The sequence below is a fragment of the Lysinibacillus sp. F12 genome, assembly GCF_057773605.1.
Window position 1 is genome coordinate 692,057 of the sequence record NZ_JBYMLP010000002.1, and the last position, 230,686, is coordinate 922,742.

Sequence of the window (230,686 nt, forward strand, 5' to 3'; positions counted from 1 at the left end):
AATTGTGTTGCTCTTTGAGTACCATCCAATCCTAAAAGCTTCCCAATTTCAACAATTGATTCGGCACGATTTGAAACCTTTTCTGCAGCATTCACTTCTGAACTATTAAATGAAAGAATAGACAAAATTAATACAAAAAACAATGAACATAACACTTTTCTCATATGTATACCTCCACATTTTATTCTAGAATCCACCCTTTAATACTAATATCTAAACCTAAATTGCATTACATTAGTATCACCCCTATAAGATAAGATTACCATCAAACCAATTTTTTTGAAATATTTTTATAGTAAGGGATTAAGGCATAAAAAAATACGCCCTTCTAAACAGTGATTCCACTGTCTAAAAATGGCGTTATAAAAACTCGAAGTATAATTGCTATTTCAGTTTTTCTATCATTTATTGCTAAAAGCTGTACGTTTAGCTAGCCATCATGTCGATACGGATTTTGTCTGCTATCATAGCAATGAACTCACTATTCGTCGGCTTGGATTTCAAATGATGGACTGTGTAACCAAACATCGACGAAATGGATTCATAATTGCCACGATTCCATGCCACTTCAATAGCATGACGAATAGCACGTTCAACGCGTGATGGTGTTGTGTTGAATTTTTTTGCAATTTCCGGATATAAAATTTTTGTCACAGATCCTAATAATTCAATATCTTCGAATACCATTTGAATGGCTTCGCGCAAATAAGAGTACCCTTTAATATGCGCAGGTACACCAATTTCTTTAATGATGGCTGTAATTGTGCTGTCTAATTGATGCTGATTTAATTTTTGAGGCACTGTTGGTTGTAAAACGCTTGTCTTTTTAGGAAGTGTCGCCTTCTGTCCAGCACAGTGTAAAATCTTTTGTACCAATTGGTCAAATTCAAATGGCTTTAGCATGAAATAGGAAGCCCCTAAATCTACAGCCTGCTTCATGACATCTTCTTGGCCAAAGGCTGTTAACATAATTACTTGGACTGATGACATTTTCTCATTTTGATACATCGATTCTAAAACAGCTAAGCCGTCAAGATGAGGCATAATTATATCTAGAAGTAAAATATCAGGTGTAAATTCCTCAAGCATTTGTAGACAAATTTTTCCATTTGAAGCTGTCGCAATAATTTCTATTTCGGCATGTCCCTGGAAATATTGCTCCATTGTTTTTAATAACTCACGATTATCATCTGCAATCGCTACTTTTACCTTTGTCATTTCAATTCCTCCTTCTGGACTTGCTTTGAACACTCCAAAGCGTTAACCTAACCCCTAAATGCCGTTTTTGGCACACTGTGGAATTTTCGACATTTTTGTTTAAAAACCTTTTTCATTTCCAAAAATGAGTATGTAGTCCGATACTTTCTTTTAATATCGACAAGTTGCGCTAAATAATGGCAAACTGTCGAAATGCTCTTATTACCTATTTTAGATAAAAAAATAAGATAAAACTACAGTTTTTTTAAATATCATGACTCCTTAAGGTTATTATGAGAAATACTTGTTGAATTCAAGGCCTTTTTAACATAAAGGTAAAAATCCGCAAGTCTCCAGCGGCACCTGTTCTGCCTGCGGAAAATGCGGATTTTTACCAAATGCCATCCCTCTTTTTAGGAAGACTTTCTTAACATTTCAGCTACCGTTAGAGCTGCTCCCTTTTTCGGCTCCTCCACAAACATATGTGTCACAGCACCGACAAACCGACCGTCTTGAATGATAGGACTGCCACTCATTCCTTGCAAAATTCCACCCGTTTTTTCAATGAGCTTTTCGTCAGATACTATAAATTCAAGTCGTTCATTTTCAACCTTTGTTATTTCAATGGAAAAAGTTTCGACTTTACGGCCTTCAATCGCCGTATATATTTCCGCTTTCCCCGTTTTTATATCCTTTTCATGCATAATTTCAATCGCTTTGGGTAATCTTTGTGGATAGCCTTCTTCCCAACGGCCAAAAATTCCATAAACAGTATTTTTATCTATACTCCCTAAACGTTCCTGATGTTTTTCAATGGAGGAGATTTTGTATCCCGGTTGGCCAGGCATACTTTTACGGATTTGTTGAATGGAAGCTAAAAAAATGGAGCCAGCTCTAAATACAGGGGCTTCTTGTAGGGTTGAATCAACAATTTGATGACCTAGTGCGCCATAGTTTTTTGTCTCTGGATCAATATAAGTCAGTGTTCCTACTCCATCTGTTTCATCTTTTAAAAAGGATATGATGTGCTCTGCTTCTTGATTTTGTAATTCAAGTGTAACTTGTTTTCCGTCATTATTGATCGTCCATTTCTGTTGGCCTTCTTTAGCCATAGCTTGTTTGGCATCTGCCAGCGATTTTACAGGTATATCATTAATTTTTTCAATCACTGCGCCGCCTTTCATCCACTGATTGGAAGCTAACAGTACATCATGCGCTACAAACACATGCGATAATTGAAGTTGGATTCCAATGGCTTCTCCCATCGGTATAAGCTTTTTGGCGGCTAAAGCTTGTATAGGCAACACTAACAAAAAGATGAGCATAGGCAAAATGACTAATTGACGCCAACGACGATTCATACGACACCTCCTTTTCATTTTTGTCTTTTTACTATGTGTTGTTGTGGCATTCTTATAAGCGGTAAATATTTGTGCAAAAAGAAAAAAACCAGAAACAGTATCAACAACTGTTTCTGGAATATGCTTAACGCATTTGTTTTTTACGTTCTTCTGCCATGGTTAATAACTCTGTTGCATGCTGTAGCGTTAAAGCAGTAATTTCTGTTCCAGACATCATACGGCTGACTTCTTCAATCCGTGCCTTCTGATCAATTTCTGATAAAGAAGTAAATGTTCGATCATGTTCGACTTCTTTTTTTATAAAGTAATGATGATCAGCCATTGCTGCAACTTGAGGTAAGTGTGAAATGCAAAGCACTTGAGAATTAATGGATACTGCAGCAATTTTTTCTGCAATGGCCTGCGCTACTCTTCCACTAACACCTGTGTCCACTTCATCAAAAATGATGGATGTAATACCATTCGAAGAAGAGAAAATGGTTTTCAGCGCCAGCATCATTCGTGATAACTCTCCTCCCGAAGCAATTTTCGGTAAGGACTTTGGTGGTTCTCCAACATTGGTAGAAATATAGAAAACAATTTGATCTTTTCCATTTGCATCGAAATATGACAATTCTTCAAAATTGACAATGAATTTAGCTTTTTCCATATGTAATTCACGTAACTCTGCCATAATGGCTTCACTTAACTGTTGGGCAGCAGCTTTACGCACAGTTGAAAGTTCTGCAGCAAGCTCATTGAGCACCGATTCCATTTCAAGCACTCTTCGCTCTTTCACCTGCAAAATTTCATCGCGATTGAGCAGTTCATTTAACTCTATTTTTATTTTTTCAAAATACGCTAAAATGTCCTCCACTGTCGAACCATATTTGCGTTTTAAATTTTGGAATAAAGCTAACCGTTGCTCCACCTCATTTAAACGTGCTGGATCAAACTCTAACTCATCTAATACATTTTTGACCTGATAAGCCGCATCTTGTAGCGCATAAAATGCCGTTGTCACTGCCTCGGAAGCTTCTTTGAATTGTTCATCCACTGTTGCTGCATCGTCCAAAGCTCCCATTGCATTACCAATCCAATCAAGACCTTTTGATTCTCCCTGAATAGCCTCATAGGCAGCACTAGAGCGCTCAAAAATTTTATTGTAATTCATGAGTCGACGGCGTTCATCAAGAAGCTCATCTTCCTCACCTAGCCTTAAATTGGCTTCTTCTAGCTCATTTATTTGAAATTGATACAAATCAATGCGTTGTGCCATCAATTGTTCATCAATAGAAATTGAAGCCAGGTCCTTTTTCAGCATTCGATATTCTTCATATTGTTCGCTGTATGTTTTTTGAATAGGCAACAGCTGTTCTTCTGCAAACTGGTCGAGTAAATTGATATGTTGTTTTTCATCCATCAGCTCTTGATTTTCATGTTGGCCATGAATATCAATAAGACTCGCACCAATTTCCCTCAGCACTGATAATGGCACAAGTTTACCATTTACACGGCAAATACTTTTCCCAGAATCATTTAAATCACGACGTAAAATAACTGTATCTTCTTCAATTTCAATGCCTGCTTCTTCTAATTTTTTCAGCACTGGATGCGTGGAATTCGAGATTTGAAATAAACCACCTAATTCTGCTTTCCTTGCTCCATGACGAATAAATTCAGTATTTCCCCGCCCACCAGCAAGTAAATGAACAGCATCAATGATAATTGATTTACCAGCACCAGTTTCCCCAGTTAGCACTGTCAATCCTTCTGAAAAACTTACAGTCAAATCCTCAATGATAGCAAAGTTTCGGATACTAAGCTCTCTTAACACTAATTGTCACCTCTGAATCCATTTCCCCATTTTTTAAAGCATGTCTAGTAAGCGATTTTTTGTATTTTCCCGCTCGTTTTCATCTCGACAAATAATTAAAATGGTATCGTCTCCAGAAATTGTACCTAAAATTTCTGGCCAATCTAAATGGTCTAATAAGGATGCAATCGCATTCGCATTTCCAGGAAGAGCTTTCATCACTAAAAAGTGCGAAGCTCCATCAATGCTGATAAAGGCATCCGCTAATGCGCGATGTAATTTTTGTACTGGGTTAAATCTTTGATCTGCGGGCAAGCTATACTTATAGCGGCCGTCCTGTAATGGTACTTTCACCAAATGTAGCTCTTTGATATCACGGGATACCGTAGCTTGTGTCACATTATAGCCTGCATCTTTTAGAAAATCGACTAAATCATCTTGTGTTTCAATTTCATGATTAGCAATAATATCCCGAATCCGTATATGTCGTTGTCCTTTATTCATCATAGCCACCTCTAATAAATAATTAATTATGTGTATAATCACACTACCATTTTCAACAAAAAAGCACAAGAAAAAACACGGCTCTATAAGCGAGCACGTGTTATTTTAAAGAATTATGCGCTTCTTCTACGAGTGCATTAAAAGCTGTATATGCAGGAATGTCTTCTTCTCCAACAGGATTCACTAAATGGAATAAAAATTCAATATTTCCTTCTCCACCTGTTATCGGGGAATAAGAAGCATCCTTCACCACAAATCCAACTTCTGTGGCCATGGCTGCCGTTTTTTCTAATACTTCAAGATGGACTTTTTTATCACGAACGATACCTTTTTTTCCAACCTTATCTTTTCCCGCTTCAAACTGCGGCTTCACCAATGCCATGACATCACCACCTGGTAGCAATAATGTCTTTAACACCGGTAAAATTAATGATAAAGAAATAAAACTAACATCTATTGTTGCAAAATCAGGTAACCCTTCAGATAAATCTGCCGCCGTAGTATATCGGAAATTAGTTTTTTCCATGACAGTCACACGTTCATCCGACCGAATTTTCCATGCTAATTGATTGGAGCCAACATCCAGCGCATAGCAATGTCTTGCTCCATGCTGCAACGCACAATCTGTAAATCCACCTGTAGAGGAGCCAATGTCAAGCATCAGCTTCCCTTCTACAGACATATCAAAAATTTGTAGGGCCTTTTCAAGCTTCAGACCACCACGACTAACATATTTTAAATCGGAGCCTTTTACTTGTAGAGGGGAATCGATAGCAATTTTTTCTCCTGCTTTATCGATACGTATTTCATTTGAAAAAACAAGTCCTGCCATAATGGAACGTTTTGCTTTTTCTCTTGTTTCACATAATCCACGCTCTACTAGTAAAATATCCACGCGTTCTTTTGGTTGTTTTGTCATTATTTATTCAAACCTACTTGCTGTTTTTGTTGAAGTAATACCTGCATACGCGCTACCGCATCCTCTGCTGTCATATGAATTTCTTCAAGCAGCTGATCGACATTACCATGCTCGATATATTGATCTGGAATACCCATACGATCAACAATTGCATTAAGATAGCCATGGTCATGAGCAAATTCTAATACGCCGCTGCCAAATCCACCTTTTAGAACCGCTTCTTCAATCGTTAAAATCGGTTTATGATTAGATAAAATTCGATGTAGCATATCCTTATCCATTGGTTTGATAAAGCGTGCATTGACCACCTCAATATCAATACCTTGCTGTGCTAACATGTCTGCTGCTTGCATGGCCATCGGAATCGTTGTGCCAAATGTTAAAATGGAAGCGTCTTTTCCTTCTCGTAAAACTTCCCAGCTACCAATTGGTAATGCCACAAGCTCATCATCTAGTGGTACACCAATCCCATTACCACGTGGATAACGTAACGCAATTGGACCTCCATCATACTCAATAGCTGTTTTCACCATATGCTGCCCCTCATTCTCATCCTTAGGCATCATGATCGTCATGTTTGGAATATGACGAAGGAAAGCGATATCAAATACGCCCTGATGTGTTTCCCCGTCTGCCCCAACTAAACCAGCACGATCAATACCGATAAAGACATTTAGATTCGGACGTGCAATATCATGTAAAACTTGGTCATAAGCACGTTGTAGGAATGTGGAATAAATCGCTAAAAATGGCTTCATATTTTGTGTAGCTAAACCTGCTGCCATTGTTGCTGCATGCTGCTCAGCAATCCCCACGTCAAAGAAACGATTTGGAAAATCCTGTTGAATACCTTGTAATTTTGACCCGACAGGCATAGCAGGTGTGATCGTCACGATTCGCTCATCTTCATGAGCAATTTTACGAACAGTTTCTGCAATTAAACTACTCCATGCTGGGCCTTTTGTCTCTGACTTAACAAAGGCACCATTTTCAATTTTATAAGGACCTGTTCCATGCCAATTACCAATTGTATCGTCTTCAGCAGGTTTATAGCCCTTCCCTTTTTTCGTAATCACGTGAACCAGGACTGGCCCTTTCACTTTTTTTGCATGGGATAATGTCATTTCCAATGCTTCAAAATCATGACCATCAATAGGACCAAGATATTTAAAGCCTAGTTCTTCAAAAAAGACCCCTGACACCACTAAATATTTTAAGCTGTCCTTCAAGCGTTCCGCAGTAGATGCAAGCTTCCCACCTAATACCGGAATTTTATTAATCAGTGATTCGAGCTCTTCTTTGGCTTTTGAATACTCCTTGGCAGTACGCAAACGTCCTAAAACACTGTGAAGCGCACCAACATTTGGAGCAATGGACATTTCATTATCATTTAGGATGACAATCATATTCGTTTTCGCATGTCCGATATGATTTAACGCTTCAAGCGCCATACCGCCAGTTAAAGCGCCATCCCCAATAATAGGAATTACATAGTTATGTTCTTTTTTTATATCACGTGCTGCTGCCATACCCATGGCTGCTGATAAGGAAGTTGAGCTATGACCTGTTTCCCATTCATCATGTTCACTCTCCACGCGCTTTGGAAATCCACAAAGCCCTTTGAACTGACGTAGTGTGTCAAATTGACTCGCACGACCTGTTAAAATTTTATGCACGTAAGCTTGGTGGCCAACATCCCACAAAAACTTATCTTTTGGACTGTCAAACATTTTATGCAACATCATCGTAAGCTCGACTACTCCTAAATTCGGCCCGATATGTCCACCTGTGACAGAACATTTTTCGATTAAGAAGGTACGAATTTCTTGCGCTACCTGCTCAAGCTCCTTCTTATTTAAGTTTTTTAAAAAGGATGGACTAGTTATTTTATTTAAATCCACCTTTCTCACACACCTTTTCAATAAAATATTCACCACATTTGTTTTCACTATTATAGCAGTGTTATCAATATGCTAAAAGCACGAGCACTTCATTGTTTACAATTTGTAAACGTTCCCACCTATTCTAGCATATTCTTTTCCTTCAATGCCTTGATTTTCTCTTAGTTTTTACGATGAACAATATATGCCGCAAAGTCTCGTAACAAGCTAGCATCTATTGGTAATTGATCGAGTGCATTAATGGCATGTTGATAATGCTCCGCAAGCTTTTCTTTCGCTCCATCTAGCGTTAAAAGTGCTGGATAAGTACTCTTATCACTAGCTACATCTTTGCCTGCCGTTTTCCCTAGTTCTTCTGTTGTCCCTTCGATATCTAAAATATCGTCTTGGATTTGGAAAGCTAGGCCGATGTGATGGGCATATTCCTTCAATGTAGCACGGTCTTGTTTAGACGCGTCTGCTAATACTGCTCCCGCTTCAATACTAAATCTTAATAAAGCACCAGTTTTATTAACATGGACTTGTTCCAGTTCCGTTAAATCAAGCTGACGCTGCTCACCCTCCATATCGAGTACTTGACCACCAACCATGCCTTCAGCACCTGCGGCAACGCTTAATAACTGCACAAGCTCTATACGCTTTTCAGCCGTTACATCCATGCGCGCTAAAATACCAAATGCCAATGTGTTTAATGCATCACCAGCTAGTGTTGCAAGTGCTTCTCCATAAACTTTGTGGTTTGTTGGCTTTCCTCTTCTAAAATCATCATTATCCATGCTTGGTAAATCATCATGAATTAACGAGTACGTATGAATGATTTCAATGACAGCCCCTACAATTAAACCATCCTGTAAATTTTTTCGGTAAAGCTCAAGGACAGCTAATACAAAAAGTGGTCGTATACGTTTTCCGCCCGCCTTTAATGAATATAGCATGGAGTCCTTTAAATCTACTGGAGCATCAATTTTTGAAACAAGTGCAAACATCGTTTCTTCGATTTGTGGTATGTTGCTTTCAATAAAGTACTTTAATGGCTCATTCATTTCCTAATTCTCTCCCTTTAGTGGATCAAATGCTGTTGTTTCACCTGTCTCTTGGACAATAGATACTAGCTGCTCTTCAGCATGTTGCAGCTTACTATGGCAAAACTTTGATAGCTCCATTCCTTGCTTGTATAAATCAATCGCATTTTCCAATGGCACATCGCCTTGTTCTAGCTGGCGAACTATTTCTTCCAATGCCGTCATAGCCTCTGCGAAAGTTTGTTGCTTTTCTGTCACAACGATTCCCCCTCATTCTTTGGCAAAATATCCTTCACTTCAGCCACAACCTTCCCATCATGGAAAGCTAATGTCAGATAATCCTGTTCTTGTACTTCAGTGGATGATTTGATCATATGTTGATCTTTATAAGCGACTGTAAATCCTCTTGTTAAAATGGATAGTGGATTTAATGCTTCTAGTGTTCGAATGGTTGCCTCAAATTGTTGTTGCTGCTTCGCTACATAATACGTTGCAGCACGTGTTAACTGTTGCATGCGCGCTTCTAGCTCCCGTTGATGGAAAGCAAGTGCTTTTTTTGGTGAATGTTGTGCCACCGTACTATGTAATTGTTGAAGCTGTGCACTCTTCTTCATCAAATCTACTTGCATGGCTGTTTGCAATCCTGACTCGAGCTGTGCCAATCTTTCAGTAAACGGTCGATAAAGTCTTTCTGGCATTGACAATGGATAAGACTGTTGGAGCTTATTAAGACGTTGTCGTTCAGCCATAAGTTGCGACCTAACCATTTGGTGAATTTGAGATTTTTGTGAAAGTACCCGCTGGAATAGCTCCGTTTGATCTGGTACTGCCATCTCTGCGGCTGCTGTTGGTGTAGGTGCGCGTAAATCAGAGACATAGTCGGCAATTGTCGTATCTGTTTCATGACCAACTGCGCTAATAATAGGGATTCGACTTTCAAAAATAGCTCTCGCTACTATTTCTTCATTGAATGCCCATAAGTCCTCGATAGAGCCTCCCCCTCGTCCGACAATCAACACTTGACACGTAGCATCTTGATTGGCACGTTGAATATTTTGCACAATATTTGGTGCCGCCTGTGCTCCTTGAACGAGTGTAGGGTAAATCAGAATTTCAGCTAGAGGGTAACGTCTCTTTAAAGTCGTACAAATATCTCGAATCGCTGCTCCTGTTGTTGATGTTAGCACACCAATTTTTTCAGGAAACTTTGGGATCGATTGCTTCCAATCTAATTTAAAAAGCCCTTCTTTTTGTAATTGTTCTTTTAATTGATTAAAGGCAACAAATAGACTACCGATACCATCCGGTTGCATTTCTTGGACATATAGCTGATAAGTCCCATAGCCTTCGTAAACGTTTACATCCCCACGAATAAATACTTGCATACCTTCTTTTGGTTCAAATGCTAATTTCGTGGCAGCCGCTTTAAACATCGTGGCAGCAATTCTTGCCCCATCATCCTTTAATGTAAAGTAAATATGGCCAGATTGATGAATTTTCACATTTGATAGTTCGCCTTTCACATACACTTCGCGTAGGTGAGGGTCCGCATCGAATTTTCGTTTAATATATTTTGTTAATGCTTTTACAGTTAAATAAGAAGCAGAGGACATGTTTTCGGCTCCTTTACTAAGATCAAGTTTTTCACAAAAACTACACCTATCATAACATTTTTTACTGGTGTTGACGCGTTTAAATGCAGTTTCGCTAGAAAAAATGCCTGTCTTTTATCTATCAAAAAACAACTATAACATATTCATACACGTTCTAACTAATAGAAATTGACTATTCAATGAATAACAAAAGAAGGTCTCATAACAACAGTTGTTATGAGACTTTACATTTTAATAGAATAATAATAATAATGTTCCTACAATAAAACAGTAGTACGTAAAATAGCTAAGTTTACCACTTTTCATAATGCCCATAAACCAACGCATGGCAAAGTACGTCATAATAAGTGTAGCTAGAAAAGTGGCTGCATATGGAAGCGCTAACGCACCTTTATTAGGCTCACCTAAAAAATCAGTTATTCCTAATACAACCCCACCTAAGCTTACTGGAATATAAAGCATAAAGGAGAAACGTAATGCCGTATCCTGTCTCATACCTACTGCAATAGCTGAAATAATCGTAGCACCTGATCGGCTAATACCTGGTGTGAGAGCGACTGCTTGCCCTAACCCAACAATAATGGCATCCTTCGTACTTAAATCTGCATCTTTTTTCTTCCCACGCATATTACGAATCAACCATAATGCCGCACCCGTAACAAACAACATGAGTGCAATTGTCGTCATGCTCACATTGTCTCCAATAACATCACTTAATAATACTCCTAAAACGCCCGCCGGAATTGAACCGATAATAATATACAAAGCAAAACGAAAATCAGCATTATAGCGCTTCTCACGTGTTTTCAAGTACAAGAAGAAATGGGAAATCAATCGCACTATATCCTCACGATAAATATAAACAATAGCAAGTAACGACGCTGTATTGGTTAGAATGGCGAACGTAAACCCTTGTTCACCAAGCCCTAGTATTTCGCTGGCAATCATCACATGTCCACTTGACGATACGGGAATTGGTTCTGTAAACCCTTGGACAAGGCCAATAATGATATGCTTCACAATTAACACAATATCGATATTTTCCATAAAAACCTCCTACTAAGTATGTATGTCCCAAACGTTACATTAGACGTCAAAATTAGCATAAAAGTTCTGGCATCGATCCATAAAAGAAGTCATCTCAACACGATATTGAGATGACTTCTGGAAAAGGCTATTTAATTAGCAAGCTTATTTTCAGCTGCTTGCACAGTGTTGAATAGTAACATGGTGATGGTCATCGGTCCAACACCGCCTGGAACAGGGGTGATATGAGACGCTATACCATCTACTTCAGCAAAGTTTACGTCGCCGCATAATTTATTGTTGTCATCACGATTAATGCCAACATCAATTACAACAGCCCCTTCTTTCACATGCTCTTTTGTAATAAAGTTTGCACGTCCAACAGCAGCAATTAATATATCCGCTTGTTTTGTAAATGAAGGTAAATCTGGCGTTTTGGAATGTGTATACGTAACCGTAGCATCTTTTTGCAATAGTAGTTGTCCCATTGGCTTACCAACAATATGACTACGTCCTACGATTACAGCATGTTTTCCTGCAATTTCAATTCCTGAATACTCAAGAAGCTTCATTACGCCAAAAGGAGTACAAGGTAAAAATGTTTCTTGGCCAAGCATCATTTTCCCAACACTGACAGGTGAGAAGCCATCAACATCCTTCTCGACAGCAATTGTCGCGATGACTGTATCCTCATCAATATGTTTGGGAAGTGGTAATTGTACTAAAATACCGTGAATATCTTCACGTTGATTTAATTGTTGAATTTGTGTTAATAATTCCTCTTGCTTCGTTTCTTCTGGTAATTTAATCAGTTCCGAATACATACCAATTGCTTCACAAGATTTTTGCTTATTTCTCACATATGTAGCTGAAGCTTGGTTGTCCCCAACTAACACAACCGCTAAACCAGGTGTTAACCCCTGTTCTTTTAAACGAATTACACGCTCTGCTACAGCATTACGAATTTCTTGACCAATCTCTTTACCATTAATAATTGCACTTGACATAAACCTTCGTTACTCCTTCCAATTCAACACATTATTCTTGTTCTGTAAATTTAGAAAGTACACCATTGACGAATTTAGATGAACTATCATCGCCAAATGTTTTACATAACTCGATTGCTTCGTTTAGTACTACTCTTTTTGGTGTTTCTGGCATGTATAACAGCTCGTATACAGCTAGGCGTAAAACAGTTCTTTCAATTTTGGGTAAACGGGCAAGTGACCACTTTTCAAGATGCTGTTCTAATGTAGCATCAATTTCCTCCAAATGTTCAGCTGTTCCAGTAACAATTTTTTCGTAGAAGACATTTGTCGGTTGGCCTTTAATATGACCCATTGCTTCTTCAACTGTTAAATCTGTATTGTCTAGCTGAAACAAAACTTGCAACGCTTTTTCGCGTGCTTCATGTCGTTTCATGTAAAGCTCTCCTTCTTAAGTGGCATTAAGGTTTATAATAGCATAAAATCGCCCGAGAAACACGATTTCAAGCAAGTTTTCAATAATCTGAAACCTTTTTCAAGAAACTTTTTGCGCATCTAACAATTCATGTTAAGCATTCCAAAATGATTGTTTAAATCACAAAATGTTATAATAAAGAAAATTGAAAGAATCTTCAGAGGTGTTCACAATGCAATATGAAGCTATTTGCACAAGCTGTAAAAAACCATTCAAGCTCCGAGAGGGTGAAGCACAATATAAACAAATGAAAGAACGTAAAGCTCACCTATTTTATTGCGAAGAGTGCAAGCATAAAATTCGCTTTGATGCCATCCGAAACTTCTTTAGCTACTAGTGGAGGCAAGTAAGTATGAAGGAACATTATTATACAATCGGTGAGGTTGCCAAACTGTCGAATCTATCTGTTCAAACTTTACGCTATTATGATCAGATTGATTTATTTAAGCCTGCATACACTGATACTTATACCAATTATCGCTATTATAAAGATAGTCAAGTTTTTTATTTAGACATCATTAAATCACTTAAATATATCGGTATTTCACTAGAAGATATAAAAAAGGCGCTCAAATTAACGTCTGAAGAACTGCTTGACTTTTTAGCACAGCAAGAGCTAAGAATTGATGATAAAATTTCACGATTGAATGAAGTAAAAAACACATTATTAAAAACCAAAAAGCAATTACAGGAACAAATTGATATCCCCTTCTTTGGTGAGGTATATATACAGGTAGAGGAAGCGATGCCTATTCTACAAGTGACAACTAACAAATTAACACCAACTTCTAGTACCAATACATATTACGCAACCCTTACAAAAATTATTGAGAAAGAAGGCAGTGTATTAAATAGTCGCTATGGTTGTATATATCCACTCGCTCCCTATGAAGATGTGAATGCAATTATTTATGATGCTATTTTCACCCCGCTATTAACAGAGCGTATTTTTTCGAAGCTATCGTCAAACATTGAACAAACAATTATACCTGCAGGTACATTTGTATGTATCGCATTTATCTACCATCCGGATACCTATTTTTCTTTTTATGAAAAATTAAGAAATTATGTGATGGCTCAGTCAGAGGCTTTTGAATCCCAAGTTTATGAGCTCTATATGCCAGCTACTCTTACTATAGAGCATGAAAAGAAATTCATTGTTGAATTAAAGGTTCGCAAAAAACAATAAGATATCATCTTCCTTTATGTATAACTCTCTACATTAATTTCCAAACTGATAAAAAACATTAAAATTGAAAACAAATCTTTTGACCCTATAGTTACTATAGGGTTTATCGTATTACATGGAAATATTCTAGTAGAATGTCAATTTCATGTATCGTGAACGAATAAAAGGAGAACTTTATGAGCAAGAAACAAAATATAACATTAGCAATTTTACTATCGAATCTATTCATTGCCTTTTTAGGTATTGGTTTAGTCATTCCTGTTTTACCAACCATCATGAATGAGCTTCATATTTCGGGCTCCGTCGTTGGGTATATGGTTGCAGCCTTTGCCATTACGCAACTGATTGTGTCACCTATTGCAGGTAAGCTAGTCGATAATATTGGCCGCAAAGTCATGATTGTTGCAGGGCTTTTTATTTTTGGACTTTCAGAGTTTTTATTTGGATTAGGACGTTCCATTGAAATACTCTTTATCTCTCGAATGCTAGGTGGAGTCAGTGCGGCCTTCATTATGCCTGCCGTCACTGCTTATATTGCCGATATTACTACACTATCTCAACGCCCAAAAGCTCTTGGCTATATGAGTGCAGCAATTAGTACAGGCTTTATAATCGGTCCTGGAATTGGAGGATTTTTAGCCGAATATGGTACGCGGGTACCATTCTATGCGGCAGGTGTCCTTGGCCTTGTAGCAGCCATCTTTTCCTTCGTATTATTAAAGGAACCAACACGAGCTGGAGATAAGGAAGATACACCAACATCCATGTTAGGTAGTGCAAAGCGAGTATTTAGCCCGCTTTATTTCATTCCATTTATTCTTATTTTCGTCCTATCATTTGGCTTAGCAGCGTTCGAATCATTATTTAGTTTATTCGTCGATCATAAATTCGCCTTTACGCCTTCGGATATCGCCATTATCATTACAGGCAGTGGGATTGTAGGTGCATTGGCACAATTATTACTATTTGATTGGCTGACAAAGAAAATGGGAGAAATTAATGTCATTCGTTACTCGCTAATCCTCTCAGCCGTTTTAACATTTGCTATGACCATCGTCAATCATTATTTTGCCATCTTATTTGTCACATTCTTTATTTTTGTCGGTTTCGATTTAATTCGTCCAGCTGTCACTTCATATTTATCTAAAATTGCTGGTAATGAGCAAGGGTTTGTTGGTGGCATGAACTCTATGTTTACAAGCCTAGGTAATATTTTCGGTCCTATTTTAGGCGGGATACTGTTTGATATTAATTTGAACTATCCCTATTACTTTGCGACAATTGTTTTAGTGCTAGGTGTCATCCTTGCGTTATTCTGGAGAAAGCCAAAGCATATTGAATTATAAACTTACAGCGATACAATATTATGAATGAATTTCCAAATAACAAAGGATTGCCCAAAGATGAATGAATCATCTTTGGGCAATCCTATTCGTTTTATTCATGTACCACAGTTTCTTCTTTTTCGAAGTGAATCCCTGTAATATGCACATTTACTTCTGCTGTTTCCAGTGCTGTCATATTAAAAATAGCTTGGCGTATCTGTGTTTGTACCTCCTTCGCTACCTTAGGAATGGCATATCCATATTTCACAGAGCAAAATACATCAATAGCGATTTCACCCGTTTCTGTTACACCTGATTTAATGCCTTTATTGTGTACTTTTTTACCGAAACGTTCCACGACACCTGTCGCAATATTACCACGTGTTGCAGCAATGCCTTCGATCTCATTTACAGCGATTCCAGCCACAACTTCGATAACCTCTGCCGCTACTTCAATTTTTCCAAGCTCTTCTTTTCCAGAAGGTGTTGGTTGTACGAAAGATTGTCCTACTTTCTCTGCCATACAAATATCATCCTTTCCCTTACACATCACAAACAAATGCTGTACTTACGCTTATTATACTATAAAAAGGAAGGTTTGGCTGTCGAAAGCCGTTTTAATTTATAAAGAAGCTTCATGAAATGATCTTTATTGCTCCTCAACATTTATTAATTCACACTGCTATATCAGTTAATTTATAAAGTTTACATTTTCCATTTTTATACCAACTAATAATTTACTATGATATGCTCTCTATTATGAATAAAGTTTTAGCTAGTTAAGAAAAAGCAGATTTGAGAGGTGAATAAATTGACAAGAATGAAATAGGAACATTATTACTATTTTTAAATTGTGTTAGTGTTAGTAATTAGTATTTTTGGATTTGTAATTAGAAAATTGTTAGGTGTCGAGAGAAAAAAATGGTTTTCTTATAATCATCTTAATGAAAGACATAAAAAACTTGATTGGTCAGGAAGAATATTTTTTATAAGTCTATTTTTTTTAGTACAGTTTATATGAATAACAACGATTCATTTGTCGTTTATCGAAATTTTGAAACACGGATTATCTTAATTGCTTTTATAATAACTTTTACGATAACAACTGATTTTTTCGGCCTATTTAATAATTAAAATTTTATCAAGTTCATGAGTGCTTGGTGGAATGGTTGTTTTACAAAAGACTAGTAACGTTAAAAATCCTGTCAATGCCAACTCCCTCAAGCTTTAACGATATATCTAAGAATAGAAAAATTTCAGAACGCTCTTCTATTACCATCTTTTTTCATAATTTTACTTTTAAATTACTTTTAAAAAGGCTTGTAAAATCTATTCTAGTAACATACAAAAAGAGAAGCATATTAATCCAGCTTCTCTTATGATTACTACTATACAAATACATGCTTCTTATGCCATTTAAAATACTTCTTATTTTCCTCATGGCGATTCACGCGCATTTTAGGATGAATACCGTACTTCACATAATCCTCCTCATCAATCCGTTCAGAGATATGAATCTTACCTGTCCCATCAAATGCAATATAGCCTTTGTCATATAATGCATCATGATTACAGCATAACAATAAACCGTTATAAGCATCCAATCTTTCTTCATGTGCGCTATCCTTCCAAGGCTTTGAATGACTTGCTCTTAGCATTGCAGGTAAATCTATGCCACACAATGCACATTGATGATTCCATAAAGGAGCTAACGCCTCTTTATATCTCTGCTGACCTTTACGAATTTTCACTTTTGCTTCCGCTTCTGTCTCAGCTAGGATTGGTACAAGTTTATTACTTTCTCTACTTACAACAGAACCAATTGCAAACTCTAATTGCTCCTGATTTTCTTCATATATATTTAAGTCACTAGTCAATTCTAATAATTTAATTGCGAGCGTTTCATTACATGGGTATAAATAACCTTGATTGCCATTCCCATCTTGCTGGAAAGGAGAATACTTTATGGGTAGAAGCGGTAAAATCACATCAAAACTTGCCTTTATATTTAGTGGTATATCTAACTCATGATATTTTAAATCTACTAAATAACCTGCATCTTCCCATTGTGAATAACTTTGCATCTCTCCTGGTTTTGAAGCTTCATAATAATTTGACTGTGCGATACTAATAGCAACTAACTCTCCACGTACATAATGAAATATACAATCCCCTTTTAATATCTCTTTCATCCGATTCCATGAGTGTGGTACTTTACCAGATTTATCTTTTTGCGGTGACCAAATAATGCCCGCTTCTTTCTCTTCTAAATAGGTGTGCCCTTGCATTACAATATAATAATTCATCTAATTATCCCTCTATCTTGATCTGTTCTATATTTGAGTGTAAATGACGTAATCTTTAGTAGCCCCTTCAGGTATGAATAATTATAATCTATTTTATTAAAGATAGTTAAGAATTAAGGATTTACACAATTCATTACGGTTTGCAGGGATCGTAGTGCTACTACATTTCCATATAGTTAACTTGATAAATTTGGTTTTAATGTACCCGCTTTTTTCACATTACTTACCCTTCCATAGCCGCATTTGTTCTTTTACGATTAGTAGTGCATTAACGACTTTGATGCCCTTCTTCACCTCAGTTACGTCCACTATCATTTTCGGAGGTGCAATTAGCTCTGTGTCATCCTGTTGAAATGCCCCATTAAAGTTTGGAAGCTGTATACTCCCTGTAATGTAATTCAAATCATATATCCCTGTTCTCTGTTTATTTTTGGACATAAAAAACCTCCTAACTAATAAAAGTTAGAAGGTAATAAAATTGCGAACTTTGATAGGTGTTCTATTCCCTATTCGATTCCCTAAACCCACAAATCAATTACTTGCTTGTCCCCAATACATCATTCTCTTCAAGGAACTTCGTATTGAATTGTGCTGATTTGAACACGTCGTTGTTCATGAGTGCTTGGTGGAATGGAATCGTTGTGTTGATTCCAGGTCCAGATACTTCAAATTCACTTAGCGCGCGATTCATTTTCGCAATCGCCTCTTCTCGTGTATTGGCATGTACAATTAGTTTTGCCACCATTGAATCATAGTATGGTGGAATTGTATAACCTGCATAAACAGCAGAATCAATACGTACACCATAGCCGCCTGGCGTTACATACGTATCAACAGTTCCTGCTGAAGGCATGAAGTTTTTGTAGGCATTTTCTGCGTTAATACGGCATTCAATTGCCCAACCATTTAATTGTATATCATCTTGAGTGAAAGGAAGTTTTTCACCAGATGCAATCTTTAATTGTTGTTGTACAAGATCTACACCAGAAATCATTTCTGTTACTGGGTGCTCTACTTGAATACGAGTATTCATTTCCATGAAGTAGAACTTGTCTTCTTGATAGTCATAAATGAACTCAATTGTTCCAGCACCTTCATAGTCACAGGCTTGAGCTGCTTTTACTGCAGCTGCGCCCATTTCAGCTCGGCGTTCAGAAGAAAGAGCTGGAGATGGAGCTTCCTCTACTAACTTCTGCATACGACGTTGAACAGTACAGTCACGCTCGCCTAAATGCACGACATTACCATAGCCATCCGCTAAAATTTGGATTTCACAGTGACGGAAGTACTCGATGAATTTCTCTAAATATACGCCAGGGTTACCGAATGCAGCAGCAGCCTCTTTTTGCGTAATATCAATACCTTTGACAAGATCTTCTTCTGTACGTGCTACACGAATCCCTTTACCACCACCACCAGCAGTTGCTTTGATGATTACAGGATAACCAATTTTAGCAGCCCATTCTTTACCTGTTTCGATATCTGGCACAATACCAGTACCAGGAACAAGCGGAACTCCTGCTGCTTCCATTGTTGTACGTGCTACGTCCTTGATACCCATAATTTTAATGGAATCAGATGATGGACCGATAAACTTAATGCCAGCGTTTTCACAAGCTTCTGCAAAATCAGCGTTTTCCGATACAAAGCCATAGCCTGGGTGGATACCGTCAGCACCTGTTTTTTCAGCTACACTAAGTAGGGCTGGGAAGCTAAGATAAGAATCTTTTGATAGCTTCGGACCAATACAATAGGCTTCGTCTGCTAATTTCACATGTAATGCGTCTGCATCTGCTTCAGAGTACACAGCAACTGATTGAATGCCTAACTCTTTACAAGCACGAATAATACGCACAGCGATTTCGCCGCGGTTTGCAATTAAAACTTTTTTCATGGATTTGCACTCCTTACTCAGCTTTTACAAGGAATAATGGTTGGCCGTATTCTACTAATTCGCCATCTTTCACAAGTACTTCAACGATTTCCCCTTGCACTTCTGCTTCAATTTCGTTGAATAATTTCATTGCTTCTACGATACATACAATTGTTTCGTTCCCTACTTTGTCGCCTGCTTTTACGTAAGCTGGTGAATCTGGGTTTGGTGATTGATAGAAAGTACCAACCATTGGAGATACAATTTTATGTAGCGATGGGTCGTTAATCGCTGGCGCGGCTGCAGCTGGTGCTTCTTCCACTTTAGCTGGCGCTGCTACAGGAGCTTCTGCTGGTGCAGATTGTTGTACAACAGGTGCTACTACTTCTTTTTTAGGTGCTACAGTTTCTGTAACAACAATATTATTCTTTTTTAACTTAACTTTTGCGCCATCTACCTCATACACAAACTCGTCAATTGAAGAAGAATCTACTAATTTAATAATTTCGCGAATTTCTTGAATTTTGAACATTTCTAACTCTCCTTATGAAATAAAATCTACTACAATAACTATTTTATATTTTTTCGAATCAATTTGAAACAGTTAAATGAAAATTAAGTAAATATGAACAAAATAAAAGGCTTTCCTTTACTAAGCGAAAGCCTTTTCATAACGCTGATATATAACAACGCCCTTTGAATAAACTAAAAATTTATTATTTTCTATATTTTTAATAATTATTCGCGCTGAACTTTACTTGTACATCATTTGCGCCTTCCATCTCTGTTCTCACTAAGTATATAATTTCATTTGCTTGGGATTTTGATAATTCTTCAGCCATAACTGTAACAGAAACTTTCTCTCCTTCAGCGCGAACAAATGCATCAGAATAACCTAATGATTTAATGAGCATTTCAAGCATCGCTTCTGCTGATTCTCGTTTAATAAGACCATCCATTTCATTGAATGCCTCATTTTTTTCGTCAGCGGAAGATTCTTCTGAAGCAATTTTTTGTGTTAGCTGCTCACGAAGTTGACTTCTCTCATCACTAACTTGCATACGCATTTCTTCGAATAAATGACTCGGTGAAGAAACTTCTTGTGTCACATCATTCGTTGCTTTCTGATCTGTAACACCACTTACAGCTGTTTGTTGTAATGTATCATCCGTAAAAATAGTAAGGCCATTGAACTGTTTTGCTGGATCAACCAAATAATACACTGAAATGACTGCTACTAAACTTAATAATGTCATAAACCAAACTGTTCTTCTACGTACGCGCATTTACTTTTCCTCCTTATTTTCCATTGGAACGATAATAATTCGATGAATCGGCAACTGCATCACTTGACTGACGACTGCACGAATTTCATTTTTCACAAAGATATCGGATGCACCTTCTGAAACAACTAGCATTCCTGTTACGTTTTTCGCGCCTTGCTCAGTCCCTCGAAAATATTGGCTGAATAGTTTATTGGCATCTTGATCATCTGTCATCTCTCCATAATAAAAATAGACTTTAACCTCCCCAACACCTTGCATTGCTTTCAGTGTTTGCTCAAGTTTTTCTTCATTAGAGAGCGGTGAACCTTTGTCGTTCGTTGAATTCGTTTGATACATAGGCAAAATGATGAAAATACCCACGGAGGCAGCTACCAGTATTAAAACCATTAATGACGTTGTTTTTTTTCGTGTCTTTTCCACATCACTTGTACATTGCCTCCTTTCATCTTCTCTTTTTCAAGTGTATGTACGCTTGTTTCTTCCTATGAATTGATAAATGGAATCTTTAATAGCAATTGCAAAAATACTAACGTGATGACCAATTTTGTGAGCGAAATTATTTCCTTATCATCCGTTAGAAACACAAAAATCTGACAAACAAACAGCAATGCCAATAAAAGAATCAATTTATCTCCCCCCTGCCATAACTTGTACGAACACAATGAGGAAAAAACAAGAGAACATAAATGAAAAAGCAATCAGAAATGATACAGCACATAAGGTAAATAGGGATTTACTAATTTGATCGAGTAGTCTACAAATATCATCAAAGGCAATTGGTTCTAAAATAGCTGCCAGCATTTTCAAAGAATAGGCACTGACAACAAGTTGAACAGTTGGAATAAACGATACGGTAATAACTGCAATAAAGGCACTAATGCTTGTAAGGGAGGATGTAAATTGTGTCATATGCTGAAACATCGAAAAACTATCAACTATAAACGAACCAACAACCGGAATATTTTCTTCAATTAACTTTTTGACCGGCTCAGCAACAGCTGCATTGACGCTAAACGCTGCCACCCCACCTGCGGTCATCAATAGGACATAGCAAATAACAGAGGCAGAAACGATACTCATAATGGTAAAACGAATTAAATCTGCGATTCTTGTAAAAGAAATTTCCTTGACAATCACACTGCACACATCAAAGACAATGGCTAATAAAACACCTGGAATAAGCCACTTACTACTAATAATGGTGAGAACTTGTACAAAAAACAGCAAAAATGGCTGCCAGGATGCAATGGCTGTAATACTACTTGATAACATAAAGCTTGAGGTCAAAATAGGATAGAACGCCGTAAATAAATGGGCTAGTCCTTGTGCAATTTCATCAATTAATGTAAAAGATTTAACAACAACTGGTCCTATCGTCGCTAAGACAATTAGAAAAAAGAGGATTCTTGTCCCTTTTTCAAATTCTGGTAATAGCATATTGATAATTAAAATAATGATGACATAACTACAAAGCAACAGTGTCATCTTGAGCAAGAGAAAGAATGGGTCGATTAAAAACGAAAGTATTTGCTCCTGCAATGGCTTCGCTCCTTAGTTTAGCCTTTGTAAAATGGCCGACACCTCCTGTAATACAGCCAAAAATTCTTTGAACCAATACAATAAAATAACAATTTTCACCGCTGCAAAAACAATGCTCCCGAGCACTTTATAGTTATGTTCTACAAGCAGCAATGACACCCATTGCCCGACATAGAACATACTTGCACTAATTAAGATAGCCTTTGCATAAGGCAAAAACGCAAGCGTTTCTAAAAGTTGCTTGACGAAGGGCAATAAAAGTGTCGAGAACAGCATGCCAAAAAGCAAAAAAGAGAACATCACACTTATTAGCGCGTGGAGTGGCTGTATGACTTCTTTTATTAGCAATAATAAAAGCAGCATGACAACAGCAACGATAACAATTTCCATTTACCCTACCCGGAAGATGTCAGCCATTGGAAGAATGTGAGAATTTCATTAAAAAATAGACGTAAAAATCGGAGTAATTCTGCTGTCATATATAAGTAGGCAATGAAAAATAGGAAAAATGAAAATTCCTTCTTCCCCGTTTGATCGAAGAAAACATGAAGAAGCGCAACTACTAGTCCCACTCCAGCAACTCTTAATACGTCTTGTAATTCCATTCCTACGCCCCCTCGTGTACAGCAATATATGTTGCTCTACCAAAAAAAAGACCTCTATACAGTTGTATAGAGATCTTCTATCTAAAAATTTTATAGCCATTTATCTACAATACTTTGGACCGTACCAGCATGTTGTACAAGATGGCTATTTTCGCCCATCCACATCGATAAATATTCGGCATTGCCCTGTTTGGCACTTTCCTTACGAATAGTTGTCGTTAAATAATTTTGCAACGGATATGGTGCAACTGTCGCGTCCTTCATACGTTTAGTAAAATCATTGGCTATGCCTCTTGCTGGTTTTCCCGTAAATGCGAGTGTAATAGTTGTTTCCTGCTCTTTTGATGCCAACACCGCATTTTTATAGAGCGGAGAAATTTCGCATTCTTCTGCCACCAGTAAAGCCGTCCCCACTTGAACTGCTTGTGCACCGCTCTCTAAAGCCTTCTGAATATCCTTCTTCGTCACGAGGCCCCCCGCTGCGATAATAGGAATAGCTATTTTTCCTGCTACCTGCTGCAGCAAGTCATATAAAGGGATTAATTGGAGCGGGGCTGTAAAGGAACCTCGATGACCGCCAGCTTCTCCACCTTGTAGGACCACTGCATCCATGCCTGCCTGCTCAACTAGTTGAGCCTCCTCTAATGTAGTGGCTGTCCCAATTGTATATACCCCATGTTCCTTTAACTGTTTCAGTACCTCCGCTGACGGAATACCGAATGTAAAAGAGCAAATCTTCACCTTCTCCTCAATAACCGCTTGTACTTGTCCAGCAAAAACTTCCTTGGATACAACGCTTTGTACAGGCGACAGTCCAAGCTCATCATAAAAAGGTTGAAGTGCCATGCGAGCCTTTTGTAAGACCTCGATATCAATTTGTGGCTCCTCTTGTACGAAAAGATTGACCGCAAAAGGCTTGGTCGTTAGCTTCTTTACTTCCTGAATAAATTGCTTAGTTTGTTCACCATCTAAGTAACCTGCACCTATGGAGCCTAATAACCCTGCCTCGGTACAGGCTACCACGAATTTAGGTGATGTTACACCTGCCATAGGTGCTTGAATAATAGGATGTTGACTATCTAGTATTGTTTGTAGCATAACTCTCACTCCTTATGATTATTGTAGACATTTCTCCCAATAATGACCATCTATCTGATGGTAGAAACTTGGAGGGAGACACGAAAAAAAGAGACCGTTTCTCTATCCATTATCACAATGTCCCTGTCCTTTCACAAGAAATGTATAAGAAAAAAATAAAAACCTACTCTTTCAATAAAAAAGAGTAGGTTGAGGATTAATAATAATTAGGCACGAGAAACGTAAGAGCCCTCTTCTGTGTTAATAATTAGTACATCACCTTGGTTGACGAAGAAAGGTACTTGTACAATAAGACCTGTTTCAAGTGTAGCAGGTTTAGTGCCGCCTGAAGCTGTATCACCTTTAATGCCTGGTTCTGTTTCAGTTACCTCTAATTGAACCGTGTTTGGTAATTCAACACCTAGCATTTCACCTTGGTAAGATTGAATATGAACTTCCATGTTTTCTTTTAAGAATTTCAATTCATACTCGATTGCTGATGAAGCTAGTTCAGTTTGCTCGTATGATTCTAGGTCCATGAATACATGCTCGTCACCTTGTGCATATAGATATTGCATTTTACGGTTATCGATTTGTGCCTTTTCTACTTTTTCACCAGCACGGAATGTTTTTTCATTCACTGAGCCATTACGTAGGTTACGTAATTTAGAACGTACGAAAGCAGCACCTTTACCTGGTTTAACGTGTTGGAAATCTAACACGCGATATAATTGGCCATCAACAACAATTGTTAGACCTGTACGGAAATCGTTTACTGAAATCATTTGTGTTCCTCCAAAGTTTATAAAATAATGAGTTCTTTTGACGAATGTGTGAGTAATTCATTCCCCGTCTCAGTGATTAAAATATCATCCTCAATACGGACACCACCGATACCAGGTAAATAAACACCCGGTTCAATCGTCACGGCCATACCTGGCTCTAGCACTGCATCAGAACGCATCGATAAGCCAGGGCCTTCATGTACTTCAAGACCGATACCGTGTCCTAAAGAATGACCAAATGCTTCGCCATATCCTTTTTCTTTTAAGTAGTCACGTGCAATAGCGTCCGCTTGAATACCTGTTAATCCAGGACCCACTTTTTCAAGTGCTAACAGCTGAGAAGCAAGGACTGCATTGTACATATCTACTAATTTTTCAGATGGTTCTCCAACAGCCACAGTACGTGTAATATCCGAAATATAGCCATTGTATAGCGCACCAAAGTCTAATGTAACAAAGTCGCCTTTTTCAATCACTTTATCCGTTGCAACGCCATGTGGTAATGCTGAGCGAAGACCAGACGCAACAATTATGTCAAACGAAGACTGAGTCGCTCCTTGTTTACGCATGAAAAATTCTAATTCATTCGAAACTTCAAGCTCTGTTTTACCAGGCTTGATGAAGCCTAAAATATGTGTAAATGCGTGATCTGCAATTTCACACGCAGCCTTAATAATATTAATCTCTTGTTCCGTCTTAATCAAGCGAATTTTTTCAATTAGCCCAGAAATCGGCACTAAATCAGCTTGAATGTTCGATTTATACAGTTCATATGTGCCGTAGCTTACAGTATCTCTCTCAAAGCCCAGTAATTTGATGCCCATATTTTTTACTTGTGTAGCAATCTCTTCAATAATGGTTGCTTCATGCTTAACAATTCGGAAGTCCTGAATTTGTGTGGCAGCTTGTTCTGTATATCGGAAATCTGTAATAAAAACAGCATCATTTTGGGACACAATTGCTACGCCCGCTGTCCCTGTAAAACCAGTCATATAGCGGCGGTTATACCCATTCGTAACTAAAATGCCATCGATATTTTGTTCTTGAAGTGCTTTACGTAGCTTTTGTAATTTCAACATAATCAATTCTCCCTCTCGATAAATGTACGTAGTGCCAGTTCATAGCCTTTCGTACCTAGTCCACAAATTTGACCAAGGCAGGCCGGAGCAAGATAGGAATGATGACGGAAAGCCTCACGTTTATGGATATTGGAAATATGTACTTCGATTACTGGCACCGTAATCCCTGCAATGGCATCATGTAACGCGATGCTTGTATGGGTATATGCACCAGGATTAAAGATAATGCCATCATACTTTTCGTCTTCTGCTTCATGCACCCAGTCCACAAGTACCCCTTCGTGATTGGATTGACGAAATTCAACAGTGGCACCTAAAGAAGCCGCAAGATTTTGAACATTTTCTTTAACATCATCCAATGTTTCATGTCCATAAATATGTGGCTCTCTTTTTCCAAGTCGATTTAAGTTAGGTCCATTCAAACATAATAACTTCACGCTTCTATTCGCCTCTTTCTATGTACTTGCCATTTATTTTATCATACAAGGCGCATACAGCAACTAATTTCCTTTTTGCGCCGTATGCTCCCGCTGATGAAAATTAGCTGTTTCTAACAAGAACCGTAAAAGACAAACCACCACAACTATGAATGGAATCGAAAGCTTTTTAAAGGAAGAAAGTTGTAATGGTAAATCTAATGCAATCCACTCTAATGTAATTGTTACAAAAAGCCCTAGTAGTAGTGAAGAAAAGACAGCCGGAATAACATAGACATAGCGCATTGTCATATATACCAATAATCCGATAATGAATAAAAGAAGTATAAAGAAGGTCCAATGAAATAGCTTAGAGCTTTCTTCAAACCATCCCCATTTCTTATAAAACCCAATCGGATGCCATTTAATGAGATTAAAATAATGTAAGCCTTTTAAGCACAATGCTAAAACAAGAGCATTTACCAGTGCCGTTATTGTTCCTATTTTCACAATTTTTCCTCCATTGCGTACTAATCATTTCCTAAAATGTACGATTAGTGTAGCCATATAGAAAATTTACTATGCGTAACTGTAGAGGTTTTTGACTAAATTTAGTACAATGGTACAGTTGAAATATATAAAGAGAGTGGTGTTAGCCTTGAGCAATTCACCTGTATACGGGGGACAAGCACAATTAGAAGGTGTGATGTTCGGAGGAAAGGATCATACAGTTACTGCCATTCGTCGTAACGATGATTCCATTGATTATTATCATTTTAAAAAAGTACAAAAACCTATTTTACAAAAGCTTAAAAAAATCCCATTTGTTCGAGGCGTGGTCGCACTGATTGAATCAGCAGGCTTAGGTTCTCGTCATATGCAATTTGCTGGGGATCGTTATGATGTGGTACCTGGCGAAGAAGAAGAAAATAAAGAAGAAGGCTCCAAACTTCAAATGATACTTGGCGTTGCTGTAGTAGGTATTCTTTCCTTCTTATTTGGAAAATTTGCCTTTACACTAATTCCGGTTTTTATAGCTGATTTTTTCTCTAAATGGATTGAAGGAAAAACGGGTCAAATTTTACTTGAAAGCGGTATTAAACTATTATTACTGCTCACATATTTATATTTTATTTCGTTAACGCCTCTCATTAAACGAGTATTCCAATACCATGGGGCGGAGCATAAAGTCATCAACTGCTATGAAGCTGGTTTAGACATTACAGTGGAGAACGTCCAAGCACAATCACGTCTACACTACCGTTGTGGTAGTAGCTTTATTCTTTTCACAGTCTTTGTCGGCATGTTTTTATATTTCTTTGTGCCAACGGACCCGCTGTGGCTACGTATTTTAGATCGTATATTATTAATTCCCGTAGTACTAGGAATATCATTTGAAGTATTACAGGCGACAAACGCCTGCCGTAATATTCCAGTATTACGTTTCCTTGGCTATCCTGGTCTATGGCTTCAATTGCTAACAACTCGCGAACCAAAGGATGATCAAGTGGAAGTTGCCATTGCATCCTTTAATATGCTACTTCAAGTAGAGCAACAGCCAGAAATTGCAGCAACATTAAATCATGATTAAGGAAAAGGCAGTCCCAACGTATGTTGTTGGACCTGCCTTTTTTATATAGATGCGAGCCTTGCATTTTTCGTTTAAATGCCATAATCGCAGCTCGATAAACCTATCCAAAGGGATGAATCGGACAACTAAATTTATTTAGAATCTTTCCTACGGACTGTAAGTGCAGTAAATATACCCATCATACTAGGCAAAATACTAAATAATAAAAACAGCCAATTATTTGTTAGAATCGAGATAATGGTAAAAATAAGTAGTGATGCGACATTGATGCTTATACCTAACTTCACATAAGAAGGCTTAAAAGGTATTGGTCTGTACATGTTGATAGTCAAAATGAGCCCAATGATCGCCCAGCTCCCTAAGTGTACAAATAAAAGGACAGCTAAAACCATGGCAGTGCTTAATTTAATCCCAAACACTACTAAAGAAAAGAAAATATAAATTGCTGCTAACGTCATATACCATGAATAAGCTTTCGCCCTTTGCCAAATATGGTCGTGTAGCTCATCTAAGCCTCGATTTTTCTTCGCTTTTTTCCTTCCAAACCACCAGCCAAGGATGCCAAAAATCATCCCGCCGTATAGTCCAACAATACCGCCTATAGAAAATTCCATTATGCCATTCCCTCCTCTTCGAAAATAAAAACTTCCTCAATCGTGCAGTTGAAAGCTTTTGAAATATTGTAGGCAAGCTCTAGTGATGGATTGAATTTCCCTGATTCAATTGCAATGATTGATTGGCGTGAGACACCCACTAATTTAGACAAATCCTCCTGCGTAATCTTCCTCAATTTCCGCAATTCACGAATTCTATTTTTCATAATGCCTCCTCATCAAATGTAAAGTAAACTATACATTTAGCAATAAGTAAAGTTTACTTTACATCTTTTGATATGTCAAGTTAGCTTTACATTTTTATGTTCGTTTAAACAATGAAATAGGACAGGATTAGAGGCGACTGGTTTCTGAAAAAAAATCCCCTATCCAAATTGGACATAGAAAAAGCGTGTATTGAAAAATCAAAACACGCTTAGGATAGTCACACTATTTTTATTTAGTGTCCTTCTCTATTTCATTCCTTTACTATCAATAATATTAATAATTTTCTGTTGAGCGTCTAAAGCTTCTGGGATGGGCATTACAACAAACACATGGTTCATTTTAGGATAAACAAAGGTTGTTATATCAATTCCTTGCTCGGTTAGTTGTTCATCAAATTTTACAGCATCAGGATATAAGCTTTCATGGGTACCAATAAAATGGGTGATTGTCGCAAGACCCTGAAAATCACCGTAAATGGGACTAATTAATGGATCTTTTAAATCCTTATCAGCTGCCCATAGCTTTGTGATGACTCCCATTCCTTCACTAGCTAGCATTGGGTCCTTTTCTTCATATTCAGGAATAAGAGGATTTTCTAAACTTAGGTCAACACAAGCAGATAATAAAATAATATTTTGTGGCTGCGGCAAATGGTTTTCTTTTAAAAGCTGGACCAAACCAAGTGTTATATTGCCTCCTGCAGAATCCCCTATAATAGTTAATTGACTGGAGCTTTCAATTGTTTCTAAAATTCTAGTATAGAGATTGAGCATTTTTTGGTACGTATCCTTATGATTAAAATGAGGTACTTTTGGATAAATCGGAGCAATAACTTTTGCCTGTAATGCTTGCGCCATTTTATCCATAAACAGCCAGTGAAAAGGTAAAGGCTGATTCGTCCAAGCGCCACCATGAATATAGAGAATCACTTTTTGTTTCGAGGACTTTTGATCATTTAAAGTAAAAACTTGCATATCCTGAAAAGTTTGTTCGTCCTTAACACTTAAAAATTGAACTTCATCTTCAATAACATAGGGCTGATTATTCACCGTTGCCCTTTGTTTGATAAACTGTTTAGCATTTTCAACACTAGAAAAACTCACTTTATTACTTTGGGAAAATAACAACTGTTCAAATTGGACACTTTCTTCAGAACGTTCTCCATTAAAAAGTACTACACTCATTTCTTTCTCCCCTTTCAGCATGTTCATCTAGGTGGATGTACGAGAAACTCAAACAAACAACCCTTAAAGTGAACAAATACCATCTTCAAGCACTTTACAAAATAGATTTTGTAACCAATCTTTATGACAAATTACAATTGACCAGACATTTATATTTTAATTCCACATATGGCTATAGACTCCTTCATTTAATCAAACTTTCTTCATAAAGACAGTCTTTTTTATTTGCACGATTGTGAAAGATTGTTTTCAACTAAGGCCCCTGCAATTCAAGTATAGGAACGAGTTCAGATAGCCTTCAGATGCCTTTTTATTTTAATCATGCAGCAAAAGCCTGAGGCCTTGATAGACCTATCATGCATCGTTTACCTCTACCTTCATATTTTTAGGATTAAGATTTTTTATTAAAAAGAAGTCCCCAAAGCGTTGTTTGAGAACTTTATGCTGCTTACCATATCGGTATGAGCTCGAGTAAGCGTCTATTTTTTATTTTTCGGTTCTAAAAGTATAGGTGCTATATTTAGTAAGATAGAAACAATTGTTAAAAACCATAATGCCCTTTCCATACCAGGTACTACATCCTCTAAAGCTGCCCAATCCTCCACTTTTACCCATCTAGATACAAGACTATACTCTGAACAAAGTGTCAATGCTGTAAATGATACCCCCATTGCCATCGCAAGCTTATAATCTTTACCTGTTTTATACATATAAAGATTTATAAAGGTTGCAACTATAGCAATAATTCCGAATATGAACCACATATTGATACCTCCTTTTTTCAATATAGACATAAATTGTAATTAAGATGTTCCCAAACCTTCTTTTCGGAATTTTGTACTTATTTTTGTAAATCCCGATGCTCCCTATAAGCGTTTTTTTGATGGCACTCTATTTTACTAGAGTAGCGATTCATGAAGACTAATCGACACTGCACCACAGAAAATTAAGAAATGTTAAATTGGTAATTTTTTCTAATAAAGATTTTATCATAATGTTATATATTCTAATTTTACAAATTAAACCATTAGTTTTTTAGTTATTTCTTCATCTACTATCCACCATTATTCTTATTCCTCATCATAGTCCTTCTACAAAATAAATACGTTTTTTTATGATGGAAAAGCACCCATTTCGTTAACCAGTTGCACGGTTCTTGCTTTATATTCATGATTTTAGGAAGGGTCTAGTAGCTGAAAGGACTCAGTTCGTTTTTTTACTCCTGTATCTGTGAACTTCATTGTTCATAGGTAACAGTTGAAGTAACAGAATCCAACAAGGCTTTTGTAATACCTGCTATTGGAATATAGGGGTTATTTGCGGTTATATAGATACCCTATAATTTTCAGAAAAAATAAAAAAGTAACCTCTTACGGTCATCATACCGAAGAGGTTACTTTAAATTTTTATGACTGAAATTGTTTATAGAACGCTACAATAACGTGGTATAAACAATATTTACAGGCCGCATTTTAACTGTGCGCCACAGTTTGTACATGTATTACAGCCACCCATTTCTTCGACTGTTCCTTTGCGGCAAACCGGACATGTATTTCCTACGTCTGAGCCAATTACCGTTGTGGACTCTAGTGCTTGAATCGTATCCACTAATACGACTGGACGTTTTGTATGTTCTTCCACTAATTCTTCTTCAAATGATAATTGATCCATATCATTTTCCTCAGCTTTTAGCGTAAGTACCTGTGAATCACGGCTACCATCCACATAGACCGTACCACCTTTAGCGCCACCTTTATACAGTCGCTCGTAAACTTTTTCAACTTGTTGTACAGTGTAGCCTTTTGGTGCATTTACTGTTTTAGAGATTGATGAATCAATCCATTTTTGAATAATACATTGTACATCAGCATGTGCCTCTGGTTTTAGCTCCATTGCCGTTACAAACCATTCTGGAAGCTCTTGCTCATTAGCTTCTGGATGACGGTTTAAGTATTCTTTTACGATTTCAGCTTTCACTTCAATGAACTTACCAAGACGACCAGAACGGTAGTATGTGAAGGAGAAGTATGGTTCAAGACCTGTCGCTACACCTACCATCGTTCCTGTTGAACCAGTTGGAGCAACCGTTAATAAATGGGAGTTACGAATACCCGTTGCTAAAATTTGCTCCTTGATATGAGCAGGCATTTTTTCCATAAAGCCTGTTTCTGTGAAAGCTTTACGTAAACGAGCTGTTTCTTCGTCAGTAGCACCGACTAAGAATGGGAAGCTACCACGCTCCTTAGCAAGCTCTGTAGACGCCTCATACGCTGTTTCAGCAATTGTTTTAAAGATTTCATCGACTAAAGCATTACCTGCTTCAGAACCATATTCTTTCTCACAATAAATAAGTAAATCAGCTAAGCCCATTACGCCTAAACCGACACGACGCTCACCTAGTGCTTGTACACGATTTTCTTCTAAGAAGTATGGTGTGGCATCAATAACATTATCCTGCATTCGAACACCTACACGAACCGTTTCACGTAGTGCTTCGTAATCTACAGTTTGGTTGTCTTTATTAGCAAATTGTGCAAGGTTTACTGCTGCCAAGTTACACACTGAGTATGGCGCAAGTGGCTGTTCCCCACATGGGTTTGTCGCTACAACGCTTTGACCATATGCCTTTGCATTCGTCATATCATTGGCATTGTCGATAAAGAAAATTCCTGGCTCTGCGGAGTAAGTTGCACATACGTTAATTAAATTCCACAATTCTTTCGCTTTAATCGTGCGATATGTGCGGATTTTATAGCCCATCTTCTCCCACTCACGAACGTCACCAACATTATGCCATTCTGTATTATAAGCACTCATTTCCTCTTTTGAGTATTCTTCCACCGCTGGGAAACGTAGTTCGAAATCATCATCGTTTTCAACAGCTTCCATAAATTCTTTAGTTAATGTTACGGATATGTTTGCACCCGTTAAAAACTCTGGATTGTGAACGGTATATGTGCCACCATCACGTAGTTTATTTTCAGCCTCTCGAATAATGGCTGTATCGAATCCACCTAAACCTTCAATGCTTTTATAGTTTACAATGCCTTGATACATAGCTTCTTCTTGCATAGAAAGCGGCTTGAAGTTTAATTTTTCTTTGGCTAGACGAATGATTGTTTCATCCGTTGTATTTTCAATTAGGTAACGAAGAATACGTGGGTTTTGCATTTTAGAAATAATAAACTCCACAATATCAGGATGCCAATCTGCAAGCATAATCATTTGTGCTCCACGACGTGAGCCACCTTGCTCTACAAGATGTGTCAATTTAGCAATATCATCTAACCAAGAAACAGAACCAGATGATTTGCCGTTTACACCACGTGCCAGTGTGTTGCGTGGACGTAATGTAGAGCCATTTGTTCCTACTCCACCACCACGGCTCATAATTTCCATTACTTGCTTACGATGATCACTAATACCTTCACGTGAATCAGCAACAAAAGGCATTACGTAGCAGTTAAAGAATGTTACATCTGTTTCAGACCCTGCTCCGTATATCACTCGTCCTGCAGGAATGAATTTTAAGGACACTAATTGATCATAAAATTTTTCAAACCATTCTTGACGTTTTTCTGGCGTTTTTTCAACAATTGCAAGTCCTGTTGCATTTCGTTTAGCGATTTGTTCATAAAAAATCTCAAGAGGCTTCTCTAGCACGTCAATTGAACGCGTAATCACACCCGTTTCTTGCTCTTTTGGATCGTCTAAAGCGCTACGATAATCTTCCTCAATCAAAATATCTGCTGTTTTTGTAGTCATGTCCAGCTTTTGAATGGTCCCTAAACCACGTGCAGGGAATTTTGGATCAGCTTTGACCGTTAAAACAACAAAGTCACCAGCTTTCAGTGTTTTCTTTTCTGTGTCTTTAAACGAGTAGCGATCGATCATGACAAGTCTAGATACACCTTTGTGCGTGATGTGCATATCAGGCGTTACAGGGTGTACCTGCGGGAATTGTTCGATATCTTTGTTTAACTGTTCAAATTGATTGTTTACATCGGGTTGATGATTTGTGAGTACCATCGTTTTGCCTCCCTTACAAAATAAATACACAATATCATGTGTTGTTAAACACTACATATTGTGTATATGTCTTTAAAAAAGATACTATATATAGATTTTCAATTCAACTCTTGCTTTTTTCAATAGAATCGGAACTACTTGTAATAGCAAGGATTGAAAGCTTAAAAATATTTTTTTATACCATTTTTTACTTTTTGAAGTTCCACTCATCACATGCATATTTTTTTTCTTCTAATGCACGGACATATTCTAACTGCTCCTCAGAAAGTGTAAATGGTTTTAATTCAATTTGCAACGATTTTGCAAATCCATCTCGAAAAGCTGTCACACATTGTTCAACTGTCACAGGCTCATCCACAAGACTGTTAATCGCTACTGCTTTCTCCGGTAATTTTCTGCGCATACGATCCTTCGCTTCTTCACTCGAAAAATTAAAGACCGATAATAGCTTCTCTTGATCTAAATCTAATAAAATGGCACCATGCTGCAATATAACGCCTTTTTGACGTGTTTGCGCACTTCCAGCTATTTTTTTCCCTTCGACTACCAGCTCGTACCAGCTTGGAGCATCAAAGCATACAGCACTTTTTGGACTCTTTAAGTCTGCTCTTTTTTCCTCTGTATCCGGGACACTAAAATAGGCATCCATTCCTAAGTTGTGGAAACCTTGCAAGATTCCCTCACTTAGCACACGGTACGCCTCTGTCACGGACTCTGGCATATCGGGATAGCTTTCTGTTACGATGACACTATATGTAAGCTCATGCTCATGCAGCACAGCTCGTCCACCAGTAGGTCGACGTACAAAGCCTAAGCCTTGTTCTCGTACAGCGTCTAAATTTATATCCTTTTTGGCCTGCTGAAAATAACCAATTGATAGTGTTGCTGGTTCCCACTCATAAAAACGAATGACTGGTGGAATTAACCCCTCACTATGCCAATCAAGTAATGCTTCATCTAGTGCCATATTAAAAGACGGACTACATTTCCCTGAATTTAAAAAATACCAAGTTGTCATTTGTTCATCTCCTACAATTTATAAAAGTACCTCAGGCCTCACCTGTGGTTCAACCTTAACGAAGATTACGTTACCGTTCAAGTTGTTGCTTTTGAAGCGAGATAGACGAATTCGCCACAATCTAGTTAATTTTATCAAACTCATTGGACTATCGCTAGCGCATCTTTTATAATAATAAAGAAGATAGAAAGGGGTAAGAAAATCTTGGACATACTTATCACAATCGGTGTCGTTTTAGTAGTCATAATTGCATACATCGGTATTAATGCACTACGACTCAAAAAAGCTGTAACCAACTTAACACAAGAACAATTTATTGAAGGCTATCGTAAAGCACAGCTAATCGATGTTCGTGAACAAAAAGAATTTGATGCTGGTCACATTCTTGGAGCACGAAACGTTCCTTCCACAACACTACGTCAACGTTATAAAGAAATTCGCCCAGATTTACCAGTATATTTATACTGTCAAAATACAGGCCGTAGCTCACGTGCTGCACTATTTCTTAAAAAACGTGGGTACAACCAAATTTACCAACTTCAAGGCGGTTTCAAAACTTGGACAGGTAAAATAAAAACCAAAAAATATTAATATTTCCCTAAAAAAGTCGTCTCAAAGAACTAGGAGACGACTTCTTTTTATACAAAAAATTCAGAGTTTCTACTATATTATATCTATTGCAAAATTTTAAGTGTCTATTTATGGTGCTTGTTCATACTATGCCATCCGCTTCCTCGTCCCACCTTATTTGAACCTACTTTGAAGGTCTTCATCATTCTTCCCAGAAGCCTTTCAAATTTATTCATTTTCACATAATAGGAGAAATTTTGTATGTCCAAAAATACTAATTTTCGTTAGTATTTTTCATGTATGCACTGCATTCTTCTATTTTTCTGAAAATAATATAAATTTATAGTTGAATAATTGGAATAGCACTGCTAGGATATATAATATCTTAAAATAATATTAAGTATAAAAATTAATTAGCTATGAATGCTATGGATCAAACTATAGCAGGAGCAGTTCTGGAGAGAGCGCATTTGCGTCGCCGAAGGGTTCACTATCTCAGGCAAAAGGACAGAGGAGTAATAACAGCTTTTTTAAGCGATGCCACACAAAGATTAAGATGATTTGATGAAGCATCCGTGGTCAAATGGTATTTGTTATTCTGACGTTTTTCCGAGACTAGTGTCACAACTAGTCTCTTTTTATTTTTCCAGTCATCATTTTTTATGCATCTTTGGGGGGATTAACGTGGAACAGCAACAATTAAAACGTGAATTAAAAAATCGTCATGTGCAGCTTATTGCCATTGGTGGAACAATAGGAACCGGTTTATTTCTAGGCTCCGGGAAAGCCATTGCGTTAGCAGGGCCTTCCATCATTCTTGCCTATTTAATTGTCGGAACGGCACTCTTTTTTGTTATGCGTGCATTGGGCGAACTATTATTATCGAATTCAGGATATACATCATTTACGGATTTTGCCTCCGAATACATAGGACCATGGGCAGGATATGTAACAGGCTGGACATACTGGTTCTGTTGGATCATGACAGCGATGGCAGATATTATTGCTGTAGGTGTCTATACACAGTATTGGTTTAATATTCCCCAATGGGTTCCCGCTATCGGTTGTTTAGTATTATTGCTACTACTGAATTTATTGACGGTCAAACTATTTGGGGAGTTAGAATTTTGGTTTGCAATCATTAAAGTGATTACCATTGTGGCACTCATTATCCTTGGGCTTATTATGTTAGTGACAGGCTTTCAAACAAGCTCTGGAACAGTTTCAGTAGATAATCTTTGGGTTCACGGCGGCCTGTTTCCAAATGGCGTATATGGCTTTTTAATGGCCTTTCAGATGGTCGTTTTCGCTTTCGTCGGTGTGGAATTAGTAGGCGTATCAGCAGCCGAGACTGCAAACCCACAAAAAAACATTCCTTCGGCTATTAATAAAATACCGTTTCGAATTTTACTCTTTTATGTAGGGGCACTGTTTGTCATCCTATGTATCAACCCATGGTATGAAATGTCTGCCGCAAGCAGCCCATTTGTCCAAGTATTTACGTTAGCAGGTATTCCAATTGCTGCAGGTATTATTAATTTTGTCGTGCTTACTTCAGCCGCATCTGCTGGTAATAGTGGTTTATTTTCAACAAGTCGCATGCTCTTTAATCTTGGTAAAAATAAACAAGCATCACCTGCTTTTGCTAAGCTCAATAAAAATAGTGTTCCCAGTAACGCGCTAGTTATTTCCGCAATTGTTGTCTCTGTGGGGGCGCTGTTAAGTAAGCTAATGCCAGAGAATGCCTTTAGTATCGTTACGACTATTAGTGCGATTTGCTTCATATGGGTGTGGAGTATTATCATCATTTCTCACATTATCTATAAACGGAAAAATCGTGCCCTTCATGAGGCCTCAAGCTTTAAAGCACCGCTGACACCTTTTATCAACTATGTAGTGCTTGCGTTTTTTACTTTTCTATTAATTGTGATGTTTATTTCCGAGGCAACACGTACAGCTCTGCTACTAACACCTATTTGGTTTATTGCCTTATTTATTCTATATAAAATGAAAAAAAGATGACTTCAGACTAAGCTCTGAAGTCATCTTCTACTTTTTAAAAAATGGTCATATCCCATTCTGTCGCTAAATGTTTCAGTAATTGGACACCTGCGACACTATTCCCGATTGGATCGATGGCTGGTCCATAAATACCTATCCCGCAGCCAGCAGGAAAGGGTGAATCTAGTCCTGCATGGCCAGGCACAGCTGTAAGAATGGCACCGGAGACACCACTTTTAGCAGGAAGTCCAATAAATGCTGCAAATTTTCCTGAAGCATTGTACATACCGCATGTCACCATTAAAGCCTTTGCTAATTTCGCCACTTGTTTAGGAAATAATTTTTTCTTTAATAGCGGATGATAGCCATCATTGGCAATAACTAAACCAATCATCGCTAAATCGGATACATTGACTTCAATCGCACATTGCTTTAAGTAAACCTCAAGAGCCGCTTCTACTGGGCAGTCTAAGAAACCAGAATCCTTGAGGTAGTAGGCTAGTGCTCGATTACGGTTCGCTGTTTGCCACTCTGATTGAAACACTTCCTCATTAATACTTAAAGGTTTGCCTATGATTTGCTCTAAAAAATGCAGGATTTTGTCAATCTTCTCTTGTGGTGAATTTCCCATCATCATAGAGGAAACAGTAATCGCCCCAGCATTAATCATTGGATTAAAGGGCTTTCCTGGTTGATGACTTTCTAAACGAATAATGGAGTTGAATGTATCCCCTGTCGGCTCAACATCTACCCTTTCTAATACATATGGCAATCCTCTGTCCATACAGGCCAATATAAAGGTGATTACTTTAGAAACACTCTGAAGCGTAAATAGTTCAGTCGTATCCCCAGCTTTCATTTCGTGCCCTTCAGTTCCGATAATAGCTATAGCTAATTGATTCGGGTCTTTTTTAGCTAATGCAGGGATATAGTTAGCGCACTGTCCTTCTTTAGCAGCAGAGCGAAACTGTGTTACCCATTGTGCCACAAGCTGATCGTGACTAGGTTGTGTTGTCATTACTGTGGACTCCTTTCAAAATGTGCAAAAACAGAGTCTTCATAGTTCTCCTATGAAGACTCTATCCATATTTTTGCTATTCTTTTATAGCTTTGGAGGCATTGTCCCCTCCGGAATTAACGATTTATACGTCTCCCCATCAAGACGTTCTTGCCATTCCTTTTTAGCTTCTTCAATTAGTACTGGATTAGCCAATAACTCAATCGCTGTACACGCCATAATTTTAGCAGCTTGTAGCATACCTTTATGGGCGATTGGCGTGACACCTTGAGAAACAACTTGCCAAGTATGCAATGGTGTTCCTAATGCCATACATACTGTTGTACATTGAACAGTTGGCACATTCCAGCTGACATCTCCCACATCAGTAGAGCCACCCATAATAAATTCAGGGAGTATACGAGGAATATGATCAGCAATAACTTTTCCTTGTAATTGTTGTACATCACCTTTATGTAGACCGACCAATGATGAGGCTTGTACTTCAGGAGAAAACGTATGGAAAATAGCCTGAGCATACTGTTCATCTTCTATTGTATAGTCTGGCATGCCAATTTCAAGTATTTGTTGATACATGACATCATAAAGTGTCTTATTTGTTATTAAATTAGAAGCAGCACCTTCGAAATCAATTTCTAGGGAAGTGCCTGTCATAAGCGTTGCACCCTTCGCAATATTTTCAACGCGCTGATAGATTTCTTGCACTTGTTGCTTTTTAGGTGCTCGCACTAAGTAGGTAACTTCGGCATATGGTTGAACAACATTCGGAGATGAACCACCAGAGTTTGTAATAGCATAATGCACTCGTGCTTCTGGAATGATATGCTCTCGTAAGTAGTTTACCCCAACGTTCATAAGCTCAACAGCATCTAAAGCACTTCTTCCAAGATGAGGAGCAGCTGCTGCATGAGCACTTTTACCTGTAAACTTAAATGTAACGGCATAGTTTGCAAGAGAGCTACAAGTCATCACCGTTGAAAAAGTACCAGGATGCCAGGAAATGGCGATATCTACATCATCGAATAAGCCAGCTTTCGCCATATAAGCTTTACCAGATCCATTTTCTTCGGCAGGGCAACCGTAGAAACGGATGGTTGCAGATTGCTGATGTTGCTCTAAATAATCCTTTACTGCAACAGCTGCTGCAAATGCTCCTGTTCCTAACAAATTATGGCCACAGCCATGACCGCTTCCGCCATTCTCTAGAGGCTCATGATTGGTAACACCACCCTTTTGGCTCAAGCCTGGGAGTGCGTCGTATTCCCCTAAAAAGGCGATAACTGGCTTTCCTGAGCCAAATGTTCCGACCAGCGCCGTATCAAGACCAGCCACGCCAACCTCAGCTTGAAAACCCTCTTTTTCTAGTGCCTCTTTCATATATTGCATCGATTGTTTCTCTTGAAAATGAAGCTCCGGTACTGCCCAAATCGCATCGCTTAAGGCCACACTCGCTTCCTTCTTTGCCTCAATCAATGTAGAAATTTTCTCTTGAAATCTCATAATTGTCCCTCCAATTTGTTCTTTATGCTTTCAATAATGCTCCCTTTTGATCGTTTAGCGTCACAAGCGACACAATACAAATGAGTGCGAATCCAATCAGCATCCAAAAGGCTGCATCAAAGGAACCATTAAAGGCATCGACCATAAAACCAATAGCCATGGGCGTAACAAACCCCGCTAGCTGTCCGCCTGTATTCGCAATCCCCATCGCTGAGCCTGTTATAGACGAAGGCAATTTCTTTAAAACGATTACGGGTAGTAGCGTGATGACAAATGCGATAAAAATAGAAACAACTGTTTGATAGCCAATAAATAATGTCACCGTTTTCGCAGTAAACATTAAATACAGTAAAATACCGATCACTGCACAGGAAATGGAGCCTAACACCTTTTCCATTCCTTTTGGAAGCTTATCGATGATATAGCCACTACCATACACCCCAATAATTGTTGTAATGGCAGGAATCGTTTGTGCCCAACCAATGGACATTAAATCTAGTCCACGATTTTTTTGAAGATACGTTGGAATCCACGATACTAATCCCCAGTTCACCGCATAAATACAGAAATAAGCAATAATCAAATTCCACATCAGCGGTGTTTTCAATAGTTCTTTAAAGCTTACTTTGACTGTCGGACTACCTGTCTCAGCAGCATCTGCTGTTTCAGCTTTTGGTAGCTGAATGTATTTCCAATATAAATAAGCAATAATGGCTCCAATAGCCCCGATAATGATAAACATCATACGCCAGCCAATTGTTCCTAATAAATATGCGGCTAACAGCGGTACAATTAGCGAAACAATCCCACCAGAGGTAAGCATAATCGACATCGCTCTTCCTCTTTCTTCTTTCGGAAAAATCGTGGCAATAATTTTAGAGCTAGACGGCTGGAATCCACCCTCGCCAATGCCGAATAAGAAACGAATAACAATCATTGCTGTTAAAGACCAGGCAATAGCCGTTAGTCCCGTAAAAATAGACCACATGATGACTGCCATTAGTAAGATTCGTTTTGCGCCAAATTTATCAGCTAGCCAGCCTCCTGGTATTTGCATAATGGCATACCCTAAAAAGAAAGCGCTTAAAATGATACCCGTCGAAGATGCATCCAATTGCAAATCACCTGTAATTGAAACGACCGCGTAGTTCATAATATAGCGATCTAAGTTCCCTAAAGACCAGCCTAAAAATAATAGTGCAAGGATGACATTTCTAGATTTTTTCGTTACGTCATTTGTTGTCATTTATATCCCTCCCATGATCCCTTTTTATGGCAGTGATTGCATCACCGCTACGATTACTCTTTAAGATTCTTGCCCCCTTGTAAATCTAGTAAAATCAAAACCCCTTTTATATACCGACATTTTCGTTATATATTCGTATAATAATCAAAGTAGTCAAAAAATACAATATTTTTTTGAAAATTTCTAATAGATAATCGCATCCTTCACTATGAATGATTTCCTCAAAAAGCTCACAACTCATGAACTGACCTTTGTTTTCAATCCTAAAATTTGAGAAAAAAAAAATGCCCAAACCATGGGCTGGTTTGGAGCATCTTTTTAGTTTCTAGACAAGCTGATACATTTTTATTGGTCTACCACGCGTATGCTGTAACTCTTCACCACAAATTCTTGCTAAATCCACACTACATAAATCAGCAACAATACGCTGTGCGTTTCTTTCACTCATTTGAAGCTGTGTCGCTAAATCCTTTGTCGTAAAATGTTTCCAGCGCATTTTCTGCACAAGCGCATGGATTTTCATATACGTTTTAATACTAATATTACCCTTTTTTAGCTTTTCTAAAATATCAGGGTCTTCTGCTCGGTAAGAATAAGACAGTTCTTCTATATGTCCAACCGACTCAATAATCGTACCATCATCCTGAATCATCACAATATCGACGGCCTCATTTTCTTTGGTCTGTCTAAGCCCACGATGAGCATGTAGCTCCGCATTGAATACGGTTTGCGCAAAACCAATACCTGCTGTTACTTTGGCCTCCATTTCAATTGATAGTTGATACATTTTTTCCTGTAGAAATTTAATTTGCCCTTCAATGGCTCCCCTTGTACTAAAAATTGTATATTTTCCATTCCCTTCTTCAATGAGGGAACCGTCAATTTGTTCACAAAGTTGCAGTAGATGTTCCTTGGTACGTAGCTCTAAATATTGAATACGATACCCTTGCTTCATACGTTCCTTTAAGGAATCGAAGTCCTTGATTTCAAGCATCACAGCACCAATTTGGGTTTCTTTATAGTAGGATGTTTTGATTTTTTCGGTAAACAGCTGGACTGTATGGTAAATCTCTGTTTTTGTAGGAGATACCCAATAGGAAGGAACCCCTCGACCTTTCAGCTCCTCATCTACGGAAGGATAGCAAGTGATAGCAAAATCAATCTTTCCCTCCTGCCAAAGAGTATAGTGGAAATCAAACAACTCTTTTGGATCAATCGCTACATCAAATTCCTTTAAATACATGTTATTCACATTTTTTTGGATCTCCGCTAAACCCTCTGAAGCCATTTGTGAGGGAGAAGGGATAAGGTCGATACTAACATTTTCAATAAACTTCTTTTGTCGATAGGATTGCTCTAAAAATCCTCTGTAAATAGCCGCCTCCGAAAAAATGATATGTGCCAATTTATCGTGCGAAACTGTTGTTTGACACGCTATCTTATAAGGGATGTAGCCAGAAAACAGCCAGAAATCCACATCTTGGTTATATGTCTCCACAAGATGCTTTGTCTCTGTCGCAATAGAATAAATATACGGAATAAATTCCATATCCTGTTCAATCTCTCTGGCTAAAGCGATAATTCTATTGACGGATTTGACAGGACCCACAACACCTATTTTATACATCTATTGTTCCTACCTTCTTTGTGAAACTACAATGGTTATGTAAAAAATTTCTTTACTCTTCTGTTCATAGTATAGCGGACAACCAATTTACTAGACAAATAAAAAAATTTATAAAGAAAAACCCCGAATTTCTCGGGGCTTACCTCATTTCATATCCTGTGGATACATGTTTTTATAAAGTAATTCTAATTTTTTGGAAAGCTTCCCATAAGCTGATTGCCAGGCCTTACGAGCCGCCTCGTCGCCATCCTCTTTGTATAATGCATGGACATCGGCAACCTTCTTCAAATCAGTTTCGGCTTGCGTAAGCTTCGAATAGTTTTTGATGATCTTTTTATCACTAGCGCTCAATGCATCATATGCCGTACGAATTTCTTTTACTTTACCCTCTAGATCAACTATATACTCACCATTGACGAGGAGAGAATTGATTGATTCAATTAATGTCAAAGCATTTTCATTCGTTTGTTGTTGACCTTGTTGCTTTTCGCTAATTAATTTTTGGATATCTGAATGAATAAGGCTCACTTGCTTAGACGTAAGCTTTTCAAAAGCCTTGATAACAGTACTTGGGTTAGCGCTAAACGATTTATCATAGGTCTTCATAAAGGACTCTACTTTTTTCACATCTGCGATGGCCGCTTTTAAAATATCATAATTGGTAATTAGCTTTTTATCACTTGAGCTTAAGCTACTGTATTGCTTAGAAAGTGTATTAATTTTATCTATTGACACTAAATATTGATCATTGGCAACAATCATAGCTATTTCATCATTCAATTGCTTTATATTTGGTGCATTTTCATCAATAATTTGATTCTTTAACAATGCTTCGTATTGCTCTTTTGCTAAATGCTGTTGATTAGCAGGTAATTTAGCATACGCTTTTTGCACAGACTCTATTTTTTTAGCTTGTTTAGCTGCATCTGTTTCTTCTTTAGCGGCTTGAATTTTTTTATAGAAAGATTTGACACCTGTAATATCCTTCTGAGCACCTGTTAGTAAATAGTTATTGGTTACATATTTTCTTGCACCAGATGACAGCTTTTTATAGGACTGCGCCGCCGTATCAACAGCTTTTTCTAATTGATTGAATGTAAATTTAGTGACATCCGCAAATTTGGCGATATCAGCTTTCAATGCCTCTGCCGCAGCTTTATCAGCAGGTACTTTCCCATCCACTGAAACTTTTGGCGTATTTAGTAAAAACTCTTCAGCATTATAGACAAGCGATTGCTGTAAAGACGTCAGTTTATTATAAGCTTTTAATGTATTCGTATAGCTTGAATTCAATTTACTTTCAGTTACACCCGTTACGCCAGAAAGCTTTTGATAAGCATCCATATCTTTTATGACTTTTTCAGCCGTTTTTAAATCCTTTTGTAAAGTAATAAGACTGTCATATCCCTCTATTTGTGCTGCTGATGCTTTTGTTAAGCTCTTATATTCTTTTACCATACGAGCCACATTATTGACATGACTTTGCCAAGAACTAGCAGATGGGTTTATTGGATAAATATCATCCCCAATATAGCTATCTATATCATTGTTTAATGTGGCAATTTGACTTTCTTCCGCACTCTCTGCTGTCGCTAAAAGCTGTCCGTACTTGTCTGGCACCAATTTTAATTGCTTATACGTTAATTTTTCATAGTTGGAACGAATAGACTTGGCAACCGTGACCTGCTTGTTCGGCGTATTATTGGATGATAATTTATCAAATGATTTAATAAATTGCTCCACTTTTTTAATATCTGCTTTAGCCTCATTAAGAATCGTTAGGTTTTGAATAGCGCCACGATAATTTTGGGATAATTTGGCGATATCTGCCTCAATCGTATTCACGACACCTTGCAAGGAATCCTTATCAGAAGGGACATATTGGGCAATACCATTTGTGTAGGTTAATAAATTAACGATGGCCAGATTAAGTCTTCTGACTTCTTTAATTTCCTCAAGATCATTTGGCTCATTTAAAAGGTTCTTAATGCTCGTATATAAAGCATCATTGACATCTAAGCTACGCTGTAATAAATCGAACTTATCGTATGCCGCTTCAATCTCCTTAATGTAGGTAGGCAAATCTTTGTCGTTAATTCCACCCACCTTGTCCACTTTTTCATTTAACTTATTGATAAGGTCCACATCTGCAAGTGCTCGTTTGAGGACAGCATAATTCGACACATTCCCTTTAGCTGGCTCTGATAAAGCCTGATACTTACTTTCTAATGCCTTAATTTTTTCTTCGAAAGACTTTATATCAGTAACATTGTATTTGTTATCATTCACTAATAGATTCTTAATATCATTTGTTAATGTATCTGTTGGTTCTTTTGATATAGAAATCACTTCAGAACGTGGAGATTCCACAAAAGAAGTGCCTACCTGAGCTTTGACTTTAACAATAATATCTTTGATGCCCTTTTCTATCGCATCTTTCGGTATGGTATAGGTGCTACCTGAAGCTCCCTCAATAATAGTAAAGGAATTTTCACCCTCACCTAGCTGATAAAACCATTGATAACTATATGTAATTTGACCACTTGTTAATGTCGCTCCTGCCTTATCCGTAACAGTAATACCTGCTACTTTCACCGTTTCGCCAGGTGCAACAAAATCTGAAGTTGAAAAACCCTCTAACGTTGGCGTTGTAATAGCAAGATTCAACGCATTAATGGTTCTTGGTTCACTTTGATATTTTTTTCCCTCAGTTGTAGTGGCTTCCACAAAAATAGTTTTACCCGCTGCTTCTACTGGCACCTTTAGCGAAGCAGAAGTAGCTCCTGCAATCGGTTTATTCGTGGACGTTTTTGAACCGTCTTCACTAGCCACCTTTTCTAGATAATACCATTGGTAGGCATTAACTATAGCATTATTGGGTAATTGATGAACCGTTAATGTTTCATTGACAATATTCTGCCCCGTGACCGTCACCGTTTCCTCTGCACTTGCAACAGCCGGTACAATAAGCGCTACGGGTAGTGCTGCTGCTGTTAAAAATAATTTTTTATTCAAATTAGTTGACCTCCTCAATCCTTCTATTGAATTATATCGGCCACATCTCCCTGATTTCCTTTATTCAGGGGAAAGAATTCAAAAAAGTGTATATTCTCCTGTATTCTTATCTCTACAATAACAATATTTTGATATTAGTTTATACTCAAAAAACAAAAGCCTTCTAATCCACATTCATAAAAAAACATGAAGAGATTAAAAGGTGAAAATTGTATTGGATATATGCCTTCTGTTCATCTACTTATCCTCGAATCATATAAGTAGGGCGGTTCAGCGTACTATACGCATAAGGATACGGATGTTGAGTTTCACTTACGCATATACGAATCATCATCCCTTCTCCTACCTTACTGTTTAATGTGAATTTCCCATTAAAAGCCTGAACCCTCTCTTGCATACCTTGAATGCCCATTGATTCGGCCAGCATAATGTCATCTAAATTACACCCTACCCCATCATCACTATACAAAACTTCAAAGCCTTCTTCCGTGCTTAATAAATAGATGGTAACGGTATTGGCATAGGAATGTTTTAACGCATTGTTTAATAATTCTTGAAACAGTCGATAAATCATTAAATTTAAACGCTCATCCTCTAAGTAAAGTCGATCTATAGTATATAACAATACAAAATTAGCCCGTTTTTGAATTTTTTGAATCAGCTTCTCAAGTGCAGCATTTAAGCCCAATGTATCTAACAAAGGGGGCTTTAAATTTTCACAGTATCCTCGTAAATCATTCAGAGAGGTAATCATATGCTCGTGGATCTTCCTCAGTTTAATGGGTATATTTTCTGAATCCTTCATGTGCATCAGGACATCCATTTCTCTGGCAATATGAAGCTGCTCCTGTAATATCGTATCATGAAGCTCTTGGGCTAACTGATACTTCTCCTCCTCAAAACGGAGCCAAAGTAATTTATTGAGCCAGGGCAGCTGACGATTATCTGCCTCTTTCATATGCTTTAACTGATCTAAGAGGTCCTCGACCATTTTAGTATTTTCAATAAAGTTATTTAAATATAACAGCAACAATTCCAGCCATAGCAATTCCTCATCCTTCAGATAAATAGATTTATTATGATCCACCACAAGGATTCTTTTATAATTTGCATCTTGATGAATAAAGGCTATATAGAAATGATCTGTCTTTTTAATATCCCCTAAAACTAATCGCTCAAGTAAAACCTCATCAATTTGATGTTGATTGTATTCCTTGGATTTGTTCGTTAATGTAACTTGGTGTGTTTGAAAATCATACGTGAGAACATAAACGCTCTCCATCTCAAGCTGGAGCACAACTTCCTGGACAAACTTCTCCAATAAATCCTCGATCTTCACAACTCTGCCTATACTATCGACGGTCGTATATAAGCGATGGATATAGTCACCTTTCGTAGAAAACAAAATCTTTCGCTTACGATAATCAACCCGCTCCTTAATGTAAAACAACGCCATTAAGGAAAGAAACGTAAAAAAGAATAGCTCCGTCATACGTGTAATCGATAAATCCGTCAATAAATACAAACCACCCAAAAGCCAAATGGTAAAAGCAAATGAGAAATTAAAGTAATAGCGTATTCTCGATATAAAGTACTCCATATCAAATATACGTTCTGTAAGTTGTGTGAACAAGAAGCTTAAAGGAATGAGCATGAGAAATAAAGAACATATATCAGCTTCTAATAATTGTTTATGAAATAGTATTTCAGGTAGTGCATAAAGAAATAAAAACGGCAAAAATGGAATGATAATACTACTTAACAATATTTTTAACTGGGGCGTTTTATATTTGATGTATCCTAATATTATTATTCCTAGAATCACCAGCAATAAAAAGAAAAAAAGGCTTAAAATAATGAACGAATTTTCAAAATGAGTAGAGGGATACAGATTGCTAAAGACACTTAATACCACACCTGCAATGGGAATCGTATAAAACAAATTAATTTTTTTAGTAAACAACCATTTTAAATCCATAAACTCAAAATATATTTTTAAAAAGTGTAATAGTATAACTAAACAAAGTAGCATACTGCTTCGATTGATTATTATTCCTAAAAGATTTAACCTAGCAGATGCTCCACTACTAACATAAGCTAATGAAACCGTTAAGATAAAAAGAATCAATAAATTTAAGAGAATTGTATTTTTTTGTTTATAATACAAATATAAAGTGATAAATAACGTAAGAAGGAAATAACAAAAAGGAACTATTAAAACATAAAAAAATTGTTCAGGTATATCATATAACTTAATATTTAGGTTTATAACAGCCCCATTATCTTTCATTATTGTCAATTCTCTAGCGGCACGAATTACAGGTTCGTACTTTAAATCACGGAGACTATCAATCTGTTTTCCATCAACTTCTAAAATAATATCGCCTTTTTTTATTTTATGTTTTTCAGCCCATTCTTTATAATATGGCTCTATTAAAATCCATTGTCCATTCTCGTTTTGAACATCCATACTTAAAATAGGCTTGCTGTATGTAACATTTAGTAAATAAAGCCCAATTACCAAATATGTACTTACAGCAAGCCAAAACCATTTTTTATAATTAAAATTTAATACCAAATTGTACTTTCTAAACATACATCTTCATCAAACGAATCCAAAATTGCCTTTTGTTCCAGTTCTGTTACACCAACAAGAGAAGCTTTCTTTTCTTTTAACAATGTTACCAACGACGGATTTTGCTCTAAATATTGAACCATGTTAATCATAAAATCGCTCCATTTCATTAGTTTTTTATAGTTACTATTATTATCCAATAAAACCTCCACACAAAGGAATTATTAACCATATTTGTAACTATAAATTGATTATACCATCATTCACCTACAATTCAACATAATTTTCTAAAAAATACAATAATATAATAGAATATGTAATGAATTTGCTTAGTTCTCCATAGTTTGACATAGAAAAAGCTTGCTCCTAATGCTAGGAACAAGCTTCTTCATTTTATACTTTTTCAATCCGTATTAACCTTCTTGTAGCCACCTGTTTAATTGGGAAGAGACCAATATAGCATGCTGCGGATTCATATCGCCAACATCCACAACAAAAACCTGACAAGCTTCTTTCTCTAACGCCATTAAAAAGACCATTCCGCCACCATCATCCCCTATGGCAACATAGCCTTTTGCATATTCACTCACTTCCCAAGTCTCATTTCTTTCCATTATTTCCTCGGTACCATATATTAAAACACCATTCGTAAGTGCAAAACCATTGGCCTCTTTCAGAACATTTTTATATTCTTGTGGAAGATGAATAGCCATCGTCTGTTCTATTAGCAGAATATCATGCTCACTTGCTGGAGGATTGCCAGTAACAATATTATGTAAAGGAGACATTTTGTCACCTCCTCTTTGAAGATTCTTCAATTCTTTACCAAACAAAACTCATAAAAAGCTTCGATTAAATCATCAATCTCTTGTTTTTTTACAATTGCGTTCAACCAATCAGCTGGAATTCCCTCCATATGATAGCACATACCCGCTAAAGCACCCGTTATTGCCGCTATAGTATCCGTATCTTCTCCTAAATTGACTGCCTTTAAAATAGCTTCTTTGAATGTAGCTGCATGACCAACACTCCATATGGCTGCCTCAAGTGAGTGGACAATATAACCACTTGAATAAATTTCGTCTTCAGAGATACGTAAAAAGTTCTCATCAAAGATTCTACTGTAGGCATTTAACTCTGTATGCAATTCACGCTGTAAATTATTTAGCAGCAAGTTATATACCTCATTTAATGCAAGCTCCAGTGAATTATTTCGATATAAACTTAATAATAACTCAATATAAATGATAGACCCTACTATTGAACGTGGATGACCATGCGTGATCATGGTATATTCCTGGACCAACGCTTTTCTTTTGTTAAAATCACCTTCATTCATCAATACAAACACTAAAGGTGCAATCCTCATCAGCGTTCCGTTGCCATTATCAAACTCGCCCGTTTTTCCACATTGCTCAGGCACAACTCCCTTTTTATAGCTTGACACAGCTTCAGCAGTCGTGATGCCAATATCAAACATTTCCCCAAAAGGTGTCAAATAGCCTTGCTCCATATATCGTACAAACTTATCCATTAAGCTTCCTGTATCGCCTTTTTCAATCATGTTTTCCACTAAACATAGCGTTAAAGAAGTATCATCTGACCATGTTCCCGGTGGTTGATTGTAAGTTCCATATCCTATCACATCTTCTACACGGAAAGTCCCCCGCTTCTTAAACTCGACAGGTACGCCCATCAAATCACCAACTATCCCACCATATAAAGTGGCAAACAATCGCTCTTTCATCTTTGCATCTACCATAGGATTACATGTCCCCCTTCTCTACCTAACATACTATAAAGTAGACTATAATTGCAGATGCGAATTTCCCCCATCTTCTGTCCTAACTTGATAGTAATGCCTCCGTTCTTGATATTTTTTCTTCAATTCTTCCCATTCTATGACTATCGTAACTAAATCTACTCGGCTTGCTTCATTGCCTATTAACCCTATAAAGAAAAGAGTAGCAATATAATCCGTAGGGATTAATGCCACTCCTTAGATGTTTGAATCCTATTGAGGTGTTTAAAACATATAACGTTTTATTGCTGAAATACACAACATTGTAAGAATCTTAATTATGACCTAGAATGAAATAGTTAACAATTATTCAATTGTCCCTACCCCAAAAGTATTAAATTTGCAGAGGGTTTTAGGCTAATATCATAGTGATTTCCTATTGGAGGCATTAAACTATATGATACTTTCCTTATCATTCAACCATGACAATTTCTCATCTACTATAAGCATATTTTAATCCCATCTCCTATTTGAAAATTGCTCGTAATAATTATCAATATCTTCCTGTCTTAGTATTTTCATATCGTAATAAAGACTATCAAGAATATTTTCAGCAATCTCTCCATCTTCTGCACTACCTATATTTTTTGCCAGAAGTTCTAACCCTGCTTTTATTAAATTCCTTATGTCTGGTTCAGACAGAGTACTATCATTATAAACTTGAATTATTAATTTTTTTATTTGTTCTTTGTTCTTTTTGTTTTCAATGAAATCTTCCTTTTCACTATTGAATTGCTTATTGTAGTAGTTCTTTAGAGAATTTCTAATTTTGTCGATTTCACTTCGATAATATATTTTCATAAAAATAATTTAACGACACCTTCCCTTTTTATGAATAATATAACACTTTTAGGTATTTCACCCTGTATTAGAACCTCAGCATCTTTAGTTGCAAATTTATATGCTGGATTTTTAAGAGGTTTACCTGTTTGGGGGTCAATTCCATTAGATACATCAAAAGTTTTGTTGGGGTCTAGCTTATCAGTATCAATAGCAATAATTGTACTTGAAGCCCTGAGACTCTTGGGCACCATTCAATGCTCTATAAACCGTTATATTACGACTAACAATAAAAACACATGCACATGGGTTAATACCATATACATGTGTTTTATTTCTCTGCTACATACTGTAGATCTCTGTACTGTACATATTTTTAGTAGCTGATAAAATCATACGATATAGCATCTGCTAACCATATCGTTTCATGCGCAAAATAAAATTTCACACCATTTTTATATGCATCTTCTGAATTGATTTTTAAAACTATAGGGGCAGTGTCTCTTCTTTTACCTACTAAAATAGCTGTATGAATGTCTTCAGATAAATAAACATATTGCCTTGTTTTTGGAACCAAGCCATTCTTTATTATTAAATCAAGAAAACGACGACTAGTTCCATGATAAAGTGTACTAGGTGGCTTCATTTCCTTTTTTTGAATTTTCATAGGAGTCGAATGCCATAAAATGCTCTTATTTTATCATCTAAAATTTCGTAACGCTTCTTTTCTGACTTCTCAATCATTTTTTTCAAATCATCAATCTCAATACGAGACCATTTATCAGATTTCTTAATGATTCTAACAATTGATCAACTGAAACCCACCCATTAGCATCTAATTCTAATTCATACTTTCCCGGAGAATGGCGTAGAGCATATGCCACCTCTTTACTAAGTTTATCATAATTCATTTATCTTACAGCTCCTTGAAGCCTTAAATTCAACCTCTTTTAATTGCTTTTATCCATTTTTTCATCAGCTATTCTAAGTCCATCTAGCAAAATAAGATTGTATTCTTGAGCAACAATTTCAAAAACTTCATCATAACATTCAAGAAAATAATGCTTATATCCCTTTTCAACCAGTGACTCTTGCTGATTCAAAAAGTCGGAATCAATCACTTCACAAAAACAAGTATCCAATATATTTTCATTAAAATAATCAAGAGCACAAAGTCCAAATTTGACTACATTTTTAAAAATGAAAGAAATATCAATGTATCGTTCTTCTGTCGAAATATTTGATGCCAACTCTGTTGCTAAATTTAATGAAATTTCAACTTCGCTTGGAAATCGATCCATATTGAACTTTTTTAAAATCAACGCATCTCTAGCATCTATTACACCAATTGTTGTATCTATAAATTTGGTTTTCATAATGCCCTCCATTTCTTCACCTAAGGGCAACGAATTTCAATTGTCCTACCGGCTGTCTTAGTGCTAAATCGTCTATTTAAATTAATATTCCCTAAATTTCCTTTAGTCGCCCATACGGAATTCACCTTTGAATTAGCCTCTCTAGCAGCATGTAGCCTTCTATTCTCTACCTTGAAAACATCGTTCGCTCCTGCCCTTTGCTTTAATAATCTATCTTGAACTTTCGACGGAAGATCTGCTAATTTCACAAGTCTTATTGGTTCTACCTGTTTATTATAGTTTGGATTATTTTTTAACTGTTCTATCATAACATTGGGGCTAGAATTATCGCCAAAATTTGCACCAATAGTATCTTGGTTAAAGAATATCCAGATAATCTAGTCACATGGGTATTTATGATGGGTTAATATCTTTAGCTAAAATCACGAGTGAAGGTAATTATAGTATTATTAGCGATTATCTCGGAACGCCTGTAGAGACCTATGATGAAGAAGGAAATCTAGTTTGATCAGCGGAACTTGACATTTATGGAAGAGTAAGAGATTATTTCAGATTTGTTCTGTGACTCAACTTGATTTTCTAGTTCAGCTGAATCAATCTCTGAGAAATACTCATGTAGGACAGTATTCCCATCCCACACGAATCTCATTATTTTTTCATCAGAACTCTTCTCTATTCGCCTACCTAATGAATCATATTTGAAAGTAACTTCCGTATTATCTGGCTTAATGCCCCTCGACATCATGCCATTACCATAGTACTCGTACTTCCACGTATCACCATTCTTTTCAACTTTCTCTACGAGATTTCCTTCTTCATCATAAGTGAAATTGGCATCTTGTGTTTCTAGTAGTCTACTACCTGCGCCATAGATACGATCTTTTTTGTCTTTTGTTTCATATAGATTCCCAACATCATCGACGCTACGATATAAGAAGTTGAATTGACGACTGTCTTGATTGGCCCATACGAGGTTACTAAATTCGTCGTAACCATACGTCACGTTAGTCCAATAAAACATTATGTCTTTAGATTTTGGTAAATCACTGTACCATTTTAAAAGTCCTGGGCTTAAAATTGGGAGTTTGAAAATTTTTCTTAATTCCTGTTTTGTTTCTGTAGATGTTCCTAAACATTTTATCTTATTGGCATTATCCAGCTTAGAAATTGAACGAGCTAGGTACTTCATCGTTTTTTACAGCTCCCTTCACTGTTATATCTATCATTGCTTGGCGATCAAGTAGTAGCATTGGTATAACTTCCTCTATGCCTCTCTCTCCATATAAATGTTCATTGTATCCTCCACCATGTTTAGCATTAGGTAAAAATCTAATATTTCTTGGATCCCCCTTCCAAGCATTCCCTAAAGCACCGTTTTTATGATTAGTAATATGATGCCCTGTATAACCACTCACTTTTCCACGGCTTTTTAGTTCTTCTATTTCTGCTTCATTCCAAGGGTGAGTTCCATGCCCTGTTTTTCCAACCAAATTTTTTTCTAATTCCCAACCACGTTCTATCCCTTGATAATACGATCCATTTATTGGTGTTACTTTTGTAGGTTTATACATAATTAAGTTCAATTCTGATAAATTCACACCTGGTAGCATTTGAAATTTTTGGGCTAAACCAAATGTATCAATTGAATTATTTGGGTTCCCGACATAACCTTACAACGAGGATTCCCACCCACAATTCCAATCGGGTCAACCTGCGTATATAGTATCGGAATCGGTTATAATACAAGCCTATTTCAATATCTTCATACTGCCCTTGATATCTAAATGGGATGAAATGTTTCTCACCCGTAAACTCTTTTACTCGTCCATACACATCAAACTCAGCCGACCAAACCTTATGACCTTGTTCATCATAGGCTTCTACAGGTGTTCCTATATAATCACTAATAATACTGTAGCTACCTTCACTCGTTATCTTAGCTGAAGGGACAAACCCATCATTGAATACCCATGTCACTTTCGGCATCTGGCTGTGAAGCATTCTCCACTGAATTTTCCAATGTATTAGAATTATCCTGTGAGAAATACTCATGCAGAATCGTATTGACATCCCATACGAATTCGTCAAAGCAGCTCGACAAATATTATCCATAAAATTGTGATTATCTAATATTCATATGGTAAAATTAAACAAAAAACATTGGAGGAATAATAAAATGATGCCTTTTGAAGAGAACATGAGAGTTTGGAATGACACCTTAGAGGAAATTAGTCATCCTATTTATAAATCTATTTTAAATAACTTTCATACAGATATGATTCAAGAAATTTCCTTTAACATCAAAGCTGGTATTGTCCAAAAGGATTTCGATTCAATTATGAATTATTCATTAAAATACATTTTACAATCTCTTTTCATTCAAATTAAAAAGTCAAAAGAATTCGAATTAATGGAATTAGTTTTTGAAGATAAAGTATGCGATGAGTTTGAAAAGCTTTTTCTTATGGATGCTATTGATATTTCTTACCATATAGATGATTTTATAACCGAGGAAGAAATGGAGGAAGAAGGTATTAGTGTGGACGACTTAGATAACTTTCTTAATATCATTGTGAATTTTAATGAAAAGCAGTTTGCAATATTAAAACTTACTAACTCTGTCTGTGAGCTAGGAGAATTAGCTTTTTTGAATCTAGACACTTCAGATACATTCATTAACGGGAATCATTATAGTGACTATGAAGAGAAATAATTCTCTTCATAGCACTGAGGAAATTCATATTATGAAATAAGAGTATGTTTAAAATATGCTATTCATTTATTAGAGTCAAAGTCCTGTCCCTACTTTCATAAAACGCAATCCATTAATTCCATTTTTTTCAATAAAATATTTAAAATTTTGTATACAGAAATAAAAGTTGTTAATTCTAATATCTCTAAAAATAGTTTCATTTTCTATTTTTTCTAAATTAAATGTAATGTTTTCACCTCGCAACATTGCAAGAGATTCTTGCATATCTAAACCATCAAAATTAATTGCTGTTAAAACATTTGTTATATTTATATATATATAATCCTCTGTAATACCTTTGATTTTTATGGGGAGAGTTTCTATAATTTCTGAAAATTCATCAATAAAAAACTTTTCAAATTTCTTTTTTACTATTAATGTAGCTCCATAACAACGTGAATCAAAATCTAACAATTTTCCTCTATTCAGTTTATCTTCTGAAATACCAAATATCTCTTCGTTCCAATCCAGAGTAATTTTTTGCCCTGTAAAAGTTGAAAAAATACGAACATAGTCCTTATTTAAAAAGGTTAAATCTTTAAAATCATCATCATTTACAAATCTATATACATTCATTTACAAAACTCCCTTTACCAAATTTTAACGTTAAATAATAAATCCGTCCGTCCTAATATTTTCTAGCTCGGCTAATACTGCTTCTTTTGCTTTTGCTCCACCAAAATGCTCTGCAGCCTCCAACCTATCAGCAACATTTCTAAAATAATCTTTAGTATGGATTATTCTATGATAAGCACCAGGTTGTATACTATTTGGATCCATGTTTTAAATAAATCCCATTATCTGCACTATTGACATCAATCTTATGCCTTTCTAGAATATCCCTAGCTCTTTATTAGTTTCACTAGCATCGCTAGGTTCATGCCACTTATGCAGAATCGTATTGCCATCCCATACGAATTCGTCAAAGCAGCTCGACAAATATTATCCATAAAATTGTGATTATCTAATATTCATATGGTAAAATTAAACAAAAAATATTGGAGGAATAATAAAATGATGCCTTTTGAAGAGAACATGAGAGTTTGGAATGACACCTTAGAGGAAATTAGTCATCCTATTTATAAATCTATTTTAAATAACTTTCATACAGATATGATTCAAGAAATTTCCTTTAACATCAAAGCTGGTATTGTCCAAAAGGATTTAGTGTGGACGACTTAGATAACTTTCTTAATATCATTGTGAATTTTAATGAAAAGCAGTTTGCAATATTAAAACTTACTAACTCTGTCTGTGAGCTAGGAGAATTAGCTTTTTTGAATCTAGACACTTCAGATACATTCATTGATGCGAATCATTATAGTGACTATGAAGAGAAATAATTCTCTTCATAGCATATTAGATAATATAAAAAAACATTGTAATACCTACAATTCAACGAATTCCTGTCGTTGGGTAATTCCCTCTTTGACAAACAGTACTCCTTTTATCTTTTCTTCTTTACATGCTTTTATAAATAATTCATCAACAATGATATTCCCTGTATATTCTTTCATTCTAACAATATGATGCCCTTCTAAAGAATGGGGAACATATTTAGTTTGATTGGTCCGTCTAGTAAGGATTTTAATAATGGTCTATACTCCGATTTCTCGATATCTAAACAACGTACTAGATTTAATTTATTCATTACAAAAAACAATTCATTTCACCAGTGTTTGTAGGTGTTATTACTGAAGAAATCCACTGAATCTCATCCTAATTGCTCAATCAACTTCTTAGGGAAGATTAAAATAATTCTTTTAAAGAATATGAAGAAGATGCCACTAGTTCAATATAACTGTCATATCCTTTAACAATATAATGTTTCAAATTTAACCTATTTCTGGGATCGTACTTCATTATATTTTTCTGTAAATATTCTGAATCTACCACTTCATAAAATCCTGAATCCGGATGACGAAATCTTTCTTCATCTTTCTCCAAATGATCTTCAATGGACACTTCCTCAGAAATACAAAAACCATTATAATTGGATTCATCGAAATTTAACGTTACGCATTTAACTTCAGCTACAATTGAAAAAATAATTTCTATGCTAACACATGTATTGTCTATACTCTTTAATGGTATAGCACCAACTTCAATTTTTACGCCACCTGATTCTGTATACACTAACTCTAAATCAGTAGTAGATATTTTGAAATTAAAATTTACTGGCTTTAAAGTGATCATCTTAATACCTCCCAATTTTTTAGCCTAGACAATTTGTAACATTCTTAACAAGACCAGAACCGTCTTTATTCTTTGTTATAGATATTGTTTTAGATGGTGGTCTATTTTTTATATCAGCGACTAGATGACTAGGAACTTTATCATATGGAACAAAGATTGCGTGTTCTGGAAATTTGCCTCCTTCAGCCAATGTAGCCAATCCTCTATTATTTAATGTTACTACTTTACCTGTTGCAGGATCGATTGTATATGAAATTAAAAACTCATTAGGATTGATTCTACCGAGACTAATATCTTTGGCAACATCAAGTATTGGCCTACCAACAATCGAGTCATTAGCTTGGGATCCAATTGTACTAAAATTAGGTGCTATTCTATTTTGACCAAAATGTATATCTCTTGGAAATGGGGTTATTTCACCAAATTCAAAAGGGTCAAAACTACTTAAACCTAGCGGATCAACCGTAATATTAGGATTCCCAACATACCCATACAATGTTGGGTTATTTCCTGCTAGTCCAATTGGATCAGATTGGGTATATATACCCTCACTTGCTGAATAATAACGGAATCGATTATAGTAGAGTCCAGTTTCTTTATCTTCATACTGTCCTTGATAACGGAATGGAATAAAATCTCTTTCCCCAATGAAATGTTTAACTCGTCCATAAATATCAAGCTCACAAGACCAAATTTGCTTTCCTTGTACATCATATGCTTCAACAGGGGTACCAAGGTAATCTCTGATAATACTAAAAACACCTTCTCTTGTGATTTTAGCTATCGGAGTAAATGACTTATTATCGTATATCCATGTTATAAAGGATTTATACATATATGATAAATCTTCTGAAGTTCTATTCCACTCATGCAGAATCGTATTGCCATCCCATACAAAATGAGTCGCCTTATCCTCAGAACGCTTCTCTATCCGTCTACCTAGTGAATCATACTTGAAAGTAACTTCTGTGAGATCAGGACGAATGACCTTCGACATCATCCCATTGCCATAATACTCATACTTCCACGTATCACCATTCTTTTCGACTTTCTCTACGAGATTTCCTTCTTCGTCATAGGAGAATTTGGCATCTTGTGTTTCTAATAATCTACTGCCTGCGCCATAGATACGATCTTTTTTATCTTTTGTTTCATATAGATTCCCGACATCATCGACACTGCGGTATAAGAAATCAAATTGACGACTGTCTTGATTGGCCCATACGAGATTACTAAATTCGTCATAGCCGTATGTCACTTTTACACCTGTTAGCTCGTTGACCATGCTGCGTAATTGGTGATTCACATCCCAATTATACACGCGTCTTCGCGTATCGCGGTTTTGACTACTTACGCGATGGTGTGTCGGTCTACCAGTTATATCATATTGCCATTTACTAATGACATCCCCTGGTAGGGTTCTTTCAATCTCTTGTCCGAGTTCATTGTACTGCATCGAGGCTGTCCACTGAGCTTGCTCAGAGCGAGAAGCTGTCATTTGCAAGACATTGCCCAGCTCATTACGTGTGACATCGATTTTGGCACCGAGGCTACTTGTCATTTGGGAGCGATTGCCTAATTCATCGTAGCTACTCGCAATCCACTGGTCATTTTGCCATTCCTTGATCACTTGTCCAGATGAATCTCGTTCTAGCTTGACGGTTACATGCTCGTTTTCCGTTTCTAGTAGCGAACCGTTTTTGTCATAGGCAAACGTTTCCCAAGTGCCATCATAGTAATCTGATCGAATGACATTTCCTAGCGCATCGTGCTGATACGCTGTCCAACGATTTCCTGGCCGTTGAATCCGTTGCACGAATCCTGCTAGGCTTCGCTCATACACTTTTTCCATGCTATCAAAGCCGTTTTCCTTGATAATATTGCCTTTGGTATCGCGTTCAAAGGTGTATGCTTCGCCTTTTTCATTGATCACAGCGGTTAATTGCTCCTCTGTATCGTAGGTAAATTGTACTTTCTTGCCACCTTGCTTTCGAGACGTTAGGCTACCAAGAATCGTGTAATCAAAGGCAACTTGCGTATGGTTATCCTTCGCAAAAATAATATCGTCATAGGCATTGTACTTTAATTGAACGTCGTTACCATCTGAAAGGTTGGCTCGTACAAGGCGATTTAAATGGTCATAACGGAACTTCTCTGTGGCCCCTAGTGGATTGGTCGTGCTAATGCAGTTACCTCGACGATCATATGTCCAGGTTGAACTTGTCCCGTCTGGCAATGTCACTTGACTCAAGTTCAGATCAGCATCATACGCTAAGCTTACCATATGACCCTGCGCATTTGTCACTGTCTCAATCAAACGATGCTCATTATAGGAAAATTCAGTCTTTGTACCATCTTCTAAAATCGTTGCCTGTAATGTCCCGTCTTCATTATAAATCCACTGACGACTGCCACCCTCTGGATCAACTGCCTGAATCAATCGATCCTTGTCATCATGCTGAGAGGATAATGTACTGCCATCTGCAAGCGTCATCTTTATTGGGTTTGCCCACTCATCATAGCTGAATGTTGTCACACGCCCATCTTCATCCACTTCTTGCAGTAATTCAAAGTCCTCATTATAGTCATAGCTGATCTCACTACCATCTGGATGAACAATTTTTGTACAGAGGTTATCTTCATTAAAATAATAATAGCTTTTATGGCCTAAGCTATTCGTAATTTCGTTATAGCCCTCGTGATATGTAAGCTCACCCGCAAGGACATTGCCATCTCCCCATGTTTTAATAACGCGTGCACCTGTTGTTGGACCATCATAGCGCCAGAAGAAGCTATTTTTATTGCGGTCTATTTTTTGCATCATTAAGTGATTGACATACTGGATATATGTACTTTGTCCTAATGCATCTTGGATTTCGATTAAATCTTGAACATCATTGTAAACATAGCGGACTAACACTTCACGACTCATTTGATTGCGTAAAGCAACTTCCGTCATTCTGCCCGCTTCATTGGTCGTAACGTCTAGTACGCGCCCTACGCTATCTGTTACTTGCGATAAGAAGCCTTTTGGGTTATAGGCAAATTGAATATGGTGGTCTTGCTCATTTCTTACTTCTTTTAATCGGTATGTCGTCTCTGTTGTTTGTTCAAATACATAAAGCAAGCGTGTATCATGCTCAAATAAATGATATTCCTTACCTGTATTTTTTAGGGTCATTCTATCTTTTTTATTAAAATATGGCAAATTTATTGGTAAAACTGGAAACCCTACTGCGCGACCATCTGTCACCACAATCCCAATCATATCTTCTTCTTCAAATATCTCTAAGGCTAAATCGTATGTAAAGTGCATACCATGACCTGACAAACCAACTCGACTACTATCACTGTACCAAGCACGTTCCCATGATAGTGGGATAGGTCCAGGTAGTTCAAAGTCGACACCTTCATAAATCATACGCCCTGTGATTAAATCAACCGGTTCAAAGCCTTTTTTACAGAATTTATCACTTAATCCTTTTGTACAATTAAATTTCTTTAATACCCCATGATTAAATTTCGTCAGCTCTGTTTTAGCCATAGCCTTCATACCGTCTACTGCCTTTGAAACAGCTAGCACTTCATCCATCGAGGCAATAACTTTATCCGCGGCTGTCTTCACACCTTTAGAGCCTTTGTTCGCAAGTGCCGAAACTGTATCTAACGTTTGTGATACTTTTGTATAAGCCGCTTTCATTCCTTTTACTGCTTTTGAGGCATCCACTGCCTTATCCGCAGCCTTGGCGGTTTTACTGGCTGCCTCTGCTACTTTTGCGGCTTTATTGACCTTGTAAGCAGTTTTTGCTGCATCGCCCACTATTGGAACTGCGCCCACTAAGTTCATGGCTGCTCCCATATAGTCTCCTCTTGCCAAGCTAATACCTGCATTCGCAATATCTGCAATGGTCCCGATACCTGGAATAAATCCAGCGACATCTAACGCTAAACTAACATTATCAAGCAACTTACTAAAGAAGCCTTTTTTCTCTTTCTTCTGCTCTGCTTTTTGTGGGAAAATGACGTCCACTTTTGTTGTAGCTTCGATTGCTTCTTCATTTAGCTTAGGTGGTTGGCTTTGCTTCTCCGTACCCTCTTGATCTATAAGTGTACTAATTAACTGTGTGTCAGCTGCAAGGATTACATGACTTTGCTCCTTCGCTGAAATAGCAATCCATTCCTCCGCCTCTACAGATAGCTCTTTCATTCCACTCATTTCAAGTGTTTCATCTGCCGCTAGCATGATGGTACTGTTACTTTGAAATGTTACACCTTCCCCATCATCCATCTTAAGGTCCAAAACGCCATCTACTGCACTAAAGGTAATATCCCCAACACCTAATGTCATATCTTTTCCCGCGTTGGTCGCTAATGATTTCACGGTCGTGTCTGCCATTTTTTTCGTTTGTTTTTGTCCACCCTCAGGTGTGGCTGGATTGACACGTACCGAACTAATCACAATGGCATCTTCTTCCACAGCACTTGGAAAATGTAATTGGGCACGTGCACCTTTTTGCGGCATTAAATACATCACACCGTTAGCATCTGCTGAATAAGCAAACCAGTGCGCTTTTTCTTTCTCCTGTTTTTTATCGATATCTAAATGGATTTTAACGGTGTTTTGCGTGACATCAATAATCTTTCCTGTAAAAGCTGCCCCAATCAAATCTAAATTGCGTACCAATCGTTGGCGAATACTTTTCTCTGGTTGTGCAGTATATTGAAACTTTAATACACCATCATCAAGGTGGACTTCTCGAACTGTTATAATATAGGGCCTTCCCTTTAATTGCACCGAAGTGCCTAGCTCAAAGGCCTCTGTGCTTTCAAACTCACAAAATGTATAATCAGCTTCGCTTACATCCGAACCATCATTTTCTGTAATCAACCGATACGTATCTACATCCATACGTAATATGGAAGGAAGATGATCAATCGTTATGCTTTTCCTGCTTTGGGGTGTACCAAACCAGAATCGTGGACCCTTCCCTTTTAAATCAGGAAAAACAACCGCATGTAGATTGGAGGCCATTCTTTTAATAAATGCCCAATCCGTTTCCAAATATTGAATCGCAATATGACCAATGGTTTGACTATTAGAGGCATGATCAATGTAATCCCCATAAGGATAGGCCCCCACAATATTATCCATTAACTCCACATACGTCATATTCGCATCTTGAAAAGAACGTGAGCGCTTTTCAATATCCAGATTTGCTGTAAAAGATACTGCCTCTACTGTGACAGTGTGCACGCCTTGAGATGCCTGTAACTCTGCATTTTCAATTCTTCCTGAGAACAATATGCTCTTGTCTCGTCCAAATTTCACAACAATTTCATCTGTATGACTAACTCGCTGAATATACTTTTGCGCTTGCTCTTCAGCAATCATTCCGGTAAAGGACAACCTGGCATGATCATTACCTTTATGTTTTATTGTTAGCTTGTCTAAATGAATAAGTGGATAAGGCCATTCGACTACAAGATCCTCATATGTACTAATCATGTGGACTTCTTTTTCTCCTAGCGCTTTCATTACTTACCTCCTTTCAATCGATCTATTCTTTAAAAACCTTGTTTCGGTATTTCTAAGTCTTCTTGCCCGTCATGAACAATATCGATTTTGCCTCCGCCTGCAGAGCATTGCGTATGGCAACGATTAAGTAACGCTTGCTTGCCCTCGATATTGACATTTTCCATCCCTTCCATCCAGTCGATGGAGCATACAGGTGTACATGGTTTTTTCAACTTTAAGCAAACACCAAAGGTTGGGATGTTATCAGGGTTTCTATCACCAACATTCATAACTGCTTTCTCTTTAATATAAACGCCATGATCTTGCGGCAAATTTAAATAATTGAGGTGGCTACCATGCTCACAGGCAATGATTGCGCCATGTACTACATAACTAAATTGCTCTTGTTCCGAACCTTCTGTCTCCAAATTTTCTACAACTTGAGCCATTAAATATCCTTCCCTTCCTATCATTTGTGATAAATTTCCGCTTTAGCACTACATAGCAGCAATGGTTTGGAATGATTAAAATTACTTACTCTCTTTCCTGTCTTACTCGCTGCAACTGAATCCCAAGAAAGGGGCGTCGCAATATACTTTCTGCCACATCTAAATTAATGATTGTAAAAGCTTCCTTATGGCTTTCAACTTGAAAAATACAATCCAATTCCACTTTCTTGGGGTCTATCACTAGCTCTTTTATTCCTCCGTCAGGATAATAAGCGGTTTCATGAGAAATACAGTCCTTCTTCACTATATCCATAAGCCAATACACGCGCTGTGTCCCTTTCTTGACATCCGTAAAGACAATAGCTGTAAAACCTAAGTTATCCTCGTATTTCATTAACAGCGCTTTTAAATTATCAGACACGATTCTTCGAGGCTTGTCTAAATAATCTAGATATACCGCATTCCCTTTTTCTACCACTTCGCCGAATACAGAAGAACAGACAAAGTTTTCATCGAGGTCCGTTTTCAAAGGGATGATTGGATTGAGAATGCTTAGATCTTGCCGAAGAATAAAATATTCCATCTTTTCCTCCTGTATCTATCATTGCTAATAAATCCAATGAACATCTTTCACCTGTTCTGCGCTAAATTGATATTTCTCTTGATCACGTTTAAAGAAGGTAGCCCCCTTTAAATTAGCACCTGTAAAATTGGCACCTTCAATCTGCGCAAAGTCAAATCTCGCATTTTCCAAATTGGCATTACTGAAATCAGTACCGAGGTAGCATGCCACTTCCCCTCCCGAAAGCCTTAGCGTTTTTCCTTGAGCATAACTAAAATTAGCGCTTACCAAATTGGCATTTCGAAAATCCGTATCTTGAATAGCTGCATAGGAAAAGTCAACATTCTCTAAACTACAATCTACAAAGCTAGTACCAACACAAATACTTTCCTTCAATGAAGACCCTGCTAAATCACAACTGTTAAAAATTGCGTAGGAAAAATCCATCTGGTTAAAATTTTTCTGTTGTAATGGTAGGTTTGAGAAGTTTTCGAATGTATACGTTTTGTCCATCTCTTTTTGCTCTAACCATGAGAGAAGGTTTTTATCCACCCGTTCTCGTTCGTCAATGATAGCAACATCCTCACTAACCCCTTTGTACTCACCAACACGAAATCGCAAGCACTCTGCTCGTTGAAAATGGAGTTCAGGTACGCTTTCCTTTTGATAGCGAAAAAGATAGCGAACCAATTGAATGATATACTGATGAAATAGAACTACTAACTTTTGAATAATCCCTCTAACATCAGCTGCTTGAATCATGAGATACGGTTTTCTTTCTTTCTCAAGCGTCTTTTGTAAATCAACCATTGCCTCACTAAGCCATGTTGCTTCATAATGTGCTGTACATTCGACCCAATCAAAGTACCATGCTTCACCATATGCCTCTAGCAAATACGTACACTTGTTTTCTAGTAATGAGGTTCGCAGCAAAGAGAGATGAATAAAGGCAATTGGTGCTAAATTTCCCTGTCTTTGCTGATTTCTAATATTCGCAAACAACTGTTCAAGTGAGTAAATGAGTGGTTGTAGCAAAATTTCCTTGTTTTGGCGAAACTGTCGATCAACTTTCTCTTGCAATCGGCTGACATGAACTGAAACGCATTCATCCATAAAATGCTGTAATGCTTCTTCTCGTTTCATGCATTCACATCCTTACTAATTTGCTCGCACTTCTGTTCCTTTAATTTCCATTTTATCTTCCATCTTGATTGAATTTTCTTTACAGGTCATCTCAATTTTCTCGTTCGCATTAATCATTATTTGTTTGGCATTAATGACCACTTTATCTGTAGCTTTTAAGTTAATATTCTTATCACTTATTATCGAAATACCATTATCATCCATCAGTGAAATCATCAACCCTCCACCCGATATAACAATCCGATCAGGTGCAAGTAGAATTTGTTTTCCATGCTTTGTTCTGAGTGTTTTTACATCTGGATCAGCCATACGTCCTGGATCTTGGCGACTATCCTCTGGTGGTGTAGCACTTGACCCGCCACCCCCATCTTGACTGGTTGGATTAGTTGCTGCTAACATCGTATTTGATTGTGGAGGCGCTTTTGAAACAGAGCTAATCGCAATCCCTTCATCCTCATGATTGCTTGGAAAATAGATTCTTACATTATCAGATAGCTCTGGCATAAAATACCAACCTGTGTTATCTTCTGATGCATAAATTGTTGAATATGGAAACCAATAGGCCGTATCCTTTTCTTGCCCCTCATCGAAATCGACATGAATACGAATTTTGTCCCCGGCAACATCAATTACCTTTCCTTGAATGGAAGCACCAATAATAGCTTGATTATAGGTAGTGTGGACACTGAAACCATTCCGAGGTGTTAACGTATAAATATGCTTGAACAAGCCATCTTTTAAAGTTGAAAAAATTTTATAAACATACAATTTTTTAGATTGGAAAGTAACTTCATTGCCTATTTTGAAGGATTGCAGCGATTCTACTTCATAATACATGTAGTCACTATCAGTAATACTTTCGAGATGATTTTTACTTGAGATAAGAAAATTGCCAATTGCCTTTTTAACCCGATAATTAATGGCCTCCATTTTCTTTGTGCTCCCAGCTTGAAATGGAATACCAAAATAAAATTTTGCAGATGAATGAACTGTATCTGGCACTAGACCTGTATGAAAACGCGAGGCCATTCGTTTAAGAAACTCCCAATCTGTCTCTATATATTGCATTGTAAAACGACCAATACTAGCTCCCTTTGTGACATGATCTATGAAATCTGCACCTTTTTGATCGGCAATACACACATCGATTAATTCACTGTATGGCATACTAGCATTTTGATAGGTTTGATTTTTTTTCTTAACATCTAGTAAATACGTATGTGAAACGGCTTTAACTTCCAAATAATAAGTGCCCATCACTGATTTCACTTGTACATCTAATGCTAACCCATTAAAAATAGGCTTCGATTGACCATTACCATCTATTTGCAATACCTCTATAGATGTTTCTGCATCTGTCATATATACATAGGAATCTTCGAGTTCATCTGGAATTACACCCGTTAAATGCAATGTAGCATGATCGTTCATTTGTTGCGTAATTTCGATTTGATGGACGCGAATGTTATAGGGCATCACGATCATATCTTTATATGTTAAGGCTGTTTCATTTTTTATCCGATCCATCAAACAACACCCTCTCCATCTAATTTATTTTGGATTGAGATAGTTTCCATCATTCCGTAAGCAATAGGTTTCCAAATATTCATCTCTTTCTTCAAACAATTTATAGAGCCCATCGTCACATTTTCGCCTACTATAAACAAAAACATTAAATTATAAATCTTGTTATCTAGTGCAGGTGTTATGAAATCAAAGTAACCAATTTGGACATCGTTCACTTCATTAAAGCCGATATCCAACATTTTTGTTGTTGGCTGCATTTTTTGAAGTATCTCCATCATAGTCTGTGTGAAATCTTCTAATTCCTCTGCTTTTATTTGTTGTTCCATGATTTTCAGCGTGACATTAATAGATGTACTTTCACTTGTATAGATGTAATCGGGTCTTCGGCTGGACGGATATTTAATATCCATTAAATCAGATTCCATTACTTCAAAAGCGGCTGGAATACGCATTTGGATTTGCCCATCATAAAAGTCCATTTTCGTAAATTCGATTGTCTCATCTTCAATCATTAGCTGACCATCTTTAATCGCTTGAACAACGTCTGTATGTACCAATTGTTTTTCTAGGTTTTCCAATCGTTTCTTCTGCCGCGCTTGTTTCGTCATCTCAATGACTTCTTCATCCATGAAATTCATCTTTTACCACTCCTTTTAGTTCAGCTCCTGTTTATGCTTAAGCGTTGTTCACCAACTGAATTTTAGTCAATCGACTATCATACGCTTTGGTCGTTCTGGACTATGTCCTACTCGACGACCACCTTTTTTTGATTCAGATAATATCCGGTACAAATATTTATGAATTTGACTATTGGAAAACGCTTGAAATTCTAACTCTAATCGATTGCAAATATACATTTCAATGACATCTCGCTGTACCCGCTCCTGATTCAAACATTCAAAAGCAAAGGTAATATCATATACATTGGTTGGGCGATTTTTTAATAATTCCTTTGCGTAAAACTGTAAAACTTTAGGGTGGTATGTGCTTTCTTGTATACCTGCATACTGACAGTGCAGATAATTCACTGTATTGTATTCCGTGGCAAAATCTAAAAAATTATTTGGCTCGGATCGCAGCCTTGCTCCAGCCTTTAATTTAAAGCGGGCTATTTCTAATTCGTTTAGGGCAAGATTCAGAGACTCATCGAGAAAAATAGTGGCTGTAAAATCCGTGAAATCTAATTTATTCACTGCTTCAGCAAACTTTATTTTTATAATGGTTTCTTGCCCTGTTGCCTCATATGGAAGTTCATAGCTATTACGTAGTAAATAAAGCCTATTATTATGTTTAACGATCCCTTTTGTAATATGGATAATGGTATCTGCAATCGTAATATTGGCACCTGCTATAATGCCATTTGAATAATCCTGGAAATATAAATCTAAAAATTCCCTTGGATAATCGCGCAAGTTCTCCAGCATTTCTCTTTTTAAAATTCTGCCTTTTTGAAAATGTGGATATTGATTGGTAAACATCTGTCACTCACCTCTTTTATTTTTTGGCAGATGCCTACTTACTTTAATCCATCAAAGAAATCTAGCTCTGATAAATCTGTTTCAAAGGCAAAGAATTCCTTGCTCCCGATCATTAGCTGCTCCTCTTTCCTAGCCACTGGCACGACATGGAAGCCCCAATGATCCTCTCCTGCAAAGACAAAGAATTTAACCTCCCCATTGACGATTGAATCTGTTTCGTCCTGTGGAATTTTATCAAAATAATTCGATGCAATACTCTCATATAGCACAGGGACAAAATTCTCTTGACGATTAATATAGGTATACTTATGTGCTGCTTGAGGATCGCTTCCAGTTAGGAAAAATTCAACCTCTGTGACGCCCCATGGACGGGAAATAGTTCCATGAATTTGATTCAGTCTCTCTAGACTACTAATCAGAAGCTTTTCCTGACGATTATGAGTAAATGCACTAACCGTATACGGTACAATAGGTGCATCATTTGTTACTTCCGTTTCGATCATGCCAATCTTTTTCGCATTTAAGTAGCGTAATGCGCCTCTTAAACAGGCGAGCTTTAATTCTGGCACTTTTCCAACGTTTTCAGCCTTTTGTCTAAATTCAATGCTACGACCTGGTACAAATTCCTTTAAAGCCTCTCGAAAAGCGTCAATTCTACAGGATTGCCCTGTCAGCTTAATAATGGAATATTCGCCAAGCATGCCACTTTCATAAAAACCTTCTAAAAACTCTCGTACAATATCATAAATATCCGCCTTGATTAGGTGGTTAATTTCTTTAATATTGAAATAAACGTTTGGATAGTCATAAACATCTTTAAATTGGTGGTTTTCTAATAGGGATAAACACCAGCGATCTACCGTTGTGATATTCAAATCACTATCTTGCTGTATATCGCTTTCTGAGTAAAAGCGACTCCTAAGAATACCGGTTTTTCGGAAAAATTCTTTCTTCATTTCCTCGGCCATTTCCCATAAGAAATAATGATTATTACGAACCCTTAAATACTCATCACGCGTATGATTTTCATATTCTTTAAAACGTGTAGGGATAATAGATTCAGCATCCTCAAATGTCTTTTCAAATTGCTTGTAAACCGCCTCGACGCCATAATCATCAACATACCGATAAATATCCTTCCCTGGAATATCAATTAGCGCATCGATGTCATAGGCATTTTTCCCACGACTATAATAATTCGCAAAGACAATTTTCATAAATTGAAAAATTCGATACGTAATATTATTACCACCAAAATTGGTATCCCCATTTTCATAGGTTGTATGAATATCAATTTTGTAGGAAATATGTCCGTCCTCTATTCGAAACTTACAGGATGAGAGGTCTGTTGTTCCCCCTCCACAATCGATTACTAGAGCCTTGTATTCTTTGCCATCCATAAAGCTCTGATTCTCTATTTGATTGGCTATCGTATTATAGAGCACTGCCATTCCTTCATCGAGAGCATGCTCAATTTCAATTTGATATTCAGGTAAAATGGCGTGAAACATATCTAAAAATTGAGTTTTCAGCTTAACAGGGCTTGAAATATGCAAATGTTTGAAGCGACATTTAAATTGATGCTCAGCCATTTGAATGATATAGAGTAAAAATTCTCTGAGGATTTGACTGCGTGGGATAACCGCTGTATTCCCATTCGCATCCATTATTTCCTCCAATTTTGCATAATTACTAACCCAACGTTTGATGCCCTGAAATTTAGTGGCTAATGATGTATAGCTATTTTTTTTCATAACCTTCAAGGCTTCATAGCCGAAATGATAGTTTATGTGATCAGCGTTCGAGCAATCTGCAACCGCAACCACTGTAGGCACAACTTCGATCCATTCTTTTTGGTGTAATGGATCTGGGAATTGTACAAAATTGATGCTATTGAGCGTAATTCTCTTATTTAAAAGATCATGGCTACAAGGTGATGAGACATAATCGCTATCCAAAAATACACCAGCTGTTGTATTGGTTGTGCCAAAATCAATGGCAAGAATGGCATTGGTTGTCTCTAATTGTTTCATCTCTAAATCTGGTATTGGCACTTTGTAGTAATGTAGATTTGTTGGAGGGAGTGGTGTCTCCTGATAATATGTTTTATAGATGTACTCTGAGTCTTGCTTTCGGAAAAAAATAAAGCTATAGTTCTTATTCTTTGTCTCGCGTATTCCTAGCGCTTGATCTGCCACTAGGTAATAGCAATTTGCTTTTTCATCGTCTTTTACGATATTTAGAATGCCACATAACTCAAAATGCTCATTTACTAATAGCACATTAGATTCTACAAGAAAGCCACCTGTTTCAATGAGGTATTGATCTGGCTTATCTATTTTCATGCCTTTATAGAGATTCATTTTGGCAGGTATTTTAATATCACCATTATCTGAAAGTGGTGTTTTTAAATATTTTTGCAGTGCCTCCTCGACTCTTTCAAAGCCCCCATCTTGTTTTTCTTTAATCAATAGATGTTCTTCAGCTCCACGGTATCTTAAAATCTTCTCGATTAGTTCGTCCCTAGTTAGCGTATTAATTAAACCTGTTATGAGCTTTTCTTTATAACAAATATTTCTAAGCTGAAAAGTGGTCATCTCCATCAACTCTACACGTGTATAGGTCATATATTTCTTTTCTGTATAACGCTTATTCGCATAAAGCTTATATGAATATTTAGTCGTCAATTTATACCCCTCCCCACTTTTTAATAAAGAGCTATTCGATCTAGCTTCATAGTCTCTTCTACGTCAATAATGCCAAAATGGTATTGCCAGTAAACCTCCATATGAAAGCCAATAGGTAAAAAGATTTCTTGGATTAGCTGAACTTTATTGATATTTTCTATTGTCTTTTTTTGATGAATGTAAAGCAGTAATTCATCATTTCCCTCTGACTTCACATAAATAAAACAATTTCTAAATATATTTTTCAGCGTGTCCTTTATCAGATATAATGCCTCTCCTGTTTGATAGAGTCTGAGCATGTTAAGCGCAATAATTTCTTGCTCTTTCTTTGAAAAAGATTTGATTTTATCGCGAACCAGTTTTCCAAATACATTTGCTTCAATGTCTCTCAGCATAAAGCGAATATAATATTCCTTTTTATTCAAGCCTTGCATTCGATCAATTTCAGCTAAAAAGTGCAATGTAATATCTAATAAAGCATCTCTAAAGGCCTCATCAGTCATATGATCAGGATGAAAGAGATCTTTAAAAATATCAAAGTAACGATAATAGGGGTTTACTTCCACATGTTGCTCTATTGCCTGTGAATTTAATAGTTGTGGACTAAGCTCCATATAAGGTGAATAGATTTTGGCAAGATGAAAGTAAATATCCTTTGCTAAAAAGCCCTCTTCTTCAGCTTGTATAAGTAAATCCCAAATATAGTTCATATCCATTTACCTACACATTTATACTCAGTGAAATACCTCTGGACTTCAGCAAGGAGAAAGCTTAAGACATCATTCGTCATAAAATCTCGATCTTGTTTTGACAGGAATTGTAATAGCATCGTCTTTTTATGACTGGCATCTTCTGTTGCGTCTTTTAAAAATGGATGCACGAAGAGACGGTTATCTAAATGCCCTTCCAAAATATCTATTCTCAAAAGTTCAAGATTATCTGCTGCCTGAAAGGAGTTTATCAGTCGAATTATTTCTCCTTTTGTTGAAACATTTACATTATATTTACTAGAGAGCTTGTGCATAAAGTGCTCATTTCGCCGATTCGAGACTAGTTCATAAGTCATTTTACCTACTTGTTCTTTTTCTACTTTAGCAATTTTAAGTAGCTGCCATACTCCTGACTGATCCTGAGGTGAAACAATGGTTAATTCACTATCTGAACGTTTTATATATCTAATATTGTCTTCTTCCGCATCAATGAGATAACCATGTTGAGTACCCGTTTTTCGTAACGATAAGACATGCTCATAATTTATTCTATCAATGGCTGGGAATGGAAAACCGCTATTCTTAACCTCGTGACGCTGAACATTCCAAAGCGGAACCATATTCAATCGTTTTTGCTGCTCATATTCCTCTAAATCAATCGTAACCTCGAAAATTTCTACATCCTCATTTAATGGTGGACAGCCTATAAGTATGACATCAATGAACTTACTCACAAAAGGATGATTGATTGTTTTCCAAGGTAGGCCATTTCTTTGGAAGATTGAATAAAGGTCTTTAATTTTTTGCAAATAGCGATTATTTTTAGTAAGACTCAGCTTTATTTCAACCAATCCCTGCGATGTAGCAAGATGACCATTGAAAATTCGTTGCTGTGCAAGTAAATGCTGTATTTCGATAGAATCACACTCTATAAATAATGTCATGAGTATTGCAGGTTCATTATTTTTAATAGATTCAAGAAGCTTCTCCATGTCTATTTTTGTCTCTTCCAAATCTGTTGGACATATCGGAAACAAACAATCATGAATGGGGTCGACATCTTCTCGGGCACTTAGCGTTGTGTAAATGTCATATCTATTCTCGTAATCATCGATTTCATTAAAAATACGTTCTTCAAGCTTTTTATTCATATCTTCTTGATAATCAATTAGATTTACAAAAACACCACTTACAATGTCCTTTAGTAATTGACGTTGCTCTAGATTTTCTATTTTTCGTAAACGTTCAAACATGAGCTCTTTTAACAATTTACTTTCCTTCTTTCATGACTCAGGATTTGAATGCTAACTGGCATCAGTTACTTCATCTACTGGAGGTTCTGCTTCATTAGGAAGTGCACTATCTGCTGGTTGAACCTGTGGTACAGGGTTTAATTTATCATTTGCATTCATAATTTTTCTCTCTAGTCCAAGAACTTTTGCCAGTAATTCTGTTTCTTGATAAATTTCCTGCGCAAGCGTATAGGACTCTATCGCTTGAACGTATTCCTGACGGGCATAGCTCTGATCCCCACTTTTTTCTAACCCTTCTGCCTTTAATTCTTTTTGAGCCTTCTTCAATTCATTTATTTTTTCTTCTGTATCTTCAATTTTTGTTTTAATTTGTGTCTCTCCAGTAAATGAAATGGCGAGTGCTTTTTTTCTAGCTTTCTCATAAATGGCTAAAGCCCCATTGTAGTCCTCTGCCTCAAAACGAAAATCTGCATCTTTTATAGCATCAACAATCTCCACAACGGAATCCATGTTGGCAATTCTTTGCTCTACTTCTTCCTTACCAAATCCATTAATGAGTTTTCCCTCTTTTTTAGCTTTTTCATAATGTTCTAATGCCTCTGTAAATTTTCCAGTTTCCGCTGATTTATCACCATTGATAATTAGTTGTGTCACTCTTAATTTTCTAGCTAGTAAATTTCTATGTATAGGATCTTTTAATTTTTTTGCTGCATTTCTTCCCTCACTATATTCAAGTAATGCTTCATCATAATTTCCGTCTTGAAAGTAAACATTTCCACTCTTTTCATGGTCCTTCATCTCGACTGTTAACTCTGCTAATTTTTTTGCTTGTTTTACTTGATAAAAAATCGTGCCGCCACCTACAACCAAGGCTAAAACTAATGCAGCAGCAATCATTTTTATATACTTCATCTTGTTTTTGTTCGTTTCTTGATACACCTTGTTCACAAATATGGCAGCAACCGTGTAATTTTCTACAACTTTTCTTTGTCTACTCAACAATATTTCTTCCAACAAATCTGTATATTGTTCAGAATCTTTGACACCTTCCAAAGCGTCAGCCATCTCAATCTCACTGACATCTCCCCAAAAGCCAGCTGTACAAAGTAATAGGACATCACCATCAGTAAGCTTCATCTTTTTAGACACAAAGGGTTGAAATTTGTTTGGTTTACCTAGATAATTCAACAAATTCCCTCTTTCTTCATGCTGGCTAATATCTAATGAACGGTTCTGACTGTTTACTATTTCCTGTGCTAAACTTTGGTCTGTACTTTTATAGGTTAATGTACTGTTTCGGAAGTGATACAGTCGCGAATTCCCCGCTACTCCAACAATCATTTTTGAGTAGTCGGAAACAACTATGACAATACTAGCCTTTAATCTTACTCGTAAGCTTTGCGCTTGTAGTATAATTTGTGCATGTCTAAGGTATTTATTGATAGCTCTCCTTGACATAGCTGGCTTTTCCATAAACTTCTCCAAAATAGCCTTTACGGCAAGCTCTGCACTACTAATTTCCTGATCTGCATCCAAGCCCTTTACAGCTACCCAACAAGCTACATCGTCAAGTTCTGTATAGGCAAAATAGTCTTTATTTTGCAGAAAGGACCCTGCTTCAGATAAAAAGCCCGTTTTAAAGTCGCAATTTTCCTTTCTCATACGTCTCCTCCTTCTCTATTCCCTATTCATCGTCACCAAGTTTTTTCTAAAATCACGATGGTAGCATTATCTTGATTTTTTAAGCGTTTTTGTTCAACGGCTTTTATCATGCTTTGTGCTAAATCATAGGGTGGAGCTTGCTGAGAGAGAATTTTTTCCATTTCAACCTCCGTTAAAGCATCATAGATTCCATCACTAAAAAGACATACCTTGTCCCCTCTATTTAGCTGAATCGGATTATTTCCTGTATCCAAATTTTTAAAGCCTGTATATCCTAAATAATTGATTAATCTCTTTTTTAGAGGATTTTCCTGCACCTCAAGTTGCGAAATTTCACCTGAAATATATCTTTCGGTTAAAACTGACTCAAAAATATGTTTTTGGTTAATCTTTAGAAATTCACCATTTCTAAAGATCGTGAGAACACTATCCCCTACTGCCCCCCAATGAAGATAGCCTTCACTATCAATAACGGCCGTGACTAATGTTGTTCCTCCATTGGAGCCATTTAAGTTTTCCACAATCATATGATTGCTTGCTATAGCAGCTTCCTTAAAAAAGTTTTGTAGATTATTTAAGCTACTAAGCTTTTTAAATTCTTCTATGAAGGTTGTCACTGCAATCGTGCTAGCCTTCCGACCATTGGCTAAGCCGCTAATTCCATCTGCAAGCACCGCGATTGTGCCATATGTCGTTTCGGCAGTTGAGAAATAATCATCCTGCTCATCACGTCTTCCGATTGTTTGACCATTTCCAATATAAATTTTCCCTTTATCCATTTTTTGAGCAAGTATACTTCTTATTAGCAGTAACAAGATAAGGACAATGATAAAGATTAAGGTAATTATGTACGGCAATAACTTTTGGTCCATATGTCATCATTCCTCACTTTGATTATTTTCCCATTCAAAGTGAACACCACAAAGTGGAATAAATAAAAATATACTTCTCCCTAGCTGTATCACATCATAGGCTGCTAATTCCGTTGGTGTATAAACGGCCTCATTATTCAGATAGGCTAATCCTGATGCATCTCCTGGCAGTAAGTAAAAATTACGTTTTTTAGGATCATACACAATGACTGCATGATTTCGCTTAGAGATGGAATTGTCCCCTGCAATGCGGATATGCATATCTTCTGCTCTACCTATAAAATTCTTTTCAGATAAGATACGATAATCTCTACCCATTTGCGGCCCTTCAATACAAACTAACCATCCTGTTACAGGATCTATCCCATCCATTTCTCCTAAGTAAGGCAATGTTTTATCATCTGCTTCAATGACAGGTGAGGAAGGACTATTTTGTCTTTGCTCCTGTTCCACCATCACGTTACAGTAAGGACAAATATTGCGATGTCTCCTTGAACTAAACATATGACCATTTGTACATCTAATCAAACTCATTTCGATATCCCCCATCTTTGTTACGAATTTTTTCTCTATTTAACCAAAATTCGCGTATTCGCTATGTATATTGTGTCTCCATTACCTAATGGGTAAGGAATCTCATGTTTTAATCTATTTTTTACGCGCTTATTCGCTTTTTTTAAGCCAACACCATTAACCGAATCTATATCCTCTAAATACCAAATTCCAGCTACACAATTTAGTACCGCATGCTCATAATTCACAAGAGATTCATACTCTGTTCCACTTAAATCAATATCCGCCTTGTGTTCAGCTGAACTTTTTCCAATAAGCAATGAAATATGATCGCCAAGTTCCCATTCATCTATTTCTACTCCACGTTCATTAAGAAGAACAAGCTTTGAAATGTCCTTCTTAGCCATCACTTGAGTGATTGCCTTTGCTTCGTATTTAAGCGATATATAAATAATGGCAAGTATGACTATTACCGTCCCAATAACAAATTTCAAAAGGACATCCTGATTCATTACAAAAACATATAGAATGAAAAAGAAGGCAATTGTGACAATAACGATATCGATAATTTTTATAAACATTTTTTTTCGTGTATTTCCACTGTAAGCTTCAGCTGAAAATGGCTCATACATATAATCACGCTCCTCTCTTTTTGCCATGGCTTATTTATTAAAAAAGCGTTCAAATAAATCCGTTGTATCCAGTGGATTTTTCTTCGATTGTTTATGAAGCGTTGAAGACATCTCCTTTGTTTTAGGATTGAAGCCAAAAAAATGTTCAAAGTTTCTTTCAATATTATTCATATTAAAATCTGGCTTTTTCTCTGTAGACTGATGTCCGTTTGAATGCTTTTCATTTTGATGTTCATTTTGCCAGCTGGTACCTTTGCCATCGAAACGGGCATCGTAAGTTTCTTTCAGCGCTGGATCTTTAAGTACCTTATATGCCTCTTGAACCTCTAAAAAAATTTTCTCTGACTCTTGATTTCCACCACTCACATCAGGGTGATGCTTTTTGGAAAGCTTCCGATAAGCTAATTTTATTTGCTCTTGTGTTGCATTTCGGTCTATACCTAATGTTTCATAATGCGTTTTCATGTTTTCAACCCCAATTTAGGATGATTAAAAATAATCTAAGGAACTATAAAAGTTCCTTAGATATAGTAGTGTTTTATCGTGCTGCAATCTTAGACAGCGTAGCCGCCCTCGATTTTTGCCAAGTCTGTTTTGTCTTTCTTTTGTTTAATGAATAAGAAGAATTCACCAATACCTTCAGTGTCACCATATCTTTCTGTATAGTCCACAACGAAAGCATTTGGGAAATGAATTTTTCTAACTACTTGATCAGCTGAGATCACTTCAAGTGTCACTTTGCGGTAGCAATCAGCTTTTTCAGCTGGTACTAATGACCATAATCCTAATTTCATCGTATCATCAGAATTATCACCATCAGTGGCAGTTAAAATTTTACCTTTCACTTTTAAAGTTGCCCCAACATCTGTAGAGCGAGCGTTAGAATCATTCGGTGTATCTGTCTCATATTCGACAGTCATAATGCTTTCTAACCCTAATTCAATTGCTTCTGATCCTTCTACTTTTAATACAAAACCCATGCTCAGTACCTCCTAAATTTTGTTGAATCGTAACTTCTAACTGTGCTAATGAAATAAATTTTGGTACAACTATTCATTTCACAGTGCCATGTTTCAAACTGACACTATGAAATATGTAATATTTTCCATTTCAGCAATTAGTCGCTCGATTCATATTTATGTTAAAAGATTTATAAATGATAAATCTTAAACACCCTACTTAAATAATTGAAAATTGCGACAAATAAATTATTAGGCTTTAACAGCACTTGTCCCTTTAGTAATCGTAACCTCAAGATTTTTAACATTACCGTTAAACACAAGATCGATCTGACATAAGCTTGTTTTCTCATCAATGATGTAGCCGATATCATCTCCATCATGAATAATAGAGTTTACATGACCTTTATCATTGAGCCACTTACTTTTTTGACTACTTGGATTATTACTAAAGAAGCGAACGATATTCTCGTGCTTAAAGTCACCAGATTGGAATCGAAGTATTCTTTCAATATACGTACTAACTTGCGTTTTATAGATTGAATCGAATCCATCTTCTTCCATCGCTAGGCTTCTTGCTTTATAGACAGTAATACGTCTAATATCTTTATCCTGTAGTTGGGCATTTTCGGAAGAGAATACAAAACCGAAGCTTCTGCTGTTAATAGCGTCTTTAATATTATTCGTAAAACCTGAAATTTCCTTCGCCATCGTCGTTACAGCTCTAAGTGAGTTGTCTCCGGCTTCAATATCAAATCGAACTCCAGGGTAATTACGTTTTACATTTTTAAATGATTCCTTTAAATACTCTGGGCATTGGTAGGCGGAAACGATACCTGCTGCTACATAGCTAGCACCTACATAAACGCCTTCTATCCAAAGCTTTAAAATATCTTCCTTTTCTTTCGATAGACGAGCTCCATTTTCGGTAGTATGCATTCTCGTATCAATAACTACGCCTGATTTATCTTTTGGAATAATCGTAAAGTTTGGTAGGCATGGTATCGCGAACTCACTAAATTCTTTTCTGACAAGAACCGAGCATTTATCGATTAGGCGATCAATCCCAGCAGTTGCGATGCCGTTAAAGGTAGTTTCCTCTTCAGCCATAAAGTTAAAGAAAATTTGTACCTTGTAATCTTTTACCGTATCTAAGAGGATTGATAAAGATTCCATTGTGTTACCCTCTTGCTTTGTAACCTTTTCATTCCCTTTGAATCTTGATCGGCTAACTTTCATTTTTCCAGAAGATTCTAATTCAAGAGCAGGTACAATACCATACCATACAGTATCTGTAAAATCATTTTTAGCGTTAACCGTATTTAAATACGTGCGTAATCTTGGTAGGTTATTACTTTTCACAAGCATATCGAGCTTCGTGTTTGTAACTAATAATGACGGCTGCATACCTTTATTTTTCGTAGCATATTGATCGAAGTACATTTTGACACCTAATAGCTTTTCGACTAAAGGCTTGACCGTTTTTACAAATTCATCCTTTGCATCCTTATAGAACTCCAGGTATGTATTGTAATTTTGAACTTCTGTTTCAACATCAAATTCGGCTTTTACAGCTGGTAGAGGTGAGAATGTTCTTACAACTAAATCTTTTACATAGGAAGACGGCGATTCTGTAATAGCCTCATAGTCTTCTTCGAAAACTGTACTCAAGCCGTAATTACTATTTTCTTCAATGACCATCAGTTCTGCACTATTCGTTTGAGGTGCCTCAATAATTTTCAATTCACCATTATCACCAATAGTAAGCGTTCCTATTTGTAATTTTTCGGACTCATCCTCGTCTTGACTAGCCCCTAATAATAATCTTGTTTTAATATCTTCAATTGCTAAAGGCAGCATCGCCATTACATTGTTGTAGTTTCTACTAGCTACTTCAAACATAAGATTTAGCTTGTCACCAGTATCTAATTTTTTCGGATCTCCCTCATCCAGCTTGTCATACTCACTGTAAAGGTAATGAATTTCCTTACGAACTTGGCGAATATCATCCATGACTTTTTTAGGTGAAATCATGTCTAGTAAATTTTCAAATTTAAAATCTACATTCGTAATGCCCTGACTTCTTTTTGTATCAATGAGCGTAAATAACATTTTTAAAAAATCATTATTTTGGTCGATTGCTATTTCAGATATACAATCATCTTGAATTCCGTCTGGCTTTTTCAAGGTATACATAACCTTTTGATTTGCCGCGTTATAAAATGAATAAACGGTAGGTGAAAACTTATCTAAAAATTCGTCGAAGCTTTTTACAAGAAGATGTTGACTAATTTCCTTGATCTTTTCATCACTTAGGCTGTCGATTCCTTTTACATCGCCAACAAGCGTAATTAAATCCAATTTTTCTGGGTTTATTTCTTCAAAGAGCATTGTTCTGTTCGTTTGACTAATAATCTCCATTCATTTGGCTGCATATTACTACAGCCATCCCTCCTTTAGATAACGAATTTCGAGTAAGCATAAACATTAGTGCTTAAAAAATACAGAATTAGAATTGTATAACTACTTGAACCGAGCATCTTAAAAGAACATTTAGACACTTAAATTAAGTCAATATATACATTTAAGATAAAATTTTACAATAAAAACAATGATGTACTAAGCTATGTACGAGAAACTCTAATCCAACTTTATGCATTTTTTATACAGAATTCACTAATGATTTTATGTATCACAAAAGTAACTATACAATACATAAAATCAATGTCAATATTTTCTATAGAATATATTGTAAGAAAAAGCAATTTAAATACATTTTATTAAAAAAATCACATGGTGATAATTATGATATTTATAAGGAAAATAGTGGATAAATCGTATTTTTTTATAAAAAAAACAACTAAGGGTCTTTTTGATATTAGGCCCTAAGTCGTTCTTTCGAGTATTATCACTTGAAGATAAAAATGAATAAAAAGTATTGAAAATATAGTAATTTTGGTCTTTTAGAATTAATTTACTTAAAATAGTTCTTTAGACATTTGAACTTTCCTTCCAGAATAATGATGTATTTAATAAAAGAAAGAGAAGAACATCTTTTTTTATGCTGCACTTGCAAGCCCCATAAAATAGTTAATGACATAGGAATGCTCACTTTTCTATTATATTTTCTCACATTTACAAGTTTATCTTCGATTATTCTTTGTGAAACATCTAGTGGAACTTCATTCGTTAATGCGTAGTAAAAAGTTGCCATCAAACTATAAATATCTGTATAAATGCCTTGCTCTCCTTTAATAGAATACTGCTCAATAGGTGAATATCCTGGTGTAGTAAATATTGGATATTTCTCTACTGTTTTATAATAAATTGCTGAACCAAAATCTAATAAGCGAGGTTTCCCTTGCGCATCAATTATAATATTATTCGGCTTTATATCCCGATGAATAATGCCTTTACTATGTAAATACGAGATGGCATCAATTAAGGGAAGGAATACTTCTTCATATAGATGATGCCTTTCATGAATAGAATATGTATGTATATATTGCTCCAATAGAACTCCTTCATAATAATCTGTAACAAGATAAACGGAGCCATTTTCAAAAAAATGCTGTCTATATTTAACAATATGTTGATGGTTCAATTGCTGGAGCATGCAAGCTTCACTTAGAAATCTCTCCTTTAATTCCTGAAATTTTTCCTTTGTAGAGGGTAAACGATTGATTACTGATTTGTTATCCAAATCTCGTAAAGCAATCTCTAAAGGGTAAAACTCTTTTATAATAATTTCTTCTCCAGTGCTTATGTATTCAGCTATATAAACAAATGATAATTTACTCGTTGCAAGAAGGTGTTTGACTCTGTATGTATTATTTAATAGACTATTCGTTGGTAAACTCAATTCAGACGATGTCGTTTGCATTTTAATCTCCTCCTTTCACAAACCATCTCAAGGGAATTATAACAATTAATTGATTTTTATGTAAATATTATCATTACTTAAAATATTCATATAAAAACCGCTCACCAAAAAAGTGAGCGGTTTTACAATATTAAGCTTTTTGATAGCGCAGCACTGGTGTACGAGCAGCGCGTGTTTCATCAAGACGAGATACGACTGTTGTATGTGGTGCTTCTTGAACGATGGATGGATTTTCTTCTGCTTCTTTCGCAATTTGAATCATCACATCGCAGAATGCATCTAATGTTTCTTTAGATTCTGTTTCTGTTGGCTCAATCATTAACGCTTCTTCCACATTTAATGGGAAGTATGTTGTTGGTGGATGGTAGCCAAAGTCTAACAGACGTTTTGCGATATCTAGTGTACGAACGCCCAATTTCTTTTGGCGATGACCAGATAAAACAAATTCATGTTTACAATGTCGGTTATATGGAAGATCGTAGAATGGCTCTAAACGGCGCATCATATAGTTGGCGTTTAATACAGCATATTCCGTAACAGCTTTTAGGCCATCTGGACCCATTGTACGGATGTACGTATAAGCACGCACATTGATACCAAAGTTACCATAGTATGGTTTTACTCGTCCGATAGATTGTGGACGGTTGTAATCGAAATGGTATGCTCCTTCTTCCGTTCTTACAAGGACTGGCTTTGGTAGGAATGGAATTAAATCTGCCTTTACGCCTACCGGACCTGAACCTGGACCACCACCACCGTGTGGACCTGTAAATGTTTTATGCAGATTTAAGTGCACACAGTCAAAGCCCATATCGCCAGGACGTGCTTTACTCATAACAGCATTTAAGTTTGCGCCATCATAGTAAACTTTCCCGCCTACAGAGTGAATAAGCTCTGCCATTTCGATAATGTTTTCTTCAAATAACCCAAGCGTATTCGGGTTTGTTAGCATTAATGCAGCTGTATCAGCACCAACGACTTTACGAAGGTCTTCGATATCAACTAAGCCATTATCATCGGATTTAACAGTGATTGTTTCAAAGCCTGCTACTGTTGCTGAAGCTGGGTTAGTTCCGTGAGCAGAGTCAGGGACGATAACTTTGTTACGGTGACCTTCTCCATTTGCTTCATGGAAAGCACGAATCATCATTAATGCTGTCCACTCTCCATGCGCGCCTGCTGCTGGCTGTAATGTCACTTCATCCATCCCAGTAATTTCCACTAACGACGTTTGTAGATCATAAAGGAGCTCCATAGCACCCTGTGCTGTTGATTCATCCTGCAGTGGGTGAACATTGGCAAAGCCAGAAAAACGAGCAACCGCTTCATTAATTTTTGGATTATATTTCATCGTACAAGAGCCAAGTGGGTAGAAGCCAGAGTCTACTCCATGGTTTCTACGAGAAAGTGCTGTGTAGTGACGCATGATGTCAAGCTCAGATACTTCAGGTAATTCTGCTGCCTCTGAACGTACTAGATTGGCAGGTAATACATCTGCTAAATCTACTTCAGGTACATCAAGCGCTTCTAAGCTATAGCCAACGCGGCCTTCTTTTGAAATTTCAAAAATGAGTGTTTGATTTTCGTTATGCATGAAGAGCCCCCATTTCTGCAACTAGTGCATCAATTTCTTCTTTTGTGCGTAATTCAGTCACTGCGATTAGCACATGATGTTTAAGAGAGTCATAATTTTGACCTAAAGGATATCCACCGATAATACCTTTTTCAATCAAGCCTTTATTGATTTCCTTCACACATTTATTTGTTTTCACTACGATTTCATTAAAATGTGCACCTTGGAATGCTACTGTAAATCCTGCTGCTTCAAAGGCATTTTTTGCATAACGTGTTTTCGCAATATTTTGTGTAGCCATCTCGCGAATACCTTGTTTCCCTAGAGCTGTCATCGCTACAGAAGCTGCAAGTGCAAGAAGCGCTTGGTTCGAACAGATATTAGAGGTTGCTTTATCGCGACGGATATGTTGTTCACGCGCTTGAAGGGTTAATACATAACCACGACGACCTTCACCATCGACTGTTTCACCAACAAGACGTCCTGGTACCTTACGCATTAATTTAGTTGTGACTGCAAAGAAACCACAGTGTGGACCACCAAATGCTTCAGAGATACCGAAAACTTGTGCATCACCTACACATATATCAGCACCTAGTTTGCCTGGAGGAGTTAAAATACCTAGGGCAAGTGGGTTAGACGACACAACGAATAAGCTTTTTGCTTCATGCGCGATATCCCCGATTACTTGAATATCCTCAACTTGGCCAAAGAAGTTTGGATATTGAGCAATAACTGCTGCTGTGTTGTCATCAATCAGCTCTTTTAAAGCTGCAATATCTGTCACACCATCTTTATGTGGAATTGTTACGATTTCAATAGATTGACCGTAGGCATATGTAGCCACAACATCACGATATTCTGGGTGTACCGTTTCAGATACTAAAATTTTCTTACGACGTGTATGACCTGCTGCCAACATCCCTGCCTCAGCCAATGCTGTACCGCCATCATACATAGAAGAGTTGGCAAGATCCATACCAGTAAGCTCTGCAATCATTGTTTGGAATTCAAAAATAGCTTGAAGCTCACCTTGTGAGATTTCAGGTTGATAGGGTGTATAAGCTGTATAGAACTCTGAACGAGAAATAACATGATCCACGATTACTGGCTTATAGTGGTTATAAACGCCAGCACCTAAAAATGATACATTCGCATTTGTGTCTTTATTTTTAGCAGCAAGTGCTGTTAACTCTTTTAATAAAGCAGATTCCGATTTCGCTGCTTTGATGTCATAAAGGCCTTTAAAACGTACTTTCTCTGGAATATCCTCGAATAATTCATCAACTGAGGATACACCGATTACGTCTAACATTTCTTTTTGGTCTTGCTCCGTCATTGGTAAATAACGATGTTTCATAAATGTAGGTCCCTCTTTTCAACTATTATTTTGAACGCTTATAAAACGGTGTTTCAACTGTAACTACTTTTAGTTGCTTTCCACGGATTTCAATTTCCATTTCATTTCCGATTGTTGCGAATTGACTGTCAATTAACGCGTGACCAACATTACGTTTTGAGGAAGGAAGCTGTGTTCCTGTTGTAACTTCACCAATTTCCTTACCATCCTTAAACACCTTATAGCCATGGCGTGGAATCCCTTTATCAATCATTTCAATGCCGACTAGTTTGCGTGGAAGACCATTTTCCTTCTGAGCTACTAATGCATCATGACCAATAAAATCTTCTTTATTTAATTTCACAGCAAAGCCGATACCTGCTTCAAGAGGAGAGATGGTTGCTGATAATTCTTGACCGTAAAGTGGCAGACCCGCTTCAAAACGTAGTGTATCTCGACAGCCTAGACCTGCAGGGACAACACCTTTGTCTTGACCAGCATCTAAAATTTTACCCCATAATGCTTTAATGTCTTCGGGTGCTCCATATAATTCGAAGCCATCTTCTCCTGTGTATCCACTACGTGAAACTAGTACTTTATGTCCTGCGACTTCTACATTCTCTTGGAATCGGAAAAATTTAATAGCACTAACATCAGTTGAAGTTAAGGATTGAAGAACTTCCTCTGCTAAAGGTCCTTGTAGGGCAATTTGTGCATAGGCATCTGATTGATTGTCAATTGTCACATCATATTGATGTTGGTTTTCCAGCATCCAATCGTAATCTTTTTCGATATTAGCTGCATTCACACACAATAAATAGTGGTCATCAGCTAACTTATACGTTAGTAAATCATCGACTACACCGCCGTTCTCATAGCACATAGCTGTGTATTGTGCTTGGCCAGTAGCTATTTTTGAAACATCATTGGATAAAAGATTTTGTAAAAAATTTAATGCATCGGGACCTGTTACTAAAATTTCACCCATATGGGATACATCAAATAATCCCGCACGATTACGTACTGCATCATGTTCATCTTTAATAGAAGAGAATTGAACTGGTAATTCCCATCCACCGAAGTCAACCGTCTTAGCACCGTATTTCGCGTATTCTTCAAATAGAGGTGTACGTTTTAATTCATTCGTCATTCTTTTTTGCCCCCTTATTGTTAGTTACATTTTTACTGGTAGTAGTTCGTCTGCTTTTTGTATTGGTACAGTCATGACTCGGCAATGTAAAAGCTTTTACAGAGTACCTATAGACATAAAAAAAGACAGACGAACCCCTTTTCGGGATTCTCTGTCCTTGCACCTGAAAGTTACACCAGACTAACTCGCATGGTTGATACTGCCAATTAGTCGGCTTTCCCCTTTGGTGGCTGCTATTGTTATACTACAGCTCTCTCCAGAGTTGCGTCTTATACGAGTCCTTTTACCTGAGAGATTCATAGCCATTGCTACTTGCTCCTTCGGTGGCGTCTAACCACGCTCTCTCCCCGTACAATCATCCGCCCAAGATACATCTTGGTACTATTTAGTATTCAATGAACATTTAGTTACTTATTTGTCTATATCCTAACATTAAATGCATTGAAAAGGCAATCATTTTTTAAAAGATAATAAAAGACGAACATTAAACGGCTGTTAATTATTTATCGTTCGTTTTTAAGCCTTTTTACTTGAAACACTAAATACTCTAAAATTTGACGAATGGTTCTGCCCTCTGTCAAGACCTGAATATGCCCTGCATCACGATAAAACTTTCTCCTGTAATGATACAGATTTTCTAGCTCCTCTTTAGTCGAACTTTGTACGATTGGTCTATTGGGATCATGCTGAACTCGTTTATAAATATCCTCAAACGAAGCATCTAAAAAAAATACTAAGCCACTACGCCTCATAATTTTTCGATTTTCAGCATTGATCGCAACTCCACCGCCCGTAGAAATAATACAAGCCTCGTCACGGAAACTTTTCAAAAATTCTGTTTCTATTTTTCGGAAATGGGCCTCTCCGTACTTTTCAAATATCTGCGGGATGGACATTCCTTGCTGTCTCACTATTTCATGATCCATATCATAATATGGCATCTTTAATAAAAAGCTTAAACGTCTTCCTAAAGCACTTTTTCCACTGCCCATAAAACCAACCAAATATATTTTTCGCAATTCGAATCACCTTCTTATAACTACGATTCTACACTGTCTGACAAAATTTGTCCCAATAAATTTATCGTAGCTTTAACATTCAATTTTTCGAGCCCGTCATAAGTTCGAAATTGCATTTCATATGACATACAATACGCAAGAAGAAAAGTAGTTACAAGAAATAATAATGCAATTGCGATTAAAAATATAGCCCCTCTGTCATTTTTCAATAATTGGCACATAGAAGGTTCGCTCCTTTTTCATACCACTAGGCATTTCCACCGACACAGTCAGCCTATTTTCGCTATAGGTAAAGTGACATTTATGAATGCCATTTAGCATGGGAACATGTCCTCCATTTACTTGTTCACGAATAATAGTACGATAGCAATCAATATAGTGGACTGTTTCCCTAGTCTGAAAAGATATTCTTTTTTGATCCTCTCGTACGGAGAACGCTAAAATATCCTTTAGACCTTTATTGAAATCATACACAAACAGCTCCCATTTCGCCTGTTCATCCGATTGCATAGTTGAGGTCATTTCAGCATACCACAGCATAATTAGGACAAAAAGATGAGAAATAAGCGTAAACACAATTAATTGAAACATCGCTTCTAGTAAGGTATAGCCCTTCTCATTATTCATTGCTATTACCTGTAAGGAGAATACATTTTTGTCGTTGCTTGAGTATATTGTGAAAACGAACACAAATCTCTTCACCATTAAACACCCATTGATACTCAACTTCTTCAATGATTCTTGTGCCCTCAGTTTGTTGTACAGCTTGAAATAGCTTCATGCCCTCGTAAGCTGTTTCAGCTGCAATCATTTCCATTTTTTTATTCATAAGATTCGTTTTCATCGTGTAGCTAATGGGCAATAAGGAGCCGCAAAGTAACATTAAGATACCCATAGCCAAAATCGATTCAACAAAAGAATAGCCTGATTCATTCAATTTTTGCTCTCCCTCGCCCTAATGTAATGATGACCTTTTTCTTTCCCTGTGGTGTGTGAAAGGCAATAGTGCCAGCGGACCTGACATTGCCATTTATATTATAAACAATCGTATAAATAGAGCTCTCATCGGGGGAAAATTCAACTCCTTTTGGAAAGGGTCGGACATATAGATTGGAAAAAGCATCTTTTTGAATAACGTAGCGCCTTGTAGAGCTTTCAAATTTCATCGCGATATATTGTCGCTGGTTCATGCTATAGGTTTGAATATACTGAATATCTAGTTGAATTTGTGTAAAAAAACGCTCTAATTCCTTTGACTCCGCTAATTTTATAGAAAATTTGCTCACAATGGCTGTTAGACTCATAACAAGGAATAAAACAATTAGCATTTCGAGAATCGTAAAGCCCAACTCATTTTGTCGCTCCCTCATTATCCTTGAGTACCTGCATCAGCATTTGCTAAGCGTACCTCTCCTTTAATCGTAATGACTATTTCTTCTTTATTAGGGCAAGTTGTTTCATTTTCTTTCAAATAGCCCTCCTTCACTAAATCCTCAAGGGTCGGAAATGTCATAAAATCCACTCTATAGGCCTCTACTTGCCCCTGCACCATATTAATATAGGCCGCACAGCCCTTCTCATCAATCGTAGCAAAGTGCTTCGTAACATTTGGAATTGTAATTAAAATAAGGATTGATATAATTAACAAAACAATCAGCATTTCGATTAAAGTAAAGCCATTTTGTTGTTTGATTTGTTTCATCTTGCTCCTCCTAAACTAAATCAATCATCTGATAAATTGGTAATAGTAAACTAACATAAGCGGCTAGAATACATATAGCAATAACAATAAAAAAGCTTGGTTGAATGAAGGCTAGTAACTTATGCAATAGAAGCTCCTGCTTTTCCATTAGTAATTCGCTATACAAAGTAAGTTCCTTCCCTAAATAACCACTTTGTTCTCCATGCTCTACAAAAGTAGCAAAATCCCTGTGAAAAATAGACACAATCTGTACTGCTTGCGTCAATGATTCTCCAAAGATTACCCTTTCTTTAATTTGCCGCGACAAATACTGTAGAAAAGGCTGAAAGGATTGTTCCTCTAGAATTTGAAGACTAGCCTGCAATGAAAAACCACTCTGTAGTAAACTCCCTAAATAAGCAGCAAATTGTCTTGTCCACGACAATCGAATATAGAATTGATAAAGCGGGATTTTTAATCGTATTGATAGTTGTAGAGGAATGGGTTGGCGCTTAAGAAAGAAATGTACTATTAATAAGCTGACTATCACAATCGAAGATGTTAGCATCACGTAATCGGGGACATGCAGTAATATTTTAGATAGAGCCAAGCTTGACTTCTCACCTTCAATCGAACGGCTTGACACCATTTTTTCAATATTAGGCAAGAAAATTGTTCGGAATATAAAAAATAGTATCAATAAAAATGAAATTAGCATGACAGGATAGATAAGCAATTTGATTAGCTTTTTCTTTGTCTGCTCACTGACAATCATTTGCTTTGCCACACCTTTTAATACATCAAGCATACGCCCGTTGTTTTCTGCCACTTTAATCGCTACTAGATGATGTTTAGCAAGGTGTAATGTTTCCAATATGCTTGTTACCCCCTCCCCTTGTCTTAGTTTTTCATTAATTTGTTGCTGAATAATTTCATGATCTTCTATATGATGAGGTAATAGCATCGACATAGCCTGTGGAAATAAATAGCCCTCCTGCATTAATACAGATAAACGTTGAATAAATCTTGCTTGCTCCTTTACACGCCACTTGGTAGCTCTGTTGTAATATAATTGGAATTTACCGATATATGTTTGTAGCAGCATAATGGCTCTCCACTAATTCTTTTTGTCCCTTTAATGTTAATTCGTGGGGTAGTCGAAAATTCCCCTTATTTTGAATAGCGGTTATGGCCTGATTGAGATGAACATCCGATAAAATCTCGTACAACGCACGACGTTCGTCCTGTAAATCTGAAGACTGAAACAGAACTTGGGCAACAATACCGATGACAGTTTGCCTAATCTCATCTATTGATACCCCTAAGTCCATTAAACGGTAAAGACAGCTAAGAGAATCCTTCGCATGAATGGTTGAAACGACTAAATGCCCTGTCAAGCTTGCCTCGATTGCAACTTTTGCTGTTTCTTTATCACGAATTTCTCCAATCATGATTACATCAGGTGAATGCCTTAATATAGCTTTTAATCCCGAAGCGTATGTAACGCCTGCTCGTTCATTCACTTGAATTTGAAGTAAATTTGCTTGGTTATTTTCTACTGGGTCTTCCAAGGAAATTGCATGCCTATTTAATTCTGTAGAACAGTAATGTATTAAGGAATAGAGAGAAGTGGACTTACCAGAGCCTGTCGCCCCTGTAAAAAACAAAAGGCCTTGTCGATTTTGCACAAGTTCCATTAATTTGTAAGCTGAGCTTTTAAAAAAAGATAAGGAAGTTAGTGGAAAAGAATGATTTTGGAGAAGCAAGCGGATAATGAGGCTTTCTTTTAAAAATACGGAAGGCAGTGTAGATACTCGAAAAGCATATGGCTGTTGTTCCATCGCCTTTTGGAAGGAGCCGCTTTGGGGCTTACGACGCTCACTTATATCTAATTGTGCAAGAAACTTATAATAGGATATCATCCGTTCCGTAAGATCGTTGGGAAGTTCACCTGCGTGAAGCAGCTTATCATATTTACGAAAATAGACCTGATAATTCACGTTGCCTGGCACCAATAATAAATCGGTTGCCCCAAAATGATAGGCTTTTAGTAAAAGTTGCTCACATTTTTGTTCAACGACTATTTCAAAATTCTGCATATATGCACCCCTTTTCTAGTTCATTCGAATATGACCGCACTATTCGTTATTTCCTAGTATAAATAGGATCTTCCTACGAGAAAAGCCCTTTTCTGAAAATAAAAATTTGTTATAAAATTTCCCATCATTCATGTTTTTTGCTATAGAAATGTGGATAAAGTGCAATTTCCCACTAAAAAAGAAGATACATACATGAAAAAATTAATATTTATGTCGAAATGAACTGTATCTTTTTCAATAATGGAATATAATAGAATGAACATGATTATTTTCCTAACACTTGGTAGACGAACATAATTTTATAAAAAAACTAATGAGGTGAAGCATATGATCCATCCATTGAAAATTACCAGCACTTTAGCTGATGAAACAAGATACTCTATTTATGAGTACATATTGCAAGAGAAAAAAACAGTGACCGTCCAACATATTGCTGATCAGTTTAGCATCCATCCAAATGTCGCTCGACTTCATTTAACAAAGCTTTCAGAAATTAATATTATTTCCGCAGACTATGTGAAAACAGGTAAGGGTGGAAGACCTGGCCGTGTGTATAAGGCTTCAGAGAAAGGTGTATCATTATCATTTCCTAGACGTGATGAAGACCGTTTACTGAAATGGACGATTCAATTAGTGGAAGAGCTTGGACCATCTGTCTTAGAAAAATGTCAGGAAATTAGCTATCAAGATGGTTATCAGCAAATGAAACAAAATATGAACGCTGAATTGACCATCAATAATTCCCTTTCCTTCGACGAGAAGCTTCAACTATTAACTGACAATGCCGCATTAATTGGCTATGTTCCACAAATTCAACAAACAGAACATGGCAAAAAGGTGATATTCTCCATTTTCAATTGTCCATTCCAAGAGCAACTTACAACTTATTCGGAGATAGTCTGCTCCTTACATGAATCCTATTTAAAAGGGCAGTTAGATGCGTTATTTTCAAACAATGAATTTGTACAAATTGAGAGTATGATACATAATTGTGATTTATGTAAATATGAAATAAACGTGACAGAAATCGAAAGCTAGTTAAAAAATCCATTTGTTTGTCACAAAGACGCATAAGTTCCAGTTTACAGACACCTTTCATATCATTTATAATGAGTAAGAGATTATTGTGTCGTGGGCAAAAGGAGGGGAAATTTCATGGATAATATGTATAAAGTTATGGCATTCTGGACAGGTATTTTTGCCGTTATGTTCTACCTTGGTGGTATGAACGAGGTATCGCTATTATTCTTAGGTAATACAGGTTTATTCTTATTATTAGGCTTCTTAAACCTTTCAGAACGTATGTACATGTACATTTTCGGAGCATATTTAACTGTATTCTTCGCTGGCTTCACGTACTATACAACATTCATTCACGTACCTGGTGGCGGTCATTAATACAACTAAAAAAGCGTATCTCATTTACGAGATACGCTTTTTTTATGGGCATTGGTATTTTAAAACCCATTTAAAAACGGATTAGTTTCCATTTCTGCACTGACAGTTGTATAATTCCCATGACCAGGATAAATGATTGTATCCTCAGGTAGTGTTAATAATTTGTCATGAATAGATGCTAATAATATTTTGGTGGACCCACCAATTAAATCCGTCCGTCCTACGCCCTGTTCAAATAATGTGTCTCCCACAATCGCAAAGCCGTCTTTTTCAAATACATAAGAAATGCTACCAGGTGAATGTCCTGGTGTAAATACTGCTTGAAAAACAAAATTGCTTATTTCGAATTGTTGCTCTTTTTTAATGATAGTGTCTTGAGCAGGTGCAGCTACCCTATAATCTGGTAATGCAGCATATTTACTAGAGCCGTTCTTTTCTGGATCTCCTAGCCAGCTGACCTCTTTTTCATGAATCCATACAGGTATATTAAATGCTTCCCGAACCGCATCCACCGCACCAATATGGTCAAAATGTGCATGTGTTAAGAAAATGGCTAGCGGCTTTAGGCCATTGCTACGGATTGTTTTAAGAAGACGCTCCGCTTCTTCACCTGGATCAAAAACGATACATTCTTTGTCTTTATTCGATACGATATAGCAATTCGTTTGGACTGGACCAAGAGAAAAACTTCGTACGTTCATCATAGATATCACCTCATTTTTCTATTATACAGGCTTTGCCACAATTTGACGATAAATGTTCATAGTTTGCGCTATATTAGTTCTCGACAAAAACAGGTAGAACGTTTACAATTAAGGAGGAATATTGTTTACGACATTCATTTTCTGATGTCGAAAGGAGTGTCTATTTTAATGAACTTATTAATGGTTATTTTTGGTCTAGTAGCGATTTTAGCTGTAGTTGGTACATTCCAAGCAATTAAAGAAAAGAACCTTTTAAGCGTTGTTTTCAACTTATTAAGTGCTGTCGTGTTTGGATGGTTTGTCATCATGACAATCGTTCATAGCGGTTACCCACCAAAATTACACTAAAATTTAGACAGAAAAAAGAGCAGTCTCGATTTGAGATTGCTCTTTTTTTCTTGAATATTATCTGATTTTACTTATTTAATTTTAGAAATCTCTTCTTACCAATTTGTAGGACATCCTCATTCATTAATACGCGAGATAGATCGTCCGCAGCCATTTTTTCTCCATTCAAGGAAACCCCATTTTGCTTAATGAGCCTTAAAAAATCACTTTTGCTCTGAATAAAATGGATAGAAATTAATTGCGGAATGATATCCTCTATTCGTTCTTTATCAATTTCAAGTAGCAATGTAGGAATGTTAGTTGGAATAACCTTCTTTTGAAAAGCAGCTTCAAAATAGGATTTTGCATCCATCGTAGCAGCGTGACCGTGATACAAGGCTGTCACTATTTCTGCTAAGTGTAGTTTTAAGTCACGAGGGTTCTCCCCCATTCGAAGTCTTTCTTGAATGGCCTGCACTTGAAGTGGATGCTCATCTGTTGCTAATTCAAAATATTTGATAATGAGCGAATCTGGTATTTCCATTATTTTTTTAAACATAACTTCGGGTGCTTCATGGATACCAATATAATTCCCCAAGCTTTTACTCATTTTTTCCACACCATCTAACCCTTCAAGTAATGGCATAAAAATAGCAATTTGTTTTTCTAGCCCACGATGCCTTTGCAAGGTGCGTCCCATGAGAATATTGAACGTTTGATCGGTTCCCCCTAATTCAATGTCAGCTTTTAATTCTACAGAATCATACGCCTGCATGAGGGGGTAAAAAAATTCATGCATACCAATTGGTATTTGCTGATGGTAACGCTTTTGGAAGTCTTCACGCTCTAAAATACGGGCAACAGAGGTAGTGGCTGCCAGCTGGATAACTTCTTCAAAATTTAATTTTGCTAACCATTCACTATTGAATCGGATAGTCGTTTTTTCTTCATCTAACACTTTAAAAATTTGCTCACAATATGTTTTGGCATTTTCCCCCACCAATTCATCACTTAATGCCACACGTCCCTTAGATTTTCCTGTAGGATCACCAATACGGCCGGTAAAATCGCCAATGACAATGACAGCATGATGCCCTAAATCTTGCAGCTGTTTTATTTTTCGTAACACAACTGCGTGGCCCAAATGAATATCTGGTGCGGATGGATCGAGCCCTAACTTAATTGTTAAGGGTTTTTTCTCTTGAAATGAGCGCTCTAATTTTTGTAGTAGCTCGAGTTCATCAACAATTTTGTTAGCACCCTTTTTTATAATGGCTAACTGCTCCTTTGGTGTTAAAAACATACAAAACATCTCCTTGTAATATTAAAAATTAATATTGCAAGATCTATAAGAGTTTCTAAAAGGACTGCTGTCGCCCTAATGTCATAATAGGACGTCCAGATGCAAAAAACGCCCTTAGGATTAAATCCTAAGGACGTTAATGAACGTGGTACCACCTTTTTTCGAGAGCTACTCAAATAGCACTCCTCCATTAGTACAGCCGAGGCGATACTATTGCAATGATTACGGATGCAAACCCGTCGTAGCCTACTAGAATTTCGGTACGCAGCTCCAAGATGTATTCACTTTAATATCCCTTGCGCCTCTCAGCTACCGGCTACTCTCTGTCAGTTCTATTAAAGTTACTTGTTCTTTTCCATGCCTTTGACTCTTATACTCCGAAATGTGAAAAACAAATCTTCGTTATGCAGATATTTACACTAATTATAATCACTTCAACAAATTTGTCAATTGTGTAAAGTAAAAAGAGAGATCTCATAACGAGATCTCCCTTTGTTTACTTAACGGATTCTTGTTTTAAATTACCTGTCTTCTCATCATAGAATCGAAGAAGGTCTCCATTGATAATGGCGTCGGAATTTTCTAGCTCCATTGTTGCACGATCAGCGTATGGCTGACATGGCTCAACTTCTATTTCTTCGCCAGTTGATTTATCATAGCAAGCTTCTCCCGCATACACATATTTATCTGTGATAAAGCGTCCATCACGGAACACTACGAAGTTTTCATGCTCTGGAGAGAATAAATCTGCACCCATTTGCATATCTTTTGACGTTTCAATGCCTAGTAGGTGTAAAATCGTTGGACGTAAATCCATTTGCCCAGCTATTTCAGTCATTTCTTTCCCATCGTCAGATCCTGGGATATGGATGAATAAAGGTACTTCCTGTAGTAATGCATTATCAAATGGTGTAATTTGATCTTTTCCTAAATATTGTGCCATTGCTTTATTATGGTTTTCTGAAATACCGTAGTGGTCACCATACATGACGATAATTGAATTATCATAAACACCTTGATCTTTCAATTGTTGGAAGAAATCTTTTAAAGCTTCATCCATATAGCGTACCGTTTGGAAGTAGCGATTTAATGTCCCTGAGTTCGAATCATACTCAGGAATCATAATATCTTCCGGATCCAATGTAAATGGATAGTGGTTCGTTAACGTAATAAGTCTTGAGTAGAATGGTTGCGGCATATCTTTCATTAACGCTGCAGATTGCTCTAAGAATGGCGTATCCTTCATTCCCCAGTTCACAGCTTGCCCTTCTTCTACCGTATAAGAATCTATATCGTAGAACTTATTGATTTTTAAAGATTGATACATGATGTCACGGTTCCAGAATGATTTATTATTAGGGTGCATGACATTAGTAAAGTAACCATTTTCCCCAAGGCGCTCTGCCATTGAGTTATACGTATTTCCACCGTGTGTGAAGAATACTGCTCCACGTCCTAAACCAAACAATGAATTTTCTACAATAAACTCAGAGTCAGATGTTTTTCCTAGACCTGTTTGGTGGTAGAAGTTACTGAAATAATACGTATCTTTATCTTTTGTTAAAGAGTTTAAAAATGGCGTAACTTCATGTCCATTCATATCATTGTTAATAACAAAGTTTTGTAAAGACTCCATAGACACAACAATTAAGTTGCGACCTTTATACTTCCCAAACATTTCTGGGTTAACTGCTGCCTGATTAGAGCGAACATAGTTGTTTACTTCAACTAATTCACTACCGTCCGCTAGCGCACGTTGGGCAGATGATTTTGTTTGAATATAAATATCATACAGATGGTAATTGTACGTACCAATATTTTTTACAAGTAATTCGCGGTCAAAACTACGTGTTAATAATTGTGGACGCTCTGTTTCAGCTAAACCTAAGTTTAAGAATGACATAGCGATTGCCAGCACAAAAAATGCACGACGGAATTCCACATTTACTTTAAACGAATTTTTCATTTTTGGTATAAATTTATTTGCTAAGATTAAAATAAGTACATCAACAAAATACAATACATCCCAAGGCTCTACAATGGCTGCTACTGAAGTTCCTAAGTCACTAAAGTTACTTGTTTGGAATAATACCGGTAGTGTTATAAAGTCATTATAAAAACGATAGAACGCTACATTTCCGTAAAGGACTATTGATAAAATAATGCTGACTGTAATTAAATAACGATTTCTAGCTTTTGCTGATTTAAAGAAAAGTGCTAAACCATACGTAAATAGCAAGAAACTTAATGGGTTAATAAACAAAATAAATTGTTGCATTGCATTTTCAATTTTCATCTCAAAGCTCGTGTGGTAAACAATGACCGTTTTGATCCAAGTTGCTATAATTGCTAGTATCATAAATGAATGTTTAGGCCACTTTATTGATCTCATTCCTAACATCCTCCCTACTTCCTTACAAAAAAATAATAATTTTTTACATTTTGTTACTGAAACAAAATATATCTTAATCCTTTTTTTACAGATAATCAACACATATCTTTTAGAAATTTTACTCTCCTTGCTCGTATATGCACCAGATATCTATATATACGTTTTACATTGTAAAAAGTTTCGTAAAAACATAAAAACAGCGGAAACCCACTGTTTTTAAGAATATTACATACATGTTACATTAATTTTACAATACCCCATTACATTATATTTCAAACATTACTTTTTATTCTCTTCCATACGAAGTCTTGTCGTTTCTTGTCGAATTAGTAATAATGCCATTTGGTAATCTTTTATGTCTAGTACATTCGCTTTATAGAGCTCTTTTATTTCATCCTCCATTAACATCAAATCGCCAATAGGGTCCCTTGTATAAATATAAGTACCATAGGTTTTCAAGAGTTCATAAATATCTAACATTTTATCCATTTTCGCTCGCTCCTCGATGTGCTAGACAGTCAATGCGTTCTGTCGGTGTCACAATGATGTCTACAGGGCAATCATGTTCTTCCATAGGAACACGATTAACGATCTGCTCGTCAAAAAGTAATGACATCAATTTACCCTTTTTATAGTTTAATACATAGCGATCATAATAACCACCGCCATATCCTATTCGATAGCCTAATCGATCAAAAACAACTCCTGGTACCAAGATAATATCCATCTCATTTGCGTCAACTAACTCACATCGTTCGGGAATAGGCTCACGCAAATGCATATATACTGTTTCAAGCTGAGCAAACGATTCAATGGCGTAAAATGTCATTTCTCTTGTTTTGGGGTGGCACTTTGGCACAGCGACCTTTTTCCCAAGCTGCCAAAGTTCTTCAATTAAAAGAATTGTGTCGACTTCTGGCTGATTTGAAATGGTAATGCCGATCGTATTTGCTTCTATTATATATGGTTCCTGTAGCACCCTTTGCACTACAGCTTTAGATTGTCTGCGATAAACTTCTTCATTTATCATCGCAAGTGTTTCTCGTACCTTGTTTCGTAATGTTGTTTTATCCATGCAGGCTACCTCCTATATAGTAAAACCTCAATCATTCATAAAATGTAGAAAGCCAAAACCACTTGTGGTTTTGGCTTAATGAGCAATTACTTAGTTTCACGGTGAAGAGTGTATTTCTTCTCGCGAGAGCAATATTTTTTAAGTTCAAGACGCTCTGGATTGTTACGCTTGTTCTTTTTAGAAATGTAGTTACGTTCGCCGCAATCTGTGCAAGCTAAAGTAATGTTTACGCGCATCATTAACCCTCCCACTCTATATCAAGAATTTAAATTTGAGCATGATTTATACGACTAACCTATTATAACACAAACTGAAAAAAAATCTACCTTCATTTCATATTAAGTTTGCATATGGTAAAATATCTTATAATTACATACTACAACGAGGTGAAACTATTGGATTTATCCATCATACTAATGATTTTTGGGATTCTTTTGATGATAGTATCGTTCTTTTTCAAAAATAGCTCGAAAAAAGTCGAGAAAGATGTCGAAGAATTATCTATCTCCATTTTCCAAGAAACGAATAATTTAAAGCGCCGTTTAAAAATTGTAGAGGAAGAGCTACTATTAGAGCCAGAGTTTCAAGTAAAATCAAACTCAACACCTAAACCTAATCCTAGCGTCCAAAGTCCTAAAGTACAACAAGTCATGCAAGCCGTCCAACAAGCGGCACAAGCTTCAAAAGTTGCGCCTAATCCATCACAAGTAAAGCCGATTCATCAAATAATTGTAAGTCAGGTGCTCGAATTGAATAAACAAGGACTTTCAGTAGGCGATATTAGTATCCGCTCAAATTTAACAGAAGAACAAGTTCGTCAAGTGATTGCAAATGGGGGGCGTTAATGTATGAATACGTCTTCCATTCGCTCATTTGGCCTAGCCATTTTTCTAGTCGGTGCCTTACTTGCTCTTGCAAGTCGATTTGATGTGAACATTGGACTACCTGAAAAAGATTCTTCCAACCAACAGCAAGTTGAAGAGCTACAAAATAAGCTTCATCAGGCCAATCAAGAAATTGCTACGCTGAAAAAACAAGTCAAACAAGTACATACTACTGAAGAAACTACTACTGCTGTTTCTTCAGAACCATCTGTTAAAGAAGATACAAATGCGGATGGTACAACAATGACATTGCAAATATATAGTGGAATTACACCATATATTGTCGCCCAAAAGCTTGAAGACGGTGGTATTATTTCTAATAGCGTTGAAATGGAGTTACTACTCGCAAACGCAAAATATGCACGAAGCTTACAAATTGGATCCTATGAAGTAAATTCCTCCATGTCTTTAGAGGAAATTGCGAAATTAATTACAGGTAAAAAACAATAAAGAAAAGCTGTCGCTAGATCCAAATTAGGAGGCGACAGCTTTTTTTATTTAAGCAATACTTTCAAAGAAGGCTTGCATCATTCTACTTCCCTCTTTTGTACCGATAGATTCAGGATGAAATTGCAAACCGTAAAGAGGATATTTTTTGTGTTGTATAGCCATAATCTCCTCGTCATCACCTGCTGTTGCGATAATGTGAAAATCACTGTGTAATGAAGGTTCTTCAATAACGAGAGAGTGGTAGCGCATTACTTGAATATCTCCATCTAATTGTGCAAACAAACCCGTTTGTTCATATTGTAGATGTGACAGCTTGCCATGCATGATGGTTTGAGCCTGCACGATGTTTGCTCCAAATGCGTACCCAATGGATTGATGTCCAAGACAAATCCCTAATATAGGAAATTTTCGATATAGCTCCTTAATAACATTAACTGTAATACCTGCTTCCGCTGGTGTTCCTGGTCCGGGAGATAAAACAATAGCTTCCGGTGACATTTTTTGAATTTCTTCTATTGTAATAGCATCATTCCTCACAACTTTAACGTTTTTCCCAAGCATGCTTATTTGTTGAAATAGATTGTAGGTAAAGGAATCATAATTATCAATTAATAAAATCATTTTTTTACCTCCAATAGTGCTCGAGCTTTATTCAGCGTTTCCTCATATTCAGATAATGGAACAGAGTCGTGAACAATACCTGCACCTGCCTGTACATGAGCTTTCCCATCTTTAATAATCATGGTACGAATAGCAAGGGCTAAATCCATATCACCTGTCGTAGATATATACCCAACAGCTCCTGCATAGACGCCACGCTTTACAGGCTCTAATTCATTTATAAGCTGCATCGCACGAATCTTTGGTGCTCCTGACACTGTGCCCGCAGGTAAACAAGCACGAAGGACATCCAAAACTTGGAGGTCTTCACGTAGGTCTGCTAATACCTCAGATACAATATGCATGACATATTTATAGCGTTCAATATGCATGAATTTCATCAGCCTTACAGACCCCACCTTTGCAATGCGACCAAGATCATTGCGACCTAAATCCACGAGCATACGATGTTCTGCCACTTCTTTTTCATCCTCCAATAGCGCATTGGCAATGGCTTCATCCTGCTCCTTTGTCACACCACGCGGCTTGGTACCAGCGATTGGATTTGTCGTCACCTGCCGATTTTTAACTTTTACAAGGCTTTCTGGAGATGTTCCTAAAATAATATAGGACCCATAATCCATGTAGAACATATATGGAGAGGGATTGGAGGTCCGTAATTGGCGGTATAGCGCAAAAGGTGAGCCTGTAAACGAGGCTGAGAACCGTTGTGATAGCACTATTTGGAAAATATCCCCTTTCAAAATATGTTGCTTCGCACGCTCCACTAAAGCGACAAATTGCTCCTTCGAAATCATTGGCTTAAAATCAAGACTATCTACTTTGAGGGCAGCAAAAGCTGTCCCCTTGTATAGCTGCTGCTCCATCTTTGAAATAGATGCTTTCATCTCTTCGAAGGAACGCCCTTCTCTAAATAAATCTATTGAAGCCAATGTAATTTTCTGTGTCATATGATCAAAAACAATAAATGTGTCATAGAAAAAAACATGGACATCAGGCATGGCTAATTCATCCTGTAAATATTCACCGATTTTTTCTGTATAAAAAGCTGTTTCATATCCAAAGAAACCGATAGCGCCTCCAAAAAAATTGAATGGATACGTTTCTTCATGGAACGGCATCACTCGCTTTAAATAATCGAGTACATTCCCATTCGATTTTTCCTTTTCCAGTCCTTTAATAAAGGTATACCCCTCTTTATTTCCTTTTAATTCAGCCACTGGATCAACTGCAATAAAGGAGTAACGTCCACTTTCCTCATGCTTGGCTGACGATTCGAACAGCATTTTATGCTGCCCCTTCAATGATTGATAGACAGAGATAGGGGTCATCATATCACCCTGTAATACTTTCATGGCATACTTTCTCATCTCAACTGTCATTCTCTTCTCTCCTTCTCTAAGCTCTGCTCTTCTACACCAAAATCCATATAAAAAGGCCTTTCCATCACAAAAGGACGGAAAAGCCGTGGTGCCACCTTCATTGGTCAATAAAAAGACCCTCTCTAAGCCTTATAACGTAGGCATACGCTAATCCATACTAGTAGTTCAGAATTAGAGCTCCGAAGTCCATTCACTATTTATTTGTACTAGTTTCCACCAACCACTAGCTCTCTATGACAAATACTAATAGCTACTACTCTTCATCAACGCTGATTACTAGGTTATATTGTAATGCAAACTATCTTACAATTCAATTTATTTTTTCTTTCTCGGTCCTTCATCGTCCTCTGGGGCTGCTAAAGTAATTGATAGCTCCTCCACAATTTGGCGAATGGCAAAGAAAATTTCCTGGCGTACCTCTAGCATGACTGCTGTATCGTTCGTAGCAACGAAGAAGCGAATAAGCACACGATACCTGTCATAATGAAATTCATCAATATAAACATGGATCATGTCTTTCTCTGTGTTAGCATGTAAATAAATTTCCTTATGAATAGCTGTTAAGGCACTGCGTATTGTGTCTTCTTCATTTGTAGCAGCTACATATAAATATTGCTCACATTTACGCTTCTCTCGTCTCGATAAGTTGTAAATGGGACGATTAACCAAATAAGAGTTTGGCACATAGACAAGGCCTTTGTCTCCTGTTTGAATTAAGGTACTGCGAAGATTAATATCTTCAATCGTCCCTTCGATTTTTTGATCTTCGGTCGCAATCCAATCGCCAATTTGAAATGGATTATCAAGTGCCACGGACATACCACCAAACACATGGGCTAACGTATCTCGAATTCCAAAAGCAATCGCTACTCCCGTTAAACCAATCCCTGTTAAAAAGCCATTCAGATTAAAGTTCCAAAATGATGCGATGGTAAACATGGCAAAAATCATAATGAGTACTTTACCAATTCGTAGGAAAAAAGGTAATAGTACATTTTGGTCCTCTTCGCTAGTTAATTGAAGTGGCTGCTTTGTATAGAAATTTAAAACGTCATATACGCCCTTAAAAGCAAAAAACACCATAATAGACAATACAAAATTTTTCGTTGATTTATGCGTAAATAAAGGAACTTCTATTAAATAAGATAAGCTAAGCACAATGACTGCTGTCATAAATGCATAGCCAATGGCTTTACTAAATTGTGCAAGCACATTGGCTTGGAAATTTCGGTGGCGATTTCTTAAAAAGATGACCAGGCGATTAATGATCTTTTTTATGATAAATCGTTGAATCAGCCAACCAACTATACAAATAATAATCGCTACTAAGACATCCATCCAAGTTGGGACTGTAAATTTAGGTATAATCCAATGTAATGAATCCATGTATATCTCCTTTTAGTACCTATGTATCTCCAATAAAAAGGAGCTGACCTTCCGTAAAGGTTAGCCCCTTTCTGTTATTGTATGGCATCATCCGCAAAGAAAGCCTTATTGGCAAACCAAAATTGTTGTTCATTAAAATTATCTTCATGCATTGCAATGACCGAAAATTCAGCAAGGTATTTTCGTTTCATTTCCTCCAGCATTACTTTGGCTTGCTTACTGACGAGATGCTGTCCATCTATAGGAGTGCCCTCTGTAAATATAATGACTTCTGCTTCGGTGACTAGTTGATTTTCATGCAATATTGATCTGACAAACTGTAGAACAGGCAAAAGCTCAGCTTCTCCTTTAGCTTTATATTCAATAAAGCTCTTAAAATCAGCTAAATTTAAATGACCATTTTCAAAGCGATAGTGAACATTGATTTGCCGGTCATATGGGATGATATATAAATCGCGATTTTCGCGATGGGCATTCATAAATAACGGTAAAATCATGCTTTTACATAGCTCTGAATAAGCTTCCATCCCTGTCGTCTGCTCTAAACAAATAATTATGGGCCCAGGATCCTGTTTGTAGTCGTGAAAGGGTATATAAAACACATTGCCATTTTTTGTTGTTTGCTGTTTGAGCTTTTGACGTCTTAGCTCTGACCATTTCCGTTCGTAATACAAACGCTGCTCCTTGCCATTAGCCAGTCTCTCAGCCTTTTCGATAGCGGGAATATTTTCACGAACCTCATGCAGAATGTCTGCTAATTCTAATGCAAATGCTGCCATTTTTCGTAATGGTTCACTCTTTAAAAAATAGTCAATAAAATAATGTTGTTCCCTGCTGCTTAATTCCTCAAGATGTAAGTTTTCATAGAGAAAACGTAAATAATTACGTTGTTCTAGTGACATATCTTGATTAAACTTTTCTATGAGTGATTCTATCGCGTCTTTCACGAAGCAGCACCTCCTAAGCACCACGTTTTTTTGGATATTGTCTATAGTATAACCAAAAAATTTTTTTGACAATACAAAACGCTCGCTATATAGACGCCACATAAAAACACAATGTTGCTGCTTCTCATTATTTTTTTCAAATGAAAAGAAGAGCTAGCAAATAGCTCTTCTTCTTTAATTATTTAATTCATAATGCTTGCCTTTCACTAAGTAAAAAAGATGCTCCGCAATATTAGTAGCATGATCTGCAGAGCGCTCTAAATATCGGCAAATAAATGTTAGATGGGTAATTTGAGAAATATGTGCGGGGTCTTCCACGCCTGCACGCAGCAAAAGTGTAACCGTAGCTCCGTATAAATCATCCACATAATCATCTAATTCAGCGATTTCTTTAGCACGAACAGTATCTTCCTCTGTAAAGGCCTTCATAATGCTCTCTAGCATTTCTACAGTTTTATTGCACATTGTTTGTAGATTTGTCATAGGGAACACAATCGGTTCTTTTCCAATTCGAATTGCTTCTTTAGCGATATTCACAGCATAATCGCCCACTCTTTCCATATCTGCTGCTGCTTTCACAAGGACCATGAGACGACGTAAATCAGTAGCTACAGGTTGTTGCTTAGCAATCATAAGAATCACATGATCATTTATTTCTTCTTCTAGCCGATTTATGATTAAATCGTCCTCAAGTATTTTCAATGCTTTTTCTAAATCCTGTTCGACTAATGCCTCAAAAGCTGTTTTTAATGCAAAAATGCTGCTATTGGCAAGTGCAATAAATTGCCCCTGAACTTCTTTTAACTCCTGTTCAAAACGCTCACGTACTACCATTGATTGCTCCTCCTTAGCCGAAACGTCCTGAGATATAATCTTCCGTACGTTGATCGGATGGTGTTTGGAAGATGATATCTGTTTTATCGTATTCTACCACTTCTCCACTCAGGAAGAACGCTGTTCGATCAGAGATACGTGCAGCTTGCTGCATATTATGCGTCACAATGATAATAGAATAGTCTTTTTTCAACTCTTGCACAAGCTCTTCCACTTTTAATGTAGAAATTGGGTCTAATGCAGATGTTGGCTCATCCATTAAAATGACATCCGGTTCAATCGCTAGGCATCTTGCAATACAAATACGCTGCTGCTGACCACCAGATAATCCATAGGCATTTTGATTTAAACGATCTTTGACCTCATCCCAAATAGCTGCTCCTCTTAGAGACTTCTCAACGATTTCATCTAAAATCTTTTTATTTTTAATGCCATGAATTCTTGGTCCATACGCGATATTATCATAAATAGATTTTGGGAACGGGTTTGGCTTTTGGAACACCATTCCTACGCGTGTTCTTAATTCCTCTACCGTATAGTTTTTATTTAAAATATTACGCTCACGGTATAAAATTTCACCAGATGTACGAACGCTAGGAACAAGCTCTACCATTCTGTTTAATGTTTTTAAATACGTAGATTTACCACAGCCAGAAGGACCGATAATCGCCGTTACTTCATTTTCATAAATACTTAAATTAATATCCTTTAGGCCTTGATGATCACCGTACCATAAATTCAAGTTACGTGTATCATAAACAATATTTTTCGCTATATCAGCGGAAGATTTCGTCGTCGCTTGATTCAATTTGACAATTGTTTTTTCCTCTTTTAAATCTAGTACCATAAGGTCACCTCATTAATAACGTTTTTGGAATTTATTTCGAATAAAGATGGCAATAGAGTTCATCAATAGAAGAACAGTCATAAGCACTAAAATACCAGCTGCGGCCACATACTGAAATGCTTCTTGCGGACGTTTTGCCCAATCATAGATTTGCATCGGTAGGGCTGTGAATTGGCTTAGTAAACCATTCGGCAAAAATTGTAGAATGACTGGAATTCCGATGACAACAAGTGGCGCTGTCTCCCCAATGGCACGGGACATAGCCAAAATACTTCCTGTCAAAATACCGGGAATAGCGGCTGGAAGTACCACTCGTAAAATCGTTTGCCATTTTGTTGCGCCCATCCCATATGAAGCTTCTCGTTGCTCGTTGGGTACAGCACGAATGGCCTCTTGTGCCGCTACAATAATGACAGGTAGAATTAATAAACTCATTGTTAAGCCAGCAGCTAAAACGCTTTTTCCTAAACCCATCATGCGTACAAAAATAGTTAAACCTAGTAATCCAAAAACGATGGAAGGTACACCCGCTAGATTTGAGATATTCATACGAATAAAGTCGTTGATTCTATTTTTCTTTGCGTACTCCTCTAAATATATTGCCGTACCTACACCTAAAATAATGGATACTGGCGCTACAACTGCCATTAACCAAAGTGAACCAATTAGGGCAGCTTTGACACCTGCTTTATCTGCAAAACGTGATGCAAAATTCGTTAAGAAATCAATATTTAAATAGTCAATTCCTTGTGTCACTATGCGGTAAAGCAAAATAGCTAAGGTAACAAGCGCAAACGTAGTAGCTAAGAAAAATAAGGTTTTCCAAACTTTATTGAATGTAATACGCTTTGTCATTCGTTTCATGACGGCTGTGTCATCCATATAGCGCATCTAGTAAACCTCCCTGAAGCGTTTCGAAATATAGTGAGCCAGTAAATTCATTACTAGCGTAAAGATAAATAGTGTAAATCCAACAGAATAGATGGAGTAGTAAATAGTAGTTCCATAACCTGCATCACCAGTTGAAACTTGTACAATGTATGCTGTCATTGTTTGGATAGAATCCGTCACATTGAGATCAAATTTCGGTGTTGATCCACCTGCAAGCGACACAATCATCGTTTCTCCAATTGCCCGGGAAATAGCTAATACTATAGAGGCGATAATGCCGGATAGGGCAGCAGGCAGAACTACTTTAATGGCTACCTCAAATTTTGTTGCACCTAGAGCTAAAGCCCCTTCGCGCATACTATTTGGTACTGAAGACATGGCATCCTCAGATAGAGATGTAATCATTGGTAAAATCATAATACCTACAACAATCCCTGGGCTAAGTGCATTAAATAATTTAAGTCCAGGTACAATTTCTTGTAATAAAGGTGTGACAAACGTTAAAGCAAAGAATCCGTAAACGATAGTCGGTACACCTGCTAAAACCTCTAAAATAGGTTTCACAATACGTCTTGTTTTTTCACTTGCATATTCACTTAAATAGATAGCTGAAGCAATTCCAAATGGCACGGCTACTACAACTGCAATAAGTGTCACTTTTAATGTACCAGCGATTAACGGCAAAATTCCAAATAACGGTTCATTCCCCGAAAACGGTAACCACTTCGTCCCAAAAAGGAAATCCGTTATCGACACACGTTTGAAGAATTCAAACGTTTCAAAAATAAGGGTGAAAACAATGCCAAATGTCGTTAAAATAGAGATAATTGCTGCAGAAAATAATAGAGCTGGCATTGCTTTTTCCACTATTTTCTTAGTTTTATGATTGCGCGAATTTGCAATTAATTGCTGCACAGATGAGGTCTTATTTTCCTTTTGAGAAACCATTGGGAGCTCCTTTCAAATAAGGGAGGGAAAGAGCATACATCTCTTTCCCTCTATGCATGTCTACTTATTTTAAGCCTTCTAAAGTTTTTAAGCCTTCAGTATATTTTTCTTCAGGTAAACGAACATAGCCAACAGCCTCAGCCATATCACCTGCGTTTTCTAATGTAAATTTAATGAAATCATATGCTGCTTCGTTATCTTTCATAGCGCTATTTTTCACATATGTGAAAAGTGGGCGTGAAAGTGGTGTATATTCACCAGCTTCAATTGTTTCATTATTTGGCTCTACACCATTTACTTTAACGATATTTAATTTATCTTTATTTTCTAGATAGTAAGCATAACCGAAGAATCCGATCGCGTTTTTGTCACCTGATACACCTTGAACTAGCATATTATCATCCTCTGATAATGTTGCTGAGCTTACTAGATCAGCTCCATCTAAAATGATTTCATCAAAGTAATCGTATGTGCCTGAATCAGTACCTGGTGAATAGTAAACGATTTTCTCATCTGGCCAAGATGGATCAATGTCCGACCATTTCTTCTCTTTTCCATCTTCAATCCATATCTTTTGTAATTGTTCTACAGTTAAATCTTTCGCCCAATCATTTTCTGGATTCACGACTACTGATAAACCATCATATGCTAGAGCTAGCTCTGTATAATCAATACCAGCTTCTCCTAGTTTCGCTTTCTCTTCATCTTTTATATTACGAGATGCATTTGAAAAGTCTGTTTCACCTGCGATGAATTTTTCAAAACCACCACCTGTACCAGAAACCCCTACTGATACTTTGACATCTGGTTGTGCGCCTGCATACTCTTCAACAACTGCCTCAATAATTGGTGCAACTGTTGATGAGCCATCTCCAGCTACAGAGCCTTGTAGCTTTTCATCAGCAGCTTCTTGTCCTGAACTAGCAGGTGCGTTCGTTTCAGTATTGTTTCCATTTTGTGCAGAATCGCTACCACATGCACCTAGCATTAATGCAGAACCCATTACTGCTGTCATCGTTAAGTACTTCCACTTTTTCATCTCATTTGCCTCCGTCATGAACTGTTTTATAGTTATTTGTCTTACAATCTTTACTATAATGACTGAATGTTGAAGTCGTATAAACGGTTCGTAAAAGAGATGTAAAGGAATGTAATGCTTTGTAAATGATTGTAAAGATACATTTACAATTCATTTTCACCTTGCCATGGCTGTGCCCAGATTTTAAATTCATCTACTCTTTTCATTCAAAATCCGCGATGTTCCCCGAAGGATTTCTCCACATACACTGAGTGACTGGATACCCATCGAAAGGGCAAATCCTCTATATATTTCACTCTTCTATATTTGGAGGAGCGCATACTTCTAAATGAAAAGAAGTTAAAATTTGCTTCCGATTGGAAAGATGCTATAATAATCAATTGTGTCAGGAAATACTTTATCTTGTTTCAGTAAATATTTTTGTACCAACCTCTAAGCTAGGTACAGTCCCTATTTTTAGAAAAGGGAAAGATAAAGCCTTCAGAGGATGTCACAGATTTTCAACGAGAAAATATGGACATTATATGGATAAGGCGTAATGGATGAGGAGTTTTACCTTTGTCATGAAACATGCAAACGTACAAAATGCCGATTATTTTAAAACCTATCTAACTTTGCTTATGGACCATCGCGAATTAACACTACAAGAAGCGATTGATTTTATGCTAGCTTCGTATTTCTATCATAATTTAGAACTGTATGGCGTAAAACCAAGAGAACAATTTGAATTAGCCATCCGACAGTTATCTGCGTGATGCTTACCTTCTTCCAAAAAAATAACCGCTAGGCATCCCAGTGCCTAGCGGTTTTCTTATTCTTGCTCATCCTCACCAATTTTTTCCTCTGTAATAGCTGGTAAAATCGGTTGTTTCACATTATTTTCTGTTACTTTTTCAGCTTCATATTTTGCTTTTAATTCAAAGTATTTGTCTAAAGAACGTCTAGCAATAACATTGTTATTGACTAAATGTTGATTCATATTAGTTGTTGCCCATGGAATAACAACTGCATAAGCAATTTCAGGATTTTCGTACGGCGCAAAGCCAACATGTGTTAATGTAATCGTATTTGTACCAAAATGTTCTCGTAATGGACCATAGTAAACTACCTCTGCAGTACCTGTTTTCCCTGCTGCTGTAAATGGAGCATTTGAGAATTGTCCACGAGCCGTCCCATATGATCCAGTATATACACGACGTAATCCTTGTTTTACATAGTCAATCTCTTCTTTAGGATTATCTATTTGATTGAGGATAGTTGGTCCTATTTCAGTCACTAATTGCCCTAACTGCTTGCCATCCTGTGATGGATCACGTACCTCTTTCACAACATGTGGCTGAATACGATAACCACCGTTAGCAATCGTTGAAATATATTGTGCTAATTGTAAAGGTGTATACGTGTCATACTGACCAATCGCTAAGTCTAATGTTTTACCACCCATTGTTGGACCTGATGGACCACGCACGCCACTAAATTCATTTGGTAAATCAATGCCTGTTTTCACACCTAGCCCAAATTGTGCAAAATTATTGCGCATTTTGGGGAATGTATCATCCTTTAAACGTAATGGCATACCATAGCTGTAAGGTGTTTTATTAATCAATAGTGCAATTTTAAACATATAGGAGTTAGAAGAACGTTCCAGGGCCATTAAATCGTTCATTGGCACATAGCCGCTCCTGTTAAAAATGGAACTTTTAAAATCCGTACCTGCCAATTTAATCGGTTCATCCCCCATAGAGGTGCCCATTGAGATAACGTCTTGATTGTACCCCGTAAGAACTGTTGCTCCCTTAATAGATGAACCTGCCTCATAAGCTGTCGTAAATGTTCCGTATCCATAATCAACAATTTCACTTTTCCCCGTCTCAGGGTTTTTTTCTATTTTCTTACCAACCATAGATAGGACATCCCCTGTATGAGGGTCCATCATAATTAAAAAGGCACGATCTAATAAATACGATCCAGGAAGAGCTTTTAAATTAAGCAGTTCTTCTTCTACAATCTTCTCAGTTTCAGCCTGTAGCTCACTATCCAGTGATAAAACTAAATCTTTACCTGGCTCACCTTCATAAGTTGTAATAGTATCGACTACCTGCCCTTTTTTATTGGTAATATTTTTGACAACTGTTTTTTGACCTTGGAGTAGTTCTTCATACTGCGCCTCAATATAACTTTCCCCTACTCGATCATTTCGTGAATAATCTCGGGCTAAATAATAATTCAGCTTTTCTTTTGGTATCCCTTTTGTTGGGACAGTTGTACGACCAAGAATCGATAGAGAAGATAGTTTTACGCGTTTCCAATCTGTTGTTGTGTTAACTCCTGGTAGTTCCGTTAAACGCTCGGAGACACGTGCAAATTCATCTGCCGAAACATTTTCACTTTTTATAATTTGAGGTGATAAATTATAACCAGATGTCATCTCCCTAAAGATTGCTAATACTTCTAAATCTTTCTCTGACAATTGCAATAGCTCTTCATTGGTAATGCGTTCACGTACTAGTTTATCAACCTCTGCATTGATTTGACTTGTCGTAATATTTTCTTTCGCTCGAATTTTAGCTTCTTCTGCCTTTGTCACTTTTTCGTAGGCCGCGTCATGATTTTTGATAATCCAAAAATCTTGTTTATCACGCAATGTGACACGATTTGTTGGTTGTTCAATTAATTGTGCCAGCTTTTCAGCTATATTTAGCATTTCATCTGTTGTAGTCGTTTGCATTTTCGTATACGTAATCGCATTTTCTGGGTGATTATCTACTAAAATACGACCGTAACGATCATACATTCTACCCCGAGGCACACTCGTATTGACAGGAACTTCTTCTGTACTCTCTAAAAGTCGTACATACTCTTCCCCTTTCACGATTTGCATATACCCCAGTCTAAAAATCAACATTGAAAATACGATAAATATTGCAAAGAAAAGGATATTCATACGAAATGTTAAATTAGAGTGATGTTTTGCTTTAACACTCGCTGCGCGATTTTTCCCTGGTGCTTTGCGCATATGTATTCCCCTCCTTATCTTTTTTCATTTCAATACACGATACTTAGTATACCATTCGTAGGTTTGACAGGAAAGCATGCACTTGACAATTATTACGGAAAACATCATTTATTTGACGGTATCAAAAGTGGAAAGGTTGCCCTATTTGTTCTATCCATTTCTTTTTCATTTTTATCCAACAAAAAAAGGCTATACCTTAGTGATTTCTCACCTTAGCATAGCCATTTACTATTCAATCATTATTTAGCAGCTTGGAATTTAGCTTCTACTACATCCCAGTTTACTACGTTCCAGAAAGCACCAATATAATCTGGACGACGGTTTTGGTAGTTTAAGTAGTATGCATGCTCCCAAACATCAAGGCCTAGAATTGGTTTTTTACCTTCCATTACTGGAGAGTCTTGGTTTGGAGTTGACGTAACAGCAACTGAGTCACCATCCACGATTAACCATGCCCAACCTGAACCGAAGCGAGTTGTAGCAGCTTTTGCAAATTCTTCTTTGAAAGCATCGAAAGAACCGAATTTCGCATCAATTGCTTTTGCAACTTCGCCAACTGGAGTATTAGAACCGCCTGGAGCGATTACTTCCCAGAATAGTGTATGGTTAGCATGTCCGCCACCGTTGTTGCGTACAGCAGTTTGTTTGTCAGCTGGAAGAGCGTCAAGGTTTGCGATTAAGTCGTTAATGTCTTTTTCTGCAAATTCAGTACCTTCTACTGCTGCGTTTAAGTTAGTTACATAAGTATTGTGGTGTTTAGAATGGTGAATTTCCATAGTTTTTGCATCGATATGTGGCTCTAATGCGTCGTAAGCGTAAGTTAATTGTGGTAATTCGTAAGCCATTGTTAAGTTCCTCCCTAAAATAAGAAATATTTAGTACATCAATAGATTATCAAAATTGGTCAAACCATTCAATGAAAAATACTTCATTTAGAAGATTTCAGCCTTTTGACTGAAAAACCAATACGTTAACTATCTTACCCATTAGCTTGATTCATTAAACCCCACTCGTAGACATTAAATCGCGAAGAAAAATACAATAATCATCACAATTTGAATGACAGCCTTTGCAATAGTAGAAGTTAAAAAGCCTACTAACGAACCAACACCACTTTTCACAGCCTCACTAAATGTTCGTTTCTCCACAATTAATTCGGCTATGACAGCCCCTAAAAATGGGCCAATTAATATTCCAGCCACAGGAATGACGAATGGGCCAAATAATAATCCAATGGTGCTTCCCCACATTCCTGCGCTAGAGCCACCAAACTTTTTAATGCCAAATGCATTTGCCAACGTATCTGCGCCAAATAACAGCACTACAAATAATATTTCAATAATCCAGAACCACCAGCTTAACTCTGCGAAGGAGAAAAATAAGCCATATAGTAGGAATCCTCCGACTAAAAATAAGACACCTGGAATGATCGGATAGACTAAACCAACAAATGAAATAATAAAGCAGGCTACTACTAAAATCCAGCCAACAACTTCCATAAAATTTCTCTCCTTTTATCGTACGTTGTCTTTCATACGGACAAACAAAGTGAAAAGTTTCACTTTGTTAATGGCGTATACCCAAAATAGAGTCTGCAATATTGACCGCATGGTCACCAATACGTTCCAGGTTACTTACAATGTCCATATAGACAATCCCAGCCGCCCCACTGCATTCATTCGTATTCAGACGTGCAATATGTTTCTGACGAAGTTTATCCTCCATATCGTCAATCAAGCTTTCTAGCTCCGTCACCTCTTGAGCTAAACTTAAGCTAGCTGTATCCAAGGCCTCTATACTTTTACGGACAGCCTCAATGGCTAAACTAAACATGCCAATTAAATCTTGTCGTGCCGATTTACTTAGGGTCACTTCATGATGGTCCTTGTATTGTAAAAGCTCTAAGATATTTTCAAAGTGATCACCAATTCGTTCGAAATCTCGTACATTTGTTAATAGTGTATGATGTCTTACTGAGTCTGCACGAGAAAGGGGCTGCTTAGACACCATCACTAAATAATCGGTAATTTCATTATCTAAATGATTAAGGCCAGCCTCTAATTGTAAAACTGTAGGAATATGTTCGGCTTCCCCTGATTTCATATAGAGAAATGTTTCTTCTAAGCCTCGTAAAGCATGTTCACCCATTCGTAATACTTCCTCTTTAGCTTGACCAAGTGCAATTGCTGGGGAGGAATCAATAAAAGATGGATCTAAATGCTTTGTTGTGACATTGATATGACCATCATGTCCTGGTATCAATTTCGTTACTAATGCTGCCAATCCTGCAATAAATGGAAGTTGAATCATCATATTAAGTACATTGAATGAGCCATGGGCAATTGCAATTTGCATACGAGGCTCTAAATGAAATAATTCGCTGACCCATTGAACATAATGCATAAATGGGGTAAAAAAAATCATGAAAATAATCGTACCGATCACATTGAAGAGTACATGTGCTGCGGCTGCCCGTTTCGCATAAATAGAAGCGCCCAGTGACGCTAATACCGCCGTAATCGTCGTTCCGATGTTTTCTCCAAATAAAATCGGTAAGGCATTGTTCAAACCAATCAAATGCTCAGCATATAAGCCTTGAAGCACACCGACTGTGGCCGTAGAGCTTTGTACAAGCAAGGTAAAAACGGTACCTAAAAATATACCTAAAATGGGTTGATTACTTAAATGAAGCGTGAGCGATGCAAAATCTGCCAGTTGATGTAGTGACTGCATACTTGCACTCATTAGCTCTAGCCCTAAAAATAAGCCACCAAAGCCAAACAAAATTTGACCAATATGTTGGTATGTTGCCCTTTTGAGGAAAAATAAAAAGCCTGCCCCGATTGCTAACAAGGGATAAAAATAGATACCGATATCAATGCCAATAATAAATGCTGTAATGGTTGTACCAATATTTGCTCCCATAATTACGCCGATTGCTTGACGTAACGTTAAAAATCCGGCACTCACTAACCCTACAGTGATGACTGTCGTTGCAGAACTTGACTGAATGCAAATGGTTACAAATATGCCTACTAAGACTCCCATGATCGGGTTAGTTGTAAAGCGATTTAACCATTCACGTAATCGATCATCCGCTGATTTCTGAAGCCCATCACCCATAAATTTAATGGAAAATAAAAAGACTCCTAACCCACCTAAAAACTGAAAGAGTATGCTTTGCCAATCTATTGTCAATTATTTTCGCTCCAATTCCTACGTCTCTACTACTCTAATTCTAATCTTTAATTGATTACAAACAAAAAGTAAAGAAATCCTTTAACTTCTTTACATAATGTTAACATTTTATCATTAAGTGTCCCTTCATTCATGCTTCTTTCATACCCTATGCTCTTTGAACATGTTAATATATTGATTGGAGGAGATATAGTATGAAACACTCACAGCTATTTATCGATAGTCTTATTCATCCTAAAAAACTAGCAGCCTATCGTTTACTACCTATCGGAAAAGTTATTCAATATACTTTTCTGCTCATTACCCTTGTAACCGTATTCTCTTTAGGTAGATTTGCAGCAGGTATGTCTGTTGATACGATTGATATGAATAGTTTAAATGGTTTAACTGAATACATAGATGGCATTAAATGGCTCTTATATCCATTCACATTCTTAATGCTTTTTGTCTTTACAACCATGCTGATTTTTGCCCAAATTGCTCTCTATGCTTTAGCCGGTTTATTTATTTTAAAAGTCATGAAACGTCGTGGTGAATACCGTCATATTTGGCGCACAACAACTTTTGCCATCACGTGGGCAACATTATTGTCGATGCTAGCAGAATATTTACCGATTAACAGTACAATTATCTCTGTTTTTTCTTTATTACTGACTATTGTTCTATTAATTGTGGCCTTTACAAAATATCCTAAACAACCAATATCAAAATAATGTGCATGAATCCCCCCTCTTCTAAATATAGTGTAGAAAAGGAGGGGTTTTTTTGCGGGCATTCATCTTAACAGCTATCATTATTGTCATTGCTTTTGTCGTGAAGGTAGATTTAACTGAGGGATCGATCCCACTTGCAGCTTTACAAACAAAAAGTACTAATAGCCAATGTGTACAGCAACGTGAGCCAAATTATATCACCGTACAAACTATTGAAGGAGATACTATTCATAGTTTATTTGCCTTACACCCTGCAAAAGTTCCCATGACATTCCCAGAACGCTTACAATTATTTTACAACTTAAACCCACACTTACAATTACAGGAATTAATTCCTGGTGGAAATATTAAGCTTCCTCTTACGTTTGAATTCGAAAACAAATGTGGAAAATGAAAAGTTAACGTTTCTTCCTTGTCCTTATTTTCTTACACTGCTAAAATAAATGACAGTGACGGCTGAAAATAGTGGCCCGAAAAGGAGAGAAAGTTAAATGAGTGAAATTTGTCACCGTTCAAATACACGTCCTGTACGTGTCGGTAACTTAACAATTGGTGGTAGTAATGAATTATTCATTCAAAGTATGTGTACAACAAAAACACATGATGTAGAAGCAACAGTGGCAGAAATTCTTCGACTTGAAGAAGCAGGCTGTCAAATAGTTCGTGTTGCAGTTCCAGATGAGCGTGCTGCAGATGCAATTGCCGAAATCAAAAAACGTATCCATATTCCATTAGTAGCTGATATTCATTTTGACTATAGATTAGCATTAAAAGCCATTGAAAATGGTATCGATAAAGTACGTATTAACCCTGGTAATATTGGTCGTAAAGAGAAAGTGGAGGCTGTCGTGAATGCAGCTAAAGCAAAAGGTATCCCCATTCGTATTGGGGTAAATGCTGGTTCATTAGAGCGTCATATTTTAGAAAAATACGGCTATCCTACTGCTGATGGTATGGTTGAATCTGCACTTCACCATATTAAAATTTTAGAAGACTTGGACTTCCACGATATTATTGTATCGATGAAGGCATCTGACGTAAATCTTGCCATTGAAGCCTATGAAAAAGCTGCTAAGGCCTTTAATTATCCGCTACATTTAGGTATTACAGAATCAGGAACACTATTTGCTGGTACTGTAAAATCAGCGGCTGGACTTGGTGCCATCCTATCAAAAGGAATTGGTAACACGTTACGTATTTCACTTTCAGCAGACCCTGTTGAGGAAATCAAAGTAGCACGTGAACTATTAAAATCTTTTGGTCTAGCTTCTAATATGGCAACACTAATCTCTTGTCCAACATGTGGGCGCATTGAGATTGATTTAATTTCCATTGCTAATGAAGTAGAAGAATATATTTCTAAATTGAATGTACCTTTAAAAGTAGCGGTGTTAGGCTGTGCGGTAAATGGTCCTGGTGAAGCACGTGAAGCGGATATCGGTATTGCGGGTGCGCGTGGTGAAGGCTTGTTATTCATGAAAGGGAAAACTGTTCGTAAAGTTCCTGAAGAAACAATGGTTGAAGAGTTGAAAAAAGAAATTGATAAATTAGCGGCAGAGATGGAAGAAAAGCGCGCAGCAGAAGAAGTACAAAAAGCGAATGCCTAAGGAGGTACTAGCATGAAAAAGCCCCGCTTTGGTATTGATATTGATGGGACTGTAACATGTCCAAGTACACTCATACCACATATTAATAAACAATATAACGTAAATATTACGCTTGATGATGTTTGTGAGTATGATTTTTTATCGGCCTTTCCTCACCCTGTAGATCGAAGTGCCTTTAATACATGGTTTAAAGAAAATGAGCCTTATATGTACGAAGTGTCAGAAGTAGCAAAAGATGCAAAAAATATTCTAACTGCCTGGCAAAATACGTTTGAGCTCTATTATATATCGGCACGAGGCGAAAATGTAGCAGACATTACAGTAAATTGGTTTGAAAATCAGGCGATTCCTTATGACCATATCGAACTTTTAGGCAGCCATGATAAGTTAGCGGTTGCTAAAAAGCATCATGTAGATGCTTTCTTTGAGGATAAGCATGATAATGCAGTGATGCTGGCAGAGGAGCTAAAAATACCTGTCGTGTTGTTTGATACGCCCTATAACCGTCTTGCTGTTCCTGACAATGTAGTAAGGGTGTATAACTGGCAAGAAGCCAATCAATTCATCACAAATTATTTCAAATAAAATAAAGGAGAGTCGTGTTCAAATAAAGAACACGACTCTTTTATGTGCCTCCTACGATTGGCATAGTTTTGAGCAACCGCCGTTCAAACAAGCTTGTTTGACGGTAGGTCTGCTTATTTTACTCTATACTTCCAAAATTCCCCGTATCCAACGCTCCACAAAGTTTTCAAAGGTAATCCCATAATTATCGTAGACGGCATGATAAACAAAATAAGTTCCTAAACGATCAAGCATTTCATCATTAATTTTCATCACAAACCGCTCCCTTTCTCCTTGGTTTTTACCAAATTTCCATACTTCTATACTTCCCAAATGACGAACAATCGAGTGGAGGTCGCATCGTTGCAAAACCGTCACAATCTACCGCTTTCATGCCCTTTCTTCGTATTTTTCTTTTCGATAAGATAGTAGTAACAACTTGCTAGACTGGAGGGACTACTTGTGAAATGGATGACAAAATTAGCTTGTATGACTTGCATCTGCGCACTACTGACAGGCTGTGGTGGTCGATTATCAGAAATCAAAGATGCAGCTTCTGGCATCAATACAGCGGCAAACTCCGCGGCTAGTGCAGTTAGTCGAGATGTTCATGCCATACGCGCTATAGACATTAACTATAAAGAAACAACTTTTACGGTTAATGACCTATTTAAAACTATTTTACGTGACATACGCTGGGATTATGACCCTGAAAAAAATGAGCTTCATGTGAGAGGCACTTGGCAACCCCCACTATTTTCTGATCAACAATGGAATGATGAGTTGAAAGAAAAGCTTGCTGAGTCAGGCATTGTATACGTTACATGTAAAATTATTGATGATAAAATTGATAGCTCTCAAACTACAATCACAGTTATTTTTAATAATGAAAATCTCCTACAAAAAAATGGAGAAGAAGCACTTCATCACCTATATGATACCTATTTAATTTCAACACACTAAAAACGTTTCTGCCAAGAAGACTGGCAGAAGCTTTTTTTTATAATAAGTCTTACAATTTTGAAATATTAGGTGCTTTCATTTGAATAAAATAAAACCATCACGTTATAATCAAAGTACAACGTGATGGTTTGGAGGTGTTTGCATTGGGACAGAAAAATTAAAAATTGGCGAGCTTGCTGAAAAAACTGGCATTACAAAACGAACAATCGATTATTATACAAACATAGGCTTATTGGTTGCAGAACGCTCTGCAACAAATTATCGATACTATGATCCCGTCATGATTGAACGACTTCAATTCATTGAACAGCGCAAACAACAAGGGCTTTCACTCGTGGAAATCCAACAGGAATTAAACATCACACCCTATGAAGAAATCGATGTACAAATGCTTCGTTTGAAAATGCAAGATTTAGAGCATGATGTAGCTTCTCTGCTAGAACAAATGAACAAGCAAGATGATAAAAAAATTGAAACCATAAAAAAAAATGTTTCGCCTGAAAGCATTGCATTAATGCAATCCTTACTTTTACTTATTCATAATTAGGAGGTGACGTTCTGTTTTTACAGAACGACTATTTGGATACCATAATAAACTTATCGATTTTTACCATTTTAATAGCTTTAACAGGTTTTTTCGTGGCAACAGAATTTGCCATTGTAAAGGTTCGTTCCTCAAGACTTGATCAGCTTATTGCAGAGGGCCATAAAAAAGCCATTGCTGCCAAGCAAGTGGTCAATCATTTAGATGAATATTTATCTGCCTGTCAATTAGGGATTACAGTAACAGCTCTTGGTATCGGTATGGTTGGTGAAAAAACGTTTGAATTTATGCTGCACCCTCTTTTCGAAATGATCGGTATTTCAGATAAATATATGACCATCTTTACCATTGGTACAGCCTTTGCAATCGCTACATTTTTACATGTCGTTGTCGGTGAATTAGCCCCGAAAACAGCAGCTATTCAAAAAGCAGAAACAATTACCCTTCTTTTCGCAAAGCCAATCATGTTTTTCTACAAAATCATGTACCCATTCATTTGGTTCTTGAACGGCTCTGCACGCGTTTTGATTGGTTTATTCGGTATGAAGCCTGCAAGTGAGCATGAGCTTTCCCATACGGAGGAAGAACTACGACTATTACTGTCTGAAAGCTTTAAAAGTGGTGAAATCAATAAAACAGAGCTTAAATATGTAAATAACGTCTTTGAGTTTGACGAACGTATTGCTCGTGAAATCATGGTTCCTCGAACAGAAATTGTTGGGATTGAACGAAATGACTCGTTTACAACTATCATCCATCATTTTGCCGCTGAAAAATATACACGTTACCCTATTTATGAGGGCGACCGTGACAATATTTTAGGGTTTATCAATGCCAAGGAATTGTTTACGCACGGTTTACTTGAACAGCTTACAGATGAGACATTAGTCATCGAAGATTTTATTAATCCAGTTATTCGAGTGATTGAAACAATCCCTATTCAAGAATTACTTGTACGAATGCAAAAAGAACGTATTCATATGGCTATTTTAATGGATGAATATGGTGGGACATCTGGTCTGGTAACTGTTGAAGATATTTTAGAAGAGATTGTTGGTGAAATTCGAGATGAATTTGACGATGATGAAATTGCAGATATTCGAAAAATCACAGAAAACCATTATATATTAAATGCTAAAATGCTTGTTGAAGATGTTGAAAATCTACTAAATATAACATTAGAATCTGAGGAAGTTGAAACTTTAGGTGGCTGGTTCTTATCTGTGAATAATGGCATAAAAGCATCTACTAATATTGAGCTTGCCTCTTATATCTTCAGTATCTATGAACAACAAGGACATCAGATACATTATATCGAGGTTCGACCTCTACGAATTAGTGCACCGACACCTGTCATTACAAAGGCACAGCTATAGCCCTATTATCTTAAAACCATATTTTCTCCATTCCATTATTAGCCATTTCAAGCTATAATGAATATAGGAATATGATTCTAGTTTCAGGGGGCTATACACATGACATTGTTTAAACTATATCATTCAGATGGTATACACATTATTACAGACGTAAAAAAACATAAAACAAATATTGAATTAAAAACAATTACAGGTGAAGTATTATATATTATCGTCGTAACAGATGAAAACTACACAGTGTACGACGATCGTTTTGCAGGTGCCTCTAAGCAGTTAAATTCTGTAGAAGCATTTGATATTGATGGCAGTTTCCGTAGCCTAGATTTCGATAATATGCGCGCTTTATTTAAAGAAGCCTTTACAAAGCTATTACAACAAATCGCTGAGTGCGTCCAAAGTAAAGACGAGCTAGTTGATATTGACACACTCCGCCATAAAGTAAGTGCACAAATAAAAGGCATCCATTTTCGTGTCATTTCTGATACGAAAAAATATGAAATTTAACCTCTCACAGACTGTTTATTTTGGACAGTCTGTTTTCTTTTCCCGTTCCTCTCTAGTGGAAACAAAAACACGCTTCTTGACTTTCATGTATAATGGGACATAACAATCTGAAAAAAGGGGTGTTTAGAATGAATCGTGAACAATTAATCACACTCATTTCAGAAAAACTGAAATTAATCCGTACTGAAAGAGCTTTTACTCAGGATCAAATGAGTGACTTACTTGGACTATCCAAAAAAACACTTGTCCAAATTGAAAAGGGGCGTATACAGGCTGGATGGACAACTACTGTTGCCGTATGTACTTTGTTTCGTGACAGTACGATTTTGCAGCATGAACTAGGTGGAGATCCATTAGAGGTAGTGGATTTAATCGTTAATAATGGAACATTACAGCCTAAAGATAAAACAATGGGTGGATACATATGGTGGAAAAATATACATGAGCAAGGAGGGTTTCGACTACAACAAAATATCATTAGCCTTCATTTCCGCATTTTAGACAACAATAATTTTCGTTTAATCTCAACATTTGATGAACAAATAGCAAAACAAGCATGGGAAAAGCTACAGATGTAACTCTACCGCCATCTACTAGACTCTAGCATAACAGTAGAAGCAGCATTCTTGCTTCTGCTGTTAGTTGTTTGTTTGCCCTCCTCCCCCTCTCACACCCATACACTATAGACAAATATATAAAGCAAAGAAATGACTTGCCATATGATAGAGAGAATGAATTCTGTGAAATTTCTATGAAGGATAGATAGTTGAAGCTAGGAAGATCGAAATTTGCAGAAATATTTCCTATACTTAATAGTAACCGCTGTGATATTGAAAGGATGGCATACATGAATAGAATTCTAGCAATAAGTGATATACACGGAGAATTAGCGCTTTTTGAAGAATTATTATTAAAAGCAAGCTATAATCCAGAAGAAGATCAACTTTTTTTACTGGGTGATTACATCGACAGAGGCCCTGCTTCTAGCGGCGTGTTAAATTTAGTGAGTGAATTACAAGAAAAAGGAGCACGAGTTCTCCTTGGCAACCACGAGGCGATCATGCTTAATGCATGTCGTTCAGGTCTTGCTAAACCATGGAACCATTGGGTAGGACTTTGTGGTGGAGATGCAACATTGGCAAGCTATGGTTACCAGCTAAGCGATTTTGAGGATGCCATTGCTACCCAAACATTGCCTAACTTTATCAAAACGCTGCCAAAGCTAGAGGAACATTTACAATTAATTGAAAACTTCGAAACATACATTGAATTAGAGGATGCTATATTTGTACATGGCGGAGTTGTACCAGGCGTTGCGATGGCAGAAACAGACCCCATGCAATTACTGTGGATTCGAGAAGAATTTCATGCAGGCTATGAAGGAGATAAAACCGTTATCTTTGGACATACACCTACGTATAGGCTTCACCAAAATCCAACAGATTACAGTGTCTACTTTGGTGAAAACAATATTATCGGTATTGATGGTGGTGCTGTATTTGGTGGCCAATTACACGTATTTGAATGGCCCAGTCGTCAAATAATATCGGTCGAACATAAAAAACCAACAAGTGACGATTAACTTGTTGGTTTTTCCATTAATATAACTTGAAGATAACACCTACTAAAGAGTACACAATAACTGTTGTGAATAATATGGTCATATGGAACAGTGAGAAAACAAACATTTTGGTTGCCCACTTCACTTGATCTTTATTACTATGATAGCCATATATACTCATTACTAGCCATGCAATACTTAATAGTAATGCAACGAGCATAATTCCCACACTTAGGGAACCAAATAAAAAGCTTGATAGAATTAATAAAATTAGATAGAAATTTGTTTGATAATACGTACGGCGCATACCTTTAACAACAGGAAGCATCGGCACGCTTGCTGCTTCATAATCTACACGTTTGCGAATTGCAATGGCATAAAAATGCGGCATTTGCCAAATCACCATAACAAAAAATAAACCTAGTATTGCAGGGTGTGTAATATCTGTCGATACGGCAGACCAGCCAATTAATGGCGGGACAGCACCACTTATACTACCAATTTCTGTATTATAAATCGTACGACGTTTTGTCCACATTGTATAAGGGACTACATATAAAAATACTCCGAGCAAACCAAATGCCGCTGCTAATGGTGACGCAAGCGCCAATACAGCTAAGCCGATGATTAACATAACTATCGCTAATGATAGAGTCGATTTTGCTGACATTTCCCCAGTGACGGTCGGTCTGCTTTGCGTACGAGGCATGATTGCATCGATATCACGGTCATACACATTATTAAAGGCCCCTGCTGCTCCAATGACAAGGGCAGAACCAACTGTCGAAAAAATCATTTCTGGTATATTGTCTATGAACGTCATTTTATTTTTGTACATCCCTAGCGTTAAACCAGCCCACATTGGTATTAAATTGGATTTGATAATTCCTGTTTTGACTGTTTGCGCTAAAATAGTAGAGCGGGACGATTTCCCTCGTGGTTTTGCGGAGGATTGCGGTTTCTGCTCCGAGTTCAGATTTTGTTCCATTTATCTTAATTCCTTTTCTCCATAATTTCGACACGCCACAATCGATAGAAAGCGACAAAATTTGCATCTAGCACATCAAATTATTATTTTACCCCTTTTAGATCTGTTCTGTCTCTAAGTTCACATAAAGTACATGTTTTTATCTAGTAAAGCACGCTCATTCACAACATCTTCTATGATACCACCGACTGGCATGAATTTGAACCTTCTTGCTCGATTCTTATCATTACTATTCAGGAAAAGAAAAAAGCCGAGGCAGAATTTTGCCCCGGTTTCTATTATTGAAGATCTCCTTGAAGTTGCTGGGCCAAAAACGCCACTAGATCACGCATATTATCAGGTGTTACTCCATGCCCATCTGGATATTGCTTAAATGTCACAGTTGCACCAAATTGTTCGAAAACCTCTTTGCTTTCCATTCCCCATTGTGACGGAATAACATAATCATAATCGCCATGGGAAATAAAGGCTTGTAAATGTTCAACGGAGCGAATAGAATATTCCTCTGTTACAAATTTAGGTGTATAGCCACTTAATGCGACAATGCCTGTCACTAAATTTCCCATCACAAAGGCTAATGATTGTGCTAGCACAGCCCCCTGACTAAAGCCTAATAAAAATACTTTATGAGGATCCACTTGATATTCATCAATTGCCTCTAATATAAATCGTTGCAATGCCACTAATACTTTATCAAAGATGGCACGATCTGGTTGTCCTACCTCTTGAATAGTGAAAAAAGCATACCCTGGTTTTTGTGTAATGGGTCCACGCAAACTAAATATATGACATTGTTCTTGAAAGTCCTGTACTAATTGTGGTAAGTCCTCTTCATTACTCCCCATCCCATGCAATAAAAAAATAGCTGGGTATTTTTTTGTAGTATCCATATTTGTAGGTGGTGTATGCTTAAAAGTAAATGGTGTATTCATATCTTCAAATTCCCTTCACAGTAAATCTTTGTAACAATGAAGCTACAGTAATTTTGTTTTATTGATTAACCCATCTGTATGGTAGGCAATATATCCATTGACAACACGAATGGTCTCTAGTGGATTTGCGTCAAAAAGTACTTGGGATTGCTCAGGTGTGGACACAAGAACCGTTAATAAATCCATACGCATAGAATGACCAGCAGAGCTATATGCATAGTCGTAGATAATTGCTTCCTCTGTCAGGCCCTCTGTCTCATATTGTTGATGGAACAATTCCTTTACAGTATCCATTTGCTCTGCAACTTGTTGTCGGATACGCATCTGATGCATCAATAATTCCTCTTCTAAAGTTGAGGGCTTCAACCACTTTTTAGCCTCTAGCATGTTCAGAAATTCTTGCTCCCATGCCTGTTCATTCTCAGTAAAGTAGAGCATATTGATCATTAGCATGTCCCAAAAATCAACGGCCGTAGCTGCTGAATTTCGTTGCATTGCAATAGTTTCTTTAAAGTGTTCTTCTACCTTTGTAATATTCATATGTCGAACTAAATGATTACATACGTTTTCAATAAACTTATTTGCCACTTCTTGTGCCATAAAAAATCCGTCCTTTATACTACAAATCATTTTTTCCTATCTTATCATACCATGATTGTGAAATATGGCAACGAAGCCCTCTCTATAGTCATTTTCACAAAAGGATGTCTCCATTTGTATAGGAAGACATCCTCAATGAACTACGAGAAAACATAGCTATCCATAGTATTCATAGTGTTTTGAATGGCAGCTTTCAATGATTGTTGATGTTCACCACAGGAAGCCAATGCCTCCTCCAAAGCGATTGCAGCATTCGCCATAAACGGTGCCATTTGCAAATCCTTGGCCAATTGAATAAGAACTAATGCCTTATTCCATTTCCAACGAGGGTTTGTTGGATCTAAATTGATCGCCTGTTCCAAATAACCAAGCGCATCAAAAGGCATCCATCCAAAGCGGTGCATCGTCTGGCCCGTTATCCCCCAATATACGGCCTTATTTGGATTTTCTTTAACGGCTTGTTGAAAGCAATGTACACTTTCATTGTATTGATGAGCAAATAAAAACAACTCTCCTTGCGTAAAGAAGGATTGAGCTTTTTCATTAGCTGTTCCTGTCTTTGCCACTTCTTCTAATTGCTTAATATTGTCTGCAAATGCTTCTTCAACTTTGATTGATCGTATTTCTACAACCTTATCGGATTCTGGATAGCTTTCGTCCGCACGTTCTACATGCTGCATTTCTTCATAAAGAGTTGGCTTTGGATAATGAGCGAAATCATACTCTTCTAATAAAGCTATATATTTCTGCGCGTATGCTTTTTCCTTTTCATTTGTCACCATTTTTGCCGCCTCATAACATTTCATTAGTTCGCCATTGTAAAAATAATCATCCATTGACATTAAAAATCCCCTCCAGTGTATAACTATTCAGTATTTTTAGTATACACTACAACATAAAAAGAGACTGATCAAAATTTTGATACAGTCTCTTTTAGTGCTATTTTTTTAACACTACCGTGTTTAAGAAGTTGCGTAAGTCCTCTTCTTTAAGTGCCCCTACAAAACGGTTCACTTCTTTTCCATCTTCAAAACGGATAAACGTTGGTGTTGCTTCAATATGATATTTATCCCATAGATCTTCATATTCATAGACGTTCAATTGAGCAATGTCGACACCCAGTTCATCTGCAATTGGCATTAACTCAGGAGTAAATGCTTGACAGTGTACACAAATCGGGCTGAAGAAATAGGCATTGACAGGTTCACCTGCTTTAATTTTTGCCTCTAATTCGTCTGGTAACATAATGTTTTGATAGTTTTTGTCATCTAATTGATCAATTGTTTCTTGTTTAAGCTTTTTATCGCCATAAGGGTTGTTTGCGCTTTCTAGTTTACTTTTGTTTGAGACATTGGTAAGTACAATGATTGCTGCAAATAATACAACAATAACAGAACCAATAATTAATAATTTTTTCACTAGAATAGTGACCTCCTTTTTTACACTAAAATCCTAATTTTAGTGTATCCGGATTGATTATAAAGTGTTTTGAAAACCTAGTAAACTAATTCGCCTTTAAAAAAAGAAATTTCACATTTATAACATAATTTTAAGTATATTTGGGAACATACATATTGAGAGCTCATGCAAAATTTGAATGTGGGGTGATTATATGAAAAATTCGTTTCAGCATGTATTTCAAATTTACACGAAGGATATCCGGAATATTGTCACAAACTGGGTCGTAGCTGTCATTGTAGGCGGATTGATTTTTCTTCCTTCACTCTATGCCTGGCTAAATATCTATGCCTCTATGGACCCATATGCCCACACATCCAATATGAAAATCGCGATTGTTAACGAGGATACAGGAACCACCGTTCGAAATGAAGCGATTAATGTTGGCAATGAAGTCATCGAGAATTTAAAAACCAATGAAAGCTTTACTTGGGAGCTTGATAACGAAAAGCAAGCTATGGAGCATTTGAAAAATGGAGATTATTTTGCCATGATTGTTATTCCTAGTGACTTTTCACAAAAGCTCACCTCCATTCTAACAGATCAACCGACAAAAGCTCATATTGATTATTATGTAAATGAAAAAAAGAATCCAATTGCTCCCAAAATTACAAGTAAAGGAGCAAGTGTCCTCACCCAGCAGGTATCTAGTGAATTTGTATCGACGGTGAATGGTACGTTATTCTCCATTTTTAATACCATTGGTCTCGAAATGGAACGTGACATTCCTGACTTTCGAAAATTTGAAAACTATGTCTTTACCATAGAGCAGCATTTACCTGATATCAATTCATTTTTAGGTCAGGCTTCCCTTGAAGGGAAGGAGGCCGATCAATTACTCAATCGTGCGCTTACACAAATTCCACAAGTGGAACAATTAACAACGAATGGTTTAACTACCATTCAAAAAGGTCTAAATCTTGTGAACGAAGCAGATGCTCTGTTTAATGAACTATCTCCTCTTATCAAAAAGGATGTACAAACTGTTCAAAATATTGCACAGCACTTCACAGATATGATAAACAAGCTCAATAGTATTGAACTTGATTCAAGCTCTATCGCCCAAACAAAAGAAGCACTAAAAAATCAATTGTCGACGTCCAAAGAAAATATAGCACATAGTATCCAAACACTTGAGGCACTGCAGAAGTTGATTCAAGCAGATACTTTAACCCGAAATCAGTTACAGGATTCCTTAGACAATATCATCACATCCTTACAGCAAAGTAATGCCCAAGATAATCAGCAAATTATAAAGCAACTTACTGGCATCCGTGATGCCTTGCAAAATAATCCGAGCTTTACCGATTCAACTTTAAACGCCTTAAAAGATCTGCAACAACTAAACACTTTACATGCAGATATCCTTACAAAAATTGAACAATTACAGCCAATTGATAAAGAAGTTATTCAACAAGACATTATAGCGATTCAGAAGATGGCACAAAATGCCACGGCTAATTTGCAAAAGTTTTTGGTCTACTATAACGATCATCTGGAGCCACAAATCCGCTCAACATTGTCTAGTGCTAAAAGTACATTATCAAGCGCATCTTCCATGTTGACGGATGTAAAACAATTCATACCCCAGGCAACTGATAAATTGACACAAGCAAAAAATACGTTAGGAACGGCTAATAATGCGCTACAAAAAATTCAAGGAGAGTTCCCTACGCTGAGTACAAAAATCAAAGACTTAGCCACTAAACTTCGAACTTTAGAAAATGAAGCTGATATTTCTGAGATTGTGCAATTATTAAAGAATGATGTCAATGCCGAGCGTGATTTCTTTGAAGAGCCCATTAAACTAAAGGAACATCGAATATTCCCTATTGCAAACTACGGAACAGCGATGACACCATTTTACACAGTGCTGTCCATCTGGGTCGGTTGTTTATTATTAATTTCACTATTATCCGTAAATCTTCATGAGAACTCACCTTATAGTATTCGTGAAATTTATTTTGGTCGCTTACTAACATTTGCAACTTTTTCTATTATTCAGACCCTTATTATTACAATTGGTGATACTTTTTTAGTTGACGGCTCTATTCAGGCACCCACTTATTTTATCTTGTTTGGACTTTTGATTAGCGTAGTATTTGTAACAGTTGTGTATACATTAGTCTCAGTCTTTGGAAATGTTGGAAAGGCTTTAGCGATTGTCATGCTTGTTTTACAAATTGCGGGCTCTGGTGGAACATATCCTGTTGAATTACTGCCAAGGTTCTTCCAAATTATTAACCCATTTTTACCTTTTACGTATGCAATTGAAATGATGCGTGAGGCTGTGGGAGGCATTATTTGGTCAACGGTATGGATAGATCTCCTTTTCTTAGTTGGTTTCTGGATTGTCTTTATCCTATTCGGCTTTTTCTTAAAAAAGTTACTGAGCGAAAAAATAGAACATTTTATGAACAAAACACGCGGGCTAGATATATTTCATTGAGCTTCAACTAGGCTTCATGTAAATGTTTATGAGAACGATGTTATAATGGAAGTATTGTAAACATGTAGGAGGCGCTATCGTTGAAGAAAAGGGTTTCTATTTTTATTGTTTTGGCGTTAATGTTATTAAGTGCTTGTGGAGAAAATACGAAAAATGTTGAAAATGAACATGTAGCTACAGAGGGGGAAGCGTCCCACGAAGGGGATAGTCATGCTTCAGGTGATATTCAGGAAGAAACAGCTTCAGCAAACGTTCTTCCATCGTTTTTAGAGGATAAACAAGAAAATATTCGCTTAGTGTATCAAGTCGCTGGACAATCTACAGAAATTCTTGAATGGATGCCATGTTATTGTGGATGTGGTGAATCTTCTGGCCACAAAAGTAATTTAAACTGCTTTATTCAGGAAAAACGTGAGGATGGATCCATCGTCTGGGATGATCATGGCACTCGTTGTTTAGTCTGTTTAGAAATTGCTGTACAGTCAGCTAAAATGCATCAGGATGGCAAGAGTCTAAAAGAAATTCGCCAGTTTATTGATGAGACTTATAAAGAAGGCTATGCAAAACCAACACCAACTGATATGCCAGCATAAAAAAGCAACGTCCATCGAGAAATTCACTCTCGATGGATTTTGTCATTTTTTCTTTCTTTTTTATTTCCGATATTCGGTAAATCACTGTCGATTTCAATATACGCTTCGAGCATAGTTGCTCTTCTTAAGCTATTTGCCATATTTTCTTTCAATTCATGGCAGCAAAAGTAAGCATCCATCGCCTGCATGGACAATTTGTAAGGAAGATAAATGAAAAATCTATAGCAGCTTCGAGTTTTCGCACTAAATAATCTTTGGGAACTCTTTGATCCACCGTTAACAGTTCTAATTGTTCACATTCATTGATTGGATTATTCGTCATTATGGGTGATTGGAACGAAGGGCGGCGACTCCTGCTGGAAAGTCTAAAACCTGGACTGAGCGGATGTTTTCTGTGCAAAAGCAAAGCGGTAGTGGAAATCAACGGCTTTACTTCATTTTTTTAAAAAAGACTGTAGGCAAACTCAAAATTCAATGAGTTTGACTATAGTCTGACGCAAAGTCGCTTAACCTCGCTTTTATTGTTTCACTTGATTTTTCTTTCTTTTCCGAAGGCTGACATATAAAATCACTGCAATGATCATTATTAATCCTACAAATTCTGCAATTAGGATAAATGAAATTTCTCCTTTTTTATCCGTTTTTACATCATTTTTATTAACGTTTTGATTTACTGCTACGACAAACTGTCCTTCTTTTGTTTCAATCGCTGCACCTGCTTGCGAATCAGTCTCTTTCAGGTGTGCAAAAAAGTCCCCTTTTACAGAAGCATTCTCTAACGTTTGAATCCACAATAACGGCCGCTTTTTCTGCCAGAAGTTCCTAGTCATATAAGCATATTGTCCAATTGCCTCAGGTAAAAAGCCTTGTTGGATTAACTGCTCCGATGAATGTGGAATATGGGTACCATTTTTGGAAAGCCATTTGAGCTGCTTCATGTCCCCCATGAAAATGACCGCATGCTTTTGTAAATCTTCTTCTGTGACGTCTTTGTCATTCATAAGCGTGATGTTAGCCATTTTACCATTCATCATTAATGCTTTATACATTGATACCATCGTGACATCATCCATGCTTTCATTATCAGGAACCACCATTAATGTATGATCATGAAAGGAATTCGGAAAATCACGTAGAGTAAAGGTCGGTTCAGCTACATCTTTAGTAATAGATAAAGTACTATCACTATCTATATATAACCAATAACGTTCATTCGTCGTTTCACATGGATCCTCTAATTGAAAGCCTGTTACTTCGAACTGAATATCTGTCATGGATTGTTGATTAAGAACATTGGTTTGAATAGGTAGTAAAGCTTCATACATATCTGTAGTAGTTTGCTTTATCTTTCGTACATCTACCGAGTGTGGGACATTATTAATATAAGCAATCAATTCAAGTTTCCGATCGTCATCTTCATAATGGTCCGGTATACTGGCTGATTTCTTTAATATTAATCGCATGACCGCTTCTTTATTAGCCTCTAATTGTGGCAAGGAAACATAATAACGCGGGGTCATCGTTAATTGACTAGACAATGTTTGGCTTTCAAAGCCAAACTGCTTAAAGGAAATCGTTGTATCTGAAGTGCTGTCTATTTTCGGTAAATCTTTAATAGCTAATGTATTTCCGATTAATTGCTCGGATAATCTAGACTCTGTTAAAAAGGATAATCGTTCCTCAATCGCTTTAGCACTATTAGAAGTCACAGCCAAAATAGGGAGCCGGCGATTGGAATCTGTATTTAGTAATTCCTGTATAGATAATGTCATGGTGTCGTCACTAACATTGATTTTAGCTAATACATTTTTAATTAAGCTTGTACTAAATTCCTGTTGTGAGCCTACGATAACAATAGGACCAGACACTTGATTGACCGCATCTTCCCGTTGTATCTGTACATTCGTATCACCATGCTCCGATAAATAAGCAGCGAGCTGGTATCCACTATTTAAAGTCGCTCCAGAAGCTTTCTTTGGTAAAATAACTGTTGTTTCATATCCCTCATAGCCCAAAAATGCAGTTGGATAATTAGCTAAGGTCCATGCAGGGTTCTCCTCGCTAAAGGCGGAAATGGAAGATAGGATATCGATACGTAACCAATTACCTGCATTACCAGGTGGCACACAAATACCTTCTTTTAAAATCCCATAAAAACTTGCAGTAATCTTGTGAGTCCCTTTTAATAAAGCCTCTTTCGGAAGATTTACCACAATGTTTTGCTTGAGCGAATCGGCTTTTAATGGCACCGATATAATCGCTACATCATCCACTTTTACGGTAAAGGAGGATGGTGCTATAAGTAGCTCTGAATGTTGAATTTGAAAGGTTACCTGCTGGCCATTTTGTTTCACATCATCTACTAGATTATAATAAAAATCTCTCGACGAAGAAGGTCCCTGTAATTCAATGGGCTGTGATAATAATGGCTTGTTTTGCTTCTGATTACCTTCTATTGCCATTGTATTATCATCTACGGTAATGGTAGCCGCAACAGCGTCGTTTGTAAAACATAAAAAGCCTATAAAAGTAAGTAGATAGAAAAATTTGGCTCTCATTATTCCGCTCCTTTATCTGTTTGCTTTGAAAATCGTTCAGTTTTATACCATTGCACTTCTTGTCCGGTAAACATGCGCTTTATTTCTAAAAATAATGACCATACGACTAATACGATCCACATTTGAGAATAAGTAAAATACATAAGAATGACATATAAAAAATTCTTTTTATTCATTTCAGTTTTTTCAATACTTAAAGTAATCATTACTTCTCCTAGAAATAGTAAAAAGGCTAGTACCCATAAAACAAGAGCAATATCACCTACGGTTAAACCAATGTCATAAAATAAATTAATAACAAATAAAGCATTGGATAAAATAACGCCAAAGAAAAATAAAAAATATGTGAAGAAGAAGTAAAATAAATCAAATATAATACTTTTTCTTTTTAAGGTGAAAAATTGGCTTAAAAACTTCAGAACCACATATTGATTGCCCCTTGCCCACCTTGTTCGTTGTTTCCACCAAACTTTTAATGTCTCTGGCTCCTGCTCCCAAGTAATAGCTTTTGGGAAAAATCGAATATGATAGCCTAAATTATAGACACGGATGGTCAGCTCAGTGTCCTCTGCTAATGCTTTGACATCCCATCCACCTAACTGCTCTAAAACTGTACGGCGGATTGCAAAATTAGTACCAGGAATGGTCGCTACTTTAAACCACTTCCAACGACCTCCCTGAGCCATCCACTGGAAGCAAATCGTCTCTATATTAATAAACCTTGTCAACCATGTTTCAGCCGCATTGATGACACGAAACTTCCCTACAGTTGCAGCAGCTTTAGGGTCATTCATGAGACCCATTACTAAATACCAAACTGCCATGCGTTCAGGTGTATTATCGGCATCATAGACCACTACAATGTCTCCTGTCGAATCCGCTAACGCAGAATTTAATGCCGAGGATTTACCCTTCCCTTTGTTCGGCTCCACGGTTTCAATGACTCGCATAAATGGAAACTTTTCAGCATACTGCAAGGCAATATTTCCAGTTTCATCAGAGGAATTATCATTAATAACAATCACCTCTAATTTATCTTTTGGATAATACAAACGAGACATAGCCCGTAAAGTTTGCTCAATTACGAGTGCTTCATTATGAGCAGGAATAAAAACACTGACAGAGGGTACATCGGTCATTTTTTTAGACCATTCATCGATCGGTTTTTCAAATAAACGAAAATGTAAATAGCCTCCCTCCATTAAAAACATATGGTAGAGCAGCATAATCCAAATGAGGAAAAGTGAAATAAAAAATAAAAGATTAGCCAGTTGTCTTCCTCTCCTCAAATAATCTCTTACGCAATGTGATTCGTAAACGTAAGGTGCTTATAAAAAATAATGTAACAAACAAAGAAACAATAAGGACAAGTACCCATAAAATTAATTCGAATGGCCGTTCATCGAATACAATTTTTAAACGCTCTGTTTTAGAAAAAGTTAGGTCAATGGTCTGTTCACCATCTTTATGTTGGACGATTGTAACATTCTCTGACTTTACTTGTTGGTTTGTTTGTCGGAAATTCATGAGTTCTAGCTGAGGATGCCCTTTTAGCACATCAACGAGTTCTTGAACATAGGATGCATTTACATAAGCAGGGTATTGAATGCCGATCATTGAACTGGGAACCTGTAATAAATAATCTATTTTTTGTTTCACAGTATACAAAGGATTGATGTCTGTATCAGAAATGCTTCCCACCGTCATTGGATAAATGGTCCGGTTGTCCATTTGTTTAATATAGAAGGATTGACCTTCTTCCTCGATACTTCCTTTAAATAGGCTACTCCCTTCACGGCTTATCGCCGGATAAATTTTCCGGAGTGCTAAATATTCAAGACTTTTTTCAGGTGATGTAGAGGAAGAAAGGATAAAAGGATAACCTTCAATTTGTAGCTTTTGTAAATAACTTAATAATTTTTTATTATCATGTAAATAATATATATTTTTTTCAAATTTATCCAATAATATAGGTGTTACCTCAAGAGCAATAGGCACACTATTTCTAGTGAATTCCTTTACTACCTTTTCTAACTTTTTCACATCTGTTTTCATATTAATATCTGATAGTACAATAAAAGCAGGATGTGACTGAGGCTTGGGTAATTGCAGCAAGTCACCCATAACACTAGGCCATTGATATTGTAAAGTCCCTCTATTGACAAAATCTCCGATATAAGCCCAATTGTTCTTTTTAACGATGAAAGGATACGATTCATTCGTGGAAGAAGCCCTATTCATGACTTCGAAATCAGCAGATGGTAGAACACTTTTCCATTTCACAGGATTGTCTAAACTCTCTCCCCCAATTGTTCGTAGCTCCACTATTTGACCTTGCTGCCATTTAGCAAAGGGACTGAATTGAAGAGCATTCTCACCAATTAGAATCGCAGAACCCTGAAAACGATTCACCGCTGCTAGAGCCTTTCCAGGAATAGCTGTTGGATAAGCATTTAAAATAACCAGGCGTTTATATCGTTGTAGCATCTGTTCATCTATTTCTTCAATCGCTAAAACATCCACGGACGTATATACTTGAAGCATTTCTTGCAATGCCATTACATCAAGATTTGGTTGTTGAGTACTTGTAACAAAGATTAATGCTATATCTTTGTCATCTTGGACAGCAAATACAGTCTCACTTGATATGAAAGTATAAAAACAAAGCATTCCAATGGCGAACCATAAGTTGTATTTAGAGCGCACTTGTTTTCATCTCTCTTTCTAATTCTGTTAAAAAATCATCAAATGTTGCTTCCATCAATGGACGATAGGTAATAAAGCTTGTTTTATAATTAAGTGTTACCCATTTGCCATTGACCAATTGATGGTTTTTTAATGCTTGATCTAGTTTGTCATAAATAACTTCCATATGCTGTTCTGTTGTATCGATTAATAGCAAACCTATATGGTTTTCACGAAAACGAAACTTTTTATCAGTTTGTCTGACCGTTTGTTGAATTCGTTGTGAAAGCTGTTGCCATAAATGCTGTACCTCTTTCGCACCATACAGCTTTTGGAATTTATCATAATTTTCAAGCTTTAAAATCATAAAGACAAACGTATGTTTATGTCGGTCTGACCTACGCATTTCTTCATTGACACTTATACGCATTCTCGTTTCATTATCAAATCCTGTTTCCACATCAATGGCTACATAATTTCTAACATCGTCTTGCAGTTTTTTTAAATAGTTTCTCTGTTCTCTCATTAATTCATGCACCTTACCAGCACAAAGAATGAGGATCAATAGCAGAATCCCATAAGCGAAAAACATTTGCATGGAAAAAGTAGTGTTTAGAAAAATGACGGCTCCTGCTATTCCTGTATATAGTAATGTAGAGCCCGTTATAAAAATAAAGATAAGGCTACTAACAAGCCCAAATACAGTCCCCCTCCAAAGGGTAAGTACAATGAGAATCATTAAAAAAATATATAATAATATGCCTTCAGCATCCTGACGGAGTAAAAAATAAGCTGGTATTTGTAACAATAAAATGAGTAACGTTCCATAAAGCAAAATAGCTCTATTTCTATTCATTGTGGTACGCATTTTTTACCTCCCTTTCTGCTAATAGTGGTAGCAAATTATCAAAACTATGCGTTAACTTTGTATTTTTATCGACATAACCTGATGAAGGATCTTTTAGTGCTATCATCTTCTCCATGAACTGCTGAGCTAATTGCTGTTCATTTAACGCCAGCATATATCTTGCTGCCATGGCATAAACAGCGGGCGATTCAAAGGTAACGGTCGGTTGATTTGTTTGAGCACTATAACGACCATAGAGTCTGCCATCTCTTTTCAAAAGCTTTAACAGCCAGTTTTTAAATGGAATTGTGTCCCCATCCATCGAAGCAAGATGATAGGCTGTATATAATTGATCAATCATATGCAATTCCTCGTCGAACACATAACTTTTGGAGGAAAGGTCAAAATATTTTGGGAAAAATCCTGCCTCAGCTATAGGAGCATTTTGTAAAATATCTAACTGATATTGAACTTGTTGTGGAGATAATAGGTCATGCTGTTCCATCTTCTGAAAAGCAGAAGGCATAATATAGCTTATGGTTAAAGTAGTTGCTTTATCATGACTGCTGACATCCACAAAATCGACAAACAGCTCTTGATTCATCCCATACTGAACCAAATTTTCTCCAATTTTTTTACCCAATTGTTCATAATCTGAATCATGCCACTTCTCACTTGCATCTAGTAACACTCGAATAATACGTAGATCATCGATTAGTGCATTCACAGAAGCTTTTTTAGTATCTTCTAATCGCCATACAATAAAGTCATTTGACAAAAAATACAATTTCAATACATCAACCTGTTCATCAAAACGTGCATGATCACCTTTTTCTACTAGATAAGCAAGCCATAGCCCAACCGATTCAGATAAAAATACATCCTTTTGGTTAGCTAAATCTGTGCGTAACAATCCTTTTTCATTCATTAAATCTTCAATGACAAATTGTTCCGTCTGCGAAATTGCGGGTTCTTTTTGTAATGCTACCTCATTTCCATTACAGCTTATTAAAAGAAAAACAACACTAGTTATTAAAAAAAACCATTTTAAAATTTTTATCATTGTCATCTTCCTCATTAAGAGTTATTTTTCTATAATGAAACCAGATTTTATCATGTAGTATACTACAATTAGAATGGCTAAGATTTTATATGAGTAGAATCATACTTTAAATATACTCTAAAAAAAAAATGCCCAAACGAGGTCTATAGACCCATCAGGCATTACACAATTATTCTACAAAAACTATATTTTTTTAATTTCCTTTTTAAAGCAAGATTGTAAATTGTCATTCCTATTATTTTTGATACAGACCAATGGGTACAACTTATTGGTATCACTTCACAAGCTGTAAGATTGTTTTAAAATGTTCATGGTCTGCTCGTTGCAAAAGTTCATATAAAATCATTTCCATACTCGTTGGATAAATACCTAGGGCACTCATTTTAGCTAATCCGACTTCCTTATTGGCCTTTGTTCGTGAAGAAACAGCATCTACCACTACTTCAACTTCAAATCCTTGTTCTTTCAGTTGTCTAGCTGTTTGGTATACGCAAATATGCGTTTCAATGCCCGTAACAATAAATTGAGAACGTCCACTTTCCTTTATTGCTTTCACAAATTCGTCTTCTTCCCATGCACTAAAAGCCATCTTAGCAATAGCTTGTCCTTGTAAATGTTGTGCTATATCGAGTGCCGTACCGCCTAAACGACTTGGGTTTTGTTCTAGCCATAAAACAGGGACTTTCAGTGCTTCCATTGCTTGTATCAGCTTAGCAATATTGGCAATCGTTGCTTCACTTTCATCAACAATCGTTGCTAGCTTTCCCTGCACATCTACGACTACTAAACAAGCATTTTCTACTGTAAACATTATGAACACCCCTTTACTATTCTCAATCTATTATACAAAAACTTACTAGGTAATGGGTTAATTTCATACATTTTCATGCATCGTCTTCATAAATAATCGTTTTATTTTCTAGTCTATCCTTTTCTATAACTCCAACAAGAATGACTTTTTCTACAGATACAAAATCCGAACATTAAACCGTTCGAAATCGACTGAATTTATTTTAATTACGAAAATTCTAACTTTATTACCTATGAAATTATACTTTTTGTTCGTATTTGAATTAAAAACGTCTGTTAATTGTGTACATTTTGTTGCGAGGCTGTCGCTATTCTGCTCAAATATTAAGAATTTTATTTTTTCTCTTGAAAATTAAGTTATAATCCAGTAAAGTTCTGTTATCCCGCTTTAATGGTCCTATTTGCTAATGATTGTTCTTAGACGATTAAAGCCCGATCAGTACAGTGTATATTCAGCAGTTCATAGCCACTGGATAAAATTTCACATATTAACCAAACAAGGAGTGTACCCACTTTGACACAACGTGCATACAATTTCAACGCAGGTCCATCTGCTCTACCCCAAGAAGTATTAGAAAAAGCTCAACAACAATTAGTAGACTTCCGTGACTCAGGTATGTCGATTATGGAAATGAGCCATCGTAGTGCCATTTTCGATGAAGTACATAACGAAGCTATCGCCTTATTGAAAAAGCTATATGCAATACCTGAAAATTACGAGGTGCTATTTTTACAAGGGGGGGCTAGCCTCCAATTTACAATGGTGCCAATGAACTTCCTATCTACTGACCAAAAAGCAAGTTATGTATTATCAGGCTCTTGGTCTGAGAAGGCATTCAAGGAGGCTAAATTTTTCGGTACACCTGTGGAGGCTGCTAGCACGAAAGACAACCAATACCGCAATATTCCTGCCCTAGCAGACATTCAGTTCGATGAAGATGATGCCTATGTGCACATCACTTCTAATAATACTATTTACGGTACACAGTGGAGAGATTATCCAGATACGGGAAATGTACCATTAGTTGCCGATATGTCTAGTGATATTCTTTCTAAACCAATTGATATTCAGAAATTTGGACTTATTTATGCAGGTGCTCAAAAAAACCTAGGTCCTTCAGGTGTTACAGTTGTTATTATACGCAAAGATCTTCTTGAAAAAGCAAATAAAAGTATTCCAACAATGCTTAAATATACAACACATGCTGATAGTAATTCTTTATATAATACACCACCTACATTTGGTATCTATATGCTAGGCGAAGTGTTGAAATGGGTAGAATCTAATGGTGGAGTCACTGCAGTTGAGAAGCGCAATGAATTAAAGGCTAAAGTTATTTATGATGCGATTGACAATAGCAACGGCTTCTATAAAGGCCATGCCACTCCAGAGAGCCGTTCACTTATGAATATTACATTCCGTGTAGCCGATGAGGAGCTTGAAAAACAATTCCTAGCGGAAGCAAAAGCAGCTGGCTTTGTAGGGCTAAATGGCCATCGTTCTGTAGGTGGCTGTCGTGCGTCAACTTATAATGCTGTGCCATTAGAGGCTTGTGAAGCTTTAAGAGACTTTATGGTCGATTTCCAACAAAAACATCAATAATGTTATGAAAAATGACGATGAGTTACGTTTCTGTAATGACTCGTCTTTTTTTTGTTTCCAATGATAATCTATCCCCATACAAATATCATTATTAGATTTTTATAGCAAAATTTACTTTTAGGACTTTGCACAATGCCAAAGTTTTAGAGAAAAATATAGATTTTTATGCGGACTATCGGACAGATTACCAGCCTCTATCTATTTACTAAACATAGATTATTACTGTAAGGATACTCTTACGAACATAGAGGAAGGGAGGTCTGAACGATGGAGGATAGACGATATACAACACAGATGAACTGGCAAGGTTGTAAATGTCCAAAAAAGGAAGAGAAATGTTGTCCACGAAAAGAAGAAAAATGCCCTTGTCAAAAAGAAGAAAAATGTACACCGAAAATGAGCAGCAATTGTAGAGGCTGTATTTGTCAGCAATTAAGAAAATTAGAGCTAGCTACTACACTAGACATCTTCTTATCTGGAGGTATTAGCTTCTTAGGTGTGACTTTCATTTCTTTCGATCCAAGAAATTGCTGTGCTTACTTCCTTGAGCCTGGTGCGGCTGCTGCTTCACCTTTAATTGTAGACTGTAATAAAATTGTTGCGATTCGTAGAGTAGCAGTAGCTTAATAAAATTAGAGAGGGTACATTCCTATAAGGAACAACCCTCTCTTTTACATAAAAAAACTCTGTCCATTTTTTAAGGTGACAGAGTTTCTTGCTTACAGTCCGGGCATTTCCCATATATTTCAAACTTATGATTTTCAATTTCATAGTCAGGTAGTTTTTCTCCTAACATTTCCATCGGACAAAGATTGAGCTCTTTTACATTTCCACAATCCATACAAATAAAATGATGGTGATGATGTGCGGATTCACAGTGCATTCGGAAATTACGTTCTCCAGATAGCTCTGTTTCCTCTAAAATCCCTAGCTTCACAAATGTAGCAAGGTTGCGGTAAATGGTATCAAAACTCATTCCCGGAAAATCCTTCTTTAAAACATCCAATAAATCACGGGCGGTTAGATATTTATCTGTTGCTGCAAACATATCTAATATTAACTCCCGCTTATCTGTTTTTTTAAAACCATTTTCTTTTAAAATTTCCCACGCTCTTGAAACATTCATTGTGCTACCTCCCCTTGCTTCGCAGCCATTTTAAATGCTACTTTCTTTCCAAGAATCACAAGTAGCAATATCAAAATCGAAGTGACAACAATTGTACCTCCCGGCGCTAAATCCAAATAAAACGCACTAATCAGACCGATTAATACAGCCGTTTCACCAAAAACAATAGCATAAAAGATAGTTTGCTTAAAGCCTTTTGCTAATCGCATAGCTGCTGCAACCGGTAACGTCATTAATGATGATACAAGTAAAATACCTACAATGCGCATACTTGCAGCAATGACAAGGGCAGTCACAATCATAAACAATAGATGCACCCATCGTGCTGGAAGGCCGCTTGCTTTTGCATACTCTTCATCAAAGGATAAAACAAATAATTCTTTAAAAAATAAAAACAAAAAGAGGATGACGACAGCAGCAATTCCAATCACTACCCAAAGATCTTGGCGGGATACAGCTGATACTGAGCCAAACAGATAACTCATTAAATCTGTGCTAAAGCCGCTGGCAAGCGATATAAAGATAGCGCTTATACCTATACCGCCTGACATAATGATGGGTATAGCTAACTCCTCATAGTGCTTATATAAACGTCTTAGACGCTCAATTAAAATAGAACCACTAACAGACGCTAAAATCCCTAGATAAATAGGGTTGAGCAACGCTAAGGCGGTCACAGATTGGCTAATATATAAGCTCCCTGCTATTCCAGCAAGTGTGACATGTGACAAAGCATCGGCAATAAGCGATAGCCTTCGTACTACAATAAAAACGCCTAATAGTGGGGCAAGTATGCCAATTAATAATCCAGAGAAAAAGGCGTTTTGTAAAAATTCATAATGTAAAATTGCTTCAATCATTGTGCCTTCTCCTTCTAATGAATCTTTCTCACAGAATGGCCATACCAAGCATCTAGCGCACCCTGGGAAATATTATCAAATTCATTTTTGTAGCCATGGAAGTGAATCGTTTGATTTAAACAAGCCACATGGCTAATGCGATTAGATACGGTATCGACATCATGTGTGACAAGAATCATTGTAATTCCCTGTTCCCGATTTAATTTCGCCAGCATATCATAAAATGACTGCACGTTCTCGTGATCAATACCAACAGTCGGTTCATCTAAAATAAGTAATTTGGGATCACTGACTAAAGCTCTCGCAATAAACACTCGTTGCTGTTGTCCACCTGATAATTCACCAATATTACGATGTTCAAATGCATCCATACCAACTGCCTTTAACGCTTCTTGAACTTTTCCTTTAGCTTCTCGTCCAGGTCTTTTAAATAGCCCTAATTTTTTCGTTAATCCACTTTTCACGACCTCTTGCACGGTTGCTGGGAATCCTGAATTAAAGGCATTGGATTTTTGTGAAACATAACCGATCCATTCTCGATGTTTAAACGTTGCACTTGGTTCACCAAAAAGCTTTATTTCTCCCGAAAGAGGCTTCAATAAACCTAAAAGGATTTTTAATAACGTTGATTTCCCCGAACCGTTTGGGCCGAGTAGCGCTAAAAAATCGCCCTCTTCTACACGAAAGGAAATATTTTTTAAAACTTGTGTATAGTCATATTGAAATGACACATTTTCAATGTCAATTAATGTTGTTTTCATGCATGATCGCTTCTTTCTAATTCAAAATCATTACGATTTACAAGTTGTAAGTATATAGGAAAGTGCAGTTTTTGTAAAGAAAAGAAGATGTCTATTCTTTTTGAATGAGGAAATGGCGACCGTTTAAAGCATTTGATTAACCATATCATAAAGGAGGATTGACTTTGAGTATTCAATTTTTACAGCAATTGGCACAAAGCACGGATAAGGAAATTGTCGCGATTGCTCGTGAAGAGGGCTTTGACATTACAACTTCTGAAGTAAAAAAGCTTCGGCCTTATTTGGAGCAATTCTCATTTTCCTGGCTTTTTTTAGGCATTCCTAAAGATATTTTAGTTGAAGTGGAGGCTGTTTTAGGAAGAAAGCGCTCTCGTCAGCTAATCGCACTTTTTACAAAATAACGTAATAAGGCCCAACATCAGCACTGTGGCTGGATGTTGGGCTTCTTTGTTAGCCTTTTAAAGCCTCGATAAGCTCAGGCTTAAATGTACTGCTGCGCAGCATCTCAATTTCAGCTTTGTATGGAGCTGATTTTGATTTGGCATCACTAGCAAGTGGAACGAATGGTGTTTCTAAAATTTTAGGAATCGCCATTAATTGTGGATGGTGCACAACATAGTTCAAGGCATCAAAACCAATGTGACCAAAGCCGATATTTTCGTGACGGTCTTTAGCAGCGCCTCGCACATTTTTTGAATCATTAATGTGCAGAACTTTGATGCGATCAACACCTATTAATTTATCAAATTCGTTGAGAACACCATCGAAATCCTCGACAATGTTATAGCCAGCATCGTGTGTATGACAAGTATCAAAGCATACAGAAAGACGTTCGTTATGAGTGACACCGTCTATGATTTTAGCTAACTCTTCAAAGGAACGGCCACATTCTGTTCCTTTCCCTGCCATTGTTTCTAATGCAATTTGGACGGGATAATCTTGCGACAATACTTCATTTAAGCCTTCAATAATTTTGGCAATCCCTGCATCTGCCCCAGCACCCACATGTGCACCAGGATGCAAGACAATTTGTGTTGCCTCTAATGCTGCTGTACGTTCAATTTCCGACTGTAAAAAATCTACACCGAGTCGAAAAGTTTCTGGTTTTTCCGTATTGCCAATATTGATGATATAAGGAGCATGAACAACAATATTAGTCATGCCATGCTCTTTCATATGAAGGAGACCATTCATAATGTTCAGATCGGCAATCGCTTTCCGACGTGTGTTTTGTGGCGCTCCTGTATAGATCATAAATGTATTAGCTCCGTACGATAATGCCTCTTTACTAGAGCCAAGTAACATTTCTTTCCCACTCATCGAAACATGTGAGCCAAGTAGCATGTAAAAGCCCCCTTATTTTTTTCCTCTCGCTTTTAAGCGGCGTTCGCGTTTTTTAATTTTTTCCATTTCCCATTTCATATTACGCTTATAGCCTGGTTTCACCTTTTTAGGTTTACGCACCAACGCCTTCGCTTTCACATCTATTTCATTCTCTTGTTTAACACGATTTTTACGGGCATGACGCTCTTTTAACTCAGACCATTCTCCATTTTTAACGTCCATTTGCACAAATGGAATACCCATTTTTTCCACACGTACTACTGCATCCTCTTCAGATGGCTCAAATAATGTAATGGCTGTTCCTTTATTACCTGCACGAGCAGTACGTCCTACACGGTGAATAAAGAATTCTAAATCCTCAGGGATTTCATAGTTAATGACATGAGAAATTCCTTGAATATCAATTCCACGTGCCGCCAAATCTGTTGCAACAATATATTGATATTCGAGATCACGAATTTGCTTCATCATTTTCTTACGATCACGTGGGCTTAAATCACCATGGATTTGTCCACAACGGATACCATGCTCATTTAAATAACCAGCAACATGCTCAGCCGATTTACGTGTATTTGTAAAAATAACAGCCAAAAATGGATTGATGCCTTCAATGACTTCTAATAAACGTTTATTACGTGATTTAGAACGAACAGGTACAAGCATAAAATCAATGCCCTCTGCCACAGGTCGTTTATCGTTCATGTGTACATGGACAGGTGCGTCCATATATTTTTTTAAGAAAGGCTGTAGCTTTTCTGGGATTGTTGCTGAAAATACGAACATTTCAAGTTTCTCTGGCATTTGAGATGCAAATCCATCAATTTCCTCAATAAAGCCCATATCGAAAGCTAAATCTGCTTCATCAACAACTAGAATTGGTGCCGTATGCACAAATAACGCTTGTGCTGAAACAAGGTCACGAATACGTCCAGGTGTTCCAACAACAATTTGAGGTTGCGTTTTTAACTTATCAATAGAGCGTTGTTTGTCCGTACCCCCAATAAAAAGTTTTGCCTGTATAGCTGTTCCTTCTATTAATTGATTCAATGCATCATAAATTTGCTGTGCCAGCTCACGTGTAGGAGAAGTAATAACGGCCTGTACTTCCTGTTTCTCTACATCAATACGTTGAACAATCGGAATTAAAAAACTATGTGTTTTCCCTGTTCCTGTATGTGCCTGTCCAATGGCACTCTTCCCTTTTAATATTAATGGAATAATTTCTTTTTGAATTGGTGTCGGTTCTGTAAAGCCAAGTTCTGCAATGGCGTCCTGCAAAAATGGCTGAAAATTATAATCAGTATATTTTGACATCATTCGTTCCTCCTAACATCTTTTTTCATTGTACCATGATTCGAACTTTAAGGTATATTTACATCCTATTCTTACAAGCATAAACATAATTTTATCGTTTTATGATCACTGTAACAAAGCCCTTATCAAAGGTACTTGAAATACGGAGAATATGCAATCAAAAAAGCGCTGTATCAATACTCGAAAAAGCTGGGTATATGTAAATTTTATGTCAATTTATAGGGAGCTAATGATTAGCATTATTCCCACATGTTATGATAGAGCTGTAAGATATTATAGGAGGTTGATAGATGATGAAAGCAGCAAGATGGTATAAAGCAAAAGACATCCGTGTAGAAAATATTGATGAACCAGTCATTGCACCTGGAAAAGTAAAAATTAAAGTACATTGGACAGGAATTTGTGGTAGTGATTTACATGAATACGCAGCTGGTCCAATCTTTATTCCTGTGGAGCAACCTCACTATGTAAGTAAAGATATCGCGCCAATTGTAATGGGACATGAATTCTCAGGCCAAGTAGTTGAAATTGGTGATGGTGTAACATCCGTAAAAGTGGGAGATCCTGTCGTAGTTGAACCGATTCTTTCCTGTGGCGAATGTGCTGCCTGTAAAAAAGGTAAATATAATATTTGTAAGCATTTAGGCTTCCACGGTCTTTCAGGCGGTGGTGGTGGATTCTCTGAATTTACAATGGTAGACGAAAAATTGGTTCACAAAATGCCCGAAGGACTTTCCTACGAGCAAGGCGCATTGGTCGAACCTGCAGCGGTAGCCCTACACGCAGTACGCCAAAGTAAATTAAAAGCAGGCGATAAAGCAGCTGTCTTTGGAACAGGTCCAATCGGGCTTCTTGTCATTGAAGCGTTACGTGCTGCAGGCGCGTCAGAGATATATGCCGTAGAGCTTTCAGCAGAGCGTGCCGCTAAAGCATTAGAACTAGGTGCTACAGCAGTGATTAATCCTAAAGAGGAGGACGCGGTAGCTCGTCTACATGAATTAACAAATGGTGGCGTTGATGTAGCATTTGAAGTAACAGGTGTTCCAGTAGTATTACAGCAAGCTATAGATTCCACAACTTTTGAAGGTGAAACCATTATTGTTTCTATTTGGGAAACTGACGCATCTATTCTGCCAAACAATATCGTACTAACTGAGCGTTCTGTTAAAGGTATTATTGCTTATCGCGATATTTTCCCAGCAGTGATGGAATTAATGAAGCAAGGTTACTTCCCTGCTGATAAACTTGTAACAAAACGTATAGCTCTTGAAGAGGTCGTAACAGAGGGCTTTGAGGCATTAATGAAAGAGCGAAACCATATTAAAATCCTTGTTAATTCACAAGCTTAATATATAGAAAGACAGGTAGAGAAAACTTCTCTACCTGTCTTTCATTTTTTTAATCCTTAGTACTCTCCATTTTTTTCATAATATCTATATTCGCCATAAGGAAGTTCACCTTATGTTCTCCCAATACTCCAAATGTACGTTTTTCTATATTTGCCTCTATAATTTTATTAATGTCTTCCTTAGAAAGCCCACTTGCTTGGGCAATTCGATTCACCTGTATTTGTGCTGCCTTCACACTAATATGGGGGTCCAACCCTGAACCTGAGGCAGTCATTAGATCCGATGGTATATCTTGCCGTTGTACGGTTGGATTTGCAAGTAAAAACCTCTCGATATCCCCCTCTATTCGTTTCTTCAATTCTGGATTGGTTGGTGCATAGTTAAATGTACCTGAGCTTACACCACTATAGTTCACCTGGTCATTGTCATCTGGTAGCGTATCCTCTGTCGTATAAACATTATAGTTAACGGATGAGACACGCCCCCAGAAATATTCTGGAGCGTTAAAGCTTTGACCAATTAATACAGAACCAACCGCTTGATCGTCCATTTCTATTAAACTGCCATTTGCTTTGTGAGGAAACACCCCTTGAGCTAAGGCTGTCACGGCAAACGGATATATTAAACCACATATAATGAACATGGTTATTGTCACAAATAATGCCTGCTTGGAGTTCTCAATAATTTTTCGCATACAGCTTCCTCCCTATAATCCAACTATACGAAATAGTGGTCCTACTAGTAGATCAATGATCTTAATGCCAATAAAGGGGGCTATTATTCCACCCATACCATACACAAGTAAATTTTTATTTAATAATTTTGCAGCACTCATTGGCTTATACTTTACCCCTCTCATGGCAATTGGAATAAGCAATGGAATAATGATTGCATTAAAAATCAAGGCAGAAATAATGGCACTTGTAGGTGAATTGAGATTCATAATATTTAGTGCCTTCATCTCAGGCACAGCGATCATTAGCATAGCTGGAATAATGGCAAAATATTTTGCGATATCATTTGCAATACTAAATGTGGTTAAGGCACCGCGAGTCATTAGCAATTGCTTGCCAATTTCTACAACTTCAATAATTTTAGTTGGATTTGAATCTAAATCTACCATATTCGCAGCTTCCTTTGCTGCATTTGTTCCTGAATTCATAGCAAGCCCTACATTCGCCTGTGCCAGTGCAGGCGCATCATTCGTCCCATCACCAGTCATAGCTACAACCTTACCCTGTGCCTGCTCATCTTTAATCACTTGAATTTTATCCTCAGGCTTACTTTCTGCAATAAAGCTATCTACTCCTGCTTCCTTTGCAATAGCTGCAGCAGTAAGTGGATTATCTCCCGTACACATAACCGTTTTAATCCCCATTGCACGAAGCTGGTCAAATCGCTCCTTCAGTCCAGCCTTGACGACATCCTTTAAGTAAATTACGCCTAGAATTTTATCATTTAACGCTACTAACAGTGGTGTCCCCCCAACAGAAGAGACTTGTTGAACCAATTGATCTAAATTGCTAGGAATGCTATGCCCAGCTTTCATACTTTCTTTTTTGATCGTATCAGAGGCTCCTTTTCGAACTTTTGTGCCATCGACTTTATCTAAACCACTCATGCGTGTCTGTGCTGTAAATGGAACATGCTTACTTGACTTAATAATCATTTCTTCACCGTCTGAATTGACCCCTAATTCGCAGGCCAGTGATAAAATAGATTTCCCCTCTGGTGTATCGTCTGTTAGTGAACTAAGCCATGCAGCTTGAATTAAATCCTGACTTTCCACTCCTTTAACGGGTAGAAACTCAGCCGCCATACGATTTCCATAAGTGATCGTTCCTGTTTTATCTAAGATTAACGTATCCACATCTCCACATGCCTCTACCGCTCTGCCAGACATCGCTATAACATTAAATTGTGTTACGCGGTCCATTCCTGCAATACCAATCGCCGATAATAATCCACCAATCGTTGTCGGTATTAAACAAACGGTCAGGGCAATTAGCGTAGCGATAGAAATCGGTACATTTAAATAAGTTGTCATAGGATATAGTGACACCACAACCAAAAGGAAGATAATTGTTAAACTTACTAGAAGTGTATTGAGTGCTATTTCATTTGGCGTTTTCTTTCGACTGGCTCCTTCAATAAGCGTTATCATTTTATCTAAAAATGATTCACCAGGCATGGAAGTGATTTCAATCATCAGCCAATCACTTGTTACCGTCGTCCCCCCCGTCACTGACGAGAAATCTCCTCCCCGTTCTTTCACTACAGGAGCTGATTCACCAGTAATTGCGGATTCATCTACAGTAGCAATTCCATCAATGACTTCACCATCATTAGGAATGATCTCTCCAGCTTGAACTAATACAATATCTCCTTTTTTTAATTCATGGGCCAATTTAAAAATTTCAGAACCATCATGAAGCAAAACACGTGCCTGTGTCACTGTCTTTGTTTTTTTTAATGTTTGAACCTGTGCTTTCCCTCTCCCTTCTGCAATCGACTCTGCTAAATTTGCAAATAGAATCGTAACAAAAAGGATAATAGCTACAATCCCATTATATAATCGTGCATGTTCTCCCCCCTCATCACCAAACAAATTTGGAAAAAGAACTAACAGTAACACAAACAAAAACCCTACCTCTACGACAAACATAACAGGATTTTTCAGCATATATAGGGGGCTAAATTTTTTAAAAGCTTCTATTAATGCTCTTTTTAGTATGATGCCAGTCATAAAACTTTTTCTTACTGTTTCCATATGTGTCTCTCCTCATTAAGAATAAAGTTGTAAATGCTCGGTAATTGGACCAAGTGCTAAAGCTGGTAAAAAGGTCAGCGCACCAATCATCAAAACAATAGCAACTAGTAAAAAAGTAAAGGTAGTCGTATCCGTTTTTAATGTTCCTACTGAATCACTATGCCTTACTTTATTAGCAAGTAAAGAGGCTATAGCTAATTGAATAATGATGGTTAAATAACGACCAAAGAACATAGCCAGCCCTGTAGTTACATTCCAAAATGTTGAATTATCCGCTAACCCTTCGAAGCCAGAGCCGTTGTTGGCTGAGGCGGAGGCGAATTCATATAGTACTTGTGATAATCCATGTGCCCCTGGATTCGTTATTCCAACTATTCCAGATGGTGTCGCAACCGCAAGTGCTGAAAATAGCAAGATAATAGCAGGATGAATTAGAATACAAAGAGCAATTAACTTCATTTCTTTTTCTTCAATTTTTTTACCTAAAAACTGTGGAGATCGACCAATCATTAAACAGGCAATGAAAATGGTAAGTAAAACATACATCATCATGTTCATCAGGCCAACTCCTTTACCACCGAACACAACATTGAGCATCATATTAAACATAGGCACTAGACCACCAAGTGGCGTTAATGTATCATGCATGTTGTTAATTGACCCTGTAGTAAATGCGGTCGTAACGGTCGTAAATAATGCTGATTGCGCTACTCCAAAGCGCATTTCTTTGCCTTCCATACTCCCAAGCTCCTGCGTAATGCCGAGTTCACTAATGAATGGATTACCTGCCTTCTCTGCTATGTACACAGTCACTAATCCCACGAGGAACAATATACTCATCGCAGTAAAAATAGCTAGCCCCTGTTTTCCAAAAATAGTTTTCTTTTTTCTGTAGGCGACCATCAGACTAAAAGCAACGACACATGCCCCTGGTAATAACATCATAGATAATATCTCTACTATATTTGATAGAACAGTTGGATTTTCAAAAGGTGTGGTTGAATTTGCTCCATTAAAACCGCCACCATTTGTCCCTATATGCTTAATAGATTCAAGAGAAGCAATAGGTCCAAGTGCAATATCTTGTAACTTGCCCTCTATTGTTTGTACTGTTTGATTGCCCTCAATGGTTTGTGGTGATCCTTGTGATACTAAAATAAGAGCCACAACAATGGAAAAAGGCATTAAAATGCGAGTAATAACACGAACAAAATCGACAAAAAAATTACCTATCGTATCTGTTTTAGCAACCAATCTACGACAGAAAGCCATACAAGCTGCATAACCAGTAGCTGCTGATGTAAACATCATAAAAGTAATGACTAGCATCTGTGATAAATAACTGAGTCCAGATTCACCACTATAATGTTGAAGATTTGTATTCGTTATAAAGGAAATAATCGTGTTAAATGAAAGGGTAGCTTCCATGTTGTTAATGTTATTTGGATTTAAAACTAGTAATGCTTGAATGCGTAGAATGATATACCCTACAAACACCATCATGGCATTTGAAATAATTAATGAAAGTACATATTCTTTGCCCGTCATATTAACGCGTTTAATGCCGCAAACTTTATAAATTGCTGCATCGACTTTATCTAATAGAGGATCGAGCCATGTTTTTTGTTGCAACGTTACCCGATATAAATAATGACCCGTTAAGATAACGAGCGGTAAATAAATTATGAATACGATGGCTATTTGCCACATATTGTGTCCCCCCTGCCTTTAATAATCTTCTGGATAAAGTAATGCATGCCCTAAATAACCAAACAGAAATACGAGTACAACTCCCATAAAAATCCACATTTGCTATCCTCCTCATGACTCTTCTACTAGTTTGTAGCACCATACTGTTAACGCTAAAACGCAAGCGAAGCTTATAATCAATAAGCCCATCATAAAAAAATCCATCAATCGTAACACCCCTTCTCCTTAAGGATGCTCTCATCATACTGACTTTCAAATTAATGTAGTGTTAGGAAATCTTCTTTTCTATTAAGAAAGGATAAAGAAGTAGAATCTTTACACTTTCTTTATGAAAGTTAAGGCTATAATACAAATGAGGTGAAAGAGGATGGAAAATACACGTCCAACTCCAGAGATGTTTCTTGCGAGGCTTCAACAGGAGGAACATTCTATAGGGAAATTAAAAATCTTTCTCGGCTATGCTGCTGGGGTAGGTAAAACTTACGCTATGTTGGATGCGGCACATCAGGCGAAAAAACTCGGTAAAGATGTAGTGGTTGGCTATGTGGAACCGCACCCTCGTCCAGAAACGTTAGCATTACTAGAAGGACTTGAGCAAATCCCTACAAAGAAAATAACCTATAAGGGGAAAATTTTTCAGGAATTAGATATAGATGCGGTATTGCAGCGCAAACCAGAAATTGTCCTGATTGATGAATTGGCCCATTCTAATGTTCCAACAATGCGACACAAGAAGCGTTTTGGAGATGTTGAAGAACTACTTGCTAAAGGAATTCATGTTTTTACAACTGTAAATATTCAACATATTGAAAGTCTTCATGATTTAGTGGAAGAAATCACTGAGATTAAAGTGCGGGAGCGTATTCCTGATTATTTAATCGATCAAGCCGCGCAAATAAAGGTTGTCGACATTGAACCAGACGAATTAATTCAACGTCTGCAAGATGGGAAGGTATATGTCAAACAACAGGCAGAGAAAGCTTTAGATTCATTTTTCCGTAAGCAAAATTTAGTATCGCTACGGGAAATCGCATTACGGCGAACAGCCGATACCATCAACTATCAACAATTAAACAGTAATGAATCTGTCAGAAACTATGTACAAATCGAAGAACACTTACTTGTAGGTATAAGTAGTTCTCCTACAAATGCAAAAGTGATTCGGACTACTGCAAGACTTGCTCAAGCATTACATGGCAAATTTACCGCTCTTTATGTTCAAAACATGCAGGCGCATGAAAGAAATCATGCTGATTCTGAACGCCTACAACAGTATATCAAGCTAGTAGAACAGCTTGGCGGTCATGTTGTCATTGTTCAAGAGGATGACATAGCTGCAGCCCTTGCCAACTATGCTCAAATTAGTGGTGTTACTAAACTTGTCATCGGTCGATCAAGTATGAGAAAAAAATGGTGGCAGCCTAACGCGAAAATTAGTGACCGTCTGAATGAATATGTGCCCAACTTATCTATACACATAGTACCTGATCAAGAAAATGAACAATTTTACTTTCCTCGTATAAAAAATAAACTGGCATTTGAATGGCTGGATCTTTTTAAAATGTTTATTGTATTTAGCGTAATATCCATAGTCGGCTTATATTTATATTCAATTGGTATTAGTGAGCCAAATATTATAACTATTTATATTCTAGGTGTTCTCATTCTTGCTATATGGTCATCAGGTTGGCTCATGAGCATCATTAGTTCCATCGTTGCTGTCTTACTTTTTAATTATTTTTTTACTGAACCACGGTTTTCATTTGATGCGTATCATCGTGACTATCCTATGACTTTTTTTATCATGTTTCTTTCTGGAGTAATTACAAGTAGCTTAACGAAGAAGATCAAGGAGCAAACGATTATAGCTATACGGAAATCTTATCGAATGGAAGTACTCCTTGAAACAAATCGTAGACTCCAACATGCGAAGTCAATTGAGGAAATTATTACGGAAGGTATGTCTCAAATTGTCAAATTAGTAGAAAAACCTGTGCAATTTTTTGAAATAGACAATCGGGTAATTGGGAAATCTACTTTTTTTCGTAACGACAAAATATCTACGATTGAAAATCAAAAAATAGCTACGCTTTTCAATAACCCAAACGAGCATGGCGTTGTGAACTGGGTGACGAATAATAAGCATGTAGCGGGTGTATCTACGGATATATTTCCTGAAGTACATGCTTACTATATACCCGTTATTTCTAATGGAAATGTTAGAGGGGTGATTGGTATTGCACTGTCTAAACTACTACCATTACCTGCATTTGAACGCAATATTTTACACGCTATCATTAATGATTTTTCATTCGCGATGGATAAATGGTATTTACAGAAGCTCCATGAAGAAGTAGCGCGAGAAGCTGAAATGGAACAGATGCGTGCTAACCTTTTACGGGCAATATCCCATGACCTTCGAACACCACTCACTGCTATTTCTGGAAATGCGGATATCTTACTGAACAACGCACCATTAATACCCGATATTGAAAAAAACAAATTGTATGAGGATATTTTTAATAATTCGAAATGGCTTGTACAAATGGTAGAAAACTTATTAGCTGTTTCTAGGCTAGAGGATGGACAATTTGCTTTAGAAATGCAGTTGGAATTAGTAGAAGATATCATTCAGGAGGCTCTTTCCCATGTTGTTCACCAAAACAGTTCACATAAAATATCTTATCAAATAGAACCAGAATTTTTGCTAAGCCTAATGGATGCTAGATTGATGATACAGGTTTTCATCAATATCATCGATAATGCATTGACTTACACCCCTCCAGGCAGTGATATAACTATTTTGGTGAAGGAATGTGATGGTTTAGTAAACTTCAGTATTTCAGATAATGGACCTGGAATTGATGATTCCTTAAAAAGTAGCTTGTTTGAGCCGTTTACAACTGGCAAGGTACAACGCAGTGATAGTAGACGAGGGCTCGGTTTAGGCTTAGCACTGTGTCAAACCATTTTAAAATTACATGGTAGTCAGATAACTGTTTCTGATAATAAACCTCAAGGAACCATTTTTAACTTTTCACTGAAAAAGGAGTAAGAAATTTGATGAATAAACGAATTCTTGTAGTAGAAGATGATGTGGCCATTGCCAATTTAATTAAAATGACATTAGCTACCCAGCATTATGAATTCGACATTGCCCAAGATGGGAACAGCGCACTTCAAAAGGCTATTACCATGAAACCAGATGTTTATATTTTAGATTTAGGACTACCGGACATAGATGGTGTAGAGCTTATTACAAAAATTAGAAGTTGGACGCAAACGCCCATTATTGTCGTCAGTGCGCGCGGAGAAGAATATGACAAAATTAACGCTCTGGACGCAGGTGCAGATGATTATGTCACAAAGCCATTCAGTGTGGAAGAATTATTAGCAAGAATTCGTGTTGCCTTAAGAAGAGCAGCGTATGAATATCCACCTGAACAGGAAAATGCAACTTTTACCAATGGCTATCTTCAAATTAATTACGTAGATCAAACGGTATTAGTGAATGGAAAGGAAATACATGTCACACCTATTGAATATAAACTTTTAGTTGTTTTATCCAAGCATGTTGGGAAAGTTTTAACCCATAATTTTATTTTAAAGGAAATCTGGCACAACGCTCTGCAATCAGATATTCCAAGTTTACGAGTGTTTATGGCGACACTTCGAAAAAAGATAGAAGATGACCCAGCACAGCCTAAACTAATACAGACACATGTGCGAGTCGGCTATCGAATGCTTCGCTATCATGAAGATGAATAAGATAGGAGAATTGTAGCAGAAGGCTTATTCGCCCTTCTGCTCTTTCATGGATGAATTCGTCTTATAAATTATCGCACCCTCCCATTAGCCTCTGCATATCATAGCTATAATCAGGTATGTCATCAATGAAAAACAAGTAGAAAGGAGATCATTATGGTATTTCGACCACCTTATCCATACCCTATGTATCCCGGTGGCATGAGAATGCCCATGCCAACACCACCACAGATGTCACCGCAGTCCTTTTTCCCGCCTGGAGGCTTCCCTGCTCAACCACGAATTCCAGGCGGCTTTCCAATGGCAAATGGAATAGGTTCCTTTGGAGGACAAATGCCGATGCCACCTGTGCAAGAACCATCTAAAATCGGTTCATTCTTACAACAAGCAAACAGTCTATTTAATTCCGCTAAAACTTATACACCATATATCCAACAAGCGATGCCAATGGTTAAAAATATACCGTCCTTATTAAAACTATATAAAGGATTCCAAGGACTACCTTCGACGGGAGGCGGAGCGGCTGGCGCTGATCGTGGAGGCAGTGAAAGCAAGGCTGCTGCTGGAAATAAACGATCAGCGAGGCAAAATACATCAGCATCATTTTCGCCTCCTGAACCAATTCCATCTAAACCACGTATTTTCCAGCCACCCATGTAAATGAACGTTTCTTTGTATTCGCCGCCCCTGTCCGTTATAATGTAGATAGGTAAAGCTTGAAAGGAGTCACAACCATGCAAGTATTAAAAATTAATCCACGTGGCTATTGCTACGGTGTTGTTGATGCGATGGTCATCGCACGAAACGCCGCACTCGATAAAACATTACCAAGACCTATCTACATTTTAGGAATGATTGTCCATAATAAACATGTCACAGACGCGTTCGAAGAAGATGGTATCATCACTTTAGACGGCGATAATCGCTTAGAAATTATCGAACAAGTTGAATCTGGTACTGTGATTTTCACAGCACATGGTGTTTCACCTGAAATTCGTGACATTGCGAAGCGTAAAGGCCTAGTGTCCATTGATGCTACATGTCCTGATGTAACAGTTACCCACGATTTAATTCGTGAAAAATCTGCAGAAGGCTATGATATTATTTATATTGGGAAAAAAGGACATCCGGAACCTGAGGGTGCCATTGGCGTTGCACCTGATCATGTCCATTTAGTTCAATCTTCCAATGATATTGATTCGTTAAATTTAACGAATCATAAGTTGCTTGTCACAAATCAAACGACAATGAGCCAATGGGATGTTGCCCATTTAATGGATAGTTTAAAAGAAAAGTTCCCACATATTGAGGTACACAAAGAGATTTGTTTAGCTACTCAAGTCCGTCAAGAAGCTGTCGCTCAGCAGGCAGGAGAAGCGGATCTATTGATTGTTGTAGGCGACCCTAAATCGAATAACTCCAATCGTTTAACGCAAGTTTCTGTTGAAATCGCTGGAACACCTTCCTATCGTATTGCGGACGTTTCAGAGCTTAAAATAGATTGGTTAAAAGGAATTAATAAAGTTGCTGTTACAGCAGGAGCTTCAACACCAACACCTATTGTCAAAGAGGTCATTTCATTCTTGGATCAATTTGATGAAAATGATCCATCCACACATGTTATCAAACGTACGGTGACATTAGATAAAATTCTACCGAAGATTAAAACACCTAAACCAGTCGATAAGATTATGCCCCATAAATGACGATAAAAAAATCCTGATTGTTATTATCACAATCAGGATTTTTTTCTTTATTTACTAAAATAATAGTTTATCGGACGACCAATTCCACCATAATGGACATCCATCGTAATTTTTTCCTGTTTCTCTAAATAATCTAAATATCTTCTAGCTGTAACTCGGGCAATCCCGACCCCACTCGCTACATCTTCTGCTGATGCGCCATCTACCGATTGCAAAAAGTGCACCACCTTATCAAGGGTTGTACGATTAAAGCCTTTCGGAAGGTTTTTTTCTGTTTGTAACAAGATAGTCTGTTCCAAAGGTTTTTGCCCATCGCGATAATGGAATAATTGATCCAATTCGCCTTGTGTTAGCTCGCGTTCCGTTTGCGTTTGTTTTTTAAAGTGTAAATAATTTTCTAGGGTCCCTTTGACACGTTCAAAGGAAAAGGGTTTCATAATATAATCAAAGACACCTAGGTGTAGTACTTGTTTCACCGTGTCCATATCATTCGCAGCCGTAACAGTGATGACATCTACTGGTAAGTCCAGCTCGCGTATTTTACGTAAACTAGTGATGCCATCTTGCTCCGGCATAAATATATCCATAAATACTAAGTCAGGCTGATGTTGACGAATTTGCGTAACCCCATCTAAGCCATTTGATGCTTGTCCAATCACTTGAAATTGATCTACCTTTTCAATAAATTGTCGATTTACCTCACGCACCATTGGATCATCCTCAATTAATAATACCTTAATTTTTACCACTATCAGCCCTCCATTCCAAATTAATGCTTACGCATAGTAAAACGTTATTAAAAAACTAGTCCCTTTATTTGGTTCACTGATGACTTCGATATCACCTTGTCCTTTTTCAACAATCTCTTTTATTAAAAATAGCCCTATGCCTCGGTAATTTTTCTCTTTTGTTGAATAGCCATTGTCAAAAATATGACTCTTGATCTCATCTGTCATGCCAACACCATTATCCGTCACAAGAATGGCTAATACATCCTCATCCTCATCGACAGAAACATGAATGACCTTCTCCTCCACCTGAGTATCCCTTAATGCATCAAAGGCATTTTCTATTAAATTCCCAAATAGAATGACGAAATCATGATGATCTAAATTAGGTGGAAAGGATGTTAAGCGACTTTCACGGTCAATTTCCAATCGAATCCCTTGTTCTTTGGCATAGGAAATTTTACTAAGCAATAGCCCTGAAATATTTTCATTTTTAATGCGTTCATTTAAAAAGTTAGTAATTTCATCATGTTCTTCCTTTACCTGTGTCAAGTAGGATAATGCCTGATCATGATGTCCAAGTTGTAAAAGCCCAGCTATCGTATGCAATTTATTTTTATGCTCATGAGTTTGAACACGAAGCGCTTGGACAAATGCTCGTACTCCTGTCAGTTCTTCAGCAAGCCTTTTCACTTCTGTACGATCTTTAAACATAGCCACTGCTCCCACAGTTTCTCCATTTACCTGTATGGGGATACGATTACTCATAATACTATGATCATTTATATATAGCTCACGGTTAAATAGTGGCTGATCAAGCTCTAAAATTTCAGGTAGCCTTGTATCCGGTAGGACGTGAAATATTTTCTGACCAATTAATTTGGATGGCTTTTCGTGAACCCCGAGTATTACACAGGCTTTCTCGTTAAAAATGGTAATGGTCAAATCATTATCGATGGCAATAATACCTTCATGCATCGCATTAAAGGTTTCCGTTCGTTCAACATACATTTTGGCAATTTCATGGGGCTCTAATCCAAACATTTGCTTTTTCATATGAAGCCCTAATGTTCGCGCACCCCATACGCTAAAGATTAGTGATAATAGTAACGTAATGATAAGCTCGGTCTGCATCGATTGCAGTAATTCCGCCACCGTCAAAACACTATATCCAACGACCGTAACACCAATTTGTTGTCCTTGATTGTTCATGATTGGTACAAACGCGCGAACCATGTTACCATGCTCCCCATGCGCGATTGATGTATAATAATGTTCAGAAAAAGCGGCATTTAAATCAGCCGATTGCGAAATGCTTCCAAGTTCCTCCCTGTTAGGGTGAGAATATTTCCGTCTTTTCGTATCCAAAACAACAATATATTGAGCACCATTTATATCTCGGATTTCTTCAACTACAGGGTTAATATGTTGTATGGCCATTTCCATGTTTTCATGGGCAATATAGGTTTTGATTTCGGGAAGCTGCGAGACTGTTTTAGCGACTAGTAACGCTTGGTCACTAAGCTTGCTCTTTTGCTCATTCATTACATATCCCAACAAAAAAGTACCACCAATACTAAAGGAAAGCATAAGAATAAAAAAAGTTAGCGACATAATTTTTCTTTGCATCGATAACTTCTGAAATTTCAAGATGCTCGCCTCCCCCCTACTATATTTTAGCTTACTCCATATGTTAGAATAACAAAAACAATAGAAAATACGAATTAATTGGGTGTATTCAATGAAAAAATTTATTATTGGAACGATTGTAACTGTCTTAATTTTAGTGATCACTATTAGTGTTCAACAAGGTTTACTTTTTGCTAAGCCGCTTCCCTACGATGATGAGCAGAAGGGATTAGACACACAGATTACCATCCATTTAAGTCATGTAGTAGCTGAAAATACGCCAAAAGGACAGGCTGCCAATAAATTTGCTGAATTAGTAGAAGAAAAGACAAAAGGGAAGGTCAAAGTACATGTTTACTCCAATTCCTCTTTATTTAATGATGAAAATGAGTTTCAAGCTTTGCAAAAGGGAGAAGTCGAAATGATTATCCCTACCTTTTCTAAAATGACCACGTATGTACCGAATTGGCAAGTTCTTGACTTACCCTACCTGTTTAATACAAATGAAGAAGTACAAGAAGTTCTGACAGGAATGATAGGTGATCAATTATTAAACGAGCTAGAAGCTATTCATATTAAAGGACTCGGCTTTTGGTACAACGGCTTTAAACATCTAACCTCTGTTGATCACCCCATTCATACATTTGAAGATTTACAGGGTTTACGCATCCGCACAATGCCTAGCAAAACATTGGAAAAGCAATTTGAAGTATTGAAAGCAACACCTATCCCGATTTCCTTTAGTGAGGTTTATACAGACCTAGAGAAACATGCCATTGATGCACAGGAAAATACAGCGTCAAATATTTATTCAAAAGGCTTCTACAAGGTTCAAAAACATATGACCATCACACAGCATGGTATTTTAGGATATGCGGTATTAATGAATGAAAACTTTTGGGATTCCTTACCCGTGAAAATTCAACATCAATTAGTGGAGGCTATGAAGGAAACAACAGATTGGCAGTTTGAACAGGCTGCCCGTATGAATGAACAAGATATGTTAAAGCTCAAACAGCAAGATGATTTTGATGTTTCTACAATGAGTCTCAAGGAAAGACAGCGCTTTAAGGAGCAACTCGCCCCTGTCTATGATTTTTATAGGGCTCAACTACAAAATGATTCCATTTTGACGGAGATTGAAAAAATTGTTGCACCCTAATACTTTTGTTCATTAATGATAGATCCTTACTTTTCGTAGGGATCTTTTCTTTTGTATTATAATAGATTCCGAAAAATCAAAACTACTATAAAACAGCTTAAAACCATTGCTATTACTGCATTTACCATCCCTATCATTGAAAAATGAACAAAATGAACAATAGAAACATTACGGTCATAAAAACTATTGTCGGAAAATTTCAGCTATGATAACGACATGAAAGCGTTCACACAATCTTCATAGATGTTGTAGGGGGAGAATTATATGCGTATAAATTTCAAAAACTTAACAGTACAAGTATTGATTGCTATTGTACTAGGAATTATAGTAGGTGCTACGTTCCCAGAATTTGGAGCAAAGCTAAAAATATTAGCGGATATATTTATTAAACTTATTAAAATGTTAATAGCACCAATTATCTTCTTAACAGTTGTAATTGGAATTGGTAGTATGGGAGATGTCAAAAAGGTAGGGAAAATTGGGGGAAAAGCCTTAATCTATTTTGAAATTGTTTCCACATTTGCCTTAGCGATTGGACTTATAGTTGTCAATATTGTAAAACCAGGTAAAGGTTTTAATACGGAAGCTGCCAATGGAGCAGATGTCTCTCAATATACAGACGCGGCGGCGGCAGAGCACGGTCTGGGTGCATTTATTATGCAAATTATCCCTGATAATGTTGTGGGTGCTCTCGCAAATGGTGAATTATTACCTGTCTTATTCTCAGCCGTATTATTTGGTTTAGCAGCAGCAGCGATTGGAGAACCAGCTAAACCAGTTATTAAATTTTTTGAGCAAGTTGCGGATATCTTCTTTAAAATCGTTAATATGGTCATGAAAGTTTCTCCTATTGGCGCATTTGGTGCCATGAGTTATACAATCGGAAACTTTGGACTTAAATCTCTTGGCAACTTAGGATTTTTAATGCTATCCGTCTATATCACAATGTTTATTTTTATCGTTGTTATTATAGGGGCCATTACACGCTACTTTGGATTTAGTATTTTTAAATTTATTAAATACATTAAAGATGAAATTTTCATCGTGATTGGTACATCTTCTTCTGAATCAGCATTGCCTTCCATGATGCGTAAATTAGAAAACTACGGCTGTTCTAAACAAGTTGTGGGACTAGTTATACCAACAGGTTATTCGTTTAACTTAGATGGAACATCCATATACTTATCGATGGCAGCTATATTTATTGCCCAAGCTTACGGGGTTGATTTAGATATTTGGCATCAAATCACATTACTAGCCATTCTAATGCTTACATCTAAAGGGGCTGCTGGCGTAACCGGCTCTGGGTTTATCACACTTGCTGCTACATTAGCGGCATTCCCGATGATTCCCGTAGAAGGGATTGCATTATTAATCGGGGTTGACCGATTCATGTCCGAAGCCCGAGCTGTTACCAATCTAATTGGTAATGGTGTGGCGACAGTGGTCGTTTCAAAAATGGAGAAGGAATTTGACACAGAGCAGGAAAAGCGGGCTCTCTCAGGTCAAATCGCGCAATCTTAAATAGTTAAAAAGGCTACTGAAAGCGAGATACTTGTCTCTCTTTAGTAGCCTTTTATATAGTCCATTTTTAGAAATTCATAGACACCACCATTTCCTTGCATATAGGTATGGTCATCATGCTAAAATAAGCAACTAATTCGTGTTTTGTTGTGACAGCAAAAATAGAATTCCCTCTTATATTCGTATTGAGAAATGCTTGTAAATCCTCCTGATCAGCCTTCATATCATAGAAAGAATAGTCGCCATTATAATGCCAGTTATAGGCAATATCTTCGCTTGTTCTTGTGTAATTGTTTGAAATCGATAGTTCAAAACTTCCCCTTCTGTCATTTTGTGAAACCTCCTGGATGACCTACTCGTATATATAATGAATGGAGGTTCTTTATGGCAACATTTACACTTACCTATCCAAAGGGCTTTAAAAGCTTTTCCGCTATTCCAATTATGAATGAACACAACGAAACAGTGTGTATGCTTCAAAAAGTAGAACGTTCTTCTACTGGAAAAGTTTTAAACGCCGTATTATTAGTCGCGACACAGCAAACTTTACCCTATCGTTATGAAACACGTACAACTCTAGGTGCCCCGCTTTTTCAAGTACAATCTACTCTATTAACAAAAGGGGTTAGTCATCAGCTCGTTATGCCTGATGGTAGCATCATACCGATTGTCCGAAAAACAGTTCAATTATTAGAATCCTCTTACACCTTTACAATGGACAACTTGGCATTTCGTTTTGAGAAGGATTTTACTTCTACCGCCTATTTATATTGTAATGATGTGAAAATTGCGAGTGCAAGCCCAATAGAGACTGAGCTCATACGGACGGGACTTATGTTTAAACTTTTCCAAGCTGACGACATGCACTTTGTTGCACTACTGGCAACACTCTATCAAGCTCTATTTGCCATGAATAATTAATGTAGATTCCCATAAATAAATTACCTAGCAAAAAGGAAGGCATCTAGATTATAGTCTCGATGCTTTTCAATTAATTTTTTCTCGTTCCTCATTTAGTATATGAATGATATAGGAATCACTTTGATTCACATTTGTTTGGACAATCTTTTTTACTGCCCCTTCCATCTTAGTCGCTAATTGAAGTGCCTCCTCATTGTCACCATTTATAGTTGTTTGAATCGTAATGGTTGTACGATTCTCTAGTATTAAGTATTCATATACATCAAATGCCTGTAACCCTTTAATTAAATCTTCGATTAATAGATTAATATCATTGCCTATCGTTTTATTACCATCGAGCAAAGTAGTAAATTCCCATCTTTCAAAAACAATGGAATAATCCTTTAATGCCGAAGTTTTTAAAGCGCTTTTAGCAATAGCCTCCATGTCTTTTTTAACCGACTGTACATACTCTTCTCCTCCTACAATTTGGATGACCAATTCCTTGTCCGCAGTTGTTTTAACATCAATACCAACGTATTTTTCAAGGAGCTTATCTTTCAATAGTGATAAACTCAGCTCTTCTTTCGTAATAATTGGACCTTTCTCGATATTCGCTTCCACAGGCTTGCCATCTACATATTTATTAAACAGGATGATGATCGCGATAATGACCAGCATTAATCCTGTAACGACTCCAATCCGTTTCACATGAAATCCCCCCTGTTAGGAAGGTATGAACTCTGCAAATACAATATTCACCGTTTTCTATCACTGTTTTATAGTTACTATGCTATGGACCATTTCTGGTATTGCTAAATTTCTCTCACATATTCCGGAACACGAAATAAATTTGCTATGTTTTGTCCTTTCTGTGTCATGATTCTAAAATAGGAGTACACTAAAGGGGTAGTAATTCTATATTTTTGGAGGGTTTTATATGGATGCAAAAGCAGCGGAAATTAAAAATATTATGACCTTGAATCTACTCGTACAAATTTTAAAAGAACGTGGCATTATGACGGATAAGGAATTAAAGGAACGTCTCTCAAATACGGTCAAGCTATCCTCTATGGATGCAGATTTGAAAGAAAAGGTTATCGAAGAAATCGAACATTAATAGGAATGATCCAAACAAAAACAACCGCTTCCATGCTGTGAATATAGCTGAAAGCGGCTGTCTTATAATCCATGTATTTGATGTTAAGGTAATAATTACTCAAGGAAAAACTTCAACCAATAGCTTTAAACGTATATCTAATTTGTAAGATTGTTTCCTGTAAATTGATCTGGGGCCACTTGTTTCTTTACTTTCATTGCGATTAAATAAACCACGATCGAAACAAATAAAGATAGTACTGAAGGTAAGCCCATTGGATTTACATATTGAAAATAGTACCCAATCATAACAGCTGCAACAACTGCAATCGTAGCCATCCAATTCCATCCTTTTATTTCAACCCATTGTTTTTTACGGATGAAAAAGAAGTCTGCAAACATAACACCTGCTATTGCTGGATAAAGCAAAGCCGTTAAATACAGGAAGTCTGTAAAGTAATCTAGAATGCCCATTAAAGCAATGATTATGGCAATTATCGTACCAATAAATGTGAGTAACGCACGACCCTTACCTGATGTCACATTTAAAACATTGGCTAACGCTAATCCCATACTGTAATTGTTAACCAATTGAGATGTCCAAGTAGCTAACCATAAGATGAGGAAACCCCAAACTGGAAAACCTAAATTCATCATAACATTTACGATATCTGGCTCTCCCACACCCACAGACATGATAGCTCCTACAATAAATAGAGGGAATCCAATTAAAACTATCCCACTTGGAATAATAAAATTGTCTTTCCAAGTCGGCTTTGCATAACGGGTGTAGTCAGAAGCAATTACCCATTGTGACACATTGACACCAATTACAAGACTAATAGCTGCCATTATGGTCATCGATGGTTCAGGACTCCAAGATGTGATAGTCTGCCAGCCTGTATTTTTTAATGCTAAATAAATACCACCAACAATTAACAATAAACCCGACGGTACTGCTAAATAATCTGTCCACTTCATTGAACCATAGCCAATAATTGAAGGTGCAGCAAAAAGAAGACCTGCCACTGTCGTAACTATTGCCCAAGCTAGCCAGTCGTGTTTATAATCAATCCCAAACATGGCAGCAATGGCATTCCCAGCAACAGCCGTTTGTAATGCCCACCAGCCAAGTGAAACAATAAAGATTGTCAATCCAACTATTAACTTAGCTTGAACTGTTCCAAAGCTTGTTTTAGCAATTACTGAAGAAGGTAGTCCGGTTTTAGCTCCGATATATCCTTGTAATGCATTACCAAGCCATTGAAAAACAAATAAAGCAATAATCAAAATTAAAAATACCTTACCTAATCCGAAACTAGCTGATAAACTTGCTCCAACCATTAAAACAGGAATCGTAAATTCAAGCCCTCCAAATATCATCGTTGGTGTAATCCAATGTTGGCGATCATTCTCTGGTATTGGTGTTAATGCAGGATCTTTCCCAAGCATAGATGTTTTTTCTGTGTTGACTTCATTTTTCATTTACCTAACCTCCCTTACTGTATGTGTTCATTCATAGCTTGTTTCCTATTAAATCTCTTTATCTTATATCTAATAACGCATAGATCAGTTCAACCATTTCATCACTATCATTTTTACACCAATGAGGTTCTCCAGCAGGAATATAGGAAGCTTCCCCTTGTGAAATTCGGTAATTTTCCCCACCCGATTCACCTGTTAAAGTACCTTTTACAATAAAGGAGTACTCATTTTCTAAATGAGAGGTTGTCCCTTCTAGTGGTAATCGCTCCCCTGGTTTTATTTTGACAAAGCCAAATTTTATTTGGCTATTGTTGTATTTGTCTTGAAATAGGTTCTGTTGAACAATATCTCTCTGTGACACTTCTTTAATAATCATAGGTTATTCTCCCTTTACCACGTGATTTCTTTCTGGCATTTCTTCAAAACTGTAGTCTGACTCATCTACAAGAACATGAAAAATAGTTTCTGCTTCTTTTTTTGAAAAATAGCCATTTTTCACATCATGCGCTACCTGTTCCGCTGTACGTTTAAGTGGATTTCCATAGCCTCCACCCGTACCAGTCATTAATTGAACCACATCATTTTTATTTAGTTTATACCTTGGATAGACACCGAACGGTCCATCCACCTGGCCATTCGCTTTTTTTACATAAAATTCATTCGGCGAGCCTTCATGTCCATTGTCAATCCCCCATGGTAAAAATTTATTCCTACCAAAGGTCACAGTTACTGCTTGATTATCCGTCATGGCTCTATAGGATCTGATTACTCCTTTACCGCCAATGTATTCTCCTGCGCCTGCTCCATTTCTATCTTCTCTTAAACAATATTCATCAATTAACACACCGTAGCGAGTTTCTGCTACCTCAATTGGCACATTATACGTTTCCCCATCCGAAAAACAGAATTGACCAGAGGCTCCATCAGCATCGTTTCCACCACCCCATCCACCTACAGATGGTTCAACAATTAAAAAAGGCTCTCCTGTATCATGATGTGTACCACTTAACGTTACAGCACAAACGGATAAAAATTGACCAGCAGTTAATCGACTCGGTATATGCGGTGCCAAAGCTTTCCATACTAAATCCAAGCTACCAAGCAAGGTCTCAAAATAATTGGACACAGGTACTGGTCTTTCCGCGGACATAATTGATTGAGGATCAACAATTATTTTTAATGGTCTAAACACACCATCATTTACATCCTGCGCTGGATTTGTAATAGCTAAGAAAATTGCACGTACAGCTGATGCTAAACCTGTATAGGAACAATTCATTGGTCCAGGTACTTGAGGAGAACTTCCTCTAAAATCACAAATAAATTCATCGTCTGATATTGTCACTTTCACTTTTATTGGAAATGGTCCGTTACCAATCCCATCTGTATCAATAAAATCTTCAGCGTAAAATTCTCCTTTAGGTAAGCTTGCAAGCTCCTGCTTGGCCATTGCTTCTCCATGATCTAAATGATATTCAATTGCTGCCAATATTGTAGCTAATGTGTATTTATCACACAGTTCCCTTACTCGTTTTTCTCCTGTTCGAAGAGCTGCAACTTGTGCAAACATATCTCCTAAAGATAAATCTGGGAACCGCACATTTGAACGTATTATTTCAACAATTGCTTCATTCAATTTACCTTCGTCATAAAGTTTGATACATGAAAACTGTAGCCCTTCTTGAAATATATCAACAGAATCATTAGTAAATGAACCTGGATCCTTCCCTCCAACTTCTGTCCAATGAGCTTTATTAGCTGAAAAAGCAATTAATTGACCTTTATAAAAAATTGGCATTACGAGTCCAACATCTGAAAGGTGTGAACCACCCCCTTGATAAGGGTCATTAATTATAATGATATCTCCTTCTTTTTATTTATCTCCTGGATATTTTTTTAATGTTTCTTTTACCATAAATGTAAGCATGCCGATAAAACCTGTCACACCATTACCCTGAGTTAATAAATTACCTTCTGAATCTGTTAAGCCACTCGCATAATCCAGCACTTCATAAATAATGGGACTCATTGAAGTTCGTGCTAAAGCTACAAACATTTCATCTCCTGCAGATAGCAGCGCATCTTTCACAATTTCTAAAGTAAATGGATCAATATGTGGATTAATTGCAGTCATTACGCTTCCTCCTTCTCAATGACAATATTTCCATAAACATCTATATAGAGTGATTGATTATAATAAATGACGGTAGCTGCAGCTCTTTCTTCCACAATAGCAGGACCATTTATCTTCATTTCAATAGGTAAAAGTTCACGATCATATATATTTGTTTTAACCCAGCCATCATTTTCAAAATAAACATTGCGTTGTTCTATTAATGCATCTTGTAAGTTAGTTTGACGCTCAATCGTTTTTAATTTAGGTTTACCAACCTTCCCAAAGGCCGTCACATGAATATTAACGATTTCTGTCTCCGCTTCTGGTAGTTTAAATGTAAAATTCTTTTCATGTAATAAATTAAAATCTGCAATTGCTTTTTCTAACACTCGTTGATTCCATTCACCGCCCTCTACAGGTACCTTTACAGTATGCTCCTGGCCTAGATAACGCATATCTGCATAGCGTTGGAAAAATACATTACCTTGATCCATGCCTTCTTCCTGGAAGTGTTGGAATGCCTGACGTTCAATATTTACCCATATTGAATTCATTTTTGTTAAATCAAGATCATTCATACGTTTAATGTATGTTTGAATATAATCATGACGTAAATCTGTCATGAGCATCCCCCATGCGGAAAACACTGGTGAAGCAATTGGAATAATAACCTTTTTAACACCTAATTCCAAAGCTAAAGCAGGTGCATGCATGGAACCTCCACCACCAAATGCAATCATGGTAAAGTCTTGAGGGTTATGACCTTTACGAATAGAAATCAACTTTAGAGTATTTAACATATTGGAATTTGCAATACGAATAATTCCCAGTGCAGCTTCTTCAGCAGACATATGAAAATGTTTCCCAATTTTTTCTTCAACTGCATTTTTTACATTATTTAAATTCACCTCATAATCAAAGTTCTTTGGTGATAATCTACCAGTTAATAAATTTGCATCCGTTGTAGTCGGCTCTGTTCCACCTTGGCCATATGCAACTGGACCTGGTCGAGCACCCGCTGACTGAGGCCCTACTTTTAATGAACCTGCACCATCAATCCATGCAATGGAACCTCCACCGTTACCAATCTCAACAATATCAACAACTGGTGTTTTAATTGGATAACCTGCACGTCGAGTATCTTTTTCGATATAATAATCTGTAGAAACTTTTACTTCGCCATTTTCAATCAATGAACATTTTGCTGTTGTTCCACCAATGTCGAAAGCAATAATATTTTGTTCTCCTAGTAATTCACCGAGTACCGCTGCACCTAAAATACCAGCAACTGGACCTGATTCTACCATATTAATTGGTAAACGCTTCGCATTATCAAATTTAGTTGTACCACCATTTGACTGCATAATATAACTTTGCTCTATAACAATAGTATCTTGTAATTTTTGTTCAAGTCTATCAATATAAGTTGTTGCAGTTGGTTGTACATAAGCATTTAAAACTGCTGTATTAGTGCGTTCATATTCACGCCACTCTTGTGTAATTTCACTGGAAGCGGTTACCTGAACTTCTGGCCACAATTCCTTTATTTTTTCTACAGCTGCTTTTTCATGCTCGTTATTAACATAGGAGTGTAAAAAAGAGATTGCAATGGCCTCAACCTTTTCCTTCTTAAAATATTCAACTATTTCTTCTAGTTCATTAATTTCTAGAGCTGCTAATACTTGTCCCTTATAATTAAGTCTTTCAGTTACTTCTCTGCGTAAATATCGTTCTACAAATGGCTGTGGTTTTTGATATTTAACATTAAATAAATCAGGTCGATTTCCACGGGCAATTTCCAACACATCCCTAAACCCCTTAGTTGTAATTAGACCCGTTTTTGCTCCTTTGCGCTCAGTTAAAGCATTGATAATAACTGTTGTGCCATGGATAAACATTTCTAAATGCTGTTGGTCCACTCCACTTTTCTTAATAACATCAATGACTCCTTGTTCAAAATTTGGAGGAGTTGTATTACTTTTTTCATAGCCGAAGTTTCCATGTTCATCAACATATACTAAATCTGTGAATGTACCCCCAATATCTGTTGCTACTCTCATTTCATCCACCCAACCTTCCACTTTTTTTAGAAAATCACTGGCGTTAACACACTTAAAACAATACTTTCTTCATTCAGAGGATTTTCCCATGAATGTGGAACTTCAGAAGGATAATGAATTGTTTCACCTTCTCTAAGAAAATATTCTTGCCCATCAACCTTAAATAGGACAGCACCCTTTAATACGTAATAAAACTCTTCCCCTGGATGACTCGATTCTTGGTTTTTATCTATTTGACCTGGGGCCAGCTTCACAAGCAACGGTTCTAGATTTCTTCCACTAAAAAGTCCATTAAGTCGTGTATATTCTATTGAGGATGCTTCTAATTTAAATGGTTTGCGATCAGTTTCTTTTACAACATACGTATTATTTGAATCAGACTCGAAAAAGTAGGTGATTGGAACTCCAAATGCATCAGCTATTTTTTTTAGAGATGTAATAGCCAGTGAAGATGACCCCCTTTCTATTTGCGAAAGAAAACTAATCGATAAGTTTGTTTTTTCACTTAAATTCTTTAATGTCATGCCTTGATCAATTCTTGTTTTTTTTATGGTTTGATGAATTTCTGACAAATTGCCACCTCTTTTTTTGACTACACTATATTTATTTGAAGTATTAGTGTATTTTTTTTAATAGTATCATATAATTTTTTAAATTAAAAGAATATTTAAAATTTTCTTTAAATAAAAAATCCATCAACTGTTCTCTTACTAATGTAAAAGGACAATTAATGGAGAAATTTAGTCTGTTGATTTTTTACTGATAAGCTTACATTTTATAAAAAACAATATGCACATACAAAGTGCATATTGCCTTAAAATTAAGAACGAATTGTTTTTAAAGCTGTTGACCAAGGAATTAGCTGATCTAACATTTGATGGACGGAATCTGCCTGCACCTCTTTTGGCTTAAAGACCGAGCCGTTTTCAAAATCAGTAAATAAAGATAAAGCAGGATGAACTCGCACATCGGCAACTAGTAATTCTCCTAGAATCCCTCGTAAATGCTCCGCAGCACGTGCTCCTCCAACTGAACCATAGGAAACGATACCTGCGGCTTTATTGTTCCATTCTACTCGTAAAAAGTCTAATGCATTTTTTAGTGCACCTGTGATTGAATGGTTATACTCAGCCACAATAAAGACAAAGCCGTCACATGCGGCTACTTTCTCTGACCATATAGCTACTCCAGAAGTATCTCCTCCCGGCTCACCAAGAAACGGTAATTTAAAATCAGCGATATCAATTATTTCATATTCCGCATCACGACGTTTTTCAGCAACTTCCTTTACCCACGCTCCAACTTGTGGGCTAACACGACCTTCTCGCGTACTTCCTAAAATAATACCGATTTTTAACATATGATCCTCCTCGTTTTCCCATTCATTTTGTGTGAATCATCGTCATTCCCTGTACGCCAAACAACACTCGTAACCATTTTGGTCAGGTACATACAGTATTATTCATGACCTTTATGTTGTAGTCGCTAGTAATATTTTGAATCAAATAATCTTTAATTCAAAATTAAATTACCATATTTCTTTATTTTCTGTCAATTATTAAAATTTGAGGCTTTTTTTACTAGCTTACTTTAATTTAATGGGCTGCTCCAGTGCCTCTAATTCTTCTTCTATGGAGGTAAATTGTCTTTCCACTACATATTTTGCGTCAGATACTGCTGCGTTATAAATATATGGGGCGATATTTTCCTTGATAAAATCTAACACACGTTCTGCTTCAAATTCAGTAATATCTTCATCACGATGAGTATAGAAAAATCGCTGAATATCAGCTAGAATCATTTCTTGCTGCTCTTTAGATAAACGAATAAACAAGGCCTATCTCTCCATTTCTACTAATTGATTTCATGCTCATCTTATCATTTTCTATCTATTCTTTGCATACAAAAAGGCTGAACACTACCTAGTGAACTGACCCCCTTCGGGTTAGCAAGGTTATCTTTACACAGCTATCAGGGGTCGGTTTATACTTCAGCAGCGTACCAACAAGCAATCCAAGCAAAGGGCATTACCATAAGCATGTCCTGTAAAGGAACGCCCGCTGATAATCCCCCCATTGAATCGTTTGATGCGACACTCAAAGCAGAAACGTTTTATCTCGACAGATTAACTCGAACTACAACGCATTGTAGTTCAAACCGTAAGAGATTATAACAATACTCAAATTCAATTGAAATTAAACAACCAGTCTCCAATTAATGATCGGAAACTGGTTGAGTGATGCTTTTTTGAGACTGTCTTACTTATGAGGTTCAGTCCCTAGTAATGTTCAACCTTTTATTATTGTTTACATTCAAATGAATAACTCGTGGAAAGGAAGTTTTTTTCTTTTGATATAATGGCTTGACCGCCATCATCTTCACATTGTTCGGTCATGGCATCCATTTTCTTTTCATTCATCATATTCGTCATAATCGTCATGCCTATACCAAAAACAGCGATAAATAAACCGATTATAATCCACAGTTTACCAGCCTTATTGCCAGCAGGTCTTTCATTAGTCACATCTATTCCCCTCGCTTACACAAATAAAAATGGTTCTGTATTGATTGTTGATTGTACAAATTCAACCTCATATTTTTTATCCGCACATAGCTTCGTCATTTTTTCCGCTACTCCTGCAATCATCACTTTTTCGACATGATGACCTGGATCGACAATTTGCAGATCTATTGCTTGGGCATCCTGTGCTGTATGGAAGTACATATCTCCCGTTAAAAAAACATCTGCCCCTGCACGTTTTGCTGCATAAATATATTTATTACCATCTCCACCAACCAGTGCAATCTTCTTAATCTTTGACTGTAAATCACCTACGACACGAACCGCTGGAACCTGTAGCTGCTGCTTCACGTACTCTGCGAATTGATGTAAGGTCATTTCCTTAGATAAGTAACCTACACGCCCTAATCCCATACTATTCGTTTGCTGATCAAGTCGAATTACATCATAGGCTGGCTCTTCATAAGGATGGCTAATAAGCATGGCCTTTAAAACTCGGTTTTTGATGGATTCAGGAAATACGACTTCTACCTTAACTTCCTCTTCAACATGTAATTCACCAATAGTGCCAACGAATGGATTTGCACCTGCTAACGCCCGGAAACGTCCTTCTCCGGCAGTTGTATAACTACATGCTTCATATTCTCCAATGCGCCCTGCTCCAGCTTTTGCTAGCGTCTCGCGTAAATCCTCAGCATTTGCAGACGGGATAAAAACAGCAAGCTTTAAAAGATGTTCTGAGTAAGTTTCTTCTAGTATCGTACGGTCCTGTAGCTGAAGGGCATCTGCAAGTAAATCATTGACTCCACCTTCAGCTACATCTAAATTTGTATGCGCCGCATAAACAGCGATATCATGTTTTATAAGCTTTTCATATAATCGCCCTGCTGGATGGTCTGTACGAATATTTGCGAGACGTCTAAAAATAGGAGGATGATGAGCAATGATTAGCTCACATCCTTTTTCAATGGCCTCATTCGCAACAGCTTCATTGACATCTAAAGTGACTAATACTTTGCTAACAGGTTTATTGAGTGTACCAATCGCTAAACCAATAGGATCATTCTCCATGCAAGCCAGTTTTTTAGGTGACCATGATTCGAACACTTGAATAATTTCTTGACCGTTTACCGTCTTCATTTACAAAACTCCTTCTACTAATTGAATAAGAGCCAATAACTCTGCACGTTTTTCTTCAATTTCAGGTGTTTGTTCTGCATCTTTTATGGATAGTAATACACGTTGCCAATTTTCTTTTTCACGCGTCCATTTTTTTACAAACGCTGGTGCTTTACGTGTGCTTAGTTTTGGACCAAATAAAATCTCTGCTGTCGAAAGCTCCATTTGTGCCCTTTGCAACACAAGAATTTCATAGATTTTATCATCTTCCTCTAAAATCTCTTCATCGAGAATAGCCCAATTATGTGCTAAAGCCCATTCACGGATCACCTTGGCATGAATATTCGGTTGTAAAATAAGACGTGTAACACCTTGCAGCTTTTCAGGATGCTTCTCTAAAATAGAGACAATTAAGGGACCGCCCATTCCTGCAATCGTTACTGTATCCACATGGTCAGTTAATTCTATTGCGGCTAATCCATCTGCGAGACGTACCGTAATTTCATGGTGTAATCCTTCTTTTTGTACTTGTCCCACTGCGGATTCATAGGGCCCAGCTACTACCTCCCCAGCTATCGCTGAAGAAGCTACTCCTTGATGAATTAAATAGCAGGGTAGATAGGCATGGTCACTACCTATATCCGCTACTACCGCTCCTGTGGGAACAAATTTTGCTACAGTTTCTAATCGTTTCGAAAGTTTTTGTGCGTTCATTTTATACCGCCTACCTTAAATAGAGTCCATTACTAGTATGGAGGATGTCGTGAAAAAAAACAAATGGAGTTGTCTCACAATACTCATGTGGACAACCCCATTTCATGATTTTTTGCATTTAAAAAGTAGCTGTACTATTTCAGTACAGCTACTTGTCAGTCATACTATTCTAAAGTAGAAATGTATTCAGCAATAGCTTTTGCTTCTGCTTCAGTTTTCATGTTTGGTTGCATCGGAGTACCTTCGATACCCTTTGTTAAAACCTCAACGATACGGGCTTCATCTAAGCCATGTAGGTTTGGACCCATACTACCAGTTAAATCACCACCGTGACAACCGATACAAGATTGTACTAGTGCTGCACCGTCAGCATTTGCGTCTGTAGTTTCAGTAGTTTCGCCACCGCCCTCTTGTTCAGCAGCAATTTCTTTCTTGTTATCTGCACCTTGTAAAGACATGAAGAAAATAAGACCAATACCAAATGCCAGAATTAAGATGTAAGGAACGACTGGATTGTTTTTCATAAGTTTCCCCTCCTCATTTTAAGTCTACTTCTATTATAATATAGAATCAGTCAACATCTAATATTGTACTTCATTAACAAAGAAACGAAAAGCCCTATTCGCTAAGTTTTCCTTTGTTTGTAACAAATTCGACATTTCTGTATCTATTGGATAAAATATGTCTTGCAAACACCAAATTTTGGTCAATTTCATAGCTTTTTTTTCATACTGTTATCATACCCGTTGCATACATTCATATACTAAAAAAATAAAAAAATCTGCACACCATGGAAGTAGTGTGCAAATGTCAATCATTTATAAGTGCAAAAAATTACTATAAATTTATGATATAGTAGCCAATCAGTGCTAGTAATCCTAAAACACCGGAGACCGTGAAATAAAGGAGCTTCATTTTAATACCTGACCAAAGCCAAATAAGACAGTTGGCGGCAATCAAGCAAAATAAAACGATATTATCTCCACTAAAATATGTAGTACACAAACGTATAGACATACTAAATAATAGGATAGCGGCAAGTAAATGATATATAGGAGCTAGTAGATGTTTCTTTTGCGCCATTTGAAACGCAACGATAAATAATATACATGCACTAATACCTATGACAACGGTTAAAATCAATGTGAATGATTTTATTGTAAAATAGATTGCCAAAACAGCTATTATGGCGATACATAGACTTGCTATCAGAAGTATCATTTTTCTTTTTTCAGATGGTAAAATCGCTTGTTTAGGATCTTGCACAGGTTCTAACTCCTCTATATCAGCCCCCTCTGTATAAAGAGCTGCTAAGAAGTCACAATAGTGCTCTGGTAATAGTTTATTTTGCTTCCAAAACAGAATTTCATTGAGAATAATTTTTTTCCGGGGATTCGTCATAATGTTAGCTCCAAACATTGCTTAATAATGGTTGTATTACAATTTTATCTCACACTTTTGGGAAATACATCTGTATAAAGTAGCAAATCTCTCATTTCCTTCATTCTAATTATCTATTATTAGCGAAAACAAGTTTGCGGAATATCGAGGCTAATTACCTTTTCAATGGTATAAAAAAGGAGCTATCCAACTAGGTATTTTTACACTAGTTGGATAGCTCCATCTATTTAAATTATTCTAAGAAGTCTTTTAGACGTTTACTACGAGAAGGGTGGCGTAATTTTCTTAAAGCTTTCGCTTCAATTTGACGAATACGTTCACGTGTTACGCCAAAAACCTTACCTACCTCTTCTAAAGTTCGTGTACGACCATCATCTAAACCAAAACGTAAACGAAGTACGTTTTCTTCACGGTCTGTTAAAGTATCTAGGACATCTTCTAGCTGTTCTTTTAACAATTCATATGCTGCATGGTCAGATGGAGATTGTGCTTCAGAATCCTCAATAAAGTCTCCTAAATGAGAATCATCTTCTTCTCCTATCGGTGTTTCAAGAGATACTGGTTCTTGAGCAATTTTTAAAATTTCGCGTACTTTTTCTGGTGTTAGATCCATTTCTTCACCAATTTCTTCTGGCGAAGGTTCACGGCCAAGATCTTGTAAAAGTTGACGTTGTACACGGATTAATTTATTAATGGTTTCGACCATATGAACCGGAATACGAATGGTACGTGCTTGGTCTGCAATCGCACGCGTAATAGCCTGACGAATCCACCATGTAGCGTAAGTAGAGAATTTAAAACCTTTGCGGTAATCAAATTTTTCAACGGCCTTAATCAGCCCCATATTCCCTTCTTGAATTAAATCAAGGAATAGCATTCCACGACCTACATAACGTTTAGCGATAGATACTACCAGACGTAAGTTTGCTTCTGCAAGACGTTTACGTGCTTCTTCATCACCTTGTTCAATACGCTCAGCAAGTTTGATTTCTTGCTCTGCAGATAGTAAATCAACTCGACCGATTTCTTTTAAATACATCCGTACAGGGTCATTGATTTTAACACCCGGTGGTACACTCAAATCATTTAAGTCGAAAGTCTCTTCGTTTGCTTCTTCTTTCATTAGACTTTCTTCTTCAAATTCTTCTTTTCCAATAATTTGAATGTCTTTATGCTTTTCAAGATCCTCAGCAAAATGGAAAATTTCTTCGTTTTCCAATTCATAAGGTGTTAGTTTCTCTGAAATTTCTTTCATAGAAATTTCACCCTCTGTTTTTGCCTTTTCTTGTAGGAATTTTTTTGCATCATCTAATGTAATTTCTACTTCTATCTCTTTTGAACGTTCTGACTTGTCCGCCATAAACCTTCCTCCTTCTAAACAACCGAATCGGGTTAAATCGCCGATAACGATTTTCTTAAATGAATAATCTGTTGGGCGATTTCAAGTGCACGTGCATACTCATGCATCTTCTCCGCTTCCTTTGACTCATGCATCTTTTGATAAATTTCTTGCTCAATTCTATATTTTTGAAGCTGACGGATTGAGTCCACAACCTCTGCCTCTGCTTGATCAGGATCTCGCTCGACTAAAGCCGCTTCCATAACAATCTTCCGTAATTCAGCGTCATCCAAAATCTCCATAAAGCGTTGATAATCAGGATGACCATATTCCTCATAAAATCCTACTAAGCGAACAAAAACAGCCATATAAGCATCTCGTACAAATGGCTCTTTTTGCTCACTCCGTAATACCCTGTCCACTACATCTATATTATGAAGCATATGGGCCAGTAATAAACGTTCGGCACGTTCAGCTGCATCCATAGGCTTTTGTTGTTGCGTGACTGGCATTGAAGGCATTTGTGTCGGCATTTCTGGTTTTGCAGAACGTACCTGATTAGCCTCCAGCTTTCGGAATTGGGCATAAATGGCTTCTTCCGAGATATTTGTTTCATTTGATAGCTGTCGTATATACAAATCTCGTTCAACTGGCGAAGATCTACCTGTGAGCTGTTCAAGGACTTCTTGTATATATTGAAGCGTATCATTTTCAAATTGAAAGTTCTTATTTCGTCTAGCATGCATCATCATAAAAGCAATATACGCATGAGGGTTTTCCAAAATTTGTTCCTTAAATGCTTGTCCGCCTAACGTGCGAATATATTCATCAGGGTCCAACTTTTCTGGTAACACAGCAATATCTACTTTCATGCGCTCCGTATGCAAAAGCTGTGCCGCTCTTTTCGCTGCATCAAATCCAGCATTATCACCATCATAGCAAATCGTAACTTGCTCAACTAAGCGCTTTAGCTTTGTGATATGCTGATTTGTTAGGGAAGTACCCATTGTTGCTACGGCATTCATAACACCTACAGAGTTAGCTGCTAATACATCCATAAAACCTTCCATCAATACTACTTGACGATTTTTTCTGATAGAAGTTCGTGCTTTATCTAGGTTATAGAGCACTTCACTTTTTTGAAATATTGGTGATTCTGGGCTATTTAAATATTTCGCTTCCTCACCCGTTGATGAAAGTATTCGTCCTGAGAAGGCAATAATTTTACCATTCTCATCTCGAATCGGGAACATGATCCTTCCTCTAAAACGATCAAAATAACGTTCTTCTCCCTCTCGCTTAATAATTAACCCACTTTCCGCCATTTCTTGTAAGTTATAACCTTTTCTTTCAAGCAATATTGTTAATGCGTCAAAGCTGGGGAGAGACCAACCAATGTTATTAGATTCTATAAGCTCCCTTGTAAATCCTCTTTCTAGCAAATAATTTAAAGGTTCTTCGCCATCCTCTGTATTTAACAGTAGATGATGGAAAAAATCTGCTGTAAAAGCGTGTGCTTCTTTCATCCTTTCTTCCGCTTTAGAAATCTTTTTTGTTCCTCCAGGAAAAGTTGGCTCAACATCTAAATGTATGCCAGCTCGTTCTCCAAGTTTCACAACTGCATCAGGAAAAGATATGCCTTCAATGTCCATTACAAAAGTAATGGCATTACCCCCTGCACCACAACCAAAGCAATGAAAAATTTGCTTGTCCGATGATACAGAAAAAGACGGTGTTTGTTCTCCATGGAATGGACAGAGGCCAAACCAATTTCGCCCACGCTTGGTCAGCTGCATGTATTCACTAATAACATCAACGATATCCGATTGTGTACGAATCTGTTCAATTACTTCCTCTGGAATCTTCCCTGCCAAATCCATCACCATCTTTAATAATTACGTTCTAGAAACACAATTCGCTATTCGTTTTAAAATTCCTTTATTTCTCGACAAAAAATTAGGATTTTTCTCTTATAAATATTTTTACCACAATTTTATTATTATAAAACAAAAATTAGTTTTTATCTATACTAATTTCAAAATCCACTCAAAAAAACCGCCTCTATGAACCGAGGTGGTTTATTTTCGTACAATTTATTTACAAGTCAAAATATGTTCAATGATGGTATTGGCAGTCTCTTCCACAGCTTTATTAGTCACATCAATTACTCGACAGCCTATCTTGCCGACAATTTTTTCAAAATGTTGAATCTCTTCTAAAATACGATTATGTTGTGCATAGATGGCATCATCATTTAATCCAAGAGACATTAATCTTTCTTTCCTTATAGAATTTAACTTCTCAGGAGAAATGATTAATCCGAAACATTTTTTAGGGTCCAACTGTAATAGCTCTTCGGGTGGTTCTACTTCAGGAACTAAAGGGACATTCGCCACCTTATATTTTTTATGTGCTAAATATTGTGAGAGGGGCGTTTTAGATGTTCGGGATACGCCTACCAACACGATATCGGCCTGTAATAATCCACGGGGATCTCGACCATCATCGTATTTAACTGCAAATTCTATTGCTTCAATTTTTTTAAAATAATCATCGTCAAGCATATGAACAATCCCAGGTGTCTCCAATGGATTTTCTTCCATAAAGGTTGCCATTGATTGTAATGCAGGACCTATTATATCGACAGCATGTATCTTTTCCTGTTCACATAAATCACGTAATAGCTTTCGCATTTCTTGACGAACAAGTGTGTAAACAATAAATGCTTGTTGTTGTGCTGCAAGGAAAACAATCTTACGAATAAGCTCCTCCGATTGAATATGTGGAAATCGTCGGATAACAGTATTCTCTAGACCGGGCCGAAACTGGCTAATCACTGCCTTCGCAACTTGGTCGCCAGTTTCACCAACAGAGTCAGATACAACAAATACGCGTAGTCTTTTCATGCAGCTCTCCTTCAAATTTAGTCATTTTGCGCAAGAGATAAGAAAGCTCGTGTAATCGTTGTTTTTGTAAGACGGCCTATAATCGTCAAACCACCCTCTTGTGGTTCGACTACTGGTAGCGAATCAACTTCTCGTTCAATGAGCTTGTTCGCGGCAACAACCAAAGAATCTGATCTTTCACAGTACGAAATATTAGGCATACGTGTCATAATTATATGTACAGGAATTTTATTTAAATCCTGCGTGCCAATACTTGTACGCAGTAAATCTTTGCGAGATAGTACGCCTGTCAAAAACTCATTCTTATCTACGACAAAGAGTGTACCAACATCTTCTGAAAACATAAAGCAAATTGCATCATAAACCGTCATTGTTTCTGGGACAACTACAGGGCCTGAATGAAAATCCTTTACTTTTAAATTGTGAATACTATCCATCAATGTAACGGATGCCTTTTTCCCTGAATAGAAATAACCAACTCGTGGTCTTGCATCTAAAAATCCCGCCATCGTAAGGATCGCTAAATCTGGTCTTAAAGTCGCTCTAGTCAGATTGAGACGTTCTGCAATATGTTCCCCAGTGATAGGACCGTTTTCTTTCACAATTTGTAAAATGTTTTCCTGACGTTTATTGAGTTCGATTGGACTCACCGCCTCAAATCTAATAGTGTTATACTTATGCTCAATTATTATATACTATAGAATGATAGGTATGCAAAGTATTACACTAATTCTATATAAAAGGTGTTATAATAATGCTTTGTATGATTAAAGCAATAGTTCAATTATACAACAGTCTGTATAAAATAGCAGTAATCTGTGGTGAATTATAGCTGATATGTGTACAGGATTTTAGATTAAGGCTAATTCCTTTCATTTTTTTTATTTGATTTTTGCTATGAAGGCTGCTGTCCTAGTCGGTTAAAAACCAACATCTTCGACCATGATAGTAAAAATACTGGTTTTTAATAATGATTGCGAATCAAAGAACTACATGCTACAATGTTGACACATACGCTTGCTCTATCTTTATATTCGAGCAAATTGCGTTATACAGGCGATGATGGGAAAAAAGTATCTGTTCCATTCAAGAGCGAGTAGAAGATGGTGAAAGTCTACATAGTAACAGAGAAAAGGCACTCCCTGAGCTAACTTTTTGAAAAGAGGTTTTAAACGTTTTGTTTAAAACAATCAGGGTGGAACCGCGGGTATTAGCACTCGTCCCTGGGCATACATTGTGCCCGGAGACGGGTGCTATTTTCATTTAGTCTACACTGAATGAATATCTTTAGCGTTTTACCGCTAACAAAATTTTAAAGGAGGCTATTTTATGGCTAACAAATCAATGGAAACAATTGTATCATTAGCAAAACACCGAGGCTTTGTCTTTCCAGGCTCAGAAATCTACGGTGGTCTAGCAAACACTTGGGATTATGGTCCACTTGGTGTTGAATTAAAAAACAATATTAAAAAAGCTTGGTGGCAAAAATTCGTTCAGGAATCAGAGCACAATGTTGGTATCGATGCTGCCATCCTAATGAACCCAAAAGCTTGGGTCGCTTCTGGTCACGTTGGAAACTTTAATGACCCGATGATCGACTGTAAATCATGTAAGGCACGTCATCGCGCAGATAAAATCATTGAAGACGCAGCGTTAGCAAAAGGCGATGAAATCATTGTTGATGGTATGACATTCGATCAAATGAAAGAAACAATGATTAAATACGATGTAGTGTGCCCTGATTGCGGAAAAGCGGATTTCACAGATATTCGTCAATTCAACCTAATGTTTAAAACATTCCAAGGTGTAACGGAGTCTTCTACAAACGAAATTTTCTTACGTCCAGAAACAGCACAAGGCATTTTCGTAAACTTTAAAAATGTTCAACGTTCTATGCGTAAACGCACTCCATTTGGTATTGCACAAATTGGTAAATCCTTCCGAAATGAAATCACACCAGGTAATTTTACTTTCCGTACACGTGAATTCGAACAAATGGAACTTGAATTCTTCTGCAAACCAGGCGAAGATCTTGAATGGCACTCTTATTGGAAAGAATTCTGTAAAAATTGGTTATTAAATCTAGGCATGAAAGAAGATTCTATGCGTCTTCGTGACCACGAGGATGATGAACTGTCTCACTACTCTAACGCGACAACAGATATCGAATTTAAATTCCCATTCGGTTGGGGAGAGCTGTGGGGTATCGCTGACCGTACAGATTATGATTTGAAACAACATATGGAGCATTCAGGTGAAGATTTCACTTATATTGATCCTGTTTCAAATGACCGTTATATTCCATATTGTATCGAACCATCTTTAGGGGCTGACCGTGTGACATTGGCATTCCTATGCGATGCATATGATGAAGAGGAGTTGGAAGGTGACGATAAACGTACTGTTTTACGTTTCCACCCAGCAATTGCACCATTTAAAGCTGCTGTCCTACCTCTTTCTAAAAAATTATCTGATGAAGCTACAGACGTTTGGGCTGAACTTCGCAAAGCCTTCCCAGTTGATTTTGATGAATCACAATCAATCGGTAAACGTTACCGTCGCCAAGATGAGATCGGTACACCATTCTGTATCACATATGATTTTGACTCAAAAGAAGATGGTCAAGTAACAGTACGTCACCGCGATTCTATGACACAAGAACGTATGCCAATTTCAGAAGTGAAAGCATATATTGGAAAACATCTTCAATTCTAATCGTTTTAAATAATAAGGAGGGGGTCGCCATTGTAGGCAACTCCCTCTTCTTATGCTTTATAGGTTGAAAATAAACGCTCTTGCATTTTTTCCTCAAACGAAAACTTTTTCACGCTCATACCAATCAAGCTAACAAGTAATTCCTCTATATCCGCTAATGAATAATATAGAAAGGCTCCTTCTCGCATCGGACGAACTCGCTTTTCAACAGTTTGTTCATCCTCAATAAAATAAGCAACATTAACATCACAATGCCCCATTAGCTGAGTAATACGTTGATCATCACCTGGATTTATGAAGAAAGGTACAATTTTATCAATATACAGAATACTTTGCACAAGCTTAATGAAGAAATTTTCACGAAGGGTTGTTTCCACAACTAGAATGGTCGTTTTTTCATGCTGATAGTCCATATACAAAACGTTTAATTGCTCTTCTAATAGTTTCTTTAAAATAGAAATAGAATTTCTATATTTCGTCATATCCGTTTGTATTTCTCTTGTTAACAGACGTAATATGCGAAAAGCTGGTAAGAAAATTTTTAGGACAATTTCTTTCGGGTGTAAATGATCAATTAATTTACTAAAATGCATTCTTAAATTAGGCTCGTCACACCTGATTAATTGTTCCACGAATAGGTTGAAAATCTCTTCAAAGCTATTTGCACGATAATCAATCATTTTTGCGATTCTAACACTATAATTCAAGGGCAGGTTCATGGATTTTTGCTCATCCAATAATTTCACTTTGGGCAAGGTAGGAAATAAATCATATACAAGCTCGACTTGTGCACTACGATTATCTGAAAGCATTACAACGGAGTTGACAGGGTAGATGCCTAAACATTCTACAAATTTATGCATAAATTTTTCGTTATACAAATGTCGGTCCTTGTATAAAACAGCTAGCGCATCCGTTGCTCCATAACCATCGTGATAGACTCGCTTAGACGTCATCGCTGAATACACATCAATGATTTGTAGCAACTGTACCCCTTCACTCATATCATCTGCACAGAGCTGATTAGGATAGCCTTTCCCAGCAAAGCGTTCATGATGATCTCGTGCTAAATAGGCGATTTCTTCCTCGTTATTTTCTAAAAGTAACTCATAGCCCTTAGTTGTATGTGTTTTAACAATTTCAAACTCATCTTCTGAGAGTTTTCGTTTTAAATTTAAAATTTCTTGGGGGATAAAGACCTTTCCAATATCATGGAACAAATAACCTCTTGCTAATGTTTCGATATCTGTCAAACCTAAATAACGAGCAAAAATGGTTCCTAATACAAATACATCAAATGAATGGACAAAAGAATATTCATCCCATTCCTTTAAACGCATAAGTAACTCATAGCGATGTTTCTCTTCTAAAATCTTTTCAAAAACCCCGCGAACATAAGCAGTGTCTTGTATGCTTTTTAGTATTTGACCATAACGCAATTCATGGACAACATTCTCTAGGGTTGTCATAAAAAGTTGATGGACAGTTTCTTTATAGTCATCGATTGGGTCTTTTTCCTCCATTAGTGGTGAAAATAAATCTTCGTATTCTCTCGTTCGCTGAGCACTTAAATCATGAACAATTCGAATCGAATCCGATGGTAGATAGACAGATAATTCATCCACTTTTCGAAGTTTAAGTAAAGCAATAATTCGCTCCGTTAACACTAAATCCTTTTTAGCCAATAAACGATAATCCGAAAAAATATCTTCCGCTAAAATATCATTCGCTTCAACTTCACGAATACTTAAGGTTACTTTTCGTAGCATATTTTCTGCCACATACGCAATGTACTAAGCACTATGTGACTCCCTCCTTCTTCCATAGGACTGCGTTATTCTGATAAACGTATAAAAATACGCTTTGCTGATAGAGGCTTGTTTTCTATTTCATAGGCATGTCAGATCTATATTAAGTACATTTATTTCGACAGGGGATTAAACGACTAAGTTATTTTAAAAAAATATAAATAAGAATATCTATACCAATTACAATATCATAGGTTAAAATACCTTTTCAACTAGTATATGGGACTTGAATGATTAGTTTCTACTATTTATATATTGAAAACCGCATAAAAACACATGACTATTTTCACAATATTATATTCTTAGATAAAGAATAAAATGGAATAACACGATATTTAGACTCACAAAATAAATATATAAATTTATTATTTAATAAAAAAAACTAAAATTATGTAAAAATTTTATTTTGTAAAAATTGAAATTTTATTCATTTATAACATAGCTTAATAGGAACTGTTGGTTTAGGATTTTGACGATTCATGACCTATTACATAATACAAAGGATATAATTTCCTCTATTCGCCGCTCCAAAATTTTGGTATAAATAAGGTATTATAGTTAGTTTTAGCTGTTAAATATTGAATAATTAACAAGCTAAAACTATACCACCCTTTTCACATTCATTCGTCCGGAAGTCTGAACTGATACATAGGAAGGTCCGCAACATTCATACTATAAAATTTTTTATATTACCATTTGGAGGAATACTTTTGAAGTCTCAGCGTTTATTTCAACTAGCAATGGCATCAGCACTTGCAACAAGTGCGATTGTCATTACACCAACAGCACATGCAGCAACATTTTTCCCTGATGTCAATCCAGCAACAGAAGAAGGAAAGGCTATTATGGAATTAGCCGGACGTGGCATTATTTCTGGCTATATGGATGGTACATTTAAGCCAGCTAATCCAATCACACGAACACAAGCGGCTAAAATTTTAGCAGGTATATTGAAGCTAGATACGATTCATGTCAAAAACCCTCAATTCAAGGATATTAAGCCGGGATCGGAAAACTACGGAGCCATTGCGGCCTTGGCAAATGCGGGTATTATTAATGGTGCAAATGGCTATTTCTATCCAAATCAAAATATTACACGTGAACAAATGTCAAAAATGATTGCAAAAGGTTTTGGCCTGACAAGTTCAACTAGCGCAAAGCTACCCTTTACGGATGTAAAGAGGGGAACTGAATTTGAGCCTTATATTCAAGCTTTGTTTGACAATGGCATAACAAAAGGAACATCACCAACAACCTACGGACCAAAAAGCAATGTGAAGCGTTCCCAGTTAGCCGCTTTTGTAGTTCGTGCTGAAAAGATGCTTGGAAATGCAACTGTTTATGCTAGCCAATTTAACCAAGAATATATCATGGCTGTATATGGTGGTATCGAACCTGCAGAGGCTATTTTCACATGGGATGAAAATGAGGATATGTCGGAAGCTATTACGATGAAGCCTCTAAAAGAAGGTACAGGAAAATTAGTGATAACTGGATTTTCCGATGATTCAGAGGATTTTATAGATATCTTTTATTTAGTACATGTTAAAAATGTAAATGGCAAATTGAAGGTAACTCTTGAACAAGTACAAGAAGGGGATTATACAGAAAATTTACCACTGGATTTATCTGAGAGCAAACTATCATTTGTCCCAACACAGGTCACTGTGCAAAATGCGAATGGGCAGGCACTTGCTTCTAATTTATATAATTTCAATACAACTGATCAAACTTTGTCTATTTTGCAAAATGGAGAGTTCATTGTTACCTTTTCAGATGGTGAGCATCAACAAAAGATGGCTGCTGATGTATACTCGCTTGATTTAGTTCGCTATATTGATTTGTACCATTTTACAGATGAATTAACTTTGACGACACAAGCATTGTCTTTTGAACCAGCTAGTGTGGCTCTAGAGGATTTAGGTTTTGAACCCGCCTCTGTAAAAGCTACAATTGTTAAAGGACAACTTCTTATTACACCTAAAGCGGAAGGCTCAGCTGTTCTCCATTTAACAGGTAAAAATGGAGAAACGGAGTACCTTTATATTGAAACTAAAAAATTCGCAGGTCAATGGGCATTACTATATAACCTAATGTCAGATGGAGAATTTTAAATCACATAAAATGCCAGAGGAATGTTAAGGTTCCTCTGGCATTTCTTCGTTTGTAGGGCGTATTTGTAATTCAGGGGTTCTTTCCAGTTGCTCGATGAATTTTCTCGTTTTAAAACGAATTCCGGTTTGTTCCTCATAGATAGTTGTTATAATTTTTTTGATAAAATATTTCGTTTCCTTTTTTAATTCTATTTTCCCAATTTGATCGATGGGAACGGTATAAAACATACGGATAAGCTTAAGCTGCATTGGCGTTAAACGAATAATATAGGGATCATGCTGATAACAGCGATGACATAAAAAACCTCCTTGTGCAAAGGAAAAAGCAAATTCCCCATCTACAGCACCGCATGCAGCACAGGCATGTAATATAGGTTGGACTCCTGTATAGGGTAGCATCTTCCATTCTGCAAAGAGTGTGATGGATTCAGGGTCATAGCCATCCTCTATCGCTTGTAGTGCTTGCAGCAGAACATCAAAGGCGAAAGGCTCTGGTTTTCCTTCTTCTACGACTCGCTCCACAAGTTCCATAATATAGCTAGCATAGGCAGTAGCCATAATATCCTCTCGAATATGGCGCATTGAATTCAAATGCTCCCCTTGCTGTAATGTGCCCATACCAGTATGGTGTTGTACCATAAACATGCCATATGTAAATGGTTGTGTGACCGAAGCTAATCTACTAGAAGGCTTTTTAGCACCTCTCGCCATAGTAGCTACCTTTCCTGCCTCTCGTGTGAGCAACGTAACGATTTTATTGGACTCACCATAAGCGCGTACTTTTAACACAATTCCTTCCCATTTATGAAGCATAGTCCCCCTCCTTTCCCGTAAACTGTCCATGAAAATAGAGCTCTCCAAAATGTTTTGGACAGCTCAAAGTAAAAACTATCAATTTTGTCTAGGTATAGAGAAATCTCTCACCATTTGGGAGGGTATTCACACCGCCAATGCCATAAGCTTATTTTTTGACGGTGTTTCCCTACCTATGTCAGCAAAGCCTGTTAATACTCATCATCTCGGAAGCCGAAATCACGTAAATGTGTTGATTTATTACGCCAATCTTTTTGGACCTTGACCCATAGTTCTAAATAGACTTTAGAACCTAAAAGCATTTCGATATCCTTTCGTGCACGTGTCCCTACTTCTTTTAATAGGGCTCCACGCTTACCAATGACAATACCTTTTTGTGAATCACGTTCAACCATTATCGTGGCTGCTACATGAATTTTATCATTGTTCTCCTCATCTCGACGGATTTTATCAATAACAACCGCAATAGAATGTGGAATTTCTTCGCGTGTTAAATGTAACACTTTTTCACGAATAAGCTCAGAAATGATGAAACGCTCTGGATGGTCCGTCACTTGATCTGCAGGGTAATATTGAGGCCCCTCTGGTAAATACTTCGGCAATGTGTCCAATAAGCTTTCTACGTTATTGCCTTGTAACGCTGAAATAGGAATAATTTCAGCAAATTCATAGCGTTCCTTATAGCTCTCTATAATTCCAAGTAATTCATCTGGATGAATCTGATCGATTTTATTAATAACAAGGAATACCGGCGTCGAATTTCCCGCCAACATTTCAAGAATAAATTCATCGCCTTTGCCAAGCTTCTGCTCAGCATTAACCATGAACATAATCACGTCCACTTCACGCAATGTATTTTTGGCAACTTTCAACATAAAATCGCCAAGTTTATGTTTGGGCTTATGGATACCTGGTGTATCAATAAAAATCATTTGGCTATCAGTTGTTGTCAGTACACCTTGTACTTTATTTCGTGTTGTTTGTGGTTTATCACTCATGATCGCAATTTTCTGGCCAATGACACGATTCAAAAATGTCGATTTGCCAACATTCGGGCGACCAATAATAGAGATAAAGCCTGACTTATAGCCACTTCTAGTTTCCAGCATTCTCTAAATCCTCCGTTGTAAATGCAAACGGTAATAATTCGCCCACTGACGTTACCGTAACATCACCTTTTAAATTCGTTAAATAAACAGGCATCGTCGGTGCGCAAAATTCCATCATCACCTGACGACATGCTCCACAAGGTGCGCATGGGCCTTCTGTATCTGCAACAATGGCAATAGCCTCGAATTCATAAGTACCTTCTGACACAGCCTTAAAAAATGCTGTACGTTCAGCACAATTCGTCATACTATAGCCTGCATTTTCAATATTACAACCGTGAATAACTTCTCCGGCCTTCGTTAAAAGAGCTGCTCCTACTTTAAATTTTGAGTATGGAACATATGCTTTTTCACGCGCTTTTTTAGATTCCTCTAGTAATGCATGCATATCAATTGTCATCTATCATATTTCTCCCTCACGTTAGTATAATACAGTTCTTTTTTCATATCAGATACTCACTTCGATTACAACCATTTGGGTAGGAAGATAAGTAATCCGATTATAGCACTGAATAGCGCAAATACAAGCACAGCACCTGCTGCGATATCTTTTGCCTGCTTGGCGAGTGGATGGAAGTTCGGCGAAGCCAAATCCACAACCCTCTCAATAGCTGTATTGATCATTTCCAATGCAAACATAAGTGCTATTAATAGTAGCACAATATACCATTCCGTTCGAGACAAACCTGTAAAATAACCAGCCAGTATGACAATGACTGCACTCACAATATGTGATTTAAAATTTTGTTCTGTACTTGCAGTTATAATGCCTTCAAACGCATAGCCAAATGATCGCAAGTATTTACGCAAATTCATTTAATCTCGTCCTAAACCAAAAGTTTGTAATATTTCATCTTGTTTTGTAAACATTACTTTTTCCTCTTCAGGCTCCATATGGTCATAACCGAGTAAATGTAAGAAGCCATGGACCGCTAAAAAACCTAACTCTCTTTCAAAGGAGTGATTGTATTCCTCGGCCTGCTCTTTTGCACGATCTGTAGAAATAATAATATCGCCTAGTACACGGGGCATTCCTTCAAAAGTTACTGCCATTTCACCTTCACCTAGTTCCTCCAATGCAAAGGAAATGACATCGGTTGGTTGATCTTTCCCACGATACTCGCGGTTTATATCTTGAATCGTGTCATTTGTGACAAACGTTACAGAAACCTCTGTTTCTGGTTCAATGCTTTCTACACTCGCTGCATGTTGCAAAAGCTTTTCTACAAGCTCTGTATGCTGTGCTGCAACTTCATTTGTTTCATCAGTAAAATCAATTGTTAAAATCATAGATCCTCCTACTTATCTGCCTTAGGATACTCAATACGTGAATGGAAAATTCCGTTCAATGTTTCGCAAAGTACTCTCTCTATACATTTTAACTCTTTTATTGAAATATCGCATTCATCAAACTGGTTATCTTGTACTCGATCGTCAATGATAGCTCTTACTAGCTTATGAATTTTCTCAGAATTTGGCTCTTTCATTGAACGCACTGCTGCCTCTACACTATCTGCCACACTTATTACGGCCGCTTCCTTTGTTTGCGGTTTAGGACCAGGATATCTGAAAGTAGCTTCTTCAATGGATTTCCCTTGTTCTTTCGCTTTAAACAAGAAAAACTTTAACAGACTTGTCCCATGATGCTGCAGCGCAATATCAATAATTTCCTGAGGCATTTTATAGCGTCTTAACATGTCAGCACCGTCAGTTGTATGGGCAATGATAATTTCTGCACTTGTTTCAGGAGGCAATGAATCGTGCGGATTAATACCTGACATCTGATTTTCAATGAAAAAAGCGGGTCTCTTCGTTTTTCCGATATCATGATAGTAACACCCTACACGTGCTAGTAAACCATCTGCTCCTATTTCTTCGCAGGCAGCTTCAGCTAAGTTTGCGACCATTACACTATGATGATATGTTCCTGGTGCTTCCATTAGTAATTTTTTTAGTAATGGATGATTCGGATTCGATAGCTCAATTAAACGTAATGACGATAATAAACTAAATGCTGACTCAAAGAATGGTAAGAGCCCCATTGTCAACGCTCCAGAAAGCAATGCAGATAACATGGCTGCAACAAAGTAAAACACTAATTCTGGTAAACCATAGGATGATTGTGTCATTAATAAATAAAAGGCGATAAACGCCATATTCACAAGGGAGATAACCGCAACTGCCTGTAAAATATGTGAGCGCTTTTCAACACTACGTAAAAAGAATAAACTTGCAAACCCTCCAAAAATGATATAAAGCGTAATTTCCATTTGCATAACGGATGAATAGCCTTCTTGAAAAATAACGCCAGCTGAAGCAGCAGTCATGACTGTAACAAGCACTGCGGCTTTATCATCTGCCAACAGGCGCACAAGCATTGTAGCCAATGCTGTTGGGAAAAGAAAGGCAATGGTCACATCAAACCCGCCAGAAACTAAACTAATGAATTTCATTAGCACGATGGACAAACTATAAACAATCACTGTTACCAACAATGCATTACGTTTTTTCCGTTCGTTAGCCTCCCAGCGCTCGAATAAAATATACATAAACACCATTTGGAGCAGTGTTAAAATTATGAGTCCTGCAATCGGTTTTAAGGAAGCTTGATTACTAATCATCCCTAAAAGCTCTAATTGTCGAAATGCCTCTTTATCAATAATCTGGCCTTCCTGCACAATAATCTGACCTTGTAAAATTCTTGTAGGCTCAACGCTTTCCTTCGCTTGCTCTCTTCTTATTTTTGTTTGCTCTTCGTTAACGGTTTCATTTTCAATGATACTTGTACGACCAATTAAAACAACCGTATTGAATATTTTATCGGGATACCCTCTTTGTCCTCTAATCTTCGTCTCAAAGTCATTTTGAGCGACAAAGACATTTTCAGGTCGAATGGATTTTTGTAAGTATTCCTCTACTGTTTTGGATAATTGGATACTTGTTCTATTTAAATCCTCATCGCTTTGCACTAATAGTCCTTCTAGCTGTGAATCCGTAAAGATGAGTGGCATTTGATCTTCATCGAGCGATTCAAATTTTTTGCGAAGCTGCCCTACTTGATCGGCAATTGCAATTGGTTCCTTGCTATTGGCCACATCCTTTTTTACCTCTAGTACATAATCAAATAACGATGTGACAATCGCTGCTCGCTGCTTGGCGACATCCTCCGAAAATTGATAGACCGGGCCTACTGCATTTGCGGCTTTTTCCCGCTCTTGTTGTGTCTTGTAGGTATCTTCTATTGTTTTAGTAGATCGTACGGTTTCAGGCGCTAGCTGTAAAGGTTTGAAATCATATGTAACTCCTTTAACATTGCCATACATCAAGCCAAATTGTAGGCATCCTGTTAAAATGAGAATGATGATAATAAAATAGCGAAAACCGATAAGCTCAGTAAATTTTCGAAGTTGTTTCTCCATCTGGCACCTCCTCTATCTACCTACTATCATACCAATTCAACATACATTTTTCTCGAAAAATGTATAAGAAAGCAAAAAACAGCTATACAAATTCGTATAGCTGTCACATTTTTTTCCATATTTTGATCATTTTCTTAATTCACAGTCATGGGGCAGACTTTTTTTAAACACGGTGCCCCTGTCGCTTCGCTTTCGGGGCAGACTTTTTTTAAACACGGTGCCCCTGTCGCTTCGCTTTCGGGGCAGACTTTAGAATGGCTTTGCCATTCTAAAGTTGCTGTTCTTCGTAGGCTTGGATGATTTTGGCTACTATTGGGTGGCGGACGACATCACCTTGTTCTAACACTTGGAAATGAATCGATTTTACATATTTTAATGTGCGTTCTGCCACGATTAAGCCAGACTCCGTATTTTTAGGCAAATCGATTTGTGTTTTATCACCTGTGATGACCATTTTCGAACCAAAGCCTAGTCGTGTTAAGAACATTTTCATTTGTTGATGAGTTGTATTTTGTGCTTCATCTAATATAACAAAAGCATCATCTAGTGTACGGCCACGCATGTAAGCCAATGGTGCAATTTCAATGGTCCCGCGCTCAATTAATCGTTGCGTCTGTTCAGCCCCGTAGATATCATTTAAGGCATCATAGAGAGGTCTTAAATAAGGATCTACCTTTTCCTTTAAATCACCCGGCAGGAACCCTAGAGACTCTCCTGCTTCAACAGCAGGACGAGTTAAAATAATACGCTTGACATGCCCATTTTTAAGTGCCTGCGTTGCCATGACTACCGCTAAATACGTTTTCCCAGTACCGGCTGGACCAATACCAAAAACAACGTCTTTATGACGGATTGCTTGTATGTATTCTCGTTGACCAATTGTTTTTGCACGAATGGGTTTACCTTTGGTCGTGCGTGCTATTTCTTCATCATAAAGCTCTGCGAAATATTCAATGGTACCTTTTTGAGTCATTTCAATAGCTGTCGTTACATCACGTTGATCAATATTAATTCCTTTGCGAATGACCTTCAATAATGCATGCAGCAGAAATGTTGCCTGTTCCTTAGCACTTTCTTCACCCGCAAGTTGAATTTGTTCACCACGGGTAATGATATGAACATTAAGTGCTTCCTCAACTAGCTTCATATTTGCATCGGAAATTCCGAGTAGCATAACCGCTTCGTTTGGATTATCCACTTGTAATACAGTTAACTGTTCTGACATAATCATTCTCCTTGTAGGCCATGTATTGGACTTGCAATGTTTTCATTGACTAAAAATAGAACTTTCCCTTCAACTGTACCATTACCCCACTTTGCCTGTAAAAGGTTTTCTTTTTTGATGATTGATTTGGCAGGTAACGAACGTATTACTTTTTCATGAAGAAGCGGGATAAGTAAAGACTCGATTTTCGATTCATCAAGCTCCACCTGCATCGTTTTCGTTTGCTGCTCCTCTACAATTGAAACATAAGGGTCTAGCCAATTCGGTAAATCCTTTTTTTGCACATAATCAACCTTTTCTTGATGAATACCTTTCACCAAAACGCGCCATTGCTTTTGTTGCAATGTTTCCATTGTAATTTTTGTAGGAATTTTAAAGGTACATTCAAGCCAATAATCTGCAAAAACCTCGCCCTTTGCGCCGACAAAAACATAATCCGCTCCACTTTCAATCACGCCACTAACAAGAACATCCCCCTCATAGGCTGTATCATTCACTGAAATTTTCCGCTCGCCATTTTGGATATCAAAGTGAGTAATAATACCGCTTTTGGTTGCTACTAATTGCGACGCTAATTTTTCATTTGCCTGCTTCGTTTGTTTAGGCGATTCCTGTGGCCTTAGTACAACTCGCCCTCCATTTTTTTCAATATGCACCCATGAGAGCTCCCGATGCTGTTCTAACAGCTTTTGGCGAATAACCGTATTAGACGGTAAATTTTTTTTAGAAAGCGGTGTTTCTATTTGAAAGGTATCATGAAACGTTTTACCTAGGCGCTGCTCCAGTTCTGGTGTTGCTGCTTCAATGTCTACCTTCCAAATCACCTGCGCACCAAGTATTGGAATGGCAATCATTAAAGCCAGACCAAGCAAAGTCCAAACCTGAGCTCGAAAAACTTGCTGCTCATCGGCGTAAAATACAGCCATTTTCAAGCGAAAGCCTCTTCGTATACGACGAATTTTAGGTAAATGATGCATCGTTGTTTCAAACGAAACCTCTTGTTCTCTAAAGACGACACGCTTTAAAGGAACATGTTGTGCGTGCAATGCTTGAATAAAAGGATGAACATTTTCATGGCGCTTTATACGTATAATGATTGGCCGATTATTCCACATTTTAACTCACACCCATATTCTTTGTCATTTTCATATGAATCTCTTGTAAGTTTTCAACAGAGAGATGAAGCATTTCTTCTTTTAGTGCATGGATTTTCACCAAATCAGCCGTAACAGTAATATGATAATCTGCATAAGCAAACGAACAGGTCGTTGCATCTGCATGAATAAAACGGTAAGGTCCAATAATTTTTAATGATTCATATTCTGACAATTCAAGTAGTGGCGTTAATTGAAATAATTTTTTCATAAAAAAATGCCTCCTTCTTCGGCAATATATGCATCGAAAAAGGAGGACATGCTAGTTATTTTCTTTTTGCTTTTGGAGGGCCTAATATTTCAGCCATTACCACAGCCTGCATGAGAGCATTTTTAGATTGCGGGACTTGAAAAGGAGAATGTGTCCCAGTTACTTTCACTTCTTCTTTCCCAGCTGCTAATCGTCCTTTTTGCTCTCGGATAAACGAGCGCTTTGGCACATCCGCTGGAATGACAGGTGGCGCAACATAGCTTGGGACTTCCTTCGTCACTTGTTCCTCAACCAATTTCTTAGTCTCTTGAACCTTTTCATTTTCCGGAATCCAATCCCCTATAAATTCTCGAGCAAAATCTTCAAAACTTTGTGGTTTTTGATGATGCTGTGGAGTTTCTTCAAGCACAGGTGACTCTACACGTGTGTCCTTATTATTAAAAGGAGGCATTGATTTTTGTGGTTTTTTATTTTTTGATTTTCCGAAAATAGAGCTGACTATGGCAATTATTGCAAAAATAATTAATTGTTCCATATGTTAGTTCTGCTCCTTTCCGTTTTTAAACATTTGGTTCGTTTGTTTCTGGTTTATCGTTACTTACTTTTGAAATGGAATCACGCATAGCCGTATCAGCTTGAATATTACGATAGTTCATATAATCCATTATGCCAAGATTACCTGAGCGTAATGCTTCTGCCATCGCTTGAGGTACTTCTGCTTCTGCTTCTACTACTTTCGCTTTCATCTCTTGGACGCGGGCAATCATCTCTTGCTCATTCGCTACAGCCATTGCACGACGTTCCTCAGCCTTTGCTTGAGCAATGTTTTTATCTGCTTGCGCTTGTTCAATTTGTAATTCTGCCCCAATGTTTTTACCGATATCTACATCAGCAATATCAATGGATAAGATTTCAAAGGCTGTTCCAGAATCCAAACCTTTTGATAAAACGGTTTGTGAAATCATATCCGGATTTTCTAATACTTCCGTATGGCTAGTTGCTGAACCAATTGTAGAAACAATCCCTTCCCCTACACGGGCAATAACAGTTTCTTCACCAGCACCACCAACTAAACGCTCAATGTTGGCACGTACGGTAATACGCGCTTTAGCCTTTACCTCAATCCCGTTCATTGCTACACCTGAAATAAATGGTGTTTCAATCACTTTTGGGTTTACAGACATTTGAACTGCTTCAAGTACATCTCGCCCAGCTAAATCAATTGCAGCACAGCGCTCAAAGGATAATTCAATATTCGCACGGTGTGCAGCAATTAATGCATTGACAACTCGGTCTACATTACCACCAGCTAAATAGTGACTTTCAAGCTGGTTTATCGTTACAGGTAAACCTGCTTTATGTGCTTTAATCAACGGATTTACAATTCGAGACGGAATTACACGACGTAAGCGCATCCCAATTAATGTGAAAATACTAACACGGACGCCTGCAGCCAGTGCAGAAATCCATAGTGCTACTGGTACAAAGGTAAAGAATACCGCTAGTACAATAAATAAAATAACCAGTCCAGCTATAGGACCAATTAATGCTAAATCAAAACCCATTTCCTATTCCTCCATCTCTTTTTTTGTTTGTCTCACGACAATACGTGAGCCTTCAACTTTAATAATTTCTACATGTTTATTTGCATCGACATAGCCACCCTCTGATACAACATCAATGCGTTCACTGTCAAGAACCATTGTACCCGCTGGACGTAAAGGAGTAAGTGTAGTCCCTACTTTTCCTAACAATTCTGTGCGATTGACGTTGGAGACATAGCCCTCTTCTGTCGTAGTTGCATCCATTAACACCAGCCTGTTTAAGACATGCAGTTTTTTCCCGAAAAATTTCATCAGAATCACCATTCCTATAATCGCTATTACAAGCGCAATGAGAATTGCTATTATCATTTGCATAATATTTGCACCTGCCAGTAATAAACTTAGTATTATGAGCACACCACCTAAAATACCGACAATTCCACCAGGAACAAAAAACTCTGCCACTACAAGTGCTAAACCAATAATCAATAACAATAAGGATTCATAGCCAGCAAAGCCCGCAACCATATGTCCAAAGAAAAATAAACCAAGCGCTGATAATCCCATTATACCCGGAACGCCAAATCCTGGCGAATAGAGTTCCATGACAAGACCTAGACTTGCAATGGATAATAAAATTGGAACAATAATTGGATTTGTAATAAACCGAGCTAATTTCTCAGAGAATGTTGGTTCGATTGAAACGACATCACGATCTTGTAAGTCTTTTTTCTCTAAAAGTTCCTGAAAATTTTTCACGGTACCCTCTGAGTATTTGACCTTTAATGCCTCCGATGCTGAAAGCGTTAATAAATTTTTTCCCTCCGCACGATACTCTGGCAATTCATAATTGGAATCAGCCATTGCTAAAGCATACTTTGGATCTCGACCAGATGTCTCTGCTGCTGCTGACATTTGAGCAAGCCACGCACTATTTGCTTTCAAATCAGCTGTATTACCCGCTGAATCGATAACCGCTGCAGCACCAATTGTTCCATTGGGCACCATGTAGATTTCATCCGCATGTAAGGCTAAAAAAGCTCCTGCTGAATGGGCATCCTTATTAATAAAAGCAATTGTCCATATATCCGTTGCATCCATAAGCATGGCGATATCACTAGCTGCATTTACAAATCCGCCAGGCGTATGTATATCTAAGATAATCGCTTTCGCATTGTTTTCTTTAGCCTCATTAAAAGCTCGTTCTAAAAATGCGTGAAGCCCTCGCTCTACTTCATTATGAATAGGAACGTGGTAGACCTTACTGCTTGCAAACGCCGAAGTTAATGGAAACGCTAACAAAAAAGTCATCCATATTACTAGTAAATAGCTAAGGATTCTCCGTTTTCGCACCTTTTCCCCTCCCTTCTAACATGCTTCTCCTCTGTATATACGGTCAAACATGTAAAAAGTTTCACATATCTGAAAAATTATTTCGACTATTTGTACATGTTGCTTACAACTTAGTATTACACAAAAAAGCCGAATGAATCTAGTTGATATCCATCCGGCTTTTTCATATGTACGTAAATCGAGCAATGTAAAATACCTGAAATTAATTACAGCTGTAATTAATTCCAGGTATATCTTTGTCTGCTCAGTGAATCATACGATTGCGTGTTATGAACGTAGGGATTTTTAATGGGAAATTAAATTACCACTTACGTTTACGTGCAGCTTCTGATTTCTTTTTACGTTTTACGCTAGGTTTTTCGTAGAACTCGCGCTTTCTAACTTCTTGAATTGTACCACTTTTTGATACAGTACGTTTGAAGCGGCGAAGAGCATCTTCAAGCGATTCGTTTTTGCGAACGACAGTTTTTGACATCTCTCTTTCCCTCCCTCCGAACACACGTCAATACACAATTTAGGCAAATCACCTTCTGTTGTGTACTAAAAAATTATATCGTATTGTCTAATAATGGTCAATAGAAAGTGTGCGAAAATATCAAGTGAATTTTTGGTTTTATTTCTAATTGGAATTCGAAGAGCAAATTTGGCTCCCAATAAAAAAATAATTGTATTTTTCTATTCATATAGGGGTTTACAAAAAATAGAATATGGGCGTAGAATAATCACATTCAATTTAATACTGGCCAAATCTCAAACATTGAGAACGGAGGACCCAATATATTGGGGTTAATTCTGCACATGCAGAAAGGATGAGAAACTCTTTCGCCATCCTACCCGTCAGCTAACTTCGTCGGCTAAAGCGAAGGAGGTCCTATTCGACCACCTATTAGCATGTTTTCTCCTATTCTTTACATGCTTTTTTAGTTGGTCTTTTTTTATGCATATTTAAAATCAAGTAATTTAACATCTATAGAGGAGAACAAGATGAACACTTTTAGAAACACATTAAATCCTCCCAAAATTCTTGTACTTGGCTTTGCACTTATTATTATCATCGGGACTTTTCTTTTAACGATGCCTCTTTCTACAGAAGATGGAAAAGGACTTTCGTTTTTAGATGCATTATTCACCGCTACATCAGCAACTTGTGTAACGGGATTAATTGTTGTCGATACAGGTGATACATTTTCAGTTTTCGGAGAAGTAGTCATTTTATGCCTAATCCAAATTGGTGGTTTAGGATTCATGACATTTGCAACATTGTTATTTTTACTACTCGGGAAAAAAATATCTTTAAAAGAAAGACTTTTGCTTAAGGAAGCATTTAATAATATTTCCATTGCTGGCCTTGTTAAATTAGTAAAGAGAATACTGCTCTTTACAGCATTGATTGAAATAATTGGTGGTCTTATTTTATCGATTCGTTTTTCTTTTGATATGCCTATAGGAAAAGCTGTGTATTTTGGCTTTTTTCATGCAATTTCTAATTTCAATAATGCAGGTTTTGATTTAATGGGCGGATTTAATGGAATGACAGCTTATGTAGATGACCCATTCGTCGTTTTAACAATTTGCGCGCTCATTACAATTGGAGGCTTGGGGTTTATTGTCATGAATGAACTATATGAATATCGAGTTACTAAAAGACTTTCCGTTCATACAAAAATTGTTTTAGCGTCTACAATTATTTTAACGGTAAGCGCTACAATTTTGATATTTTTGTTTGAATTTGGAAATGATAAAACACTTGGTCCTTTAACTGAATGGGGCAAAGTATTAGGTTCTTTTTACCAAGCTGTTACACCAAGAACAGCAGGTTCCAATACACTGGCTATCGGTGACTTAACACATTCTACATTATTTTTAATAATTCTCTTAATGTTTATTGGAGCTGGATCTGGTTCCACTGCAGGTGGTATAAAAATAACAACTTTCGCAGTATTAGTTGCTACAATGTGGTCACAAATCCGTGGAAAAGAAGATGTTGTTTTATTTAAACGTAGAATTGTCACTGAGACTATCTTAAAGGCTTTGACTGTCACAATGTGTGGCGTACTTATCGTTGTTGTGGTGACAATCATTCTTAGCATTACTGAACAACGTCATAGTTTCATGATGTATTTATTTGAAGCAACCTCTGCATTTGGTACTGTCGGTCTTTCGATGGGGTTGACACCTGAGTTATCCCCTACTGGTAGAATTCTCATTATTTTAACGATGTTTGCTGGAAGACTAGGTCCATTAACCATTGCTTTCGCTATTACAAAACGACGAAAAACAGAAGCCTTTCGACATCCTAAAGGTAATATTATGATTGGATAACAAAATTAGAGGAGTGTGCTATAGCTATGGCTATTAAACAATATGCAGTTATTGGCCTAGGAAGATTCGGAACAAGCGTTGCCCGCAGGCTCCACGAAGCTGGACAGGAAATTTTAGGAATTGATATTAACGAAGAAAGAGTGGAGGATGCAGAACCCTATGTTACCCACGCTGTAGTAGCTGATACAACTGAAGAAAAAGCTTTAACCTCTATTGGTATAGGAAATTTTGATTGCGTTATAGTGGCTATAGGTAACGATATGCAGTCAAGTATTTTAACGGTATCTCTATTAAAAGAACTAGGGATAAAAAAAATTATTGCTAAGGCCCTTGGTAAAAGACATGGGCAGGTTTTGGATAAAGTAGGTGCTGATTGGATTATTTATCCCGAGCGAGATATGGGAGAGCGCGTGGCAAATCAGCTATTGTCTCCGAATATGCTGAATTATATCGAATTGTCTAAGGAATATAGTATAGAAGAAATTATGATCCCTTCAAAAATGGCTGGGCAAAATCTGCGAGATTTAGATTTGCGTGCGAAATATAACGTTAGTGTTATTGCCATTGTTCGAGTAGGAGACATCATTATTTCCCCTTCCCCTGAGCAAAACTTGGAACAGGAAGATATTTTAGTGATGATTGGTCATCGAAAAGATCTCGCTTTTTTTTCAAACATACAATAACAAAAAAAGGCTGTTTCAAGACCCCTTGATACAGCCGGCCACTTTTTCTTAGAAAATCTTCTGTTGATCCCTATCATCTTTTAAAATTTCTACTGCCTCTCTAAAACGTTGAGAATGGACAATTTCACGTTCACGTAAAAACTTCAAACTGTCATTTAAATCGGTATCATCAGATAAATCAATAATCCATTGATAGGTGGCACGTGCCTTTTCCTCAGCCGCAATATCTTCATATAAATCTGCTATTGGGTCCCCTTTTGCCTGAATATAAGTTGCTGTAAATGGCACACCAGAAGCATTTTGATAGAATAAAGCTCTGTCATGATTTACATAATGGTCCCCTAATCCCGCTTCTTTTAGCATTTCTGGCGTAGCATCTTTTGTAAGCTTGTAAATCATCGTAGCAATCATTTCTAAATGGGAAAACTCTTCAGTCGCTATATCTGTTAATAATCCAACCACTTTATCAGGAATCGTATAGCGTTGATTCATATAACGAAGGGCTGCTGCTAATTCCCCGTCAGCTCCTCCATATTGCTCAATTAAAAACTTAGCAAGCATAGGGTTACAAGTACTAACCTTTACCGGGTATTGAAGTTTTTTTTCATAATACCACAAGAATAAATTCCTCCTAATGATTTGTTATACTTGCCACGGCCATGGGGTATCAACCCAATTAAAAGGATAATCTGAATAACTTCGTCCAAAATTCATTAATGGACCAAACTTTTGTTCAAAATTTACTTTGAGCTTCATACTTTTTTCGGTGTTTTCATTAAATTGTTGAATAGCAGTATAGTCATGTGGATGTGTATCTAAATAGAGATTTAACTCAACGATGACGAAATCAATTGCCTGTATTTCTTCAAGTAAGGTATAAAATTCGGGCGACATCTTTTTAGTCATGCTTTCTCCCTCCTTTTCATCAGAAATGGATAGGGGCTAAATAATTGTGGCCATAGTGTTCCCGCCCTAAGTGTCTCTCTCGGGGTTTGGAATTGGGGGAGTCCAGGTGGTTGAAAGCCCATATATAATTGTGGTGGCGTAGCATAATACTTTACTTCGATGGGCTTGCAGGGATCAAAGGGACTAATATAGGGCTTCCAATACTTATACTGCGTAAACATGACATCCTCCTTTCTATATTCAAAATCATCAGTGGAGTATATGTGATGGTAGTAGGCATTATTCTACATGCAAAAAAGCCACTAGCTTCTTACAGAGCTAGTAGCTTAATATCCATAAAGAAATTATTAATAATTAGAATCTGCTATTAAACCATTCATGATGGCTACGCCAGAGCTTGCACCAATACGAGTTGCTCCTGCTTCCACCATGCTTTTCATATCCTCTAAGCTACGAACACCGCCTGAGGCTTTAACACCAAGTTCAGGACCTACTGTTTTACGCATTAGGGCAATATCTGCTGCTGTTGCGCCACCAGTTGAAAAACCAGTAGATGTTTTTACATAATCAGCACCAGCTGCCACAGCAAGCTCACATGCTTTTACTTTTTCTTCATCTGTTAATAAACATGATTCAATGATGACTTTTACAAGTGCGCTGCCTTTAGCTGCTTGCACAACTGCAGCGATGTCAGCTTGTACAAGGTCATAATTTTTATCTTTCAATGCGCCAATATTAATGACCATATCTACCTCATTTGCACCGTTCGCAATTGCATCTTTTACTTCAAATGCTTTCACAGCTGGTGTATTGGCACCAAGAGGGAATCCAATTACCGTACAAACTAACACGTCTGATCCTTGTAATAATTCACTACTGTGTTTCACCCAAGTCGGATTTACACATACAGAGGCAAAATTAAATTGCTTCGCTTCTGCACATAGTTTTTCAATTTGTTCTTTTGTTGCCTCAGCCTTTAATAATGTATGATCGATCATACGCGCAAAATTTTGTTCCATTTTTTAACGCTCCTTCTTCAATCAAGATGTACGTACCTCTTCGAATCATACCATTTTTTCACGTTGTCGTCTAATTTCTTTCTATTTAAAAAGATTGTTGGTGTTGTCCTTGTGAATGTAGCTCTTAATTATTAGCTATAATGAGTGTCCATTCAAGTAATAGAATCCTTGAACAACTTTTACATAAGTATAGTTTACCCCCTAGTGAAACAATTAGTCCTTTAAAAAAAGAGGACAAAAACAAGCATAAAAAAATCTTTAAAGTATTGATTTTAAAAGGTTTATGTTATCATAAATCACGTATCTAAAATAAGTACACTACAAAATAATTTAAAATGAGAAGAAACACAAGGTAATGTGAAGTTGAAAGGATGATATACATTATGAGTAACGAGCGATCAAAAATCGTGAGTTTCCATACTCTAGGTTGTAAAGTGAACCACTACGAAACAGAAGCCATTTGGCAACTATTTAAAGATGAAGGCTATGATCGCACTGAATTTGATCAGCAGGCGGATGTTTATGTCATTAATACATGTACAGTTACTAACACTGGGGATAAGAAGTCACGTCAGGTGATTCGTCGAGCAATCCGCCAAAACCCAGATGCAGTTATATGTGTAACAGGCTGCTATGCACAAACTTCGCCAGCAGAAATTATGGCGATTCCTGGAGTCGATATTGTTGTTGGTACGCAGGACCGTACAAAATTACTTGGTTATATTGACCAATATCGTGCTGAGCGTCAGCCAATAAATGCTGTACGTAATATTATGAAAAATCGTGTGTATGAGGAGTTAGATGTACCTGCATTTACAGACCGCACACGTGCTTCCTTAAAAATACAAGAGGGCTGTAATAACTTCTGTACGTTTTGTATTATTCCGTGGGCACGCGGCTTAATGCGTTCTCGCGATCCACAAGAAGTATTACATCAAGCACAGCAATTAGTAGATGCAGGCTATCTTGAAATAGTCCTGACAGGTATTCATACTGGTGGCTATGGACAAGATTTAAAGGATTATAACCTTGCCCAATTATTACGTGATTTAGAAGCCAATGTTACAGGATTAAAGCGTCTCCGTATTTCGTCCATTGAAGCTAGCCAATTGACTGATGAAGTCATTGACGTATTACGTGAATCTAAAATTGTCGTAAATCACTTACACATTCCTATTCAATCTGGATCGGATACTGTGTTAAAACGTATGCGTCGTAAATATACTATGGAATTTTTCGGCGAACGTTTAACAAAATTACATGAGGCTTTACCTGATTTAGCTGTCACGTCTGATGTAATTGTCGGTTTCCCTGGTGAGACTGAAGAAGAATTTATGGATACGTACAACTTTATTCGTGATCATAAATTCTCCGAATTACATGTTTTCCCATTCTCTCCACGTACAGGAACTCCTGCTGCACGTATGGAGGATCAAATTGATGAAGACATTAAAAATGAGCGTGTACACCGACTCATCTCACTAAATGATCAGCTAGCTAAAGAGTATGCTTCTCGCTTTGAAGATCAGGTGTTAGAAGTTATTCCCGAAGAATTTGTTCATGATGGTAGTGAAGAGGAAGGCCTTTTAACGGGCTATACAGATAATTACTTAAAAGTAGTGTTTGAGGGTCCTGAAAGTCTCATCGGACAGCTTGTAAAGGTGAAAATTACACAAGCAGGCTACCCACATTCACAAGGACAATTTGTACGTGTTTTAGAGACAGTTAAATAATGAACAATAAATGGGTTGCCTGGAATATGGGCAACCCCTTTTATTGGTTTATTTGTCTTTATCATTTTTAACTAGCAATGATCAAGGGCTAGTAGGAGGTGTGAGTCCGAATAGTACTGGTGTTATAACACTACTTCCTACGCCTAAACGGATTTGTTGAACTTGCAATACTTTCACAGTTAATTCTAATACAATTTTTTCACGCAATGTGCTAAACGTACATTCTGGCGCAGCCATAATTGGTGAAAAATCAAGCTCAAAGAAGTTCGCTGCTACTAATTCCCCAAATGGTTGTTCATTGTATTTCACAAGATTTTGGAAGAAAGCCTTATCTAGACGAGCATCCATTTGAGTAGCTTCATTCAGGAAATTCGCTTCTGCAAACTCAGAAATTCCTAAAATGGGTGTTGAGCCTCCAATTATTTGTGGGAAAGTAAGATCTGTAAAACCAGAAAATGGAACGTCAGCAATTCTATCTCGAAGTGCTCCATTACAAGCTGATGAAGCATATTCGATATTTTTACGAATATGTCCTGCTACAAATAATTTAGCTCTTGTTACTCTAAAGAAGTCTGTACCATCAATACGCGCAAAGCTAACTGGTACTAGCTTCACTTGATTTAGGAATACATTTTTTTTCACTCTTTTGATTTCAGTTGCTGCCGGAGTAAGTGTAATATCTGACTCTACAACGATTTGCAATGTTGGTTCTGCCAGCACAACTGGAACTTTTATAGTGGGTGCCAAAACCGGTGTAGTAATGACTGGTGTAATTTCATTTGTTAATGGTATTTGCTCCGTTGATGCCACAGGACAAGGTAGATTTTGATTTTCAAATTGTTCACTCAAAAAATTTCCTCTTTTCATTTTTAGTATTAGAGAGCTCTCCTATCGCTAGAATATGTAGCAATTAAATCTATACATAGACGTATATATTAGAAAACGAACTTTTATACTGAATGAAATTCATTTATTGTCCAGAGTACAGACTGTCATATAGAACCCGAATTTTTTGTACTTGTATCATATGAATCGTTAAATCTAATACTATATTTTGACATAATTGATTGGCATAAGTTGTTGAGGCATTTTGTGTATCAAAAGCTGTATATTCAATACTCTGCTGTATATAGCCTTCTATCAATAATTTTCCATTTTTTGCTGTACATGTTCCATTTCCAAATGATTGGGATAAACGAATAGGTATAAATCTACAATTGGTGAGTACTACTTCATTCGAGATCTCTTTCACCCCTACAATCCCTTTTTCAAATGCCATAATCTCTTCTAGACATATTTCAATTTTATATTCCCCAACTATAACAGGTACTCGAATATGTATTAAATCAGATTCGTATGAGGTGGCTTCCCCTTTTTTAATTGATGGTGAATGATGTAAGGGAGTGACCACTGATTGAAAGGATTGATGCTGCCCATTATTTTTATCATTCTTATCAGTTTGCATGATTGAAATCAATTGATTGATGTCTGAACGAACTAAACGACATTCAGGATGTTCAGGGTAATCTGTTGTCGTTTGGAAAAGCTTTGTTTCAAGCTGTGGAGTTAAGGGATCTTTTACGTTTAGAAATTCAAATGTAGTATTTTGAACATGTTCGCCATAAATAGGAGCATGGAGAAAATCATGAATTTCTACATACGTAGAAAACAAGCATTTTTGGGTGATGGAGTATATCTCCCCATCCAACGATTTAGAAGTAGGATTGTTTTTCTCCGAATTCCCTGTCCCCTCAAAATGCCATTTATGTTCAACTGTGGATTCAACATCTGAGTGAATTGCTAAATCTTGTTTTTCCACTTGGGATTCATCACGGTCAGAAGGAAATTCATCAATGTCCTCAACCATCGTTTCTGTAGGTTCGGATACAATCTCTGTTACAATCGATTCCTCTACAGTCCCCTCTTTCATGTCTGGGGAGGGTTCGATTTCTCCCTCAATGGTTGAAATGGATAGGTCTTCATTGGCATCTGATAGGTCTGTTAAAGCTATTTCCTTATCAAGGTGCTGTTCACTATTTTGAAATTCCTCTTTAGGTATTGCTAAGTCTAGATCGGATAGTACATGGTCCTCCAAAGGATTCTCATTGCTACAAAGCTGGAGATTGTTATCTACCTCAACAAACGTTTCTACGGAACTAGGTATGTCCTGATTGGAGGCTACAGGATCTGGTGATTCCTCTCCAAGCCTAATCTCATCTTTTATATCCCTAAGCAGCGTATTGCTTTCTTCTTGATTAGCTGGAGATTCATCATCTATTGTTTGATACGCCCAATCAGAGTATTTATTTAGCTTAGTGGATACTTCTCTCATTTCTCTAAAGTTAATCCATGGAGTATTCATTTATTCACTCCTAAACAATATTAAGTACATTTACAACACAATGAACAACGTTATTAATGTAAAGATTACCATTCTCATTACAATTTATAGTATGCTTGATTTTCCCTTTTGTCACAGTATCCTCGGGGTCATATGTTTATGGCTTTATTCCTTTTTTAGATGTAAAAAGGCAGTTAAAAGTTCGAGTACATCCGAACTTTCAACTGCCAGCTAAAATAATGAATTTTTATTAGTGCCCTGTTATGACTCTATTCAATATTTGAGATTAACAAAATTCTGAAGGAGGCGTAGGATTAACTATTGGTGAAGCTGGTGGTGTAAGTCCTGGAAGAACAGGCGTTACTACGCTACTTCCAGCTCCCAAACGAATTTGTTGAACTTGTAATACTTTCACAGTTAATTCTAATACGATTTTTTCACGTAATGTGCTGAAAGTACCTTCTGGCGCAGCCATAATTGGTGAAAAATCAAGCTCAAAGAAGTTCGCTGCTACTAATTCCCCAAATGGTTGTTCATTGTATTTCACAAGATTTTGGAAGAAAGCCTTATCTAGACGAGCATCCATTTGAGTAGCTTCATTCAGGAAGTTCGCTTCCGCAAACTCGGAAATTCCTAAAATGGGTGTTGAGCCTCCAATCGTTTGTGGGAAAGTAAGATCTGTAAATCCTGAAAACGGAACATCTGCAATTCTATCTCGAAGTGCCCCATTACATGCTGCTGCAGCATATTCGATATTTTTACGAATATGTCCTGCTACAAATAATTTAGCTCTTGTTACTCTAAAGAAGTCTGTGCCAGCAATTCGTGCAAAGCTAACTGGTACTAGCTTCACTTGATTTAGAAAGACATGTTTTTTGACTCTTTTGATTTCAGTTGCTGCCGGAGTAAGTGTAATATCTGACTCTACAACGATTTGTAAAGTTGGCTCTGCCAGTACAACTGGAATTTTAATAGTTGGCGCTGTTACTGGAGTAGCAACCAGTGGCGTAAAATCATTCGTCAATGGAATTTGTTCTGTTGATGTTACTGGACAAGGTTGAATCTGACTATCAAATTGTTCACTCAAAAAAATTACCTCTTTTCAATTTATAGTTTTAGTGAGCTCTCCTATCGCTAGAATATGTAGCAATAAAAACTATATATGGACATTGAACTTGTTCTCTTACATATTTTATTTGGAATTTTTGAGCCTAAATTTTTTTATGAATTTGATTCCACTCCTTTTACCGTAGTGGGAAACCCATAAAAAAACCACCTAAATTAATATTAGGTGGCCTTCTTATTGCTCCTCATGAAAGAATTTATATATGACTCAGTATTATTCAAATTCATATGAGATGGCAGACAACGCATACAGTGGTGCTGTTTCTGCTCGTAAAATTCTTGGTCCTAAAGACATGGTTTGAGCACCTGCTTGTAACAAGGCCTCTGCCTCTTTACGAGAAATGCCACCCTCTGGACCAAATATAATAAGGATTGATGTTAATTTTTTCTCATGCACAAGTTTAAGCTTGTCCGCAAATCTGGTGCGTTTCTCAGCCTTTGCATCCTCTTCGTCTGCAATAAAAACGGCATCAAATTGGTCTATATCTTGTAACAATTGTTTAAATGTAACAGGTTCATACACCGCTGGAATATGTGTACGATGGGCTTGTTCAGCCGCCTCTTTTGCAATTTTTTGCAATCTTTCTTGCTTTTTAGCCCCTTTTTTCTTGTCCCATTTCACAATTGAGCGTTCGGCTTCGAATGGCAGTAAGGCAAACATGCCAAGCTCTGTCGCTTTTTGTGTAATCAGCTCTAGCTTATCACCCTTTGGTAAGCCACAAGCTACTGTTATTTGAATAGGTAGCTCAGAAGAAGGGATTGTTTCGCCCGTAGCGTCAATCGCTACCTCATCACCTTCAAAGCCTGTAATCTTACAAATATGAGCAATATTTTGTGCAACAACAATGATCTGATCGCCTTGTTTCATGCGCATCACTCGTTCAATATGCCGTGCATCTTCTCCGCTAATACGTGCATTCTCTATGGCTGTTTCAATAAAATAACGTTGCATGCTCCACAGTCCTTTCTAGCAAGAAATAAAGCACCAAATCACCAGCACATGGCTTACGATTTGGCGCTTCCTCCGTCAAGTTATAGTGGACGACGGGCAATGATCGCTACCCAATCTTCCATTAATAATACTTCTTCAATCATAAAGCCTGAAGCCTCAAGAGCTACTTTAACATCATCGCGTTTGGCACCGATAATGCCTGAAGTGACATATAATCCACCTGGTTTCACAATGGTAAATGCATCGTCAGTGAAGGACATAATAATTTCTGCCAAAATATTTGCGACAACCACATCTGCTGGTTCTTTAACAGTGTCTAATAAATTTCCATGGAAAACAGCTACTTTGTCTTCTACTTTATTTAAGGCAACATTTTCTTGTGCTGAGCGAACTGCTACCTCATCTAAATCAAGGGCATGCACATTTTTAGCCCCAAGTAATGCCGCTCCAATAGACAATACGCCGGACCCTGTTCCAATATCAACAACTGTATCCCCTTCTTTAATGACCTTTTCAAGTCCTTGTAGACACATGACTGTAGTTGGGTGTGTTCCTGTACCAAATGCCATCCCTGGATCTAATTCTATAATTAATTCATCTGTAGAAACAGGCGTATATTGCTCCCATGTAGGGACAATGGTAAAGCGTTCAGAAATTTTAACTGGATGGTAGTATTGCTTCCATGCAGTTGCCCAATCCTCTTCGTTGACCTCAACAATGGATACTACATTTTCACCGATATCAATGTTAAAGTTCGTTAGATTCGTAATAGCTGCTTTAATCTCCTCGACCGTTTCATTTAAGAAACTAGACTCTGATAAATAAGCTTTAACAATGACGCCATCCTTCGGGAAATCCTCTTCATTTAGTGCATAAATTTCACCATATTGATCTTCACGGGGCTTCGCAAACTCTGCAGAATCTTCAATAACAACACCACTTGCTCCTGCTTCATGCAAAATATTCGAAATTGCTTCTACCGCTTCATTTTTTGTATGAATGGATAATTCTGACCACTTCACGTAGCTCTTCAGCTCCTCTAATTATTCACCTTGGAATTTTTTCTTAATTTTATCGAATAGTGAACTTCCTTGCTCTTCAGGGATATCGCCACTAATTTCTGCAAATTCTCGTAATAATTGCTTTTGTTTTTCCGTTAACTTCTCTGGTGTCATCACCTTCACGGTAACATACTGGTTGCCCATGCCATAGCCATGAACATTTTTTACACCTTTGTCTTTTAATCGGAATTGAGCTCCTGACTGTGTTCCGGCTGGAATGCGTAGTTTTACTTTACCGTGAACAGTTGGTACTTCAATTTCATCTCCAAGTGCAGCTTGCGGGAATGTCAATTTCAACTCGAAATAAATATCATCCCCATCACGTTCGAAATCATTATGACCTTGAACACGGAACATAATATATAAATCCCCTGCTGGTCCACCGTTTATACCTGGCTCACCTTGACCAGATACACGAATTTGTTGACCATCATCGACACCAGCCGGAATTGACACTTTAATTTTTTTGCGTTTTTGAACTTTTCCTTCTCCACGACAAGTTGAACATTTTTCTTTAATGATCTTCCCTGTACCATGACAAGTTGTACAAGAACGACGGTTCATCATACGACCAAATGGTGTATCCACTGCTTGGTTGATTTGGCCAGCGCCATTACATGTCGAACATGTTTCAGGTTGCGTACCAGGCTTTGCTCCTGAGCCATGACAAGTCTCGCAAGTTTCATCTTTAGGAATTTCAATTTCTGTTTCTTTCCCAAAAATAGCTTCTTCAAATTTAATATTCATGCGATATTGCAGGTCGTCACCTTTGCGTGGCGCATTTGGGTCCTGACGACGTCCACCTCCGCCAAAGAATGAACTGAAAATATCCTCGAAGCCGCCAAAGCCGCCGCCTCCAAAGCCACCACCAAAGCCAGCATTTGGGTCCTCATGACCAAATTGGTCGTAGCGTGCTTTTTTCTGATCATCACTTAATACTTCATATGCTTCAGCGATTTCTTTGAATTTTTCATCTGCACCCGGCTCTTTATTAAGGTCAGGGTGATATTGCTTTGATAATTTACGGTATGCTTTTTTAATTTCATCTTTTGTTGCCGATTTTGTTAGGCCAAGCACCTCGTAATAATCGCGTTTCTCCATGATTCACACTCCGCTCTGTTTGCATAAAATCTATTGTAACATGCAGTCGATAAAACTGCCTTATTTTTTCGAGTAATCCCTCTATAAATTTGAGGTTTTTACTACTTCCTAGCAGTGTTAACGTATGCAAGTATTCCTTAATTGGTACCTTTACTAGTTCCATAACCTTACTTCATGACAAAAGCCAAAGCCGCAAGCGGTCTTTGGCTTTTTCACTTTACTGTGCTTTTAATTCTTATTTATCGTCTTTTACTTCTTCGAAATCAGCGTCTACAACACCATCATCTTTTTTACCAGCACCAGCGTCTGCTTCTCCGCCTTGTGCTGCTTGAGCAGCTGCTGCCGCTTGTTCATAAACTTTCATAACTAATGGCTGTAAAACACCTTCTAATTTTTCTTTAGCTGCTTTAATGCCTTCTAATTCGCCAGCTTCAAGTGCCTTTTTCAATTCATCACGAGCATCTTCTACAGATTTTTTCTCATCTTCTGTAATTTGTTCACCTAGGTCAGTAATTGTTTTATCCACTTGGAATACTAATTGGTCAGCTTCGTTGCGAAGATCTGCCTCTTCTTTACGTTTAGCATCTGCATCAGCATTAGCCTCTGCGTCTTTTACCATACGTTCAATTTCTGCCTCTGATAAACCTGAATCAGATTGAATTACAATTGTTTGCTCTTTGTTTGTACCTAGGTCTTTCGCTTTTACCGATACGATACCATTTTTATCAATATCGAAAGTTACTTCGATTTGAGGTACACCACGTGGTGCTGGTGGAATATCAGCTAATTGGAAGCGACCTAATGTTTTGTTGTCTGCCGCCATTGAGCGTTCACCTTGAAGTACGTGAATATCTACTGCTGGTTGGTTGTCAGCCGCTGTAGAGAATACTTGTGATTTAGAAGTTGGGATTGTCGTGTTACGGTCAATTAATTTTGTGAACACGCCACCCATTGTTTCAATACCAAGTGAAAGTGGTGTTACGTCAAGTAATACAACGTCTTTCACATCACCTGTTAATACGCCACCTTGTACTGCAGCACCCATTGCTACAACCTCGTCTGGGTTTACACCACGGTGAGGTTCTTTGTTAGTTTCTTTACGTACTGCTTCTTGTACTGCAGGAATACGAGTAGAACCACCAACTAAAATAACTTGATCAATTTCAGAAGTTGAAAGACCTGCATCAGATAATGCTTGTCGTACTGGACCAACTGTACGATTTACTAATGGTAATGTAATTTCATCAAATTTTGCACGAGTTAAAGAGATTTCTAAGTGTAAAGGACCTGCTTCACCAGCAGTAATGAACGGTAAAGAGATTTGAGTGGATGTTACACCAGATAAATCTTTTTTCGCTTTTTCAGCAGCATCTTTTAAACGTTGCATCGCCATTTTATCTTTTGATAAATCAATGCCATTTTCTTTTTTGAATTCTGCTACTAGATATTCGATAATCGCGTCATCGAAATCATCCCCACCTAGTTTGTTATCACCAGCTGTTGCTAATACTTCAAAGACACCATCACCTAACTCAAGGATCGATACGTCAAACGTACCACCACCAAGGTCAAATACTAACACTTTTTGATCTTGATCTTGTTTATCTAAGCCATAAGCTAGCGCTGCAGCCGTTGGTTCATTGATGATACGCTCTACTTCTAGACCAGCGATTTTACCAGCATCTTTTGTTGCTTGGCGCTGTGCATCGTTAAAGTAAGCAGGAACTGTAATTACTGCTTTCGTCACTTTTTCACCTAGGTAATCTTCTGCATAACCCTTTAAATATTGAAGAATCATAGCTGATACTTCTTGTGGAGTGTAATCTTTGTCTTCCACCGTCACTTTTTCAGCTGTACCCATTTTTGATTTAATAGAAATGATTGTGTTTGGGTTTGTTACTGATTGACGTTTTGCTACTTCACCAACTTGACGTTCGCCATTTTTAAATGCAACAACAGATGGTGTAGTACGATTACCTTCTGGATTTGGAATTACTTTTGGTTCGCCACCTTCAAGTACAGAAACGCAAGAGTTTGTTGTTCCTAAGTCAATACCAATAATTTTGCTCATTAAAATTTCCTCCTATTAATTCGACGCACGGGATGCGTTTTTTCACTAATTTTAATTGACTAAATAGTGCTAAGACTATTCGTTCACAGATACCATTGTTGGGCGTAACACACGATCTTTTAAGATATATCCTTTTTGTAGCTCGCGTAAGACTACACCCGTTCCTTTTTCACTATCCTGTTCCTGCATAACAGCTTGGTGGATATTTGGATCAAATTGCTCGCCTTCTGCTTTTATCACTTGCAGGCCTTCTTTTTCTGTAGCTTCTAGCAATGAGCGATACACCATTTCAATTCCTTTAATAATAGATGCAGTTTCTTCAGAAGTTGTCTCCACCTGTAATGCACGCTCAAAATTATCAAGGACTGGCAATAAATCAGATAATAAGCTTTGCGCTCGGTACTTTTCAGCAGCCTCACGATCTAGTTGTTGACGACGACGCATATTATCGAAATCTGCACGTAGGCGTAAATGTCGGTTTTCCTCGTCATCTAGCTTTGCTTGTAATTCAGCAAGTTTCGCCTCATATTGCTCTTCCACTGATAATTCAATTTCCTCTTGAACCTCTGAACGTTCTACTTCCTCTGTTGCCGTTTCTGCTTGTACATCCTCTTGTACTAAATCTTTGTTTTCAGTTGTTTCCGTCACTTGAATCCTCCTCATTATCATTCACTACGATTCTTCGTAAATGCTTGTGTTAAGTCCAAGCGTATTACGTCTAATAATGCCACCACACGCTTATAATCCATGCGTGTTGGACCAATAATAGCAATGGCCCCCTGTTGATCATCACCAATAGAATAAGTAGTGGTAATGACACTGCAATTTTCCATTTCTAGCTGTTTATTTTCTGAGCCTATTCGAATATGAATTCCTGATTCATTTGGATGAAATAGTGACTGCACTTGGCTGGTCGTTTCCATTAAGTCCAATATCATACGGACTTTATTTAAATCATGAAACTCAGGTTGGTTAAACATATTCGTTTTACCACCATAGAAAATTTTACTTTCTGAATTATGCATTGTCGCTGTTACGAGTGCGTGGATAAAATCATCCGCTGATTGTACATGTTGCTGTAATACTGCCAACACTTCAGCTTCAAGGCTTTTATGGAGCTCTTCTAATGACACACCTATTAAGCGATCATTCAAGATATTGACCATTTTTTCTAAATCCGAAGCGGTAAAATCAGGTGGTAAATTAAATAAGCGATTTTCAACATGTCCATTATTCGTCACGATAATCGCTACTGCTGTATCACTAGACAGTGGTACAATCGAAAATCTTTTGACACGATGTCTTTGAACATCAGGCCCTAATAGTATGGAAGTATAAGATGTCAGCTCTGATAGAATATTGGCTGACTTTCGGATAATATGCTCTACTTCTACAAGTCGATCATTGAAAATCGATTGGATCTGTTGAATGTCTCTCGAATTAATACCTTGAGGACTCAACAAATGATCTACATAAAATCTGTAACCCTTTTCCGAAGGCACTCGACCAGAGGAAGTGTGTGTTTTTTCTAAATAGCCTAATTCCTCTAAATCCGCCATTTCATTTCGAATTGTGGCTGGACTAAATGTAATCCCTTGTTTTTTGGAGATTTGGCGAGAACCTACCGGCTGTGCAGATAAAATAAAGTCATCTATAATTACTTGCAAAATCTGTAACTGCCGATTTGTTAGCATGATTATCACCTCTGTTAGCACTCAACCAAGAGGAGTGCTAATACTATTATTAAATTATCAAATCCCACAATTTATGTCAACGATATCGCTCATTCTTCTAGCAAAAATTGTTGAAATACTTCATTCCCCACAAAACGTCCTTTTCTTGTGAGTCGAACACCTATATCATCATGTTCTAAAAGTCCTTTTGATACTAGCTCTTTCAGAACAGAATCATAATGAGCTACGATTGGTGTTTTCAACTTTTCTTCATATATTCTGTGCTTAACTCCATCTGTTTTACGCAGTCCTAAAAACATTTGTTCTTCTCTTTTTTCACCCTGCGATACCTCATGCTTATGGACAATTGGAAGCTCCCCCGCCAAAACAGTTTCCATATATTTTTTTAATGGTCCATGATTGGAGTAGCGTACACCTGCTAGATATCCATGAGCACCAGCACCAAAGCCAGCATATTCGTCATTATCCCAGTAAATCTTGTTATGTTCTGAATGATAACCAGGCTTCGCAAAATTACTAATTTCGTATTGTTGGAGACCATGCAATTCCATTTGCTGCATTAAAACATCGTACATATCTGCTTCTAAATCCTCTGTTGGTAAAAGGAGCTTTCCTTTTGCGTACTGATTATAAAAAATCGTTTTTGGCTCCACAATAAGGGAATACGCAGAAAAATGAGGCAAATCAAGGGCCAATGCTTTTTCTAATGAGTCCTTCCATTGGGTCATCGTTTGTCCTGGCAATCCATACATTAAATCAATACTAATATTTTGGAAGCCGATTTTTTTAGCTAAAGCTGTTGTTTTATACACATGCTCATTACTATGTGTGCGTCCGATTTTTTGTAACAGTTCTTGATTGAAGGATTGCACGCCCATGCTTAGTCGGTTGACACCGCCATCAAACAAAACTTGCAATTTCTCCGCAGACAATTCATCTGGATTAGCCTCTGATGTAAATTCTGTCACACTATTCATTGGAATATACGTATGAATTAATGTTAGAAGTTTGTCCAATTGCTGTGGTGATAATGCTGTGGGTGTTCCCCCACCTAAGAAAATTGTTTCGATATGACGAAAGCCTTCGGGATTTTTTTGCGTTGCAAGCGCCATTTCCTTTCCAAGAGCTTCTATATATTCATCCACTGGTTGATTTTTAAAGTAAAATTTATTGAAATCACAATAATTACAGATTTGATGACAGAAAGGAATATGAATGTAAACACCTCGTGCCATAGCTATCCCTTCTTTCTCGTTAAGTCTTTTCCATTTCTACATTATAACGAATCAATAGAAGGAACGCTATGAAACCATCTAGTGGGTTTACACAAATATTTTCCCCCATTATTTTTTTACAAACTAAAAACTAGTAGCCAAAGATATTCCTCTAGCCTACTAGTGAACAAATGATTCTATGATGTTATAAAAATACCTACAGTAACAAGTGCTGCTTTAATGGAGAAATGCGAAAAAGAAGCAAAAAAATTAGCTAATTTCCTAAGTAAAGCATGAATCGAGCACTAGAAAAAATGTAATTCATGAATAACAAACGATTCCGACTACTATGCCTAAAAGCACCAATAAATAAGGCTGCATTTTCCATCGAATTAAACCCCATAAAAAGACCGCGACAAAGATAATATCTAAACCGTTTTGAATAGTCTGTGTCACAATCGGATGGATAAAGGCGGCGGTCAAAATACCAACAACTGCCGCATTGGCTCCTGCCATTGCCCCCTTCAGTCGGGTATGACGACTTAAGCTGAACCAAAAAGGGAGGGCGCCTATTACTAACAAAAATGCCGGCAGAAAAATTGCCAAAGTGGCTATCATTGCTCCTGGTACACCTGCAATAGCCATGCCGATATAAGCTGCAAATGTAAATAAAGGCCCTGGAACTCCCTGTGTCATACCGTAGCCTGCTAAAAAGTCTGCTGTACTCATTTGTCCACTTTGAACAAACTGTGTCTCTAATAAAGGTAAGACCACATGGCCCCCACCAAATACCAATGCACCTGCTAGATAAAACTTCTCAAACATTGTTATCCATTCATCATTCCATAAAGCACTTATCATCGGTAAGCCAAAGAGCAGTATTAAAAAAAAGCTTAATAAAACAATACCCGTGGATTTAGAAATAGGTACTTGAATCACTAAAGGGGCATCTTCATTACTTTTTTTTATTTGTTGAAAACCGATACAAGCAGCTAGTACTATCGCTGCTATTTGTGCCAACGGATGGATCCATACTAGCACGATGATGAGCGACATTATAGCCATTAACCAATGTAATTTTGTTGACAGTAATTTTTTGCTCATATCAAATATTGCATTTGCCACAATCGCAACAGCCACTAACTTCAAGCCATGAATCCAATCCATTTTTATTTCTGTATACATGGAAAAATAGGCAAATACCATCAATAACAACACAGAAGGTAGCGTAAAGCCCAAAAAGGAGAGTACACTTCCTAATAAACCACCCCTTAATAAGCCAATTCCCATACCTACCTGACTAGATGCAGGTCCTGGTAAAAATTGACTCAATATGACAAGCTGGCTATAATCCTGGGCTGATAGCCATTTACGCTTTTGCACATATTCTTGTTGAAAATAACCTAAATGAGCTGTTGGTCCCCCAAACGAGGTACAGCCTAATTTTAATGAAACATAAAAAATCTCCCATAGCGTTCGCAAACTCTCCACTACTTTCCATAGCTTTTTATCCATCATACATGGAAAATAGATTTTTTCAGATTAAGAGTTTGTAAATTTTCATTCATTGCTAATCTTTTTTTATTTTAATGGTGGTATCAAGTTTACTGCCATCCTTATCGACAGGGGTTAACGTATAATTTTTCTCAGATAAGTATAGTCCATCCACACGGCTTCCCCATTTTGTTCCTTCTTTATTTAAAGGATAGGGTGTTTCAAAAGTCCATGATTGCCCTCCTTTAGATTGAATTTTAAAGTGTAAAGCATCGTTGACAATATTCTTCTCCGTAGAAAAATAAATTGTAGTTGAGATAGGTGTGGAAACAACACGATCAATCATTAATTCCTGCTGATCAATATGTTTTACTTTTTTTTCGATTGAAAAAATGTGTCGATCTTCTTGTAATTGCTCTTGTGATGCCTCTACTTGAAATTCCCACGGCTTTTCAATGCGTGTTTCTACATTCCAATCTTTATAACGAATGTCCAATTCCACATGTTCATCTGTCGGGAAATCATCCATTTTGATGCTATTGTAGATGGTATAAACATTTGCAGATTTGGCAATAGACTGCCCTCCATTACGAACCATATAATCCTTACCATTCACAAGTATTTGAGGAAAGAAAAACACCTGATGATCTGGCTTAAACTCTTTGGTTGGTTTGAAGGTTGCATTCAGTAAAATTTGATTGTCATCCATGATTACTTCATTTAATGTTAAACGCCCTAAACTATTGTTAGCTGTTTCCCCTACCTCTGTTTTATAAGCTTCAAAATCCACCCCCCTATCCCGCAGCCAATACAGCAAAGAGGAACTACTAACTACTAAGACTAATAAGAATACAACAACAATTCTCCACTTTTTGCGTCCTCGATTTTCCTTATTTAAATCTACAACTCGAAAGATATCATCGGACAACAAGTACACCTCTTTTTTTTAAATAGTTATGTTTTATTGTAGTTAGTAAAGAGTCATTATATAACCTGAATAGAAAGCATAGTTGGACAAATTCAATATGTATAAAAGGAATCATTCAATCCCTTTTTTTAGTTGACGCACCTTATTTACTTCTTCCATTAAATAGTCCACGAATAGATCATCTCTTACTAGCCAAGCCTGGTAAAATCGCTTTACATACCATTCGGCATCCTCAAAGCTCCTATAGGTTTGCTCAAGTCGATTTTTATTTATTTCAATGATCCAATTCATTTCATTATTTGAATAAAGAAGAAAGAATTCATCATGGCGATTTTTATAGAGGGTTCCAAAGGTGGCGCCCTTAAGGTTATAGCGATTTCTTTTTGCGTCCTCAGGAATTGGCTCTAGGTGGAATGTTTCTAACACAAATTGCTTATATGCCTCCACTGTTAATGAGCACCCTGCTGCTTTTTGATGCCCTCCTCCACCAAACAAGGTTGCGATGGAAGCCACATTAATATGATCATGTATCGTACGGAAGGAAACTCTTTTACTTCCCATATTAATCATTGCAATATAATCAAGATGTATATTTTCTTTTCCTAATTCATTGCCAAGCTCAGAATGATAGGATTCTGCATAAACCACTCCACCATAGAAGTCACCTAAATTAGTTTGTATAAGCTCACGTTTTTTTCGGCGAATATAACGTTCTATTTTCTCCTCTTCCATGCTTAAAATTTTCTTTTCGAATTCATCAAAGTCTAAATGAGACTGACTTTTTAAACGATCCAGCATTTTTTCTTCGAATTCCTCTATAGACACTAAAAAAAAGAGTGCATTCAATCGTTGAGCCTGATAATTTCCATTCTTTTCCCATTCCCATGTATCATATTGTCTCACTAACTCAACAAACTCTGTAAGAACATCTGTTTTTTCTAACAGTCCATGCATGACAAGATATTGATAAAATAATGATGTGGCAGACGTTAAAAGGCCATGCTCATCTTCTATTATAACCTTACCCCACTCGTACTGATTGAGGTGGAGGGCTGTTTGATGATGGTCTAAAAGCTGCACGTTCCCAGTAGCCTGAAAGTAATCATCAATTCTTTTTTCGTTCCCCTCATTCGGAGAAAGATCTGTAATAAATAAAAAAGTTTTTGACTGTTCATGGTCCAAAAAGAACTCAATCTCGCGGTCAAGTGCCGTAACAGAGTTATACCGTATTTTCACCTGATCGCTAAACGCTAGCTTAGCTAGAATCCCACAACCTACACCATCTAAATCGTTATGTGATAGTAATTTATACATATCTTCACCTCCGATATAGTATGGTTACTTTTTTGTTATTCAAACAAAAAATGTCATTGAAAAAGAATACGTGATGACATACATTTACTTCAGATACACAAATTCATATTAGAAGGAGATATTTTTCATGAAACGTAGGCTCGTCTATTGTGGAATTGTCACTTTAATAATACTCACTTTAGCATTTTCCTCCTATAAACTAATGAACGCCCGCAATTATCAATTATTTGGAAACCTAACCTCTCATGTTGAAACAAACAACAAAGTTGTTGCGTTGACTTTTGATGATGGACCCACAAAAAATTCGGATGCTATTTTATCGTTACTAGACGAGTATCAAGTGAAAGCAACTTTTTTTCTAATCGGAAAGGATATCGAGGATCAGCCTGAGGAGGCAAGAAAAATTGCTGAGGCAGGTCATCAAATTGGTAATCATACGTATTCACACAAACGTATGGTATTGAAAAGTCCTTCCTTTATCAAACATGAAATCGAAAAAACCGATGATTTAATTGCTGATATTGGCTATACGAAATCAATCGTAGTAAGACCTCCATACGGCAAAAAACTAATTGGACTTCCCTATTACTTAAATAAACACCAGCGAGAGACGATTACATGGAACTTAGAACCTGATACGTTTTTCACTCAGGCTGATGAAAAAGTGAGGTATGTAAAGGAAAACATCCAACCGGGTTCCATTATTTTAATGCATCCTATGTATGATGCTACAGATAATGAATTACAGGCCATAAAGGAGATTTTACAGACATTGAAGGATGAGGGTTATACATTTGTAACAATTGATGAACTTTTAACCATCAAAAACGATTAATAAAAAAACACTAAGGAATCTGTGCCTACTATAGGACAGATTCCTTAGTCAATAATAGCCATGAAGCAGCAATATTATGGACATCTACTATAATATTAACATTATAGCATTTTATATTATTTACTCTCCTACTATTCCACCTTCACAAATTTTACACAGCCTATATTCCCTTATTACAAAGTTAAACAACAAAATTCCTCAATGTTGGATTTTTCAGAAATGTTAATATATATTTTTTCAGTAAAATATAATCACCACCTCTGCTAAAATATGCTATTATACTTTTAGTATAAGGACCTATTTTCATTTAATTGAAAATAGAGGAAATATGAACTACGAAGGATGATGATGATGCAAAATATCCAACAATTATTCCAGAGCGAAGATGGAAATGTTCAACAAAGAGAGAATTTTTTATCCTTATTAGAGAAAATTGTTTCTTCATTAGATAAGTTAAAGGATCCAAATAAAACTACACTAGGTCCAATGAAAGACCGCTCTGCTAATTTTTATCAAGAGCTGATGCAGGATCATCAAGTGCCAACTACTGGTGTTGGGCTCGATCAAGTGGTAGAAGAATTAACACAATTAATGCAAGGGCATCCTTATCATACGCGTAACTTTGTCACTAATGTTTTACCTATGGCCAGCATTCCTGGCGTATTAGGCCAGTTTACAAATGCCCTTCTGAATGGCAATAACTTATGGGACGTTTATGGGCCGGCTGCCGCTGAATGCGAAGTAAAAGTAGTGGCCATGATGTCTAAATTAGTAGGCTATGATTACACGAAAAGCTTTGGCTATACTACATGGGGCGGTCAAGGGGCTGTTTTCAGCGGATTACGTCTAGCTATTGCAAAGCAATTCCCACACGCTAAAGAAGATGGTATTCCTAATAATTTATATTGCTTTGCTTCAGAAAACGCACATTATAGTCTTTTGAAATCTATTGAAGCAGTAGGTATTGGTAGTAAACATTTAGTACGCGTAAAAGCAGGCAAAGATCACGCAATGGATGTGGAAGACTTACGCGCACGTATGACTGAGGTCATTGAAAAAGGCGGTATTCCTGTCTATGTCGTAGCAACAACAGGTGCAACAGATCAATTTGGCATTGATGATGTAAAGGCGGTAAAAGAAGTCACAACTAGCCTTGAGCAAAAGTACAATCTACAACCAGTACATATTCACGCGGACTCAGCATTAGGTGGTTTTTATGCCTTCTTCAATGATTATGATTTCAAGAAAAACCCACTACAATTTGAAGAGGATGTTTTACAGGGTCTGTCACAGATCCATGAACGTATGCAGCATCTAGCAATTGCCGATAGCCTATGCTTTGATTTCCAAAAGCTTGGACAAACACCTTATTTAACAAGCTTATTCTTAATTAAAGACGGTAAAAGCTTACAGCTATTAGATATAGAGGACTTTGATACACCATATGTTGGTAATCGTGGCTACGGCTCCTATCATACAGGTTACACGTTAGAATGTTCTCGCATGGGTAGCTCTATTGCCATTTTGGCTGCTTTGCAGGCATTTGGGAAGGAAGGCTATCAACAAATACTAGCCAATTATGTACGCGTGAATTTAGCATTCCGTTCACAGTTAGCTGCAAAAATACCAAGCCTACAGGTTGTCAATGAAATGAATATTGGGCCAGTCACTGCCTTCCGTTTATACCCAGATGGTTTGAGCTGGCAAGCAGAACAAGCTGGTCATTATTCACAAGATCAAATTGAACGTATTAATGCTATCAATGCTTCTTTATTTGAGATTATCGGAGAAGGTCGAGACGAAGTATTTTTTGGTGATACAACTCGAGTTTGCACAGTACGTACAAATGATACAACACAACATGTCCCAGTGGCTGCGGCAAAGTTCTTCTCCATTTCACCCTATACAGAAATTGAGCATATCCCTAATATGATTCAGTTCTTACAGAAAAAGCTTCAAGTATTGGAGGCGTCTCAAATTGCGTATCGTCAATAAATTTAAGAGTTCTTTACTCTATAAATATATTGCTAGCTTTACTATTCCGATAGCAATTATTTCATTAATATTTAGTATTGTATTGTTTGCTGTTTCGTATCGTATTATCGACAATTTTGTTATTAAACAATTTGAATCGACATTAGAAATAACATCGAGCACTATATTTGAAGATATCGAGAAAAATGATGTAAAGGCTGCGGATAATGGTAGTCCTGATAAATATAAAAAATTATTAGATCAATTGAACGCAACAGTTAAAAAATACGATATTGAAAATGCCTATGTGCTTTCTAATGCAAATGGTAAAGAGCATATCGTCGCTTTAAGTGATACTGACAATCATCAACAAGATTATGAATTTAGTGAAGAAATGCGTGAAGCTATAAACACAGGAACGATCCAAACTAGTGATATTTATAAAGATGAGTATGGTATCCATAAATCCATATTTATTCCATTTAAAGATACAGATATTATTTTTGGTTTAGATATGGACGCATCCTTCATTTCTAAACTTCAAGCAGAAACACTTTGGATTTGTATTATTATGACGGTTATTTTTGTGATTTTAGGTATCATTGTTGCTTACTTTATTAGCGTAGGCATTACGAAGCCAATCAAAAAAATGACGCAATATGTAGGACAAGTTGCACAGGGAGAATTAGCGGTTGAACCTCTTAAAATAAAGGGTTCCAATGAAATTGCTCAACTTTCATCAGGCATTGAAAATATGACAGAGGATTTACGCATTTTGATTCAGCAAATTGCTCAAAATGCTGAGCAAGTGGCAGCCATGTCTGAGGAATTAACGGCAAGCTCTGAACAAACAAGTGCATCCATACAGCAAATTACTTCTTCTATGCAAGAAGTTGCAGCCGGTTCAGAAAAACAAACCCATTCAATTGAGGAAGTCGAGAGTCATATTACATCTATCTCGGGCAAAATGTCTGAAGTTGTGACAAGCGTTACGGATGTGACGGAAAAGGCATTTGATGCGTCAGCGATTTCAGAAAAAGGCAATACGACCATTAAAGATGCCACTGAAAAAATGGCCGTTACCTCTCAAGCTATTCAAGAATCCGCAACAGTTGTGGAGCGCTTAAGCACATACACAAATGAGATTGGAGATATTGTAACATTAATTACACAGATTACGGATCAAACCAATTTACTTGCTTTAAATGCTTCGATTGAGGCAGCTCGTGCAGGCGAACATGGGAAGGGCTTTGCAGTTGTTGCAGAGGAAGTACGTAAACTAGCAGATCAATCATTAGATGCAACAAATAGTATTCGTACACGCATTGAAACGATTAAAGAGGAATCTGCGCAAGCCGTGAAATCAATGGCGATTAGCAGTAGCAATCTCGCGGAAAGCTCCACAACCTTCAATGCCTCAGGCGAAGCATTTGCTGATATTTACGCCCACATCACAGACCTGACGAAGGAAATGGATCATGTGAATAATATTATGTCCAATATCAACGAAGGAGTTAGCAGTATTGCTGTTTCTGTTGAACAAGTGGGAGTCGTAGCTGTCCAATCATCAGGCAATATTCAAAACGTGGCAGCTGCTTCCGAGGAGCAATCTGCAAGTATTGAAGAAATTACTGCATCCTCAAATAACCTAGCTGAAATGGCACAGGAACTTCGCCATATCATCCAGAAATTTAAATTATAAATAAACAAAACCGCTGTGCTCAAAAAGGCATAGCGGTTTTTTAGAGGACAAAAAAATCTTCTACCAAGATGGTAGAAGATTAAGCAATAATACTTTTTACAACTTTTGAAATCACTGCACCCTCAGCTTGACCAGAAAGTAATGGTTTAGCAATTTTCATAGCTTCTCCCATATTCATTCCTTTTTCAACACCAGCGGCTACTAATTTTTCAGCAATCTCTTCTTCCGATAGTTGCTTTGGTAAGAAAGATTTCAAAAGTACTAATTTAGCTTCCTCTTTCTCGATTAAATCTGCTCGCTCAGCTTTTTGAGCACCCTCTAAAGCCTGATTTGTTTGTTTGACCTCTCGATTTACAATGGCCATTTCTTCATCTGCAGTTAAAGGCTCTCCTTTTTCTTTTTCAGCCAAATCTAAAGCTGATTTTAATAGAGATAATACACCCTTTGCTAAAATATCTTTTTCTTTCATTGCCGTTTTTAATTGTTCAAATACCTCAGTTTTTAACAATGTTCTCACTCCTTTAAGCCTTTATAGTCCACAAAATTATACCATAAAACCAGCCTGAACACTTTAATCAAATAACTTTACTTACTAATGGAGCATTCGTTTTAAGATTTGCAGATTCGTACAATAAAGACAAAAAGAGCATGGACTTTGCATCTGCTTCACTCAACCGATTTATAACCTCTTTCAGTTTGTTCCCCTTTTCTAAATACAGCACTTCTGGTTATTAACTTTATATGACGGAACAAAAAGTGTTTCTTCAAAAAACAATTCTTGATTCATTCATTTTTAAATAGGATATTTTTGTATCGAGCCATTTCCTTGCATAATAAATCCTCACCAATAAAAAACACACTAACAAAATTAGCTTAACATGCTGCTGTTTGTTAATGTGTTCTTCTTTTATTAAGTTGTTAAAAAAACCTTTCCTTTATTAGTATGGGCAGATTCAACAGCATCTATGGCCTTGTGAATGTCCAATAATGGAAAGCAGGTATTTACGCTCATCATTGCTAATACCCCATTATGTACGAGGTTTATCAGCCGTTGCATGAATTGTTGCCATTTCTCTGGGGTCGACTGATGTTGCCAGTGGCGTAAATGAAACATCCTAGCCTGAACCTTTGCTTCATTCACAATGGTTGCCCAATTTACCTGTACTCCTGATAAAAGACCAATGGCTAAAAAATTCCCACCAGGTTTCACACAAAATGCAAGTTGATTGCCAGCGTCTCCTCCTATGGAATCGATGGCAGCATCCGCACCTTTTCCATTCGTTAATGCCATCACGGTCTCATAAAGTGGCATATGAGACGTATCAATGACATCGTTAGCGCCAAGTTGCTGTAAGGCATTTGTATGCAGACCATTTCTTGTAACCGCAATTAATTGGAAACCTAATACTTTCGCGAATTGCGCATAAAGATGTCCAATAGCAGAGCCACAAGCGTTCACTAATAAAACATCACTTGATCGTAATTTTAAAACCTCTGTACAAGTTACAAGTGCTGTAAGGGGATTAATATACATTTGTGCCGCAGTAAAATTATCCATCTCAGTAGGAATAGCTACAGCAAACGCAGCTTGTGTTTTCACCATTTCTTGCCAAGTTCCCTCTCCACGTAAAGGCAGCACTCGCTGACCAAGAAGCTTGGGTGTAACAAGCGGTCCGACAGCCTCTACAATTCCAACGCCCTCATAGCCAGGAACAGTTGGTAAAGTGATTCGATGAGCATATTTTCCCCATATTGGTATTAGATCAGAAGGATTGATCGGCCTTGCTAGCATACGCACAAGAATTTCCTGTTGAGTAGGAAGTGTAATGGTTTTATTTTCAACTCGTATTACCTCTTTAGGATTTCCATATTCATATATTTTAAGAGATTTTACTTTCACTATTACTAGCTCCTTTATGAATTATCTATTAAACAGCGTCATTCCAGTGGCTCGTTCGTCACATTCTTTTCCTGCTGACAATGATTTAACTGAAAATCCGAGTGCACCATCACATCACTGATCACATACAAATAATAACCCGCCCTAGCTATCAGAATGAACATACAATTTATACATATTTAATCAAAATTCAAGGTACTATAATTTGACGACAGTTAGATGACCTATTTCATCCATTATTAATTGGAGAGTGTCATTTATTTCTATACATATGGGGCTGACCTGCGCAATCTTATCTGAAAAATACCACAGACGAGCACTAGGTCCTACTAAAATATTGGCTCCATCTTCATAGTTGCCTAGAAAATTCAGGGAATCTTGTTGAATATTTTTGTTATTAATAGGCTTTATACCATATTCATTTAACTCTCCTGCTACTGCTAAAATATCATCTGTTGTTAAATTAATTTCACCAATATGTAACACTTGATCGATTGAAAAAGTCGTTGTATTGAGCTTTGGATTCACTTCCTGTCTAGAAATAAACTCCACTATATTGCCCTCAGGATCATAAAAATAACATGAATAGGCTTTTAAAAATTGAAAATAAACTTCATCCTGACCTTCCGAAAAAAGTAGGCCGACTCGTTCATTCGCCCAATCCTTTGCTTGTTGAAATAAATTACTTGGAATGTTTAAAGCAAAATGATATTGTTTTTGTATTTGAGAAGAGACCTTCTCGAAAGTCATCTCACTCTCCCCAACAGCTATTGTAAAATAATCCTCTGTACCTTTGACCAATGCAAATCCCATTTGCTCACAATAAAATTGCTGCATTTTTTGTACATCATGAACAACTAGTTTAACCCTCGAAATTTTCATAAAATCCACCCCTTGCGTTTTAGTTAACCCTACTATACTAGTCAGACAAGGCGTTTACTTCGTACAAAAGAATGAAGTTTTATCTAGATAACTTACAAACCACTTCTGCCAGTAGGCTGAGAAAAAAACAAAAACTCTACATTCTCCTGCGAATCATTTCGTATCTGGTGTGGCTGATTCGCTGGAATTTCAATCCCTTCCTGTTTCGATTAATTCAGCTATTGCTTTATTTACTTTCATCGTTACTCATCCTTTCAGGTATATCATAAGAAATTTAATGAATTTGCTGAATTTCTCATGTTAAAAATTCTGCTAAGCTTATTTTCTTTTTTTGATAATCTGCGCTAATCGCTTGTAGTTCTTTTTCTAATTGAAGCACCCCCGCTTCCACACCCCTATAAATTAATATCGGCGTCTGTTCTAAAGACTTTCTGGCTATTGAATAATCACAGGACATTATTTTTTTAAGTAGTAATAAAGTTTTAAGCTTATCCTTCCCATTGCCGGTAATATACACTTCATAGTAATTGTAAGAATGCTCCTCCAGCTGCTCCTCCTCTAAATGCGATGGTACTAGAACACTCTGAAGAAACGCTACGAGATGATCATAGGCCATTTCAAAATCCCACCTTCCTGCACCATGATAGGCGGTAAAAATAGCCGTATCTCCTCTCGATAAATCTATACAATATGGATCTCCCTCATCCGTAGCAATGACTAAATAATGTTGGGGCCAATCTGAAATGACTTCTTCTGTGACAGGATTATAATTGTACCCATCCTGTCCTCGCACTAAATCCGTAGCCCCAAAAATTTGTAGGTTTAAATAGTCACCTGTATTCCATGTAATTCCTTCCACCACATAATGTTTCAAAAAGTAAATATATTCTTCAGGTAATTGCCAATGACTCTCCAACAATCGACTACTCTCATCTTCTATTGGATCGTGAAAAACCATTGGGTATACAGCGTAAAATGAAGGATCTTGTTTTTGAATCTCTGCAATAAAACTACGCATGTTCTCTATTACTTCATCTATGTCCCTAAGTACTTCTTTCATTTGTAGTTCCCTCCTTACTGCTTTGCATTTTATCATACCCTATCATTACCCAATGCAGGAGAACATGTTATAATTTTAAAGTGCACAGCCATAATTATTTCATAAATTCGTCTGTAATCTTAAAACTTTTATCCAAGCCGTAACTACATTTAGTGGCTATAACTTGCCACTGATTGATAAGACTAGATTTTGATTAAAACATAAAAAGGGGAATTCTTTTTTGAGAAAAATATTCATCAGACGCCCTGAGCAAACAGATACTCCTGCGTTACACCAATTCTTTTTACATGTTATTCAGGATACTTTTGCTAAAGAAGGACTTGCAGAGCTGGTGGACGATCAACAACATGAATGGGCGACGAAAAAACAATACTTAGCTGCTGACTTTGACAGTCAGGGCCAAAAAAGGTTTTTCTGGCTGGCTGAGGATGCAGATACAAAAGAAATTGTGGGCACCATCGAGTATGGGGAGTCCAATGAATTCATTCAAAAAATGATAAAGGAAGACCTGTCGAATTGTCCCGAAATTGGGACTGTTTATGTTCATCCAAGCTACCAAGGTCGTGGGATTGGAACGATGCTAGTAAACAAAATGCTAACAACGTTAGAAATGAAAAACGTCCCTAGCTTTTGTTTAGACAGTGGCTATAAACAAGCACAACTGGTTTGGCAGAAAAAATTTGGACAGCCAAACTATGTTCTTGAACATTTTTGGGGAACAAATAATCACCATATGATTTGGAAACGCAATTTACCATTTCAACTAAAGGAGTAAAAGATGTCCTTACAAATTACACAACAATTAGATGCAAAAAATAAATCTTATGTTAATCACATGCTTTATGAATATAATGTAGAACACTTTCCAAAAGACCTACAAGGGCGCTATAAGGAAATTAATTTATTCCTAACAGACCAAGACAATCAAATTTTTGGTGGTATATTAGGGGAAGTTTGCTGGAACTGGTTAGAAATACACACGTTAATGGTCGATGAAAAATTTCGTGGTCAAGGATATGGTTCTAAACTGTTAGCAGCCATTGAGCAAATTGCATTAGAGAATAAATGCGATTTCATTAAGGTTGACACCTTAAGCTTTCAAGCATTAACATTTTATGAAAATCATGATTATGAAATTTTTGGGACCCTCGATCAAGTAGGAAGAGACTTTAAGCATTATTATTTAAAAAAGACTTTACAATATGATATGGATGATGCAAGCCGTGATTAAATCTTTGATGATGGGTAGCTCTAAATCATTGCCTTCCATCTATGTGAGCAGTCCTAAATATTTGTTATACATCTAGATGAATGTTAGTATTGTTTATACAGATTTAGTTTTAAATAGTGAGATAGTTAAAAATATGTAAGATTTTAATAGCTTCAACAGTAACGTTGAGGCTTTTCTCTTTCGCAATTTGTAAGTGCCTATACTTATTATGTTTGGAGGGAAATGAAATGTTAAAATTCATTGATGATTTAGCCGGTGCGATTTTCGATGTATTTATGCTATTTTGTTATTTCTTGGCAGGCGTAATAATTGTAGGGGTCCCTATCTTTTTATTGGCTAAATTTTTCCTATTGTTTCAATAAATATTTCACGCGAAAAAAATGCTAAAAGGAATCACCCATTGTATGGTGATTCCTTTTTTGTTTTGTTATAGAGCAAGCCATCCACCAGATCTATATGAAGTTCATATTACTAGAATTATTAAACTTCTACACATACACAAAAACAACAAAATAAACTAAAACTACAGGAATTGCGTAAGAGGAAATACCTATTAAACTCCATTTCCCTTCATCAAGAGACCAAAGAAAAATAAATAAAGTAATCATAGTAATCCCAAAAGCGCTCATGATAATATTTAATAATCCAATATTCCCCATCCCCTTTGTTCTACTTTTCATTAAAGCTAGTATATTCCTCATACAGTTAGGCCATGCTAACTGCCTCCATCATATTTTATTTACAAATAATTTCTATTTTTATAACAAAAAGTATTTATCCTTCACGACAAAATGCCTATCAAGATACAGCCTTTAATGAAACTCACTATGTCGAAGTAAGTTTTTAAGTGTGTAACAAATAATTGCTAAATATGTTTTAAAAAGCTTGATGAAAAAATTTGAAATAAACGAGGGATATTTAATTGGAATACGTTAAATAATATTTGGAGGAGGTGACAAAATGAAAAGAGATAAAAAAGATACAGAATTCGCAACAGATGAGCCAACAAAACAAACATTTTCTACTGGTGCAGAACCAGGCAACATGAAAGAATCTACTAGGGGTAAAGGATATACTGAGCCCCCTCACCCGGATAAAGAAGACCTTATTATTAATGAGAAAAAAGGAAAGTCCACTTCATTATAATCTAAGACTATTTAACGTTTTACCTATTCAGACCGCTCATTCAAAGTGGTCTTTTTTCACATTCGTATAGAGCTTTACTAATCAGATAAAGGAACCTATTCATTAATGCTAAAGATTAATGACGGCAACAACTGATACACTTTTGAAAACAAAGAATAAGGCATAGCAAGCTGCCGCAACAGAATCGCTATGCCCATTTTACTGATAAAATGCTTAAAAATGTTACAAATACCTTTGACATATTCCCATATGATATAAAAGAATGGCTAAAATTTTTTAGTGATATACGTTCCTAACAGATATAAAAGCACTTAATTAATATGAGTGCTTTTAATTTATTCATGGATATTTTTATTTATTAAATGGTGGGAATATATAAACAGAAAGACCCCCCATATCGGAGCGGCCTTTCTTATGTATCCTCTAAAATAATAGAGATATCGATAAAAGAACTGAAAATGTAAAGCCGATACTCCATAACGAACCTAGTATTTTTTGATTTTTGATATCTCTATCTTTTTTTAGTTTTTCCATTAACTGAACTAAATTGATAAACCATAGTAAAGAAAATAACAACGGAAAAAAATAATAATAGAAAAATAAATCAGCCATTTCAAATCTCCCCTTACAAATCCTGCTCTGTTAGTTTAATAACCTGATAACACTCTACCTTGGTTACCCTGAAAGTAAAAACCACATAGCTCATAAAATCAACCAAATTACTGCTATACCTATTAATAAACGTTTCCTACTCCCCCTATCAAGTCATTCTTCTTCTAATCTGTTTTGTTTAGTTTTATTATACCTCTTTTTACATTCATATGGATATTATTGACTATTTAGCATTCCCATCAATATTCTAAATTTCTTGGTGAACTACTCATAGATTGTATCCTCCATGTCAAAAAAGATGTGAAAGCAAGGAATGAGGCAGCATAAGAAATTAATGCAAAATACAGATCGTAGGATGAATATTCAACTGAAAGCTTTATTACTAGACTATATGCACCTTCAAATTCACCTCTTAATTTTAAATGCAAATCTATTAATCCCATTATTGATTTCATCTAAAATCGCGTGTTCACACACATGCAAAGGGGCTATTTTTAATACAAATGAATGGCGATATGAAAGAGCCGAATTTGGGAAGTTTAAAATTCAAAAATTAGTCACTCAACCCAAATGGCTTTTTTATTATCAAAAATAAACGATTTTTATTATGGTAAATAAGTCTTTTATTGTTTAAAGTTGTTTTCGTAGGTTTTTTTTAGAAAATCCTATATATAATTATAAAGGAGGATACATAAGTGAGTAAGTTATTGAAAAAAGGTTTTATTTATCTAGCATTTATGTTAGTAGCACTGGTTAGTATAAGTATTGAGAATGCATATGCAGCAGAAGTTGTAGATTATGAAGAAGGGGTAACTAATTTAAATAATACACCTGAAAATAGTGCGGTAATCGGAGATCAGTTACTTAAACCTGAAAAAGGATGGAAGCGATATGATGATTCAAACCCATTAATAAATTATACAAACATGTATCGATTTGCGCACGATGATTTGTACAAAAAAAGTCGAGTACAAGGTTATGATAAAGATATGAGTTTAACCTTCTATTTTGTGGGAACTAAATTTATGTTATTAGATTACATTGCTTATAATAGGGCGGATTTCACAGTGACTATTGACGGTGTTTCTGAAGCAGCTTCGGCAAAAGGTTATGGTATAAAAAGTCAGTCTATATACTATAAAAAAGTAGATTTACCTTATGGTAAACACAAAGTAGAGATAAACATAACAAATAATGTAAACAACGATACTTTTGCTCTAGATGCTATTGATGTGGATGGATTTTTAATATCAGAAAATGATGTTCCGAATATTGATTCCATAGCTTTAGACAAAAATAATCTAGAATTACTTGAAGGTAGCCAAGATAAGCTAATAGCAACAACTACATCTGATACTTCAAAAGTAATCTGGTCATCAAGTGATGAATCAATTGCTACAGTAGATCAGGATGGTAATGTCACAGCCCTTCACGAAGGTCAAGCAATAATTACTGCCAAAATTGAAGGTACTGATATTGCAGCCACAAGTACAGTGATTGTTAAAAAACCAAACAATGAATTTTCAAATGCTATTTTAAGCATTACATTAGTAAACGGTATAACAAAAGAATATGATGTTACAAATACCGTTTTAAACAACTACTTAAATTGGTTTGATAGTGCAAAAGGAACTTCAACATTTAAATTTTCTAAAACAATATCTCCTTATAAAAAAGTAACAGAATATATTGTACATGATAAAATTGCTTCATTTGAAATAAGAGAATATTAAATAAAAAATGACCAGGTACTCACTATCAATTGAGCGCCTGGTGTTTATTTTGGTAACTGATTAATAATTTTTCTACCTAGCTATATGATCTTTTGCCAAAAGCATTTTTGAATTGTAATAATCTTGCCTGATGGCATTTAATAACTTATCAAGGATTGGTAAATAAACTTTACTTATTTTCAAATTTTCAATTACTGAGAAATTACGTCGCAATGATTGAACTGCCATTTCTAGAATTCATTGTAAGCGTGACTTAGAATCATTTGAGGTTTCTTCACAAACTTGTCTTTTTAAAACCTAATTAATTATTACTACTTATATGCTTATTTATTTTTTCTTCTATCAATGATAATCCATTTTAAGATTACAATTATTAGTATTAAAAGTGGCATTCCCTGGACGATAAGAAATCCTGTCCAAAAATCATTCATAGTACTGGTCGGTGAAGCTGTTGCCATTCCACCTATAAAGAAAGCCAATGGGGTTGCGATTACATTCAATCCCAAACTAATCATAACAAATGTTAATTTTTTACTTTTAATATTAGGTAATCCAGCCGACCAAAATAAAAATATTGCAACTACCAAAATCAAAACACCATAAAAAGCCAAAACCTCTACCTCCTAACTAAACCCA

226 protein-coding genes, 3 pseudogenes, 3 riboswitches and 2 other annotated features (1 of these 234 only partly in view) are annotated in these 230,686 nt (G+C 37.0%); of the genes and pseudogenes, 53 read left to right on the forward strand and 176 right to left on the reverse strand.

The features are described from left to right. From AC3CH7_RS10480 to nusB, 13 genes are all read right to left on the reverse strand, one after another. Positions 1–164 carry the 5' end (the start) of an S-layer homology domain-containing protein gene (locus tag AC3CH7_RS10480; protein ID WP_031417416.1) on the reverse strand. The gene continues 829 nt to the left of window position 1, outside the view, so only the first 164 of its 993 coding nucleotides appear in the window; the start codon lies at positions 162–164; its stop codon lies off the left edge, out of view. 262 nt (positions 165–426) lie between these two features. Then, positions 427–1,218, reverse strand: coding sequence for a sporulation transcription factor Spo0A (spo0A, locus tag AC3CH7_RS10485; protein ID WP_031417414.1), 792 nt, complete (start codon positions 1,216–1,218; stop codon positions 427–429). Positions 1,219–1,610: 392 nt separating this feature from the next. Beyond that, on the reverse strand, positions 1,611–2,558 hold the full coding sequence (locus tag AC3CH7_RS10490; RefSeq protein WP_031417413.1) for a SpoIVB peptidase S55 domain-containing protein: 948 nt from the start codon (positions 2,556–2,558) through the stop codon (positions 1,611–1,613). Between the two features lie 124 nt (positions 2,559–2,682). Beyond that, positions 2,683–4,374 carry a DNA repair protein RecN gene (gene recN / locus AC3CH7_RS10495; RefSeq protein WP_488381733.1) on the reverse strand — a complete coding sequence of 564 codons (1,692 nt, stop codon included), beginning with the start codon at positions 4,372–4,374 and terminating at the stop codon, positions 2,683–2,685. Positions 4,375–4,407: 33 nt separating this feature from the next. Beyond that, positions 4,408–4,857: a transcriptional regulator AhrC/ArgR gene (ahrC, locus tag AC3CH7_RS10500; protein WP_031417410.1), complete on the reverse strand. Its 450-nt coding sequence runs from the start codon at positions 4,855–4,857 to the stop codon at positions 4,408–4,410. Positions 4,858–4,957: 100 nt separating this feature from the next. After that, a complete protein-coding gene (locus AC3CH7_RS10505; RefSeq protein WP_012295056.1) occupies positions 4,958–5,776 on the reverse strand; it encodes a TlyA family RNA methyltransferase in 819 nt (272 codons plus the stop codon). After that, positions 5,776–7,677 (reverse strand): 1-deoxy-D-xylulose-5-phosphate synthase, encoded by a 1,902-nt coding sequence (gene dxs, locus AC3CH7_RS10510; protein ID WP_012295057.1) that lies wholly within the window; start codon positions 7,675–7,677, stop codon positions 5,776–5,778. Before dxs ends, AC3CH7_RS10505 begins: the two co-directional genes overlap by 1 nt. A gap of 161 nt (positions 7,678–7,838) precedes the next feature. Beyond that, positions 7,839–8,720, reverse strand: coding sequence for a polyprenyl synthetase family protein (locus AC3CH7_RS10515; protein ID WP_012295058.1), 882 nt, complete (start codon positions 8,718–8,720; stop codon positions 7,839–7,841). Positions 8,721–8,723: 3 nt separating this feature from the next. Continuing rightward, positions 8,724–8,957, reverse strand: coding sequence for an exodeoxyribonuclease VII small subunit (gene xseB, locus AC3CH7_RS10520; protein WP_008179899.1), 234 nt, complete (start codon positions 8,955–8,957; stop codon positions 8,724–8,726). Continuing rightward, positions 8,954–10,312, reverse strand: coding sequence for an exodeoxyribonuclease VII large subunit (gene xseA, locus AC3CH7_RS10525; RefSeq protein WP_031417408.1), 1,359 nt, complete (start codon positions 10,310–10,312; stop codon positions 8,954–8,956). The genes xseB and xseA overlap by 4 nt, the downstream gene beginning before the upstream one ends. Before the next feature lie 231 nt (positions 10,313–10,543). Then, on the reverse strand, positions 10,544–11,359 hold the full coding sequence (locus AC3CH7_RS10530) for an undecaprenyl-diphosphate phosphatase (protein WP_012295060.1): 816 nt from the start codon (positions 11,357–11,359) through the stop codon (positions 10,544–10,546). Between the two features lie 131 nt (positions 11,360–11,490). Beyond that, positions 11,491–12,345: a bifunctional methylenetetrahydrofolate dehydrogenase/methenyltetrahydrofolate cyclohydrolase FolD gene (folD, locus tag AC3CH7_RS10535; protein WP_012295061.1), complete on the reverse strand. Its 855-nt coding sequence runs from the start codon at positions 12,343–12,345 to the stop codon at positions 11,491–11,493. Positions 12,346–12,376: 31 nt separating this feature from the next. Then, a complete protein-coding gene (nusB, locus tag AC3CH7_RS10540; RefSeq protein WP_012295062.1) occupies positions 12,377–12,760 on the reverse strand; it encodes a transcription antitermination factor NusB in 384 nt (127 codons plus the stop codon). Positions 12,761–12,971: 211 nt separating this feature from the next. Between nusB and AC3CH7_RS10545 the strand changes: the two genes are divergently transcribed. From AC3CH7_RS10545 to AC3CH7_RS10555, 3 genes are all read left to right on the forward strand, one after another. After that, a complete protein-coding gene (locus AC3CH7_RS10545; RefSeq protein ID WP_012295063.1) occupies positions 12,972–13,136 on the forward strand; it encodes a DUF2197 domain-containing protein in 165 nt (54 codons plus the stop codon). 15 nt (positions 13,137–13,151) lie between these two features. Beyond that, on the forward strand, positions 13,152–13,988 hold the full coding sequence (locus AC3CH7_RS10550; RefSeq protein WP_036164103.1) for a MerR family transcriptional regulator: 837 nt from the start codon (positions 13,152–13,154) through the stop codon (positions 13,986–13,988). Between the two features lie 176 nt (positions 13,989–14,164). Next, positions 14,165–15,334 (forward strand): MFS transporter, encoded by a 1,170-nt coding sequence (locus tag AC3CH7_RS10555; RefSeq protein ID WP_031417405.1) that lies wholly within the window; start codon positions 14,165–14,167, stop codon positions 15,332–15,334. A gap of 91 nt (positions 15,335–15,425) precedes the next feature. Here AC3CH7_RS10555 and AC3CH7_RS10560 read toward each other — a convergent pair whose 3' ends face one another. Further along, positions 15,426–15,836, reverse strand: a complete 411-nt coding sequence (locus tag AC3CH7_RS10560; RefSeq protein WP_031417403.1) for an Asp23/Gls24 family envelope stress response protein — start codon at positions 15,834–15,836, stop codon at positions 15,426–15,428. A 336-nt stretch (positions 15,837–16,172) separates the two neighbouring features. On the opposite strand from AC3CH7_RS10560, the gene AC3CH7_RS10565 reads away from it, so the two are divergent. Next, positions 16,173–16,334 carry a DUF4181 domain-containing protein gene (locus AC3CH7_RS10565; protein WP_488381734.1) on the forward strand — a complete coding sequence of 54 codons (162 nt, stop codon included), beginning with the start codon at positions 16,173–16,175 and terminating at the stop codon, positions 16,332–16,334. A 367-nt stretch (positions 16,335–16,701) separates the two neighbouring features. On the opposite strand, the gene AC3CH7_RS10570 is transcribed toward AC3CH7_RS10565, so the two are convergent. From AC3CH7_RS10570 to AC3CH7_RS10635, 14 genes are all read right to left on the reverse strand, one after another. Further along, positions 16,702–17,619, reverse strand: coding sequence for an HNH endonuclease (locus AC3CH7_RS10570; protein WP_332289685.1), 918 nt, complete (start codon positions 17,617–17,619; stop codon positions 16,702–16,704). A gap of 219 nt (positions 17,620–17,838) precedes the next feature. Next, positions 17,839–18,057 (reverse strand): hypothetical protein, encoded by a 219-nt coding sequence (locus AC3CH7_RS10575; protein WP_332289683.1) that lies wholly within the window; start codon positions 18,055–18,057, stop codon positions 17,839–17,841. 97 nt (positions 18,058–18,154) lie between these two features. Beyond that, positions 18,155–19,513 carry an acetyl-CoA carboxylase biotin carboxylase subunit gene (gene accC / locus AC3CH7_RS10580; RefSeq protein ID WP_012295083.1) on the reverse strand — a complete coding sequence of 453 codons (1,359 nt, stop codon included), beginning with the start codon at positions 19,511–19,513 and terminating at the stop codon, positions 18,155–18,157. Between the two features lie 13 nt (positions 19,514–19,526). Then, positions 19,527–20,024 (reverse strand): acetyl-CoA carboxylase biotin carboxyl carrier protein, encoded by a 498-nt coding sequence (accB, locus tag AC3CH7_RS10585; protein WP_012295084.1) that lies wholly within the window; start codon positions 20,022–20,024, stop codon positions 19,527–19,529. A gap of 199 nt (positions 20,025–20,223) precedes the next feature. Beyond that, entirely contained in the window at positions 20,224–20,778 is a 555-nt protein-coding gene (locus AC3CH7_RS10590) for a SpoIIIAH-like family protein (protein ID WP_008179871.1), read from the reverse strand. Further along, positions 20,779–21,138 carry a hypothetical protein gene (locus tag AC3CH7_RS10595; protein WP_447402429.1) on the reverse strand — a complete coding sequence of 120 codons (360 nt, stop codon included), beginning with the start codon at positions 21,136–21,138 and terminating at the stop codon, positions 20,779–20,781. Between the two features lie 267 nt (positions 21,139–21,405). Beyond that, the gene (locus tag AC3CH7_RS10600) at positions 21,406–22,317 is read right to left on the reverse strand and encodes a stage III sporulation protein AE (protein WP_031417399.1); all 912 of its coding nucleotides are present in this window, start codon (positions 22,315–22,317) and stop codon (positions 21,406–21,408) included. 12 nt (positions 22,318–22,329) lie between these two features. Next, positions 22,330–22,707: a hypothetical protein gene (locus AC3CH7_RS10605; RefSeq protein WP_012295088.1), complete on the reverse strand. Its 378-nt coding sequence runs from the start codon at positions 22,705–22,707 to the stop codon at positions 22,330–22,332. Between the two features lie 5 nt (positions 22,708–22,712). Then, positions 22,713–22,922 carry a hypothetical protein gene (locus AC3CH7_RS10610; RefSeq protein WP_012295089.1) on the reverse strand — a complete coding sequence of 70 codons (210 nt, stop codon included), beginning with the start codon at positions 22,920–22,922 and terminating at the stop codon, positions 22,713–22,715. A gap of 90 nt (positions 22,923–23,012) precedes the next feature. Next, entirely contained in the window at positions 23,013–24,020 is a 1,008-nt protein-coding gene (locus tag AC3CH7_RS10615; protein WP_012295090.1) for an NAD(P)H-dependent flavin oxidoreductase, read from the reverse strand. A 206-nt stretch (positions 24,021–24,226) separates the two neighbouring features. Beyond that, complete coding sequence (efp, locus tag AC3CH7_RS10620) at positions 24,227–24,784, reverse strand: elongation factor P (RefSeq protein ID WP_031417398.1); 558 nt, start codon at positions 24,782–24,784, stop codon at positions 24,227–24,229. A 17-nt stretch (positions 24,785–24,801) separates the two neighbouring features. Continuing rightward, positions 24,802–25,863, reverse strand: coding sequence for a M24 family metallopeptidase (locus AC3CH7_RS10625; RefSeq protein ID WP_012295093.1), 1,062 nt, complete (start codon positions 25,861–25,863; stop codon positions 24,802–24,804). 2 nt (positions 25,864–25,865) lie between these two features. Beyond that, a complete protein-coding gene (gene aroQ, locus AC3CH7_RS10630) occupies positions 25,866–26,300 on the reverse strand; it encodes a type II 3-dehydroquinate dehydratase (RefSeq protein WP_031417397.1) in 435 nt (144 codons plus the stop codon). Positions 26,301–26,363: 63 nt separating this feature from the next. After that, entirely contained in the window at positions 26,364–26,789 is a 426-nt protein-coding gene (locus AC3CH7_RS10635) for a hypothetical protein (RefSeq protein WP_012295095.1), read from the reverse strand. Positions 26,790–26,898: 109 nt separating this feature from the next. Between AC3CH7_RS10635 and AC3CH7_RS10640 the strand changes: the two genes are divergently transcribed. Then, positions 26,899–27,870, forward strand: coding sequence for a DUF1385 domain-containing protein (locus AC3CH7_RS10640; RefSeq protein ID WP_012295096.1), 972 nt, complete (start codon positions 26,899–26,901; stop codon positions 27,868–27,870). 131 nt (positions 27,871–28,001) lie between these two features. Here the strand turns inward: AC3CH7_RS10640 and AC3CH7_RS10645 are convergent, their stop codons facing one another. From AC3CH7_RS10645 to AC3CH7_RS10670, 6 genes are all read right to left on the reverse strand, one after another. Beyond that, positions 28,002–28,484, reverse strand: coding sequence for a hypothetical protein (locus tag AC3CH7_RS10645; protein ID WP_281487057.1), 483 nt, complete (start codon positions 28,482–28,484; stop codon positions 28,002–28,004). Beyond that, complete coding sequence (locus AC3CH7_RS10650) at positions 28,484–28,690, reverse strand: helix-turn-helix transcriptional regulator (protein ID WP_447402430.1); 207 nt, start codon at positions 28,688–28,690, stop codon at positions 28,484–28,486. Before AC3CH7_RS10650 ends, AC3CH7_RS10645 begins: the two co-directional genes overlap by 1 nt. Before the next feature lie 246 nt (positions 28,691–28,936). Then, complete coding sequence (locus AC3CH7_RS10655) at positions 28,937–29,875, reverse strand: alpha/beta hydrolase fold domain-containing protein (RefSeq protein WP_031417392.1); 939 nt, start codon at positions 29,873–29,875, stop codon at positions 28,937–28,939. Positions 29,876–30,354: 479 nt separating this feature from the next. Beyond that, positions 30,355–30,639, reverse strand: coding sequence for a hypothetical protein (locus tag AC3CH7_RS10660; protein WP_031417391.1), 285 nt, complete (start codon positions 30,637–30,639; stop codon positions 30,355–30,357). A gap of 694 nt (positions 30,640–31,333) precedes the next feature. Continuing rightward, entirely contained in the window at positions 31,334–33,904 is a 2,571-nt protein-coding gene (locus tag AC3CH7_RS10665; RefSeq protein ID WP_488381735.1) for a vitamin B12-dependent ribonucleotide reductase, read from the reverse strand. Between the two features lie 187 nt (positions 33,905–34,091). Next, positions 34,092–34,922, reverse strand: a complete 831-nt coding sequence (locus tag AC3CH7_RS10670) for a lipoate--protein ligase family protein (RefSeq protein ID WP_031417388.1) — start codon at positions 34,920–34,922, stop codon at positions 34,092–34,094. Positions 34,923–35,126: 204 nt separating this feature from the next. On the opposite strand from AC3CH7_RS10670, the gene AC3CH7_RS10675 reads away from it, so the two are divergent. Then, positions 35,127–35,513, forward strand: a complete 387-nt coding sequence (locus AC3CH7_RS10675) for a rhodanese-like domain-containing protein (RefSeq protein ID WP_031417387.1) — start codon at positions 35,127–35,129, stop codon at positions 35,511–35,513. 424 nt (positions 35,514–35,937) lie between these two features. Next, a riboswitch (glycine riboswitch) is annotated at positions 35,938–36,013 on the forward strand. Between the two features lie 163 nt (positions 36,014–36,176). Next, the gene (locus AC3CH7_RS10680) at positions 36,177–37,514 is read left to right on the forward strand and encodes an amino acid permease (RefSeq protein WP_031417385.1); all 1,338 of its coding nucleotides are present in this window, start codon (positions 36,177–36,179) and stop codon (positions 37,512–37,514) included. 34 nt (positions 37,515–37,548) lie between these two features. Here the strand turns inward: AC3CH7_RS10680 and AC3CH7_RS10685 are convergent, their stop codons facing one another. The 15 genes and pseudogenes from AC3CH7_RS10685 to AC3CH7_RS10755 form a co-directional block, all read right to left on the reverse strand. Next, complete coding sequence (locus AC3CH7_RS10685) at positions 37,549–38,511, reverse strand: glutaminase (protein WP_036162080.1); 963 nt, start codon at positions 38,509–38,511, stop codon at positions 37,549–37,551. 84 nt (positions 38,512–38,595) lie between these two features. Beyond that, the gene (locus tag AC3CH7_RS10690; protein ID WP_031417383.1) at positions 38,596–40,011 is read right to left on the reverse strand and encodes a M20 family metallopeptidase; all 1,416 of its coding nucleotides are present in this window, start codon (positions 40,009–40,011) and stop codon (positions 38,596–38,598) included. A gap of 22 nt (positions 40,012–40,033) precedes the next feature. Further along, entirely contained in the window at positions 40,034–41,257 is a 1,224-nt protein-coding gene (locus tag AC3CH7_RS10695; protein WP_012295109.1) for an MFS transporter, read from the reverse strand. A gap of 325 nt (positions 41,258–41,582) precedes the next feature. Next, positions 41,583–42,884 carry a hypothetical protein gene (locus AC3CH7_RS10700; protein ID WP_012295110.1) on the reverse strand — a complete coding sequence of 434 codons (1,302 nt, stop codon included), beginning with the start codon at positions 42,882–42,884 and terminating at the stop codon, positions 41,583–41,585. Positions 42,885–43,028: 144 nt separating this feature from the next. Next, on the reverse strand, positions 43,029–45,899 hold the full coding sequence (locus tag AC3CH7_RS10705; protein WP_012295111.1) for a hypothetical protein: 2,871 nt from the start codon (positions 45,897–45,899) through the stop codon (positions 43,029–43,031). Positions 45,900–46,140: 241 nt separating this feature from the next. Further along, the gene (locus tag AC3CH7_RS10710) at positions 46,141–48,477 is read right to left on the reverse strand and encodes an ATP-binding protein (RefSeq protein ID WP_099805276.1); all 2,337 of its coding nucleotides are present in this window, start codon (positions 48,475–48,477) and stop codon (positions 46,141–46,143) included. Beyond that, positions 48,468–48,626 carry a competence pheromone ComX gene (comX, locus tag AC3CH7_RS10715; RefSeq protein WP_031417376.1) on the reverse strand — a complete coding sequence of 53 codons (159 nt, stop codon included), beginning with the start codon at positions 48,624–48,626 and terminating at the stop codon, positions 48,468–48,470. The genes AC3CH7_RS10710 and comX overlap by 10 nt, the downstream gene beginning before the upstream one ends. A gap of 261 nt (positions 48,627–48,887) precedes the next feature. Beyond that, positions 48,888–49,262 (reverse strand): SMI1/KNR4 family protein, encoded by a 375-nt coding sequence (locus AC3CH7_RS10720; protein WP_012295114.1) that lies wholly within the window; start codon positions 49,260–49,262, stop codon positions 48,888–48,890. A gap of 26 nt (positions 49,263–49,288) precedes the next feature. Then, positions 49,289–50,236 carry an ADP-ribosylglycohydrolase family protein gene (locus tag AC3CH7_RS10725; RefSeq protein WP_012295115.1) on the reverse strand — a complete coding sequence of 316 codons (948 nt, stop codon included), beginning with the start codon at positions 50,234–50,236 and terminating at the stop codon, positions 49,289–49,291. 492 nt (positions 50,237–50,728) lie between these two features. Further along, positions 50,729–51,076, reverse strand: a complete 348-nt coding sequence (locus AC3CH7_RS10730) for a response regulator (RefSeq protein ID WP_200990496.1) — start codon at positions 51,074–51,076, stop codon at positions 50,729–50,731. A gap of 355 nt (positions 51,077–51,431) precedes the next feature. Further along, positions 51,432–51,966 (reverse strand): annotated as a pseudogene (locus AC3CH7_RS10735) (RNA 2'-phosphotransferase). Between the two features lie 39 nt (positions 51,967–52,005). After that, positions 52,006–52,431: a hypothetical protein gene (locus tag AC3CH7_RS10740; RefSeq protein WP_200990497.1), complete on the reverse strand. Its 426-nt coding sequence runs from the start codon at positions 52,429–52,431 to the stop codon at positions 52,006–52,008. A 508-nt stretch (positions 52,432–52,939) separates the two neighbouring features. Further along, on the reverse strand, positions 52,940–53,620 hold the full coding sequence (locus AC3CH7_RS10745) for an RHS repeat domain-containing protein (protein WP_488381736.1): 681 nt from the start codon (positions 53,618–53,620) through the stop codon (positions 52,940–52,942). Next, entirely contained in the window at positions 53,592–54,014 is a 423-nt protein-coding gene (locus tag AC3CH7_RS10750; protein ID WP_488381737.1) for a hypothetical protein, read from the reverse strand. Before AC3CH7_RS10750 ends, AC3CH7_RS10745 begins: the two co-directional genes overlap by 29 nt. 64 nt (positions 54,015–54,078) lie before the next feature. Continuing rightward, on the reverse strand, positions 54,079–54,432 hold the full coding sequence (locus AC3CH7_RS10755) for an RHS repeat domain-containing protein (RefSeq protein ID WP_488381738.1): 354 nt from the start codon (positions 54,430–54,432) through the stop codon (positions 54,079–54,081). 175 nt (positions 54,433–54,607) lie between these two features. Here AC3CH7_RS10755 and AC3CH7_RS10760 point away from each other — a divergent pair, with 175 nt between their 5' ends. Further along, a complete protein-coding gene (locus AC3CH7_RS10760) occupies positions 54,608–55,144 on the forward strand; it encodes a hypothetical protein (protein ID WP_488381739.1) in 537 nt (178 codons plus the stop codon). Between the two features lie 75 nt (positions 55,145–55,219). Here the strand turns inward: AC3CH7_RS10760 and AC3CH7_RS10765 are convergent, their stop codons facing one another. Further along, positions 55,220–55,759, reverse strand: coding sequence for a hypothetical protein (locus AC3CH7_RS10765; protein ID WP_488381740.1), 540 nt, complete (start codon positions 55,757–55,759; stop codon positions 55,220–55,222). 30 nt (positions 55,760–55,789) lie between these two features. Continuing rightward, positions 55,790–55,963, reverse strand: coding sequence for a hypothetical protein (locus tag AC3CH7_RS10770; protein ID WP_281487054.1), 174 nt, complete (start codon positions 55,961–55,963; stop codon positions 55,790–55,792). 234 nt (positions 55,964–56,197) lie between these two features. On the opposite strand from AC3CH7_RS10770, the gene AC3CH7_RS10775 reads away from it, so the two are divergent. Further along, positions 56,198–56,365: a hypothetical protein gene (locus AC3CH7_RS10775; RefSeq protein WP_447402431.1), complete on the forward strand. Its 168-nt coding sequence runs from the start codon at positions 56,198–56,200 to the stop codon at positions 56,363–56,365. A 567-nt stretch (positions 56,366–56,932) separates the two neighbouring features. Here AC3CH7_RS10775 and AC3CH7_RS10780 read toward each other — a convergent pair. The 29 genes from AC3CH7_RS10780 to comGA all read right to left on the reverse strand — a co-directional run bounded on the left by AC3CH7_RS10780 (position 56,933) and on the right by comGA (position 90,085). Continuing rightward, positions 56,933–57,379 (reverse strand): hypothetical protein, encoded by a 447-nt coding sequence (locus tag AC3CH7_RS10780; protein ID WP_281487051.1) that lies wholly within the window; start codon positions 57,377–57,379, stop codon positions 56,933–56,935. 19 nt (positions 57,380–57,398) lie between these two features. Then, positions 57,399–62,915, reverse strand: a complete 5,517-nt coding sequence (locus AC3CH7_RS10785; protein ID WP_488381741.1) for a DUF6531 domain-containing protein — start codon at positions 62,913–62,915, stop codon at positions 57,399–57,401. Between the two features lie 29 nt (positions 62,916–62,944). Further along, the gene (locus tag AC3CH7_RS10790; protein WP_051891603.1) at positions 62,945–63,343 is read right to left on the reverse strand and encodes a DUF4280 domain-containing protein; all 399 of its coding nucleotides are present in this window, start codon (positions 63,341–63,343) and stop codon (positions 62,945–62,947) included. Between the two features lie 85 nt (positions 63,344–63,428). Beyond that, positions 63,429–63,926, reverse strand: a complete 498-nt coding sequence (locus AC3CH7_RS10795; protein WP_207889277.1) for a serine protease — start codon at positions 63,924–63,926, stop codon at positions 63,429–63,431. A gap of 24 nt (positions 63,927–63,950) precedes the next feature. Beyond that, complete coding sequence (locus AC3CH7_RS10800; RefSeq protein ID WP_488381742.1) at positions 63,951–65,048, reverse strand: pentapeptide repeat-containing protein; 1,098 nt, start codon at positions 65,046–65,048, stop codon at positions 63,951–63,953. Between the two features lie 15 nt (positions 65,049–65,063). Beyond that, the gene (locus tag AC3CH7_RS10805) at positions 65,064–66,575 is read right to left on the reverse strand and encodes a phage baseplate assembly protein V (protein WP_036120168.1); all 1,512 of its coding nucleotides are present in this window, start codon (positions 66,573–66,575) and stop codon (positions 65,064–65,066) included. Then, positions 66,575–67,213: a hypothetical protein gene (locus tag AC3CH7_RS10810; RefSeq protein ID WP_207889279.1), complete on the reverse strand. Its 639-nt coding sequence runs from the start codon at positions 67,211–67,213 to the stop codon at positions 66,575–66,577. Before AC3CH7_RS10810 ends, AC3CH7_RS10805 begins: the two co-directional genes overlap by 1 nt. 66 nt (positions 67,214–67,279) lie before the next feature. Then, the gene (locus AC3CH7_RS10815) at positions 67,280–68,053 is read right to left on the reverse strand and encodes a DNA and RNA helicase (protein WP_207889280.1); all 774 of its coding nucleotides are present in this window, start codon (positions 68,051–68,053) and stop codon (positions 67,280–67,282) included. Between the two features lie 38 nt (positions 68,054–68,091). Then, the gene (locus tag AC3CH7_RS10820) at positions 68,092–70,680 is read right to left on the reverse strand and encodes a molecular chaperone (RefSeq protein WP_488381794.1); all 2,589 of its coding nucleotides are present in this window, start codon (positions 70,678–70,680) and stop codon (positions 68,092–68,094) included. 80 nt (positions 70,681–70,760) lie between these two features. Then, a complete protein-coding gene (locus AC3CH7_RS10825; RefSeq protein WP_447402442.1) occupies positions 70,761–71,456 on the reverse strand; it encodes an iron-dependent peroxidase in 696 nt (231 codons plus the stop codon). Further along, positions 71,447–72,718, reverse strand: coding sequence for a normocyte-binding protein (locus AC3CH7_RS10830; protein WP_447402443.1), 1,272 nt, complete (start codon positions 72,716–72,718; stop codon positions 71,447–71,449). Before AC3CH7_RS10830 ends, AC3CH7_RS10825 begins: the two co-directional genes overlap by 10 nt. A gap of 36 nt (positions 72,719–72,754) precedes the next feature. Next, positions 72,755–74,365: a PP2C family protein-serine/threonine phosphatase gene (locus AC3CH7_RS10835; RefSeq protein WP_243432604.1), complete on the reverse strand. Its 1,611-nt coding sequence runs from the start codon at positions 74,363–74,365 to the stop codon at positions 72,755–72,757. A gap of 32 nt (positions 74,366–74,397) precedes the next feature. Beyond that, complete coding sequence (locus AC3CH7_RS10840; protein ID WP_488381743.1) at positions 74,398–75,237, reverse strand: PP2C family protein-serine/threonine phosphatase; 840 nt, start codon at positions 75,235–75,237, stop codon at positions 74,398–74,400. Positions 75,238–75,243: 6 nt separating this feature from the next. Further along, positions 75,244–75,771 (reverse strand): FHA domain-containing protein, encoded by a 528-nt coding sequence (locus AC3CH7_RS10845; protein WP_036120184.1) that lies wholly within the window; start codon positions 75,769–75,771, stop codon positions 75,244–75,246. Positions 75,772–75,806: 35 nt separating this feature from the next. After that, positions 75,807–76,382 (reverse strand): FHA domain-containing protein, encoded by a 576-nt coding sequence (locus tag AC3CH7_RS10850; protein ID WP_207889283.1) that lies wholly within the window; start codon positions 76,380–76,382, stop codon positions 75,807–75,809. Between the two features lie 30 nt (positions 76,383–76,412). Continuing rightward, positions 76,413–76,847 (reverse strand): J domain-containing protein, encoded by a 435-nt coding sequence (locus AC3CH7_RS10855; RefSeq protein ID WP_207889284.1) that lies wholly within the window; start codon positions 76,845–76,847, stop codon positions 76,413–76,415. Positions 76,848–76,936: 89 nt separating this feature from the next. Continuing rightward, positions 76,937–77,362 carry a hypothetical protein gene (locus AC3CH7_RS10860; protein WP_012295149.1) on the reverse strand — a complete coding sequence of 142 codons (426 nt, stop codon included), beginning with the start codon at positions 77,360–77,362 and terminating at the stop codon, positions 76,937–76,939. Positions 77,363–77,593: 231 nt separating this feature from the next. Further along, positions 77,594–79,762, reverse strand: coding sequence for a transcriptional regulator (locus AC3CH7_RS10865; protein WP_207889285.1), 2,169 nt, complete (start codon positions 79,760–79,762; stop codon positions 77,594–77,596). A gap of 553 nt (positions 79,763–80,315) precedes the next feature. Further along, the gene (locus AC3CH7_RS10870; protein WP_207889286.1) at positions 80,316–81,224 is read right to left on the reverse strand and encodes a serine/threonine protein kinase; all 909 of its coding nucleotides are present in this window, start codon (positions 81,222–81,224) and stop codon (positions 80,316–80,318) included. 130 nt (positions 81,225–81,354) lie between these two features. Beyond that, entirely contained in the window at positions 81,355–82,818 is a 1,464-nt protein-coding gene (gcvPB, locus tag AC3CH7_RS10875; RefSeq protein ID WP_012295152.1) for an aminomethyl-transferring glycine dehydrogenase subunit GcvPB, read from the reverse strand. Then, the gene (gcvPA, locus tag AC3CH7_RS10880) at positions 82,811–84,157 is read right to left on the reverse strand and encodes an aminomethyl-transferring glycine dehydrogenase subunit GcvPA (RefSeq protein ID WP_012295153.1); all 1,347 of its coding nucleotides are present in this window, start codon (positions 84,155–84,157) and stop codon (positions 82,811–82,813) included. Before gcvPA ends, gcvPB begins: the two co-directional genes overlap by 8 nt. Before the next feature lie 25 nt (positions 84,158–84,182). Next, complete coding sequence (gene gcvT, locus AC3CH7_RS10885) at positions 84,183–85,286, reverse strand: glycine cleavage system aminomethyltransferase GcvT (RefSeq protein WP_031416946.1); 1,104 nt, start codon at positions 85,284–85,286, stop codon at positions 84,183–84,185. A 265-nt stretch (positions 85,287–85,551) separates the two neighbouring features. Beyond that, positions 85,552–85,645: riboswitch (glycine riboswitch) on the reverse strand. Positions 85,646–85,789: 144 nt separating this feature from the next. Continuing rightward, positions 85,790–86,305 (reverse strand): shikimate kinase, encoded by a 516-nt coding sequence (locus AC3CH7_RS10890; RefSeq protein WP_031416947.1) that lies wholly within the window; start codon positions 86,303–86,305, stop codon positions 85,790–85,792. A 198-nt stretch (positions 86,306–86,503) separates the two neighbouring features. Continuing rightward, entirely contained in the window at positions 86,504–86,932 is a 429-nt protein-coding gene (gene comGF / locus AC3CH7_RS10895; RefSeq protein WP_012295156.1) for a competence type IV pilus minor pilin ComGF, read from the reverse strand. Then, positions 86,925–87,242 (reverse strand): hypothetical protein, encoded by a 318-nt coding sequence (locus tag AC3CH7_RS10900; protein WP_012295157.1) that lies wholly within the window; start codon positions 87,240–87,242, stop codon positions 86,925–86,927. Before AC3CH7_RS10900 ends, comGF begins: the two co-directional genes overlap by 8 nt. Then, a complete protein-coding gene (gene comGD, locus AC3CH7_RS10905) occupies positions 87,235–87,675 on the reverse strand; it encodes a competence type IV pilus minor pilin ComGD (protein WP_488381744.1) in 441 nt (146 codons plus the stop codon). Before comGD ends, AC3CH7_RS10900 begins: the two co-directional genes overlap by 8 nt. Continuing rightward, complete coding sequence (gene comGC, locus AC3CH7_RS10910; protein WP_012295159.1) at positions 87,675–88,007, reverse strand: competence type IV pilus major pilin ComGC; 333 nt, start codon at positions 88,005–88,007, stop codon at positions 87,675–87,677. The genes comGD and comGC overlap by 1 nt, the downstream gene beginning before the upstream one ends. A gap of 10 nt (positions 88,008–88,017) precedes the next feature. Continuing rightward, complete coding sequence (gene comGB / locus AC3CH7_RS10915) at positions 88,018–89,091, reverse strand: competence type IV pilus assembly protein ComGB (protein ID WP_012295160.1); 1,074 nt, start codon at positions 89,089–89,091, stop codon at positions 88,018–88,020. Beyond that, on the reverse strand, positions 89,066–90,085 hold the full coding sequence (gene comGA, locus AC3CH7_RS10920; RefSeq protein ID WP_012295161.1) for a competence type IV pilus ATPase ComGA: 1,020 nt from the start codon (positions 90,083–90,085) through the stop codon (positions 89,066–89,068). The genes comGB and comGA overlap by 26 nt, the downstream gene beginning before the upstream one ends. 327 nt (positions 90,086–90,412) lie before the next feature. On the opposite strand from comGA, the gene AC3CH7_RS10925 reads away from it, so the two are divergent. Continuing rightward, positions 90,413–91,123 carry a helix-turn-helix transcriptional regulator gene (locus AC3CH7_RS10925; protein WP_012295162.1) on the forward strand — a complete coding sequence of 237 codons (711 nt, stop codon included), beginning with the start codon at positions 90,413–90,415 and terminating at the stop codon, positions 91,121–91,123. 117 nt (positions 91,124–91,240) lie between these two features. Continuing rightward, entirely contained in the window at positions 91,241–91,483 is a 243-nt protein-coding gene (locus tag AC3CH7_RS10930; RefSeq protein WP_004231035.1) for a DUF2626 family protein, read from the forward strand. 59 nt (positions 91,484–91,542) lie between these two features. Here AC3CH7_RS10930 and AC3CH7_RS10935 read toward each other — a convergent pair whose 3' ends face one another. Beyond that, complete coding sequence (locus AC3CH7_RS10935) at positions 91,543–92,187, reverse strand: MBL fold metallo-hydrolase (protein ID WP_012295163.1); 645 nt, start codon at positions 92,185–92,187, stop codon at positions 91,543–91,545. 168 nt (positions 92,188–92,355) lie between these two features. Between AC3CH7_RS10935 and AC3CH7_RS10940 the strand changes: the two genes are divergently transcribed. Continuing rightward, positions 92,356–92,535 (forward strand): DUF2759 domain-containing protein, encoded by a 180-nt coding sequence (locus AC3CH7_RS10940; protein WP_031416957.1) that lies wholly within the window; start codon positions 92,356–92,358, stop codon positions 92,533–92,535. 67 nt (positions 92,536–92,602) lie between these two features. On the opposite strand, the gene tyrS is transcribed toward AC3CH7_RS10940, so the two are convergent. From tyrS to rpmG, 5 genes are all read right to left on the reverse strand, one after another. Then, a complete protein-coding gene (tyrS, locus tag AC3CH7_RS10945) occupies positions 92,603–93,817 on the reverse strand; it encodes a tyrosine--tRNA ligase (RefSeq protein WP_012295165.1) in 1,215 nt (404 codons plus the stop codon). Between the two features lie 126 nt (positions 93,818–93,943). Continuing rightward, positions 93,944–94,184 (reverse strand) — a binding site (T-box leader). 129 nt (positions 94,185–94,313) lie between these two features. Then, the gene (locus tag AC3CH7_RS10950; protein WP_036162118.1) at positions 94,314–96,209 is read right to left on the reverse strand and encodes an LTA synthase family protein; all 1,896 of its coding nucleotides are present in this window, start codon (positions 96,207–96,209) and stop codon (positions 94,314–94,316) included. Between the two features lie 279 nt (positions 96,210–96,488). Continuing rightward, positions 96,489–96,698 carry a YqgQ family protein gene (locus AC3CH7_RS10955; protein ID WP_036162123.1) on the reverse strand — a complete coding sequence of 70 codons (210 nt, stop codon included), beginning with the start codon at positions 96,696–96,698 and terminating at the stop codon, positions 96,489–96,491. After that, positions 96,691–97,284 (reverse strand): 5-formyltetrahydrofolate cyclo-ligase, encoded by a 594-nt coding sequence (locus tag AC3CH7_RS10960; RefSeq protein ID WP_012295168.1) that lies wholly within the window; start codon positions 97,282–97,284, stop codon positions 96,691–96,693. The genes AC3CH7_RS10955 and AC3CH7_RS10960 overlap by 8 nt, the downstream gene beginning before the upstream one ends. An 86-nt stretch (positions 97,285–97,370) precedes the next feature. Then, the gene (gene rpmG, locus AC3CH7_RS10965) at positions 97,371–97,520 is read right to left on the reverse strand and encodes a 50S ribosomal protein L33 (RefSeq protein ID WP_008408521.1); all 150 of its coding nucleotides are present in this window, start codon (positions 97,518–97,520) and stop codon (positions 97,371–97,373) included. A gap of 150 nt (positions 97,521–97,670) precedes the next feature. Between rpmG and AC3CH7_RS10970 the strand changes: the two genes are divergently transcribed. Both AC3CH7_RS10970 and AC3CH7_RS10975 read left to right on the forward strand, forming a co-directional pair. After that, entirely contained in the window at positions 97,671–98,129 is a 459-nt protein-coding gene (locus tag AC3CH7_RS10970; RefSeq protein WP_012295169.1) for a hypothetical protein, read from the forward strand. Positions 98,130–98,132: 3 nt separating this feature from the next. Continuing rightward, a complete protein-coding gene (locus tag AC3CH7_RS10975) occupies positions 98,133–98,618 on the forward strand; it encodes a hypothetical protein (protein WP_036162126.1) in 486 nt (161 codons plus the stop codon). A 48-nt stretch (positions 98,619–98,666) separates the two neighbouring features. On the opposite strand, the gene AC3CH7_RS10980 is transcribed toward AC3CH7_RS10975, so the two are convergent. The 9 genes from AC3CH7_RS10980 to AC3CH7_RS11020 all read right to left on the reverse strand — a co-directional run bounded on the left by AC3CH7_RS10980 (position 98,667) and on the right by AC3CH7_RS11020 (position 107,513). Further along, positions 98,667–99,239, reverse strand: coding sequence for an anthranilate synthase component II (locus tag AC3CH7_RS10980; RefSeq protein WP_012295171.1), 573 nt, complete (start codon positions 99,237–99,239; stop codon positions 98,667–98,669). Further along, on the reverse strand, positions 99,236–100,621 hold the full coding sequence (gene trpE / locus AC3CH7_RS10985; protein WP_488381745.1) for an anthranilate synthase component I: 1,386 nt from the start codon (positions 100,619–100,621) through the stop codon (positions 99,236–99,238). Before trpE ends, AC3CH7_RS10980 begins: the two co-directional genes overlap by 4 nt. 67 nt (positions 100,622–100,688) lie before the next feature. Then, positions 100,689–100,897 (reverse strand) — a binding site (T-box leader). A 39-nt stretch (positions 100,898–100,936) separates the two neighbouring features. After that, the gene (locus AC3CH7_RS10990; protein WP_031416966.1) at positions 100,937–102,007 is read right to left on the reverse strand and encodes a mechanosensitive ion channel family protein; all 1,071 of its coding nucleotides are present in this window, start codon (positions 102,005–102,007) and stop codon (positions 100,937–100,939) included. Between the two features lie 74 nt (positions 102,008–102,081). Further along, positions 102,082–102,954 carry a vWA domain-containing protein gene (locus AC3CH7_RS10995; protein WP_031416967.1) on the reverse strand — a complete coding sequence of 291 codons (873 nt, stop codon included), beginning with the start codon at positions 102,952–102,954 and terminating at the stop codon, positions 102,082–102,084. Between the two features lie 174 nt (positions 102,955–103,128). Then, a complete protein-coding gene (phoU, locus tag AC3CH7_RS11000; RefSeq protein WP_012295176.1) occupies positions 103,129–103,788 on the reverse strand; it encodes a phosphate signaling complex protein PhoU in 660 nt (219 codons plus the stop codon). Positions 103,789–103,801: 13 nt separating this feature from the next. Next, positions 103,802–104,635: a phosphate ABC transporter ATP-binding protein PstB gene (gene pstB, locus AC3CH7_RS11005; RefSeq protein WP_012295177.1), complete on the reverse strand. Its 834-nt coding sequence runs from the start codon at positions 104,633–104,635 to the stop codon at positions 103,802–103,804. Between the two features lie 12 nt (positions 104,636–104,647). Beyond that, positions 104,648–105,526: a phosphate ABC transporter permease PstA gene (gene pstA / locus AC3CH7_RS11010; RefSeq protein ID WP_012295178.1), complete on the reverse strand. Its 879-nt coding sequence runs from the start codon at positions 105,524–105,526 to the stop codon at positions 104,648–104,650. Continuing rightward, on the reverse strand, positions 105,527–106,474 hold the full coding sequence (gene pstC / locus AC3CH7_RS11015; protein ID WP_025116033.1) for a phosphate ABC transporter permease subunit PstC: 948 nt from the start codon (positions 106,472–106,474) through the stop codon (positions 105,527–105,529). Between the two features lie 64 nt (positions 106,475–106,538). Then, on the reverse strand, positions 106,539–107,513 hold the full coding sequence (locus AC3CH7_RS11020) for a PstS family phosphate ABC transporter substrate-binding protein (RefSeq protein WP_031416968.1): 975 nt from the start codon (positions 107,511–107,513) through the stop codon (positions 106,539–106,541). Positions 107,514–108,076: 563 nt separating this feature from the next. On the opposite strand from AC3CH7_RS11020, the gene AC3CH7_RS11025 reads away from it, so the two are divergent. Then, positions 108,077–108,268, forward strand: coding sequence for a hypothetical protein (locus AC3CH7_RS11025; protein ID WP_031416969.1), 192 nt, complete (start codon positions 108,077–108,079; stop codon positions 108,266–108,268). A 56-nt stretch (positions 108,269–108,324) separates the two neighbouring features. Here AC3CH7_RS11025 and AC3CH7_RS11030 read toward each other — a convergent pair whose 3' ends face one another. From AC3CH7_RS11030 to AC3CH7_RS11045, 4 genes are all read right to left on the reverse strand, one after another. Beyond that, positions 108,325–110,529, reverse strand: a complete 2,205-nt coding sequence (locus tag AC3CH7_RS11030; RefSeq protein WP_031416970.1) for a peptidoglycan D,D-transpeptidase FtsI family protein — start codon at positions 110,527–110,529, stop codon at positions 108,325–108,327. A 239-nt stretch (positions 110,530–110,768) separates the two neighbouring features. After that, on the reverse strand, positions 110,769–111,374 hold the full coding sequence (locus tag AC3CH7_RS11035) for a superoxide dismutase (RefSeq protein ID WP_012295184.1): 606 nt from the start codon (positions 111,372–111,374) through the stop codon (positions 110,769–110,771). A gap of 174 nt (positions 111,375–111,548) precedes the next feature. Continuing rightward, positions 111,549–112,028 (reverse strand): DUF456 domain-containing protein, encoded by a 480-nt coding sequence (locus tag AC3CH7_RS11040; protein ID WP_012295185.1) that lies wholly within the window; start codon positions 112,026–112,028, stop codon positions 111,549–111,551. 67 nt (positions 112,029–112,095) lie between these two features. Beyond that, positions 112,096–113,727, reverse strand: coding sequence for a Na/Pi cotransporter family protein (locus tag AC3CH7_RS11045; protein WP_031416973.1), 1,632 nt, complete (start codon positions 113,725–113,727; stop codon positions 112,096–112,098). Between the two features lie 194 nt (positions 113,728–113,921). Here AC3CH7_RS11045 and AC3CH7_RS11050 point away from each other — a divergent pair, with 194 nt between their 5' ends. The 4 genes from AC3CH7_RS11050 to AC3CH7_RS11065 all read left to right on the forward strand — a co-directional run bounded on the left by AC3CH7_RS11050 (position 113,922) and on the right by AC3CH7_RS11065 (position 116,632). Next, positions 113,922–114,440: a DUF1189 family protein gene (locus AC3CH7_RS11050; protein WP_008178344.1), complete on the forward strand. Its 519-nt coding sequence runs from the start codon at positions 113,922–113,924 to the stop codon at positions 114,438–114,440. 52 nt (positions 114,441–114,492) lie between these two features. Then, positions 114,493–114,834, forward strand: a complete 342-nt coding sequence (locus AC3CH7_RS11055) for a hypothetical protein (RefSeq protein ID WP_012295188.1) — start codon at positions 114,493–114,495, stop codon at positions 114,832–114,834. A 97-nt stretch (positions 114,835–114,931) separates the two neighbouring features. Further along, the gene (gene ispG, locus AC3CH7_RS11060) at positions 114,932–116,047 is read left to right on the forward strand and encodes a flavodoxin-dependent (E)-4-hydroxy-3-methylbut-2-enyl-diphosphate synthase (RefSeq protein ID WP_012295189.1); all 1,116 of its coding nucleotides are present in this window, start codon (positions 114,932–114,934) and stop codon (positions 116,045–116,047) included. A 12-nt stretch (positions 116,048–116,059) separates the two neighbouring features. Continuing rightward, positions 116,060–116,632, forward strand: a complete 573-nt coding sequence (locus tag AC3CH7_RS11065; protein ID WP_012295190.1) for a 5' nucleotidase, NT5C type — start codon at positions 116,060–116,062, stop codon at positions 116,630–116,632. Between the two features lie 123 nt (positions 116,633–116,755). Here the strand turns inward: AC3CH7_RS11065 and AC3CH7_RS11070 are convergent, their stop codons facing one another. After that, the gene (locus tag AC3CH7_RS11070; protein WP_257216265.1) at positions 116,756–116,887 is read right to left on the reverse strand and encodes a hypothetical protein; all 132 of its coding nucleotides are present in this window, start codon (positions 116,885–116,887) and stop codon (positions 116,756–116,758) included. Positions 116,888–117,082: 195 nt separating this feature from the next. On the opposite strand from AC3CH7_RS11070, the gene AC3CH7_RS11075 reads away from it, so the two are divergent. The 6 genes from AC3CH7_RS11075 to AC3CH7_RS11100 all read left to right on the forward strand — a co-directional run bounded on the left by AC3CH7_RS11075 (position 117,083) and on the right by AC3CH7_RS11100 (position 121,580). Continuing rightward, positions 117,083–117,574 carry a hypothetical protein gene (locus tag AC3CH7_RS11075; protein ID WP_206700956.1) on the forward strand — a complete coding sequence of 164 codons (492 nt, stop codon included), beginning with the start codon at positions 117,083–117,085 and terminating at the stop codon, positions 117,572–117,574. Positions 117,575–117,737: 163 nt separating this feature from the next. Beyond that, entirely contained in the window at positions 117,738–118,121 is a 384-nt protein-coding gene (locus tag AC3CH7_RS11080; RefSeq protein ID WP_080695217.1) for a MerR family transcriptional regulator, read from the forward strand. Between the two features lie 32 nt (positions 118,122–118,153). Continuing rightward, positions 118,154–119,494, forward strand: coding sequence for a hemolysin family protein (locus AC3CH7_RS11085; RefSeq protein ID WP_036162133.1), 1,341 nt, complete (start codon positions 118,154–118,156; stop codon positions 119,492–119,494). A 99-nt stretch (positions 119,495–119,593) separates the two neighbouring features. Further along, complete coding sequence (locus tag AC3CH7_RS11090; RefSeq protein WP_008178358.1) at positions 119,594–119,998, forward strand: hypothetical protein; 405 nt, start codon at positions 119,594–119,596, stop codon at positions 119,996–119,998. Between the two features lie 128 nt (positions 119,999–120,126). Beyond that, positions 120,127–120,576 (forward strand): helix-turn-helix transcriptional regulator, encoded by a 450-nt coding sequence (locus AC3CH7_RS11095; RefSeq protein WP_426389098.1) that lies wholly within the window; start codon positions 120,127–120,129, stop codon positions 120,574–120,576. Positions 120,577–120,845: 269 nt separating this feature from the next. After that, positions 120,846–121,580 (forward strand): metallophosphoesterase, encoded by a 735-nt coding sequence (locus AC3CH7_RS11100; RefSeq protein WP_281487046.1) that lies wholly within the window; start codon positions 120,846–120,848, stop codon positions 121,578–121,580. Positions 121,581–121,596: 16 nt separating this feature from the next. On the opposite strand, the gene cyoE is transcribed toward AC3CH7_RS11100, so the two are convergent. The 5 genes from cyoE to AC3CH7_RS11125 all read right to left on the reverse strand — a co-directional run bounded on the left by cyoE (position 121,597) and on the right by AC3CH7_RS11125 (position 125,498). Continuing rightward, positions 121,597–122,547, reverse strand: a complete 951-nt coding sequence (gene cyoE / locus AC3CH7_RS11105; RefSeq protein WP_036162134.1) for a heme o synthase — start codon at positions 122,545–122,547, stop codon at positions 121,597–121,599. Positions 122,548–122,825: 278 nt separating this feature from the next. Then, positions 122,826–123,479, reverse strand: a complete 654-nt coding sequence (locus AC3CH7_RS11110) for an alpha/beta hydrolase (protein WP_012295197.1) — start codon at positions 123,477–123,479, stop codon at positions 122,826–122,828. A gap of 42 nt (positions 123,480–123,521) precedes the next feature. Beyond that, positions 123,522–124,079, reverse strand: coding sequence for a hypothetical protein (locus AC3CH7_RS11115; protein ID WP_031416987.1), 558 nt, complete (start codon positions 124,077–124,079; stop codon positions 123,522–123,524). 140 nt (positions 124,080–124,219) lie between these two features. After that, positions 124,220–124,921, reverse strand: coding sequence for a tetratricopeptide repeat protein (locus AC3CH7_RS11120; RefSeq protein WP_031416989.1), 702 nt, complete (start codon positions 124,919–124,921; stop codon positions 124,220–124,222). 97 nt (positions 124,922–125,018) lie between these two features. Then, positions 125,019–125,498 carry a thioredoxin family protein gene (locus AC3CH7_RS11125; protein ID WP_012295200.1) on the reverse strand — a complete coding sequence of 160 codons (480 nt, stop codon included), beginning with the start codon at positions 125,496–125,498 and terminating at the stop codon, positions 125,019–125,021. A 193-nt stretch (positions 125,499–125,691) separates the two neighbouring features. Between AC3CH7_RS11125 and AC3CH7_RS11130 the strand changes: the two genes are divergently transcribed. After that, positions 125,692–127,986 carry a YhgE/Pip family protein gene (locus AC3CH7_RS11130; RefSeq protein ID WP_197225058.1) on the forward strand — a complete coding sequence of 765 codons (2,295 nt, stop codon included), beginning with the start codon at positions 125,692–125,694 and terminating at the stop codon, positions 127,984–127,986. 80 nt (positions 127,987–128,066) lie between these two features. Next, entirely contained in the window at positions 128,067–128,579 is a 513-nt protein-coding gene (locus AC3CH7_RS11135; RefSeq protein ID WP_012295202.1) for a PCYCGC motif-containing (lipo)protein, read from the forward strand. Between the two features lie 518 nt (positions 128,580–129,097). On the opposite strand, the gene AC3CH7_RS11140 is transcribed toward AC3CH7_RS11135, so the two are convergent. From AC3CH7_RS11140 to AC3CH7_RS11165, 6 genes are all read right to left on the reverse strand, one after another. Continuing rightward, a complete protein-coding gene (locus AC3CH7_RS11140) occupies positions 129,098–131,137 on the reverse strand; it encodes a cellulose biosynthesis cyclic di-GMP-binding regulatory protein BcsB (protein WP_197225059.1) in 2,040 nt (679 codons plus the stop codon). Next, positions 131,137–132,408, reverse strand: a complete 1,272-nt coding sequence (locus AC3CH7_RS11145; protein ID WP_036162843.1) for a glycosyltransferase family 2 protein — start codon at positions 132,406–132,408, stop codon at positions 131,137–131,139. Before AC3CH7_RS11145 ends, AC3CH7_RS11140 begins: the two co-directional genes overlap by 1 nt. Then, a complete protein-coding gene (locus AC3CH7_RS11150; RefSeq protein ID WP_488381746.1) occupies positions 132,401–133,843 on the reverse strand; it encodes a hypothetical protein in 1,443 nt (480 codons plus the stop codon). Before AC3CH7_RS11150 ends, AC3CH7_RS11145 begins: the two co-directional genes overlap by 8 nt. Continuing rightward, positions 133,833–134,690 (reverse strand): diguanylate cyclase domain-containing protein, encoded by an 858-nt coding sequence (locus tag AC3CH7_RS11155; protein ID WP_031416996.1) that lies wholly within the window; start codon positions 134,688–134,690, stop codon positions 133,833–133,835. The genes AC3CH7_RS11150 and AC3CH7_RS11155 overlap by 11 nt, the downstream gene beginning before the upstream one ends. Then, positions 134,671–135,732 (reverse strand): hypothetical protein, encoded by a 1,062-nt coding sequence (locus AC3CH7_RS11160; protein ID WP_230591262.1) that lies wholly within the window; start codon positions 135,730–135,732, stop codon positions 134,671–134,673. The genes AC3CH7_RS11155 and AC3CH7_RS11160 overlap by 20 nt, the downstream gene beginning before the upstream one ends. Before the next feature lie 274 nt (positions 135,733–136,006). Further along, a complete protein-coding gene (locus tag AC3CH7_RS11165; protein WP_012295209.1) occupies positions 136,007–136,543 on the reverse strand; it encodes a hydrolase in 537 nt (178 codons plus the stop codon). A gap of 513 nt (positions 136,544–137,056) precedes the next feature. On the opposite strand from AC3CH7_RS11165, the gene serC reads away from it, so the two are divergent. Both serC and AC3CH7_RS11175 read left to right on the forward strand, forming a co-directional pair. Continuing rightward, positions 137,057–138,145, forward strand: coding sequence for a 3-phosphoserine/phosphohydroxythreonine transaminase (gene serC, locus AC3CH7_RS11170; RefSeq protein ID WP_012295210.1), 1,089 nt, complete (start codon positions 137,057–137,059; stop codon positions 138,143–138,145). Between the two features lie 267 nt (positions 138,146–138,412). Then, positions 138,413–138,772 carry a hypothetical protein gene (locus AC3CH7_RS11175; RefSeq protein WP_031417000.1) on the forward strand — a complete coding sequence of 120 codons (360 nt, stop codon included), beginning with the start codon at positions 138,413–138,415 and terminating at the stop codon, positions 138,770–138,772. 70 nt (positions 138,773–138,842) lie between these two features. On the opposite strand, the gene AC3CH7_RS11180 is transcribed toward AC3CH7_RS11175, so the two are convergent. The 3 genes from AC3CH7_RS11180 to AC3CH7_RS11190 are packed head-to-tail and all read right to left on the reverse strand — an operon-like array spanning position 138,843 to position 140,892. Continuing rightward, positions 138,843–139,271 carry a Fur family transcriptional regulator gene (locus tag AC3CH7_RS11180; protein ID WP_012295212.1) on the reverse strand — a complete coding sequence of 143 codons (429 nt, stop codon included), beginning with the start codon at positions 139,269–139,271 and terminating at the stop codon, positions 138,843–138,845. Beyond that, positions 139,268–140,131, reverse strand: coding sequence for a metal ABC transporter permease (locus AC3CH7_RS11185; protein ID WP_031417001.1), 864 nt, complete (start codon positions 140,129–140,131; stop codon positions 139,268–139,270). Before AC3CH7_RS11185 ends, AC3CH7_RS11180 begins: the two co-directional genes overlap by 4 nt. Positions 140,132–140,145: 14 nt before the next feature. Next, complete coding sequence (locus AC3CH7_RS11190; protein ID WP_012295214.1) at positions 140,146–140,892, reverse strand: metal ABC transporter ATP-binding protein; 747 nt, start codon at positions 140,890–140,892, stop codon at positions 140,146–140,148. A 164-nt stretch (positions 140,893–141,056) separates the two neighbouring features. Here AC3CH7_RS11190 and AC3CH7_RS11195 point away from each other — a divergent pair, with 164 nt between their 5' ends. Next, entirely contained in the window at positions 141,057–141,293 is a 237-nt protein-coding gene (locus AC3CH7_RS11195; protein WP_012295215.1) for a Nif11 family protein, read from the forward strand. 49 nt (positions 141,294–141,342) lie between these two features. Here the strand turns inward: AC3CH7_RS11195 and AC3CH7_RS11200 are convergent, their stop codons facing one another. Beyond that, positions 141,343–142,236 carry a deoxyribonuclease IV gene (locus tag AC3CH7_RS11200; protein WP_197225062.1) on the reverse strand — a complete coding sequence of 298 codons (894 nt, stop codon included), beginning with the start codon at positions 142,234–142,236 and terminating at the stop codon, positions 141,343–141,345. A gap of 12 nt (positions 142,237–142,248) precedes the next feature. Then, on the reverse strand, positions 142,249–143,550 hold the full coding sequence (locus AC3CH7_RS11205; RefSeq protein ID WP_031417008.1) for a DEAD/DEAH box helicase: 1,302 nt from the start codon (positions 143,548–143,550) through the stop codon (positions 142,249–142,251). 293 nt (positions 143,551–143,843) lie between these two features. Between AC3CH7_RS11205 and AC3CH7_RS11210 the strand changes: the two genes are divergently transcribed. Further along, positions 143,844–144,899: a 2,3-butanediol dehydrogenase gene (locus AC3CH7_RS11210; RefSeq protein WP_036216916.1), complete on the forward strand. Its 1,056-nt coding sequence runs from the start codon at positions 143,844–143,846 to the stop codon at positions 144,897–144,899. Between the two features lie 49 nt (positions 144,900–144,948). On the opposite strand, the gene kdpC is transcribed toward AC3CH7_RS11210, so the two are convergent. Genes kdpC through kdpA form a run of 3 tightly spaced genes read right to left on the reverse strand, consistent with a single transcriptional unit; the run spans position 144,949 to position 149,379 of the window. Continuing rightward, entirely contained in the window at positions 144,949–145,593 is a 645-nt protein-coding gene (kdpC, locus tag AC3CH7_RS11215) for a potassium-transporting ATPase subunit KdpC (RefSeq protein ID WP_325881699.1), read from the reverse strand. A gap of 12 nt (positions 145,594–145,605) precedes the next feature. Next, positions 145,606–147,669 (reverse strand): potassium-transporting ATPase subunit KdpB, encoded by a 2,064-nt coding sequence (kdpB, locus tag AC3CH7_RS11220; RefSeq protein WP_488381747.1) that lies wholly within the window; start codon positions 147,667–147,669, stop codon positions 145,606–145,608. A gap of 15 nt (positions 147,670–147,684) precedes the next feature. After that, the gene (kdpA, locus tag AC3CH7_RS11225) at positions 147,685–149,379 is read right to left on the reverse strand and encodes a potassium-transporting ATPase subunit KdpA (protein WP_036162141.1); all 1,695 of its coding nucleotides are present in this window, start codon (positions 149,377–149,379) and stop codon (positions 147,685–147,687) included. A 367-nt stretch (positions 149,380–149,746) separates the two neighbouring features. On the opposite strand from kdpA, the gene AC3CH7_RS11230 reads away from it, so the two are divergent. The 4 genes from AC3CH7_RS11230 to AC3CH7_RS11245 all read left to right on the forward strand — a co-directional run bounded on the left by AC3CH7_RS11230 (position 149,747) and on the right by AC3CH7_RS11245 (position 154,850). Beyond that, complete coding sequence (locus AC3CH7_RS11230; protein ID WP_197149946.1) at positions 149,747–152,434, forward strand: sensor histidine kinase; 2,688 nt, start codon at positions 149,747–149,749, stop codon at positions 152,432–152,434. An 8-nt stretch (positions 152,435–152,442) separates the two neighbouring features. Then, entirely contained in the window at positions 152,443–153,147 is a 705-nt protein-coding gene (locus tag AC3CH7_RS11235) for a response regulator (RefSeq protein WP_012295223.1), read from the forward strand. A gap of 153 nt (positions 153,148–153,300) precedes the next feature. After that, positions 153,301–153,804: a VrrA/YqfQ family protein gene (gene vrrA / locus AC3CH7_RS11240; protein ID WP_036162144.1), complete on the forward strand. Its 504-nt coding sequence runs from the start codon at positions 153,301–153,303 to the stop codon at positions 153,802–153,804. A gap of 74 nt (positions 153,805–153,878) precedes the next feature. Continuing rightward, positions 153,879–154,850 (forward strand): 4-hydroxy-3-methylbut-2-enyl diphosphate reductase, encoded by a 972-nt coding sequence (locus tag AC3CH7_RS11245; protein ID WP_488381748.1) that lies wholly within the window; start codon positions 153,879–153,881, stop codon positions 154,848–154,850. 47 nt (positions 154,851–154,897) lie between these two features. Here AC3CH7_RS11245 and AC3CH7_RS11250 read toward each other — a convergent pair whose 3' ends face one another. Both AC3CH7_RS11250 and AC3CH7_RS11255 read right to left on the reverse strand, forming a co-directional pair. Continuing rightward, entirely contained in the window at positions 154,898–155,599 is a 702-nt protein-coding gene (locus AC3CH7_RS11250) for a response regulator (RefSeq protein ID WP_012295226.1), read from the reverse strand. A 27-nt stretch (positions 155,600–155,626) separates the two neighbouring features. After that, complete coding sequence (locus AC3CH7_RS11255) at positions 155,627–157,207, reverse strand: ATP-binding protein (RefSeq protein ID WP_031417016.1); 1,581 nt, start codon at positions 157,205–157,207, stop codon at positions 155,627–155,629. A 112-nt stretch (positions 157,208–157,319) separates the two neighbouring features. On the opposite strand from AC3CH7_RS11255, the gene AC3CH7_RS11260 reads away from it, so the two are divergent. The 3 genes from AC3CH7_RS11260 to AC3CH7_RS11270 all read left to right on the forward strand — a co-directional run bounded on the left by AC3CH7_RS11260 (position 157,320) and on the right by AC3CH7_RS11270 (position 160,814). Then, positions 157,320–158,369, forward strand: a complete 1,050-nt coding sequence (locus tag AC3CH7_RS11260) for a TRAP transporter substrate-binding protein (protein WP_031417018.1) — start codon at positions 157,320–157,322, stop codon at positions 158,367–158,369. 264 nt (positions 158,370–158,633) lie between these two features. Continuing rightward, positions 158,634–159,893, forward strand: coding sequence for a dicarboxylate/amino acid:cation symporter (locus tag AC3CH7_RS11265; RefSeq protein ID WP_012295229.1), 1,260 nt, complete (start codon positions 158,634–158,636; stop codon positions 159,891–159,893). Between the two features lie 384 nt (positions 159,894–160,277). After that, positions 160,278–160,814 (forward strand): tubby C-terminal domain-like protein, encoded by a 537-nt coding sequence (locus AC3CH7_RS11270; protein ID WP_012295231.1) that lies wholly within the window; start codon positions 160,278–160,280, stop codon positions 160,812–160,814. Positions 160,815–160,880: 66 nt separating this feature from the next. On the opposite strand, the gene AC3CH7_RS11275 is transcribed toward AC3CH7_RS11270, so the two are convergent. After that, on the reverse strand, positions 160,881–161,504 hold the full coding sequence (locus AC3CH7_RS11275; protein ID WP_012295232.1) for a hypothetical protein: 624 nt from the start codon (positions 161,502–161,504) through the stop codon (positions 160,881–160,883). A gap of 229 nt (positions 161,505–161,733) precedes the next feature. Between AC3CH7_RS11275 and AC3CH7_RS11280 the strand changes: the two genes are divergently transcribed. After that, entirely contained in the window at positions 161,734–161,913 is a 180-nt protein-coding gene (locus tag AC3CH7_RS11280) for a hypothetical protein (RefSeq protein ID WP_012295233.1), read from the forward strand. Between the two features lie 137 nt (positions 161,914–162,050). Here the strand turns inward: AC3CH7_RS11280 and AC3CH7_RS11285 are convergent, their stop codons facing one another. The 7 genes and pseudogenes from AC3CH7_RS11285 to AC3CH7_RS11315 all read right to left on the reverse strand — a co-directional run bounded on the left by AC3CH7_RS11285 (position 162,051) and on the right by AC3CH7_RS11315 (position 169,386). After that, the gene (locus AC3CH7_RS11285; protein WP_036216906.1) at positions 162,051–163,376 is read right to left on the reverse strand and encodes a purine-cytosine permease family protein; all 1,326 of its coding nucleotides are present in this window, start codon (positions 163,374–163,376) and stop codon (positions 162,051–162,053) included. Between the two features lie 58 nt (positions 163,377–163,434). Then, on the reverse strand, positions 163,435–163,752 hold the full coding sequence (locus AC3CH7_RS11290; RefSeq protein WP_036216908.1) for a cupin domain-containing protein: 318 nt from the start codon (positions 163,750–163,752) through the stop codon (positions 163,435–163,437). A gap of 3 nt (positions 163,753–163,755) precedes the next feature. After that, positions 163,756–165,510, reverse strand: a pseudogene (locus AC3CH7_RS11295) (hydantoinase B/oxoprolinase family protein). Then, entirely contained in the window at positions 165,510–167,552 is a 2,043-nt protein-coding gene (locus AC3CH7_RS11300; RefSeq protein WP_036216920.1) for a hydantoinase/oxoprolinase family protein, read from the reverse strand. Before AC3CH7_RS11300 ends, AC3CH7_RS11295 begins: the two are co-directional and overlap by 1 nt. A gap of 26 nt (positions 167,553–167,578) precedes the next feature. Beyond that, positions 167,579–168,124, reverse strand: coding sequence for a helix-turn-helix domain-containing protein (locus AC3CH7_RS11305; protein ID WP_198695406.1), 546 nt, complete (start codon positions 168,122–168,124; stop codon positions 167,579–167,581). Positions 168,125–168,372: 248 nt separating this feature from the next. Beyond that, positions 168,373–168,912 (reverse strand): NADPH-dependent FMN reductase, encoded by a 540-nt coding sequence (locus AC3CH7_RS11310; RefSeq protein ID WP_012295234.1) that lies wholly within the window; start codon positions 168,910–168,912, stop codon positions 168,373–168,375. A gap of 225 nt (positions 168,913–169,137) precedes the next feature. Next, a complete protein-coding gene (locus tag AC3CH7_RS11315; protein WP_488381749.1) occupies positions 169,138–169,386 on the reverse strand; it encodes a DUF2164 domain-containing protein in 249 nt (82 codons plus the stop codon). A 126-nt stretch (positions 169,387–169,512) separates the two neighbouring features. Here AC3CH7_RS11315 and AC3CH7_RS11320 point away from each other — a divergent pair. After that, a pseudogene (locus tag AC3CH7_RS11320) lies at positions 169,513–169,792 on the forward strand (IS3 family transposase); the annotation flags it as partial. Positions 169,793–169,851: 59 nt separating this feature from the next. Here the strand turns inward: AC3CH7_RS11320 and AC3CH7_RS11325 are convergent. From AC3CH7_RS11325 to ccpN, 9 genes are all read right to left on the reverse strand, one after another. Further along, positions 169,852–170,076, reverse strand: coding sequence for a hypothetical protein (locus AC3CH7_RS11325; RefSeq protein ID WP_012295236.1), 225 nt, complete (start codon positions 170,074–170,076; stop codon positions 169,852–169,854). Between the two features lie 15 nt (positions 170,077–170,091). Beyond that, positions 170,092–171,213 carry a Nif3-like dinuclear metal center hexameric protein gene (locus AC3CH7_RS11330; protein WP_036164220.1) on the reverse strand — a complete coding sequence of 374 codons (1,122 nt, stop codon included), beginning with the start codon at positions 171,211–171,213 and terminating at the stop codon, positions 170,092–170,094. After that, complete coding sequence (locus AC3CH7_RS11335) at positions 171,214–171,906, reverse strand: tRNA (adenine(22)-N(1))-methyltransferase (protein ID WP_031417022.1); 693 nt, start codon at positions 171,904–171,906, stop codon at positions 171,214–171,216. It abuts the gene before it with no gap. 164 nt (positions 171,907–172,070) lie between these two features. Beyond that, a complete protein-coding gene (cccA, locus tag AC3CH7_RS11340) occupies positions 172,071–172,430 on the reverse strand; it encodes a cytochrome c550 (protein WP_012295240.1) in 360 nt (119 codons plus the stop codon). Positions 172,431–172,743: 313 nt separating this feature from the next. Next, complete coding sequence (locus AC3CH7_RS11345) at positions 172,744–173,307, reverse strand: hypothetical protein (RefSeq protein ID WP_036162150.1); 564 nt, start codon at positions 173,305–173,307, stop codon at positions 172,744–172,746. Between the two features lie 232 nt (positions 173,308–173,539). After that, positions 173,540–174,667: an RNA polymerase sigma factor RpoD gene (gene rpoD, locus AC3CH7_RS11350; RefSeq protein WP_012295242.1), complete on the reverse strand. Its 1,128-nt coding sequence runs from the start codon at positions 174,665–174,667 to the stop codon at positions 173,540–173,542. A gap of 32 nt (positions 174,668–174,699) precedes the next feature. Continuing rightward, positions 174,700–176,532 (reverse strand): DNA primase, encoded by a 1,833-nt coding sequence (gene dnaG, locus AC3CH7_RS11355; RefSeq protein ID WP_012295243.1) that lies wholly within the window; start codon positions 176,530–176,532, stop codon positions 174,700–174,702. A gap of 207 nt (positions 176,533–176,739) precedes the next feature. Beyond that, positions 176,740–177,552, reverse strand: a complete 813-nt coding sequence (locus AC3CH7_RS11360) for a pyruvate, water dikinase regulatory protein (protein WP_008178459.1) — start codon at positions 177,550–177,552, stop codon at positions 176,740–176,742. A 17-nt stretch (positions 177,553–177,569) separates the two neighbouring features. Then, positions 177,570–178,202, reverse strand: coding sequence for a transcriptional regulator CcpN (ccpN, locus tag AC3CH7_RS11365; RefSeq protein WP_008178461.1), 633 nt, complete (start codon positions 178,200–178,202; stop codon positions 177,570–177,572). A 679-nt stretch (positions 178,203–178,881) separates the two neighbouring features. Here ccpN and AC3CH7_RS11370 point away from each other — a divergent pair. Beyond that, positions 178,882–180,267: a glycine--tRNA ligase gene (locus tag AC3CH7_RS11370; protein ID WP_488381750.1), complete on the forward strand. Its 1,386-nt coding sequence runs from the start codon at positions 178,882–178,884 to the stop codon at positions 180,265–180,267. A gap of 50 nt (positions 180,268–180,317) precedes the next feature. Here AC3CH7_RS11370 and AC3CH7_RS11375 read toward each other — a convergent pair whose 3' ends face one another. After that, positions 180,318–182,036, reverse strand: a complete 1,719-nt coding sequence (locus AC3CH7_RS11375; RefSeq protein ID WP_031417025.1) for an HD-GYP domain-containing protein — start codon at positions 182,034–182,036, stop codon at positions 180,318–180,320. A gap of 749 nt (positions 182,037–182,785) precedes the next feature. Here AC3CH7_RS11375 and AC3CH7_RS11380 point away from each other — a divergent pair. Continuing rightward, complete coding sequence (locus AC3CH7_RS11380) at positions 182,786–184,189, forward strand: S-layer homology domain-containing protein (protein WP_036162156.1); 1,404 nt, start codon at positions 182,786–182,788, stop codon at positions 184,187–184,189. 24 nt (positions 184,190–184,213) lie between these two features. Here the strand turns inward: AC3CH7_RS11380 and recO are convergent, their stop codons facing one another. From recO to rpsU, 13 genes are all read right to left on the reverse strand, one after another. Then, positions 184,214–185,002: a DNA repair protein RecO gene (recO, locus tag AC3CH7_RS11385; protein ID WP_031417027.1), complete on the reverse strand. Its 789-nt coding sequence runs from the start codon at positions 185,000–185,002 to the stop codon at positions 184,214–184,216. A gap of 191 nt (positions 185,003–185,193) precedes the next feature. Then, positions 185,194–186,111 (reverse strand): GTPase Era, encoded by a 918-nt coding sequence (gene era, locus AC3CH7_RS11390; protein WP_036162160.1) that lies wholly within the window; start codon positions 186,109–186,111, stop codon positions 185,194–185,196. Continuing rightward, positions 186,098–186,511, reverse strand: a complete 414-nt coding sequence (locus AC3CH7_RS11395; protein WP_008179431.1) for a cytidine deaminase — start codon at positions 186,509–186,511, stop codon at positions 186,098–186,100. The genes era and AC3CH7_RS11395 overlap by 14 nt, the downstream gene beginning before the upstream one ends. Before the next feature lie 65 nt (positions 186,512–186,576). Next, on the reverse strand, positions 186,577–186,927 hold the full coding sequence (locus tag AC3CH7_RS11400; RefSeq protein ID WP_012295251.1) for a diacylglycerol kinase family protein: 351 nt from the start codon (positions 186,925–186,927) through the stop codon (positions 186,577–186,579). Next, positions 186,928–187,401, reverse strand: a complete 474-nt coding sequence (gene ybeY, locus AC3CH7_RS11405) for an rRNA maturation RNase YbeY (RefSeq protein WP_012295252.1) — start codon at positions 187,399–187,401, stop codon at positions 186,928–186,930. An 8-nt stretch (positions 187,402–187,409) separates the two neighbouring features. After that, positions 187,410–189,530, reverse strand: a complete 2,121-nt coding sequence (locus AC3CH7_RS11410) for an HD family phosphohydrolase (protein WP_012295253.1) — start codon at positions 189,528–189,530, stop codon at positions 187,410–187,412. Positions 189,531–189,798: 268 nt separating this feature from the next. Beyond that, the gene (locus AC3CH7_RS11415) at positions 189,799–190,755 is read right to left on the reverse strand and encodes a PhoH family protein (protein ID WP_031417032.1); all 957 of its coding nucleotides are present in this window, start codon (positions 190,753–190,755) and stop codon (positions 189,799–189,801) included. A 2-nt stretch (positions 190,756–190,757) separates the two neighbouring features. Further along, the gene (locus AC3CH7_RS11420; protein ID WP_012295255.1) at positions 190,758–191,870 is read right to left on the reverse strand and encodes a sporulation protein YqfD; all 1,113 of its coding nucleotides are present in this window, start codon (positions 191,868–191,870) and stop codon (positions 190,758–190,760) included. A gap of 1 nt (position 191,871) precedes the next feature. Beyond that, entirely contained in the window at positions 191,872–192,120 is a 249-nt protein-coding gene (locus AC3CH7_RS11425; RefSeq protein ID WP_012295256.1) for a hypothetical protein, read from the reverse strand. A gap of 55 nt (positions 192,121–192,175) precedes the next feature. Beyond that, positions 192,176–192,655 (reverse strand): hypothetical protein, encoded by a 480-nt coding sequence (locus tag AC3CH7_RS11430; RefSeq protein ID WP_012295257.1) that lies wholly within the window; start codon positions 192,653–192,655, stop codon positions 192,176–192,178. A gap of 25 nt (positions 192,656–192,680) precedes the next feature. After that, a complete protein-coding gene (gene floA / locus AC3CH7_RS11435) occupies positions 192,681–193,685 on the reverse strand; it encodes a flotillin-like protein FloA (protein WP_008179446.1) in 1,005 nt (334 codons plus the stop codon). A gap of 3 nt (positions 193,686–193,688) precedes the next feature. Further along, on the reverse strand, positions 193,689–195,017 hold the full coding sequence (locus tag AC3CH7_RS11440; protein WP_031417037.1) for an NfeD family protein: 1,329 nt from the start codon (positions 195,015–195,017) through the stop codon (positions 193,689–193,691). 301 nt (positions 195,018–195,318) lie between these two features. After that, positions 195,319–195,492, reverse strand: coding sequence for a 30S ribosomal protein S21 (gene rpsU / locus AC3CH7_RS11445; RefSeq protein WP_004227078.1), 174 nt, complete (start codon positions 195,490–195,492; stop codon positions 195,319–195,321). A 256-nt stretch (positions 195,493–195,748) separates the two neighbouring features. Beyond that, a riboswitch (cyclic di-AMP (ydaO/yuaA leader) is annotated at positions 195,749–195,888 on the forward strand. A gap of 113 nt (positions 195,889–196,001) precedes the next feature. On the opposite strand from rpsU, the gene AC3CH7_RS11450 reads away from it, so the two are divergent. Both AC3CH7_RS11450 and AC3CH7_RS11455 read left to right on the forward strand, forming a co-directional pair. Then, a complete protein-coding gene (locus AC3CH7_RS11450; protein WP_036164226.1) occupies positions 196,002–197,339 on the forward strand; it encodes a TrkH family potassium uptake protein in 1,338 nt (445 codons plus the stop codon). Positions 197,340–197,365: 26 nt separating this feature from the next. After that, on the forward strand, positions 197,366–198,022 hold the full coding sequence (locus AC3CH7_RS11455) for a potassium channel family protein (protein WP_012295261.1): 657 nt from the start codon (positions 197,366–197,368) through the stop codon (positions 198,020–198,022). 48 nt (positions 198,023–198,070) lie between these two features. On the opposite strand, the gene AC3CH7_RS11460 is transcribed toward AC3CH7_RS11455, so the two are convergent. From AC3CH7_RS11460 to deoC, 4 genes are all read right to left on the reverse strand, one after another. Then, positions 198,071–198,640 (reverse strand): manganese catalase family protein, encoded by a 570-nt coding sequence (locus tag AC3CH7_RS11460; protein WP_031417041.1) that lies wholly within the window; start codon positions 198,638–198,640, stop codon positions 198,071–198,073. A gap of 24 nt (positions 198,641–198,664) precedes the next feature. Then, positions 198,665–198,928 (reverse strand): spore coat protein CotJB, encoded by a 264-nt coding sequence (locus AC3CH7_RS11465; protein ID WP_012295262.1) that lies wholly within the window; start codon positions 198,926–198,928, stop codon positions 198,665–198,667. Continuing rightward, on the reverse strand, positions 198,925–199,149 hold the full coding sequence (locus tag AC3CH7_RS11470) for a spore coat associated protein CotJA (protein WP_036162165.1): 225 nt from the start codon (positions 199,147–199,149) through the stop codon (positions 198,925–198,927). Before AC3CH7_RS11470 ends, AC3CH7_RS11465 begins: the two co-directional genes overlap by 4 nt. Positions 199,150–199,275: 126 nt before the next feature. After that, entirely contained in the window at positions 199,276–199,947 is a 672-nt protein-coding gene (gene deoC, locus AC3CH7_RS11475; RefSeq protein ID WP_012295263.1) for a deoxyribose-phosphate aldolase, read from the reverse strand. Between the two features lie 383 nt (positions 199,948–200,330). Between deoC and mtaB the strand changes: the two genes are divergently transcribed. Further along, on the forward strand, positions 200,331–201,680 hold the full coding sequence (gene mtaB / locus AC3CH7_RS11480; protein WP_031417045.1) for a tRNA (N(6)-L-threonylcarbamoyladenosine(37)-C(2))-methylthiotransferase MtaB: 1,350 nt from the start codon (positions 200,331–200,333) through the stop codon (positions 201,678–201,680). A gap of 81 nt (positions 201,681–201,761) precedes the next feature. On the opposite strand, the gene AC3CH7_RS11485 is transcribed toward mtaB, so the two are convergent. The 13 genes from AC3CH7_RS11485 to AC3CH7_RS11545 all read right to left on the reverse strand — a co-directional run bounded on the left by AC3CH7_RS11485 (position 201,762) and on the right by AC3CH7_RS11545 (position 216,975). Further along, entirely contained in the window at positions 201,762–202,529 is a 768-nt protein-coding gene (locus AC3CH7_RS11485; protein ID WP_012295322.1) for a CsxC family protein, read from the reverse strand. A gap of 121 nt (positions 202,530–202,650) precedes the next feature. Then, positions 202,651–204,042 (reverse strand): BC_2427 family protein, encoded by a 1,392-nt coding sequence (locus AC3CH7_RS11490; protein WP_197149933.1) that lies wholly within the window; start codon positions 204,040–204,042, stop codon positions 202,651–202,653. A 265-nt stretch (positions 204,043–204,307) separates the two neighbouring features. Continuing rightward, the gene (locus AC3CH7_RS11495) at positions 204,308–205,108 is read right to left on the reverse strand and encodes a CsxC family protein (protein ID WP_012295324.1); all 801 of its coding nucleotides are present in this window, start codon (positions 205,106–205,108) and stop codon (positions 204,308–204,310) included. 252 nt (positions 205,109–205,360) lie between these two features. Further along, positions 205,361–206,098, reverse strand: a complete 738-nt coding sequence (locus AC3CH7_RS11500) for a 16S rRNA (uracil(1498)-N(3))-methyltransferase (RefSeq protein ID WP_012295325.1) — start codon at positions 206,096–206,098, stop codon at positions 205,361–205,363. An 80-nt stretch (positions 206,099–206,178) separates the two neighbouring features. Then, positions 206,179–207,120, reverse strand: a complete 942-nt coding sequence (prmA, locus tag AC3CH7_RS11505; protein ID WP_031417048.1) for a 50S ribosomal protein L11 methyltransferase — start codon at positions 207,118–207,120, stop codon at positions 206,179–206,181. A gap of 21 nt (positions 207,121–207,141) precedes the next feature. Continuing rightward, positions 207,142–208,260: a molecular chaperone DnaJ gene (gene dnaJ, locus AC3CH7_RS11510; RefSeq protein ID WP_012295326.1), complete on the reverse strand. Its 1,119-nt coding sequence runs from the start codon at positions 208,258–208,260 to the stop codon at positions 207,142–207,144. A 235-nt stretch (positions 208,261–208,495) separates the two neighbouring features. Beyond that, on the reverse strand, positions 208,496–210,331 hold the full coding sequence (gene dnaK, locus AC3CH7_RS11515) for a molecular chaperone DnaK (RefSeq protein ID WP_012295327.1): 1,836 nt from the start codon (positions 210,329–210,331) through the stop codon (positions 208,496–208,498). 75 nt (positions 210,332–210,406) lie between these two features. Continuing rightward, positions 210,407–210,979, reverse strand: coding sequence for a nucleotide exchange factor GrpE (gene grpE, locus AC3CH7_RS11520; protein WP_488381751.1), 573 nt, complete (start codon positions 210,977–210,979; stop codon positions 210,407–210,409). 17 nt (positions 210,980–210,996) lie between these two features. Further along, on the reverse strand, positions 210,997–212,025 hold the full coding sequence (gene hrcA, locus AC3CH7_RS11525) for a heat-inducible transcriptional repressor HrcA (RefSeq protein ID WP_031417050.1): 1,029 nt from the start codon (positions 212,023–212,025) through the stop codon (positions 210,997–210,999). Between the two features lie 89 nt (positions 212,026–212,114). Further along, positions 212,115–213,260: a radical SAM family heme chaperone HemW gene (gene hemW, locus AC3CH7_RS11530; RefSeq protein WP_488381752.1), complete on the reverse strand. Its 1,146-nt coding sequence runs from the start codon at positions 213,258–213,260 to the stop codon at positions 212,115–212,117. A gap of 300 nt (positions 213,261–213,560) precedes the next feature. After that, positions 213,561–214,757: a chromate efflux transporter gene (gene chrA, locus AC3CH7_RS11535; protein WP_447402458.1), complete on the reverse strand. Its 1,197-nt coding sequence runs from the start codon at positions 214,755–214,757 to the stop codon at positions 213,561–213,563. Positions 214,758–214,809: 52 nt separating this feature from the next. Further along, positions 214,810–215,670: a DUF4179 domain-containing protein gene (locus AC3CH7_RS11540; RefSeq protein WP_243432609.1), complete on the reverse strand. Its 861-nt coding sequence runs from the start codon at positions 215,668–215,670 to the stop codon at positions 214,810–214,812. A gap of 102 nt (positions 215,671–215,772) precedes the next feature. Beyond that, positions 215,773–216,975: a DHH family phosphoesterase gene (locus tag AC3CH7_RS11545; protein WP_207889323.1), complete on the reverse strand. Its 1,203-nt coding sequence runs from the start codon at positions 216,973–216,975 to the stop codon at positions 215,773–215,775. 127 nt (positions 216,976–217,102) lie between these two features. Here AC3CH7_RS11545 and AC3CH7_RS11550 point away from each other — a divergent pair, with 127 nt between their 5' ends. From AC3CH7_RS11550 to AC3CH7_RS11560, 3 genes are all read left to right on the forward strand, one after another. After that, complete coding sequence (locus tag AC3CH7_RS11550; protein ID WP_036164248.1) at positions 217,103–217,810, forward strand: polysaccharide deacetylase family protein; 708 nt, start codon at positions 217,103–217,105, stop codon at positions 217,808–217,810. Positions 217,811–218,161: 351 nt separating this feature from the next. Further along, on the forward strand, positions 218,162–219,805 hold the full coding sequence (locus AC3CH7_RS11555; RefSeq protein ID WP_031417059.1) for a pyridoxal phosphate-dependent decarboxylase family protein: 1,644 nt from the start codon (positions 218,162–218,164) through the stop codon (positions 219,803–219,805). Then, complete coding sequence (locus tag AC3CH7_RS11560; protein WP_012295336.1) at positions 219,789–221,486, forward strand: methyl-accepting chemotaxis protein; 1,698 nt, start codon at positions 219,789–219,791, stop codon at positions 221,484–221,486. Before AC3CH7_RS11555 ends, AC3CH7_RS11560 begins: the two co-directional genes overlap by 17 nt. A 79-nt stretch (positions 221,487–221,565) precedes the next feature. On the opposite strand, the gene AC3CH7_RS11565 is transcribed toward AC3CH7_RS11560, so the two are convergent. The 4 genes from AC3CH7_RS11565 to AC3CH7_RS11580 all read right to left on the reverse strand — a co-directional run bounded on the left by AC3CH7_RS11565 (position 221,566) and on the right by AC3CH7_RS11580 (position 225,328). After that, entirely contained in the window at positions 221,566–221,994 is a 429-nt protein-coding gene (locus AC3CH7_RS11565; RefSeq protein ID WP_031417061.1) for a GatB/YqeY domain-containing protein, read from the reverse strand. 402 nt (positions 221,995–222,396) lie between these two features. Then, positions 222,397–223,386: a zinc-dependent alcohol dehydrogenase family protein gene (locus tag AC3CH7_RS11570; protein WP_488381753.1), complete on the reverse strand. Its 990-nt coding sequence runs from the start codon at positions 223,384–223,386 to the stop codon at positions 222,397–222,399. A 198-nt stretch (positions 223,387–223,584) separates the two neighbouring features. After that, on the reverse strand, positions 223,585–224,268 hold the full coding sequence (locus AC3CH7_RS11575) for a VOC family protein (protein WP_031417064.1): 684 nt from the start codon (positions 224,266–224,268) through the stop codon (positions 223,585–223,587). Between the two features lie 295 nt (positions 224,269–224,563). Beyond that, the gene (locus tag AC3CH7_RS11580) at positions 224,564–225,328 is read right to left on the reverse strand and encodes an SMI1/KNR4 family protein (RefSeq protein ID WP_012295340.1); all 765 of its coding nucleotides are present in this window, start codon (positions 225,326–225,328) and stop codon (positions 224,564–224,566) included. A gap of 220 nt (positions 225,329–225,548) precedes the next feature. Between AC3CH7_RS11580 and AC3CH7_RS11585 the strand changes: the two genes are divergently transcribed. The 3 genes from AC3CH7_RS11585 (at position 225,549) to AC3CH7_RS11595 (ending at position 226,921) form a co-directional block, all read left to right on the forward strand. Beyond that, positions 225,549–226,103, forward strand: a complete 555-nt coding sequence (locus AC3CH7_RS11585) for a GNAT family N-acetyltransferase (protein WP_031417065.1) — start codon at positions 225,549–225,551, stop codon at positions 226,101–226,103. A gap of 3 nt (positions 226,104–226,106) precedes the next feature. Next, complete coding sequence (locus AC3CH7_RS11590) at positions 226,107–226,559, forward strand: GNAT family N-acetyltransferase (RefSeq protein WP_012295342.1); 453 nt, start codon at positions 226,107–226,109, stop codon at positions 226,557–226,559. Between the two features lie 227 nt (positions 226,560–226,786). Further along, a complete protein-coding gene (locus AC3CH7_RS11595) occupies positions 226,787–226,921 on the forward strand; it encodes a hypothetical protein (RefSeq protein ID WP_255250367.1) in 135 nt (44 codons plus the stop codon). A gap of 126 nt (positions 226,922–227,047) precedes the next feature. On the opposite strand, the gene AC3CH7_RS11600 is transcribed toward AC3CH7_RS11595, so the two are convergent. After that, a complete protein-coding gene (locus AC3CH7_RS11600; protein WP_012295343.1) occupies positions 227,048–227,239 on the reverse strand; it encodes a hypothetical protein in 192 nt (63 codons plus the stop codon). A 280-nt stretch (positions 227,240–227,519) separates the two neighbouring features. Between AC3CH7_RS11600 and AC3CH7_RS11605 the strand changes: the two genes are divergently transcribed. Both AC3CH7_RS11605 and AC3CH7_RS11610 read left to right on the forward strand, forming a co-directional pair. Further along, positions 227,520–227,705, forward strand: coding sequence for a hypothetical protein (locus AC3CH7_RS11605; RefSeq protein ID WP_012295344.1), 186 nt, complete (start codon positions 227,520–227,522; stop codon positions 227,703–227,705). Positions 227,706–229,012: 1,307 nt separating this feature from the next. Further along, on the forward strand, positions 229,013–230,050 hold the full coding sequence (locus AC3CH7_RS11610) for an Ig-like domain-containing protein (protein ID WP_289449605.1): 1,038 nt from the start codon (positions 229,013–229,015) through the stop codon (positions 230,048–230,050). A gap of 72 nt (positions 230,051–230,122) precedes the next feature. Here AC3CH7_RS11610 and AC3CH7_RS11615 read toward each other — a convergent pair whose 3' ends face one another. Together AC3CH7_RS11615 and AC3CH7_RS11620 are read right to left on the reverse strand one after the other, a co-directional pair. Next, a complete protein-coding gene (locus AC3CH7_RS11615) occupies positions 230,123–230,278 on the reverse strand; it encodes a hypothetical protein (protein ID WP_012295348.1) in 156 nt (51 codons plus the stop codon). Between the two features lie 95 nt (positions 230,279–230,373). Next, entirely contained in the window at positions 230,374–230,661 is a 288-nt protein-coding gene (locus tag AC3CH7_RS11620) for a hypothetical protein (RefSeq protein ID WP_289449606.1), read from the reverse strand. Between the last annotated feature and the right edge of the window lie 25 nt (positions 230,662–230,686).

What these genes read in the sequence shown, in the direction of transcription:
- AC3CH7_RS10990 (WP_031416966.1), bottom strand. Translation starts at nt 102,007, where the DNA reads ATGGATTCATTACATTGGATTATACCTAAATTTACAGTCCCAACTTGG.
- AC3CH7_RS10530 (WP_012295060.1), bottom strand. Translation starts at nt 11,359, where the DNA reads ATGGAAAATATCGATATTGTGTTAATTGTGAAGCATATCATTATTGGC.
- AC3CH7_RS11595 (WP_255250367.1), top strand. Translation starts at nt 226,787, where the DNA reads ATGTTAAAATTCATTGATGATTTAGCCGGTGCGATTTTCGATGTATTT.
- AC3CH7_RS11580 (WP_012295340.1), bottom strand. Translation starts at nt 225,328, where the DNA reads ATGAAAGAAGTACTTAGGGACATAGATGAAGTAATAGAGAACATGCGT.
- AC3CH7_RS11615 (WP_012295348.1), bottom strand. Translation starts at nt 230,278, where the DNA reads ATGGCAGTTCAATCATTGCGACGTAATTTCTCAGTAATTGAAAATTTG.
- AC3CH7_RS11395 (WP_008179431.1), bottom strand. Translation starts at nt 186,511, where the DNA reads ATGACAATTGATATGCATGCATTACTAGAGGAATCTAAAAAAGCGCGT.
- AC3CH7_RS11245 (WP_488381748.1), top strand. Translation starts at nt 153,879, where the DNA reads ATGCAAGTATTAAAAATTAATCCACGTGGCTATTGCTACGGTGTTGTT.
- AC3CH7_RS10785 (WP_488381741.1), bottom strand. Translation starts at nt 62,915, where the DNA reads ATGAAAGCGCTAGGAGAAAAAGAAGTCCACATGATTAGTACATATGAG.
- AC3CH7_RS10805 (WP_036120168.1), bottom strand. Translation starts at nt 66,575, where the DNA reads ATGGATCGGATAAAAAATGAAACAGCCTTAACATATAAAGATATGATC.
- AC3CH7_RS10870 (WP_207889286.1), bottom strand. Translation starts at nt 81,224, where the DNA reads ATGCAAACGACATCGTCTGAATTGAGTTTACCAACGAATAGTCTATTA.
- hemW (WP_488381752.1), bottom strand. Translation starts at nt 213,260, where the DNA reads ATGGCACGAGGTGTTTACATTCATATTCCTTTCTGTCATCAAATCTGT.
- rpmG (WP_008408521.1), bottom strand. Translation starts at nt 97,520, where the DNA reads ATGCGCGTAAACATTACTTTAGCTTGCACAGATTGCGGCGAACGTAAC.
- AC3CH7_RS10960 (WP_012295168.1), bottom strand. Translation starts at nt 97,284, where the DNA reads ATGGATAAAACAACATTACGAAACAAGGTACGAGAAACACTTGCGATG.
- AC3CH7_RS10625 (WP_012295093.1), bottom strand. Translation starts at nt 25,863, where the DNA reads ATGTTGAAATTACAAAAGCTACGTAAAGCACTTCAAGAACAAAATATC.
- AC3CH7_RS10690 (WP_031417383.1), bottom strand. Translation starts at nt 40,011, where the DNA reads ATGAGATTTCAAGAGAAAATTTCTACATTGATTGAGGCAAAGAAGGAA.
- AC3CH7_RS10695 (WP_012295109.1), bottom strand. Translation starts at nt 41,257, where the DNA reads ATGACAACAAATGACGTAACGAAAAAATCTAGAAATGTCATCCTTGCA.
- AC3CH7_RS11500 (WP_012295325.1), bottom strand. Translation starts at nt 206,098, where the DNA reads ATGCAACGTTATTTTATTGAAACAGCCATAGAGAATGCACGTATTAGC.
- dnaK (WP_012295327.1), bottom strand. Translation starts at nt 210,331, where the DNA reads ATGAGCAAAATTATTGGTATTGACTTAGGAACAACAAACTCTTGCGTT.
- AC3CH7_RS11310 (WP_012295234.1), bottom strand. Translation starts at nt 168,912, where the DNA reads ATGTTAAAAATCGGTATTATTTTAGGAAGTACGCGAGAAGGTCGTGTT.
- AC3CH7_RS11375 (WP_031417025.1), bottom strand. Translation starts at nt 182,036, where the DNA reads ATGCTACGAAAAGTAACCTTAAGTATTCGTGAAGTTGAAGCGAATGAT.
- AC3CH7_RS10780 (WP_281487051.1), bottom strand. Translation starts at nt 57,379, where the DNA reads ATGATCACTTTAAAGCCAGTAAATTTTAATTTCAAAATATCTACTACT.
- xseA (WP_031417408.1), bottom strand. Translation starts at nt 10,312, where the DNA reads ATGTCCTCTGCTTCTTATTTAACTGTAAAAGCATTAACAAAATATATT.
- AC3CH7_RS10770 (WP_281487054.1), bottom strand. Translation starts at nt 55,963, where the DNA reads ATGGATCCAAATAGTATACAACCTGGTGCTTATCATAGAATAATCCAT.
- vrrA (WP_036162144.1), top strand. Translation starts at nt 153,301, where the DNA reads ATGGTATTTCGACCACCTTATCCATACCCTATGTATCCCGGTGGCATG.
- AC3CH7_RS10650 (WP_447402430.1), bottom strand. Translation starts at nt 28,690, where the DNA reads ATGAAAAATAGAATTCGTGAATTGCGGAAATTGAGGAAGATTACGCAG.
- AC3CH7_RS11590 (WP_012295342.1), top strand. Translation starts at nt 226,107, where the DNA reads ATGTCCTTACAAATTACACAACAATTAGATGCAAAAAATAAATCTTAT.
- AC3CH7_RS11235 (WP_012295223.1), top strand. Translation starts at nt 152,443, where the DNA reads ATGAATAAACGAATTCTTGTAGTAGAAGATGATGTGGCCATTGCCAAT.
- AC3CH7_RS11345 (WP_036162150.1), bottom strand. Translation starts at nt 173,307, where the DNA reads ATGACGAATCCCCGGAAAAAAATTATTCTCAATGAAATTCTGTTTTGG.
- recO (WP_031417027.1), bottom strand. Translation starts at nt 185,002, where the DNA reads ATGCTTCATAAATGGGAAGGAATTGTGTTAAAAGTACGCGCTTATGGT.
- AC3CH7_RS11185 (WP_031417001.1), bottom strand. Translation starts at nt 140,131, where the DNA reads ATGATTGAAGCAATTTTACATTATGAATTTTTACAAAACGCCTTTTTC.
- AC3CH7_RS11260 (WP_031417018.1), top strand. Translation starts at nt 157,320, where the DNA reads ATGAAAAAATTTATTATTGGAACGATTGTAACTGTCTTAATTTTAGTG.
- era (WP_036162160.1), bottom strand. Translation starts at nt 186,111, where the DNA reads ATGCTGGAAACTAGAAGTGGCTATAAGTCAGGCTTTATCTCTATTATT.
- AC3CH7_RS11190 (WP_012295214.1), bottom strand. Translation starts at nt 140,892, where the DNA reads ATGAAAACAACATTAATTGACATTGAAAATGTGTCATTTCAATATGAC.
- AC3CH7_RS10605 (WP_012295088.1), bottom strand. Translation starts at nt 22,707, where the DNA reads ATGGAAATTGTTATCGTTGCTGTTGTCATGCTGCTTTTATTATTGCTA.
- kdpA (WP_036162141.1), bottom strand. Translation starts at nt 149,379, where the DNA reads ATGTGGCAAATAGCCATCGTATTCATAATTTATTTACCGCTCGTTATC.
- AC3CH7_RS10800 (WP_488381742.1), bottom strand. Translation starts at nt 65,048, where the DNA reads ATGAAACGAGAAGAAGCATTACAGCATTTTATGGATGAATGCGTTTCA.
- AC3CH7_RS10775 (WP_447402431.1), top strand. Translation starts at nt 56,198, where the DNA reads ATGATGCCTTTTGAAGAGAACATGAGAGTTTGGAATGACACCTTAGAG.
- AC3CH7_RS11415 (WP_031417032.1), bottom strand. Translation starts at nt 190,755, where the DNA reads ATGTCAGAACAGTTAACTGTATTACAAGTGGATAATCCAAACGAAGCG.
- dnaJ (WP_012295326.1), bottom strand. Translation starts at nt 208,260, where the DNA reads ATGGAGAAACGCGATTATTACGAGGTGCTTGGCCTAACAAAATCGGCA.
- rpsU (WP_004227078.1), bottom strand. Translation starts at nt 195,492, where the DNA reads ATGTCAAAAACTGTCGTTCGCAAAAACGAATCGCTTGAAGATGCTCTT.
- AC3CH7_RS10515 (WP_012295058.1), bottom strand. Translation starts at nt 8,720, where the DNA reads ATGAATGAGCCATTAAAGTACTTTATTGAAAGCAACATACCACAAATC.
- cyoE (WP_036162134.1), bottom strand. Translation starts at nt 122,547, where the DNA reads ATGGAACAAAATCTGAACTCGGAGCAGAAACCGCAATCCTCCGCAAAA.
- AC3CH7_RS10615 (WP_012295090.1), bottom strand. Translation starts at nt 24,020, where the DNA reads ATGCTACAAACAATACTAGATAGTCAACATCCTATTATTCAAGCACCT.
- comGF (WP_012295156.1), bottom strand. Translation starts at nt 86,932, where the DNA reads ATGAATAATGAGAAGGGCTATACCTTACTAGAAGCGATGTTTCAATTA.
- AC3CH7_RS10765 (WP_488381740.1), bottom strand. Translation starts at nt 55,759, where the DNA reads ATGAATGTATATAGATTTGTAAATGATGATGATTTTAAAGATTTAACC.
- pstA (WP_012295178.1), bottom strand. Translation starts at nt 105,526, where the DNA reads ATGCGCTATATGGATGACACAGCCGTCATGAAACGAATGACAAAGCGT.
- AC3CH7_RS10790 (WP_051891603.1), bottom strand. Translation starts at nt 63,343, where the DNA reads ATGGCTCAAGTTGTAGAAAATTTGGAGACAGAAGGTTCGGAACAAGAG.
- AC3CH7_RS10570 (WP_332289685.1), bottom strand. Translation starts at nt 17,619, where the DNA reads ATGAATTATTATATTGTAATGCAAGGGCACACCTATTTAGAAGAGAAA.
- AC3CH7_RS10955 (WP_036162123.1), bottom strand. Translation starts at nt 96,698, where the DNA reads ATGGATAAAATGTTAGATATTTATGAACTCTTGAAAACCTATGGTACT.
- AC3CH7_RS10730 (WP_200990496.1), bottom strand. Translation starts at nt 51,076, where the DNA reads ATGAAAATATATTATCGAAGTGAAATCGACAAAATTAGAAATTCTCTA.
- AC3CH7_RS11115 (WP_031416987.1), bottom strand. Translation starts at nt 124,079, where the DNA reads ATGGCACAAGAAGTGGCAAATAAGTTTATTGAAAACGTATGTAATCAT.
- AC3CH7_RS11090 (WP_008178358.1), top strand. Translation starts at nt 119,594, where the DNA reads ATGACATTGTTTAAACTATATCATTCAGATGGTATACACATTATTACA.
- AC3CH7_RS11555 (WP_031417059.1), top strand. Translation starts at nt 218,162, where the DNA reads ATGCAAAATATCCAACAATTATTCCAGAGCGAAGATGGAAATGTTCAA.
- AC3CH7_RS10865 (WP_207889285.1), bottom strand. Translation starts at nt 79,762, where the DNA reads ATGGAGATTATTAGTCAAACGAACAGAACAATGCTCTTTGAAGAAATA.
- gcvPA (WP_012295153.1), bottom strand. Translation starts at nt 84,157, where the DNA reads ATGAAACATCGTTATTTACCAATGACGGAGCAAGACCAAAAAGAAATG.
- AC3CH7_RS11110 (WP_012295197.1), bottom strand. Translation starts at nt 123,479, where the DNA reads ATGAATACACCATTTACTTTTAAGCATACACCACCTACAAATATGGAT.
- accB (WP_012295084.1), bottom strand. Translation starts at nt 20,024, where the DNA reads ATGTTCAAAATTCAAGAAATTCGCGAAATTATTAAATTAGTAGATTCT.
- AC3CH7_RS10545 (WP_012295063.1), top strand. Translation starts at nt 12,972, where the DNA reads ATGCAATATGAAGCTATTTGCACAAGCTGTAAAAAACCATTCAAGCTC.
- AC3CH7_RS11430 (WP_012295257.1), bottom strand. Translation starts at nt 192,655, where the DNA reads ATGGAACAATTAATTATTTTTGCAATAATTGCCATAGTCAGCTCTATT.
- AC3CH7_RS11300 (WP_036216920.1), bottom strand. Translation starts at nt 167,552, where the DNA reads ATGAGAGTAGCAACAGATATTGGGGGTACATTCACAGATTTAGTATAT.
- AC3CH7_RS11575 (WP_031417064.1), bottom strand. Translation starts at nt 224,268, where the DNA reads ATGAAAATTTCGAGGGTTAAACTAGTTGTTCATGATGTACAAAAAATG.
- gcvPB (WP_012295152.1), bottom strand. Translation starts at nt 82,818, where the DNA reads ATGCATAACGAAAATCAAACACTCATTTTTGAAATTTCAAAAGAAGGC.
- AC3CH7_RS10835 (WP_243432604.1), bottom strand. Translation starts at nt 74,365, where the DNA reads ATGAGAAAGGAAAATTGCGACTTTAAAACGGGCTTTTTATCTGAAGCA.
- AC3CH7_RS10850 (WP_207889283.1), bottom strand. Translation starts at nt 76,382, where the DNA reads ATGTATGAGCCATTTTCAGCTGAAGCTTACAGTGGAAATACACGAAAA.
- AC3CH7_RS10755 (WP_488381738.1), bottom strand. Translation starts at nt 54,432, where the DNA reads ATGCTTCACAGCCAGATGCCGAAAGTGACATGGGTATTCAATGATGGG.
- AC3CH7_RS11030 (WP_031416970.1), bottom strand. Translation starts at nt 110,529, where the DNA reads ATGCGCAAAGCACCAGGGAAAAATCGCGCAGCGAGTGTTAAAGCAAAA.
- comGA (WP_012295161.1), bottom strand. Translation starts at nt 90,085, where the DNA reads ATGCAGAATTTTGAAATAGTCGTTGAACAAAAATGTGAGCAACTTTTA.
- AC3CH7_RS10825 (WP_447402442.1), bottom strand. Translation starts at nt 71,456, where the DNA reads ATGGATATGAACTATATTTGGGATTTACTTATACAAGCTGAAGAAGAG.
- AC3CH7_RS11040 (WP_012295185.1), bottom strand. Translation starts at nt 112,028, where the DNA reads ATGGAAGTTGTTGGCTGGATTTTAGTAGTAGCCTGCTTTATTATTTCA.
- AC3CH7_RS10655 (WP_031417392.1), bottom strand. Translation starts at nt 29,875, where the DNA reads ATGAGTGTAGTACTTTTTAATGGAGAACGTTCTGAAGAAAGTGTCCAA.
- AC3CH7_RS10815 (WP_207889280.1), bottom strand. Translation starts at nt 68,053, where the DNA reads ATGTTTACCAATCAATATCCACATTTTCAAAAAGGCAGAATTTTAAAA.
- AC3CH7_RS11130 (WP_197225058.1), top strand. Translation starts at nt 125,692, where the DNA reads ATGAAAAATTCGTTTCAGCATGTATTTCAAATTTACACGAAGGATATC.
- AC3CH7_RS11285 (WP_036216906.1), bottom strand. Translation starts at nt 163,376, where the DNA reads ATGAAAAATGAAGTCAACACAGAAAAAACATCTATGCTTGGGAAAGAT.
- AC3CH7_RS10980 (WP_012295171.1), bottom strand. Translation starts at nt 99,239, where the DNA reads ATGATTTTATTAATTGATAATTATGATTCCTTTACCTACAATCTATTT.
- AC3CH7_RS10940 (WP_031416957.1), top strand. Translation starts at nt 92,356, where the DNA reads ATGAACTTATTAATGGTTATTTTTGGTCTAGTAGCGATTTTAGCTGTA.
- AC3CH7_RS11205 (WP_031417008.1), bottom strand. Translation starts at nt 143,550, where the DNA reads ATGTCAAAATATACTGATTATAATTTTCAGCCATTTTTGCAGGACGCC.
- AC3CH7_RS10930 (WP_004231035.1), top strand. Translation starts at nt 91,241, where the DNA reads ATGGATAATATGTATAAAGTTATGGCATTCTGGACAGGTATTTTTGCC.
- folD (WP_012295061.1), bottom strand. Translation starts at nt 12,345, where the DNA reads ATGTCAAGTGCAATTATTAATGGTAAAGAGATTGGTCAAGAAATTCGT.
- AC3CH7_RS11360 (WP_008178459.1), bottom strand. Translation starts at nt 177,552, where the DNA reads ATGAAAAGACTACGCGTATTTGTTGTATCTGACTCTGTTGGTGAAACT.
- AC3CH7_RS10720 (WP_012295114.1), bottom strand. Translation starts at nt 49,262, where the DNA reads ATGTCTCCTTTACATAATATTGTTACTGGCAATCCTCCAGCAAGTGAG.
- AC3CH7_RS11100 (WP_281487046.1), top strand. Translation starts at nt 120,846, where the DNA reads ATGAATAGAATTCTAGCAATAAGTGATATACACGGAGAATTAGCGCTT.
- AC3CH7_RS11545 (WP_207889323.1), bottom strand. Translation starts at nt 216,975, where the DNA reads ATGTATAAATTACTATCACATAACGATTTAGATGGTGTAGGTTGTGGG.
- AC3CH7_RS10840 (WP_488381743.1), bottom strand. Translation starts at nt 75,237, where the DNA reads ATGGACCAAAAGTTATTGCCGTACATAATTACCTTAATCTTTATCATT.
- AC3CH7_RS10950 (WP_036162118.1), bottom strand. Translation starts at nt 96,209, where the DNA reads ATGAGATCAATAAAGTGGCCTAAACATTCATTTATGATACTAGCAATT.
- AC3CH7_RS11210 (WP_036216916.1), top strand. Translation starts at nt 143,844, where the DNA reads ATGAAAGCAGCAAGATGGTATAAAGCAAAAGACATCCGTGTAGAAAAT.
- AC3CH7_RS10725 (WP_012295115.1), bottom strand. Translation starts at nt 50,236, where the DNA reads ATGGTAGATGCAAAGATGAAAGAGCGATTGTTTGCCACTTTATATGGT.
- AC3CH7_RS11425 (WP_012295256.1), bottom strand. Translation starts at nt 192,120, where the DNA reads ATGAAAAAATTATTTCAATTAACGCCACTACTTGAATTGTCAGAATAT.
- AC3CH7_RS11265 (WP_012295229.1), top strand. Translation starts at nt 158,634, where the DNA reads ATGCGTATAAATTTCAAAAACTTAACAGTACAAGTATTGATTGCTATT.
- AC3CH7_RS11455 (WP_012295261.1), top strand. Translation starts at nt 197,366, where the DNA reads ATGGCTATTAAACAATATGCAGTTATTGGCCTAGGAAGATTCGGAACA.
- comGD (WP_488381744.1), bottom strand. Translation starts at nt 87,675, where the DNA reads ATGAGGGAGCGACAAAATGAGTTGGGCTTTACGATTCTCGAAATGCTA.
- AC3CH7_RS11065 (WP_012295190.1), top strand. Translation starts at nt 116,060, where the DNA reads ATGAAAAAGCCCCGCTTTGGTATTGATATTGATGGGACTGTAACATGT.
- mtaB (WP_031417045.1), top strand. Translation starts at nt 200,331, where the DNA reads ATGAGTAACGAGCGATCAAAAATCGTGAGTTTCCATACTCTAGGTTGT.
- accC (WP_012295083.1), bottom strand. Translation starts at nt 19,513, where the DNA reads ATGAAAAAAGTTTTAATTGCAAACCGCGGCGAAATCGCTGTGCGTATT.
- AC3CH7_RS10660 (WP_031417391.1), bottom strand. Translation starts at nt 30,639, where the DNA reads ATGTGGTTCATATTCGGAATTATTGCTATAGTTGCAACCTTTATAAAT.
- kdpB (WP_488381747.1), bottom strand. Translation starts at nt 147,669, where the DNA reads ATGGAAACAGTAAGAAAAAGTTTTATGACTGGCATCATACTAAAAAGA.
- AC3CH7_RS11465 (WP_012295262.1), bottom strand. Translation starts at nt 198,928, where the DNA reads ATGACTAAAAAGATGTCGCCCGAATTTTATACCTTACTTGAAGAAATA.
- AC3CH7_RS11370 (WP_488381750.1), top strand. Translation starts at nt 178,882, where the DNA reads ATGGCTAACAAATCAATGGAAACAATTGTATCATTAGCAAAACACCGA.
- AC3CH7_RS11290 (WP_036216908.1), bottom strand. Translation starts at nt 163,752, where the DNA reads ATGATTATTAAAGAAGTGTCACAGAGAGATATTGTTCAACAGAACCTA.
- ahrC (WP_031417410.1), bottom strand. Translation starts at nt 4,857, where the DNA reads ATGAATAAAGGACAACGACATATACGGATTCGGGATATTATTGCTAAT.
- AC3CH7_RS11175 (WP_031417000.1), top strand. Translation starts at nt 138,413, where the DNA reads ATGGAGGATAGACGATATACAACACAGATGAACTGGCAAGGTTGTAAA.
- AC3CH7_RS10665 (WP_488381735.1), bottom strand. Translation starts at nt 33,904, where the DNA reads ATGGTACTCACAAATCATCAACCCGATGTAAACAATCAATTTGAACAG.
- AC3CH7_RS10610 (WP_012295089.1), bottom strand. Translation starts at nt 22,922, where the DNA reads ATGGAATTACAAGACGTATTAAGAGTTGCTGGAGTGGGACTAGTAGTT.
- AC3CH7_RS11020 (WP_031416968.1), bottom strand. Translation starts at nt 107,513, where the DNA reads ATGAAAAAGTGGAAGTACTTAACGATGACAGCAGTAATGGGTTCTGCA.
- AC3CH7_RS10795 (WP_207889277.1), bottom strand. Translation starts at nt 63,926, where the DNA reads ATGGAATATTTTATTCTTCGGCAAGATCTAAGCATTCTCAATCCAATC.
- AC3CH7_RS10560 (WP_031417403.1), bottom strand. Translation starts at nt 15,836, where the DNA reads ATGGCAGAGAAAGTAGGACAATCTTTCGTACAACCAACACCTTCTGGA.
- dnaG (WP_012295243.1), bottom strand. Translation starts at nt 176,532, where the DNA reads ATGGTGATGGATTTGGCAGGGAAGATTCCAGAGGAAGTAATTGAACAG.
- ybeY (WP_012295252.1), bottom strand. Translation starts at nt 187,401, where the DNA reads ATGATTTTAACAATTGATTTTACTGATGAAACAAATGAAGTTGCAGCA.
- phoU (WP_012295176.1), bottom strand. Translation starts at nt 103,788, where the DNA reads ATGGTAGTACGTGAGCGTTTTGAACAGGAGTTAAAAGAAGTTCAGGGG.
- AC3CH7_RS10640 (WP_012295096.1), top strand. Translation starts at nt 26,899, where the DNA reads ATGGTACAGTTGAAATATATAAAGAGAGTGGTGTTAGCCTTGAGCAAT.
- ispG (WP_012295189.1), top strand. Translation starts at nt 114,932, where the DNA reads ATGAGTGAAATTTGTCACCGTTCAAATACACGTCCTGTACGTGTCGGT.
- AC3CH7_RS11230 (WP_197149946.1), top strand. Translation starts at nt 149,747, where the DNA reads ATGGAAAATACACGTCCAACTCCAGAGATGTTTCTTGCGAGGCTTCAA.
- nusB (WP_012295062.1), bottom strand. Translation starts at nt 12,760, where the DNA reads ATGAAACGACATGAAGCACGCGAAAAAGCGTTGCAAGTTTTGTTTCAG.
- AC3CH7_RS11050 (WP_008178344.1), top strand. Translation starts at nt 113,922, where the DNA reads ATGAAACACTCACAGCTATTTATCGATAGTCTTATTCATCCTAAAAAA.
- AC3CH7_RS11470 (WP_036162165.1), bottom strand. Translation starts at nt 199,149, where the DNA reads ATGTTTACGCAGTATAAGTATTGGAAGCCCTATATTAGTCCCTTTGAT.
- AC3CH7_RS11420 (WP_012295255.1), bottom strand. Translation starts at nt 191,870, where the DNA reads ATGTGGAATAATCGGCCAATCATTATACGTATAAAGCGCCATGAAAAT.
- AC3CH7_RS11075 (WP_206700956.1), top strand. Translation starts at nt 117,083, where the DNA reads ATGACAAAATTAGCTTGTATGACTTGCATCTGCGCACTACTGACAGGC.
- AC3CH7_RS10490 (WP_031417413.1), bottom strand. Translation starts at nt 2,558, where the DNA reads ATGAATCGTCGTTGGCGTCAATTAGTCATTTTGCCTATGCTCATCTTT.
- AC3CH7_RS10810 (WP_207889279.1), bottom strand. Translation starts at nt 67,213, where the DNA reads ATGAATTTCATGGATGAAGAAGTCATTGAGATGACGAAACAAGCGCGG.
- AC3CH7_RS10855 (WP_207889284.1), bottom strand. Translation starts at nt 76,847, where the DNA reads ATGAAAACGCATTATGAAACATTAGGTATAGACCGAAATGCAACACAA.
- AC3CH7_RS10685 (WP_036162080.1), bottom strand. Translation starts at nt 38,511, where the DNA reads ATGACAACACAACCTAGTCACGATCAGCTTGTGGCACAATGGGTAACA.
- kdpC (WP_325881699.1), bottom strand. Translation starts at nt 145,593, where the DNA reads ATGCGAAAAATTATTGAGAACTCCAAGCAGGCATTATTTGTGACAATA.
- AC3CH7_RS11450 (WP_036164226.1), top strand. Translation starts at nt 196,002, where the DNA reads ATGAACACTTTTAGAAACACATTAAATCCTCCCAAAATTCTTGTACTT.
- AC3CH7_RS10555 (WP_031417405.1), top strand. Translation starts at nt 14,165, where the DNA reads ATGAGCAAGAAACAAAATATAACATTAGCAATTTTACTATCGAATCTA.
- comX (WP_031417376.1), bottom strand. Translation starts at nt 48,626, where the DNA reads ATGATTAACATGGTTCAATATTTAGAGCAAAATCCGTCGTTGGTAACA.
- AC3CH7_RS11330 (WP_036164220.1), bottom strand. Translation starts at nt 171,213, where the DNA reads ATGAAGACGGTAAACGGTCAAGAAATTATTCAAGTGTTCGAATCATGG.
- AC3CH7_RS11270 (WP_012295231.1), top strand. Translation starts at nt 160,278, where the DNA reads ATGGCAACATTTACACTTACCTATCCAAAGGGCTTTAAAAGCTTTTCC.
- AC3CH7_RS10845 (WP_036120184.1), bottom strand. Translation starts at nt 75,771, where the DNA reads ATGAGTTTGATTAGATGTACAAATGGTCATATGTTTAGTTCAAGGAGA.
- AC3CH7_RS10645 (WP_281487057.1), bottom strand. Translation starts at nt 28,484, where the DNA reads ATGGAATTTTCTATAGGCGGTATTGTTGGACTATACGGCGGGATGATT.
- AC3CH7_RS10740 (WP_200990497.1), bottom strand. Translation starts at nt 52,431, where the DNA reads ATGAAAACCAAATTTATAGATACAACAATTGGTGTAATAGATGCTAGA.
- AC3CH7_RS10670 (WP_031417388.1), bottom strand. Translation starts at nt 34,922, where the DNA reads ATGACAACTTGGTATTTTTTAAATTCAGGGAAATGTAGTCCGTCTTTT.
- AC3CH7_RS11200 (WP_197225062.1), bottom strand. Translation starts at nt 142,236, where the DNA reads ATGCTACTTGGCTCACATGTTTCGATGAGTGGGAAAGAAATGTTACTT.
- AC3CH7_RS10975 (WP_036162126.1), top strand. Translation starts at nt 98,133, where the DNA reads ATGAATACGTCTTCCATTCGCTCATTTGGCCTAGCCATTTTTCTAGTC.
- hrcA (WP_031417050.1), bottom strand. Translation starts at nt 212,025, where the DNA reads ATGCTAACAAATCGGCAGTTACAGATTTTGCAAGTAATTATAGATGAC.
- AC3CH7_RS10590 (WP_008179871.1), bottom strand. Translation starts at nt 20,778, where the DNA reads ATGCGCGTACGTAGAAGAACAGTTTGGTTTATGACATTATTAAGTTTA.
- pstC (WP_025116033.1), bottom strand. Translation starts at nt 106,474, where the DNA reads ATGGTTTCTCAAAAGGAAAATAAGACCTCATCTGTGCAGCAATTAATT.
- AC3CH7_RS11025 (WP_031416969.1), top strand. Translation starts at nt 108,077, where the DNA reads ATGAAACATGCAAACGTACAAAATGCCGATTATTTTAAAACCTATCTA.
- AC3CH7_RS10760 (WP_488381739.1), top strand. Translation starts at nt 54,608, where the DNA reads ATGATGCCTTTTGAAGAGAACATGAGAGTTTGGAATGACACCTTAGAG.
- chrA (WP_447402458.1), bottom strand. Translation starts at nt 214,757, where the DNA reads ATGATGGATAAAAAGCTATGGAAAGTAGTGGAGAGTTTGCGAACGCTA.
- gcvT (WP_031416946.1), bottom strand. Translation starts at nt 85,286, where the DNA reads ATGACGAATGAATTAAAACGTACACCTCTATTTGAAGAATACGCGAAA.
- AC3CH7_RS11255 (WP_031417016.1), bottom strand. Translation starts at nt 157,207, where the DNA reads ATGCAAAGAAAAATTATGTCGCTAACTTTTTTTATTCTTATGCTTTCC.
- AC3CH7_RS10505 (WP_012295056.1), bottom strand. Translation starts at nt 5,776, where the DNA reads ATGACAAAACAACCAAAAGAACGCGTGGATATTTTACTAGTAGAGCGT.
- AC3CH7_RS10935 (WP_012295163.1), bottom strand. Translation starts at nt 92,187, where the DNA reads ATGATGAACGTACGAAGTTTTTCTCTTGGTCCAGTCCAAACGAATTGC.
- AC3CH7_RS10745 (WP_488381736.1), bottom strand. Translation starts at nt 53,620, where the DNA reads ATGAAGTACCTAGCTCGTTCAATTTCTAAGCTGGATAATGCCAATAAG.
- AC3CH7_RS10575 (WP_332289683.1), bottom strand. Translation starts at nt 18,057, where the DNA reads ATGTCCAAAAATAAACAGAGAACAGGGATATATGATTTGAATTACATT.
- AC3CH7_RS11180 (WP_012295212.1), bottom strand. Translation starts at nt 139,271, where the DNA reads ATGAATGTTTCAAGAGCGTGGGAAATTTTAAAAGAAAATGGTTTTAAA.
- AC3CH7_RS11095 (WP_426389098.1), top strand. Translation starts at nt 120,127, where the DNA reads ATGAATCGTGAACAATTAATCACACTCATTTCAGAAAAACTGAAATTA.
- AC3CH7_RS11155 (WP_031416996.1), bottom strand. Translation starts at nt 134,690, where the DNA reads ATGCGTACCACAATGAATAGAAATAGAGCTATTTTGCTTTATGGAACG.
- AC3CH7_RS11605 (WP_012295344.1), top strand. Translation starts at nt 227,520, where the DNA reads ATGAAAAGAGATAAAAAAGATACAGAATTCGCAACAGATGAGCCAACA.
- trpE (WP_488381745.1), bottom strand. Translation starts at nt 100,621, where the DNA reads ATGACAGTTGAGATGAGAAAGTATGCCATGAAAGTATTACAGGGTGAT.
- AC3CH7_RS11490 (WP_197149933.1), bottom strand. Translation starts at nt 204,042, where the DNA reads ATGAATACTCCATGGATTAACTTTAGAGAAATGAGAGAAGTATCCACT.
- tyrS (WP_012295165.1), bottom strand. Translation starts at nt 93,817, where the DNA reads ATGTTTTTAACACCAAAGGAGCAGTTAGCCATTATAAAAAAGGGTGCT.
- AC3CH7_RS11120 (WP_031416989.1), bottom strand. Translation starts at nt 124,921, where the DNA reads ATGTCAATGGATGATTATTTTTACAATGGCGAACTAATGAAATGTTAT.
- AC3CH7_RS10860 (WP_012295149.1), bottom strand. Translation starts at nt 77,362, where the DNA reads ATGGGTTTTGTATTAAAAGTAGAAGGATCAGAAGCAATTGAATTAGGG.
- AC3CH7_RS11160 (WP_230591262.1), bottom strand. Translation starts at nt 135,732, where the DNA reads ATGATAAAAATTTTAAAATGGTTTTTTTTAATAACTAGTGTTGTTTTT.
- comGB (WP_012295160.1), bottom strand. Translation starts at nt 89,091, where the DNA reads ATGCTGCTACAAACATATATCGGTAAATTCCAATTATATTACAACAGA.
- cccA (WP_012295240.1), bottom strand. Translation starts at nt 172,430, where the DNA reads ATGAAAAACAATCCAGTCGTTCCTTACATCTTAATTCTGGCATTTGGT.
- AC3CH7_RS10700 (WP_012295110.1), bottom strand. Translation starts at nt 42,884, where the DNA reads ATGTATAAAATAGGTGTTGTGGGTCCTGTCAAATCCGTCAATAGAATT.
- pstB (WP_012295177.1), bottom strand. Translation starts at nt 104,635, where the DNA reads ATGGTACTAGATTTAAAAGAGGAAAAAACAATTGTCAAATTGAATCAA.
- AC3CH7_RS11035 (WP_012295184.1), bottom strand. Translation starts at nt 111,374, where the DNA reads ATGGCTTACGAATTACCACAATTAACTTACGCTTACGACGCATTAGAG.
- AC3CH7_RS11335 (WP_031417022.1), bottom strand. Translation starts at nt 171,906, where the DNA reads ATGAACGCACAAAAACTTTCGAAACGATTAGAAACTGTAGCAAAATTT.
- deoC (WP_012295263.1), bottom strand. Translation starts at nt 199,947, where the DNA reads ATGGAACAAAATTTTGCGCGTATGATCGATCATACATTATTAAAGGCT.
- AC3CH7_RS11165 (WP_012295209.1), bottom strand. Translation starts at nt 136,543, where the DNA reads ATGTTTACAGTAGAAAATGCTTGTTTAGTAGTCGTAGATGTGCAGGGA.
- AC3CH7_RS11400 (WP_012295251.1), bottom strand. Translation starts at nt 186,927, where the DNA reads ATGAATTTGCGTAAATACTTGCGATCATTTGGCTATGCGTTTGAAGGC.
- AC3CH7_RS10550 (WP_036164103.1), top strand. Translation starts at nt 13,152, where the DNA reads ATGAAGGAACATTATTATACAATCGGTGAGGTTGCCAAACTGTCGAAT.
- AC3CH7_RS10820 (WP_488381794.1), bottom strand. Translation starts at nt 70,680, where the DNA reads ATGACCTATACACGTGTAGAGTTGATGGAGATGACCACTTTTCAGCTT.
- AC3CH7_RS11550 (WP_036164248.1), top strand. Translation starts at nt 217,103, where the DNA reads ATGAAACGTAGGCTCGTCTATTGTGGAATTGTCACTTTAATAATACTC.
- AC3CH7_RS11410 (WP_012295253.1), bottom strand. Translation starts at nt 189,530, where the DNA reads ATGGAGAAACAACTTCGAAAATTTACTGAGCTTATCGGTTTTCGCTAT.
- comGC (WP_012295159.1), bottom strand. Translation starts at nt 88,007, where the DNA reads ATGAAACAAATCAAACAACAAAATGGCTTTACTTTAATCGAAATGCTG.
- AC3CH7_RS11280 (WP_012295233.1), top strand. Translation starts at nt 161,734, where the DNA reads ATGGATGCAAAAGCAGCGGAAATTAAAAATATTATGACCTTGAATCTA.
- spo0A (WP_031417414.1), bottom strand. Translation starts at nt 1,218, where the DNA reads ATGACAAAGGTAAAAGTAGCGATTGCAGATGATAATCGTGAGTTATTA.
- floA (WP_008179446.1), bottom strand. Translation starts at nt 193,685, where the DNA reads ATGGGTTTTGATTTAGCATTAATTGGTCCTATAGCTGGACTGGTTATT.
- AC3CH7_RS11140 (WP_197225059.1), bottom strand. Translation starts at nt 131,137, where the DNA reads ATGAGAGCCAAATTTTTCTATCTACTTACTTTTATAGGCTTTTTATGT.
- AC3CH7_RS10925 (WP_012295162.1), top strand. Translation starts at nt 90,413, where the DNA reads ATGATCCATCCATTGAAAATTACCAGCACTTTAGCTGATGAAACAAGA.
- AC3CH7_RS11600 (WP_012295343.1), bottom strand. Translation starts at nt 227,239, where the DNA reads ATGAAAAGTAGAACAAAGGGGATGGGGAATATTGGATTATTAAATATT.
- rpoD (WP_012295242.1), bottom strand. Translation starts at nt 174,667, where the DNA reads ATGGCGGACAAGTCAGAACGTTCAAAAGAGATAGAAGTAGAAATTACA.
- efp (WP_031417398.1), bottom strand. Translation starts at nt 24,784, where the DNA reads ATGATTTCAGTAAACGATTTCCGTACAGGTCTAACAATTGTTGTTGAT.